Annotated in this window: 206 protein-coding genes and 5 tRNA genes (2 of these 211 cut by a window edge); 98 read left to right on the top strand and 113 right to left on the bottom strand. The window is 67.1% G+C overall.

Annotated elements, in window-relative coordinates; translation table 11 throughout:
- Nucleotides 1-58, top strand: the 3' portion of a protein-coding gene (locus ABAZ39_RS06765) for a YkgJ family cysteine cluster protein (RefSeq protein ID WP_038527899.1). It extends 233 nt beyond the left edge of the window; 58 of the gene's 291 nt are visible here — the last part of the coding sequence; its start codon lies off the left edge, out of view; its stop codon occupies nt 56-58.
- On the opposite strand, the gene ABAZ39_RS06760 is transcribed toward ABAZ39_RS06765, so the two are convergent.
- A complete protein-coding gene (locus tag ABAZ39_RS06760) occupies nt 30-830 on the bottom strand; it encodes a hypothetical protein (protein ID WP_038527897.1) in 801 nt (266 codons plus the stop codon). The genes ABAZ39_RS06765 and ABAZ39_RS06760 overlap by 29 nt on opposite strands.
- Before the next feature lie 95 nt (nt 831-925).
- On the opposite strand from ABAZ39_RS06760, the gene ABAZ39_RS06755 reads away from it, so the two are divergent.
- The 9 genes from ABAZ39_RS06755 to ABAZ39_RS06715 all read left to right on the top strand — a co-directional run bounded on the left by ABAZ39_RS06755 (nt 926) and on the right by ABAZ39_RS06715 (nt 8,902).
- Nucleotides 926-1,696 (top strand): SDR family oxidoreductase, encoded by a 771-nt coding sequence (locus ABAZ39_RS06755; RefSeq protein WP_038527895.1) that lies wholly within the window; start codon nt 926-928, stop codon nt 1,694-1,696.
- Nucleotides 1,697-2,097: 401 nt separating this feature from the next.
- Nucleotides 2,098-4,080, top strand: a complete 1,983-nt coding sequence (uvrC, locus tag ABAZ39_RS06750) for an excinuclease ABC subunit UvrC (RefSeq protein WP_038527892.1) — start codon at nt 2,098-2,100, stop codon at nt 4,078-4,080.
- Nucleotides 4,081-4,128: 48 nt separating this feature from the next.
- Nucleotides 4,129-4,740 carry a CDP-diacylglycerol--glycerol-3-phosphate 3-phosphatidyltransferase gene (gene pgsA, locus ABAZ39_RS06745; protein ID WP_051657843.1) on the top strand — a complete coding sequence of 204 codons (612 nt, stop codon included), beginning with the start codon at nt 4,129-4,131 and terminating at the stop codon, nt 4,738-4,740.
- A 159-nt stretch (nt 4,741-4,899) separates the two neighbouring features.
- Nucleotides 4,900-5,427, top strand: coding sequence for a molybdopterin-guanine dinucleotide biosynthesis protein B (gene mobB, locus ABAZ39_RS06740; protein WP_038527890.1), 528 nt, complete (start codon nt 4,900-4,902; stop codon nt 5,425-5,427).
- Nucleotides 5,428-5,457: 30 nt separating this feature from the next.
- Nucleotides 5,458-6,726 (top strand): molybdopterin molybdotransferase MoeA, encoded by a 1,269-nt coding sequence (gene moeA / locus ABAZ39_RS06735; RefSeq protein ID WP_038527888.1) that lies wholly within the window; start codon nt 5,458-5,460, stop codon nt 6,724-6,726.
- The gene (gene moaD / locus ABAZ39_RS06730; protein WP_038527886.1) at nt 6,726-6,977 is read left to right on the top strand and encodes a molybdopterin converting factor subunit 1; all 252 of its coding nucleotides are present in this window, start codon (nt 6,726-6,728) and stop codon (nt 6,975-6,977) included. The genes moeA and moaD overlap by 1 nt, the downstream gene beginning before the upstream one ends.
- Before the next feature lie 16 nt (nt 6,978-6,993).
- The gene (moaE, locus tag ABAZ39_RS06725; RefSeq protein WP_038527884.1) at nt 6,994-7,452 is read left to right on the top strand and encodes a molybdopterin synthase catalytic subunit MoaE; all 459 of its coding nucleotides are present in this window, start codon (nt 6,994-6,996) and stop codon (nt 7,450-7,452) included.
- A gap of 89 nt (nt 7,453-7,541) precedes the next feature.
- On the top strand, nt 7,542-8,192 hold the full coding sequence (locus ABAZ39_RS06720; protein WP_038527881.1) for an MORN repeat-containing protein: 651 nt from the start codon (nt 7,542-7,544) through the stop codon (nt 8,190-8,192).
- Between the two features lie 74 nt (nt 8,193-8,266).
- Nucleotides 8,267-8,902: a LysE family translocator gene (locus tag ABAZ39_RS06715; protein ID WP_038527879.1), complete on the top strand. Its 636-nt coding sequence runs from the start codon at nt 8,267-8,269 to the stop codon at nt 8,900-8,902.
- Between the two features lie 21 nt (nt 8,903-8,923).
- On the opposite strand, the gene ABAZ39_RS06710 is transcribed toward ABAZ39_RS06715, so the two are convergent.
- On the bottom strand, nt 8,924-10,078 hold the full coding sequence (locus ABAZ39_RS06710) for an alpha/beta fold hydrolase (RefSeq protein ID WP_038527877.1): 1,155 nt from the start codon (nt 10,076-10,078) through the stop codon (nt 8,924-8,926).
- Nucleotides 10,079-10,299: 221 nt separating this feature from the next.
- Here ABAZ39_RS06710 and ABAZ39_RS06705 point away from each other — a divergent pair, with 221 nt between their 5' ends.
- Nucleotides 10,300-10,770, top strand: a complete 471-nt coding sequence (locus ABAZ39_RS06705) for a hypothetical protein (protein WP_038527875.1) — start codon at nt 10,300-10,302, stop codon at nt 10,768-10,770.
- Here the strand turns inward: ABAZ39_RS06705 and ABAZ39_RS06700 are convergent.
- A complete protein-coding gene (locus ABAZ39_RS06700; protein WP_038527873.1) occupies nt 10,748-11,323 on the bottom strand; it encodes a GNAT family N-acetyltransferase in 576 nt (191 codons plus the stop codon). The two genes, ABAZ39_RS06705 and ABAZ39_RS06700, sit on opposite strands and share 23 nt — an antisense overlap.
- 290 nt (nt 11,324-11,613) lie before the next feature.
- Here ABAZ39_RS06700 and ABAZ39_RS36480 point away from each other — a divergent pair, with 290 nt between their 5' ends.
- Nucleotides 11,614-11,784, top strand: coding sequence for a hypothetical protein (locus ABAZ39_RS36480; RefSeq protein ID WP_175429604.1), 171 nt, complete (start codon nt 11,614-11,616; stop codon nt 11,782-11,784).
- Nucleotides 11,785-11,904: 120 nt separating this feature from the next.
- On the opposite strand, the gene ABAZ39_RS06695 is transcribed toward ABAZ39_RS36480, so the two are convergent.
- Nucleotides 11,905-13,251, bottom strand: coding sequence for a globin-coupled sensor protein (locus tag ABAZ39_RS06695; RefSeq protein ID WP_038527872.1), 1,347 nt, complete (start codon nt 13,249-13,251; stop codon nt 11,905-11,907).
- 247 nt (nt 13,252-13,498) lie between these two features.
- A complete protein-coding gene (gene rpoH, locus ABAZ39_RS06690; protein ID WP_038527871.1) occupies nt 13,499-14,389 on the bottom strand; it encodes an RNA polymerase sigma factor RpoH in 891 nt (296 codons plus the stop codon).
- Between the two features lie 511 nt (nt 14,390-14,900).
- On the opposite strand from rpoH, the gene ABAZ39_RS06685 reads away from it, so the two are divergent.
- On the top strand, nt 14,901-15,425 hold the full coding sequence (locus ABAZ39_RS06685; protein ID WP_038527869.1) for a GNAT family N-acetyltransferase: 525 nt from the start codon (nt 14,901-14,903) through the stop codon (nt 15,423-15,425).
- A 93-nt stretch (nt 15,426-15,518) separates the two neighbouring features.
- Here ABAZ39_RS06685 and ABAZ39_RS06680 read toward each other — a convergent pair whose 3' ends face one another.
- Entirely contained in the window at nt 15,519-15,929 is a 411-nt protein-coding gene (locus ABAZ39_RS06680; protein WP_038527868.1) for a Ros/MucR family transcriptional regulator, read from the bottom strand.
- Nucleotides 15,930-15,997: 68 nt separating this feature from the next.
- Nucleotides 15,998-16,324, bottom strand: coding sequence for an HU family DNA-binding protein (locus tag ABAZ39_RS06675; RefSeq protein WP_257722223.1), 327 nt, complete (start codon nt 16,322-16,324; stop codon nt 15,998-16,000).
- 321 nt (nt 16,325-16,645) lie between these two features.
- On the opposite strand from ABAZ39_RS06675, the gene ABAZ39_RS06670 reads away from it, so the two are divergent.
- Nucleotides 16,646-17,635, top strand: coding sequence for a TerC family protein (locus tag ABAZ39_RS06670; RefSeq protein ID WP_038527864.1), 990 nt, complete (start codon nt 16,646-16,648; stop codon nt 17,633-17,635).
- Between the two features lie 20 nt (nt 17,636-17,655).
- Here the strand turns inward: ABAZ39_RS06670 and ABAZ39_RS06665 are convergent, their stop codons facing one another.
- Nucleotides 17,656-18,123, bottom strand: coding sequence for an HAD family hydrolase (locus tag ABAZ39_RS06665; RefSeq protein ID WP_038527862.1), 468 nt, complete (start codon nt 18,121-18,123; stop codon nt 17,656-17,658).
- Nucleotides 18,124-18,325: 202 nt separating this feature from the next.
- Between ABAZ39_RS06665 and ABAZ39_RS06660 the strand changes: the two genes are divergently transcribed.
- Together ABAZ39_RS06660 and ABAZ39_RS06655 are read left to right on the top strand one after the other, a co-directional pair.
- Nucleotides 18,326-19,432, top strand: a complete 1,107-nt coding sequence (locus ABAZ39_RS06660) for a polysaccharide pyruvyl transferase family protein (RefSeq protein WP_198129028.1) — start codon at nt 18,326-18,328, stop codon at nt 19,430-19,432.
- A 15-nt stretch (nt 19,433-19,447) separates the two neighbouring features.
- On the top strand, nt 19,448-20,872 hold the full coding sequence (locus ABAZ39_RS06655) for an FAD-dependent oxidoreductase (protein WP_038527858.1): 1,425 nt from the start codon (nt 19,448-19,450) through the stop codon (nt 20,870-20,872).
- 13 nt (nt 20,873-20,885) lie between these two features.
- Here ABAZ39_RS06655 and ABAZ39_RS06650 read toward each other — a convergent pair whose 3' ends face one another.
- The 3 genes from ABAZ39_RS06650 to ABAZ39_RS06640 all read right to left on the bottom strand — a co-directional run bounded on the left by ABAZ39_RS06650 (nt 20,886) and on the right by ABAZ39_RS06640 (nt 24,682).
- On the bottom strand, nt 20,886-22,151 hold the full coding sequence (locus ABAZ39_RS06650; protein WP_257722221.1) for a ferredoxin reductase family protein: 1,266 nt from the start codon (nt 22,149-22,151) through the stop codon (nt 20,886-20,888).
- Between the two features lie 219 nt (nt 22,152-22,370).
- Complete coding sequence (locus ABAZ39_RS06645; protein WP_038527855.1) at nt 22,371-23,366, bottom strand: hypothetical protein; 996 nt, start codon at nt 23,364-23,366, stop codon at nt 22,371-22,373.
- Between the two features lie 35 nt (nt 23,367-23,401).
- A complete protein-coding gene (locus tag ABAZ39_RS06640; protein WP_038527853.1) occupies nt 23,402-24,682 on the bottom strand; it encodes an NAD(P)/FAD-dependent oxidoreductase in 1,281 nt (426 codons plus the stop codon).
- 165 nt (nt 24,683-24,847) lie between these two features.
- Between ABAZ39_RS06640 and ABAZ39_RS06635 the strand changes: the two genes are divergently transcribed.
- The 8 genes from ABAZ39_RS06635 to ABAZ39_RS06600 all read left to right on the top strand — a co-directional run bounded on the left by ABAZ39_RS06635 (nt 24,848) and on the right by ABAZ39_RS06600 (nt 33,299).
- Nucleotides 24,848-26,191 carry a glutamine synthetase family protein gene (locus tag ABAZ39_RS06635; RefSeq protein WP_014240470.1) on the top strand — a complete coding sequence of 448 codons (1,344 nt, stop codon included), beginning with the start codon at nt 24,848-24,850 and terminating at the stop codon, nt 26,189-26,191.
- Between the two features lie 219 nt (nt 26,192-26,410).
- On the top strand, nt 26,411-27,511 hold the full coding sequence (locus ABAZ39_RS06630; RefSeq protein ID WP_038527852.1) for an extracellular solute-binding protein: 1,101 nt from the start codon (nt 26,411-26,413) through the stop codon (nt 27,509-27,511).
- A gap of 98 nt (nt 27,512-27,609) precedes the next feature.
- Entirely contained in the window at nt 27,610-28,773 is a 1,164-nt protein-coding gene (locus ABAZ39_RS06625; RefSeq protein WP_038527850.1) for an ABC transporter ATP-binding protein, read from the top strand.
- Complete coding sequence (locus tag ABAZ39_RS06620) at nt 28,770-29,693, top strand: ABC transporter permease subunit (RefSeq protein WP_035673867.1); 924 nt, start codon at nt 28,770-28,772, stop codon at nt 29,691-29,693. Before ABAZ39_RS06625 ends, ABAZ39_RS06620 begins: the two co-directional genes overlap by 4 nt.
- The gene (locus ABAZ39_RS06615) at nt 29,690-30,523 is read left to right on the top strand and encodes an ABC transporter permease subunit (protein ID WP_014240466.1); all 834 of its coding nucleotides are present in this window, start codon (nt 29,690-29,692) and stop codon (nt 30,521-30,523) included. The genes ABAZ39_RS06620 and ABAZ39_RS06615 overlap by 4 nt, the downstream gene beginning before the upstream one ends.
- Before the next feature lie 399 nt (nt 30,524-30,922).
- Nucleotides 30,923-31,939: an agmatine deiminase family protein gene (locus ABAZ39_RS06610; RefSeq protein WP_038527848.1), complete on the top strand. Its 1,017-nt coding sequence runs from the start codon at nt 30,923-30,925 to the stop codon at nt 31,937-31,939.
- Between the two features lie 187 nt (nt 31,940-32,126).
- Entirely contained in the window at nt 32,127-32,357 is a 231-nt protein-coding gene (locus tag ABAZ39_RS06605) for a hypothetical protein (protein ID WP_247874882.1), read from the top strand.
- A gap of 141 nt (nt 32,358-32,498) precedes the next feature.
- Nucleotides 32,499-33,299, top strand: coding sequence for a PP2C family protein-serine/threonine phosphatase (locus tag ABAZ39_RS06600; protein ID WP_038527845.1), 801 nt, complete (start codon nt 32,499-32,501; stop codon nt 33,297-33,299).
- Nucleotides 33,300-33,306: 7 nt separating this feature from the next.
- Here the strand turns inward: ABAZ39_RS06600 and ABAZ39_RS06595 are convergent, their stop codons facing one another.
- A complete protein-coding gene (locus ABAZ39_RS06595; RefSeq protein ID WP_144243469.1) occupies nt 33,307-34,176 on the bottom strand; it encodes a DUF4384 domain-containing protein in 870 nt (289 codons plus the stop codon).
- Nucleotides 34,177-34,409: 233 nt separating this feature from the next.
- Between ABAZ39_RS06595 and ABAZ39_RS06590 the strand changes: the two genes are divergently transcribed.
- The 4 genes from ABAZ39_RS06590 to ABAZ39_RS06575 all read left to right on the top strand — a co-directional run bounded on the left by ABAZ39_RS06590 (nt 34,410) and on the right by ABAZ39_RS06575 (nt 39,774).
- Nucleotides 34,410-35,591, top strand: a complete 1,182-nt coding sequence (locus ABAZ39_RS06590; protein ID WP_038527841.1) for a tyrosine-type recombinase/integrase — start codon at nt 34,410-34,412, stop codon at nt 35,589-35,591.
- On the top strand, nt 35,582-37,783 hold the full coding sequence (locus tag ABAZ39_RS35435) for a tyrosine-type recombinase/integrase (protein WP_144243468.1): 2,202 nt from the start codon (nt 35,582-35,584) through the stop codon (nt 37,781-37,783). Before ABAZ39_RS06590 ends, ABAZ39_RS35435 begins: the two co-directional genes overlap by 10 nt.
- Nucleotides 37,707-38,174, top strand: coding sequence for a DUF6262 family protein (locus ABAZ39_RS32865; protein WP_144243467.1), 468 nt, complete (start codon nt 37,707-37,709; stop codon nt 38,172-38,174). The genes ABAZ39_RS35435 and ABAZ39_RS32865 overlap by 77 nt, the downstream gene beginning before the upstream one ends.
- 484 nt (nt 38,175-38,658) lie before the next feature.
- Nucleotides 38,659-39,774 carry a lysozyme inhibitor LprI family protein gene (locus ABAZ39_RS06575; RefSeq protein ID WP_160174802.1) on the top strand — a complete coding sequence of 372 codons (1,116 nt, stop codon included), beginning with the start codon at nt 38,659-38,661 and terminating at the stop codon, nt 39,772-39,774.
- 48 nt (nt 39,775-39,822) lie between these two features.
- On the opposite strand, the gene ABAZ39_RS06570 is transcribed toward ABAZ39_RS06575, so the two are convergent.
- From ABAZ39_RS06570 to ABAZ39_RS06535, 8 genes are all read right to left on the bottom strand, one after another.
- A complete protein-coding gene (locus ABAZ39_RS06570; protein WP_038527835.1) occupies nt 39,823-40,623 on the bottom strand; it encodes an MBL fold metallo-hydrolase in 801 nt (266 codons plus the stop codon).
- A complete protein-coding gene (locus ABAZ39_RS06565) occupies nt 40,620-41,417 on the bottom strand; it encodes a TatD family hydrolase (RefSeq protein WP_038527833.1) in 798 nt (265 codons plus the stop codon). Before ABAZ39_RS06565 ends, ABAZ39_RS06570 begins: the two co-directional genes overlap by 4 nt.
- A gap of 6 nt (nt 41,418-41,423) precedes the next feature.
- On the bottom strand, nt 41,424-42,974 hold the full coding sequence (gene metG / locus ABAZ39_RS06560) for a methionine--tRNA ligase (RefSeq protein ID WP_038527831.1): 1,551 nt from the start codon (nt 42,972-42,974) through the stop codon (nt 41,424-41,426).
- 72 nt (nt 42,975-43,046) lie between these two features.
- A complete protein-coding gene (locus ABAZ39_RS06555) occupies nt 43,047-44,165 on the bottom strand; it encodes a DNA polymerase III subunit delta' (protein WP_038527829.1) in 1,119 nt (372 codons plus the stop codon).
- A gap of 1 nt (nt 44,166) precedes the next feature.
- Nucleotides 44,167-44,799 carry a dTMP kinase gene (gene tmk, locus ABAZ39_RS06550; RefSeq protein ID WP_038527827.1) on the bottom strand — a complete coding sequence of 211 codons (633 nt, stop codon included), beginning with the start codon at nt 44,797-44,799 and terminating at the stop codon, nt 44,167-44,169.
- A gap of 70 nt (nt 44,800-44,869) precedes the next feature.
- Complete coding sequence (locus ABAZ39_RS06545; protein WP_038527825.1) at nt 44,870-46,036, bottom strand: D-alanyl-D-alanine carboxypeptidase family protein; 1,167 nt, start codon at nt 46,034-46,036, stop codon at nt 44,870-44,872.
- A gap of 89 nt (nt 46,037-46,125) precedes the next feature.
- Complete coding sequence (locus tag ABAZ39_RS06540; RefSeq protein ID WP_247881639.1) at nt 46,126-47,037, bottom strand: septal ring lytic transglycosylase RlpA family protein; 912 nt, start codon at nt 47,035-47,037, stop codon at nt 46,126-46,128.
- Nucleotides 47,038-47,142: 105 nt separating this feature from the next.
- Nucleotides 47,143-47,967 carry a YdcF family protein gene (locus tag ABAZ39_RS06535; RefSeq protein ID WP_247881649.1) on the bottom strand — a complete coding sequence of 275 codons (825 nt, stop codon included), beginning with the start codon at nt 47,965-47,967 and terminating at the stop codon, nt 47,143-47,145.
- Between the two features lie 169 nt (nt 47,968-48,136).
- Between ABAZ39_RS06535 and ABAZ39_RS06530 the strand changes: the two genes are divergently transcribed.
- The gene (locus ABAZ39_RS06530; protein WP_038527819.1) at nt 48,137-50,095 is read left to right on the top strand and encodes a methyl-accepting chemotaxis protein; all 1,959 of its coding nucleotides are present in this window, start codon (nt 48,137-48,139) and stop codon (nt 50,093-50,095) included.
- Nucleotides 50,096-50,191: 96 nt separating this feature from the next.
- Here ABAZ39_RS06530 and ABAZ39_RS06525 read toward each other — a convergent pair whose 3' ends face one another.
- The 5 genes from ABAZ39_RS06525 to ABAZ39_RS06505 form a co-directional block, all read right to left on the bottom strand.
- A complete protein-coding gene (locus ABAZ39_RS06525; protein WP_200885630.1) occupies nt 50,192-52,843 on the bottom strand; it encodes a valine--tRNA ligase in 2,652 nt (883 codons plus the stop codon).
- A gap of 56 nt (nt 52,844-52,899) precedes the next feature.
- Complete coding sequence (locus ABAZ39_RS37465) at nt 52,900-53,586, bottom strand: DUF2497 domain-containing protein (protein ID WP_051657840.1); 687 nt, start codon at nt 53,584-53,586, stop codon at nt 52,900-52,902.
- Between the two features lie 141 nt (nt 53,587-53,727).
- Nucleotides 53,728-55,086, bottom strand: a complete 1,359-nt coding sequence (locus tag ABAZ39_RS06515) for a TolC family outer membrane protein (protein ID WP_247881638.1) — start codon at nt 55,084-55,086, stop codon at nt 53,728-53,730.
- A gap of 35 nt (nt 55,087-55,121) precedes the next feature.
- On the bottom strand, nt 55,122-55,448 hold the full coding sequence (locus ABAZ39_RS06510; protein ID WP_014240448.1) for a rhodanese-like domain-containing protein: 327 nt from the start codon (nt 55,446-55,448) through the stop codon (nt 55,122-55,124).
- 111 nt (nt 55,449-55,559) lie between these two features.
- Nucleotides 55,560-56,216, bottom strand: a complete 657-nt coding sequence (locus ABAZ39_RS06505; protein ID WP_038527812.1) for a protein-L-isoaspartate O-methyltransferase family protein — start codon at nt 56,214-56,216, stop codon at nt 55,560-55,562.
- Nucleotides 56,217-56,434: 218 nt separating this feature from the next.
- On the opposite strand from ABAZ39_RS06505, the gene ABAZ39_RS06500 reads away from it, so the two are divergent.
- The 3 genes from ABAZ39_RS06500 (at nt 56,435) to ABAZ39_RS35430 (ending at nt 57,231) form a co-directional block, all read left to right on the top strand.
- Nucleotides 56,435-56,508 (top strand) — tRNA-Cys (locus ABAZ39_RS06500).
- A gap of 220 nt (nt 56,509-56,728) precedes the next feature.
- Nucleotides 56,729-56,804, top strand: a tRNA-Asn gene (locus ABAZ39_RS06495).
- A 196-nt stretch (nt 56,805-57,000) separates the two neighbouring features.
- The gene (locus tag ABAZ39_RS35430) at nt 57,001-57,231 is read left to right on the top strand and encodes a hypothetical protein (protein WP_137102931.1); all 231 of its coding nucleotides are present in this window, start codon (nt 57,001-57,003) and stop codon (nt 57,229-57,231) included.
- 52 nt (nt 57,232-57,283) lie between these two features.
- Here the strand turns inward: ABAZ39_RS35430 and ABAZ39_RS06490 are convergent, their stop codons facing one another.
- Nucleotides 57,284-57,523 (bottom strand): hypothetical protein, encoded by a 240-nt coding sequence (locus ABAZ39_RS06490; protein WP_014240444.1) that lies wholly within the window; start codon nt 57,521-57,523, stop codon nt 57,284-57,286.
- A gap of 131 nt (nt 57,524-57,654) precedes the next feature.
- The gene (locus ABAZ39_RS36475; protein ID WP_175429608.1) at nt 57,655-57,831 is read right to left on the bottom strand and encodes a hypothetical protein; all 177 of its coding nucleotides are present in this window, start codon (nt 57,829-57,831) and stop codon (nt 57,655-57,657) included.
- Between the two features lie 189 nt (nt 57,832-58,020).
- Here ABAZ39_RS36475 and ABAZ39_RS06485 point away from each other — a divergent pair, with 189 nt between their 5' ends.
- The 8 genes from ABAZ39_RS06485 (at nt 58,021) to ABAZ39_RS06450 (ending at nt 64,551) form a co-directional block, all read left to right on the top strand.
- The gene (locus ABAZ39_RS06485) at nt 58,021-59,043 is read left to right on the top strand and encodes a S1C family serine protease (protein WP_051657839.1); all 1,023 of its coding nucleotides are present in this window, start codon (nt 58,021-58,023) and stop codon (nt 59,041-59,043) included.
- An 84-nt stretch (nt 59,044-59,127) separates the two neighbouring features.
- A complete protein-coding gene (locus tag ABAZ39_RS06480) occupies nt 59,128-59,736 on the top strand; it encodes an NUDIX domain-containing protein (protein ID WP_038530856.1) in 609 nt (202 codons plus the stop codon).
- A 128-nt stretch (nt 59,737-59,864) separates the two neighbouring features.
- A complete protein-coding gene (locus ABAZ39_RS06475) occupies nt 59,865-60,869 on the top strand; it encodes a cysteine synthase A (RefSeq protein ID WP_038527810.1) in 1,005 nt (334 codons plus the stop codon).
- Nucleotides 60,870-60,885: 16 nt separating this feature from the next.
- Nucleotides 60,886-61,593, top strand: coding sequence for an alanyl-tRNA editing protein (locus ABAZ39_RS06470; protein ID WP_038527808.1), 708 nt, complete (start codon nt 60,886-60,888; stop codon nt 61,591-61,593).
- Nucleotides 61,594-61,609: 16 nt separating this feature from the next.
- The gene (gene sseA / locus ABAZ39_RS06465; RefSeq protein WP_038527805.1) at nt 61,610-62,497 is read left to right on the top strand and encodes a 3-mercaptopyruvate sulfurtransferase; all 888 of its coding nucleotides are present in this window, start codon (nt 61,610-61,612) and stop codon (nt 62,495-62,497) included.
- Entirely contained in the window at nt 62,494-62,928 is a 435-nt protein-coding gene (locus tag ABAZ39_RS06460; RefSeq protein WP_038527803.1) for a GNAT family acetyltransferase, read from the top strand. The genes sseA and ABAZ39_RS06460 overlap by 4 nt, the downstream gene beginning before the upstream one ends.
- Entirely contained in the window at nt 62,904-63,545 is a 642-nt protein-coding gene (locus ABAZ39_RS06455; RefSeq protein WP_038527801.1) for a GNAT family N-acetyltransferase, read from the top strand. Before ABAZ39_RS06460 ends, ABAZ39_RS06455 begins: the two co-directional genes overlap by 25 nt.
- 52 nt (nt 63,546-63,597) lie before the next feature.
- The gene (locus ABAZ39_RS06450) at nt 63,598-64,551 is read left to right on the top strand and encodes an EamA family transporter (protein ID WP_038527799.1); all 954 of its coding nucleotides are present in this window, start codon (nt 63,598-63,600) and stop codon (nt 64,549-64,551) included.
- Here the strand turns inward: ABAZ39_RS06450 and ABAZ39_RS06445 are convergent.
- From ABAZ39_RS06445 to ABAZ39_RS06425, 5 genes are all read right to left on the bottom strand, one after another.
- Nucleotides 64,487-65,572 carry a pyridoxal phosphate-dependent aminotransferase gene (locus ABAZ39_RS06445; RefSeq protein WP_038527797.1) on the bottom strand — a complete coding sequence of 362 codons (1,086 nt, stop codon included), beginning with the start codon at nt 65,570-65,572 and terminating at the stop codon, nt 64,487-64,489. The two genes, ABAZ39_RS06450 and ABAZ39_RS06445, sit on opposite strands and share 65 nt — an antisense overlap.
- Nucleotides 65,573-65,713: 141 nt before the next feature.
- Nucleotides 65,714-66,490, bottom strand: coding sequence for an amino acid ABC transporter ATP-binding protein (locus ABAZ39_RS06440; protein ID WP_038530854.1), 777 nt, complete (start codon nt 66,488-66,490; stop codon nt 65,714-65,716).
- 22 nt (nt 66,491-66,512) lie between these two features.
- Nucleotides 66,513-67,631 carry an amino acid ABC transporter permease gene (locus tag ABAZ39_RS06435; protein WP_038527795.1) on the bottom strand — a complete coding sequence of 373 codons (1,119 nt, stop codon included), beginning with the start codon at nt 67,629-67,631 and terminating at the stop codon, nt 66,513-66,515.
- Nucleotides 67,632-67,636: 5 nt separating this feature from the next.
- Nucleotides 67,637-68,836, bottom strand: coding sequence for an amino acid ABC transporter permease (locus ABAZ39_RS06430; RefSeq protein WP_038527793.1), 1,200 nt, complete (start codon nt 68,834-68,836; stop codon nt 67,637-67,639).
- Between the two features lie 199 nt (nt 68,837-69,035).
- Complete coding sequence (locus ABAZ39_RS06425) at nt 69,036-70,058, bottom strand: amino acid ABC transporter substrate-binding protein (RefSeq protein ID WP_014240430.1); 1,023 nt, start codon at nt 70,056-70,058, stop codon at nt 69,036-69,038.
- Between the two features lie 240 nt (nt 70,059-70,298).
- On the opposite strand from ABAZ39_RS06425, the gene metC reads away from it, so the two are divergent.
- Nucleotides 70,299-71,477, top strand: coding sequence for a cystathionine beta-lyase (metC, locus tag ABAZ39_RS06420; RefSeq protein ID WP_038527791.1), 1,179 nt, complete (start codon nt 70,299-70,301; stop codon nt 71,475-71,477).
- A 43-nt stretch (nt 71,478-71,520) separates the two neighbouring features.
- Nucleotides 71,521-71,955, top strand: coding sequence for a phosphoribosyl-AMP cyclohydrolase (gene hisI / locus ABAZ39_RS06415; protein ID WP_038527789.1), 435 nt, complete (start codon nt 71,521-71,523; stop codon nt 71,953-71,955).
- A gap of 332 nt (nt 71,956-72,287) precedes the next feature.
- Here hisI and ABAZ39_RS06410 read toward each other — a convergent pair whose 3' ends face one another.
- The 4 genes from ABAZ39_RS06410 to ABAZ39_RS06395 form a co-directional block, all read right to left on the bottom strand.
- Nucleotides 72,288-72,530, bottom strand: coding sequence for a DUF6460 domain-containing protein (locus tag ABAZ39_RS06410; protein ID WP_247881637.1), 243 nt, complete (start codon nt 72,528-72,530; stop codon nt 72,288-72,290).
- 446 nt (nt 72,531-72,976) lie between these two features.
- A tRNA-Arg gene (locus ABAZ39_RS06405) sits at nt 72,977-73,053 on the bottom strand.
- 10 nt (nt 73,054-73,063) lie between these two features.
- Nucleotides 73,064-73,360 carry an ETC complex I subunit gene (locus ABAZ39_RS06400; protein WP_014240426.1) on the bottom strand — a complete coding sequence of 99 codons (297 nt, stop codon included), beginning with the start codon at nt 73,358-73,360 and terminating at the stop codon, nt 73,064-73,066.
- 49 nt (nt 73,361-73,409) lie between these two features.
- Nucleotides 73,410-73,487 (bottom strand) — tRNA-Pro (locus ABAZ39_RS06395).
- A gap of 118 nt (nt 73,488-73,605) precedes the next feature.
- Here ABAZ39_RS06395 and ABAZ39_RS06390 point away from each other — a divergent pair.
- The gene (locus tag ABAZ39_RS06390; protein WP_144243465.1) at nt 73,606-74,103 is read left to right on the top strand and encodes a hypothetical protein; all 498 of its coding nucleotides are present in this window, start codon (nt 73,606-73,608) and stop codon (nt 74,101-74,103) included.
- Nucleotides 74,104-74,116: 13 nt separating this feature from the next.
- Here ABAZ39_RS06390 and ABAZ39_RS06385 read toward each other — a convergent pair whose 3' ends face one another.
- The 4 genes from ABAZ39_RS06385 to ABAZ39_RS06370 all read right to left on the bottom strand — a co-directional run bounded on the left by ABAZ39_RS06385 (nt 74,117) and on the right by ABAZ39_RS06370 (nt 77,114).
- Nucleotides 74,117-74,557 (bottom strand): DUF192 domain-containing protein, encoded by a 441-nt coding sequence (locus tag ABAZ39_RS06385; RefSeq protein WP_244439287.1) that lies wholly within the window; start codon nt 74,555-74,557, stop codon nt 74,117-74,119.
- Between the two features lie 124 nt (nt 74,558-74,681).
- Nucleotides 74,682-75,236, bottom strand: a complete 555-nt coding sequence (locus ABAZ39_RS06380) for a hypothetical protein (protein WP_014240423.1) — start codon at nt 75,234-75,236, stop codon at nt 74,682-74,684.
- Nucleotides 75,233-75,790 (bottom strand): hypothetical protein, encoded by a 558-nt coding sequence (locus ABAZ39_RS06375; protein WP_038527784.1) that lies wholly within the window; start codon nt 75,788-75,790, stop codon nt 75,233-75,235. The genes ABAZ39_RS06380 and ABAZ39_RS06375 overlap by 4 nt, the downstream gene beginning before the upstream one ends.
- 160 nt (nt 75,791-75,950) lie before the next feature.
- Nucleotides 75,951-77,114 (bottom strand): acetoin utilization protein AcuC, encoded by a 1,164-nt coding sequence (locus ABAZ39_RS06370; protein ID WP_051657837.1) that lies wholly within the window; start codon nt 77,112-77,114, stop codon nt 75,951-75,953.
- Nucleotides 77,115-77,241: 127 nt separating this feature from the next.
- On the opposite strand from ABAZ39_RS06370, the gene ABAZ39_RS06365 reads away from it, so the two are divergent.
- Together ABAZ39_RS06365 and ABAZ39_RS06360 are read left to right on the top strand one after the other, a co-directional pair.
- Nucleotides 77,242-78,000, top strand: coding sequence for a DUF1194 domain-containing protein (locus ABAZ39_RS06365; protein WP_038527782.1), 759 nt, complete (start codon nt 77,242-77,244; stop codon nt 77,998-78,000).
- A 79-nt stretch (nt 78,001-78,079) separates the two neighbouring features.
- The gene (locus ABAZ39_RS06360; protein ID WP_038527780.1) at nt 78,080-78,904 is read left to right on the top strand and encodes a universal stress protein; all 825 of its coding nucleotides are present in this window, start codon (nt 78,080-78,082) and stop codon (nt 78,902-78,904) included.
- Between the two features lie 62 nt (nt 78,905-78,966).
- Here ABAZ39_RS06360 and ABAZ39_RS06355 read toward each other — a convergent pair whose 3' ends face one another.
- The 4 genes from ABAZ39_RS06355 to ABAZ39_RS06340 form a co-directional block, all read right to left on the bottom strand.
- Nucleotides 78,967-80,424 carry a sodium:proton antiporter gene (locus ABAZ39_RS06355; RefSeq protein WP_162473407.1) on the bottom strand — a complete coding sequence of 486 codons (1,458 nt, stop codon included), beginning with the start codon at nt 80,422-80,424 and terminating at the stop codon, nt 78,967-78,969.
- A 112-nt stretch (nt 80,425-80,536) separates the two neighbouring features.
- The gene (locus tag ABAZ39_RS06350) at nt 80,537-80,917 is read right to left on the bottom strand and encodes a DUF1850 domain-containing protein (RefSeq protein WP_038527778.1); all 381 of its coding nucleotides are present in this window, start codon (nt 80,915-80,917) and stop codon (nt 80,537-80,539) included.
- A 24-nt stretch (nt 80,918-80,941) separates the two neighbouring features.
- Nucleotides 80,942-83,038, bottom strand: a complete 2,097-nt coding sequence (locus tag ABAZ39_RS06345) for a TRAP transporter permease (protein WP_038527776.1) — start codon at nt 83,036-83,038, stop codon at nt 80,942-80,944.
- A gap of 31 nt (nt 83,039-83,069) precedes the next feature.
- On the bottom strand, nt 83,070-84,008 hold the full coding sequence (locus ABAZ39_RS06340; protein WP_038527773.1) for a TAXI family TRAP transporter solute-binding subunit: 939 nt from the start codon (nt 84,006-84,008) through the stop codon (nt 83,070-83,072).
- A gap of 321 nt (nt 84,009-84,329) precedes the next feature.
- On the opposite strand from ABAZ39_RS06340, the gene ABAZ39_RS06335 reads away from it, so the two are divergent.
- From ABAZ39_RS06335 to ABAZ39_RS06300, 8 genes are all read left to right on the top strand, one after another.
- Complete coding sequence (locus tag ABAZ39_RS06335) at nt 84,330-84,827, top strand: (2Fe-2S)-binding protein (protein ID WP_038527771.1); 498 nt, start codon at nt 84,330-84,332, stop codon at nt 84,825-84,827.
- A gap of 37 nt (nt 84,828-84,864) precedes the next feature.
- Nucleotides 84,865-87,255 (top strand): xanthine dehydrogenase family protein molybdopterin-binding subunit, encoded by a 2,391-nt coding sequence (locus ABAZ39_RS06330; protein ID WP_038527769.1) that lies wholly within the window; start codon nt 84,865-84,867, stop codon nt 87,253-87,255.
- 15 nt (nt 87,256-87,270) lie between these two features.
- Nucleotides 87,271-88,065: an FAD binding domain-containing protein gene (locus tag ABAZ39_RS06325; RefSeq protein WP_038527767.1), complete on the top strand. Its 795-nt coding sequence runs from the start codon at nt 87,271-87,273 to the stop codon at nt 88,063-88,065.
- A gap of 170 nt (nt 88,066-88,235) precedes the next feature.
- Entirely contained in the window at nt 88,236-89,159 is a 924-nt protein-coding gene (locus ABAZ39_RS06320; RefSeq protein WP_038527765.1) for an AAA family ATPase, read from the top strand.
- A 6-nt stretch (nt 89,160-89,165) separates the two neighbouring features.
- The gene (locus ABAZ39_RS06315; protein ID WP_038527764.1) at nt 89,166-90,365 is read left to right on the top strand and encodes a vWA domain-containing protein; all 1,200 of its coding nucleotides are present in this window, start codon (nt 89,166-89,168) and stop codon (nt 90,363-90,365) included.
- On the top strand, nt 90,362-90,676 hold the full coding sequence (locus ABAZ39_RS06310; protein WP_035673760.1) for an XdhC family protein: 315 nt from the start codon (nt 90,362-90,364) through the stop codon (nt 90,674-90,676). Before ABAZ39_RS06315 ends, ABAZ39_RS06310 begins: the two co-directional genes overlap by 4 nt.
- The gene (locus tag ABAZ39_RS06305) at nt 90,673-91,389 is read left to right on the top strand and encodes an XdhC family protein (protein ID WP_038527761.1); all 717 of its coding nucleotides are present in this window, start codon (nt 90,673-90,675) and stop codon (nt 91,387-91,389) included. Before ABAZ39_RS06310 ends, ABAZ39_RS06305 begins: the two co-directional genes overlap by 4 nt.
- Nucleotides 91,390-91,404: 15 nt before the next feature.
- On the top strand, nt 91,405-93,015 hold the full coding sequence (locus ABAZ39_RS06300; RefSeq protein WP_038527759.1) for an NTP transferase domain-containing protein: 1,611 nt from the start codon (nt 91,405-91,407) through the stop codon (nt 93,013-93,015).
- A 2-nt stretch (nt 93,016-93,017) separates the two neighbouring features.
- On the opposite strand, the gene ABAZ39_RS06295 is transcribed toward ABAZ39_RS06300, so the two are convergent.
- On the bottom strand, nt 93,018-93,731 hold the full coding sequence (locus tag ABAZ39_RS06295; RefSeq protein WP_038527758.1) for a type 1 glutamine amidotransferase: 714 nt from the start codon (nt 93,729-93,731) through the stop codon (nt 93,018-93,020).
- Nucleotides 93,732-93,886: 155 nt separating this feature from the next.
- On the opposite strand from ABAZ39_RS06295, the gene ABAZ39_RS06290 reads away from it, so the two are divergent.
- Complete coding sequence (locus tag ABAZ39_RS06290; protein WP_051657835.1) at nt 93,887-95,422, top strand: bifunctional metallophosphatase/5'-nucleotidase; 1,536 nt, start codon at nt 93,887-93,889, stop codon at nt 95,420-95,422.
- Between the two features lie 80 nt (nt 95,423-95,502).
- On the opposite strand, the gene ABAZ39_RS06285 is transcribed toward ABAZ39_RS06290, so the two are convergent.
- A complete protein-coding gene (locus ABAZ39_RS06285; RefSeq protein WP_038527757.1) occupies nt 95,503-96,069 on the bottom strand; it encodes a phasin family protein in 567 nt (188 codons plus the stop codon).
- A 365-nt stretch (nt 96,070-96,434) separates the two neighbouring features.
- Between ABAZ39_RS06285 and ald the strand changes: the two genes are divergently transcribed.
- A complete protein-coding gene (ald, locus tag ABAZ39_RS06280) occupies nt 96,435-97,553 on the top strand; it encodes an alanine dehydrogenase (RefSeq protein ID WP_038527756.1) in 1,119 nt (372 codons plus the stop codon).
- A gap of 51 nt (nt 97,554-97,604) precedes the next feature.
- On the opposite strand, the gene ABAZ39_RS06275 is transcribed toward ald, so the two are convergent.
- The 8 genes from ABAZ39_RS06275 to ABAZ39_RS06240 all read right to left on the bottom strand — a co-directional run bounded on the left by ABAZ39_RS06275 (nt 97,605) and on the right by ABAZ39_RS06240 (nt 105,324).
- Complete coding sequence (locus ABAZ39_RS06275; protein ID WP_038527754.1) at nt 97,605-98,282, bottom strand: L-2-amino-thiazoline-4-carboxylic acid hydrolase; 678 nt, start codon at nt 98,280-98,282, stop codon at nt 97,605-97,607.
- Nucleotides 98,283-98,321: 39 nt separating this feature from the next.
- Nucleotides 98,322-99,305: a branched-chain amino acid ABC transporter permease gene (locus ABAZ39_RS06270; RefSeq protein WP_014240402.1), complete on the bottom strand. Its 984-nt coding sequence runs from the start codon at nt 99,303-99,305 to the stop codon at nt 98,322-98,324.
- A gap of 3 nt (nt 99,306-99,308) precedes the next feature.
- Nucleotides 99,309-100,196 carry a branched-chain amino acid ABC transporter permease gene (locus tag ABAZ39_RS06265; protein WP_038527753.1) on the bottom strand — a complete coding sequence of 296 codons (888 nt, stop codon included), beginning with the start codon at nt 100,194-100,196 and terminating at the stop codon, nt 99,309-99,311.
- Nucleotides 100,197-100,290: 94 nt separating this feature from the next.
- Nucleotides 100,291-101,505, bottom strand: a complete 1,215-nt coding sequence (locus ABAZ39_RS06260; RefSeq protein WP_038527750.1) for an ABC transporter substrate-binding protein — start codon at nt 101,503-101,505, stop codon at nt 100,291-100,293.
- 43 nt (nt 101,506-101,548) lie between these two features.
- Nucleotides 101,549-102,271 carry an ABC transporter ATP-binding protein gene (locus tag ABAZ39_RS06255; RefSeq protein ID WP_038527748.1) on the bottom strand — a complete coding sequence of 241 codons (723 nt, stop codon included), beginning with the start codon at nt 102,269-102,271 and terminating at the stop codon, nt 101,549-101,551.
- A complete protein-coding gene (locus ABAZ39_RS06250; RefSeq protein WP_038527746.1) occupies nt 102,264-103,019 on the bottom strand; it encodes an ABC transporter ATP-binding protein in 756 nt (251 codons plus the stop codon). Before ABAZ39_RS06250 ends, ABAZ39_RS06255 begins: the two co-directional genes overlap by 8 nt.
- 331 nt (nt 103,020-103,350) lie before the next feature.
- Nucleotides 103,351-103,824, bottom strand: a complete 474-nt coding sequence (locus tag ABAZ39_RS06245) for a MarR family winged helix-turn-helix transcriptional regulator (protein WP_014240398.1) — start codon at nt 103,822-103,824, stop codon at nt 103,351-103,353.
- A gap of 408 nt (nt 103,825-104,232) precedes the next feature.
- A complete protein-coding gene (locus tag ABAZ39_RS06240) occupies nt 104,233-105,324 on the bottom strand; it encodes an enoyl-CoA hydratase/isomerase family protein (RefSeq protein ID WP_038530842.1) in 1,092 nt (363 codons plus the stop codon).
- Between the two features lie 167 nt (nt 105,325-105,491).
- On the opposite strand from ABAZ39_RS06240, the gene ABAZ39_RS06235 reads away from it, so the two are divergent.
- The 5 genes from ABAZ39_RS06235 (at nt 105,492) to ABAZ39_RS06215 (ending at nt 109,997) form a co-directional block, all read left to right on the top strand.
- Nucleotides 105,492-106,472, top strand: a complete 981-nt coding sequence (locus ABAZ39_RS06235; protein WP_038527745.1) for a diacylglycerol/lipid kinase family protein — start codon at nt 105,492-105,494, stop codon at nt 106,470-106,472.
- A 25-nt stretch (nt 106,473-106,497) separates the two neighbouring features.
- Complete coding sequence (locus ABAZ39_RS06230; RefSeq protein WP_014240394.1) at nt 106,498-107,346, top strand: metallophosphoesterase family protein; 849 nt, start codon at nt 106,498-106,500, stop codon at nt 107,344-107,346.
- 63 nt (nt 107,347-107,409) lie between these two features.
- Nucleotides 107,410-108,423, top strand: a complete 1,014-nt coding sequence (gene hemB / locus ABAZ39_RS06225) for a porphobilinogen synthase (protein WP_038527743.1) — start codon at nt 107,410-107,412, stop codon at nt 108,421-108,423.
- A gap of 91 nt (nt 108,424-108,514) precedes the next feature.
- Entirely contained in the window at nt 108,515-108,955 is a 441-nt protein-coding gene (locus ABAZ39_RS06220) for a YbhB/YbcL family Raf kinase inhibitor-like protein (RefSeq protein ID WP_443983710.1), read from the top strand.
- Between the two features lie 175 nt (nt 108,956-109,130).
- Nucleotides 109,131-109,997, top strand: a complete 867-nt coding sequence (locus tag ABAZ39_RS06215) for a helix-turn-helix transcriptional regulator (protein WP_038527741.1) — start codon at nt 109,131-109,133, stop codon at nt 109,995-109,997.
- Here the strand turns inward: ABAZ39_RS06215 and ABAZ39_RS06210 are convergent, their stop codons facing one another.
- The 3 genes from ABAZ39_RS06210 to dapA are packed head-to-tail and all read right to left on the bottom strand — an operon-like array spanning nt 109,998 to nt 112,428.
- Entirely contained in the window at nt 109,998-111,026 is a 1,029-nt protein-coding gene (locus tag ABAZ39_RS06210; protein WP_038527739.1) for a class I SAM-dependent methyltransferase, read from the bottom strand.
- 13 nt (nt 111,027-111,039) lie between these two features.
- Complete coding sequence (smpB, locus tag ABAZ39_RS06205) at nt 111,040-111,516, bottom strand: SsrA-binding protein SmpB (RefSeq protein ID WP_038527736.1); 477 nt, start codon at nt 111,514-111,516, stop codon at nt 111,040-111,042.
- Between the two features lie 36 nt (nt 111,517-111,552).
- Entirely contained in the window at nt 111,553-112,428 is an 876-nt protein-coding gene (gene dapA, locus ABAZ39_RS06200; protein ID WP_038527734.1) for a 4-hydroxy-tetrahydrodipicolinate synthase, read from the bottom strand.
- Nucleotides 112,429-112,506: 78 nt separating this feature from the next.
- Between dapA and ABAZ39_RS06195 the strand changes: the two genes are divergently transcribed.
- Nucleotides 112,507-114,483 carry a lytic transglycosylase domain-containing protein gene (locus ABAZ39_RS06195; RefSeq protein ID WP_038527732.1) on the top strand — a complete coding sequence of 659 codons (1,977 nt, stop codon included), beginning with the start codon at nt 112,507-112,509 and terminating at the stop codon, nt 114,481-114,483.
- A gap of 262 nt (nt 114,484-114,745) precedes the next feature.
- Nucleotides 114,746-114,973, top strand: coding sequence for a hypothetical protein (locus tag ABAZ39_RS06190; protein ID WP_038527730.1), 228 nt, complete (start codon nt 114,746-114,748; stop codon nt 114,971-114,973).
- Between the two features lie 49 nt (nt 114,974-115,022).
- On the opposite strand, the gene mltG is transcribed toward ABAZ39_RS06190, so the two are convergent.
- The 5 genes from mltG to fabD all read right to left on the bottom strand — a co-directional run bounded on the left by mltG (nt 115,023) and on the right by fabD (nt 119,511).
- On the bottom strand, nt 115,023-116,024 hold the full coding sequence (gene mltG / locus ABAZ39_RS06185) for an endolytic transglycosylase MltG (protein WP_038527728.1): 1,002 nt from the start codon (nt 116,022-116,024) through the stop codon (nt 115,023-115,025).
- 26 nt (nt 116,025-116,050) lie between these two features.
- A complete protein-coding gene (gene fabF / locus ABAZ39_RS06180; RefSeq protein ID WP_038527727.1) occupies nt 116,051-117,313 on the bottom strand; it encodes a beta-ketoacyl-ACP synthase II in 1,263 nt (420 codons plus the stop codon).
- A gap of 86 nt (nt 117,314-117,399) precedes the next feature.
- Nucleotides 117,400-117,639: an acyl carrier protein gene (locus ABAZ39_RS06175; RefSeq protein WP_014240383.1), complete on the bottom strand. Its 240-nt coding sequence runs from the start codon at nt 117,637-117,639 to the stop codon at nt 117,400-117,402.
- A gap of 169 nt (nt 117,640-117,808) precedes the next feature.
- Complete coding sequence (gene fabG, locus ABAZ39_RS06170; protein WP_038527725.1) at nt 117,809-118,546, bottom strand: 3-oxoacyl-[acyl-carrier-protein] reductase; 738 nt, start codon at nt 118,544-118,546, stop codon at nt 117,809-117,811.
- 8 nt (nt 118,547-118,554) lie between these two features.
- Nucleotides 118,555-119,511 (bottom strand): ACP S-malonyltransferase, encoded by a 957-nt coding sequence (fabD, locus tag ABAZ39_RS06165; RefSeq protein ID WP_038527723.1) that lies wholly within the window; start codon nt 119,509-119,511, stop codon nt 118,555-118,557.
- Nucleotides 119,512-119,904: 393 nt separating this feature from the next.
- Here fabD and rpsF point away from each other — a divergent pair, with 393 nt between their 5' ends.
- From rpsF to ABAZ39_RS06115, 10 genes are all read left to right on the top strand, one after another.
- Complete coding sequence (rpsF, locus tag ABAZ39_RS06160) at nt 119,905-120,342, top strand: 30S ribosomal protein S6 (RefSeq protein WP_014240380.1); 438 nt, start codon at nt 119,905-119,907, stop codon at nt 120,340-120,342.
- Complete coding sequence (rpsR, locus tag ABAZ39_RS06155; protein WP_014240379.1) at nt 120,343-120,615, top strand: 30S ribosomal protein S18; 273 nt, start codon at nt 120,343-120,345, stop codon at nt 120,613-120,615. It begins immediately after the preceding gene.
- Nucleotides 120,616-120,648: 33 nt separating this feature from the next.
- The gene (locus ABAZ39_RS06150; RefSeq protein WP_038527721.1) at nt 120,649-121,605 is read left to right on the top strand and encodes a DUF2232 domain-containing protein; all 957 of its coding nucleotides are present in this window, start codon (nt 120,649-120,651) and stop codon (nt 121,603-121,605) included.
- On the top strand, nt 121,605-122,171 hold the full coding sequence (gene rplI / locus ABAZ39_RS06145; RefSeq protein WP_038527719.1) for a 50S ribosomal protein L9: 567 nt from the start codon (nt 121,605-121,607) through the stop codon (nt 122,169-122,171). Before ABAZ39_RS06150 ends, rplI begins: the two co-directional genes overlap by 1 nt.
- A 250-nt stretch (nt 122,172-122,421) precedes the next feature.
- Nucleotides 122,422-123,675 carry a cyclopropane fatty acid synthase gene (locus ABAZ39_RS06140; RefSeq protein WP_038527716.1) on the top strand — a complete coding sequence of 418 codons (1,254 nt, stop codon included), beginning with the start codon at nt 122,422-122,424 and terminating at the stop codon, nt 123,673-123,675.
- 182 nt (nt 123,676-123,857) lie between these two features.
- Nucleotides 123,858-125,390 (top strand): replicative DNA helicase, encoded by a 1,533-nt coding sequence (locus tag ABAZ39_RS06135; protein WP_038527714.1) that lies wholly within the window; start codon nt 123,858-123,860, stop codon nt 125,388-125,390.
- Entirely contained in the window at nt 125,368-126,504 is a 1,137-nt protein-coding gene (gene alr / locus ABAZ39_RS06130; protein WP_038527712.1) for an alanine racemase, read from the top strand. The genes ABAZ39_RS06135 and alr overlap by 23 nt, the downstream gene beginning before the upstream one ends.
- Entirely contained in the window at nt 126,504-127,280 is a 777-nt protein-coding gene (locus ABAZ39_RS06125; RefSeq protein ID WP_014240372.1) for an MlaE family ABC transporter permease, read from the top strand. Before alr ends, ABAZ39_RS06125 begins: the two co-directional genes overlap by 1 nt.
- 22 nt (nt 127,281-127,302) lie before the next feature.
- Nucleotides 127,303-128,094: an ABC transporter ATP-binding protein gene (locus tag ABAZ39_RS06120; protein ID WP_038530840.1), complete on the top strand. Its 792-nt coding sequence runs from the start codon at nt 127,303-127,305 to the stop codon at nt 128,092-128,094.
- A gap of 103 nt (nt 128,095-128,197) precedes the next feature.
- Nucleotides 128,198-128,416 carry a hypothetical protein gene (locus tag ABAZ39_RS06115; protein ID WP_035673594.1) on the top strand — a complete coding sequence of 73 codons (219 nt, stop codon included), beginning with the start codon at nt 128,198-128,200 and terminating at the stop codon, nt 128,414-128,416.
- A 3-nt stretch (nt 128,417-128,419) separates the two neighbouring features.
- Here ABAZ39_RS06115 and ABAZ39_RS06110 read toward each other — a convergent pair whose 3' ends face one another.
- On the bottom strand, nt 128,420-129,010 hold the full coding sequence (locus ABAZ39_RS06110; RefSeq protein ID WP_038527709.1) for an NUDIX hydrolase: 591 nt from the start codon (nt 129,008-129,010) through the stop codon (nt 128,420-128,422).
- The gene (map, locus tag ABAZ39_RS06105; protein WP_038527707.1) at nt 129,007-129,834 is read right to left on the bottom strand and encodes a type I methionyl aminopeptidase; all 828 of its coding nucleotides are present in this window, start codon (nt 129,832-129,834) and stop codon (nt 129,007-129,009) included. The genes ABAZ39_RS06110 and map overlap by 4 nt, the downstream gene beginning before the upstream one ends.
- Nucleotides 129,835-129,992: 158 nt before the next feature.
- Between map and radA the strand changes: the two genes are divergently transcribed.
- From radA to ABAZ39_RS06080, 5 genes are all read left to right on the top strand, one after another.
- Nucleotides 129,993-131,393, top strand: coding sequence for a DNA repair protein RadA (gene radA / locus ABAZ39_RS06100; protein ID WP_038527705.1), 1,401 nt, complete (start codon nt 129,993-129,995; stop codon nt 131,391-131,393).
- Nucleotides 131,394-131,449: 56 nt separating this feature from the next.
- Nucleotides 131,450-132,136 (top strand): CvpA family protein, encoded by a 687-nt coding sequence (locus ABAZ39_RS06095; protein ID WP_038527703.1) that lies wholly within the window; start codon nt 131,450-131,452, stop codon nt 132,134-132,136.
- Nucleotides 132,137-132,236: 100 nt separating this feature from the next.
- Nucleotides 132,237-133,685, top strand: a complete 1,449-nt coding sequence (gene purF, locus ABAZ39_RS06090) for an amidophosphoribosyltransferase (protein ID WP_014240365.1) — start codon at nt 132,237-132,239, stop codon at nt 133,683-133,685.
- A 90-nt stretch (nt 133,686-133,775) separates the two neighbouring features.
- Nucleotides 133,776-134,486 (top strand): SDR family NAD(P)-dependent oxidoreductase, encoded by a 711-nt coding sequence (locus tag ABAZ39_RS06085; protein ID WP_038527700.1) that lies wholly within the window; start codon nt 133,776-133,778, stop codon nt 134,484-134,486.
- A 271-nt stretch (nt 134,487-134,757) separates the two neighbouring features.
- Entirely contained in the window at nt 134,758-135,423 is a 666-nt protein-coding gene (locus tag ABAZ39_RS06080; RefSeq protein WP_425601787.1) for a LysE family translocator, read from the top strand.
- Nucleotides 135,424-135,707: 284 nt separating this feature from the next.
- Here the strand turns inward: ABAZ39_RS06080 and der are convergent, their stop codons facing one another.
- The 5 genes from der to ABAZ39_RS06055 form a co-directional block, all read right to left on the bottom strand.
- Nucleotides 135,708-137,111, bottom strand: coding sequence for a ribosome biogenesis GTPase Der (gene der, locus ABAZ39_RS06075; protein WP_038527698.1), 1,404 nt, complete (start codon nt 137,109-137,111; stop codon nt 135,708-135,710).
- A 36-nt stretch (nt 137,112-137,147) separates the two neighbouring features.
- Complete coding sequence (locus tag ABAZ39_RS06070; RefSeq protein ID WP_051657833.1) at nt 137,148-138,530, bottom strand: outer membrane protein assembly factor BamB family protein; 1,383 nt, start codon at nt 138,528-138,530, stop codon at nt 137,148-137,150.
- Nucleotides 138,530-139,174 (bottom strand): tetratricopeptide repeat protein, encoded by a 645-nt coding sequence (locus ABAZ39_RS06065; RefSeq protein ID WP_038527696.1) that lies wholly within the window; start codon nt 139,172-139,174, stop codon nt 138,530-138,532. The genes ABAZ39_RS06070 and ABAZ39_RS06065 overlap by 1 nt, the downstream gene beginning before the upstream one ends.
- A gap of 171 nt (nt 139,175-139,345) precedes the next feature.
- The gene (locus tag ABAZ39_RS06060) at nt 139,346-139,900 is read right to left on the bottom strand and encodes a thioredoxin family protein (RefSeq protein ID WP_038527694.1); all 555 of its coding nucleotides are present in this window, start codon (nt 139,898-139,900) and stop codon (nt 139,346-139,348) included.
- Between the two features lie 193 nt (nt 139,901-140,093).
- Nucleotides 140,094-140,741 (bottom strand): response regulator transcription factor, encoded by a 648-nt coding sequence (locus ABAZ39_RS06055; RefSeq protein ID WP_038527692.1) that lies wholly within the window; start codon nt 140,739-140,741, stop codon nt 140,094-140,096.
- 843 nt (nt 140,742-141,584) lie between these two features.
- Here ABAZ39_RS06055 and ABAZ39_RS06050 point away from each other — a divergent pair.
- Nucleotides 141,585-142,262 (top strand): response regulator transcription factor, encoded by a 678-nt coding sequence (locus ABAZ39_RS06050; protein WP_038527690.1) that lies wholly within the window; start codon nt 141,585-141,587, stop codon nt 142,260-142,262.
- 215 nt (nt 142,263-142,477) lie between these two features.
- Here the strand turns inward: ABAZ39_RS06050 and ABAZ39_RS06045 are convergent, their stop codons facing one another.
- A complete protein-coding gene (locus tag ABAZ39_RS06045) occupies nt 142,478-143,170 on the bottom strand; it encodes a LuxR C-terminal-related transcriptional regulator (protein ID WP_038527688.1) in 693 nt (230 codons plus the stop codon).
- A gap of 502 nt (nt 143,171-143,672) precedes the next feature.
- On the opposite strand from ABAZ39_RS06045, the gene ABAZ39_RS36470 reads away from it, so the two are divergent.
- Nucleotides 143,673-143,843 (top strand): hypothetical protein, encoded by a 171-nt coding sequence (locus ABAZ39_RS36470; RefSeq protein WP_175428589.1) that lies wholly within the window; start codon nt 143,673-143,675, stop codon nt 143,841-143,843.
- A gap of 106 nt (nt 143,844-143,949) precedes the next feature.
- Here the strand turns inward: ABAZ39_RS36470 and ABAZ39_RS06040 are convergent, their stop codons facing one another.
- Complete coding sequence (locus ABAZ39_RS06040) at nt 143,950-145,404, bottom strand: ATP-binding protein (protein WP_247874711.1); 1,455 nt, start codon at nt 145,402-145,404, stop codon at nt 143,950-143,952.
- A 926-nt stretch (nt 145,405-146,330) separates the two neighbouring features.
- Here ABAZ39_RS06040 and ABAZ39_RS06035 point away from each other — a divergent pair.
- On the top strand, nt 146,331-148,175 hold the full coding sequence (locus tag ABAZ39_RS06035; protein WP_038530832.1) for a potassium transporter Kup: 1,845 nt from the start codon (nt 146,331-146,333) through the stop codon (nt 148,173-148,175).
- A 3-nt stretch (nt 148,176-148,178) separates the two neighbouring features.
- On the opposite strand, the gene ABAZ39_RS06030 is transcribed toward ABAZ39_RS06035, so the two are convergent.
- Nucleotides 148,179-148,997 (bottom strand): ABC transporter substrate-binding protein, encoded by an 819-nt coding sequence (locus ABAZ39_RS06030; RefSeq protein WP_247881636.1) that lies wholly within the window; start codon nt 148,995-148,997, stop codon nt 148,179-148,181.
- Nucleotides 148,998-149,134: 137 nt separating this feature from the next.
- Here ABAZ39_RS06030 and ABAZ39_RS32860 point away from each other — a divergent pair, with 137 nt between their 5' ends.
- Nucleotides 149,135-152,617 carry a response regulator gene (locus ABAZ39_RS32860; RefSeq protein ID WP_051657832.1) on the top strand — a complete coding sequence of 1,161 codons (3,483 nt, stop codon included), beginning with the start codon at nt 149,135-149,137 and terminating at the stop codon, nt 152,615-152,617.
- Between the two features lie 99 nt (nt 152,618-152,716).
- On the opposite strand, the gene ABAZ39_RS06020 is transcribed toward ABAZ39_RS32860, so the two are convergent.
- The 4 genes from ABAZ39_RS06020 to cobD all read right to left on the bottom strand — a co-directional run bounded on the left by ABAZ39_RS06020 (nt 152,717) and on the right by cobD (nt 157,645).
- On the bottom strand, nt 152,717-154,024 hold the full coding sequence (locus ABAZ39_RS06020) for a methyl-accepting chemotaxis protein (protein WP_038527682.1): 1,308 nt from the start codon (nt 154,022-154,024) through the stop codon (nt 152,717-152,719).
- Entirely contained in the window at nt 153,999-154,550 is a 552-nt protein-coding gene (locus ABAZ39_RS06015) for a PAS domain-containing protein (RefSeq protein ID WP_038527680.1), read from the bottom strand. Before ABAZ39_RS06015 ends, ABAZ39_RS06020 begins: the two co-directional genes overlap by 26 nt.
- Nucleotides 154,551-154,820: 270 nt before the next feature.
- Nucleotides 154,821-156,422, bottom strand: a complete 1,602-nt coding sequence (locus ABAZ39_RS06010) for a sensor domain-containing diguanylate cyclase (protein WP_247881635.1) — start codon at nt 156,420-156,422, stop codon at nt 154,821-154,823.
- A gap of 155 nt (nt 156,423-156,577) precedes the next feature.
- Nucleotides 156,578-157,645 (bottom strand): threonine-phosphate decarboxylase CobD, encoded by a 1,068-nt coding sequence (gene cobD, locus ABAZ39_RS06005; protein WP_038527676.1) that lies wholly within the window; start codon nt 157,643-157,645, stop codon nt 156,578-156,580.
- A 34-nt stretch (nt 157,646-157,679) separates the two neighbouring features.
- On the opposite strand from cobD, the gene cbiB reads away from it, so the two are divergent.
- Nucleotides 157,680-158,642 (top strand): adenosylcobinamide-phosphate synthase CbiB, encoded by a 963-nt coding sequence (gene cbiB / locus ABAZ39_RS06000; RefSeq protein WP_038527674.1) that lies wholly within the window; start codon nt 157,680-157,682, stop codon nt 158,640-158,642.
- A 57-nt stretch (nt 158,643-158,699) separates the two neighbouring features.
- Here cbiB and ABAZ39_RS05995 read toward each other — a convergent pair whose 3' ends face one another.
- The 9 genes from ABAZ39_RS05995 to ABAZ39_RS05955 all read right to left on the bottom strand — a co-directional run bounded on the left by ABAZ39_RS05995 (nt 158,700) and on the right by ABAZ39_RS05955 (nt 168,729).
- Nucleotides 158,700-160,118, bottom strand: a complete 1,419-nt coding sequence (locus tag ABAZ39_RS05995; RefSeq protein WP_038527672.1) for a homospermidine synthase — start codon at nt 160,116-160,118, stop codon at nt 158,700-158,702.
- A gap of 140 nt (nt 160,119-160,258) precedes the next feature.
- Nucleotides 160,259-161,533 carry a type III PLP-dependent enzyme gene (locus ABAZ39_RS05990; RefSeq protein WP_038527670.1) on the bottom strand — a complete coding sequence of 425 codons (1,275 nt, stop codon included), beginning with the start codon at nt 161,531-161,533 and terminating at the stop codon, nt 160,259-160,261.
- A gap of 429 nt (nt 161,534-161,962) precedes the next feature.
- Nucleotides 161,963-162,787, bottom strand: coding sequence for a hemerythrin domain-containing protein (locus ABAZ39_RS05985; RefSeq protein ID WP_038527668.1), 825 nt, complete (start codon nt 162,785-162,787; stop codon nt 161,963-161,965).
- 132 nt (nt 162,788-162,919) lie between these two features.
- On the bottom strand, nt 162,920-163,483 hold the full coding sequence (locus ABAZ39_RS05980; protein WP_038527666.1) for a 1,2-dihydroxy-3-keto-5-methylthiopentene dioxygenase: 564 nt from the start codon (nt 163,481-163,483) through the stop codon (nt 162,920-162,922).
- A gap of 101 nt (nt 163,484-163,584) precedes the next feature.
- On the bottom strand, nt 163,585-164,829 hold the full coding sequence (locus ABAZ39_RS05975; protein WP_081862897.1) for an MFS transporter: 1,245 nt from the start codon (nt 164,827-164,829) through the stop codon (nt 163,585-163,587).
- Nucleotides 164,830-164,958: 129 nt separating this feature from the next.
- Nucleotides 164,959-165,831, bottom strand: a complete 873-nt coding sequence (locus tag ABAZ39_RS05970; RefSeq protein ID WP_038527664.1) for a VOC family protein — start codon at nt 165,829-165,831, stop codon at nt 164,959-164,961.
- An 89-nt stretch (nt 165,832-165,920) separates the two neighbouring features.
- Nucleotides 165,921-166,433: a thioesterase family protein gene (locus tag ABAZ39_RS05965; RefSeq protein ID WP_038527662.1), complete on the bottom strand. Its 513-nt coding sequence runs from the start codon at nt 166,431-166,433 to the stop codon at nt 165,921-165,923.
- Nucleotides 166,434-166,479: 46 nt separating this feature from the next.
- Entirely contained in the window at nt 166,480-166,872 is a 393-nt protein-coding gene (locus ABAZ39_RS05960; protein ID WP_014240764.1) for a MerR family transcriptional regulator, read from the bottom strand.
- Between the two features lie 138 nt (nt 166,873-167,010).
- Nucleotides 167,011-168,729: a long-chain-fatty-acid--CoA ligase gene (locus tag ABAZ39_RS05955; protein ID WP_051657830.1), complete on the bottom strand. Its 1,719-nt coding sequence runs from the start codon at nt 168,727-168,729 to the stop codon at nt 167,011-167,013.
- Nucleotides 168,730-168,964: 235 nt separating this feature from the next.
- On the opposite strand from ABAZ39_RS05955, the gene ABAZ39_RS05950 reads away from it, so the two are divergent.
- The 3 genes from ABAZ39_RS05950 (at nt 168,965) to ABAZ39_RS05940 (ending at nt 170,310) form a co-directional block, all read left to right on the top strand.
- Nucleotides 168,965-169,273: an SCP2 sterol-binding domain-containing protein gene (locus tag ABAZ39_RS05950; protein WP_038527660.1), complete on the top strand. Its 309-nt coding sequence runs from the start codon at nt 168,965-168,967 to the stop codon at nt 169,271-169,273.
- Between the two features lie 93 nt (nt 169,274-169,366).
- Complete coding sequence (locus tag ABAZ39_RS05945; protein ID WP_038527658.1) at nt 169,367-170,002, top strand: DUF6134 family protein; 636 nt, start codon at nt 169,367-169,369, stop codon at nt 170,000-170,002.
- A gap of 23 nt (nt 170,003-170,025) precedes the next feature.
- Nucleotides 170,026-170,310 (top strand): DUF1488 family protein, encoded by a 285-nt coding sequence (locus ABAZ39_RS05940; RefSeq protein ID WP_038527656.1) that lies wholly within the window; start codon nt 170,026-170,028, stop codon nt 170,308-170,310.
- Between the two features lie 184 nt (nt 170,311-170,494).
- On the opposite strand, the gene ABAZ39_RS05935 is transcribed toward ABAZ39_RS05940, so the two are convergent.
- Genes ABAZ39_RS05935 through ABAZ39_RS05925 form a run of 3 tightly spaced genes read right to left on the bottom strand, consistent with a single transcriptional unit; the run spans nt 170,495 to nt 173,051 of the window.
- The gene (locus tag ABAZ39_RS05935; protein WP_038527654.1) at nt 170,495-171,247 is read right to left on the bottom strand and encodes an ABC transporter ATP-binding protein; all 753 of its coding nucleotides are present in this window, start codon (nt 171,245-171,247) and stop codon (nt 170,495-170,497) included.
- The gene (locus tag ABAZ39_RS05930; RefSeq protein WP_038527652.1) at nt 171,235-171,999 is read right to left on the bottom strand and encodes an ABC transporter permease; all 765 of its coding nucleotides are present in this window, start codon (nt 171,997-171,999) and stop codon (nt 171,235-171,237) included. Before ABAZ39_RS05930 ends, ABAZ39_RS05935 begins: the two co-directional genes overlap by 13 nt.
- Before the next feature lie 5 nt (nt 172,000-172,004).
- Entirely contained in the window at nt 172,005-173,051 is a 1,047-nt protein-coding gene (locus ABAZ39_RS05925) for an ABC transporter substrate-binding protein (protein ID WP_038527650.1), read from the bottom strand.
- Between the two features lie 262 nt (nt 173,052-173,313).
- Here ABAZ39_RS05925 and ABAZ39_RS05920 point away from each other — a divergent pair, with 262 nt between their 5' ends.
- Complete coding sequence (locus ABAZ39_RS05920) at nt 173,314-174,201, top strand: hypothetical protein (protein WP_038527648.1); 888 nt, start codon at nt 173,314-173,316, stop codon at nt 174,199-174,201.
- Between the two features lie 63 nt (nt 174,202-174,264).
- Here ABAZ39_RS05920 and cysC read toward each other — a convergent pair whose 3' ends face one another.
- From cysC to ABAZ39_RS05905, 3 genes are read right to left on the bottom strand one after another with little or no spacing between them, the layout of a single operon-like run.
- The gene (gene cysC / locus ABAZ39_RS05915; RefSeq protein ID WP_051657829.1) at nt 174,265-176,139 is read right to left on the bottom strand and encodes an adenylyl-sulfate kinase; all 1,875 of its coding nucleotides are present in this window, start codon (nt 176,137-176,139) and stop codon (nt 174,265-174,267) included.
- 18 nt (nt 176,140-176,157) lie between these two features.
- Nucleotides 176,158-176,955 carry a sulfate adenylyltransferase subunit CysD gene (gene cysD / locus ABAZ39_RS05910; RefSeq protein WP_014240756.1) on the bottom strand — a complete coding sequence of 266 codons (798 nt, stop codon included), beginning with the start codon at nt 176,953-176,955 and terminating at the stop codon, nt 176,158-176,160.
- On the bottom strand, nt 176,952-177,686 hold the full coding sequence (locus ABAZ39_RS05905; protein WP_038527644.1) for a phosphoadenylyl-sulfate reductase: 735 nt from the start codon (nt 177,684-177,686) through the stop codon (nt 176,952-176,954). The genes cysD and ABAZ39_RS05905 overlap by 4 nt, the downstream gene beginning before the upstream one ends.
- A 200-nt stretch (nt 177,687-177,886) precedes the next feature.
- Here ABAZ39_RS05905 and ABAZ39_RS05900 point away from each other — a divergent pair, with 200 nt between their 5' ends.
- Genes ABAZ39_RS05900 through ABAZ39_RS05880 form a run of 5 tightly spaced genes read left to right on the top strand, consistent with a single transcriptional unit; the run spans nt 177,887 to nt 181,842 of the window.
- A complete protein-coding gene (locus tag ABAZ39_RS05900) occupies nt 177,887-178,453 on the top strand; it encodes a precorrin-2 dehydrogenase/sirohydrochlorin ferrochelatase family protein (protein ID WP_247881634.1) in 567 nt (188 codons plus the stop codon).
- Nucleotides 178,450-179,274 carry a uroporphyrinogen-III C-methyltransferase gene (gene cobA, locus ABAZ39_RS05895; protein WP_144243464.1) on the top strand — a complete coding sequence of 275 codons (825 nt, stop codon included), beginning with the start codon at nt 178,450-178,452 and terminating at the stop codon, nt 179,272-179,274. Before ABAZ39_RS05900 ends, cobA begins: the two co-directional genes overlap by 4 nt.
- A 24-nt stretch (nt 179,275-179,298) precedes the next feature.
- On the top strand, nt 179,299-179,634 hold the full coding sequence (locus ABAZ39_RS05890; protein ID WP_207197996.1) for a DUF2849 domain-containing protein: 336 nt from the start codon (nt 179,299-179,301) through the stop codon (nt 179,632-179,634).
- Nucleotides 179,635-179,669: 35 nt separating this feature from the next.
- Entirely contained in the window at nt 179,670-181,358 is a 1,689-nt protein-coding gene (locus tag ABAZ39_RS05885; protein WP_038527642.1) for a nitrite/sulfite reductase, read from the top strand.
- Nucleotides 181,345-181,842 carry a DUF934 domain-containing protein gene (locus ABAZ39_RS05880; protein WP_038527640.1) on the top strand — a complete coding sequence of 166 codons (498 nt, stop codon included), beginning with the start codon at nt 181,345-181,347 and terminating at the stop codon, nt 181,840-181,842. Before ABAZ39_RS05885 ends, ABAZ39_RS05880 begins: the two co-directional genes overlap by 14 nt.
- Before the next feature lie 55 nt (nt 181,843-181,897).
- On the opposite strand, the gene ABAZ39_RS05875 is transcribed toward ABAZ39_RS05880, so the two are convergent.
- Complete coding sequence (locus tag ABAZ39_RS05875) at nt 181,898-182,236, bottom strand: hypothetical protein (RefSeq protein WP_038527638.1); 339 nt, start codon at nt 182,234-182,236, stop codon at nt 181,898-181,900.
- A gap of 292 nt (nt 182,237-182,528) precedes the next feature.
- Here ABAZ39_RS05875 and ABAZ39_RS05870 point away from each other — a divergent pair, with 292 nt between their 5' ends.
- Nucleotides 182,529-184,280 (top strand): cation:proton antiporter domain-containing protein, encoded by a 1,752-nt coding sequence (locus tag ABAZ39_RS05870; protein ID WP_198129031.1) that lies wholly within the window; start codon nt 182,529-182,531, stop codon nt 184,278-184,280.
- Nucleotides 184,281-184,419: 139 nt separating this feature from the next.
- Here the strand turns inward: ABAZ39_RS05870 and ABAZ39_RS05865 are convergent.
- The 8 genes from ABAZ39_RS05865 to ABAZ39_RS05830 all read right to left on the bottom strand — a co-directional run bounded on the left by ABAZ39_RS05865 (nt 184,420) and on the right by ABAZ39_RS05830 (nt 189,263).
- Nucleotides 184,420-184,496: transfer RNA gene (locus ABAZ39_RS05865), tRNA-Pro, on the bottom strand.
- 85 nt (nt 184,497-184,581) lie between these two features.
- Nucleotides 184,582-185,085 (bottom strand): MerR family transcriptional regulator, encoded by a 504-nt coding sequence (locus tag ABAZ39_RS05860; RefSeq protein ID WP_038527635.1) that lies wholly within the window; start codon nt 185,083-185,085, stop codon nt 184,582-184,584.
- 40 nt (nt 185,086-185,125) lie between these two features.
- Nucleotides 185,126-185,464 carry an integration host factor subunit alpha gene (locus ABAZ39_RS05855; RefSeq protein ID WP_014240747.1) on the bottom strand — a complete coding sequence of 113 codons (339 nt, stop codon included), beginning with the start codon at nt 185,462-185,464 and terminating at the stop codon, nt 185,126-185,128.
- 138 nt (nt 185,465-185,602) lie between these two features.
- On the bottom strand, nt 185,603-186,574 hold the full coding sequence (locus ABAZ39_RS05850) for a beta-ketoacyl-ACP synthase III (protein WP_014240746.1): 972 nt from the start codon (nt 186,572-186,574) through the stop codon (nt 185,603-185,605).
- 4 nt (nt 186,575-186,578) lie between these two features.
- Nucleotides 186,579-187,631, bottom strand: coding sequence for a phosphate acyltransferase PlsX (plsX, locus tag ABAZ39_RS05845; RefSeq protein WP_014240745.1), 1,053 nt, complete (start codon nt 187,629-187,631; stop codon nt 186,579-186,581).
- A gap of 49 nt (nt 187,632-187,680) precedes the next feature.
- The gene (gene rpmF, locus ABAZ39_RS05840) at nt 187,681-187,866 is read right to left on the bottom strand and encodes a 50S ribosomal protein L32 (RefSeq protein WP_014240744.1); all 186 of its coding nucleotides are present in this window, start codon (nt 187,864-187,866) and stop codon (nt 187,681-187,683) included.
- A gap of 105 nt (nt 187,867-187,971) precedes the next feature.
- On the bottom strand, nt 187,972-188,580 hold the full coding sequence (locus ABAZ39_RS05835) for a YceD family protein (protein WP_038527632.1): 609 nt from the start codon (nt 188,578-188,580) through the stop codon (nt 187,972-187,974).
- A 131-nt stretch (nt 188,581-188,711) separates the two neighbouring features.
- On the bottom strand, nt 188,712-189,263 hold the full coding sequence (locus ABAZ39_RS05830) for a ubiquinol-cytochrome C chaperone family protein (RefSeq protein ID WP_038527630.1): 552 nt from the start codon (nt 189,261-189,263) through the stop codon (nt 188,712-188,714).
- Nucleotides 189,264-189,392: 129 nt separating this feature from the next.
- Here ABAZ39_RS05830 and ABAZ39_RS05825 point away from each other — a divergent pair, with 129 nt between their 5' ends.
- A complete protein-coding gene (locus tag ABAZ39_RS05825; RefSeq protein WP_014240740.1) occupies nt 189,393-189,860 on the top strand; it encodes an outer membrane protein assembly factor BamE in 468 nt (155 codons plus the stop codon).
- A gap of 84 nt (nt 189,861-189,944) precedes the next feature.
- Here ABAZ39_RS05825 and ABAZ39_RS05820 read toward each other — a convergent pair whose 3' ends face one another.
- The 11 genes from ABAZ39_RS05820 to rpiB all read right to left on the bottom strand — a co-directional run bounded on the left by ABAZ39_RS05820 (nt 189,945) and on the right by rpiB (nt 200,141).
- Entirely contained in the window at nt 189,945-192,047 is a 2,103-nt protein-coding gene (locus tag ABAZ39_RS05820; RefSeq protein WP_038527628.1) for a sodium-translocating pyrophosphatase, read from the bottom strand.
- A gap of 205 nt (nt 192,048-192,252) precedes the next feature.
- Nucleotides 192,253-192,717, bottom strand: coding sequence for a hypothetical protein (locus tag ABAZ39_RS05815; RefSeq protein ID WP_038527626.1), 465 nt, complete (start codon nt 192,715-192,717; stop codon nt 192,253-192,255).
- Between the two features lie 83 nt (nt 192,718-192,800).
- On the bottom strand, nt 192,801-193,820 hold the full coding sequence (gene thiL / locus ABAZ39_RS05810; protein WP_038527624.1) for a thiamine-phosphate kinase: 1,020 nt from the start codon (nt 193,818-193,820) through the stop codon (nt 192,801-192,803).
- Nucleotides 193,798-194,370, bottom strand: coding sequence for a transcription antitermination factor NusB (gene nusB, locus ABAZ39_RS05805; protein ID WP_038527622.1), 573 nt, complete (start codon nt 194,368-194,370; stop codon nt 193,798-193,800). Before nusB ends, thiL begins: the two co-directional genes overlap by 23 nt.
- 33 nt (nt 194,371-194,403) lie before the next feature.
- On the bottom strand, nt 194,404-194,868 hold the full coding sequence (locus ABAZ39_RS05800) for a 6,7-dimethyl-8-ribityllumazine synthase (protein ID WP_014240735.1): 465 nt from the start codon (nt 194,866-194,868) through the stop codon (nt 194,404-194,406).
- A 21-nt stretch (nt 194,869-194,889) separates the two neighbouring features.
- Nucleotides 194,890-196,014 (bottom strand): 3,4-dihydroxy-2-butanone-4-phosphate synthase, encoded by a 1,125-nt coding sequence (gene ribB / locus ABAZ39_RS05795; RefSeq protein WP_038527620.1) that lies wholly within the window; start codon nt 196,012-196,014, stop codon nt 194,890-194,892.
- The gene (locus ABAZ39_RS05790) at nt 196,011-196,598 is read right to left on the bottom strand and encodes a riboflavin synthase (protein ID WP_014240733.1); all 588 of its coding nucleotides are present in this window, start codon (nt 196,596-196,598) and stop codon (nt 196,011-196,013) included. Before ABAZ39_RS05790 ends, ribB begins: the two co-directional genes overlap by 4 nt.
- A gap of 113 nt (nt 196,599-196,711) precedes the next feature.
- Nucleotides 196,712-197,830 carry a bifunctional diaminohydroxyphosphoribosylaminopyrimidine deaminase/5-amino-6-(5-phosphoribosylamino)uracil reductase RibD gene (gene ribD, locus ABAZ39_RS05785; protein ID WP_038527619.1) on the bottom strand — a complete coding sequence of 373 codons (1,119 nt, stop codon included), beginning with the start codon at nt 197,828-197,830 and terminating at the stop codon, nt 196,712-196,714.
- A gap of 17 nt (nt 197,831-197,847) precedes the next feature.
- The gene (nrdR, locus tag ABAZ39_RS05780; RefSeq protein ID WP_014240731.1) at nt 197,848-198,312 is read right to left on the bottom strand and encodes a transcriptional regulator NrdR; all 465 of its coding nucleotides are present in this window, start codon (nt 198,310-198,312) and stop codon (nt 197,848-197,850) included.
- Nucleotides 198,313-198,344: 32 nt separating this feature from the next.
- Nucleotides 198,345-199,655, bottom strand: coding sequence for a serine hydroxymethyltransferase (glyA, locus tag ABAZ39_RS05775; protein ID WP_051657827.1), 1,311 nt, complete (start codon nt 199,653-199,655; stop codon nt 198,345-198,347).
- A gap of 54 nt (nt 199,656-199,709) precedes the next feature.
- Entirely contained in the window at nt 199,710-200,141 is a 432-nt protein-coding gene (rpiB, locus tag ABAZ39_RS05770) for a ribose 5-phosphate isomerase B (RefSeq protein ID WP_038527617.1), read from the bottom strand.
- Between the two features lie 525 nt (nt 200,142-200,666).
- Here rpiB and ABAZ39_RS05765 point away from each other — a divergent pair.
- Nucleotides 200,667-201,110: a Ros/MucR family transcriptional regulator gene (locus ABAZ39_RS05765; protein ID WP_014240726.1), complete on the top strand. Its 444-nt coding sequence runs from the start codon at nt 200,667-200,669 to the stop codon at nt 201,108-201,110.
- Nucleotides 201,111-201,268: 158 nt separating this feature from the next.
- Here the strand turns inward: ABAZ39_RS05765 and ABAZ39_RS05760 are convergent, their stop codons facing one another.
- Both ABAZ39_RS05760 and ABAZ39_RS32855 read right to left on the bottom strand, forming a co-directional pair.
- Nucleotides 201,269-201,580 carry a hypothetical protein gene (locus tag ABAZ39_RS05760; RefSeq protein ID WP_236778081.1) on the bottom strand — a complete coding sequence of 104 codons (312 nt, stop codon included), beginning with the start codon at nt 201,578-201,580 and terminating at the stop codon, nt 201,269-201,271.
- Between the two features lie 361 nt (nt 201,581-201,941).
- Nucleotides 201,942-202,115, bottom strand: coding sequence for a DUF6898 family protein (locus ABAZ39_RS32855; protein ID WP_247874991.1), 174 nt, complete (start codon nt 202,113-202,115; stop codon nt 201,942-201,944).
- Nucleotides 202,116-202,324: 209 nt separating this feature from the next.
- Between ABAZ39_RS32855 and ABAZ39_RS05755 the strand changes: the two genes are divergently transcribed.
- From ABAZ39_RS05755 to ABAZ39_RS05740, 4 genes are all read left to right on the top strand, one after another.
- The gene (locus tag ABAZ39_RS05755) at nt 202,325-202,837 is read left to right on the top strand and encodes a YciE/YciF ferroxidase family protein (RefSeq protein WP_038527615.1); all 513 of its coding nucleotides are present in this window, start codon (nt 202,325-202,327) and stop codon (nt 202,835-202,837) included.
- Between the two features lie 111 nt (nt 202,838-202,948).
- Complete coding sequence (locus ABAZ39_RS05750) at nt 202,949-203,371, top strand: hypothetical protein (protein WP_038527613.1); 423 nt, start codon at nt 202,949-202,951, stop codon at nt 203,369-203,371.
- 80 nt (nt 203,372-203,451) lie between these two features.
- Nucleotides 203,452-203,871: a hypothetical protein gene (locus ABAZ39_RS05745; RefSeq protein WP_038527612.1), complete on the top strand. Its 420-nt coding sequence runs from the start codon at nt 203,452-203,454 to the stop codon at nt 203,869-203,871.
- Nucleotides 203,868-203,912 carry the start of a DUF488 domain-containing protein gene (locus tag ABAZ39_RS05740; protein ID WP_038527610.1) on the top strand. It continues 423 nt past the right edge of the window, so only the first 45 of its 468 coding nucleotides appear in the window; it begins with the start codon at nt 203,868-203,870; its stop codon lies off the right edge, out of view. Before ABAZ39_RS05745 ends, ABAZ39_RS05740 begins: the two co-directional genes overlap by 4 nt.

The raw sequence follows: 203,912 nt of genomic DNA, 5'->3' as shown, positions 1-203,912 counted from the left end.
CACCGCGGGAAGCGATGCCTGTCACACCGTCAGGTCTCAACTGGGGCTGCAAGATTGAACCACGCGCCGACCCGGTGACGCAGGCTGCGCCGACGGTCCTCTTCCGGGGCCGGGGCGATGTCCCAATCCCAGGCGCGGTCGGGAGAGGGAAGATCGAGCCCCCAGAGCGAAGTCTCGCGCTCCTGAATGGCGCCACTCTCCATCCAGAGACTTTCCGTGTCGGTGAAGAGCGTGGCCTGTTCGGCGACGCGGGAAAGCCAGGAGCGATGCGTCTGCGCCAGGGTTCGGGCAAAGCGGTCCCGCTCCGCCTCCGGCGTGTTCGGTGCCTTGCGGTCGATGGCGTCCAAGGGCAGAAGCGGGAGCTGCGACAGGAGATTGCAGGACAGGGCAAAGGCGAACCGCTCCCCCGGCAGGTCCGGCGGTGAGGGTAAGGGAAGCGGGGAGCCATCGGAAAGAGCGGCATCCAGCGGCGCCAGCGCACCGGTGACGTCGAGAGTGAGCAGGCGGACGTTGGGATGGCGCCGCGCCTGCAGGCGTGCGGTGTGGGTGTGAACCATGTCGACCAGCACCACTTCGCCGAATCGCTCGGCCAGCAGCGGCAGCGGAACCTCGATCAGCAAGCCGGACCCCGCCACCAGTGCCCGCCCACCCCGTGGCGCCCGCTCGGCGGCCTCCTGGACAAAGCGGCGGCAGGCATCGACGTGGGGAGCCCAGGCCTGCCTCTGACGGCGGTGGCGCGCGCCGAGGGCCACTGCTTCCGCCAGATAGCCGTAACGGCGGGCCAAGGGCGGGCAGGGCGTGGTCAGATATTCGAAGGCTTCCCTCAGCATGGCCGCGTCCTGCTCCGCGCGTCTTTCACCGGTCCGGTCCTTGCCCCGAAGGGAACCCCCTTGACCGGAACGGGTGGCAGGGTACCTATGGCGGCATGGTGGAGATCAAGAGGAAAGCGGCCCTGGTCACCGGGGCGGGAAAGCGGATCGGACGCGCCATCGCGCTCGACCTCGCGGCGCGTGGCTGGCGGGTGGGGGTGCATTTCGGGCATTCCCGCAGCGAGGCCGACGCGGTGGTGACGCAAATCGTCGGACAGGGTGGCGTCGCCGTGGCGCTTCAGGCCGATCTGGAGCGCGAGCTGGACGCTCAGGCGCTGGTGCCCGAAGCCGTCGAGCGGCTGGGCGCGCTGTCGCTGCTGGTCAACAACGCCTCCCGCTTCGAGCGGGACGAGGTGGAGGACGTGACCCGCGAGTCCTGGGACCGCCATATGGAAGCGAATCTTCGCGCTCCCTTCGTGTTGAGCCAAGCCTTCGCGGCTCAGGTGCCGGGCGGTGCGGAGGGGTTGATCGTCAATATGATCGATCAGCGGGTGTGGAACCTCACCCCGCACTTCATCTCCTACACCCTGTCGAAGGCCGGCCTGTGGACATTGACCCAGACGCTCGCCATGGCGCTCGCCCCGCGCATCCGGGTCAACGCGATCGGGCCAGGGCCAACACTGAAAAATGTCCGGCAGACGGATGAGGAGTTCGCCGCGCAGCGTGACGCGACTCCGTTGAGGCGCGGTCCCTCGCCGGAGGAGATCTGCGCGGCTTTGCGCTTCCTCATCGACGCGCCGTCGGTCACCGGGCAAATGGTCGCCCTCGACGGTGGCGAGCATCTGGGATGGGCGCAGCCGTCCTTGGGATTCGTGCCAACGGAATAGGCGGTTCGGCCAGGGGCCGTCTGGCCGTTCAGCGACCAATCCCATGGTCGGTCGGGCACCCCGGCAAGAGGACCGCGCGTTGTACACATCCGGCCTCATCGGCGCAAGGGGCTGTTTGCACGATCCGGAAAAATAGCGGCACAGCGCCAAAGTGCTGACTTGACTCGGGGTGTCTCCAGTAAAAACAAAGACTTAGGTGAAATGCCCAATTTTTGTGCATAGCTTTCGAATCCCTTGGGCTGCCTTGGTTCCGCTGGGGTAACCCTTGGGTTATCGACACACTTATCCACAGGAGTCGTGGATATCCCGACGAGTGCCCACCGAAGAGGTGAGTCGTTCGTCTTAACCATTCAGGACAGGGGGTGGTTGACCCCCTCCCAGGACCCGACGACATTCGAGACATGGCTGACACCGCAGACACCCCCACGGACCTCATTCTCCCGGAGACGGACGGCGCCGAGCTTCTGGGCGCCGACGCTCCAGGCGCGGATGCCCAAGGCGTGGACAAGACGCCCCGCACGCGACGGCGCCCCGCCGATCTCGCCCGGGGGGCGGAGGTGATCCGCGACCATCTGAAGACCCTGCCGCAGACGCCCGGCGTCTACCGCATGCTGGCGGGCGACGGGGCCGTGCTCTATGTCGGCAAGGCCAAGAACCTGAAGCGGCGGGTGTTCAACTACACTCAGGTCAACCGCCTGCCCGTGCGGCTGCAGCGCATGGTGTCGGAAACGGAGACCATGGAGTTCGTCACGACCCACACCGAGGTCGAGGCGCTGCTCCTCGAATCGAACCTGATCAAGCGGCTGATGCCGCGCTACAACGTGCTGCTGCGGGACGACAAGACCTTCCCGCACATCATGATCACCAAGGATCACGACTATCCGCAGCTGACCAAGCACCGGGGCGCGCGGTCGCGCGACGCCGACTATTTCGGCCCCTTCGCCTCGGCGGGGGCGGTCAACCGGACGATCACCGCGCTCCAGCGCGCCTTCCTGCTGCGCAACTGCGCCGACACGGTGTTCGCCGCGCGCACCCGGCCCTGTCTGCAGTACCAGATCAAGCGTTGCACCGCGCCCTGCGTGGAGCGGGTCAGCCCGGCGGAGTATCAGGCGCAGGTCGATCAGGCCCGCGCCTTCCTGTCCGGCAAGAGCCGGGACATCCAGACGGAGTTCGTCGCGGAGATGACCAAGGCGGCGGAGAATCTCGACTACGAGACCGCCGCCCGCTACCGCGACCGTATCCGGGCGCTGACGGCGGTGCAGGCGCACCAGGACATCAACGTCGAAGGGGTGGTCGAGGACGCCGACGTGATCGCCGCCTACGCGGAGGGCGGGATGACCTGCGTGCAGGTGTTCTTCTTCCGCGGCGGGCGGAACTACGGCAACCGCGCCTACTTCCCCAGCCACGACAAGAGCGCCGAGACCCCGGAGGTGCTGGCCGCCTTCATCGCCCAGTTCTACGAGAACAAGGCGGCCCCCGGCCTCGTCCTGGTCAGCCACGACCTGCCGGAGCAGGAACTGCTGACCGAGGCCCTGGCGCTGCGCGCCGGCCATCGGGTGGAGCTGGCCGCGCCCAAGCGGGGCGACAAGCGCCGCATCGTCGAACACGCCCTGACCAACGCGCGCGAGGCCCATGGGCGGCGGCTGGCCGAAAGCTCGTCGCAGGCGCGGCTGCTCGACGGGGTGGCGTCGGTCTTCGGGCTGGACGGCCCGCCGCAGCGGATCGAGGTTTACGACAACTCCCACGTCCAGGGTGCCCACGCCATCGGCGCCATGATCGTCGCCGGGCCGGAGGGCTTCATCAAGAACGCCTACCGCAAGTTCAACATCAAAACCGAGGGCGCCGCCGGCGACGACTTCGCGATGATGCGCGAGGTCATGGCCCGCCGCTTCGGTCGGGCGATCAAGGAGGACCCGGAGCGGACTCAGGGCACCTGGCCCGATCTGGTGCTGATCGACGGCGGCGTCGGGCAGCTCAACATGGCGCTGGGCGTGCTGGCTGATCTGGGGATCGACGACGTGACGCTGGTCGGAATCGCCAAGGGGCCGGACCGCGACGCCGGGCGGGAGCGCTTCTTCATGCCGGACCGCGCGCCGTTCCAGCTGGAAATGCGCGACCCGGTGCTCTATTTCCTGCAACGGCTGCGGGACGAGGCGCACCGCTTCGCCATCGGCACCCATCGGACGAAGCGCACCAAGGCGTTGGGGAAATCGATGATCGACGAGATTCCCGGAATCGGACCCGGCCGGAAGAAGGCCCTGCTTCACCATTTCGGGAGCGCCGTCGCCGTCTCCCGCGCCGGACTGGCGGATTTGGAGTCGGTCGAAGGGATCAGCAAGACGGTGGCGAAAAAGATATACGATCATTTCCATTCAGACGGTTAGAATGACGCCGCCCGCCGCGCGTTTCCCCCGATTCCAGAGTTGCGACCGATGCTGACCAGCCTGCCGAACCTGCTCACCCTGTCGCGCATCGCGGTGATTCCCGTCGTGGTCGGGTTGTTCTACGTGCCGGAGGCGTGGGCCGCCTATACGGCCTGCGCCCTGTTCGCCGCGGCCTGCATCACCGACTGGTTCGACGGCTATCTGGCCCGCGCCTGGGAGCAGGAAAGCGTCATCGGCAAATTCCTCGACCCCATCGCGGACAAGCTGCTGGTCGCCGCGACTCTGATCATGCTGGTCGCCTTCGCCCGGCTGTCCGGTCTGTCGGTGCTGGCCGCCGTGGTCATCCTGCTGCGCGAGGTCCTGGTGTCCGGCCTGCGCGAATATCTGGCCGGGCTGAACGTCGGGGTGCCGGTCACCTGGATGGCCAAGTGGAAGACGACGATCCAGATGGTGGCGATCGGCTTCCTGATCGTCGGCGATTACGGCCCGGTCCACATCCCGGTCACGCTGATCGGAACGCTGGGCCTGTGGGTGGCGGCGATCCTCACCTTCGTCACCGGCTGGGATTACATGCGCGCCGGGCTGAAGCACATGATGGCCCACCAGCCGGTCAAGCCGCAAAAGGGCGCTCCGGGGAACCCGGCCCGCACGCCGGGCTGAATCGCTTTCCAGCGGCCGCTTTCCTGGGGTCAGTTTTCCGGCACATGGCAGAGCGGGCCGCCATTCCGGTTTGTCCGTTCGCATGCCCGTGTGTTTCTGCTATGTGACCGGGGAACGCCCGCGCAGCGATGGGCGGCAAGGCGGAGGATAGGGGCTTCCATGAAGATGTTCGGCCTGACGGGGTGGAGCGGCAGCGGCAAGACGACGCTGATCGTTCGCCTGATCCCGGCGCTGATCCGGCGCGGCCTGACCGTTTCGACCATGAAGCATGCGCACAAGGGCTTCGACATCGATCATCGCGGCAAGGACAGCCACAACCACCGCGAGGCCGGCGCCACGGAGGTTCTGGTCAGCTCGCCCCGCCGCTGGGCGCTGATGCACGAGATCCGGGACGACGAGCCGGAATTGTCCCTGGCGGAACTGCTGCCGAAGCTGTCGCCCGTCGACCTGCTGCTGATCGAAGGGTTCAAGCGCGAGCCGCACGAGAAGATCGAGGTGTGGCGCGCTTCGGTGGGCAAGCCGCTGATCGCGCGCGACGATCCGAGCATCGTCGCGATCGCCAGCGACGGTCCGGTCCCGGACGCCAGGGTGCCCGTCTTCGACCTGAGCGACGAGGAGGGCATCGCCTCCTTCATCATCGAGCGTTGCGCGCTGGACCGGTGCGGGGCGACGGGGCAGGCTGTCTGAGACGGCGGTGTGCGGGGGTGGAGTGGAGCGATGGCTCAGCTTAGCGACGATTGCTTCGCCTTCGGCGGGGAGATGATGGCGGTGGACCGGGCGCTGGAGCTTCTCTCCGGCCGCCTCCATCCCGTCACCGCGACCCGCCGGATCGGTCTTGCCGACTCCCTTGGCCATGTGCTGGCCGAGGATGTCGTTGCTCCGTTCAACGTGCCGCCGCACGACAATTCGGCGGTGGACGGCTACGCGGTCTTCTTCGACGACCTGACGCCCGACGCGGCCACGCTGCTGCCGGTCACGGCGCGCGTCGCCGCCGGCCATGCGCTGGACCGTCCCGGACGGCGCGGCGAGGCGGTGCGCATCTTCACCGGCGCCCCGATGCCCGAAGGCTTCGACACGGTGCTGATGCAGGAAGACTGCAAGGCGGAGGAGGGCTCCGTCGCCATTCCCCCCGGCATCCGGCGCGGCGCCAACCGCCGCCGCGCCGGGGAGGACATGGCGCGGGGAAGCACCGTCCTGACCGCCGGCCGCCGGCTGCGGGCGGAGGACATCGGCCTGCTCGCCTCGCTGGGGCGGCGGGAGGTGACGGTGCGCACCGCCCTGCGTGTCGCCGTCTTCTCCACCGGGGACGAGGTGCGGGAGCCGGGCGTGCCGCTGGAGCCGGGCTGCATCTACGACGCCAACCGCTTTGCCCTGATCGCCGCGCTGCGCCAGCTCGGCTGCGGCGTGACCGACCTCGGCATCCTGCCCGACCGCCTCGACGCCGTTCGCGGCGCGTTGGAAGAGGCGGCGGGGACGCACGACGTTCTCATCACCTCCGGCGGCATGTCCACCGGGGAGGAGGACCACGTCAAAGCGGCGGTGGAAGCGTTGGGCGGCCTGCATTTCTGGCGGCTGGCGATAAAGCCGGGGCGCCCGGTGGCTCTGGGCACGGTCAAGGGCGCAACCAAGGGGGCGGCCGTCTTCGTCGGCCTGCCGGGCAACCCGGTGGCGGTCATGGTCACCTTCCTGCGCATCGCCCGCCCGATCCTGCTCCGGCTGATGGGGGCGGCCGACGAGGCGCCCGCCTTGTTCCCGCTGCGCGCGGGCTTTACCTACAAGAAGAAGGCGGGGCGGCGCGAGTATGTGCGGGCCACGCTCGCTCGCGCCGCCGACGGGGTTTTGACCGCGGTCAAGCACCCGCGCGACGGGGCGGGCATCCTGTCGTCGATGGTCGAGTCCGACGGGCTCGTCGAACTGCCGGAAGAGATCACCCGCATCGAGCCGGGGATGATCGTGGATTTCCTGCCTTTCAGTGAGGTTCGGTGATGAAGATCCTCTATTTCGCCTGGCTGCGCACCAAGATCGGCGTGGCGACCGAGACGGTGGACCTGCCGGCGGAGGTCCGGGACGTCGGCGCTCTGGTGGCGTGGCTGAAGACCCGCAGCCCGAAGCACGCCGACGCGCTTGCCAACAGCACGGTGGTCAAGGTCGCGGTGAACCAGGAGCATGTGCCCTACGACCACCCGGTCGGCCCCGGCGACGAGGTGGCCCTGTTCCCGCCGGTGACCGGCGGCTGAGGAAGGAAACTTTGCCGTGACGGTGAAGGTGCAGAGCGAGGATTTCGACGTCGGGGCGGAACTGGCCGCGATGACCGGCGGCAAGACCGGCATCGGCGGGGTGACCCTGTTCGTCGGGCTGGTCCGCGACATGGCCGGCGGCGAGTCCGTCAGCGCCATGACGCTGGAGCATTATCCCGGCATGACCGAGCGGCAGTTGGAGGCGATCGAGGCGGAGGCGCGGGCGCGTTGGCCGCTAGACGACGCGCTGATCATCCACCGCTACGGGCGGCTGGAACCGGGCGACCAGATCGTGCTGGTCGCCACCGCCAGCGCCCACCGCGAGGCGGCCTTTGAAAGCTGCCACTTCCTGATCGACTGGCTCAAGACCAAGGCGCCCTTCTGGAAGATGGAGGCCACCCCGGAGGGCGAGCGCTGGGTGGAGGCCAAGGAATCCGACGACACGGCGGCGGCCCGCTGGACGAAACCGGCGTGAGGTGAGAGGCAGGGCACAGACGGCGCCCTCCTCGGGGTGATTGGATCCGCTCCCGCGCAAGGCTGTGCGCGCATGCGGAGCGTCCGATCATGCGAACCCGGTTCCTGCTCACCGGACTGGTGGCCCTGTCGCTGGGCGCTTTCCTGACGTGCCCGGTTCAAGGGAAGGAGCGGCAAACGGCGGAGCGGGTTCTGACCGACCCGGTCGGCGGCTGTCGCGTCCGCGATCCTGATCCCAGCCGGGGGAAGTCCGTCCGCTGGACCGGCGCTTGCCGCAACAGTTTCGCCCATGGTGCCGGTGTTCTTGAAACGTTCAATGGTGCGGAACCGGTGGACTGGACCGAGGCGGTCTTCGTCGATGGCCGGGCCGAGGGGCCGGGACGCAGCGGGCGTGAGGATGGGACGACCTTCGAGGGCCGTTTCCGGCATGGCCTCGCCACCGGCCCGGGAACGCTGACTCTGCCGGATGGTCACCGCTACATCGGCGGATTCGCGTTCGGGCGCCCGACCGGGCAGGGGGAGTTCGTCGCCTCCATGGGGTTGCGCTACCGTGCGCGGGTCGACCGCGACGGGCGGGTGTGGCCCGGCGCGCTTCTCGGCTCGAAGCCTGCCGAGCCCATCCGGTCGGCCGAGCGGCCGGAACCGCGGGGCAGGGCGGCGCCGGGCAGCCTGGAGGAGTGGCTGCGCACACCGCCGTGGGACTACCGCGATCCGGCGCCGAGCGATGCGAACCGGCGTTGACCAGCTTTGCACAGGCGGCGTTTGCCAGACGCGCCGCTCCGTGGTGACATCCGGAACCCCTTCGGAAGACGGCGATGAACTGGCAGACCCTCGGATTCTTCTTCGCGACGGCCTTCGTGCTGTCGATGACGCCCGGCCCCAACATGCTGCTGGCGATGAGCCTCGGCCTGCGCTACGGCGTCCGCCGCGCGGCCTGGGGCGGGCTGGGCATGTGCGTGGCGCTGACGACGATGGCCACCCTGTCGGTGCTCGGACTCGGCGCCCTGCTGGCGGCATCGGAGCCGGCCTTCCAGGCGGTGAAATGGGCGGGCGTGGCCTATCTGACCTGGCTCGGCATCGCCGCGTGGCGGGCGCCGGTGCCGGACGGCTCGCCGCGCGTCGGCGCCGCCGCGGCGGCGGAGGAAGCCCCGGCCCATCGCCTGTTCCTGCGCGGGCTGCTGGTCGCCTTCAGCAACCCGAAGGCGCTGGTCTTCATGGCCGCCCTGTTCCCGCAGTTCATCGACCCGGCGGCCCCGCTGATGCCGCAGTTGGTGGCGCTGGTGGCGATCATGGTGGTGATCGAGTTCGGCTGGATCATGGCATACGCCACCGGCGGCAACAGCATCGGCGCCCGGCTGACCAGCGGATCCGCGGCCCGCACCCTCAACCGCCTGACCGGCGGTTTGATGATCGGCGCCGGCGGGCTGCTGGCGCTCGCCCGCCGGCTGTGATCGCCCACCGTTTGTGATTGCTCAGTCCATCCGGCGGAGGGTCGTCTCCAGACGGCCCTTGCCGGAGCGGTCCAGCCAAGCGGCGGACAGGCGCCCGTCCGTCCGGATGCTGTAGCGCAGCACGTTGCGCCCCTTCTCATCGAACACCAGCTCGTCGTTCTCGATGCGGCCCTTGCGCTGGGCGCGCTCCATCGGCTGGTCGGCCTCCATGCCCGGTCCCAGCACATAATCGGCGTAGACGGCGTCGCCTTCGACCCGGTCCACCGCCAGCGCGATCTCCCGCCCGTTGATGTAGGCGCCGTACCAGACGCCGAGGAAGGAGCGGGCGCCGGTGCCCGCCGGAGAGGAGGTGCCGCTGCCGGTGCGCGGCTCCGGCGCCGCGGCCCGCATCAGCTCCGCGCTCGGCGTGCGGCCCCAGGATTCGTCGCAGGACGGGTCGCCTCGGCGCGGCGGCGCCTCGGCGAAGCGCAGGATGCAGGATCCGAAGCGCCGGACGAACATGCCGGTCGTCGCGGCGCCGTGGCCGGTCAGCAGGGCCGGCTGATCGACCACGATGTGGTCCAGCCCGCGCGAGGACAGGATGCCGCGCGCCGATTCCCCGCGTCCGCCGGGGTCGAAATCGTCACCATGGAAGAAGAACAGCATCACCCGCGCGCTGTGGATGCCGCGCAGGATCGGCCAGAGCTGCGCCGCGTTGTCACGGAAGCTGTCGTAGGAATCGGAAAAGTTGCCGAAGGCCGCGGGAGCGGTGCCGACGACGGCGTCCACCCGGTCGCTCTGCCCGGCGGCCATCAGCGAGATGAAGGCACCGAAGGACTGGCCGGTCAGCATGACCTTGCGGTAGCCGCGGTCCTTCAACTGGTCGGCGTAGCCCGCCAGCGCGCGGGAGCTGTTCGGCAGCGTGTCGCTGACCCGCATGCGGTCCAGACGGAACACGTCCCATCCGGCGTCTTTCATGGTCTTCATGTAGAGCGGGGTAGGGGCGTTCGAATCCTCCACCTCCACGGACCGGCCATGGCTCCACACCACCGCGCCGCGGGCCATCGTCGGGCCGAGCAGGGTGCCGTCGCCATAGGCCGGGTTCAGGTGAATCTGGGCCGCCGCCGTCTGCGCCGTACCGAGCATTGCCAACGCCACCACCAATCCGAGCAGCGCCTGTCCGACTGTCCGCCTCATCCTTCCACGCTCCTGTCTGCGGGCGTGGAAAGGGTCTCGGAATATGGTTAACCCGACCTTTCCATCGGACCGGGCCGGCGTTTGTCACGGAGTGTTGTCACAGCCCCATCGGTGCGGGCGGCCTGCGTCAGAAGGTCCATCGATTGCAAATGCGAATGACTCGCAAATCAGGCGCGGATCGTCTAAGGTCGGTTCCGTCACTTCAGTCGGGAGGGGTCAACATGTGCGATTCGGTGGGCGAGGGGCGGTTGTCCCCCTGGACGGTGTCCGATCTGACGACGGCGGAGCGCGCGCTTCTGACCGGCTTCCGGCAATGGTTCCGTCACGGCACCGCGGGCGCGATGGCCGCCATGCGGGCCAGCTTCGGCGTGGCCGGCGTGCCGTCGTCGGCTCTGCTGCCGCTGTTCGCCCTGCTGGGCACCTTCGCCGTGACCAACGCGGGCCGTCCGGCGTTCCGCTGCCCGACCTGCTCGCGGGTCGGGATGGACGAGATGGCGGTGCTGGACGCCTTGGCCGCCATGCAGGCCGGGGAAGGCGACGTGACGTCCCAGGTGTTCGACCGCTGGCTTCCCCTGGTCGCCCTGACCATGGCCACGGATTCGGCGCGGGAACTGGCGGACATCCTGGACGGCGCGCGCATCCGTCTGCCGCGGCGCCGTCCGGCGCGGCTCATAGCGCTGGCGGCGGAATGACCGGCGCGAAGCCGGCGCTGGTCTGCCACGCCGCCTGCCGGAACAGCGGCTTGCGCATGATCCATTGATCGATGGGCACCTGGACCAGTTCGCCGGCCGGGGTGCGGTAGGAATAGCGCCCCCGTTCGGTGCCGCGCAGTTCGTAGCCCAGCCGTTCGTAGAAGGCGAGGACCCCGGCGTTGTCCCGGTCCACGCCCAGTTCCGCTTCTGAATAGCCGTGGTCGAGCGCGGTTCCCTCGGCGGCGGCCATCAGCCGTGTGGCGATGCCCCGGTTGCGAAAGGGTTGGAACACCCGCAGCGCCCACAACGTGGCGCGGCGCAAATGCCGTTTGCGTTGGAAGTCGATGCAGATCTGGCCGGCGGGAAAGCCGTTGATCTCGGCCACCAGAAGAGCGCCGCTTCCGCGCTCCTGGGCGCGGAAGGCCGTGGCGAGGATTTCCCGGTGTGGCGTGTGCAGCCCGAACCATTCGAGATCCGGCAGGTCCGTCCGGCTGGCCGGGCGAATTGCGACGGGCAGGCTGATGACATCCTGCGACGCGGTGGCGGCGTCCATTCCTCCTCCGGGCTTCAAACCATCTGAGGGAATGAACGGGCCGGCGCTGGCGGCGTTCCCCGCGCCCGATGAAAGTCTTACCGGGCAAAGCCGGCCAGAGAACCGTGAAAAAGGAAAAGATTTAGGAAAATTGCTTATGAAAGCGTGTTTTGGAATCGTTATAGACAACCCTTAGAATATGACGATAAGCCTTGTTGACGGATTGAGACGTCTCTTGATAAGTCTCTATACGAAATAGGGCGCGAAGATGCCTGTACGGTGACGGCGCCCGGAGACGGGGAGGGCGTGCGATGATCAAGATTGTCAACCTGGGGCGTACCGGCCTTTTCGTGGCGATGCAGAATGGTGCCCTGACCACCATCGGCGGTCGCAGTCACTGGCGGTCGCTCGACGATATCCGTTCGGCCGCCACTGCGGCCAAGATCAAGATCAGCGACACGGTTCTCCGCACCGTTCTCTGATCGCGACACCCGCAGCTTCCGTCCAAGACAGCGGGCCGATCAATCTTTCAGACGGGCTTCGGACGGGCTTTCAGGCCGGCGGCACCGGATCGGGCCGCTGGTCCCGGTCCACTGCTGCAATCAGCCGGCCCGAACCCGCGCCAGGAAGCGGTCGACCTCCGCTCGCAGATTGTTCGAATGGACGGACAGTTCGTTCGTCGCGGACAGGACGCTGCGCGCTTCCGACCCCGTGTCCGACGCCGAGGCGTTGACGTGCACGATGGTTTCGCTGACCTCCCGGGTGCCGATCGACGCCTGCTGAACGTTGCGGGCGATCTCGGTGGTGGCGGCGCCCTGCTCCTCCATGGCCGAGGCGATGGAAGTCGAAATGTCGTTGATCCGCGCGATGGTTCCCGAGATCGAGCGGATGGCGAGAACGGCGTCCTGCGTCGCCCCCTGGACCGCGCCGATCTGTGCGTTGATCTCCTCCGTCGCCTTGGCGGTCTGGTTGGCGAGGCTCTTCACCTCCGACGCGACGACGGCGAAGCCCTTGCCGGCCTCGCCGGCGCGCGCGGCCTCGATGGTCGCGTTCAGCGCCAGCAGGTTGGTCTGGCTGGCGATGTCGTGGATCAGCTTCACCACTTGGCCGATGCGGCTGGCGGCGTCGGCCAATCCCTGCACAGTGGTGTTGGTGCGTTCCGCCTGCGACATGGCCTCACCGGCGATGGCCGCCGACTGGGTCACCTGATGGCTGATCTCACCGATGGAGGCCGTCAGTTCCTCCGCCGCCGCGGCGACCGTCTGGATGTTGACGGAGGCTTCCTCGGCCGCTGCGGCGACCTGGGTGGACTGCACGCTGGTTTCCTCGGCGGTGCGGCTCATGTTCTGGGCGGTGCCCTGAAGCTGCTGCGCGGCGGACGCCACCGCCTGCACCACGCTCTTCACCTCGCGTTCGAACGAGTCGGCGGTGGTTCCCAATTCACGCGAGATGATCGCGGCGGTGTTCAGGTCGACATAAACGGAGGTCGCCAGATCCATGTCGAGGAAGACCGCCCTGTTGATCGCCTGCATGAGCTGGGCGAGCTTCTCCGGCTTCTTGCGGTAGACTTGATAGGCGAGGTCGATCAGCTTGTTGAGGGTGAAGCAATAGGCGCCCGTGTACCAGCGCGGCTCCAGACCGATGCGCTGGTGGGCCTGCCCGATCTTCAGCACCTGCGCCATGTAGGCATCATCGAAGGTGCCGGTGAAGACGTTCTTCAGCCAATGCTGCTTCTGCATGTCGCGCGCGCGGCTGACCACTGCTGGATCGGCGAGCAGCGTCGCGACCTGCGGGACCGAGCGCAGATAGCCGTAGAAATCCTCAAGAACCTGGTCGATGCGCTGGGCGAGGTAGGGTTGGAATTCCCGAAGGACGGCCTTCGTGGGTTCGTCGATTCGCAAGAAGGAGATACGGTCAAGAATGGACTGCGTCTGGGCAGAATGCGACATGGATCGACTTCCCCACGAAAATAGGACCGCTTCAGATTAGCGCAATTTGTTTTTAATGCAAAGTAACTAACCTGCGGGCGGCACTATGGAGGGTTACGGTGGGTGTGAAAACCGGCAGCGTTGTCGCAGGCCCAACAATTCACCGGGCTTTAATGAAATAGAAAACCGGCGGAGCCGTTTGGCATCCGCCGGTATGTAATGAGGCAATCTGGACGTCGACTGTTCGTCTACATCAGGCGGCCATATATCAGGCGGCCATGTGGGCCGGCGCGCGGCGCAGCGCTTGGGCGGCGCTGAGAACGGCCTTCTGCAGCTTCTCGAACGCCCGCACCTCGATCTGGCGCACCCGCTCGCGGGACACGCAGAACTGCTGGCTCAACGACTCCAGGGTGGACGGGTCGTCCTTCAGGCGGCGCTCGAACAGGATGCGGCGTTCACGGTCGTCCAGCCGCTCCAGTGCCTGTCCAACCAGCCGGCGGCGCAGCGCCAGTTCGTCGGCGTCGGCGATCACGCTTTCCTGCGTCGGGCGGTCGTCGGCCAGGAGTTCCAGCCAGTTGGTCTCGCCGTCGCTGGACAGCGCAGCGTCGAGCGAGCTGTCGTTGGAGGAGAGGCGGCGATTCATCTCGATCACCTCCTGCTCCGGCACGTCCAGCTCGGTCGCGATGGCCGTGACGGTGGAGGGGGAGAGGTCGCCCTGCTCCAGCTCCTGCATCTGGCTCTTCAGGCGGCGCAGGTTGAAGAACAGCTTCTTCTGGGCGGCGGTCGTGCCCATCTTCACCAGCGACCAGCTGTGCAGGATGTATTCCTGGATCGAAGCGCGAATCCACCAGGTGGCGTAGGTCGCGAAACGGAAGCCGCGTTCCGGATCGAACTTCTGTGCGGCCTGCATCAGGCCCACGTTGCCTTCGGCGACGAGGTCGGGCAGCGGAAGGCCGTAGCCGCCGAAACCGCGGGCGATCTTGATGACCAGCCGCAGATGGCTTCCCACCAGACGTTCCAGCGCGTGGCCGTTCCCGCGGTCGCGCCAAGCGACGGCGAGCTCGCGCTCTTCGTCGGGGGCCAGGATGGGGAACCGCTTCGACTCCTCGACATAACGGGTCAGGCTGGCGTTTTCACCAGTCAGGAGTTTCTTGAGCACACCGGCCTCCTCTCTCCAACGCTCCACCGTCTTTTGCCGCGGAACCCTTTCGATGGCCGTTCGCAGACGCCCACCGTTTCGGCATTTTTTTTCTGGGGGATTTGCCGAAATTATCCGGGAACACGTCAATCAGACATTGATACTGTGCCGCTACCTCCAAGTCGGATCAAGCCTTGAAACGGCAGTGCAGCAATATTTTTTGGCGTATGTCCGGACTATTCGGTCCTTATGAATGCCGAAAAGATCGGGAGAACTTTTGGAAGATTGGCGAAAAGATGACGATTTCCGTTTGGAGCTAAGGCAGATGCGGTTCTCTCCGCTTTGTCATCATTCGGCCATCCGCCTTCATCTTCTGCATAAGCTCTGGCCATACAGGCTAATGGACCGCGCTGCTCAGCATATGACGTTCCTCAGGGGCGCTTGGTGAAACGCGCTTCCGCCGTGGCGACGTTGGTGTTCTCCCAGGTTGCGGGCGTGCTATTCCAGGGCCGAACAAGGCGAGAGGCGATCCATGCACATCCGCAACAGCCGGCCGGATGATCTGCCGCGCATCCAGGCGATCTACACCCATCACGTCCTGACCGGCACGGCGAGCTTCGAGGAGGTACCCCCCGGCCTGGACGAGCTTGCCCGCCGACGGGACGACGTGCTGGCCCGGGGCATGCCCTATGTCGTTGCGGAGATGGATGGGCGGGTCATAGGATACGCCTATGCAGGCCCCTACCGGCTGCGCACCGCCTACCGCTACAGCGTTGAGGATTCGATCTATCTCGACCCGGACTGCATGGGCCGAGGCGCCGGCCGGGCGTTGCTCGCGACGGTGATCGAGCGTTGCACGGCGGCAGGGTGCCGCCAGATGATCGCGGTGATCGGCGACAGCGGCAACGCGGCGTCCATCGGCTTGCACCGAAGCCTGGGGTTCGACTCAGCGGGCCTGCTGAAAGCGGTCGGCTTCAAGTTCGGGCGCTGGGTGGACAGTGTGCTGATGCAGCGGCAACTCGGCCACGGTGAAGCGACGCTGCCCGACGATCGTTGAGGGAGCCATATCCCGGCCCTCCATCGGCGAAGGCAGAAAGAAAAAAGGCGCATCCATCAAGGATGCGCCCGCCGATGGGACGTGGGGCAGGGATCAGTCCTGCGCGACCCGCTTGCGGCCCAGGCCGAGCTTCGTGGCCATTTCCGACCGGGCCTTGGCGTAGTTCGGGGCAACCATCGGATACTCCGCCGGCAGATTCCATTTGGCGCGGTAGTCGTCCGGAGACATGTCGTAGACGGTCTTGAGATGCCGCTTCAGCATCTTCAGCTTCTTTCCGTCCTCCAGGCAAATGATGTATTCCGGGGTCACCGACTTCTTGATCGGCACCGCCGGAACCAGCTCGGCCTTGGCCGGCGCGGCCTTGTCCTCGCCCAGGCCGTTGAAGGCCGTCTGCACGTTGAGGATCAGCGCCGGCAGGTCGGCGACCGGCACCGTGTTGTTGCCGACATAGGCCGCAACGACCTTGGCGGTCAGGGCCTGCAATTCCGATGCTTCGATGGTCATGGCCGCGTTCAGCTCCGTTCCCCTGTAAGTCGGCCGATTTGAATCGGCCTTGGATTGGGCGATGTCGATCAGACGTTCACCACGTCGCGCAATTGCTTGGCCGGCTTGAAACGCGGCGCTTTCGACGCGGCGATCTGCACCGCCTCGCCGGTGCGCGGGTTTCGCCCCTCGCGGGCAGCACGCTCGGCAACCTCGAAAATACCGAACCCGGCAAGACGCACCTCCTCGCCACGGGCGAGCGCCGAGGAAATGCCTTCGAACACCGACTGGACGACCTTCGCCGCATCGGATTTACGAATGCCGGCGTTGGTCGCGATGGTCTCGATGAGTTCGGCTTGGTTCATGCGAAACTCCTGGTGCCTTCGCGCGTGTGGATTTTCCCGTGTTCTTGGCAGATCGAATCCATCAGCACAAGAGCCATGGCCGGAAAGGCAACCCTAAGTGTTTCATCAATCATGAGTTCTTGCGTTCACTGTGGCCTGGATGCATCAAAATGACCATCCCTCGCGGCACAACGGTGCCGCATGGCTGCCAAAGGAAGGATGTCCTCCGCGGAAAGTTGATCGACTCGCGGGATGTGGATCTTGAACGGACTATGGGCGACACCATTTGCGTGGCGTTCGGGTCCGGGCCCCTCTGACGGCTGAGGCGTCAGCCGTGATGTCGGATACCGCTTGAATTCACTGCAGACGCAGCGCAATCAAGTGGGTCTTGTTATGGATTCCCTTATCGCACCCGTCTTTCTCGATTTCATGGGAAAGCCGGTGTGGGTTTGGCTGACCTTCGTCGGCCTCGTCCTGGCCTTGCTGGCCTTCGACCTCGGCATCCTCAACCGCCGCGACCGCGAGATCGGCGTCAGGGAAAGCCTCCGTCTCTCCGCCTTCTACATCGCCGTTGCCTTGCTGTTCGGCGGCTGGGTCTGGTGGTCGATGGGCGATACCGCGGCGGCCCAGTACTACACGGGCTTCTTCATCGAAAAGAGCCTGTCGCTCGACAACGTCTTCATCATTTCGCTGATCTTCACCTACTTCGCAGTCCCGCGCGCCTACCAGCACCGCGTGCTGTTCTGGGGCATCCTGGGCGTGATCGTGATGCGCGGCCTGATGATCGCCGCCGGCGCCGCCCTGGTCAGCGAGTTCCATTGGGTGCTCTACGTCTTCGGCGCCTTCCTGCTGCTCACCGGCGTGAAGATGCTGTTCGCCGTGGACAAGGAGCCGGACCTCGCCAACAACCCGGCGCTGCGTTTCCTGAACCGCCACCTGCGGATCACCGACGATTTCCGCGGCCAGAAGTTCTTCGTGCGCGAGGCGGGTCCGGACGGGCGAACCGCGCTCTACGCCACGCCGCTGTTCCTGGCGCTGATGATGGTCGAGTTCGCCGACCTGATCTTCGCGGTGGATAGCGTGCCGGCGATCTTCGCCATCACCACCGACCCCTACATCATCTACACCAGCAACATCTTCGCCATCCTCGGCCTGCGCGCGCTCTACTTCGCGCTGGCGGCGATGGTCCACCGCTTCCGTTACCTGAAATACGCGCTGGCGCTGGTGCTGGTCTTCATCGGCGGCAAGATCTTCTACACCCAGATCTTCGGCAAGCCGGACCCGCTGGTCTCGCTGGGCGTGACACTGACCCTGATCGCGGGCGGCGTGGCGGTCTCGCTTCTCAAGACGCGCAGCGAGGGCAAGCGGCTGCCGGCGGAGTGATGCCGGACAAATGATCCCAGTCAGCCGGTGAAGCCCAGGCGCTTCAGGGCGGCGATGCTCTCCTTCGCGCTGGTGTGGAGGATGAAGTCGCCGCCTGCCTGCGTCCAGGGATCACGGGCCTTTTCGCGATCGTCCACCAGAACCGTGCCCGGCCCGCCATGGCGGTGCTTGTCGCGGGCCATGCAGGTGATGACCCGCACATGGGAACCCAGCATATGGGCGACCCAGCGCCGCTTCTGCTCCGGCGCCCAGGAGCCGAGCGGCAGGCCGGTCAGGATGGTCGGGGTGTAAGGTTCGCAGAATCGCCAGAGATCCTGCGCGTCGTGCATGAACTCCAGCGTTCCGAAGAAGTCGGGATGGCGGGACAGTTCCCGCCACATGACCTTCATCGGGATCTCCTCCGGGCGCTTGCCGGTGACCGCCTTCACGCCGCGGTCGAAATCGGCCAGAACGCCGTCGAGGTCGAGAAACAGCTTGGGTCTCTGCATTGTCTGCCTTGTCCTGCCGGTCCAACGTCCAGTCCAACCAACGTCCAGCCCATCCAACGCCGGATGAACGCGACCGTAGACTAACGGTCGCACGGAACCTTCGCCAGCCGGTCGGGTTGCACCCGAAGGCATAGGCGCACGGCTCCGGTGCGGCAGGGGGGTACGGATGACGGTCATAGGCATTTCAGGATCTTACGGCGGCTTGAATCTGGGGGACGAGGCGATCCTCACCTCGGCCATCGAGCAGCTGCGCGCTGCGGTGCCGGGGGTGGAGGTGGTCGTCTTCTCGCGCAACGCCGCCCATACCCGCGAGAACCACGCGGTGGATCGCGTTCTGAATCCGCGGGAAGCCATGAAGGACGAGATCACGCCGGAGGTCGAGCGGCTCGACCTGCTGCTCCTGGGCGGCGGCGGCATTCTCTACGACAGCGAGGCGCAGACCTACCTGCGCGAGGTTACCATCGCTCAGCGGCTGGGGGTGCCGACCTACACCTTCGCCATCGGCGTCGGTCCGCTGAAGGATCGGGTGGAGCGCGACGCGGTGCGCGAGGGGCTCGACCGCATGACCGGCATCACCGTCCGCGAACCGAGCGCCAAGCGGCTGATCGAGGAGATCGGCGTGCAGGTTCCCGTGACGGTCACCGCCGACCCGGCGCTGCTGCTGAAGCCGGAGCCCTTCACCGAGGAGATGCTGGCCGAGGCCGGCATCCCGCGCGGCCGCCCGCTGGTCGGCCTGTCGGTGCGCGAGCAGGGTGCTGCGGCGCCGGACCTCACCGATGCGGCCTATCACCAGCTGTTGGCGGAAGCGGCGGACTACATCGTGCAGCGCTTCGGCGCCGATGTGGTTTTTGTGCCGATGGAGCGCGCCGACGTGCGGGAGGCGCACCGCGTCATGGGCCGCATGGCGGTGTCGGAACGCGCCCATCTGCTGCAATACCGCTACACGCCGCGCCAGATCATCGGGCTGATGGATCATTTCGAAATGGCCGTGGGGATGCGGCTGCATTTCCTGATCTTCGCGGCGATCACCGGCACGCCGCTGATCGCGCTCCCCTACGCCTCCAAGGTGTCGGATTTCCTGTCCTCGATCGGGCTGGAGCCGCGGGCGACGGTGTCCCACACCACCGCCGGAACCTTCCTCGCCGATCTCGACCGCCTGTGGGACCACCGCGCGGAGCAGAAGGGACTGCTGCGCGACCGGATTCCCGTGCTGATGGAGCGCGCCCGCGAGACGGCGCCGCTGGCCCTGCAGACGGTGGCGCCGCGCGCCGAAACGGCGGCCAAAGCAGCGGCCAAAGCAGCGGAATGATGAAAGGAGCCAGTCTTGCCCGTCCTGCCCTGTCCCCCAAACCCTGAATCGGTCACTCTGCCGCCGCGCCGCGCCATGAAGGTCGCGCGCTGCCACGTGCTCGTCGTCGGCGGCGGTCCGGCCGGCATGGGGGCGGCCATCGGCGCCGCCCAGTCGGGGGCCGACACCATCCTGGTGGAGCGTTACGGCTTCCTCGGCGGCAACGCCACGGCCGCCCTCGTCATGCCCTGGATGAGCTTCTACACCCAGCGCGGATCGGTGGCGGTCGTGGACAACACCCGCCTGATGCCGCAGGACCACGGCCCTGGCGAGCCGGTGGTGGGTGGGGCGCTGGCCGTCTTCCTGGGCCGGCTCTACACCAACCAGGGGGCCATTCCGCCCTCGCCGGATACCGGCTTCACCGTTCCCTTCGACCCGGAGGTGCTGAAGGTCACCGCCCAGCAGATCCTCGACGAAGCCGGGGTGAAGGTGCTGCTGCACGCCTTCGCCTCCACCGTCCTCGGCGAGCCGGGCAAGCCCGACGCGGTGGTCTTCGAGACGAAGTCCGGCCCGGTGGTCATCGAGGCCGACGTGATCGTCGATTGCACCGGGGACGGCGACATCGCGGCGCTGGCCGGCTGCGACTATGAGGTCGGGCGGGAGGAGGACGGGCTGACCCAGCCGATGACGCTGATGTTCCGCATGGTCGGCTTCGACCACGACGCCTTCAACGGCTATGTGCGGGAGCATCCGACGCAATGGCGCGGCGTGCACGGGCTGTGGGACCTCGTGTCGAAGGCCACCGCCAACGGCGACCTCGATCTGGCGCGCGAGGACATCCTGTTCTTCGCCACCACCCACCCCGGGGAGATCGCCCTGAACTGCACGCGGGTCACCGGCGCTCTGGGCACCGACGTCTTCGACCTGACCCGCGCGGAGTGGGAGAGCCATCGGCAGGCCGCGCAGATCGCCAATTTCCTGCGCAAATACGCCCCCGGCTTCGCTGACGCCTACACCTGCCAGACCGGCACCGGAATTGGCATCCGCGAGACGCGGCGCATCGTCGGCGATTATGCCATGACCGCGGACGATGTGCTGGGCGCGGCGAAGTTCAAGGACGCCATCGCGCGCGGCACCTACCCGGTGGACATCCACAGCCCGACCGGCCGCGGCACGGTGCTGAAGCGCGTGCCCTCCGGCGAATGGTACGAGGTGCCGATGCGGGCGCTTCTGCCCAAGGGGACGGAGAGGCTGCTGGTGGCCGGACGCTGCATCTCCGGCAGCCACGAGGCCCATTCCTCCTACCGGGTGACGCCCACCTGCATGGCGACGGGGCAGGCCGCCGGGGTCTGCGCGTCGATGGCGGCGCGGCGCGGCGAGCGCACCCGCGACATCCCGGTCGGCGCCATCCAGCGCGAGCTGCTGCGCCAGGGGGCCCTGCTGCGCGAGCCGGAGGCGTAAGGCTTCCCTGGGGTCAGCGCATCGCGAAGAGTTCCTGGTGGAAGCGCTGGTCCACCGGCAGGCCGTGGGCCGCGAAGTCGTGCCGCAGCGCCTGCCCGAAGCCCGTCGGGCCGCAGAACCAGACGCTGGCGTCGCGCCATTCCGGCACCAGCGCACGGATGCGCTCGCCATCCAGACGGCCGTCGCGGCTGTCGATCAGGACATGGAGGCGAACCCCCGCCGCCGCGGCGTCGGCGGTGAGCTTCGCGATCGCGTCCCCGTCGTACTCGCTGGTGGTGTGGAAGAAATCGATGGTTTGCCGTGGCCGCTCGACGCTTGCCGCCAGGAACTTCATGCGGGCGATGAAGGGCGTGACGCCGATCCCGCCGCCCACCCAGATCTGGTGCGGGCAGGGGTCGTCGAAGGTGAAGCAGCCGTAAGGTCCTTCCACCGTCACCGCTTGGCCGACCGCCAGCCGTTCCCGCAGCCGCCGGGTGTGGTCGCCAAGCTCCTTGACCACGAAGGTGATCCGGCGCTCGGCGTCGTTCCAGGCCGAGGCGATGGTGTAGGGATGGGCCCCCTCCGCCCTATCCGAGGTGGCGAAGGCGAACTGGCCCGCCTTGTGGCCCGGCCAGCCCTGCGGAACATGGATGGCGACCTCCAGCGTGCGCACACCCGGAAAGTAATGGAGGGCGCTGATCGTGCCGGGAACCCGCCGGTCGGCGGCGACCCGGCCGAGCAGCACCACGACGGCGGCCCAGGCGCTGGCGGCGAGCAGAGGCGCCATCACCCAGCCGATGGGCAAACGCCAATAGGCGAAGTCCGTCAGCACGACGGCGTGGAAAACCAGCACGAGATAGGTGATCGCCAGCAGGCGGTGCGTCTTGAAGAACATCCGGTAGGGGAGGCGCTTGAACAGAGCCAGCGCGATCAGCAGCACGGCCGCGTAGAAGGCCCATTCGCCAAGCCATTCGGCGGTGCCACGCAGGCTGCGGAGCGACTGTTCGAGGGAGCTGTCGGGAATCGCCCGCGGCCCCCGCTGCGGCCGGGCCAGCCACCCCCAGCCCACCGCCCATTTCGGCCCCTGGGCCCACAGCCAATGGACGATCGCCGCGACGAGGCCGGCGATGCCCAGCCATTTGTGCAGGCGGTACATCTTGTCGAGGCCGCCGAACCACGCCTCGGGCCAGCGCGGTCGCAGCGCCAGGATCGTCGCCATGCCCATGCAACCGATGGCGATGAGTCCGCTGTACTGGACCAATGCAGCGCGAAGACCGAAAAAGCTGTCCGCCGAAAACACGCCGGGTTCAGCGGCAAGCCATAAAATCGTGAGAAGGGTTGAAATACCCCATAAAGACAGTTTGATTCTTTTCACGGCGACATCCTCCGTGTCGGCCACCGTCGAGGTGCGGATGGAGGGATGCTTCGCTATCGCCTTTCCGGTGACAAGCCGATTCCGATCATCGCAGCCATTCGAATCTTCGGCCACGACAATGGCGGGGGAGCGCGGTAAACCCGGTTACTTGCGAATCCAGACCTTGGTTTCCATGAAGCGGTTGGCGAGGAAGCGGTAGGTATGCTTCTGCAACTGCTCGATGGCGGTTGACTTCTCCACCGGTGTGGTGTCCCAGGCCTGGAGGATGTCCTCCCACTCCAGCAGCCGGGCGCGCAGGTCGTCGCGGATCTTGCGGATGAATGTCACGGTGGTATCGAACGACTTCAGTGCGCCGAAAATCTCGCCGGTCTGGGCGTCCGCCTGCTCGAAGATGGCGTCATAGTCCTTGAGCGGCTTGCCCAGCAGCCCCTGCATGCGCGCGACCTCATTGCACAGGGTGCGGTCGGTCCGATAGATCTGGGTCAGCCGGGTCAGCTTGCCGCTGATGGCGCGGATGGCGTTGAAGCGGTCGCGCAGCGCCTCGATGTAGGACAGCTCCTGGGTCAGGTCCTCGATACGGTCGGTCAGGTACTGCTCGTAATTGTCCTTCAGGTTGAGCTTCGCCGCGATGTCCTTGAAGGCGGCCTTGACGCGCTGCTTGGTCTGCGGGTCCTCGACGATCTGCTCCAGCTCGTCGGCCTTCACCACGATCATCTCGCTTCCGGAGATCGAGGAGACGAGCTGCACCGTCAGACGTCCCCGTGCGATGGTCCGGTGCTTCTCCTCCACCGACCAGGAGGCGCGGCCGTCCAGCAACTCCCCGGGAATCTGCTCGCCGGGGCGGATCTGCTTCACATAGGCCAAGCCCTTTTCGACCACATCCAGCAGCTTGGAGTCGCGGCTGTCCTCCTTGATGTCGAAGGATTCCATCAGCGTGTTGAAGGGCAGGGCGGCCTTCAGATCCCCCAGCAGGATGTGGAGCACCGGCTGCTTGGAGGAAGGGTCGATGCAGAAGAAGGCCCCGGACAGGCTGAACACCTTGTGCTCGAAATCGAAATGCGTGTCCCGCATCGGCGCCGCGGGCGCCGCCTCGGCATCGGCTTCCGTGCTTCCGGTTTCGGGATCGGGGACATCGGACATGGGCAGGGACCGGAAGCGGGAATGGGACGGGGAGGTTACAGCAGATCGCGCAGCCGGAACCAGAGCATCGCGAGGACAAGCGCCGGTGTGCGGAATCGCCGCCCGCCGGGGAAGGGCAGGTGGGGCACGCGGGCGAACACGTCGAACCGCTCAGCCGTGCCGCGGATCGCCTCCGCCATGACCCGACCGGCCATGCCGGCCAGCGCCACCCCGTGACCGGAATAGCCGTGGGCGAAATAGGTGGTCGGCGTCAGCCGCCCGACATGCGGCATGCGGTTCATGGTGATGGCGACGTGGCCGCCCCAGAAATGGTCGACCGCGGCGTCGCGGAGCTGCGGGAAGACCGCCAGCATCTTGGACCGCATGGCGATTTTCAGCCCCGGCGCGTCCAGTCCGGAATAACTGACACCGCCGCCGAACAGCAGCCGGTAGTCGGCGGAACGGCGGAAGTAGTTCAGCACGAAGTTCATGTCGCTGACCGCTATATTGGTCGGCAGCAGAGACGTTGCGGCGTCCTCACCCAGCGGCTCGGTGGCGATCATGTAGGTGGCGACGGGCATCACCTTGGCCGACAGGAGCGGCGCCAGAGATCCCAGATAAGCGTTCCCGGCCAGCACGAGGAAGCGCGCCGTCACCCGCCCATTCGCCGTGCTGGCGACGGGGCGATCCCCGGTGTCGATGGCGGTGACCCGGCTGTCCTCGAAGAGGCGCACGCCGGCCCGGGCGGCGGCGGCGGCGAGGCCCAGCGCATAGTTCAGCGGGTGCAGATGGCCGCTTCCGTCGTCGGCCAGCCCGCCGACATAGGCGTCGCTGCCCACCACCGCCCGCATGGCTTCGCGGTCGAGCGCGCGGACCTTGTTGTAGCCGTAGCGGTCGCGCATCTCGCGCTCCATCGCGGCCACGTCGTCCATGTGGCGCCGCTTCACCGCCGCGTGGGCGAAGCCCCAGGTGAGGTCGCAGGGAATGGCGTGCTTCGCAACGCGTTCCGCCAGAAGCGCCTTGGACTCCTCACCGAGGTCCCACAGCCGCCGGGCATCCTCCGCCCCGACCCAGCGCTCGATGGTGCTCATCGACTTGTTGTAGCCGGTGATGATCTGTCCGCCGTTGCGGCCCGACGCGCCCCAGCCGACGCGGTTGGCCTCCAGCAGAACCACGTCGTAGCCCTGCTCGGCCAGTTCCAGTGCGGTCATCAGCCCGGTGTAGCCGCCGCCGACCACGCAGACGTCGCAGGACAGCGTTCCCTCCAACGCCGGGTGCTGCGGATATGGAGTCGCGGTGTCGGCGTACCACGAGCGGATGTGGGATGATGTCGGCATGAGCGCCGAGTTAGGGGAGGGACCCCCGCCCCGTCAATGATTCCAGCGGTCATATGGGCAGGATCTTTGTTCCCCTCTGGCGCGAGGAGGGGGTGCGGGATCATAGTAAGGCGGTCGTTCACAGCAGGGAGGGGCTGCCCACCGTCCGGTGCGGTCCATACGTTCATGGGTTTCATGGAAGACTTCATCAAGAAGAACCGCATCACCGAAGTGGAATGCCTCGTGCCCGACATGTCGGGCATCGCGCGCGGCAAGATCGTGCCCGCCGAGAAGTTCCTGCGCATCCTGCGCGACCGCGGTCTGCGGCTGCCCGAGGCGATCTTCGTCCAGACCGTGACCGGGGAGTATCCGGAGGACGATTCGGTCACTTCGGATGAGAATTCCGACATCTACATGATCCCGGACGAGCGGACGATCCGCTTCGTCCCCTGGTACGAGGAGCCGACCGCCCAGGTCATCACCGACTGCGTCTACGCCGACGGCAGCCCGGTGAACTTCTCGCCCCGCCATGTGCTGAAGCGGGTGCTGTCGCTCTACGAGGAGCGCGGCTGGAAGCCGATGGTGGCGCCGGAGCTGGAGTTCTTTCTCGTCCAGGTCAACAAGGACCCCGACTATCCGCTGGTGCCGCCGGTCGGGCGCAATGGGCGGGTGGAGAGCGGACGGCAGGCCTTCGGCATCGACGCGGTGAACGAGTTCGATCCGATCTTCGAGATGGTCTACGACTTCTGCGAGGCGCAGGACATCGACATCGACACCCTGACCCACGAGGCCGGGGCGGCGCAAATCGAGATCAACTTCAACCACGGCGACGCGCTGGAACTGGCCGACCAAGCCTTCCTGTTCAAGCGGACGGCGCGCGAGGCGGCGCTGCGCCATCAGGTCTACGCGACCTTCATGGCCAAGCCGATGCAGAACGAGCCGGGCAGCGCCATGCACATCCACCAGTCGGTGGTCGATGCGGATTCCGGACGCAACCTGTTCTCCGACGCCAACGGGGCGGACACGCCGCTGTTCATGTCCCACATCGCCGGGCTCCAGAAGTATCTGCCCTACGCGATGCCGCTGCTGGCGCCGAACGTGAACTCCTACCGGCGGCTGGTGCCGAACTCCGACGCGCCGATCAACGTGCATTGGGGTCGCGACAACCGCACCACCGGCCTGCGCGTTCCCGTCTCGCCCGCCGATTCGCGCCGGGTGGAGAACCGGGTGGCCGGCGCGGATGCGAATCCGTACCTCGCCATCGCCGCCTCGCTGGCCTGCGGCTATCTCGGCATGGCCCAGGGGCTGGAGCCGACCGACCCGGTGAAGGGGTCCGCCTACCGGCTGGCCTTCACCCTGCCGCGCCACCAGGGCGACGCGCTCCAGAAGTTCAACGCCTGCAAGCCGCTGAAGGAGGTGCTGGGCGAGAAGTTCCTGGATGCGGTGACCTGCGTGAAGGAGGCGGAGTACGAGGCCTATCACCGGGTGATCAGCTCCTGGGAGCGCGAGAATCTTCTGCTGAACGTTTGAGCATTTTTCCGCCCCCTTCCGCCGCTGCCGCGGAAGGGGGCGTTTGCGTTCCGCAAAACCCGCAAAACCACCCGCAAATCGTTGACAACGAACCCCCCCGTGGGTGCAATAGCGCTCGCGCCGGGGACGCTGCGCGATGCGCGCCGCCCCCCACGTCGAATGGAAAAAAGTCGACCAGTCACGAACTGACGAACGATCCAGAATTCGGGGGCTCTCTGCATGAAACGTTTCGCTCTCAGCGTCATCGGCGCCGTCGCGGCGATCGCCATCGCCGGCCCGGCGCTGGCCCAGGCCAAGAAGCCGGTCAACATCTACATCTGGAACGACTATCTGGGCGAATCGACGCTGGCGGACTTCACCAAGGCCACCGGCTACGACACCAAGGTGGACCTCTACGACAGCCTGGAACTGCTGGAGCAGAAGGTGCTGGTCGGCAAGTCGGGCTACGACGTGATCGTCCCGACCGCCGAGCCGACCTTGTCGCGCATGATCCAGGCGAAGGTCGTGGCGCCGCTCGACAAGGCGAAGATCCCGAACCTGAAGAACGTCGATCCGAAGGTTCTCAAACTCCTCGAGAACTCGGACCCCGGCAACAAGTTCGCCGTGCCCTATCTGGGCGGCACGGTCGGCATCGCCATCATCCCGGAGAAGATCAAGGCTGTCGCCCCCGACGTCCCGCTCGACAGCTGGGACCTGATCTTCAAGCCGGAGGTGGCGAAGAAGGTCGCGGCCTGCGGCATCACCGTGATGGATTCGGCCATCGACGTGATTCCGTCGGTGCTGAACTACCTTGGCCTCGATCCGAACTCCGAGAAGAAGGAGGATCTGGACAAGGTCGAGAAGACGCTGCTGGCGGTCCGCCCCTACATCAAGCAGTTCGTCACCGGCCAGAACATCAACATCCTGGCGGGCGGCGATGCCTGCGTCGTCATGGCCTACAACGGCGACGCCATCCAGGGTGCCGCCCGCGCCGAGGAAGCCAAGAACGGCGTGAAGGTCGAATACATCACGCCGAAGGAAGGCGTGCAGGTGTGGTGGGACACGCTGGCCATCCCGGCGGACGCGCCGAACAAGGAGGGCGCGCACGCCTACATCAACTTCATCCTGGATCCGGCGAACACCGCCGCGATCTCCAACACGGTCAGCTACGCCAACGCCGTTCCGGCCTCGCTGGCCTCGGTCGACGAGGCGGTGAAGAGCAACCCGGCCGTCTTCCTGCCGGAGAACAGCAGCCTCAAGCTGTTCGCGCTGAAGTCGATCAAGCAGACCACCGACCGCGCCCGCACCCGCGTCTGGACCAAGGTCAAGACCGGCAAGTAAGCGCGCCGCGAACCGGCACGCACGACACGCGCCCTGGTCGTTTCCCATCGGGAACGGCCGGGGCGTTCCCATGAGAAGAGGACGCCGAGAGGACCCGCATGGCCGTCCAGCCGATCCGCAAGCCCACGCGCCTGGAACCCTGGCAGGACCCGGGACAGAAGCCCTATGTGCGAATCGAGAAGGTGACCAAGACCTTCGGCGATTTCGTCGCTGTGGACGAGGTCAGCCTGTCGATCTACCGGGGCGAATTCTTCGCCCTGCTGGGCGGCTCCGGCTCCGGCAAGACGACCCTGCTGCGCATGCTGGCCGGGTTCGAGACGCCGACCGAGGGCAAGATCTTCATCGACGGCGTCGACATGGCCGGCATCCCGCCCTACGAGCGGCCGGTCAACATGATGTTCCAGTCCTACGCCCTGTTCCCGCACATGTCGGTGGAGCAGAACGTCGCCTTCGGCCTGAAGCAGGACGGCGTCGCCAAGGCGGAGATCAAGGAGCGGGTGGGGGCCATCCTCGACCTCGTCCAGCTCGGCCAGTTCGGCAAGCGCAAGCCGCACCAGCTCTCCGGCGGCCAGCGGCAGCGCGTGGCGCTGGCCCGCTCGCTGGTCAAGCGGCCCAAGCTGCTGCTGCTCGACGAGCCGCTGGGCGCGCTGGACAAGCGGCTGCGCGAGCGGACCCAGTTCGAGCTGGTCAACATCCAGGAGAAGCTGGGCGTCACCTTCATCGTGGTCACCCACGACCAGGAGGAGGCGATGACCATGTCCTCGCGGATCGCCGTGATGAACCACGGCGTCATCGCCCAGACCGGCACGCCGACCGAGATCTACGAGTACCCGCAGTCCCGCTTCGTCGCCGAATTCATCGGCTCGGTGAACATGTTCGAGGGCAGGGTGGTGGAGGATCAGGCCGACCATGTGCTGATCCGCTCCGAGGACGCCGGCTGCGACCTCTACATCAACCACGCGGTGGCGGTCCCCGCCGGCGCTACGGTTGGCGTCGCCGTCCGTCCGGAGAAGATCGCGCTGAGCAAGGAGCCGCCGGCCAACGCCGCGACCAACGCCGATGGGCGCAACGTCACCAGCGGTATCGTGCGCGAGATCGCCTATCTCGGCGACGTGTCGATCTATCTGGTCGAGCTGAAGACGGGCAAGACGGTGCGCGTCACGGCGCCCAACGTGGTGCGGCGCACCGAGATGCCGATCACCTGGGACGACGAGGTGTATTTGAGCTGGCGTCCCTTCGCCGGGGTGGTGCTGACGCAATGATCGACCTTTTGCGCCGGATCGGCCTGTGGGGGCGGGGGGTGGTGGTCGCCATCCCCTACCTGTGGCTTCTGCTGTTCTTCCTGGTGCCCTTCCTGATCGTGTTCGGCATCAGCCTGTCAGAGGCGATGCTGGCGCAGCCGCCCTACGCGCCGCTGATCGACTGGCTGGTGGACGAGGACGCGGGCACGACCAAGCTCCAGATCCTGCTGAATCTGTCGAACTACCTGCGGCTGGGCGGGGACGACCTCTACATCCTGGCCTATCTGAACTCGGTGAAGATCGCGCTGGTCACCACCGTCTGCTGCCTGCTGCTGGGCTACCCCATGGCCTACGCCATCGCCCGGGCGGAGCCGTCCAAGCGCGGGCCGCTGATGATGCTGGTCATCCTGCCCTTCTGGACCAGCTTCCTGATCCGCATCTACGCCTGGATCGGCATCCTGAAGGCCAACGGGGTGGTGGACAACCTGCTGCAATGGACCGGCCTGACGACGGAGCCGTTCGAACTGCTCTATTCCGACTGGGCCGTCTACATCGGCATGACCTACTGCTATCTGCCCTTCATGGTGCTGCCGCTCTACGCGACGCTGGAGAAGCTCGACCCGACGCTGCTGGAGGCGGCGGCGGACCTCGGCTGCCGGCCCTGGAAGGCGTTCCTGACGGTGACTCTGCCGCTGTCTCTGCCGGGCATCATCGCCGGGTCGCTTCTGGTCTTCATCCCCTCGGTCGGCGAGTTCGTGACTCCGGAGCTGCTGGGCGGCCCGGACACGCTGATGATCGGCCGCGTGCTGTGGAACGAGTTCTTCGCCAACCGCGACTGGCCAGTCGCTTCGGCGGTGGCCATCGCGCTTCTGCTGTTCCTGGTGGTGCCGATCATGGTCTTCCAGCATGTCCAGGGGCGTCAGACGGAGGCCGGTCGATGAAGCAGATGGGAAAACTGGCCTGGGCGCTGTGGTTCGGCTACGCCTTCCTCTACGTGCCGATCGCGCTGCTGATCTTCTACTCCTTCAACGAGTCGCGGCTGGTCACGGTGTGGGGCGGCTTCTCGACCAAATGGTACGCGGAGCTTCTGCAGAACGACCAGCTTCTCGGGGCGGCTTGGCTGTCGCTCAAGGTGGCGGCGATGTCGGCCACCGCGTCGGTGGTGCTCGGCACCGTCGCCGGTCTGGCCTTGGCCCGCTTCGGGCGGTTTCGCGGGCGGACGCTGTTCGGCGGCATGATCACCGCGCCGCTGGTCATGCCGGAGGTCATCACCGGCCTGTCGCTGCTGCTGCTGTTCGTGGCGCTGGAGCAGGCCATCGGATGGCCGGACGGGCGCGGCATGACGACGATCACCATCGCCCACACCACCTTCACCATGGCCTATGTGGCCGTCATCATCCAGTCGCGCCTCGTCAGCCTGGACGAGAGCCTGGAGGAGGCGGCGATGGACCTCGGCGCCCGCCCGGCCAAGGTGTTCTTCGTCATCACGCTGCCGATCATCGCCCCGGCCATCGTGTCGGGCTGGCTGCTCGCCTTCACCCTGTCGCTCGACGACGTGGTGGTCGCCAGCTTCGTGTCGGGTCCGGGCTCCACCACGCTGCCGATGGTCATCTTCTCCAGCGTGAAGTTCGGCATCAGCCCGCAGATCAACGCGCTGGCGACGTTGATGATGGTGGTGGTCGCCACCGGCATTTTCATCGCCAGCCTGGTCATGGCGCGGCAGGACCGTCAGCGGAAGCGGGACGAGCAGATGGCGGTGCAGGGCGGCTGAAAAGCCCCCTGTCGCCCCCAAACACCGCCTCATAGGGGCTATGCCGTTAGGCCGCAGACCACGGGGTGGCCGTTCGCCGTTGCATTTGCTATTGTATTGGCATCTGCAACAGCGAATGAGGTCGTATCGTGCGCGCGCTCTTATGGTTCCCCATGCTTCGTCTTGGTTTTTCGATGCCTTTTTCGGCGCCCAAGCGCCGTTATTCGGACCGTCCGCCCTCCCGCCGCTGAGCGGTCGAGCGCGCTGCCCTTTCGGGCATTCCAGTGGCCCCTTGGTGGCCGTTGCCAAATCCTCCGCTCCGTGGTTAGGGTGACCGTGGGTCACGGGTGACGCCGTGACGACCCGCTCCGGCCACGCACAAGAGCCGGACAGTTCAGGGATTTGGCAGGAGATTCAAAGATGACGACACCGGCGGCGGAAGGCTTCACCATGCCGGGCGAATGGGAACGGCACACGCGCTGCTGGATGGCGTGGCCGTGCCGGCCCGAGACGTGGCCCGAGGGGGCCTTCGACGCCGCCGCTGCCGCCTACACCGACGTTGCCCGCGCCATCAGCCGGTTCGAGCCGGTGACCATGGTCTGCGATCCCGCCGACGTCGCCGACGCTTCCCTGGCCTGCGGGCCGGGCGTCGAGATCCTGCCTCTGCCCATCAGCGACTCCTGGATCCGCGACACCGGACCCAGCTTCGTCACCGATGGGAAAGGGCAGCTGGCCGGCGTCCATTGGCGTTTCAACGCCTGGGGCGGCAACTACCCGGACAGCGCCAAGGACCAGGAGGTCGGGCGCCTGATGCTCGACCATCTCGGCCTGCGCCGCTTCGAAGCGCCCTTGGTCATGGAGGGCGGCTCCTTCCATGTGGACGGGGAGGGGACGCTGCTGACGACCGAGCAGTGCCTGCTGAATCCCAACCGCAACCCGAATCTCGGCAAGGCGGAGATCGAGGAGCTTCTGAAGGAGCATCTCGGCATCTCCAGCGTGATCTGGCTGGGCGAGGGCTATCAGGACGACGAGACGGACGGTCACATCGACGAGATCGCCCTGTTCGTGAAACCCGGCGTCGTCATGGCGATCACCACCGACGATCCCGGCGACGCCAATTTCAAGGCGTTCCAGGACAATTTGGACCGGCTGAAGCGCGCCCGCGACGCCCAGGGGCGGGAGCTGGAGGTCATTCCGGTCCGCCAGCCGGCGCGGCGCGACGAGAACGGCGTGCGGCTGACCCTGTCCTACACGAATCTCTACATCGCCAACGGCGGCATCGTCATGCCGGCCTTCGAGGACTCGGCGGACGACGAGGCCTTCCGCATCGTGCGCCGGGCCTTCCCGGACCGCGAGGTCGTGCAGGTTCCGGCGCTGGACATCGTGCGCGGCGGGGGCGGCATCCACTGCATCACCCAGCAGCAGCCGGCGGTCTAATCCGGCACTTTCAGTCGCTTGCGGAAAGGTTGAAGGCGCGTGTGGCCTTCCCTTTTGAATCGGTCGCTGCGTCGATTCGGACCTTGAATCGGTGGGTGAGCGGGCGCATCTTCTTAATATGCAGTTAAACCCGCTCAACATGCCTCCGATGGCAAAGCCGCAGCCGCCGATTACACCGGCGATGCAGATGGCTATGTCTCCGGCGGTTCAAGCGGCGCAGCAGACCACGCCCACCGTCCGAACCCAGACGGTCCAGGCGACCCAGGCGGTCGGCAAGATGGACCAGACGCGGGAAACGCGCAACGCGACCCAGTCGGGGCAGGCGATCGACCCGCAGACGGCGGCGGTCCAGGCGCGGACCAACGGAGCCGGCTACGGTGGCAAGCAGCGCGGCACGCTCCTCGACGTCAGCGTCTGAGGCGTTTTCACGCGTCCTTTCCGGCTGTTCAATCCGCGCGCTCTCCGCCATTATTGCGCAAAGCCGAGGCGGTTTTTCGCGTTGCCGAAGGCTGTTTCCAGAAAGCTGGTTCGGCTGTAACGCGTTGGAGCCGGTCGCGTGATGCATTCCGCCCTGATCGACATGATCGCCGTCGGACAAACGGACGTTGGCCGTGTCCGGTCGCGCAACGAGGACTCGTTCCACCTCGACCCGGCGCACGGCTTGGCGGTGATCTGCGATGGCATGGGAGGGCACGCCGGTGGCGACATCGCGAGCCGCACCGCGGTGGACGTGGTGGCCGCCGTCATTGCGTCCAGAGACCACGCCTGTGGCCATGGCGGACGGACGCTGTCCCCGGCGGAGGAGGAAAGGGCGGCGGCTGATGCCGCATCGACGGTCCGTTCCGCGGTGGTGGCCGCCAACCGCCGCATCAACGCCCTGAACCGCCAGCGCGGTTTCGCCGAGGGGCGCGGCATGGGCACCACGCTGGTGGGGCTCTGGCGCGTTCCGGGAACCGGGCGCGTGGTGGTGTTCCACGCCGGAGACAGTCGGCTGTATCGTCTGCGCCACGGCGAGTTGCGCCTGCTGACGCGCGATCACAGCCTTTATCAAGTCTGGCTCGACAACGGGCGCCGCGGACAGGCTCCCCAACGAAACATCATCGTCCGCGCGCTCGGCACCGGGGAGCAGGTCGAGCCTGACATCGCCGTTCACGATCTGCAGCCCGATGATCTCTATCTTTTGTGCTCGGATGGGCTGACCGGAATCGTGCCGGAAGGCTTGATTCAGCGGATACTCACCCAACAGCCGCCTCCCGCCGCCGAGGATGTCTGCACCAAGCTGATCGATCTCGCAAACGGGGCAGGCGGGCCGGACAACATCACCCTCATCCTCGCCCGCTTCGTCCTGGTTCCGGCCTGACCGAACGTCAGGGCGCCTTGGTTTTCAGGAATCTTGCGGAGGCCACGGTGGTCGGTGCCGCGGCTTCCAACGCCTGTTTCAGCGCAGGAAGATAGGACGCGGCCGCCTCGGCTTCGGGGCGGGGGGATGGAAACAGCGGCGTCGGGCTGGCGATCACGACGATCAACTCGTGACCGTAGGGCGGCCCGATGCTCCAGAACCGTCCGCCGGCGCCGCGCTCTCCCAGGCGGCGGACCGCGTTGGCCTCCACCCGACCGCTGATCTCCAGCGGATTGGGCAGCAAATGAATCACGTCGCCGTCCGAGGTGAAGTAGTCCACCTGAAGATGGGCCGGAAAATCAGGGGCGGTCACGTCGAACACCAGATCCTGGCCGCCGTCGAGCGCCGTGGCGCCGGCTTCACCCTTGAGGCGGATCGACAGGGGCGCCGCCAAGCCGGTGTTGGTGGTCCGGAGCGCGCTGATCAGGGTCAGGGGCTCGCACAGGGCAGGGGACGCCCGCTCGACCTCCACGGCGGCCCGTTGGCCGGTGCCGTAGTCCTGGGCGAGCAGCGCAAGGCTGTCCGGATCGGTGTCGCCCGCGGTCAAGCCGGAGATCGCAATCCTCTGGTCCTTGCCGACGGCGACCTCCAGCTCGGCGCAATGAAATTCCGCCAAGGCCGTTCGCAAAGCCGACAGGTCGGGCACGGCCGGAACCGGCGGAATGTCCGGTGCGGGAAGCGCCTGTGCGGGCGCGGGCACGCGGTCCGCGGGAGGCTCGGAGTCGGTGGACGCGTGAACCGGCCACGCGGTCGCTCCGATGGCAGCGGCAAGCAGCGCCGCGGCGCATCGATGCCGCCATGTCGTCGGCGCAAACGTCGGCGCGGAGGCGTCGTTCACCGGAACCTGACCGTTGGGTATAAACTGTGGTTTATGTAGCGTGCATTTCCGGCATAGCCAAGGGCAGAGGCCCCTGCTGTCGAGACCAACGACGATCATATAATCTGTATTATGGAAATACCTATAGGCATGTTTCGTATGTCAGAAACGTCAGATACGTAATCCCAATGCGCCTTTGAGGCACGTCGCTGACAGGCTTACCCTAGGTCTGTCAACGACGCGGCGGGTTCGCCATGTTCCTCCAGCGCATTGTCATGCCATCGGGCTCGGTCAGTTGGACAGCCTTCGACGACACCGGCGCCGTGGTGCCCGAGATCCGCGATTTCGTCCTGTTCCTTGAGGCACGCCGCTACGCGCCCAGCACCATCAGGCACTATGCCAATCACGCCGTCCGCCTGGGCAACCATCTGAAGGCTCTGGGCAAGAGCTTCGCCAACCTGACCGCGCCGGAATTCGATCGCTTTCTCACGACCATCGCCCGGCATGATACCGGCGCGACGCCGAACATCGTGCCGCTGCATGGCGAACCTGCCGAACTTTCCCCCAGCCTTCATAACCAAGTTCTCTTTGCCATCAAGGGCTTCTACGAGTTTCTGGACCTGCGGCACAGTTCCGCGGTCTTCGACACGGTCGAACGGCACCGGGGGTTCGAGGCACCGGACGCCTACAAGCCCTTTCTGCACCACGTCGCCGCCCGGAAGGCCCACCGCAAGACCCAGCGGCGGACCGACAAGACGGCCAGGGCTGCCGCCGCCAAGCGGGCCGCCGATTCCCGGCTGCTGCCGGACCAGGTCTTCCGGATCATCGAGGCGGCGACCCTGGCCCGCGATGCCTTCCTAGTGGTCATCCTCTACGTGACCGGCATGCGCATCGGCGAAGCCCGCGGCCTCTTCCACGAGGATTTCCGGCTCGACGAGAACGTCATCTGGATCACGCCGCGCTCCTTGGAGAACGGAGCGCGGGTCAAGAACGGAAAGGCCCGGCCCGTTCCGGTGCCCGACTTCATCATGCGGCTGTACGAGGATTTCCTGGCCAGCGACGAGTACCTGCCGGCCTTCGAGAGCGGCACCGACTTCGTGTTCTGCAACGTCCAGGGCGGGCGGATCGGCCGCGGCCTGACCGAGCACAACGCCTACGACATCCAGGACCGGCTGGTTCGCAAGTCCGGCGTCCCGTTCACCTGGCACATGTTCCGCCATTCCCACGCCAGCGAAACCATCGCCCAGGGCTACAGCCTGCTCGATGTCGCCGACCGCCTCGGCCACGCCAGCCCGCAGACCACCAACAGCATCTACAAGCACCTCTTCAACGCCGAATACCGCAAGCTGCGCCTGAAGAGCCACGAGGACCTGGCTGGCAAGCTGGACAACCTCCGCCGGCAGGCGCTCACCGAGGAGACGCTGAAGTGGCTTTGAGCCTTGTTCATGCCAATCCAACGTCGGACGCCTATTTGGGCGGACTGCGGACGCTAACAGCCGCCATTTCCCCTGCTCTCCTCGACCGTGATCGCTGGGGCTTTCTTACTCTGCGGGACTGCTTCGGCATTGATGAGACATCAAATCTCTATTGTGGTTCGCGCTCCGAGAATACTGTTCTGAGTATCCAGGCGGATGGCCGGAACCTTCAGGAACGGGGAGATGACGACTTCCTCCGAGGGATAGGTTATGATTTCAGCGCCCTTCCGGAACCATACAAGACGGAACTCAAAGCTTTCTTCGCTTGGTGGCTTGCCCATCCCCTGGCGCGCTCCAGGATAGCCCATTACCTGCGTGTCCGATTGATCGGATTTTGTTCTGATCTGGCTTCCGTCGCCGACCGGCCCGGCCCTTGTCTGATCGATTACGGCCACCCCATCGACGCCGGCAACGGCAACGGCAGCACGCCGCTCCGAGCCGTCTTCGAGGCGTGGCTGGCCAGCGGCGGTTGGGCCACACCTACAATGGCGCCGGCGTCCCTCACCCGCCACGCCGACGGTTCTCGGGGCGTTGTAACGAAGGAATACAGCGGCGTTACCAGTACGGCAGCCAATGACGTGATCTTCACGCTTGTTATCTTACGCGAGAAGATGAGGCCTCTGGAGCAGCGAGATCTTATCCTCTTGCGTGACTTGTACCCTGCTGATGATATTGCCGACACGCCTCGCGGAACCCCCTACATCCACTTCTACCAGTTTCAGTTTGAATGGCTGCGCGACACGGCGCGATGTTTTGTTCTCAGCAAGATTGAGCATCGCGAACTGAGCCCGCGTACTCTGACCGCTTACATCTCGCGCCTCGTTCTGCTCGAAACCTGCCTGCGCGAGACGTATGCCAATCCGCGGATCGAGCATGTGACACAGGGGTTCATCTCCGAAACCTTTCTGAACTGGGGGAACGCCCGCCGGCTCGCCGGCAAAAACTGGTATGCCGATGTCTGCAACATGGTGCAGTACGCCTCCGGCTATCTGCCCAATAAGGGTTGGGTCGACATCAAGATCGACAAGCGCAACCTCCGCCGTGTGGAGGGTATGTGGCCGGGCGGCCGCGGCTATCAGTTGAAGGTGGCCGAACGCTCCATTCCCGAAGACGTCGTGGAACGGATGTTCCAGAGGCTCGATACCCTCGACACCGTTGCCAGGCGTCTTCTTATCCTCGACCGCTATACCGGAATGCGCTGCTCCGATCTGCATTCCCTTGATTTCGACTGCCTGAAGGACGATCCCGACGACACCCGATTCATGATCCTGACCTTTTACCAATCCAAGGTGAAAAGGTGGAACACCAAACCCCTGCTCAAGGAGGACGCCGCCCACGCCCTGGTAATCAAGACCATCCAGGACCAGCAGCAGGACGTCCTCCGAGCATGGGGTCGGAGAACGACCTACCTGTTCCCGACGCGCTGGGGCGATGGCGAGGCGCCCATCACGGCCTCCTATTCCCGGAAGGTAATCAACCTATGGATCATTGCACAGCGTATCAACGACAAGGACGGGCGTCCCTGGGAGTTCGGCTGGCACGGCCTACGCCATTTCTACGGGACAGAGTTGGCCCTGCAAGGCCACGACATCGCGCTGATCCAGATGGAACTTGGCCATGCCTCCGCCGACATGACCATGGTTTACATAAACCGCCGTCTTCAGCTGAAAAAGAAGGCCTTGCTGGAGAAGGGCGGCGGTAAGTTCATCGATATCAAGGGCCAAGTGGACGAGAGGATGACCGACCTCGCCGTGCGCAAGGAGGCCGCCCTCGCCGTGGACGTCCCCGGCGGCCTGTGCGCCCTGCCCGGCCAACTGGGAGACTGGTGCGAGCACAACCGCGCCTGCATGACCTGCATCCATTTCCGCGCCGATGCCGACCAGATCGCCTTCTTCGACCGCGAGCGCGGCGCCATCACCCGCACCATCGCCCGCCTCAAGCAGGAGATCGCCGGCTTCCGCCAGGACGGCCGCAGCCGCATGGCCGAGATCGGCGAACGGCGGCTGGCGCACCACGAGGCCCTGCTCGTAAACCTCTCCACCATCATCACCACCATCCAGGCGGAAGGCAGTTACCGTGGCGACACCCGCAGATACCAGCGGCCTGCGTGCCGCAGCGGAGGAGAAGCGCCTCCGCAAGCGCCGGGCCGTTGAGGCCGCCCTTCACGACATGCGCCAGACCGGCGAGGTCATCACCTTCAAGACCGTTGCCGAAAAGGCCGGCGTCAGCCGCGAGTACCTCTACCAGAACTTCAAACCGGACATCGAGCGGCTACGCGCCGCCAGCCAGCACCAGCGCATCGAGGTGGAGGGCGTGCCGACGCGTGTCCGCACCGCCCGCGGCGCCGCCACCATCGAAGCGGCCTTGCGCAACAAGATCACCCGCCTGGAGGCTGAGATGGCGGATCTGCGCAAGCAGAAGACCCTGCTCGAACGCCGCTACGAAAAGGCGCTGGGCGAGGCCGAGGACTGGCGGCAGCGCCATAAGAAGGCGGTGACCGAACTCTCCGGGATGCAGGCGAAACTGGCCCGCTACGACCGCTGAGCGCCGAGCCTGGGGCCGCCGCGGCGCACCCCAGGACCGTGTCAAGTTCGGCGGCGGCCATCGGCTCCCCAGCCTGTACCGCCCCGCCATGCTAAGCCACGCTGACGCCATCCCTCAAGTTCGGCGCCCAAATACCCCCTAAAGCGTCCCGCGGAGCATGCCACCGCTCGAACGCCGGCGCTCAAGCCTCCGCTCCGTACGCCTCCCGCCGCCCTCGGAACTGACATGTCAGCGACGTGCAACCCCTTATTCCACACCGCCAATCGGCATTTCACCCTAGGTAAATGGAAAATAAAACCCACAGGAAGAGAGCAGGGCACCAATCCGTCCCTTCCTGCGTTTCGGCCAATCGACTATCGTCGCGGCTCGTTTCCGCATTCATTCCCTTCGATGAAGGCTGCGCCTTATGCCTCGTTCCTCGTGGCTTTGTTCCTCATGGCTTTTCGGCCCCGCGCTGTCGCTCTGCCTGATGCCATTCGCTGCCATGGCCCAGACGCCCCCCGATTGCGCCAAGCCATCCAGTCGTGCCGACCGCACCATTTGTGCCAGCGCCGATTTGAAAGTGGCCGCCGAGGATGTGGCGACGCTTCTGCGCGACACCTTGGGAAACACGCCCGTCGAAGGCCGGGATGCCATCGAGCGCGCGCAGAAGGCGTTTCTGGCCGAGCGCGACGGTGCCTGTGCCGACGCCTCTGCGATCCCGGCCTGCCGAGCGCTGTATGAGAAACGCGCCGCCGACCTCGCCGCCCAGAACTCTTCGGCCCAGAAAAAGCTGTCCGCGATCGTCGCCGGCATCCCTAAGGACGCCAAGGCTGCCGCCGCGGTGCTTCAGCGCCACAACGGCGCGCCGGCAAAGGCATGGCTGGTCTATCTTTATCAAAGCGGCGCGGTGGCCGTGCCCGACAAGGACGCCACCGTGCGCAGGCTTGTCGATGAAATCCTGAACCAGGATCTTCCGAAAGATCCCTATCTCCATGAAGAGATGGCAAATCTCGGTGACGTTCCGGGCGCGCCGCTGGGCACGCTGCTGCTCTTCCTGCGCCACGTTCTGTCGACCACGGAAATGGACGCGCCCTGCTTCCTGTTCACCAAGCATGGGCAGCCGGCTTTTGAAGCCTTCGGCGCCTTCTGGGGCAACGCGCGCGACGAGACGCCCGGCCTGTGCACCCCACCATCGTCGGTGTTCGATCTGCCGGAGTGGAAAACCGTCTCCGCCCACATGGACCCGGCCATCGAGCCGGCCCTGGTGGAGCGCGGCAGCATCCGTCACGGCTATGAGCGCCAGTTCGAGGTGGACGATCTCCAGGCGTCGATGGTGCCCAGCACGCTTCTGGAATCGCCGATGTCCGCCGAGGCCAGGAAGATGGCCGAACAGCGTGGAAAGGCCGTGACCGCCTTCCGGTCCTGGGACGACTTCGAGGTTTGGCCGGAGAAGGAATATCGTGCGGCGTTGCACGCCCTGCCCTCTGCTATCACTGCAACATCAAAGATTTACCGGGAGAAGTTCAAGCTGAATCCGCAGGCCGCGGATCAGGCGGCCAAGGCGGCCGCGGACCGTTTCATTGCCGGGCGGCTCGGCCTCATCATGTCGGACGACTGACCGTCGCCCTGCCCCATCCCGTCCCGACCTGCCCCAACCTGATGGTGGTCAAAGCTCGATGACGAGCCCGTCATAAGCGGGCTCCACCCCCGGGGGAAGCAGGCGACGGACCGTGTCGTAGTCCATGGTCTGGTCCATGTGCGTCAGATAGGCCCGCTTGGGGCTCACCCGCGCGATCCACTCCAGCGTCAAAGCGAGATGCGCATGGACCGGGTGCGGCGGCTCGATCCGGGCGCAGTCGACCACCCACACCTCGACGCCCTCCAACGCCGCGAAGGCATCTTCATCCAATCTCACAACATCGGTCGAATAGGCAAACTTATCAAACCGATAACCAAGGGTCTTCAGATAGCCGTGATCCTGCTCGAACGGCACGATCCGGTGACCGCGCACTTCGAAGGGGCCTTCCACGGCGCGAGGCGTCAGCACCGGGCGGTAGAAGGGATCGCCAGGGCGCAGGGGTTCGAAGCAGTAGCTGAAACGCCGCTCCAGCGCGCCGAGGTCCTCGGCGCGGCCATAAGCGTCGATGGGGGCGTGCATCGCCCGGCACAGTTCCCGCAGCTCGTCGATGCCGTGGGCGTGGTCGGCGTGCTGGTGCGTCCACAGCACGGCGTCGAGCCGCCGCACATCCGCGTTGAGAAGCTGCTGGCGGAGGTCCGGCGACGTGTCGACCAGAACGCTGACACCGCCCTGCCCGGCTTCCTGATCGTGCTGCCACTCCACAAGAATGGACGGGCGCATCCGATGGTTTCTGGGGTTGGTCGGGTCACAGGAGCCCCAACCGAGACCGATCACGGGAACGCCCCGCGATCCGCCGCAGCCGAGGATCGTGACCCGTTGTCCGGTCATGCGGCGGCCTGTCGGCCCGTGCCGGCGCGGGGGAACAGGCGGAAGAAGTTTTCGGTGGAGATCCGGGCCATGTCCGCCGCGGCCACGCCCTTGACCTCGGCGACGCAGGCCGCGGTGTGGACGACGTAAGCCGGTTCGTTGCGCTTGCCGCGGAACGGAATAGGCGCCAGATAGGGCGCGTCCGTCTCCACCAGAATCCGGTCCAGCGGAACGTCCTTCACGATGGCCCGAAGGTCCTCAGACTTCTTGAAGGTGACGATGCCGGACAAGGAGATGTAGAAACCGAAATCCAGTGCTTCTTCAGCGAGTTGCCGCCCGGAGCTGAAGCAATGCAGCAAGCCGTTGACCGGCTGGCCGGCGGCCTCTTCGCGGACGATCCGCATGGTGTCGTCGTCGGCGTCGCGAGTGTGCACGATCAGCGGCAGGCCGGTCTCCAGGCTGGCGCGGATGTGCCGGCGGAAGCAGTCCTGCTGAACGTCCCGTGGGCTCTTGTCGTAGAAATAGTCGAGCCCGGTCTCGCCCAGCCCGATCACCTTCGGGTGCTTCGACAGCTCGACAAGGCGTTCGATGGACACCCCGGCGATCTCCTCCGCCGCCTGATGCGGATGGACGCCGAGCGAGCATAGGACATCGTCGTACCGTTCGGCGACCGCCAGGATACGGTCGAAGCGCGACAGGTAGGTGCAGATGGTCACCATCCGCCCCACCCCGGCCTGCCGGGCGCGGTCGACGACCGCGTCCAGCTCCTCAGCGAAATCGGGAAAGTCGAGATGGCAGTGGCTATCGACCAGCATCGTTCGTCAGCTCTTCGCTTCGTCCACATAGCGCGGGAACACGCCCTGCGGCGTGGGCAGCGGCGTGCCGGCGACCAGCGCCCCGTCCGCTCCCAGCCGGTCGAACCCGCGGGCCTCCGGCCCCTGCGCCAGCTGATCCAGAATCTTCGCCGAGGCTTCCGGAATGATCGGCTGCGTCAGGATGGCGAGGTGGCGGATGGTCTCGGCCAGCACGTACAGCACGGTGGCCATGCGCGCCGGATCGGTCTTCTTCAGCGCCCAGGGCGCCTGTTCGTCCACATAACGGTTGCCGTCGCCGATCACCGCCCAGATGGCGTCCAGCGCCTTGTGGAAGGACTGCGACTGGATCTCCGCCCGGACGATCGGCAGCAGGTTGCGGGCGGCACCGAGCAGAGCGTCGTCGGCCTCCGTGAAGGGGCCCGGCTGCGGCACGGCGGCCCCACAGTTCTTGCCGATCATCGACAGGGAACGCTGCACGAGGTTCCCGTAATCGTTGGCGAGGTTGCCGTTGATCCGCTGCACCATCTGCTTGTGCGAGAAGTCGCCGTCGTTGCCGAAGGGCACCTCGCGCAGCAGGAAATAGCGGGTCTGGTCCAGACCGTAGGTGTTGACCAGCGTCTCCGGCGCGATGACGTTGCCCAGCGACTTCGACATCTTCTGGCCTTCGATGGTCCACCAGCCATGCGCGAAGACGCGCTTGGGCGGGGCCAGCTTGGCGGCCATCAGGAAAGCCGGCCAATAGACGGCGTGGAAGCGCAGGATGTCCTTGCCGACCATGTGCAGGTTGGCCGGCCAGTATTTGGCGTACTCGCCGCTCTCGTCCGGGAAGCCGACCGCGGTGATGTAGTTGGCCAGGGCGTCCAGCCAGACATACATGATGTGGTCGGGGTTGCCGGGCACCGGAATGCCCCATTTGAAGGTGGTGCGGCTGACCGACAGGTCCTTCAGCCCCGACTTCACGAAGGACATCACCTCGTTGCGCTTGCCGGCGGGGGCGATGAAGTCCGGGTTTTGCTCATAGAATTCCAGCAGGCGGTCCTGCCACGCCGACAGGCGGAAGAAGTAGGACGGCTCCTCCACCCACTCGCACTCGGCGCCGGTCGGAGCGATCTTCTTGCCCGAAGGCGACGTGGTCAGCTCGTCCTCGCCGTAGAAGGCCTCGTCCCGCACCGAGTACCAGCCGGCGTAGCTGCCGAGATAGATCTCGCCGGCCGATTCCAAGCGGCGCCACAGCTCCTGAACCGACGCGATGTGCCGCGGCTCGGTGGTGCGGATGAAGTCGTCGTTGGAGAAGTTCATCAGTGCGACGAGGTCGCGGAAATTCTTCGACACGCGGTCGGTGAACTCCTGCGGCGCGATTCCGGCGTTCATGGCGGATTTCTCCACCTTCTGGCCGTGCTCGTCGGTGCCGGTGAGGAACTTCACGTCATAGCCGTCCAGCCGCATGAAGCGGGCCAGCACGTCGCAGGCGAGCGTGGTGTACGCGTGCCCGATGTGCGGCACGTCGTTCACGTAATAGATCGGAGTCGTCAGGTAGAAGGTCTTCGACCCGGTCATGGCAGAGGCTCTCCCGAGAATGCGCCGGCCCGGCGCGTTGCCGGCCCGAATGGGCGTGGTGTGTCGTCCGTGTTAAGTAGCAGCCGCTTCCAGCGTCGCCAAGGCGTTCAGGACCACCTGTTTGCGGTCGAGATTGGCGGATTCCGCACGGGCGAAATGGCGTTGGACCTTTTCCCACACCTCCACCCAACGTTCAAGGCCGCGGGCGTTGGCCAGACGGGTCATCAGGGCGGCCTCCCCGGCCACCACCTCCGCCGGCCAGGCGCCGCGGGCCAGCGACCGGACGAAGCGGGCCAGCCACCAGACGAGCAGGTCGGTGGCCGTCTCGTACAGCCCGTCGTCCTGCTTGCGGGTCAGCTTGTCGCCGAAGGCGTGGGCGGCGGTGATGTCCAGCCGCGGCAGGGTGCCGAGCAGGCCGATCAGTTCCCGGTAGAGATCGAGCCCGCCGGCCTCGGCGAGCCCGATGGCCCGCCCGATGCTGCCCTCCGCCAGCCGGGCGAGCGCCGCCCGGTCCTCACCGTCGAGGTCAGGACGATGCTGGGCCAACAGGTTGAGGACCGTTTCCTCAGGAAGCGGTTGAAGCGTCAGCTTGCGGCAGCGGGAGCGGATGGTCGGCAGCATGCCACCGGGGTTGTCGCTGACCAGAAGCAGCAGGGCGCCCGGCGGCGGCTCTTCCAAAATCTTGAGAATGGCATTCAAGCCACTGAGATTCATGCGGTCCGCGCCGTCGATCACGGCGACGCGCCAGCCACCCTCGGCGGCGGTCTTGCGCAGGAACGGGCCGATCTTGCGCACGTCGTCCACGGCGATGTCGCGCTTCAGCCGGTCGCGCTTTTCGTCGCGCTGGCGCTCCACGGTCAGCAGGTCGGCGTGCCCGCCCGAGGCCACACGGCGAAAGACCGGGGCGTCCGGAGACAGCGCCAGCGAGGCGGGCGGCGGCGGTGCGCCGAACAGGCCGGCGTCCGGCGGCTCGAGCCCCTGGGACAGGACGAAGCGGGCGAAGCGGAAGGCCAGCGTCGCCTTGCCGATCCCCGGCGGGCCGCCGATCAACCAAGCGTGCGGCAGGCGGCCGGAGTTCCACGCGTCGAGCAGCAGGCGCTCGGCGTCGTCATGGCCGGTCAGATCGGGGTTGCGGCGCGGGGCGAGGGCATCCTCCTCCGCGACCGGTTCGGGCGCGCGGGCGCGGCTCACCTCAGGAGGCTCCCAGGCGGCGGGTCACCGTGTCCAGAATGGCCGCCTGGACCGTTTCCACGGGGTGTCCGGCGTCGACGACCACGCAACGCTCCGGTTCCCGTGCGGCGATATCGAGGAAGCCATCGCGCAGGCGGTGGTGAAAGGCGACGTCCATCCGCTCGTAGCGGTCCTCTCCGCCGCGCCGGGCGACGGCACGGGCCAGCCCGTCCTCCACCGGCAGATCGAGGATCAGCGTCAGGTCGGGCCGGAAGTCGCCCAGGGCCGTGGCCTGAAGCGCGGCGACCAGATCGCGCCCCAGCCCCAGCCCGTACCCCTGATAGGCCATGGTGCTGTCGAAGAAGCGGTCGCAGATGACCCAGTGCCCGGCCTCAAGCGCCGGCCAGACAGTGCGCTCCAGATGGTCGCGGCGGGCGGCGGTGTGCAGCAGAGCCTCGGTCACCGGACCCCAGCGCCCGGTCTCCCCGGACACCAGAAGGCCGCGGATCTCCTCGGCGCCCGGCGAGCCGCCGGGCTCGCGGGTCAGCACGACGCGCTTCCCCAAACTGATCAGCGCGTCGGCGAGTAGGCGGATCTGGGTGGTCTTGCCCGCCCCCTCGCCGCCCTCCAGCGTGATGAACCGCCCGCGCGTCATGGTCTGCTCCCGATGGTGATGTGGCCCGCCGCGTTCCGGACTCCGGCGGTGACGGGCCGGCTTACACCAATCAGCTCGCCCCGAAAATGAGGAACTTCGCCGCCGCCAGGGCGCGGCCGACGAAGCCCAGCTTCTCCACGTCCTGGGCGGCGACCACCGGGAACTCCTTGCCCGGGAAGCCCGGCGCGGAGACCACCACCTTGCCGACCACGTCGCCCTTCTTCACCGGCGCGGCGACCGGGGCGTTGCTGACCAGCGACACCTTCATGCCGCTGCGGTCGGCGCGGGCCATGGTGACCTTCATGTCCTCCGGCACGGTGACCGGAACGGTGTCCTGCGCACCCAGCCAGAGCGGCACCTGATCGACCGTCTCGCCCGCCTTGAACAGGGCGTAGGTGGCGAACTCGCGGAAGCCCCACTCGATCAGCCGGGCCGATTCGTCGGCGCGGGCCTGCATGTTCGGCAGCCCGTTGACCACCAGGATGAGTCGGCGCCCTTCCCGCTCCGCCGAGGCGGTCAGGCCATAGCCGCCGGCCTCGGTGTGGCCGGTCTTCATGCCGTCCACATCCATGCCGCGGTAGAGCAGCGGGTTGCGGTTGCCCTGGTTGATGCCGTGGTACTTGAACTCCCGGATCGAGTAGTAGTGGTAGTATTCCGGGAAATCCTTGATCAGATGCTCGGCCAGGATCGCGAGATCGCGGGCGGTCATGTAGTGGTTCGGGTCGGGCCAGCCCGTCGCGTTGGTCAGATTGGTGTCCTTCAGACCCAATTCGCGGGCGCGCTTGTTCATGCGCTCGGCAAAGGCCGATTCGGAACCGGCGAGACCTTCGGCGAAGACGATGCAGGCGTCGTTGCCCGACTGCACGATCACGCCCTTGATGAGGTCGTCAACCTTGATGTTGTTGTGCAGCTCCACGAACATCTTGGAGCCCTGCATCCGCCACGCGCGCTCCGACACCGGCAGCGTGCTGTCCAGCGTCAGCCGGCCTTCCTTGATCGCGTCGAAGACCATGTACATCGTCATGATCTTGCTCATCGAGGACGGCGCCATGCGCTGATCCGGGCTCTTCTCGAACAGCACGGTGTTCGAGGTGATATCGACCAGGATCGCCTGCTTGGCGATGGTTTCAATGCTGGCGGCGTGAGCCACCGGCCCCACCCCCGCCGCGAACAGCGCGACCGCAAGGCCCATGGCGAAACGGGTGCGGGCAACGCGGGTGCGGACGACAGCGACCATGACAACTCCCTTCGAAACGCGGACTGGACAAGACGTGAAACGGAACGAGGCCCGGTGCCGGGCCAAGCTTGGACTGGGCTCGCGGGTGATCAATCAACCACGATTTTGGCGTCGGTAAGGCCGGCTTGGAGGATCTGGTTCAAAACAGCGTCGGCGGAGTCCACGCTGGCCAGCGGCCCCACCCGCACCCGCTGCAGACGCTGCCGTCCGGCGACCGTCTGGGTGACCTGCGCCTGCTGGCCGAGCGAGGCCAGACGGGCCCGCACGCGGGTGACGTTGTCCGGGCTGCCGAAGGCACCGACCTGCACATAGATCTGCTCGTAGGGCTTCACCGGCAGCTCGGCGACCACCGGGGCCGGAACGAAGCGGCCATCCACCATGTCGCCGGCCACCGTCGTGGGCGGCGGCACCGGGGCACGGGTGACCGCGGCGGGGGTCGGACGGGCGGTGCCGTTGACCTCCACCGAACCGCGCGGGGCGGCTTTCGGCGGCGGGCCGTCCAGTTCCGCCAGCATCGGCGCCGGCGTGCCCTGGCGGGCCGCGGCGGCGACCGCGCGGCTTTCCTCCGCCAGAATCTGCACGCGCACCTTGGCCGTGCCGGTGCCTTCGAACCCAAGCAGTTGCGCACCGCGCCGCGACATGTCGATGATTCGCCCGTTGGCGTAGGGGCCGCGGTCGTTGATGCGAACAACCAACGACCGGCCGTTGTCGAGATTGGTGACGCGCACGAGGCTTGGCATGGGCAAGGTCTTGTGCGCGGCCGTCAGCTCATTTTGGTCGTAAACCTCGCCGTTGGCGGTGACCTTTTGGTGGAATCCCGGACCGTACCAAGAGGCGATCCCGGTCTCGCTGTAGGAGTAATCCTCGGCGGGATAATACCAGACGCCGTTGACCTGATAGGGCTTGCCGACCTTGTAGACGCCGCTGCGCGGCAGTCCGGACGAGGATGGCGCGGGCGGCGCTGACGCACAGGCGGCGAGCGTCAGCGCTCCTGCGAGCACGACTGCCCCCCTCAGCATATGCGCGCGTCGCATGGTCCCACCCCGCTAAATCTGGTGGCGCCACTCTAGCCGAGTTACCTCGCCGCGCCAACCGCGCAACACCCCTCAGGAGCCCGCCTGTGCTGCAGTGCGGTCATGGGCGGGCCCCGGAAACAGCGAATCGGTCCGCCCCATCAGGCGGTAGGCGACGAGGCCGATCCATTCGCGGATCGGGTCCTGGAGCGCGTCGATCTGCTTGTCGAATTCGAAGCGGACGAAGGGCCGTCCGCCGAAGCGCGTGCGGTAATCGACCGGATAGGGAATCACCTCCCAACCGACCTGCCGGAAGATGCCGACCGACCGCGGCATGTGCATGGCCGAGGTCACGAGGACCCAGGTCTCCCCCGGCTTCGGCTTGACGAGCCGCTGGCTGTACAGGGCGTTTTCCCAGGTGTTGCGGGACTCGTTCTCGTAGGTCACGCTGTCCGGGTCGATCCCGACCTGCCGAAGCGCGCCGCGGACGGCGAGGTCCTCGCGCAGGTCCAGGGCGTCCTGACCTGCCAGCCGTCCCGAGCCGCCGGTGAACACCGCGTGCGCCTGCGGATAGCGGCGGATCAGTTCGGCGAAACCCAGGATACGCTCCGCCGCGTCGTTGACGGACGGCTCCCCGCGGTCGCGGGTGATCGGCGGGTTCACCGCCCCGCCCAGCATGATGATGCCGTCCACCCGTTCCGGCAGGTCGGGCCGGGGAAAACGCTCCTCCAGCGGCAGCGCGACCCATGAGGCGATCGGCGTGACCATGACGACGACGAAGCCGACGGTGACCGCCACGACCAGCCGCCGCCCCCAATGGGCCAGACGGCGGGTGAACAGCAGCGCCGTCCCGGCGGTGAGGATCAGCACGAGCAGATTGCCCGGCGAGACCAAGAGCCACAGCAGCTTCGACAGCACGAAGGACAACAGCCGACCTCCCCTTTCGATTTCCAGCGGCTTCTAGATACGGGCGTTCACCATGAATGCCCAGGGGGCGACGGCACGGTAACGAATCCGCCATCAATCCGTAACAGCGGCGTCTTCGGCGGCGCGTAAGGTCCGCGGCGCAACCAAGGATTTACCGCATATGCTGTCGAACATTTCCATCGGCACGCGAATCGCGCTGCTGGTCGCCGCGTCCGTGGTCACCTTGGGCCTGCTGGGCGGGACGGTCACCGTCGGCGCCCAGCGCATGTTCGAGGCGACCGCCGAACTGGACCAGTTCCGCGACGCCTATGAGCACACCGCCGCCATTGAGCGCCGGGCCAGCCGCCTGCGCTTCCAGGCGCTGCGTTTCGTGGCCGACCGCGACGAGACGGCGGCCGAGGCCTTTGCGAAGAACGCCGAGGAAGCCTCGCGCCTGCTGGAAAACCTCAAGGAACGCGGCGTGGAGCGCCTGCCGCAGGAGGAGTTGGACCATCTGTCGCAGGGCATCGGCACGCTGAAGGAGCGCTTCTCGTCGGTTGTCGCGCGGGCAAAGGAGTTGGGCTTGTCCGACGACAGCGGCTTGCGCGGTGTCCTGCGCGCCTCGGCCCGCGCCATCGAGGACGAACTGAAGCAGTGGCCGAACGCCGACAAGCTGACCGGCCGCATGGAGTCCATGCGAAAGATGGAGAAGGACTTCATCATCTACAGCGACGAATCGCTGCTGTCCGGCCACCGCAAGGCCTTCAACGAATTCACCTTCTTCCTCGCCGATTCGGGCCTGGACACGGCCACCCAGACCAGGCTGGAGAAGCAGGCCCGCACCTACCGCACCGACCTCGGCCGGTTCGTGGACGCCACCAAGGCGTTCCGGGCCGAGGTGCAGACCTTCAACGACGCCTTCCAGGCCATGGTGCCGCGCTTCGAAGCCCTGCTGGAGTCGGCCAACGCCGGCATGGCCGGGGCGGTGGAGACGCAGAACCGGGTGCGCGGCGAGGTGATCGCCAACGTGTTCCAGGTCGGCTCCGTCCTGCTGGTCGGCTTTGCGATCATCAGCCTGCTCGTCGCCCGCAGCATCACCCGGCCGCTGCGCCTGATCGAGGGCGTGATGGAACGGCTGGCCGGCGGCGACCGGACGGCCACCGTTCCGGAAACCGGGCGGCGCGACGAGATCGGCGCAATGGCCCGCGCCGTCAGTGTGTTCAAGGAAAATCTTCAGCGCACGCATGAGCTGGAACAGGAGTCCCGACGGGCCGAACGGCGGGCGGAGGAGGAGCGGGAAACCGCGCTGCGCGCCATCGCCCATGACTTCGATTCGGCCTTCGGGCGGGTGCTCCACACGGTCAGCCACGCCGCCGACCAGATCCGCAACGGCGCCCACATCCTGCGCGACACCGCGGAGAAGATGAAGGAGCAGGCGCTCGACACGTCGGAGAAGGCGGAGCAGACCTCCGAGGTGGTCGGCATCGTCAACAACGTGTCGCGCACCCTCTCCGCCTCCATCGGCGAGATCGGCGGGCGGGTGACCACATCCAGCACGGCGATCCGCCGCGCCGTGGATCACGCCCGGCAGAGCGACTCGGCGGTAGCGGCGCTGGCTGACAGCTCGCAGCGGATCGGGGAGATCGTCCGTCTGATCAACGACATCGCCGGGCAGACGAACCTGCTGGCCCTGAACGCCACCATCGAAGCCGCCCGTGCCGGGGAGGCCGGCAAGGGCTTCGCCGTCGTCGCGTCGGAGGTCAAGGTTCTGGCCAACCAGACCGCCAAGGCGACCGAAGACATCGCCGGTCAGGTCGGCGCGATCCAGGAGGCCACGGGCTCCGTCGTCGAGGCGATCCGGGCCATCCGGACCACCGTGGAGGAGGTCGCCCACCTGTCGGAGGACGTGTCCGCCGCCGTGCGCGACCAGCTCGAACAGACCGAGGAGATCGTCGGTGCCGTGGGCCGGGCCAACGACAACACCCACGAGGTGACCGAGAGCGTCAGCACCATGGCGATCACCGCCGCGGAGACCGGCAAGTCGGCCATCGAAATGATCTACTCCGCCGCCCAGCTGGCGGACGAACTCCGACAACTCGAAGCCGACGCCGACCGCTTCGTGTCCTCCATCAAGATTTGAGTCCTCAGGCCGTCAGGCACTCTTCAGACAAAGAGAAAGGGCAGGAGCCGAAGCCCCTGCCCTTTCTTGCTTTTCTTGGGATCTGGATGACCGGCCTTAGGCAGCCAGCATCTCCAGCGCCTTCTGCAGCTTGTCGCGGGCCTGTTCCGCGGTGTCGCGGCGGTCGCGCTGCTCCTCGATCACCTCTTCCGGCGCCTTGGCGACGAACTGTTCGTTCGACAGCTTAGCGTCGATCTTCTTGATCTCGCCGGACAGCTTCTCGATCTCCTTGGTCAGGCGCGCCCGCTCCTTGTCGAGGTCAACGATGCCTTCCAGCGGTAGAACCAGCGTGGCCTCGTCCAGCACGGCCTGGACAGCGCTCTTCGGCACCGGGCCGGACAGCGGCTCGACGCTGGCCAGACGGCCCATGCGCAGGATCAGGTCACGGTGCGTGTCCAGCCGCTTCAGGCTCTCCTGACCAGCATCCTTCAGCTTCAGCTCGATCTGCGCCGCGGGCGGCACATTCATCTCCGACCGCATGGAGCGGACCGAGGAGATCGCCCGCACCACCCAATCCATCTCGTCGCGGGCGGCCGGGTCGACCAGCTCCGCGCCATGCTCCGGCCAGCGGGCGGAGATCAGGCGGTTCGCCCGGTCGGTGGACAGCTGCTCCCACAGCTCCTCGGTGATGAAGGGCATCAGCGGGTGGAGCATGTGCAGGATCTCGTCCAGCACCCAGGCGGTGGTCGCCCGCGTCTCGGCGATGGCGGCCTCGTCCGAACCGTTCAGGATCGGCTTGGTGAACTCCAGGTACCAGTCGCAGAAGGTGCCCCAGGTGAAGGCATAGGCAGTGTTGGCGGCCTCGTTGAACTTGTAGGCCTCAATGGACTCGCCGACCTTCTTCGCCGCCTCCGCCAGGGCGCCGACGATCCAGCGGTTCACCGTCTGGCTCAGCCCGACCGGCTTGAAGCCGGGGACCGGGGCGACCCCGTTCATCTGAGTGTAGCGCGCGGCGTTCCACAGCTTCGTCGCGAAGTTGCGGTAGCCCTCGACGCGGCTGACCGCCAGCTTGATGTCGCGCCCCTGGGCAGCCATGGCCGTCAGGGTGAAGCGCAGGGCGTCGGTGCCGTACTGGTCGATCAGTTCCAGCGGGTCGATGACGTTGCCCTTGGACTTCGACATCTTCTGGCCCTTCTCATCGCGGACCAGGGCGTGGATGTAGACCGTCCGGAAGGGCACGTCCTTCATGAAGTGCAGGCCCATCATCATCATCCGGGCGACCCAGAAGAAGATGATGTCGAAACCCGTCACCAGCACGTCGGTCGGGTAATAGCGCGCCAATTCCGGCGTCTCGTCCGGCCAGCCCAGCGTGGAGAAGGGCCACAGGGCCGACGAGAACCAAGTATCCAGAACGTCCTGGTCACGGGTCAGCGCCACGTCCTCGCCGTAATGGGCCTTGGCCGCGGCGATGGCCGCCTCCTCGGTCTCCACGACGAAGAAATGGCCGTCCGGGCCGTACCAAGCGGGAATCTGATGGCCCCACCAGATCTGGCGGCTGATGCACCAGGGCTGGATGTTGCGCATCCATTCGAAATAGGTGTTCTCCCACTGCTTGGGAACGAACACGGTCTTGCCGGTCTCCACCGCCTCGATGGCCGGCTTGGCGAGCGTGGCGGCGTCGACGTACCACTGGTCGGTCAGCCAGGGCTCGATGGCGACGCCGGAGCGGTCGCCGTGCGGCACCATGTGGGTGTGCGGCTCGATCTTCTCCAGCAGGCCCAGCGCCTCCAGCTCGGCCACGACCTTCTTGCGCGCCTCGTAGCGGTCGAGCCCGCGGTAGGCCTCGGGGACCTCGTCGCCGGTGATGCGGGCGTCGCGGTCCATGATGTTGATGGCCGCGAGGTTGTTGCGCCGCCCGACCTCGAAGTCGTTGAAGTCGTGGGCTGGGGTGATCTTCACGGCACCCGAGCCGGTCTCCGGATCGGCGTACTCGTCGCCGACGATGGGGATCAGGCGGCCGACCAGCGGCAGGACGACGTTCTTGCCGATCAGGTCCTTGTAGCGCTCATCCTCCGGATGCACGGCGACACCGGTGTCGCCCAGCATCGTCTCGGGGCGAGTGGTGGCGACCACGATGAAGCGGTCGACCTCGCCTTCGATCGGATAGCGGAAGTGCCAGAGGTTGCCCTTGATCTCCTTCTGCTCGACCTCGAGGTCGGAAATGGCGGTGTGCAGCTTGGGGTCCCAGTTGACCAGCCGCTTGTCCTTGTAGATCAGGCCCTGTTTGTGCAGTTCCACGAACACCTTGCGGACGGCGCGGCTCAGCCCCTCGTCCATGGTGAAGCGCTCGCGCGGCCAGTCGGGCGAGGCGCCCAGCCGGCGCAGCTGGCGGGTGATGGTGCCGCCCGATTCGGCCTTCCACTCCCACACCTTGTCGATGAAGGCGTCGCGGCCGAAATCGTGGCGCGTCTTGCCTTCCTTGGCGAGATTCCGTTCCACGACCATCTGCGTCGCGATGCCGGCGTGGTCGGTGCCGGGCTGCCACAGGGCGTCGCGCCCGCGCATCCGGTTGTAGCGGGTCAGAACGTCCTGGAGCGTGAAGGTCAGCGCGTGGCCCATGTGCAGGCTGCCGGTCACGTTCGGCGGCGGCATCATGATGGTGTAAGGCTTGCCGTTCGACTCGGTCTTCGCCGCGAACGCGCCCGTCTCTTCCCACAGCCGGTAGTGCTTTTCCTCGACCTCTGCGGGCCGGTACGTCTTTTCCAACATCACCAGGAACTTTCGCTTACGAATTCAAACGGAATGCGTGGCGGGCGTGACGCCGCTCAGAATTTCTGGGAGCGCCGGATCATCCGGTCGATTTCCTGCTGCACCAGCCGTTCGACGATGGTCGGCAGATTCTCGTCCAGCCACTCCTTCAGCAGCGGCTTCAACAGCTCGCGGACGACTTCCTCCACGGTGCGGACGCCGACGGGCATCGGGCCAATGGACAGGTCGTCGCCGAGCTGGCGCGCCAGATGCGTGAAATGGTGGGACGATTCCTCGGCCACCCGGCGGGAGATCAGCCCGTCGTCGAGACCCGACGGTCGGATGCGCGGCCGCGGCGGGGGCGGTTCGTCGTCATCGAAATCGTCGAAGGCCGGTGCCGGACGCTTCGCGGCGGGACGCGGCGGCGGAGGCGGCGGTTCGGGGTCCGGCGCGTGATACGCCGGTTCCGGGTCGGCCATGCCACCGAAGGCCGGCTCGTCGCGCCACGGATCGGGCTCCGGTTCGTCGGGCTCGTCCCTCCCCTCGTCCTGGAGCATCTGCGTGAGTTCCAGAACGTCATCATCGTCATCCTCCATGGGGGGAGGCGGCGGCGGGGGCGGTGGAGGCGGTGGCGGAGGGGGTGGTGGAGGCGGCGGAGGGGGCGCCGCTTCCGCCTTCGCGGGTTCGCCGTCCTCCGAGATGATGCGGCGGATGGAGGCGAGGATCTCCTCCATCGACGGTTCTTGCTGGCCTTTATCGCTCATCGTGGCAAACCCGGGGACGTCATCCTGACGCGGACACTAGGGCAGGACTGGGTAAAAAGCCACCAGACAAAAACGGCCCGCCGAAGCGGGCCGTTTCGATCATCCGGGAACGATCACCCAGGAAGGGGCATTCAAGTGCGATCACTCCGGCACGCCGGTTCCGATCCACTTGTTGCGCACCTGCTTGTAGTGTGTATCGGCATCGTAATACTGGACCGGCAGGTTGAGCTGCCGCGCCGTCAACTGGCCAATGGCGCCGAGGACCGTGAAGGCCTGGACCATCTCCGTCCGCTGGGCACGGACGAGGTTGACGCGGGCGTTCAGCAGTTCCTGCTCCTGGTTCAGCACGTCGAGCACGGTGCGCGAGCCGACCTGGGCTTCCTGACGCACGCCTTCCAGCGCGATTTCGGCGGCCCGGATCTGGGAGTTGTAGGACTCGATGCTCGCCCGGGCGGCCTGCAGCCCCTGCCACGCGCTGATCGCCGCCTCGACCGCCTGACGGCGCGTGTCGTCGATCTGCAGGCGCGCCTGATTCGCCGTGTGCTTCGCCTCGCGGGTCAGCGCTTCCGGCAGGCCGGCCTGATAGAGTGGGATGGTGAGCTGCGCGGTGAGCTGCGCGCCGTCCTGCCGCTTGATGTCGATGCCCGACGAACGGCCGGCGTCGATGGTGCGGTTGGCCTGCGCCGACAGGCTGGCCGACGGCAGCAGGCGGCCAAACTGCTGGTCCACCGCCTCGCGCTGCGCCGCCTCGGTGTAGGTGGCCGACAGCACGGATGGGTTGTTGGAACGGGCCATCTCGACGACCTCGTCAAGCGTCCCCGGCAGCTTGAACTTCGGCTTCGGCGCCTTCAGCTTGCCCGGCATCGATCCGACGACGCGTTCATAGGTCGCGCGCGACGCCTGGAGCGTGCCATCGGCGGAGATGCGGGCGGCGATGGAGGCGGCCAAACGCGATTCCGACTGGCTGACGTCGGTGCGGGTGTATTCGCCGACGCGGAAGCGGTCGCGGGCGGCGTCGAGCTGGCGGCGCAGGACCTGCTCATTGTTGGCCTGGAGTTCCAGCACCGCCTGGTTCTGCACGACGTCCAGATAAGCGGCCGCGGCGTTCAGCAGGATCTGCTGCTCGTTGGCGAGCACGGTGGCGCGCTGGGCTTCGACGGTGCGCTCGGCGCGGCGGACGGCCGGACCGACGGTCGCGTCGTAGACCGGCTGGGTAGCGGTGACGCCGACGCTCTTGGCGTTGTTCTCGGAACCGGTTTCACCGCCCTGAAAGGTGCTGTTGCTGGCGTTGCGGGTGATGCCCGCGGTCGCCCGCACCGTCGGCCGGTAGCCGGACAGGGCCTGCGGAACGCTTTCGTCCACGGCGCGCTGACGGGCGCGCTGGGCGGCGAGCGCCGGGTTGTTGGAATAGGCCTGCGCTAGCGCGTCTTCGAGGGATTGGGCCGACGCGGTGTCGATGCCCCCGACAAAGGCAACCCCCAGCGTGAGGGCGGTCGCCATCAAATGGCGCGCGAAACGGCTTCGCACAGTCATGTTCAGTAGACCTTCATGTTCGGGTCGATTCGGCGCGCCCAGGCATCCACCCCGCCATTCAGATTGGTGGCTCGGGAAAATCCCTGGGAACGCAACCACATGGTCACCTGCGCGCTGCGCCCGCCGTGGTGGCAGACGACCACGATGTCGCGGTCCCGCGGCAACTCCCCGACGCGGGCGGGCAACGCCCCCATCGGGATGTGGAGGCTGTCGGGAAGGGCGCAGATGGCCACTTCCCCCGGTTCCCGCACATCAAGGACCAGCGGATCGCCGCCGGATGTCCGGATGCGGTCGAGGTCCTCGACGTCCATGTCAAACGGCGCCGGCATGCCTTGATTCTCCGCTGCGGGCCGCAGGACCGCGGCCGGTGAAAGGCAAGGTGACAGGCTGATGGGACAGGTCGAAAGGAGCCGGAGCCCCTGGTGTCACTCACTCAGAAATCAGAATACAAACTTCGGCTTGGCTTCGAAACCGGGCAGCGGGTGCGTGTGCGCCTCGAACAGCGTGCGGGCCGAAGCGACCCCGCCGCTGCGCTGATACAGCTTCACCTCACCGACCCCACGGTCGCCCATGACGGCGGTGACCAGGCGCCCGCCCTCGGCCAACTGGGCCAGGATGCCTTCCGGCACCTCCGACACCAGGCCTTCGATCACGATCACGTCGTAAGGGGCCTGCTGCGGATAGCCCTCGGCCAGGGGTGCGGAGATGATGACGGCGTTGTCGGCACCGACGGCGGTCAGCGACTCCGTGGCCTGCCGGGCCAGTTCGGCGTCGGACTCGATGCCGACGACGGTCGCGGCGAGGCGGGCCAGCACGGCGGTCGAGTAGCCGGAGCCGCTGCCGATGTCGAGCACGACGTCGGTCTCGTCGATGCCCACTTCCTGGAGCATGCGGGCGAAGACCATCGGCTCCATCAGATAGCGGCCTTTGCCGATGGCGAGGTCCTCGTCCACATAGGCGATGCCGCGCGCCGCCTTCGGCACGAATTGTTCGCGGGGAATGTCGAGCATGGCATCGACCAGACGCTGGTCGGTCACCTTGTTCGGTCGGATCTGCCCTTCGACCATGTTGAGGCGGGCGGCGGCGTATTCGGACATGGCGGTCGCTTACAATCTGGTGGACGGAGCGCGGCGCCAAGCCGTGGTTCGCGGCCTCGCTGCCTCGTCGCGTATATATCTTCAAAGTCTCACGAACACAACGCCGCACCGGATCATCGAGAAAACGCGACGAAGGCGCTTGACCACCCTCATGAACAGCAGTATACGTCCGCTCCCACGCCGCGGCGCTCCCGCTAGGGGGTGTCGGACGCAAGGATGGCGCGGTGGCAGAGTGGTGATGCAGCGGACTGCAAATCCGTGTACGTGGGTTCGATTCCCGCCCGTGCCTCCATCCTTGATCTGGCTGAAAGATCAGCAAAATCAATGCGTTCGACAAGCATCGCGCCTGAACGGCCCGGTGCTTTTCCGCGTTTTCGCGTTCCGTGGACCCTGCCCTCTGCCCTGCTCGATCGGTCGTTTTTTTTGCGATCAAAAGACTTGGCAAGCGTCGGAGGGTCCGCTATATAGCCGCCCACGCCGGACGTTGCGCCTCGCAAGGCCGGCCAGACTGATCCCGGTTAGCTCAGTCGGTAGAGCAGCGGACTGTTAATCCGCGTGTCGCTGGTTCGAGTCCAGCACCGGGAGCCACTTCGATGAAAAGGCCGAGTCCCTCGTGGGCTCGGCCTTTTCTCATAGCGGAATTCTTCTCCACCGCTTCCGGCATCATCCGAAGGAACGAGCGTTCCGACCGAAGGCCCGATGCCGCCGCGCCTCTCCCGGCGTTACAATCCCACCGGATGCCCTTCGAGTCGGGATTGCGCCTGTTCAGCGGTGGAGGCGACCCATGACCCTACTCCCTCTCAACTTCCGGCCCCTTACGTCCAAGGGTGGCACTCCACGGCCCAACGGCCGGCAGGAGGACAGTGGCTGGGTTGGCGCGGTGGCGATCATCGTCCTGTCCATGGCGGTGGCCATCGCCCTGCTCGGCGTTGATTGGCACCGCATGCTGGTCCCCGGTGACGCGGTGCTGCCGGAAAACCAGCGCTCCATGGTGGTCGCACCGATGCCGCGCTGAACCGGGAGGCCTGATGGCCCGACAATTGGTCGGACCATCCTCCGCGGCTGGTCTATCGCGGTTGCGGGTCGTCGTAGATCAGGCGGTTGTCCGCGGCCTCGCCTGCAGGGTCACCGATGTCGCGTTTCCATTCGCCGCACCAGTCTGTGGACAGGGTGATCGGAAAGCGCCCTTCGGTGTCGCGCGGGGTCACCTGCGGCGGAAAACGGCGGCACAAGCCCTTCGGTCCCCTCTGGCGGATGCCCTGCCCTTCCCAGAACAGGCAGGTGTAGCAGTTGTCGATTCGCTTCATCGTGGGGACGCGCTCCTTGCTTCAACAGCGGCGTCCCGGCCCGACGACCCGGCCCGGGAGCGGCGGCAGTGTCGGTCAGCCGCCCCCTCCGCGTCGATGAAGAAATGCGCGCCGGTGTCGGCGGGGGCGCGTCACTCGTGCCGTGGCTTGCCTTTGCGCATGTCGTCGGAGTGCTGGACGTAGAAGGCCTTGATTTCGGCATCCAGTTCGAGCTTCCGGCGTTCGCCGGACGAACCGGCGGGTTCGTCGGCGAGACGTTGGAACTCCGCCACCGCCTGTTCGAGTTCGCGTTCGCTGTTGATCGGCATCGGTCCCGTCCTTCGTCGTGTCGTTGCTGCGGGTAACGTTGCCGGCGGGCGGAGGTTTCATGACCCGGACAAGTCCGCCCCCGTCGAATCAGGGAACCCCTTGATGGACGCGCGCTGGCGCTCATGTTTAATCCGGGGTTCGAGCAATCCGGCGTCCCGCCCGACTCGACTCCGGCAAGGGAGGGAAGCATGACGGGTCGCTGGCGCCGCATCCCCTGGACGATGACCTGTTTTGCGACCTGCCTTGCAGCCTTCCTTTCAGTGATTGTCCCGGTCACCGCGGCACGGGCGGACCAGCTCGACGCGGCGAAGCTGTCGGGTGCCCTCGTCCGCATCTCCGCCACCATTCTTCCCGACAGCCAGAGCGCTCGCTCGCTCGGCACGGAGCGCGAGGGGACCGGCGTCGTCATCGACGGGTCCGGGCTGATCCTCACCATCGGCTACACGATCCTGGAGGCGTCGCAACTCCAGGTCACCACCGGCGAGGGGCGCGGCTATCCCGCGGAGTTCGTGGCCTACGATCAGGCCAGCGGATTCGGGCTGCTGCGCGCCGGCATGGGCTTCAGCGCCGCGCCCGTCCGGCTCGGTGACTCCGACGCGATCAAGGAAGGGGAGCGCGCCATGGTGCTCACCCGCCAGGGATCCACCGGGGTGCAACCGGTGCTGATCGCCGCGAAACGCGAGTTCGCCGGCTATTGGGAGTATCTGCTGGACGAGGCGATCTTCACCACCCCGCCGATCATGGGATTCAACGGCGCCGCCCTGATCGATCGCAAGGGCGAACTGGTCGGGATCGGCTCGCTGATCGTGCGCGACGCAGTGCCGGCCCATGGCGGCATCCCTGGCAACATGTTCGTTCCGGTCTCCGCGCTAAAGCCGATCCTGGCCGATCTCCTGGCCTTCGGACGGCGGCAGGAGCCGGCGCGCCCCTGGCTGGGCGTCACGCTGCGCGAGGAACAGGGCCGCCTGATGGTCGAACGGGTCACCCCGCAAAGCCCGGCTGCGACCGTGGGAATCCAGCCGGGCGACATGATCGTCGGGGTCGCCGGCCAGCGGCCGAAGGGGCTGGCGGATTTCTACCGCAAGGTCTGGGGTCTCGGGCCGGCCGGCGTCACCGTGCCGCTGGAACTCCTGCGCGGTCCCAAGCTGGAGCCGGTCGCCGTCCCCTCCGCCGACCGCTACAGCACGCTGAAGCTGAACCCGACCTTCTGAGAGACCCTTTGGCCGCCTCGCCCCGGACCGGCGGATGCGCTACATCCTTGGACCGTGCTCGCCCAAGCCAAGGAGTCCCCGCCCGTGGATCACCCGGACATCGAGATCCAAGAAAAGAAGAGAGCCTACAACGGCTATCTGAAGGTCGACGTCTATCGCCTGCGCCACAGGAAGTTCGACGGCTCCTGGACCGGTGTCCTGCCGCCGCGCGAGGTCTGCGTGCGCGGTCAGGCCGTCGGCATCCTGCTCTACGATCCGGACCGCGACAGCGTCGTTCTGATCGAGCAGTTCCGGGTCGGCGCCGCCTCCACCGGTGGGCAGGCGTGGCTGACGGAGATCGTCGCCGGCCTGTTGGACGAAGGCGAGACACCGGAGGAGGTCGCACGGCGCGAGGCCACGGAAGAGGCTGGCTGCACCGTTCGGGATATTGAGATCATCTGCGACTATTATCCCAGCCCCGGCGCCTTCGACGAGCATGTCACCGTCTTCTGTGGCAGCGTGGACAGCCGGGGACTCGCGGAAACGGGCGGGCTGGCGGAAGAGCATGAGGACATCCGCATCATGGTCGTGCCGGCCGACGAGGCGATTTGTCTGCTCGACGAGAACCGGCTGAACAATTCCATCGCCATCATCGCGCTGGGCTGGTTCGCGCGGAACCGCGACCGGTTGCGCAGTCAGTGGCGTGGGAAATAGAGGACGTTGAGAAACAGAAAGAACGATTCGATCTCGTTCAATGCTGCATTTCACAAGCCGACCTTGAATTCCCTGGTGCGCAATCCGATAGTGTTGCCCGGTTCATCATTCGATTCGGGAGACAGTTCGTGGACATCCGCACCGGCTTCATCGGCTCCATCGGCAACACGCCGCTGATTCGGCTGGAAGGGCCGTCGAAGGCCACGGGATGCGAGATCCTGGGCAAGGCGGAGTTCCTCAACCCCGGCGGCTCGGTGAAGGACCGCGCGGCCCTGGCCATCGTCCGCGACGCCGAACGCCGGGGCCTGCTGCGCCCCGGCGGCACCATCGTCGAAGGCACGGCGGGCAACACCGGCATCGGGCTGGCGTTGGTCGGCAACGCGCTCGGCTACCGCACGGTCATCGTGATGCCGGAGACGCAGAGCCAGGAGAAGAAGGACATGCTGCGCCTGATCGGCGCCGACCTTCGTCTGGTGCCGGCGGTGCCCTACTCCAACCCCGACAACTATGTCCGCTATTCGGGCCGGCTGGCCGAGGAACTGGCGATGACCGAGCCGAACGGCGCCGTCTGGGCCAACCAGTTCGACAATGTGGCGAACCGCGAGGGCCACCGCCTGACCACCGGTCCGGAAATCTGGACCCAGACCGAGGGGCGGATCGACGCCTTCACCTGCGCGGTGGGCAGCGGCGGCACGCTGGCCGGCGTCGGGCTGGCTCTGAAGGAGCGCAACCCGGACGTCCGCATCGTTCTGGCCGACCCGATGGGCGCCTCCCTCTACCATCACTACGCCCATGGGACGCTGAAGGCCGAAGGCAGCTCCATCACCGAAGGCATCGGCCAGGGCCGCATCACCGCAAACCTGGAGGGCGCTCCGGTCGATCAGGCGCTGCAGATTACCGACGAGGAAGCCCTGCCGGTCATCTTCGACCTGATCAAGTCGCAGGGTCTGGTTCTGGGCGGCTCGTCGGGCATCAACGTCGCGGCGGCCATCCGCATCGCCAAGGAGATGGGGCCGGGTCACACCGTCGTGACGATTCTCTGCGACGGAGGGCAGCGCTACCAATCGAAGCTCTTCAATCCGGAGTTCCTGCGTGAGAAGAATCTGCCCGTGCCTGATTGGCTGGATTCGTAAACGCACCTGAGGTCCCATGGAGCTGATCTTCCGCGAGGACGCCTACGCCACCTCCTGCACCGCCACCGTGACATCCGCGGACGAGCGGGGCATCCGTTTGGACCGGACGGTCTTCTACCCCAACGGCGGCGGCCAGCCCGGCGACACCGGGCTGCTGCGCGTCGCCGGTGCCACGCTGCGCATCGTCGACACGGTGAAGGGCGACGGGCCGGACGACGTCCTTCATGTGCCCGAGCCTGGTGCGGCCCTGCCCGCCCCCAGCACCCCGGTGGAAGCCGAGATCGACTGGGACCGCCGGCACCGCCACATGCGGATGCACACGGCGCTGCACCTCGTCTGCGCGGTCCTGCCCGGCGCCTCGATCACCGGCGCCCAGGTCGGGGCGGAGCGCAGCCGGGTCGACTTCAACGTGCCGACCGAGGGGCTCGACAAGGAAGCCATCGCGGCGGCCCTGAATCGGTTGGTCGCTGCGGACACGCCGGTCGGCTCGCTGTGGATCACCGACGAGGAGCTGGACGCCAACCCCGAGCTGATCCGCACCCTGACGGTCAAGCCGCCGCGCGGCCACGGCCGCGTCCGGCTGGTGGACATCGCCGGGGTTGACCGCCAGCCCTGCGGCGGTACCCATGTGAAGCGGCTGGGCGAGATCGGCGGGCTCGACGTCGTGAAGATCGAGAACAAGGGCAAGCAGAACCGGCGCGTGATCGTCGCGCTGCGGGACTGAACGGGGAGGACATCGTATGACCGATTCGCACACCACACTCACCCTCCCCGGCCCGATCGTCCCGACGGGCTGGCTGGCCGAACGGCTGGGCCAGCCGGGCCTGCGCGTCCTCGACGCCTCCTGGTTCATGCCCGGCTCCGACCGCGACCCGGGTGCCGAGTTCCTGGAGCGGCACGTCCCCGGCGCCGTGCGCATCGACATCGACGATGTGGCGCAGCCGGACACCCACCCCCTGCCGCACATGGTGCCGGACGAGGCGACCTTCGCGGCCAAGGTCGGGGCGCTCGGAGTCGGCAGCGGCGACACGGTGATCGTCTATGACAGCGCCGGCATGGCCACCGCCGCCGCGCGCGTCTGGTGGATGTTCCGCCTGTTTGGGCATGGCCGCGTGGCCGTGCTGGATGGCGGCCTGCCGAAATGGATCGCCGAAGGCCGGCCTCTGGAATCCGGTCCGGCCGCCCCGACCCCGGCGGCGTTCACGGCGGCGCTGCGACCCGGCCTTCTGCGCCGGGCCGACGAGGTTCTCGCCAACATCGACTCGCGGGTCGATCAGGTGGTGGACGCCCGGGCCGCGAACCGCTACGAGGGCGCCGTCACCGAACCCTGGCCGGGCCGCCGCAGCGGGCGCATCCCCGGCAGCCTCAACCTGCCCTTCAACGAGCTGGTCGACGCGGAGAGCAAGACCCTGCTGCCGCCGGAAGCCATCGCGGAGCGGGCGAAGGGCGCCGGCCTCGATCTGGAGCGTCCCATCGTCGCCTCCTGCGGCAGCGGCGTGACCGCCTGCGTGCTCGCGCTCGGGCTGGCCGCGGCCGGCAAGGAGGATGTGGCCGTCTATGACGGGTCCTGGGCGGAATGGGGCCTGCGCCCCGATCTGCCTCTGGAAACCGGACCGGTGAATCAGTGACCGAAGCGCTGAGCATCCGCCACTACGAGGCGGCGGACCGCGACGACGTGGTGGCGCTGTGGACCGCCTGCAACCTCGTGGTGCCGTGGAACGACCCGGTCACCGACATCGCGCTCGCCGTGTCGAAGCCGAACGCCACGATCCTGATCGGCCGCGACGGGGACCGTACCGTGGCGTCCGTCATGGTCGGTCATGACGGGCACCGCGGCTGGTTCTACTACTTGGCGGTCGATCCCGCCTGCCGCGGACACGGGCACGGCCGGGCGATGGTCCGGGCGGCGGAAGGCTGGCTGGTGGAGGCAGGCATTCCCAAGGCGCAACTCATGGTGCGCGCGACGAACCACGCCGTGGTGGCGTTCTATGAGCGGCTGGGCTATGCCACCGGTCCCGTTACCGTGATGCAGAAATGGCTGAAGACCGATTCTCCCTGACGCCGCCTCCCCGGACGTCCCTGTCGCAGTCCCGGATCGTGGCGCCGGTGCCGCCCGGCTGCCTGTCCGTCATCGTCACCTATCTGGAGATGAAGGCCCCACCGGCCCACGCGCCCCTGCCCCGCCCGGCGGGTGACGTGGCGCTGGTGCGGGCCAACCCGCCGACCGCCTCCTATTACCGCTATCTCTACGACACGGTGGGCGAGCCCTGGCTGTGGCACGAGCGGCGGCGCATGCCGATGCCGGAGTTGGGGCGCGTCGTCACCGATCCGCGGGTCGAAATCTGGGTCCTCTACGTGAACGGTACGCCGGCCGGCTACGCCGAGATCGACCGGCGGGAGGACGACACCGATCTGGCCTATTTCGGGCTGATCCCCGATTTCATTGGCCTGAAGCTCGGCCCCTGGCTGCTTGACACGGCGATCCGGCTGGCCTGGCAGGGCGGGACGAAGCGGCTTCTCGTCAACACCTGCACCTTCGACCACCCGAAGGCGCTGCCGCTCTACCAGTCGATGGGGTTCGTGCCCATCCGGCATGTGACCCGCGAGATCCGTGATCCGCGCCTCCTCGGCTGGCTGCCGCGGACCTCGGCCCCGCACATTCCGATCAACGAGTGACGGGCCGCCCCGGCCCGCTCTCCGCCGTTCCGAACGCCAGGACACCGACGCCATGACGAAAGGCATTCTGTTCGCGTTCCTGGCCTTTGCCTTCTTCGCCTGGGGCGATGCGCTGGTGAAGGCGATCGGGCATGGGCTGGACCCCTTCGAGGTCACTTTCTTCGCCTACATCCTGCCGTTGCTGCTCTCCCCGGTCTTCATGACCAAGGGCGACCGGGTCGGCGACCTGCTGCGCTGGAACCGGCCCTGGCTGATGACGGTGCGGCTGGTCTTCGTGGCGGCCTCGACCCCGCTCAGCGTCATGTCGTTCCGAAGCCTTCCCTTTGCGGAAGCCTTTGCGATGATCTTCCTGATGCCCAGCCTGGTGACGCTGCTGTCGATCGTCATGCTGAAGGAGCCGGTGCGCTGGCGCCGGCGGCTGGCCATCGGAGCGGCCTTCATCGGCGTGCTGATCGTCGCCCGCCCCGGCTTCCGCGAACTGCTGCCCGGCCATTTCGCGGCGCTGGGCTGCGCCTTCAGCTCGGCCGTCGTGGTCATCACCGGGCAGATGATCGGGCATACGGAAAAACGCTTCACCCTGATCGGAACCGTGTTCCTGTCGACTGCCGTCGCGTCTGGCCTGCTGATGATCCCCGGTTTCGAGTGGCCGACGCGCGAGCAGTGGATTCTGACGGTGGGTTTCGCCACCACGACCTTCGCCGCCCAGGCTTTGTTCACCCTGGCCGCCGCCTTCGCCCCGGCCGACCGGGTGGGGGCGGCCCAGTACAGCCAGATCCTATGGGCGCTGGCCATCGGGGCGATCTTCTTCGACGAGTGGCCGGACCTGCTGTCGTTGGTCGGCATCGTGATCGTCGTCGGCTCCGGGCTGTTCATCTTCGCCCGCGAGCACGCCCGGCATCCCGACCCTATCCCCGAACCGGTTCCCGATTTGGAGCCGGATATCAGCTCAGAATCTCTCCCAGAGCCGCGACCAGAGCCCGGTTTTCGTCCTCCCGCCCGACCGTGATGCGCAGGCAGTCGGCCAGCCCGTAATCCTGGGTGGGCTTCACCAGAATGCCGCGGCGCGCCAGATGGTCGAGCACCGCCTGGACGCCGAGCGACGGGTCGGTCGGGATGCGCGCCAGGATGAAGTTGCAGACGCTGGGATAGACGCGCACGCCGAGCTGCTCCAGCTCGTGGCTCAGCCAGGGCAGCCACGCGCTGTTGTGGGCGAAGGTCGCCTCCTCATGCTCGGTGTCGCCGACGGCGGCCTCCGCCGCGGCCTGGGCGGCGATCCCGACGTTGAAGGGGCCGCGCGTCTGGTTGACTGCCTCGATCACCCCCGCCGGACCGTAGGCCCAGCCGACGCGCAGCCCGGCCAGCCCGTGCAGCTTGGAGAAGGTGCGCACCATCAGCACGTTGTCGGAATTCTCGACGATCGCCGTTCCATCGCTGTAGTTGTCGCGGCGGCAATAGTCGGCGTAGGCCGAATCGAGCACCAGCAGCGTGTGCGACGGCAGGCTGGCGCGCAGCCGCAGGACCAGCTCCGACGGTATGTAGGTGCCGGTGGGGTTGTTCGGGTTGGCGAGGAAGCAGAGCTTGGTCTTCTCGTTCGCCCGGTCGATCATCGCCTCGACATCGACGACCAGATCGCGTTCCGCGGCGATCACCGGCGTCGCCCCGGCGGCGCGGATCGCCTTCATGAAGCCGCGATAGCCGTGCTCGTGGCACAGCACCTCGTCTCCCGGCCCGGCGAAGGCCTGGGTCACGAGGTGGATCATCTCGTCGGAGCCGTTGGCGCAGGTGATGTGGCCGGCGTCCAGATCGTAGCGCCGGGCGATGGCGTGGCGCAGGCGATCCTGCGACCAGTCGGGATAGCGGTGGATTTGCGCCGCCATGTGGCGGTAGGCGGTGAGCGCCTTCTTGCCGGGTCCCAGCGGATTGACCGTCAGCGACAGATCGACCCAGGCGGCGCCGTCCTCCGGTGGTCGGGCGGGACGGTAGGGCTTGATCTGGCCAATTCCAGGACGGGGACTCAGCAGCTCCATCAGGCAGGCTCCGTTGTGCATAGCGGCAGACAGCACGAACGGACTGCATTCAACCCGAAACCGGGGCAACCCGCCAGCGTTCCTTGCGGGTTGCGCTGGTTTACCGCGCCGGAACAAGCCGTTCCGGCGCGGTTATGAGCATCAGTGGTTCAGGATCTGGCTGAGGAACAGCTTCGTCCGGTCCGACTGCGGGTGGTTGAAGAACTCGTTGGGCGTGTTCTGCTCAACGATCTCGCCGCGGTCCATGAAGATCACGCGGTCGGCGACCGACTTGGCGAAGCCCATCTCGTGCGTGACGCAGAGCATGGTCATGCCGTCCTCGGCCAGACCGATCATGACGTCCAGAACCTCCTTGACCATCTCGGGGTCCAGCGCGGAGGTCGGCTCGTCGAACAGCATGACCTTCGGGCTCATGCACAGCGAGCGGGCGATCGCCACGCGCTGCTGCTGCCCGCCGGAAAGCTGGCCGGGGTACTTGTGCGCCTGCTCGGCGATGCGCACCCGCTTCAGGTAGCGCATCGCCATCTCTTCCGCCTCGGCCTTCGGCTTCTTGCGGACCCAGATGGGGGCGAGCGTGCAGTTCTCCAGCACGGTCAGGTGCGGGAACAGGTTGAAGTGCTGGAACACCATGCCGACTTCGCGGCGGACCAGCTCGATGTTCTTCAGGTTGCCGGTCAGCTCGATGCCGTCGACGACGATGGAGCCCTTCTGGTGTTCCTCAAGCCGGTTCAGGCAGCGGATCATGGTCGACTTGCCGGAACCCGAGGGGCCGCAGATCACGATCCGCTCCCCCTTGGCGACCGACAGGTCGATGTTCTTCAGGACGTGAAACTCGCCGTACCACTTGTGCACGCCCTGGCACTGGATGATCGCCTCCCCTTTCGGGAAGCTGCGCGCGGCGCCGGCGGTTTGGGCCATGGTCATCTCTTTTCCCCTTCCCTCAGCGACGGTGACCGCGACGCAGGTCGCGTTCGAGCTTTTGGCTGTATTTGGACATCGAGTAGCAGAACACCCAGTAGATCACGCCGATGAACAGGTAGGCCTCGCGGTAGAAGCCGCGCCAGGCCGGATCGGAGAGCGCCGCCTTGGCGGTTCCCAGCAGGTCGTAGAGGCCGATGATGATGACCAGCGACGTGTCCTTGAAGAAGCTGATGAAGGTGTTCACCAGCGGCGGGATGGAGATGGCGAGCGCCTGCGGCAGGATGATCTTGCCCATTGCCTGCCAGTAGTTCAGGCCGAGCGCGTCCGCCGCCTCGTACTGGCCCTTCGGAATGGCCTGGAGACCGCCGCGGATCGCTTCCGCCATGTAGGCGGCGGCGAACATGATGAAGGCGATCTGGGCGCGCAGCAGCTTGTCGAAGTTTACACCGGTCGGCAGGAACAGCGGGAACATCACCGACGCCATGAACAGCAGGCTGATCAGCGGCACGCCGCGGATCAGCTCGATGTAGGTCACCGAGATCACGCGGATGGCCGGAAGCTGCGACCGCCGGCCGAGCGCCAGCAGGACGGACGCCGGGAAGGCCACGGACAGGCCAACCACCGAGAGCATCAGGGTCAGCGGGAGGCCGCCCCACAGCGTGTTCTCGACGTAGGTCAGGCCGAGCACGCCGCCCCACATCAGCACGCCCACCGCGGTCAGGCCGGCGATCCAGACGAGGGCCAGCCAGGGCTTCCAGAAGCGGCGGTCGCAGCTCGCCAGCACCAGCGCGATGATGATCACGATGGTGATCAGCGGCCGCCACTGCTCGTCGTACGGGAAGGTGCCGAACATGACGAAGCGCAGCTTCTCGCTGACGAAGGTCCAGCAGGCGCCGCCCTCCTGCCGGCACACCTGGGGCGGCGTGCCGAAGCTGTTGGCGCTGAAGATCAGCCAGTCGAGAAGCGGCGGGATCGCCTTGAACAGCAGCCAGGCGATCAGGATGGTCAGGAGCGCGTTGTACCAGGTGTTGAACAGGTTGTTGCGCAGCCACGCCACGGGGCCGACGGTGTTGGACGGCGGACGCTCGTCGGGGATGCTTCCGGTGGGGACGTTGCCGGTATGGACGTTGTCTGTCATGGCCGTCAGCGCTCCACCAGCGCGATGCGCTTGTTGTACCAGTTCATGAAGATCGAGATGCCCAGGCTGATGACCAGATAGGTGCCCATGATCATCGCCACGCCCTCGATCGCCTGACCGGTCTGGTTCAGCGTCGTGTTGGCGATCGACACCAGATCCGGGTAGCCGATGGCGAGCGCCAGGGAGCTGTTCTTGGTCAGGTTCAGATACTGGCTGGTCAGCGGCGGCACGATCACCCGCAGGGCCTGCGGCAGGACGACGAGCCGGAGCGTCTTGCCGCTGTCGATGCCGAGCGCCCTTGCGGCTTCCGTCTGGCCCCAGTTGACCGCCAGGATGCCGCTGCGCACCACCTCGGCGATGAAGGCCGCGGTGTAGACGACCAGACCGACCAGGATCGCGAAGAACTCCGGAGTAAGGACCACGCCGCCGACGAAGTTGAAGCCCTGCAGCTTCGGTACGTCCAGCGCCGTCGGCGCGCCACCGGCGATGTAGGCGATCAGCGGCAGGCCGATCAGCAGACCCAGGCTGGCCGTTCCGATCGGGAAGGGTTGCCCCGTCCGCTCCTGCCGGGCCTTGGCCCAGCGCCGCAGAAAGATCACGGCGATCACCGCGATGGCGAGCGCGAAGCCCATCGTGCCCCACACCGGGTCGGCGGAGGGCACCGGCACGAACAGGCCGCGCTGCGACAGGAACACGCCGGGAATCGGGTTCAGCGCCTGCCGCACCGGCGGCATGCTTTCCGAGACCAGCGCGTACCAGAAGAAGAGCTGGAGCAGCGGCGGGATGTTGCGGACGATCTCCACATAGGTGGAGGCCAGCTTGGCGATCAGCCAATTGCTCGACAGGCGGGCGACGCCGATCAGCGTGCCCAGCACGGTCGCCAGCACGACGCCGATGATCGACACCTTCAGCGTGTTCAGCACGCCGACCAGGAAGGCCCGGCCGTAGCTGTCCCTCGGATGGTAGTCGATCAGGCTCTCACCGATGCCGAAGGAGGCCTCACGGTCCAGGAATCCGAATCCCGTCGCGATGGACCGCTTCGACAGGTTGTCGAGCGTGTTGTGGATAAGGAACCAGCCGACCGCGATGACGATGCCGACCACCAGAACCTGGTAGAACACGGCACGGACCGTCGGGTCGCTGAGGGAAAATGAAACACCGCCAGGCGCGCTTGGGCGCGCGGTGTCCCGGGTCTCGCTGGCCACGGTTCTCTCCCCTCACCAGCATGGCATAAGGGCGTCGGCCGCCTCCCGAACGTCCGCCGCAACTTGCGCCACGTATATCGTCTCCCAAACGGGCCTGCGGCACGGGCCTTGATTCTTGTCGCCCTGCAACCGCCCTGCCCGTCGTCAAAAAAGGAAGGACCGCGGGCCTCCCTGTGGTCCGCGGTCCCCCTTTCCGTCCTCAGCGGATCGGCATCGCGTACTGCAGACCGCCGTTGGTCCACAGCGCGTTCAGACCGCGCTCCAGCTTCAGCGGGGTCTTCGTGCCGACGTTGCGCTCGAAGATCTCACCGTAGTTGCCCATGGTCTTGATGATGTTGTAGGCCCACTTCTCGTCCAGGCCCAGCGCCTTGCCCATGCCCGGCGAGGTGCCGAGGATGCGCTGGATCTCCGGGTTCTTGCTGTTCACGAACTCGTCGACGTTCTTGGACGTGATGCCCATCTCTTCGGCCTGGATCGTGGCGTAGACGGTCCACTTCACCACATCGAACCACTGGTCGTCACCATGGCGGACGGCGGGGGCCAGCGGCTCTTTGGAGATGATCTCCGGGAGGATGATGTGGTCGTCCGGAACCGGGGCCACGCCGGCGCGGGTGCCGGCCAGGCCGGAGGCGTCGGTCGTCAGCACGTCGCAGCGGCCGGCGAAGTAGGCGGCGTTCACCTCGTCGTTCGACTCGATGACGACCGGGTTGTAAGACATGTTGTTGGTGCGGAAGTAGTCCGCCAGGTTCAGTTCGGTCGTGGTGCCGGCCTGGACACAGACGGTGGCGCCGTTCAGCTCCTTGGCGCTCTTCACGCCGAGCTTCTTGTTCACCATGAAGCCCTGGCCGTCATAATAGGTGACCGGGGCGAAGTTCAGGCCGACCGAGGTGTCGCGGGTCAGCGTGACGGTGGTGTTGCGCGACAGCAGATCGACCTCGCCCGACTGGATGGCGGGGAAGCGTTGCTGGGCCGACAGCGGGGTAAACTTGACCTTGTTGGGGTCGTTGAACAGCGCAACCGCGACCGCGCGGCAGTAATCGACATCGAGACCGGTCCAGTTGCCCGAGCTGTCGGGGTTGCCGAAGCCCGGAAGGCCGGCGTTCACGCCGCACTGAACGAAGCCGCGGCCCTTGACGGCGTCCAGCGTCGGACCGGCCTGGGCACCGGTGACGGCGCCGAACACCACGGCCGCGGCAGCAGCGGCGAGGATTCCCGATTTCATATTAAGCTCCACCCTGTTCTTGCGTTTTTACGCTTAGGTTCATGCATTGCGCGCTCCGCATGGCGGACACGCGCGTGTGACAAGAGTGCACCAACAGCATCCGGCTTGTCGAATCATCCTTAAGCCGTGCATTTGGCTTGGTTATCCCTTACAGAGGCTTAGGGAAAAGAATCTTTGGCGGCCGGGTCCATCCTGGAATGTCGGGATACGACCGCCATCACTGTTGTTGCGGGAAGACCCATGAAAGACGCACGAAAAGATACGGTCCTCGGACATGCCGGGCGCAGCCCGCGCGAGAATCACGGAATCGTGAATCCGCCGGTCTACCACTGCTCGACGGTGCTGTTCCCGACGCTGGAGGATCTGGAAGCAGGCGACCAAGCTCCTTTCGACCGCATCAACTATGGGCGCATCGGGACTCCGACCACGCTGGCCTTTGAGCAGGCCATCGCGGAGCTTGAGGGCGCCTATCGCGCGGTCAACACCGGCTCGGGCCTGAACGCCATCGCAACGGCGCTCTTCGCCTTCACCAAGACGGGCGACCATGTCCTGATCACCGACAGCGCCTACGGTCCGACCCGCCGATTCGCCAACGACACGCTGGTCCCCTACGGCGTGGAGGTCGAGTATTTCGATCCCACCATCGGCGCCGGCATCACCGGGTTGCTGAAGCCGAACACCAGCGTGGTGTTCCTCGAATCGCCGGGTTCCCTGACCTTCGAGGTGCAGGACGTCCCGGCCATCGCCGCCGCGGCCAAGACGGTGGGCGCCACAGTGATGATCGACAACACCTGGGCCACCCCCCTCTTCTTCCAGCCATTGCAGCATGGGGTGGACGTGTCGATCCACTCAGCCACCAAATACATCGTCGGCCACGCCGACGCGATGCTGGGCGTGATCTCCTGCGCCAACGAGGCGCAATGGCTGGCCGTGAAAAAGGCCGCCACGCGGACGGGCACCTGCGCCGGCCCGGACGACATCTATCTGGGGCTGCGCGGCCTGCGCACCCTGGCCGTCCGTCTGAAGCAGCATGAGGCAAGCGCGCTCGCCCTGGCCGAGTGGCTGTCGAAGCAACCCGAGGTCACGCGCGTCCTGCATCCGGCCCTCCCGGACTGCCCGGGCCATGAACTGTGGAAGCGCGACATCGGGCGCTCCTCCGGCCTGTTCTCCATCGTCATGAACGCCGTGCCGAAGCCTGCTCTGTCGGCCATGCTGAACTCGCTGGAGCTGTTCGGGATGGGCTACAGCTGGGGCGGGTTCGAGAGCCTGATCCTGCCGGCGCGCCCTGCCGCCGTCCGCACGGCGACCCGCTGGACCGATCCCGGCACCATGCTGCGCCTGCACGCCGGGCTGGAGGACGCGGACGATCTCATCCGCGACCTGGACGGCGCCTTCGCCCGCCTGAGGGCCGCCCTGTAACGGGTGGGTCCCAACGAGCGCACACACACGAGGATTGAACATCATGACGGACGCCACCGCGCCCGGGGCACCCATCGAGCCGTCGTTCGATGACGTGATCGCCGCCATCAGCTTCAACGCCGACGGGCTGGTCCCGGCCATCGCCCAGGCGGAAGGAAGCGGCGAGATCCTGATGATGGCCTGGATGAACCGCGACGCCGTGCTGGAAACGCTGCGCACGGGGCGCGTCTGCTATTGGTCGCGGTCCCGCAAGGGGTTGTGGCGCAAGGGCGAAACCTCCGGCCAGATGCAGCGGCTGAAGGATTTCCGCGTCGATTGCGACGGCGACACCCTGCTGGTGATCGTGGAGCAGGACGGCGTGGCCTGCCACACCGGGCGGCGCAGCTGCTTCTACCGCGCGCTGCGCGATGGAAAACTGGAAATTATTCAGGATGTTGAGACCGATCCTTCGGTTCTCTACGGACACACGCATAAGTAAGACGCTAAACCTTCGCTGCAATGCGAAAAGTGTTTGATCTATGTCAACGTAGCCCGGGGCGGGAAGAGGTAGAAAGCTCTTGTCTCTAACCCTCCCTGTATTCGCCTATGCCGGGGGTTCCAATGGAACCCTCGGCTATTTTTTTATCCAAAGTCAAAGCCGGTCCGGTTGCAGCGGATCGATAAAATTATCGCAGATTGATACAGATCAACGAAGCGGGTCGTCCGAACAGTTAAACAGTCCTTGTCTCTAACCCTCCCTGTATTCACTTAACCGGAGATCCACTAGATCTCCGGTTTTTTCTTTTGCGGGTGGTGGAGATCGGAATTGCGTTACGGGCGGTGCCGCGTGCGGGACCAGCGCATGACCGCTCCGATGACGGACAGCGGAACGACGATCACCGCTCCGATCAGAATATAGGGCAGCGCCCAATGGAACATGTCCGCGGCGAGCCGGGCGATGTCCTGGATGGTGGCCCAGCTGTTGGTCAGGATGCTGGCCGGATTGATGTCCAGGAAGGACAGAACCAACCCGACCACGAAGCACAGCAGAAGCGTTCTGACGACCCAACCCACCAAGACATCACCTCGTATTGACGCCGAACGGCGTGGGATTGATCAAGCGCCCCGTGAAACGCCACCGGCACGGAGACCGTTCCTTGCGGTAGATGGTTACGGCGGTGGCGCATGAGAACGCCTTAGCCCCGCCTCACGCAGACGCTTTCGAGTTATCCCCATTTTCTGTGGATAACTTTGCGGATGAGTCTCCAAGCCTGTTGGGGTGGCGTTAACTTGTCTCTATGCACTCAAATTGGGTGTGGTCATCGCGACGCGAAACCATTGGATACACTGCACATCGTCAGCGTTATACCGCAACCATAGGCTTCGCATTGCCTTTGCCTACGGCAATAGGGATATGGGGATAACTGTGTTGACCATTTTGGGAATCGACAGAGGGTCCGCTGACGATGGCCAGCGGACCGCCCAGAACGGTGATGGAGGAATGGTGCTGCGGAGAAAGGTGGCGACCCCAGCAGGATTCGAACCTGCGACCTATCGCTTAGAAGGCGATTGCTCTATCCAACTGAGCTATGGGGCCCCGGTCCGGATCAGAATCGCGGACGGTCCATACGGAAGTTGTCGGCGTAGTTGCGCGGACGGACGCGGCGCACCGGCGCATCCTGGACCGTGTAGTCCCAGCCCTTGCGCTGGGCGAAGGCAACCGCCTCCTCCGACGTCTCGAAACCGATGCGCACCTGGTTCAGCGTGTCGCCGGAGCTGATCCAGCCCATCAGCGGCTCCGGACGGCGCGGGGTTTCGATCTCGTACTCGAGCAACCAACGATGCGTCTTGGCACGCCCGGACTGAGTGGCCGCTTTGCTCGGCTGGTAGATCCGGACCTTCATGACGCGGCATCTCCTCTGATACGTGCGTGGTGCATCGTTCGAATTTCGTTGGTCGGGGCGCCCGGATTCGAACCGGGGGCCTCCAGTACCCAAAACTGGCGCGCTGACCAGACTGCGCTACGCCCCGACGTCGCGCAGTGGAATACACGAACCCTGCGCGGACGGCAAGACGCTGCCGCATCTATCCCGCAGGGTGGACCTTCCGTATGATGCCGCCCCTTTCGACCGCGTCGGCCACCCCTTCCGTGAACACCTCTTCCCCGCCCCGTCTCGCCGTCTTCGTGTCCGGGCTGGACGACACCCCGGCCGGACGCGCCGCCGTGGCTCTGGCCGATGCCCTGCGGCTGTGGGGGTATGGGATTGACGTCATGGCCCCCATGGGAGGTGGACCGTTGCGGGCGGCGCTGCACCCCGGCATCGGCCAGATCGACCTTGCCAAGCGCCACACCGGCACTTCCGTCCTCGCTCTCGCGCGGATCGTCGCGGAGCGGCGGCCGGCCGGGCTCATCGGGGTGGGAGGGGATGCCGGACTCGTCGCCCTCGGCGCCGTCCGGCTGGCGCGGCAGGGCACGCCCGCGGCGGTGCTGGAGGACCAGCCGCCGTCCGACGACGGGGTGCGGCGCGTCTTGCGGGCGTGGCTGCACCCCCATGCCTGCATCGTGGTGAGCGGCGCCACCACGCCCCCCGAGGAGGCCGCCCGGCTGGTGCTGACCGCCTTCGGGTTGCCCGGTGAGGCTCGTTAGCGCCGCGGCGCCGTCACTTCGCGGTGCCGAAGGCCGCGTGCGCCACCCGGTCGCCCGGACGGATCCCCAGACGCGCGCTCATGCCGCCGTTGATTTCCAGAATGCCCTTCACCGGACCGGCGGAGTTCACCGCGTCCAGCGATTGCGGGACGGCGTTGGCGTGGATGTTCACGATCCGGCCGTCCGTGCCGATGAAGATCATGTCGAGCGGGATCAGCGTGTTCTTCATCCAGAAGCTGGCCGGCTGCGGGCGGTCGTAGATGAACAGCATGCCGGAGTCGGCGGCCATCTTCTCACGGAACATCAGCCCCTGCGCCTGCTGCGCCGGGGTTTCCGCCAATTCCACGTCGAAGCGGTACTTGCCGCCGCCCGCCGTCTCGACGGTCAGAGAGGAGCGCGCGAAGCTCTCCAACGCCGCCGCCGGCAAGGCCGACAGCAGAATCGCGGCCCCCATCAGAAGCCCGCCCAAAAGGCCACGCACAGCCCGTCCGATCATCGCGACCAACCCATTCCTTGACGTTCAGAGCTTGGACGATGCCGCCGTGATGTGCGGCTGTCCAGCGGCCTCTTCGACGGCGTTACGCCGCCGTCCGGTCGGTGGCGGTGGTGTAGATGTCCTTGGTCAATGGCTTGACCTGCTTGATCTGATAGCCGGGTCGGGCGCTGAAGCGGCGGATGGCGCGCTCCCCGGCCTCCCGGTCGCTTTCGGCCCAGACGAGATAGTCGCGCCCGCGCGCCCATTCGACGGCCAGCGGGTGCAGGGCGTCGATCTCGCCGATCTGTGTGTTGACGACCGTCACCAGCCACTCCTTGTCGTTGGGGTTGCGCCGGTCGGTCAGGATCAGGAGCTGGGGCCGCTGCTTGGTCTGCGCCTCGGACAGGCGCCGCTGGATGTCCGACTGTTTGCGGCGCGCCTCGACCGTGTCGGCCATGCACTCGTCGATCTCCGTGACGAGGTTCTCCTCCTCGCGCTGGAGCCGGCGGATCGTCGCTTCCAGCTTGCTGGTGGAGTCCTTGGCGGCGCGCATCCGGCTGCGGCTCTGCGCCACCTGAGCATCGACCGCCAGCAGCACGTTGCCCAGCCACGCCCCGATGGCGATGATCCCCAGGATGATGAGGAAGTTGATCATCATGACGCGGGTGCCCTGATCCGGCCGGGGTTTGGGCGGCCCTGAGTCTTCTGGAACGTCTTGGTGAAGCCCATCTTGAAGGGGAACGCCACCTCGACGAGCTGCTTGGCCTCCTCCGCGTTGGACGCCCAGACCTCCGCCACGTTGGCGCAGCGCCAGATCGGGTTGACCTGGGACTTGTCCCCGCCGGAGGACGCCTTCTCTTGGGCGAGGTTCACCAGGAACTTCGACAGACCAGCCTTGGGATCGCCCACCTCATGCACGAACACGGGCGGCTGGAGCGCGATCTCCGCGATCGCCCGCTCCATCTTGCGGTTTTCGGTTTCCGCGCGGTGCTTCTCGGCGGACACCTGATTGCGCCGCTGCACCTTGACGTTCACCCGGTCCTGAAGCTCGTGGATTTCCGAATGCAGGACGTAAATGCGGTTCTCAAGCTGGCCGATTCCTGCGGATCGATGGAGAAAATCGGGCAGGAAACGCTTCAGCATCATGGCGACCGGAACGGCGGCCAACATCATTGCGGCGATGGTCAGCAGGAGCAAGGTGGTGTTGGACATCGGCGGCCTGCCCCCTCTCCTTCTCTCCAGCTCCCGGTCCCCAGCATGACGTGGCTGGTTGGATCGGCCTGCGGACAGCGCGAGTCGCGCGAATCAGGCTGGCCGATTCGTCCCAATACGTCAACTGCGTGACATATGCGAATGAAAAACTTTCCAAAGATTATCCAGTGCGGACCATCTTCGCGATTGCCGCAGCGGCAACGCGACGCACCTCGTCGCGCAGCGGGCCGGGACGTGGCGCGTCGGCGAGCGTGGTGAACCAATGCTCCGGCGGGTTGCGCCCGGCGGCGCGCGACCAGGACAGCGACCGCAGAACGCCTTCCGCCTCGGGCGTCGGCCGCACCGCCGGGTCGATGCCGTTCAGCACCGCCCAGATTCCTGCCCAGCAGCGCCCGACAGACCAGGGATTGTAGCCCCCGCCCCCAACCACCATCAGGCGCGGTGCCAACCCCATCAGAGCGCGCGCCGCCCGCCACAGCGCGCCGTTCGACAGCTCCAGCCGGCTCAGCGGGTCCTCGGCCAGCGCGTCGGCTCCGGTCTGGATGACCAGCGCCTGGGGGTGGAACGCTTGCCCCAGCGGCAGGATCACCGTCTCCAGAAGGTAATCCATCTCCGTGTCGTTGAACGCCGGCGGCACCGGCAGGTTGACGGCCATGGCGCCCGGGCGATCCTCCGCCTTGCCGGTGAAGGGCCAGCGCCCGTCCTCGTGGACCGACAGGGTCAGCACGCGGTCGTTGTCGGCAAAGGCATCCTCCACCCCGTCGCCGTGGTGGGCGTCGAGATCCACGTAGAGCACCCGGTCGATCCCGGAATCGAGCAGGGCCAGGATGCCCAGCACTGGAGCGTTGAGGTAGCAGAAGCCGCTGGCCCGCCCCGGACGGGCGTGGTGGGTGCCGCTGGCCGGGCTGTAGACGATGCCGGCCGGCTGCTCTGCCAGCAGACGCCCGGCCAGGATGGCCGCACCGGTGCTGATGGCGGGGCGGCGGTACATTTCGGGAAAGACGGGATTTTCCAGCCGGCCGAGGTTGTAGCGCTCCCCCGTTTCGGCATCCACCCGCTGGTCCGCCTCCGCACGGTGGAGGGCGGCGATGTAGTCCGGGCTGTGGAAGCGGCCCAGTTCCTCCGGCGTCGCAAACGGGCTGTCGCGGTAGACCGCGTCGGGCAGCCAGCCCATGGCGCGGCTGAGGTCGATGGCGGTGGACACCCGCGGAATGGCCAGCGGGTGCTTCGCGCCGTAGCTGGAGCCCCGGTAGATCTCGCTGCCGAGAAACAGCGGGATGGCGGGAAACGCTGGCTGAAGTTCGTTCGGAAAATCGGTCGGCATGGGGTGGAGAGGTGGAGCGGCGACGCCCGTCCGTCAACGTCTCGTGCACAGGGGCCCTTGTCGTGGCCGCGCAGCGATCTCTTTTCTTGAGGGGTATGGGCGAAAACATCCGCGGGGGAGGCACGGCATGGACGGTGCGTGGCGTCTGGCGGGGGTGGCCGTTGCGATTCTCGTGGCTGGCGGAGCGGGAGCGCCGGCTCTGGCCGACACGCCGGTCGATCTGGAACTGGTGCTGGCCGTGGACGTGTCCGGCAGCGTTGACGCCGAGGAAGGCCGTCTCCAGCGCGAGGGCTACGTCGCCGCCCTCACCGACCCGAAGATACAAGCGGCGATCCGCGGCGGTCCCTTCGGGCGCATCGCCGTCACCTACGTCGAATGGGCCGGCGACAGCTTCCAGCGCATCACTGTGCCCTGGACCCTGCTGAGCGACCACGGCAGCGTCGAAGCCTTCGCCTCCTCCATCGCCGAATCGCCCACCCTCAGCGCGCAGTGGACCTCGATCAGCGCGGCCATCGACTTCAGCGCCCGCCTGTTCAACGACAACGGATTCGAAGGGACGCGGCGGGTCATCGACGTGTCGGGCGACGGTGTCAACAACCGCGGCCGTCCCGTGCAATGGGCGCGCGACGAGGCGGTCGCCGCCGGGATCACCATCAACGGCCTGCCGATCCTCAACGACCGGCCCAATCCCTGGGGTGGGGCGGCACCGACGAACCTCGACGGCTATTACGAGGAGCATGTGATCGGCGGACCCGGCGCCTTCCTGGTGCCCGCGGTCAGCTTCGAAGCCTTCGCCGACGCCATCCTGAGCAAGCTGCTTCTGGAAATCTCCGGCCTCACCCCAGATCCCGGCTCGGGCGCACGCACCGGCCTCGCCAGCCGTTAGCCGGATCGTTGCCAGATTGGCTCAACAAACATTACCTATGGAGGGCCGGTCATCCGGTTCGAAACCTGCGAGCGAGACCATGCCGATCAAGACGATCCTGCTGCACATGTCGAACGACGACCGCCATTCCCAGCGGCTGGAGGCCGCTGTCGGTCTGGCCAGGCGCTTTTCCGCCTTTGTCGAGGTGCTGTTCGTCGCCACGCCGGTGTCCATGCCCGCCGCGGTAACCGGCCGCGCCGCGTCCTACGCCTACATCGCGGAGGCCACGGCCATCGCCCACGAGAAGGCCGAACAGATCGAGCAGGAGGTTCGGCAGGCGCTGAAGGACTGCTCCTACTCCTGGACGATCGAGGAAGGCGACCATGTGGAGCTGCTGGCCGCCCGCGCCGTCTACGCCGACCTCGCCGTGGTGACGCAGAGCCACGACGACGAGCGCGGCGACCGGGTGGCGCTCCAGGTGCCCGACCGGCTGCCGCTGACCAGCCCCTGCCCCACGCTGGTCCTGCCCTACGCCACGCCGTCCGCAGCGGCCATCGGGCGTCACGTGGTGATAGCCTGGAAGAACACGCGGGAGGCCGGACGCGCCGTGCGCAACGCCCTGCCCTTCCTGAAGGAGGCGGAGAGGGTCACCGTGGTCACCATCGACCCGCCGGGCCATGCGTTGGACAGCGGGCGCGATCTGATGATCTGGCTGGAGCGCCACGGCGTGCGAAGCCAGCATCAGGCCAACATCTTCCAGGGCGGCGATGTCGGCGACGTCTTGGTCAGCGCTTGCCGCGAGTTGGGCGGCGACCTGCTGGTGATGGGGTCCTACGGCCATTCCCGCCTGCGGGAGATGGTGCTGGGCGGCGCCACCCGGACAGTTCTGGCGAAGCTGGAAGTGCCGGTGCTGATGTCCCATTGACGGGGAAACGCCGGGCGGCGACGGGCCGCCCGGCGGATCGGACCTGCAGATCGGACCTGGAGCTAGAGGAAGAACACCCAGGTCACCAGAACGAACAGCGGCACCAGGATGCCGCAAGACCACAGCATGTAGCCGAAGAAGCTCGGCATCGCCACGCCGCGCTCCTCCGCGATGGCCTTGACCATGAAGTTCGGCGCGTTGCCGATGTAGGTGTTGGCCCCCATGAACACCGCGCCCGCCGAAATGGCCGCCAGCGTCACCGCCAGATCGCCCATCAGCACCTGCGCGTCGCCGCCCGCGGTGTTGAAGAAGATCAGGTAGGTCGGCGCGTTGTCGAGGAAGCTCGACAGGATGCCCGCCGCCCAGAAATAGGCCGCGGGGACCGGCTGGCCGTCCTGGTTCACCGCCGCGATGATGGCGCCCAGCGCGCCGTCCGTGCCCGCCCGCAGAATGGCGATGGCCGGGATGATGGTCAGGAAGATCGCGGCGAACAGCTTCGCCACCTCCAGGATCGGCCCCCAGGTGAAGGCGTTCAGGCGGCGGCTGTGCGCGCTGGTCAGCTTCAGCGACAGGCCGGTGATGCCGATAAGCAGCAGATTGCTGACGATCGTCTCCAGCGGCACCTGGATGTGGTAGATCTCCACCCCCACCCCCGGATGCCAGACGCCGCTGAGCAGCACCGCACCGACGATGGCGACGAGCAGGAGCAGGTTGACCGCTCCCTCGATCCGCACCGGCTCCCGCTCATGCACGCCCTCGATCAGCGGGTGCTTTCCGGGGTCCTTGGTGTGCAGGTAGAGGTCCACCACGAAGTAGATCGCCAGCAGGCAGCCCGACACCAGAACCATCGGCCAGAACAGATGGATGGTCGGCCAGAAGAAGCTGACCCCCTTCAGGAAGCCCAGGAACAGCGGCGGATCGCCCAGCGGTGTCAGGGAACCGCCGACGTTCGACACCAGGAAGATGAAGAAGACGACGGTGTGCACCTTGTGTCGCCGGTGCTCGTTGGCGCGGATCAGCGGGCGGATCAGCAGCATCGAGGCGCCGGTGGTTCCCATCAGGCTCGCCAGCAGCGTGCCCAGCCCCAGCCCCAGCGTGTTCGCCAGCGGCGTCCCCACCAGCGTCCCAGCGATCCGCACGCCGCCCGCCACCGTGAACAGGGCGGTCAGCAGCACGATGAAGGGGATATATTCGAGAAGCAGCGTGTGCAGCAGCTCGTAGGTGGCGAGCCCCGCCCCGAAGGTCAGCGCGAAGGGCAGCAGAAAGGCAATGGCCCATCCCGCGGCGACTTTGCCGAAATGATGGTGCCAGAAGGATGGCGCCAGCAGCGGCATCAGGGCGATGGACAGCAGAATCCCGACGAAGGGAATCACCCAGAAGACGTTCAGGTCGCGCCCGTCGAGATGCGGGGCGCCGGCCGCCTCCGCCGCCAGGGCCAGCCCCGGCAGTCCGGCGGCGGCGAGGCCGGCAAGGGCGGCCAGGGAACGGGTGAGATGTCGGTTCGGTCGGGCGTCGGTCATCATACGCATTCGGCTGTAATATCAGTTGCGCAAGTATGCGTCCCACCATGGCTTAAGCCAAGCCGGAACGGCCCTGCCGAATCCCCTTTGCGGCCGTGCGTGGACAGCGGGGTTACAGGCAGGGTTTGATTTCCAAAGGGCTTGGCACCGGTCCGTCGATCCAGCCGTGAAGCGGACGGCAGGCGCCGCCCGCGCACAACTCGTGGTCCGGGGTGAAGGAGGAAGCCGCCAGGACCAGCCGTTCCAGCGGCGGCACCGTCGGCACCCAGACCCACCAGCCGCCGGCCAAGCGGGACTCGGCGGGCGGCTCCATCCCGGCGCCGGTGCCCTTCACACGGGCCTCGGTCAGGACGAGACGTCCATCCTCGATGCGCCAGTCCTCCCGCCATTCGGTCTTTTCCACCGAATGGGCCCAGGACAGGGTGAAGGCGGGACCCGGCAGGGCGGCCAGAATCGCCCCACCAAGCGCCGACAGGCATAACGCCACGCTCATACCGCCGCCATCATGCCGCCTCCATCATGCCGGGGCGCTGGTCCGCCCCAGGCGGCGCAGGCGATGGCGCTGCCACAGCAGGAAGGCCGCCGTCATGACGAAGCCGGCCTCGTCCGTCACGGGCAGGGACAGGACGAACAGGAAAGCCGCCGCCGCCGCGAACACCCGTTCCGCCCAGTTCATCGGCGTCCAGAAATAGCCGATGGTCGCCGCGCCCCACAGGCCGATGGAAATCAGCGCCTTGAACAGGACGTAGGCCACGGCCAGCGGGTCGTCGGTCTGGAGCATCAGCGCCGGGTCGTACACCGCCATGAAGGGCACGACGTAGCCCGCCATGGCGACGCGCGTGGCGATCCAGCCGATCTCCATGTGCCCGGCCCGGCAGATGGACGAGGCGGCCAGCGCCGCCAGGGCCACCGGCGGGGTCAGGTCGGCCATGATGCCGAAGTAGAAGACGAACATGTGCGAGACGATCAGCGGCACGCCCATCTGCAGCAGGGCCGGCGCCGCGATGGCCGCGGTGATGATGTAGTTCGCCGTCGTCGGCAGGCCGGTGCCCAGGACGATGCAGGCCAGCATGGTCAGCAGCAGCGCGATCAGCAGGTTGCCGCCCGACAGATCCATGATGGTGGAGGCGAAGCTGGAGGCCAGTCCGGTCAGCGTCAGGATGCCGATCAGCACGCCCACCAGCGCGCAGGCCACCCCCACGCCCACGGCGTTCTTGGCGCCGTCGGCGAGGCTCTGCACCAGCAGCGCCAGCGTCTCCCGCCCGCCCTTCAGCGCCAGACAGGGCAGGACCAGCAGTCCGACGATGGCGAAGGCCAGATGCTCCGTCCGCAGCCCCATCCGCCACAGCGCCGCGGCGATCAGGCCGAGGACGACCCAGAAGCCGACGCGCAGGACCGTCGGGCCGATGAATCCGACGATCCGCGTGCCGAGGATCAGCGCGACGGTCAGGGCGATGCCGATCACTCCGGCGAACAGCGGCGTGAAACCGGAGAACAGCAGATAGACCAGCGCCGCCAGCGGCAGGATCAGGTACCAGCTTTCCTTCAGCGCACTGAGGACGCTGGGGCACTGGTCCTTTGGCAGGCCGACGAGGTTGTTCTTGCCGGCCTCCAGATGGACCATCCAGAAGGCGCTGCCGAAATAGAGGATGGCCGGGATCGCCGCGGCGATGGCGATGTCGCTGAAGGGGACGCCGATGGTCTCCGCCATGATGAAGGCGGCCGCCCCCATGACCGGCGGCATGATCTGCCCGCCCATGCTGGCCGTCGCCTCCACCGCCCCGGCGAAGGCCGGGCGGTAGCCGAAGCGCATCATCAAGGGGATGGTGAACTGGCCGGTGGTCAGCACGTTCGCCACGCCCGAGCCGTTGATCGTCCCCATGAAGCCGGAGGAAATGACCGCCACCTTCGCCGGCCCGCCCTTGGCATGGCCGACGAGCCCCAGCGACACGTCGTTGAACAGCTTGATCATGCCGGCGCGCTCCAGGAAGGCACCGAACAGGATGAACAGGAAGATGAAGGTCGCCGACACGAAGGTGGGCGTGCCGTAGATGCCCTCGGTCGAGAGGTACAGGTTGTCGATCACCTGATCGACGTCGTAACCGCGGTGGGCCAGCCCGAAGGGCAGATGCCGCCCGAACAGCGCGTAGGGGATGAAGACGCCGCACATGATCGGCAGCGCCCACCCCATGATGCGCCGCGCCGCCTCGAACACCAGCGCGATGGTCAGCGCGCCGACGATCAGGTCCGTGGTGTTCGGATCGCCCGCCCGCTGGATGAGATCGACCTCGAAAACGTAATGGTAGAGGCCCAGTGCGAACGCGCCCAGGCCGAGCAGCCAGTCGTACCAGGGAACGCTGCGCCGTTCCGCCTCCTGCCGGAAGCCGAACAGGGTGAAGGTCATCAGCAGCAGGAAGCCGACATGGACCGACCGGACGACCATGCTGGACAGCGGGTTGAAGGCCGCCGTCCAGATCTGGAACAGCGAGAAGGCGACGGCGATGGCGAAGACGGCCTTGCCCGCCACGCCTTCGAAGGCCACGACCGTGGAGGGGTTCTCACGGTCGATGGCTTGGCGGATTTTGTTGTCCGCCTCTTGGGGGGATGCGCTCATCGCACGGGGGTTCCGGGACGACGCGGCGCGCTTACATCAGGCCCTTTTCCTTGTAGAACTTTTCCGCCCCCGGATGCAGCGGCACCGGCGACTGGATGGTCGTGGCGTCCAGCTTGATCTGCTTGGCGGCGGCGTGGGCCGCACCCATCGCGTCGAGATTCTCGAACATCGCCTTGGTCATCGCGTAGACCGCGTCGTCCGACACGCCGGAATGGGTGACCAGCAGGTTGCGCACCGCCGCGGTCGGCACCGGCTCGCTCTGGCCGCTGTAGCTGTTGGCCGGGATGGTCTCGGCGATGTAGGCGGGATCGCCGACCTTCTGGATCACGTCGGCCGGGATCGACACGATGGTGATGTCCTGCGAGGTCGCCAGATCCTTGATCGCCGCCACGCCGAGCCCCGCGGAGATCAGCGTCGCGTCGAGCTGCCGGTTCTTGATCAGGTCCACCGATTCGGCGAAGGGCAGATACTCGGTCTTGGCGAAATCTTTGTAGCCCAGCCCGGCGGCGGCGAAGATCGCGCGGGCGTTCAGCTCCGTGCCCGACTTCGGCGCACCGACCGACACGCGCTTTCCCTTCAGGTCGGCCAGCGTCTTCACGCCGGAGTCCTTGCTGGCGACGATCTGGATGTAGTTGGGGTAGATGGCGGCGACGGTGCGCAGCTTGGTCAGCTTGGTCTTGAAGCCGGCCTCCTCGTCGCCCTTCCAGGCGCCGCTCAGCGAATCGCCGAGCGAAAAGGCGATCTCGCCGCGCTCCGACTGAAGGAGGTTCAGGTTCTCCACTGACGCCTTGGTCGCCTGGACCGTGACCTTCGCCCCCGGGATGGCCTTGCCGTAGATGCCCGACAGCGCGACGCCCAGCGGGTAATAGACGCCGCTGGTGCCGCCGGTCAGGACGGTGACGAACTGCTCGGCCTGGGCCGGCAGCGCGGTGAGCATGCAGACGCCGACCGCGGCCAGGAAACGCTTCATACTTCTGCCCTCCCAAAAGGCTGTCCGTTGCGGATCGTTCGTAAGACGCTTTGGTTTGCGTCGGATTGTTGGCTATCCTAACTTGTGGTCGGTGGGTCCGCCAGTCCGTAGGAACCGATAGGCGCGCGGCGGTTCGGCACAAGCACTCTCCCTTCGGAGGAGGCCGAACGGCGTCTTGACCGGATAGGACGGCGCCCCCCTATCCTTGTTCCGGTTGGTCCTGCGCCACACTTTATCCCGCAGAGTCGAAAGAACCCGTCGAAAGAAGCGTCGCGAAAGTCCGAGGCAACAGAACGTCACCAAACAATGGGAGGACAGCGGATGTCGTGTACCGTTTCCATGACCGTCAACGGAAAGGCGGTCTCGCGCGAGGTGGAGGAGCGGACCCTGCTGGTCACCTTCCTCCGTGACCAGCTCGGCCTGACCGGCACCCATGTTGGCTGCGACACCAGCCAGTGCGGCGCCTGCGTCGTCCACATCGACGGGCGGTCGGTGAAGTCCTGCACCATGCTTGCCGCCCAGGCCGACGGCGCCGCGGTCACCACCATCGAGGGGTTGGCGGCGGCGGACGGCACGCTGCACCCGATGCAGGCGGCCTTCCGCGAGCATCACGGCCTGCAATGCGGCTTCTGCACGCCGGGCATGGTGATGAGCGCCGTCGATCTGGTGACCACCAACCCCTCCCCCAGCGAGCACGAGGTCCGCGAAGGGCTGGAGGGCAACATCTGTCGCTGCACCGGCTACCACAACATCGTCAAGGCGGTGATGGCCGGGGCGGAAGCGATGCAGGGCGGCACGATGAAGGCCGCCGCCGAATAACGGGCGGAAGCAAGGCTCACATGGGAGGAACACGAAGATGGCGAACCCCACCGGCATCGGCGCTTCCGTGCGCCGGCGCGAGGACGCGCGCTTCCTGACCGGGCGCGGCACCTACACCGACGATATCAACCGGCCCGGCCAGACCCACGCGGTCTTCGTCCGGTCCCCCTACGCCCACGCCCGCATCATCGGGATCGACGCGGCCGAGGCCATGCAGGCCCCTGGCGTTATCGCCGTGCTGACCGGCGCCGACATGGAGACCGACAAGGTCGGCAGCCTGCCCTGCGGCTGGCAGATCCACTCCAAGGACGGTTCCCCGATGAAGGAGCCGCCGCACTTCCCGATTGCCCGCGACCGCGCGCGCTACGTCGGCGACGCCGTCGCCGTGGTGATCGCCGAGACGCGCGAGCAGGCGAAGGACGCCGCCGAACTGGTGATGGTCGATTACGAGGAGCTGCCGGCGGCGGTGACCTCGCTGAAGGCGCTGGAGGGCGGCGCGCCGCTGGTCCACGACGACGTCGGCGGAAACCTCTGCTTCGACTGGCATCTCGGCGACGCGGCGGCGGTGGACGCGGCCTTTGCGCAGGCGGCGCATGTGGCGAAACTCGACCTCGTCAACCAGCGGCTCGTCCCCAACGCCATGGAGCCGCGGGCGGCGCTCGGCGAGTATGACCGGGCGACCGGCGAGCACACGCTGACCACCACCAGCCAGAATCCGCACGTCATCCGCCTGCTGATGGGCGCCTTCGTCCTGGGCATCCCGGAGCACAAGCTGCGCGTGGTCGCCCCCGACGTCGGCGGCGGCTTCGGCTCCAAGATCTTCCATTACGGGGAGGAGGCCGTCGTCACCTGGGCGGCGAAGAAGGTCGGGCGCCCGGTGAAATGGACCGCCGAACGCTCGGAGAGCTTCCTGACCGATGCCCACGGCCGTGACCATGTCAGCCACGCCGAGCTGGCGATGGACCGGGACGGCAACTTCCTGGCGCTGCGCGTCGCGACCATCGCCAACATGGGCGCCTATCTGTCGACCTTCGCGCCGTCGATCCCGACCTACCTCTACGCAACGCTGCTGGCCGGCCAGTACAAGACCCCGGCGATCTACGCCGAGGTGAAGGCGGTCTTCACCAACACCGTGCCGGTGGACGCCTACCGCGGGGCCGGGCGGCCGGAGGCCTGCTACCTGATCGAACGGCTGGTCGAGGTCGCCGCCGCCGAAACGGGCATCGACAAGGCGGAGCTGCGCCGCCGCAACTTCGTGCCGGCCAGCGCCATGCCCTACCAGACGCCGGTGGCGCTGCAGTACGACACCGGCGACTTCGCCAAAAATCTCGACATCGCCCTGCCGCTGGTGGACTACGACGGCTTCGCGGCGCGCAAGGTCGAATCCGCCCGGCGGGGCAAGCTGCGCGGCATCGGCTTCGCCACCTACATCGAAGCCTGCGGCATCGCGCCGAGCAACGTCGCGGGCGCTCTGGGCGCGCGGGCTGGCCTCTATGAATCGGCGGAGGTGCGCTTCCACCCCACCGGCTCGGTGACGGTCTTCACCGGCTCCCACAGCCATGGGCAGGGCCACGAGACGACCTTCGCGCAGCTCGTCTCCGAGCGCTTCGGCGTGCCCATCGAGAATGTGGAGATCGTCCACGGCGACACCAGCAAGATCCCCTTCGGCATGGGCACTTATGGCTCGCGCTCGCTGGCGGTCGGCGGGTCGGCCATCGTCAAGGCGATGGACAAGGTGGAGCGCAAGGCCAAGAAGATCGCCGCCCACATGCTGGAGGCCGCCGAGGCCGACATCGAGGTGAAGGACGGGCGCTTCGTCGTGGCGGGCACCGACAAGGCCCTGACCATCGGCGACATCGCCCTCCAGGCCTACGTCCCGCACAACTTCCCGCTGGACGAGCTGGAGCCGGGGCTGGACGAGCAGGCCTTCTACGACCCGAAGAACTTCACCTACCCCAACGGCTGCCACGTCTGCGAGGTGGAGATCGACCCCGACACCGGCGTGGTCCAGGTGGCGAGCTTCGCCGCGGTGGACGATTTCGGGCGGGTCATCAACCCGCTGATCGTCGAGGGGCAGGTGCATGGCGGGCTGGTCCAGGGCATTGGGCAGGCGCTCTACGAGAACTGCGTCTACGACGAGGACTCAGGCCAGCTCATCACCGGCTCCTACATGGACTACTGCATGCCGCGGGCGGACGACGTGCCGTCCTTCACCGTGCGCTACCACGAGGACCAGCCCTGCACCCACAACCCGCTGGGCGTGAAGGGCTGCGGCGAGGCCGGGACCATCGGCGCGTCGGCCGCCGTGATGAACGCGGTGGTGCACGCCCTGTCCGAGTACGGCGTCACCCATCTCGACATGCCGGCGACCCCCGAACGGGTCTGGCAGGCGATCCGGCGCCACACCCCCGCCCAGGCGGCCGAATAAGAGGGAGGAGACATCATGTACGCCTTCACCTATCACCGCCCCAAGAGCATCGCCGACGCCGTCGCCCTGCTCGGCCAGTTCGAGGACCCGAAACTGCTGGGCGGCGGACAGACGCTCCTGCCGACGCTCAAGCAGCGCCTTGCCCGGCCGAGCGACCTGATCGACCTCGGCCAGATTCCCGAGCTTCAGGGCATCCGGGAGGAGGCCGGCGGCCTGACCGTCGGCGCCTTCACCCGCCACGCCCAGGTCGCCCATTCCGAGACGGTGCAACGGGTCATCCCGGCGCTGGCCAGCCTCGCCGAGGGCATCGGCGACCGGCAGGTGCGCAACATGGGCACACTCGGCGGGTCGATCTGCAACGCCGACCCCTCCGCCGATTACCCGGCTGCGGTCGTCGCGCTGAAGGCCACGCTGCGGACCGACCGCCGGGAGATCGCGGGCGACGACTTCTTCACCGGCATGTTCGAGACGGCGTTGGAGCCCGGCGAGATCGTCACCGCCGTGCATTTTCAGACGCCCGACAAGGCCGCCTACGCCAAGTTCCGCAACCCGGCCAGCCGCTACGCCATCGTCGGCGTGTTCGTGGCCGTGTTCGGGAGCGAGGTGCGGGTGGCAGTGACCGGCGCCGGTCCGTCCGTCTTCCGGGCGGACGACATGGAGGCGGCTCTGGCCCAGGACTTCCGCGCCGACGCCCTGAACGGCGCGTCGGTGTCGGCGGCCGGGCTGAACGCCGACATCCACGCCAGCGCCGACTACCGCGCCCACTTGGTGCGGGTGATGGCGCGGCGCGCGGTGGAGGCGTGTGGGTAAAAGTCCCTTCACTGTGAAAGTCCCCTCTCCCCTCTGGGGAGAGGGTTAGGGTGAGGGGGTTGCGCTTTTGCCGAACGTACCGCCATGTACATCCCCCTCACCGGCCCTCCGGGCCACCCTCTCCCCGGAGGGGAGAGGGTTACCGCACCCTGTAAGGCATCCCGCCCACCATGCCCAACACCCTCCCCGCTTCCGTTGATGACACGCTGGACCTGCTGCGGCGGGGGAACTACGTCGCCGACCGCTCGCTGGCGACGGCGCTGTACCTCGCGCTGAAGCTGCGGCGCCCGCTGTTCCTGGAGGGCGAGGCCGGGGTCGGCAAGACCGAGATCGCCAAGGTGCTGTCCGCCACGCTGGGCCGGCGCCTGCTCCGGCTTCAATGCTACGAGGGGCTGGACGTCGCCGCGGCGGTCTATGAGTGGAACTATCCCCGGCAGATGATGGAAATCCGGCTGGCCGAGGCGTCGGGCGACCGCGACCGGGACGCGCTCAGCGCCGATCTCTTCTCCGAGCGCTTCCTCATCAAGCGCCCGCTGCTCCAGGCGCTGGAACCCGACTTGGCCGGTCCTCCCGTCCTGCTGATCGACGAGCTGGACCGCACCGACGAGCCGTTCGAAGCCTATCTCCTCGAAATCCTCTCCGATTTCCAGGTCTCGATTCCGGAGTTCGGGACGGTCACAGCGCCGGAGCCGCCCATCGTCATCCTGACCTCCAACCGCACCCGCGAGATTCACGACGCGCTGAAGCGGCGCTGCTTCTACCACTGGGTCGATTACCCCAACGCCGAGCGCGAGCGCGCCATCCTGGCGGTGAAGGCGCCGAACGCCGACGCGCGGCTGGCCGCCCAGGTCGTCGGCGTCGTACAGAGCCTGCGCGGGATGGACCTCTACAAGGCGCCGGGCGTGGCGGAGACGCTGGACTGGGCGCAGGCGCTGGTCGAGCTGAACCAGTTGGAGCTTGAGCCCTCGGTCATCAACGACACGCTGGGCACGCTGCTGAAATACCAGGACGACATCGCCCGCATCCAGGGCAGCGAGGCCGCGCGCATCCTGGCCCAAGTCAAGACGGAACTCGCTGCCGGCACGGCGCGGTGAGCGGCCATGCAAGGCGGCCTCGCCATCAACCTGATGCATTTCGCCCGCGCGCTGCGGGCGGCGGGGTTGCCGGTCGGGCCGGGCAAGCTGCTCCAGGCCGTGGAAGCCGTTGAGGCGGTCGGGATCGGCAACCGGGCGGACTTCTACTGGGCGCTGCACGCCGTCTTCGTGAACCGGCGCGACCAGCGCGAGGTCTTCGACCAGGCCTTTCACGTCTTCTGGCGCAACCCGGACATCCTGAAACGGATGATGGGGCTGATGCTGCCGACCATCCGCACGGAGTCGCCGGACACGCAGGACCCAATGTCCCGCCGCGTCGCCGATGCGTTGCGCGGAACCGCGCCGGAGGCCGAGGGTCCGGAGAAGTCGGAGATCGAGGTGGATGCCGCCTTCACCGTTTCGGCCCAGGAACGATTGCAGGAGAAGGATTTCGAGAAAATGTCGGCGGCGGAGATGGCCGAGGCCAAGCGGATGCTCGCCCGCATCGCCCTGCCGGTGGCCGAGGTGACGACCCGCCGCCACCGCCCCGACCCGCGGGGGCCACGCGTGGACCCGCGGGCGACGCTGCGGCGGATGCTGCGCTCCGGCGGCGATCTCGCCGATCTGGCGCGGCGCAGCCGCCGAACGCGCCCGCCGCCGCTGGTGGTGCTGTGCGACATCTCCGGCTCCATGACGCGCTATTCGCGGATGCTGCTGCATTTCATGCACGCGGTCAGCAACGACCGCGACCGGGTGCACAGCTTCGTCTTCGGCACCCGCCTGACCAACATCACCCGCCATCTGCGGCACAAGGACGTCGATGTGGCGCTGGACGCCGTGTCGGCGGCGGTGGCCGACTGGTCGGGTGGGACGCGCATCGGCACGGCGCTGCACGCCTTCAACCGGACCTGGGCGCGTCGGGTTCTCGGCCAGGGGGCGGTGGTTCTGCTCATCACCGATGGGCTGGACCGGGATGCCGGCGAAGGGCTTGCGACGGAGGCCGAACGCCTGCACAAGAGCTGCCGTCGACTGGTCTGGCTGAACCCGCTCTTGCGGTGGGAGGGGTTCGCACCAAAATCCAGCGGTATCCGGGCCTTGTTGCCGCATGTGGACGACTTCCGCCCGGTCCACAACCTGAACAGTCTGGCCGGGCTCGCCGACGCGTTGAACCGCGACGGGCCGCGACGGGCCGAAAGCCTGCGCAAGTGGCTGAAGGAGGCCGCATGAAGGACGATATTCTGGAGCAGGCCGCGGGCTGGCGCGCGGAGGGCCGCAAGGTGGCCCTGGCGACGGTGGTCGCCACCTGGGGGTCCTCCCCCCGCCCGGTGGGCAGCCAGATGGCGGTGGACGACGCCGGTTCGATGATCGGCTCGGTCTCCGGCGGCTGCATCGAGGGGGCCGTGGTGCACGAGGCGCGCAAGACCATGGAGGATGGCGAGCCCCGGATGATCTCGTTCGGGGTCAGCAACGAAATGGCCTGGGAGGTCGGATTGGCCTGCGGCGGCCGGGTGCAGGTCTATGTCGAGGCCGTGGAATGAAGCGCGACATCACCGAACGGCTGCTCGCCGCCCGCAAGGCCGGGCGTCCCGTGGCCCTGGTCACCGACCTCGGCACCGGTCTGCAGACTCTCGTCTACGAGGACGCCATCCACGGCGGTTTCGGGCTCGAGGACGACCTTCTGGAGGAGGTGCGGGAGCGGCTGCGCCAGGATCGTTCCGGCCTCATCAGCGATTTGGAGGATGAGGAGGACGGCGTCCAGCTCTTCGTCCAGACCCACAACCCGCCGCTGCGCCTGCTGGTGGTCGGCGCCGTGCACATCGCCCAGGCCCTGGCCCCCCTTGCCGCGCTGACCGGCTACGCCGTCACGGTGATCGACCCGCGCGGCTCCTTCGCCACGGAATCGCGCTTTCCCGGCGTTTTCCTGCACGATTCCTGGCCGGACGAGGCGCTGTCCGCCCTGACGATCGACAACCGCACCGCCGTGGTGACGCTGACCCACGACCCCAAGCTGGACGACCCGGCGCTGCTGGTGGCGCTGCGCTCCCCGGCCTTCTACGTCGGGTCGCTCGGCAGCAAGCGCACCCACGCCAAGCGGCTGGAGCGGCTGAAAGAGCAGGGCGTGACCGACGCGGAGCTGGCGCGCATCCACGCCCCGGTCGGGCTGGACATCGGCGCCGTGACCCCGGCGGAAATCGCCCTGTCGGTCATGGCTCAGATCACCGCCGTGCGGCGCAAGGCCGGCGCGGTCTGACAGGAGTTCATCACCATGTTTTTCGGCCCGCTGCCCCTGCGGGAACTGGAGGGCGCCATTCTGGCGCATTCGGTCCGCCGCGGCTCCGTCAGCTTCAAGAAGGGCCGCGTCCTCAGCGCCGAAGACGTGACGGCGCTGCGCGACGCCGGCCTTACCACGGTGACCGTCGCCAAGCCCGGTCCTGACGACGTGGGCGAGGACGCCGCCGCCGCCCGCATCGCCGCCGCCCTGAAGGGGCAGGAGATCACCGTCGGGGCCGCCTTCACCGGGCGCGTCAACCTGTTTGCCGAATCGCGCGGCCTGTTCGTTCCGGATGTCGAACGGATCAACGCGCTGAACCTCATCGACGAAAGCGTAACGGTCGCCACCCTGCCCGCCTTTGCGCCGGTCGAGCCCGGCCAGATGGTCGCCACGGTCAAGATCATCCCCTTCGCCGCCCCCCGCGGCGCCGTGGAGGGGGCGGAGGTCGAGGCGTCCGCCGGGATGCCGGCGCTGCGCGTCGCCCCCTTCCGTCCGCTGACCGCCGCGCTGATCCAGACCCGCCTGCCCGGCGTGAAGGACAGCGTCCTCGACAAGACCGTGGCCGTGACGCGGCAACGTCTGGAGGCGATGGGCGGGCGGCTGGTCCGCGATTCGCGCTGCTACCATGGCGAGGCGGCGCTCGCCGACGCCATCGCGGCGGCGGGGCGCGTCGACCTGCTGCTGATCGCCGGGGCCTCGGCCATCACCGACCGGCGCGACGTGCTGCCGGCGGGCATCGAGCGGGCGGGCGGCGTGATCGAGCATTTCGGCATGCCGGTCGACCCCGGCAACCTGCTGCTGATCGCGCACATCGGGGAGACGCCGGTGCTCGGCCTGCCGGGCTGCGCGCGGTCGCCCAAGCTGAACGGCTTCGACTGGGTGCTCCAGCGCATCGCCGCGGGGATTCCGGTGACGCGGGCCGACGTCATGCGCATGGGCGTGGGTGGCCTGCTGGCCGAGATCCCCAGCCGGCCCCTGCCACGGGCCGGCACCGTCGCGGTGGAACCGCCGCGCGCGCCGCGCATCGCCGCGCTGGTTCTGGCCGCCGGACGGTCGAGCCGGATGGGCGGCAGCAACAAGCTGCTCGCCGATGTCGGCGGGGAGCCGCTGGTCGTCCGCACGGTCGAAGCGGTGCTGGCCTCGCAGGCCAAGCCGGTGGTGGTGGTGACCGGCCACATGGCGGAGGCAGTGTCCGCGCCGCTGGCCGGGCGTCCGCTGACCATCGTCCACAACCCGTCCTTCGCCGACGGGCTCAGCGCCTCGCTGCGCGCCGGGCTGGCCGCCCTGCCGGCGGATATCGACGGTGTGGTGGTGTGCCTCGGCGACATGCCGCGAGTCACGCCGCAGGCCATCGACCGGCTGATCGCCGCCCACAACCCGCTGGAGGGTCGGACCGTCTGCGTCCCGACCATCCATGGCAAGCGCGGCAATCCCGTCCTGTGGGACCGCGGCTTCTTCGCGGAGATGGCGAAGCTGAGCGGCGATGCCGGGGCCAAAACCCTGCTGGCCACCCACGCCGATCAGGTGGTCGAGGTGCCGGTGGAGGACGGCGGCATTCTCTACGACGTGGACACGCCGGACCTGCTGGCGGAGCTTCGCGGGTAAGGTCAGGCCGCCCGTTCGATCACCAGATCCAGCCAGCGGCGGGAGATCGTCCGGGCGACCGCCTCGGCGGCGGGCAGGTGCCGCTCCAGCGCGGCGTCCAGCCCGTCGAGGACGGCCCGGTTGCGCTCCCGCGAGTCGACGCCGAATTTCTCCGCCCAGCCGCGGACGATGGCGGCGTCGGCCTCCGGGTGGAACTGGAAGGCGTAGAGGTTGCGGCCGAGCCGGAAGGCCTGACGCATGCAGGCTTCGCTCCAGGCCAGTGGCACGGCGCCCTCGGGAAATTCGAAGGTGTCGTAGTGCCACTGCACCATGTGCAGCTCCGGTGCCAGCCCGCCGAGCAGCGGATCGTCCGAAGCGGCGTTGAACAGCCGCACCGCGCCCACGCCGATCTCCGCCACCGAATGGCGGTAGACGCGGGCGCCGAAGGCGCGGGCGGCCAACTGCGCCCCCAGGCAGATGCCCATCACCGGGCGCTCTTCCGCCGAGAAAGCGCGGATCAGTTCCATGACCCGCGGAAAGTGCGGCCCCTGACCGTCGTTCCAGGCGTCCTGCGGTCCGCCGAGAACCAGAAGCCCGTGATAGCCCTCCGGCGTGGCGGGCAGAACCTCCCCTTCGTCAGCGGCGACGGTGACCAGCGTCGCGCCGAACTCGGTCAGCGCGTCCCCGACGAGTCCGGCGGGGGCGTTTCGGTTGTTCTGAACGACCAGGATGCGCATGGAGGGGCCACGTCGGTGAAAGCGGATGCCCCGTTCATGAGCGGCGGAGGCGGCGAAATCAAGCGGCGCAAGGCGGCTATGCGCCGCGCCGCGGGACGGCGTACAGTGCGATGACGCGAAGGAAGCCTTTCAACTTCCCCAGGGAGACGTGATCGATGCTGACCCGGATTCGCACGCTGGCGGGGGCCGCCGCCCTTGCCGGCACCCTGCTGTTCCCCGCGACCTTGCTGTTCCCGACCTCCGCCGCCGCGCAGAACGGCACGGTGACCTTCCTGCACTTCAACGACATCTACGAGATTTCCCCGGTGAAGGGCCGCGGCGGCTTCGCCCCCCTGATGACGGTGCTGAAGACGGAGCGGGAACGCAGCGCCGGTGCGCTGACGACGGTGGGCGGCGATTTCCTGTCCCCCTCCCTGCTCTCCGGGACGACGCGGGGCGCGCAGATGCCCGACCTGTTCAACGCCATGGGCGTGGACGTCGTCGGCTTCGGGAATCACGAGTTCGACTTCGGCACGGAGGTGCTGAAGGCCCGCATCGCCGAATCGAAGTTCCCCTGGGTCGGCACCAACATCGCCGGACCGGACGGCCAACCGTTTCCCGGTTCGGTCGCCACCTGGACGAAGACGGTCGGCGACGTCAAGGTCGGTTTCCTCGGCGTCCTGACGCCGGAGACCGCGCATCTGTCCAGCGGCGGGGCGGAGGCCACCTTCACCAACGTGCAGGCCGCCGCGGCCCTGGCGGTGAAGGCGCTGCGCGACGCGGGGGCGAACATCGTCGTGGCGCTGACCCACCAGACCATCACGGAGGACCGTGATCTGGCCATCAAGGTGAAGGGCATCGACCTCGTGCTGGGCGGCCACGACCACGACCCTATCAGCTTCTACGAGGGATCGACCCTGATCCTGAAGGCCGGGGCGGACGGCCATTACCTCGGCGTCATTGATCTGGCGGTCAGCACCAAAGCGACCGAAAAGGGGCCGGCGACCACCGTCGCTCCGGCCGGCTGGCGCTTCGTCACCACCGCCGGGGTGGCTCCGGACTCCGAGGTCGGGGCGCTGGTCAAGCGCTACACCGACCAGCTCGACGCCACGCTGGCCGGGGTGATCGGGCGGACGGAAACCGACCTGGACAGCCGCAAGGACGTCGTCCGTTCGCAGGAGACGACGATGGGCAACCTGATCGCCGACGCGCTGCGCGACGGGTTGAAGGCCGACGTCGCCATCACCAACGGCGGCGGCATCCGCGCCGACACGCTGCACCCGGCGGGCAGTTCGCTGACCCGCAAGGACATCTTCGCGGAGATGCCCTTCGGCAATGTCGCCGTGCTGACCCTGCTGTCCGGCGCCGACATTCTGGCCGCGCTGGAGCATGGCGTGTCGAAGGTGGAGGACAAGGCCGGGCGCTTCCCCCAGGTGTCGGGCCTGACCTTCACCTATGACCCGAAACTGCCGTCGGGCACACGCGTGATCGGCGTGACGGTGAACGGCCAGCCGCTCGACCCCGCCCGGACCTACCGCGTGGCGACCAACGACTACATGCTGAAGGGCGGCGACGGCTACGCCGCGCTGTCCCGCGGCCGGACGGTGGTGGACGCCTCCGGCGCCGTGCTGATGGCGACGATGGTCATGGATTACGTGGAGGCGAAGAAGACGGTCGCCCCGAAGGTCGAAGGCCGCATCGTCGCGAAGTGACCGGAGCGCGCGCAAAAAAAGAACGCCCCTGGACCGGCTGGTCCGGGGGCGCAAGGCCAGGATGGATCGTTGGTGAAGCGTCAGGCGCTGCGGCGGACGTGGCGCGCGGCCCCTTCGACCCGCGCGTTCAGCCGCCGCACCGCGTCGTTCGCGGTTTTCGCCGACAGCTCCGACACCTTGACGCTGCGGTTCAGCAGAAGTTCCATCTCGTCTTTGACCATGCTGCTCTGCGCCGCATAGAGGTCCTGGACCGACCGGCTGCGCATCATCGCGTTGATGCCTTCGGCGTTGCGGGCCATGGCCTCCTGGGCGAAGCCCATCCATTCGCGCATGATGGACTGCATCCCGTCCATCAGCACGGACCCGCACTGCGTCATGACGTCCATGTTCTCGCGGGCCTGCTGGGCGACCTCGCCCTGAGCCTCCGCGGACAGGCCCATCATGCGGTTGAGTTGATCGGTGGTTTGACCGGCGACCTGGCCAGCCACCTGGGTCGCCTTTCCCATCATGTCGCTGGCCGTGTCGGCGCCGCGCTGGGTCGTTTCCGCGGCGGTTTCCGCCATGCGGCGCGTGGTGTCCTCGGCAACATTCCGGCCTTTGGCGGCGGTGTCGCGCGCGATGGTCTGCGCGTCCTTCTCTGAAGCCATCTGCCTTGCTCCTGGTTTCGTTCCGTCCGAATCGGACGCTCCCCCCATTTTTCTTGAGTGTCGCGATTTTTGTGCAGTGCGACACAAACATCCATATACCATGGTGGCGAAGAATAGTTCCACAACTCTAAAAACTAACCTTACCTACTTTTTTGTGGATACAGAGAAGTCTCCGCCAGGATTTATTGAAATGAGTTTTGCATCAAATTTCACGGAGTGTTTTAATTGATCCAAAGAAAATCACCAAGCAGCACCGCAAGTGAGATGCGGATCGCCGGAACACACCCCAAATTCTGAGGAAGGAAATCCTGAGCCGGCGCGCTGCCCGTCCTGGTCCGGCACCGGCCCACCCGCGGAGGATGCCCATGCTCATCGGCGTGCCGACGGAAATCAAAAACCATGAATACCGCGTCGGGTTGACCCCGGCCTCGGTCCGTGAACTGACGCATCACGGGCACAGCGTGCTGGTGGAGGCGGGAGCCGGCGCCGCCATCGGGCTGGACGACGAGCACTATGAAGCCGCCGGGGCGGAGATCGTGCCGGACGCCGCAACCGTCTTCGCCCGCGCGGAGATGGTGGTGAAGGTGAAGGAGCCCCAGCCGCAGGAATGCGCGATGCTGCGCCGGGGGCAGATCCTGTTCACCTATCTGCACCTCGCTCCCGACCCGAAGCAGACCAGGCTGTTGCTGGACTCCGGCGCCGTTGCCATCGCCTACGAGACGGTGACGGATTCCCGCGGCGGCCTGCCGCTCCTGGCGCCGATGAGCGAGGTGGCCGGCCGCATGTCGGTCCAGGCCGGTGCCCATTGCCTGGAGAAGGCCCAGGGCGGGCGCGGCGTCCTGCTCGGCGGCGTGCCCGGCGTTCCGGCGGCCAAGGTGGTGGTGCTGGGCGGCGGCGTGGTCGGCACCAACGCCGCCCGCATGGCCATGGGGCTGGAGGCGAAGGTGGTCGTCATCGACAAGTCCTTGCCCCGTCTGAAGGAGCTGGACCTGCAATTCGGCGCCAAGCTCCAGACGCTCTATTCGACCGTCGACACGATCGAGGAGCATGTGCTCGACGCCGACCTCGTCATCGGTGCAGTCCTCGTGCCGGGGGCCGAGGCGCCGAAGCTGGTGACCAAGGCGATGGTGGAGCGGATGCGGCGGGGCGCCGTGGTGGTGGACGTCGCCATCGACCAGGGCGGCTGCTTCGAGACATCGCACCCCACCACCCACGCGGAGCCAACCTATCTGGTGGACGGGGTGGTCCATTACTGCGTCGCCAACATGCCGGGGGCGGTCGCGCGCACCTCGACCTTCGCGTTGAACAACGCCACCCTGCCCTTCACGCTGGCGCTCGCCGACCGGGGATACCGCGCGGCGCTGGCGCGCGCCCCGCATCTGCGGGCGGGGCTGAACATCCACGCCGGGGCGGTCACCTGCAAGGCGGTGGCCGACGCCCAGGGGCTGGGTTACCAACCGGCGGAGGAGGCGCTGCGGCTTTGAATGCGGTTCCCGGAGGGGGCGACCGCGACCGCCCCCTTCGAAAGCGGGTACTCAGGCCGACCGGAGCCGTGAGAAGCGGAAATCGCAGTGGCTGGCGCCGCCGGCCAGGGTTTGCGTTCTTTCCAGATGGATGCCGCGTGTCGCGTAGGCGTCGAAATCAAGACCGCAGATGTTCGGCAGAAGGTCCTTGTCACCATGGCGGGCCGCGAATTTGCAGAAACCGCAGGCTTTGTAGTTGATGCCGAACTCGAAACGATCTCCTGGACCCGGCTCGACGAAGTCGTAGACGAAATCTTCGGGAAACTGCTCCTGATGGCTTTTCTCCGCCTGTTCACGGAGAAACGCCTGATTCTCCGGTGACATGAATTGACGCCCCGCGGCGAGGCGTTCCGCTTCGGGCACGGTGAGCAGCTGGGCCTTGTAGGTGTCCCGCTCGATGTCGCCGATCACGGACAGCGGCACACCGTGCCGCCGGAGCACCCGGCTGATCGCCATGAAGCCGAGGAGACGCATGAAGAAGTCGCTCATGCGACTCTCCGCGCCCCCGACATAGGGCATTTGCGTGAGCACGATGGCGAACTCGTCCATCACCTCCCGCCTGATCCCATCAAGGCTGGATGGGGGAACGTGCTCGCCCAACATCGCTTCGGCAAGATCGAGGCGATGGCGCATGGCGGCCTCCATCGCGCTGCGATGATCCTCATAAAATGGATGGACCGTCTCAACCATTCGGCGCTCCCAAATGAACAACGGCAATTTTCTTCTGACTCACGGGCGTTTTCCGCCGAAGCGGGCGGCGATCTCTCCGACGATGCCGCGGCGGAACAGCAGCACGCAGGCGACGAAGATGACGCCGATCACCACCGGCACCGGCAGGTTGCTCGCCGCCAGATAATTCTCCAGCGTCACCACCAGCGCCGCCCCGACCACCGGGCCGAACAGCGTCCCGATGCCGCCCAGCAGGGTCATCAGCACCACCGCGCCGGACATCTGCCACTGCACATCGGTCAGGGTGGCGAGTTGGAAGACGATCGCCTTGGTGCCCCCGGCCAATCCGGCCAGCGTGGCGGACAGGACGAAGGCCATCAGCTTGTAATGGTCGGTGCGGTAGCCGAGCGAGATGGCGCGCGGCTCGTTCTCGCGGATCGCTTTCAAGACTTGCCCGAAGGGCGAATGGACGGTGCGCCAGATCACCGCAAAGCCGAAGAGGAAGACCGCCAGCACCGTGTAGTACATCGCCATCGACTGGCTGAGGTCGATCACCCCGAACAGATGCCCGCGCGGTACCGCCTGGATGCCGTCCTCGCCGCCGGTGAACTTGAGCTGGAGCGCCATGAAGAAGACCATCTGCGACAGCGCCAGCGTGATCATGGCGAAGTAGATCCCCTGCCTGCGGATCGCCAGCGCACCGAAGGCCAGACCGAGCGTCGCGGCGAAGGCCGTTCCCAGCAGGATGCCGAGTTCCGGCGGCAGCCCCCAGACCTTCACCGTGTGGGCGGTGATGTAGGCCGCCCCGCCGAAGAAGGCGGCGTGGCCGAAGCTGAGCAGACCGGCGAAGCCGATCAGCAGGTTGAAGGCGCAGGCGAACAACGCGAAGCACAGCACCTTCATCACGAAGACGGGGTACAGCACGTAGGGCGCGGCGATCAGGACCAGCAGCAGCACGGCCAGGGCCAGCAGGCCCGGCATGGCCGGTCGTCCGGTGGCGGGGGCCGCGGTTTCGCGGCGGACGGCGTGGATTTCGGTCGCCATGGGTCACCTCTCCCGCCCGAACAGGCCAGCGGGCTTGATCAACAGCACCACGGCCATGATGACGAAGACGACGATGTTGGACGCCTCCGGATAGAACACCTTCGTCAGACCTTCCAACAGGCCCAGACCATATCCGGTCAGCACCGCCCCCAGAATCGACCCCATGCCGCCGATCACCACCACGGCGAAGACGACGATGATCAGGTTGGAGCCCATCAGCGGCGACACCTGATAGATCGGGGCGGCCAGCACGCCGGCCAGCCCGGCCAGTGCCACGCCGAACCCGTAGGTGGCCGTGATCATCAGCGGCACATTGATGCCGAAGGCCTGGACCAGAACCGGATTCTCGGTGGCGGCGCGCAGGTAGGCGCCGAGCTTCGTCCGCTCGATGGCGTACCAGGTGGCGAGGCAGACGACCAGCGAGGCGACGACGACCCAGCCGCGGTAGTTGGGCAGGAACATGAAGCCCAGATTCTGACCGCCGCGCAGCAGATCGGGGATCGGGTAGGGCTGGCCCGACACGCCGTAGAAATGGCGGAACGCCCCCTCCACGATCAGCGCGAGGCCGAAGGTCAGCAGCAGCCCGTAGAGATGGTCGAGCTTGTAGAGGCGGCTGAGCAGCGTCTTTTCCAGCACCACGCCGAAGGCGCCGACAACCAGCGGCGCCAGAAGCAGCGCCCACCAGTAGCCGATCCCCGCCGTGGTCAGCAGCAGCCACGCCACGAAGGCCCCCAGCATGTAGAGCGCGCCGTGGGCGAAGTTGATGACGTTGAGCATGCCGAAGATGACCGCCAGCCCGAGGCTGAGCAGCGCGTAGAAGGATCCGTTGATCAGCCCCAGCAGAAGCTGCCCGAACAGCGCCTGCGGCGGGATGCCGAAGATGGTGGACATGGTGGTTCGCCTCCGGCCGTTCTGCGCGGCGGGTGACCGCCCCGGCGCCCGTCCCCGCACGCGGCGGCGGACGGAACGCCGGGGCGGGCGGGGATCAGCCCGGCAGCTTGCAGCCGCTCTCCGCCATGGTGGCGAAGGCCTCGTCGCCGGGGATGGTGCGGATGATCTCGTAATAATCCCACGGCCCCTTGGACTCGCTGGGCTTCTTCACGCGGGCCAGATACATGTCGTGGACCATGCGCCCGTTCGGCAGGATCTTGCCGTTCTTGGCGAACATGTCGTTGACCGGCATCTCCTTCATCTTGGCGGCGACGGTCGGCCCGTCGTCGGTCCCCGCCGCCTCGATGGCCTTCAGGTAGTGCTTCACCGAGGAGTAGCTGCCGGCCTGCACCATGGTCGGCATCTTACCGGTCTTCGCCTTGTACTTCTCCGACCAGGCGCGCTTCTCGTCGTCCATGTCCCAGTAGAAGCCGGTGGTCAGGACGAGGTCCTGGGCGACCTGGAGCCCCAACGCGTGCACATCCGACAGGAAGATCAGCAGCCCGGCCAGCTTCTGTTGCCCGCTCTGCGTCAGGCCGAACTCCGACGCCTGCTTGATCGAGGTGATGGTGTCGCCGCCGGCGTTGGCGAGGCCGATGACCTGCGCGCCCGACGACTGCGCCTGCAGCAGGAAGGAGGAGAAGTCCGCCGTGTTCAGCGGCGCGCGGACCGCCCCCACGACCGTGCCGCCGGCCTTCTTCACCTGTGCGGCCGTGTCGGTTTCAAGCTGGTGGCCGAAGGCGTAGTCGGCGGTCAGGAAGAACCAGCTCTTGCCGCCCTCCTTCACGATGGCCTGCCCGGTGCCGACGGCCAGAGCGCGGGTGTCGTAGGCCCAGTGAAAGCCGGTGGGCGAGCAGGCGTCGCCGGTCAGGCGCGAGGTCGCCGGCCCCTGCATCAGGAAGATCGTCTTCTTCTCGCGCGTCACCTCCTGCACCGCCAGGGCGACGCCGGAGTTCGGCACGTCGACGATGACGTCCACCCCGTCGCGGTCGATCCATTCGCGGGAGAGGTTGGAGCCGATGTCCGGTTTGTTCTGGTGGTCGGCGGCGATCACTTCGATGGGCTTGCCCAGTATCTTGCCGCCCACCTCCTCGACCGCCATGCGGACGGCGACCACCGAGCCCTCGCCGCCCAAATCGGCGTAGAGGCCGGAGCGGTCGTTGAGGACGCCGATCTTCACAACGTCGCCGGAGATCTTGCCCTGCTGGGCCTGCGCGGAACCGACGGCCAGCGCGGCGAGCGCCGCTCCGGCAAGCAGACGTGCAATCATTCCATTCCTCCCCGTTCGAATTCGAGCGTTTCTGCTTGTTGATTCAGACACCCAGATACGTGTGCAGCTTCTCCATGTTGGCGGCGAGTTGGTTGTTCGGGATCATGTCCATCACGCGGCCTTCCTCCATCATGTAATGGCGGTCGGCGATGGTGGCGGCGAAGCGGAAGTTCTGCTCGACCAGCAGGACGGTGAAGCCGCGCTGCTTCAGCTTGCGGACGGCCACCCCGATCTGCTCGATGATCACCGGGGCCAGCCCTTCCGTCGGCTCGTCGAGAAGGATCATGGTGGCGCCGGTGCGCAGGATGCGTGCGATGGCCAGCATCTGCTGCTCCCCGCCCGACAGGCGGGTGCCCTGGGTCGAGCCCCGGCCCTGAAGGTTGGGGAACAGCTCGTAAATCTGCTGGACCGTCATGCCGCCATCCTTCACGACGGGTGGCAGCGTCAGGTTTTCCTCGACGTTGAGCGAGGCGAAGATCCCGCGCTCCTCCGGCACATAGCCGATGCCGAGGCGCGGGATCTTGTGCGGCGCCATGCCGATCAGTTCCTGCCCCTGAAATCGGATGGAGCCGGTGCGCTTGCCGACGATGCCCATGATGGAACGCATGGTGGTCGTCTTGCCGGCGCCGTTGCGGCCCAGCAGGGTCACCACCTCACCCTGGCGGACCTCCAGGTTCACCCCGTGCAGGACGTGGCTTTCGCCGTAGAAGGCCTGGAGATCGGAAACCTCCAGCATCGCGGTCCTCACCGTTGCGCCGTCAGGCATGACCGCTCCCCATATAGGCTTCCCGCACCTTCGGATGGCGCGACACCTCGGCGTAGGGACCTTCGGCCAGAACCTCGCCGCGGGCCAGCACGGTGATCCAGTCCGACAGGTTGGAAACCACGGACAGGTTGTGCTCCACCATCAGGATCGTGCGGTTGGCCGAGACCCGCTTGATCAGCGCGGCGATGCGGTCGATGTCCTCGTGCCCCATGCCGGCCATCGGCTCGTCCAGCAGCAGCATCTCCGGCTCCAGGGCCAGCGTCGTGGCGATCTCCAGCGCCCGCTTGCGACCATAGGGAAGCTCCGCCGCCGGCCGGTGGGCGTAGCCAGCCAGCCCGACATCCTCCAGCAGTTCCATCGCCCGCCCGTTCAGCCGGTCGAGCACCGATTCCGATTTCCAGAAGTGGAAGGAGTTGCCGAGCGGCCGTTGCAGCCCGACGCGCACATTCTCCAGAACCGACAGATGCGGAAACACCGCAGAAATCTGGAAGGAGCGGATGATGCCCAGGCGCGCCACGTCCGCCGGCTTTACCGCCGTGATGTCGCGCCCGTTGAACAGGATGTTTCCGGTGCTGGGTTGAAGAAACTTGGTGAGCAGATTGAAAACGGTCGTTTTTCCGGCCCCGTTGGGACCGATCAGCGCATGGATGGACCCCCGTTTCACCCGCAGGCTGACGTCGCGGACGGCGACGAAGCCCCGGAATTCCTTGGTCAGTCCGCGCGTCTCCAGAATGACGTCACTTGCCATATCCTCCCCATTCCCTGTTTTCAGCAGCCTTCCGCGAGACCGCCTGTTGTTTGGTTCAGGTTATCAGCAATCTGTCACACGTACAGCTTACGGAAAGAACTTAATCCCGTCCATCCGGAAGCATCGAAGACGTGACAAAGCATGACCGGACGGCAAAACCGCCGGCAAAAAGGATCTATGGGAGGCCGAAACGCGGGCATGAAAAAAGCGGCCACGCAGGGCCGCACACCGACTCGCGGCACGCCCCCGGACCCGAGGCCGGAGGCGTGCCTTTCTCTTTCGACGCAGGAGCCGGAAACCGCGGAACCGATACGACTCAGGCAGCCGCGGATCAGGCCGCCGAGGTCAGCGGAAAGCCGCTGTAGTCGAGCGACGCGGACCAGAAGCGTTCGAGCTTGCGCAGGGTCTCGTTCGCCTTGACCAGTTCCTCGTCGCTGAAGCCGGCCTTCTCCAGAGCCGTCAGATGGCGCTCGAACATGCGGCTGATCTTCTCGCGGAGATCGAGGCCCTTCTCCGACAGGCGGACGCGCACCGACCGGCGGTCGTGCGGCGAACGCTCCTGCCCGAGATAGCCGTTCTCGACCATCTTCTTCACGTTGTAGGACACGTTGGAGCCGAGATAATAGCCGCGCGCCGTAAGCTCGCCGACGGTCATCTCGTCTTCGCCGATGTTGTAGAGGATCAGGCTCTGGACGTTGTTGATGTCCTGGATACCGAGCCGGTCAAGCTCGGTCTTCAGCACCTCGAGAAAGTGGCGGTGAAGCCGTTCGATCAAGAGGATGCTTTCATAATAGGGTTTGCGCACCGCGGTCTCCTTTGGCTCGTACCGGACATGGGCCGACCTGTGGCCTTTCCGGGGTCCTTAAGCGGAGATTAACCGATCATTGTCCGGCAATCACCTCAATAATGCCCCAAAAGCACAGCCCGGGTTGTAGAACAGCCTGGCCCTGCGGAATATCCCCGTCCTGCCGCGCCAAGCCCCGTCGCGTGCCAGGATTGCCTGGAATCCAGGCACCCCGGCGGCGTTCCCGCCCGGCGAACCGGGCGGCAAGCCGACCCGTCCCATCCAACCCCCGACAACAACCGTCAGGCAACAACAACGGTCAGGTTTGAGACAAGTCCCGCAAGGATTTCCCCGATACTAACGCAGAAACGCGCGGAATGTGCCTGCATCCGTGCACGTTCAGAGTGCAATAAAGGGGAGCGGGCCTCTTCATTCGGTAAAGCGCAAATCCCCGCCAACGGGTTCGGCGAAGTAACCGGCCACCTCTTCAGCCGTCACGTCGGCCAGAGAGGCCGGCGACCAGCGCGGATTCCGATCCTTGTCGACCAGCGCCGCGCGGATGCCTTCGTAGACATCATGGCGGGCGAGGAAGGCGAGGCTGAGGCGAAGCTCCTGGATCATGCAGCCGTCGAAGTCCAGCTTGGCGCCGCGGCGCAGCGCCTCCAGCGTCACCTTCAGGCTGGTCGGCGACACCCGCTTCAGCGTGGCGAGCTGGCCGGCGGCCCACTCCGTGCCCTCGGCCTCCAGGGCGGCGACGATGGCCTCCACCTCGTTGTGGGCGTAGCAGCGGTCGATGGCCGCGCGGTTGGCGGCGACCGGTGGTTCGCCGGCTTCCTCGCGATGGCGCGCAACCGCCTCGTCGGCCGGCACGCCGTCGGCCAACTCGGCGATCAGGGACTCCAGCTTGGCGCTGGGCACGAAGGCGTCGGCGGCGCCGACCTCGATCATGTCGGCCGCCTTCAACCGGTCACCGGTCAGGCCCAGCCAGATGCCGACTTGTCCGGGCAGGCGCGGCAGGAAATAGGTGCCGCCGACGTCCGGATAGAGCCCGATGCCCGTCTCCGGCATGGCGAACATCGTCCGCTCGGTCACGATCCGGTGCGACCCGTGCACCGACAGGCCGACGCCGCCGCCCATGCTGATGCCGTCGATCAGCGCGACATAGGGCTTGGGGCAGGTGTGGATCAGGCGGTTGAGGACGTACTCCTCGCTGAAGAAGGCGCGGATGGACGCGCCGTCGTCCTGCCCCGCCTTGGCGGCCTTGCCCGTCTCGTACAGGTTCACCACGTCGCCGCCGGCGCAGAAGGCCTTCTCCCCCGCGCCCTGCACGACGATGGCCTTGACCTCGGGATCGGCGATCCAGGCGCGCAACTGCGGATCGAACAGGCGGATCATGCCCAGCGTCAGGGCGTTCAGCGCCTTCGGGCGGTTCAGCGTCACCAGCCCGATGGAGCCTCGGCGTTCGAACAGGATCTCGGCGTTTTGGGTTTCGGCGATCTGGGTCTGGGCGGGGTCGCTCATGGTTTGGGTCGTTTCCATTTGTTCGTTTGTGGGGCGAATTGATCGGTTTCGGGCGATGATACGGGTGGTGGGCGGCGTGTCAAACCGCGGTTTCGCAGCGCAGCGTCGCGGAACACCGCCCCGGCCCCAGCCGTTGCCGCACCCACAGTCATGAGCGGGACAGTTCCATGATGGCAGCCTCAGCAGCGCAAGCGTCACGTCAGGAGGGAGCGGGCCGCAAGACGGCCATCATCCTCAACCGGTCCGCGGGAACGCTGGCCGGACAGCCGATCGACGACACGATGGCGGCGATCCGCAGCGCCTTCGAGCGGCACGGGGCGGAGGTGTCGCTGACCGCGGTGGAACCGGCCGACTGCGCGTCGGAAATCCGCAAGGCGATCGACTCCGATGCGGAGCTGGTCATCGTCGGCGGCGGCGACGGCACCATCCACACCGCGGTCAACATGATCCTGCCCACCGGCAAGATCCTGGGCATCCTGCCGCTCGGCACCATGAACCTGCTGGCGCGCGACCTGAAGACGCCGCTGGACCTCGACGAGGCTTACGAGGCACTGGCCGCCGGCGACGTGAGCAGCATCGACGTGGCGGAGGTGAACGGCGAGGTCTACCTGAACAGCTCCGTCCTCGGCTTCTATCCGCAGGTGGTCCAGGAGCGCGAGGAGAAGCGCAAGCGGCACCGGCTGCTGAAATGGCCGGCAATGGCGCTCGCCATGGTCCGCACTTTCCGCCGCCTGCCCCTGCTCGACGTCCGGATCGACTGGGGCGAGGGGCCGCGCCGCGTGCGCACGCCGATTCTGGTGGTTTCCAACAACCCCTTCGACGGCGAGGCGGGCAGCATGCTCCTGCGCCGCAACACGCTCGCATCCGGCAAGCTGGGCGTCTATGTGGCGCGGCAACGCGACCCCTGGGGGCTGCTGCGGCTGATGGGGCGCACCGTGCTCGGAACTTGGCAGCATGATGAGGAGTTGGAAACGCTGACGGCCACGCAACTGACGGTGCACAGCCGGCGGCGGCGGCTGAAGATGGTCAACGATGGCGAGATCCTGCAAATGGAGCCGCCGCTGAACTACCGCATCCGTCACAAGGCGCTGAAGGTCCTGCTGCCCAAGGCAGCGCCTGAAGGCGACGGCGCGGCGGACGGCGCGTGACGGGAATGACTGCCGGGGAGGTGTCGTGAAGAAGCTCGCCCACATCTCGGACCTGCATTTCGGGCGGATCGACCCGCTGGTGGTCGACGGCCTGTTGGCCGACCTGACGGCGGCGCGGCCCGACCTGATCGTCATCTCCGGCGATCTGGTCCAGCGCGCCAAGGCCCGCCATTTCCTGGAGGCGCGGGCCTTCCTGGAGAAGCTGCCCTTCCCCTATCTGGTCGTGCCGGGCAACCACGACATCCCGGTCTACAACGTGGTGCGCCGCTTCCTCGACCCGTTCGGCAACTACAAGCGCTACATCACCACCGACCTCAGCCCCTTCCACATCGATTCGGAAATCGCCGTTCTGGGGATCAACACGGCGCGCTCGGTCATCACGGATTTTTCCGAAGGGCGCATGAACAAGGCGCAGATCAAGCGCGTGCGCGAGGTCTTCTGCGAGGTACCGGACACCGTCTTCAAGGTGCTGTTCACCCACCACCCCTTTCTGCCGCCGCCCGACGCCCCGAAGACGAAGCTGGTCGGGCGGCACAAGCTGGCCCTGCCGGCGCTGGAAAGCTGCGGGGTGGACCTGCTGCTGGCCGGGCACCTGCACCGCGCCTATTCCGGCGACATCATGACCCACCACACCCAGGTGGCGCGCTCCATCCTGGTCGCCCAGGCCTCCACCGCGACCTCCACGCGCCTGCGCAACGAGGCCAACGCCTACAACCTCATCGCCATCGAGCCGCCGCGCGTCACCTTCGAGGTGCGGTCCTGGGAGGGGGCGGCCTTCACCGGCGGCCTCGTCTCGCAATGGCGCAAGGACGGGCACCGCTGGGTCATGGAGATGCAGGACTCGGGATTCAGACCTGTGAGCGGTGCGGCTTGAGTCACGGCGGCCATGCGGCGTAGGATCGCGCCGCAAGTTTTAAGAGCACATCAGGTCCCCCGCATGTCCGCTTCGCATTTCCGGTCCCCGGCGTCCTTCCCGCGCACCCGGCTGCGCCGCAACCGCGCCGACGCCTGGACCCGCCGCCTCGTCGCCGAAAACCGCCTGACCGTGGACGACCTGATCTGGCCGGTCTTCGTCATCGAGGGGCAGAACCAGCGGGTGCCCGTGGCCTCCATGCCCGGCGTGGAGCGGCTGACCATCGACCTGCTGACCGAGGCGGTGGCCGCGGCCGGCGATCTCGGCATCCCCTGCGTCGCCCTGTTTCCGGTCGTCGGCGCCGAGGGCAAGTCGGAGGACGCTGCGGAGGCCTACCGCCCCGACAACCTGATGAACCGCGCCATCCGTGCGCTGAAGACCGCGGTGCCGCATGTTGGCATCCTGGGCGACGTGGCGCTGGATCCCTACACCACCCATGGCCACGATGGCCTGCTGCGCGACGGCTACATCCAGAACGACGAGACGGTCGAGGTGCTGGCCCGGCAGGCGCTGTCGCAGGCCGACGCCGGCGTGGACATCGTCGCCCCGTCGGACATGATGGACGGCCGCATCGGCCTGATCCGCGACAGGTTGGACAGCCATGGGCACGAGCTGGTGCGGCTGTGCTCCTACGCCGCCAAATACGCCTCGGCCTTCTACGGCCCCTTCCGCGACGCGGTGAATTCCGGCGGTTTCCTGAAGGGCGACAAGAAGACCTACCAGATGAACCCCGCCAACACCGACGAGGCCCTGCACGAGGTCGCCCTCGACCTCCAGGAGGGTGCGGACATGGTGATGGTGAAGCCCGGCCTGCCCTATCTCGACGTCATCCGCCGGGTGAAGGACACCTTCGCCGTTCCGACCTTCGCCTATCACGTCTCCGGCGAATACGCGATGCTGCGCGCCGCCGCGCAGAACGGCTGGCTGGATTACGACAAGGCTCTGCTGGAGACCCTGACCGGCTTCAAGCGCGCCGGCTGCGACGCCATCCTGACCTACGGCGCCGTGGACGCGGCGCGGCGGCTGAGAGAAGGCTGAGCCGTTCGGGCTCGTCTTTGAGCTGTTCGGGCGCACGGGTGTGCGGACGCTTTTATAGCATGTGGCCATCGCCGACCGATGGAGTTTCCCCATGCACAATCGCTCCGCTCTCCTGCTCGCCGCCATCCTTGCCATGGGCGCCGCTCCGGCCACCGCTTTTGAGCTGACCAGCCCCGACATCAAGGACGGGGCGCCCCTGGACGAGCGGCATGTCTTCGCCGGCTTCGGCTGCACAGGGGAAAATGTCTCGCCTGCGTTGGCCTGGAAGGACGCACCGGCCGGCACGCGCAGCTTCGCTGTCACCGCCTACGACCCCGATGCGCCGACAGGCAGCGGCTGGTGGCATTGGATCGTCTTTAACCTTCCCGCCACCACCCTGCGGCTCTCGGCCGGGGCTGGAAATCCGGACACGGGATTGCTTCCGGCCGGAGCGTTGCAAAGCCGCACCGACTTCGGTACGCCGGGCTACGGCGGTGCCTGTCCGCCGGTCGGCGACACACCGCACCGCTACGTCTCACCGTCCACGCATTGAAGACGGACAGCCTTCCGCTCGACGCGAACTCGTCGGGCGCCATGGTCGGCTTTCTACTGAACGCCAACCGCCTGGAGAAGGCCACGCTGACCGCGCGTTACGGTCGATGAGCGTGCAGATGGGCCGCTGCGGACCTTGCCCGCGCGTCCCGGCGCCTCCTAGACTGGACGCCGCCATGACACCGGACCTCCTTCCCGCATTGTCCCGCTACGCCGCCCGCGACCTCCGACCGGGCTCCGGCGATCGCCCGCACCGTCCCGAACTGTGGGCGTTCGTGGCGCGCGACCGCGAACGCATCACGGACATCCGCATAGAACGCACGGCCTTGATCGTGGTGATCGACGGTGCCAAGGAGGTCACCGACACCCGAGGCACCCACCATTTTCCGAAGGGTTCGGCGATGCTGCTGCCGCCCGGCTGGATCGGCACGGTGGTGAACGCCCCGAGCGAGGCGACCGGGCATTACCGCGCCCTGATCCTGGAATTTCCGGGGGACATGGTCCGGCGGCTTCTCGACGCACATCCCACCGCACGGGTCGGCAACCGGCAACATCCGCACGACTTTCGCGTGGCCCTGACCCCCGCTCTGGCCAGCGCGGTGGAGCATGCCGCCGCCGGCTTGGCCGTGGGTTCCACACTCAGCCCACGCCTCGTCGAGCACCGCTGCATGGAAGTCCTGCTGGCCCTTCTGGACGACTGTGTGTGGTGGCTCGGGCACGGAATGCCCGGTGGCACGGCCGACGCGGTCCGCCAATTGGTCCGCGCCTATCCCGACCAGCCTTGGACAGCCAGGAGCGTCGCTGTCGAGATGGGTCTCAGCACGGGGACCTTGCGCCGACGCCTTGCCGATGAAGACGCCTCCGTACGGCGCATCCTGACGGAGGAGCGTGTCGCTCACGCCCGTCGGTTGCTGGAAAGCGACGGGCTGTCCGTGCAGGAAGCGGCGGAGGCGGTTGGCTACACCTCCCGCTCCCACTTCGCCCGACGGGTTCGGGCCGTCACGGGCGCGAACCCGTCGGACCTGCGTGGCGATGGTCGCTGATTACTTCGGCGTGCCCTTCCACACCTGGAACTGCGGGGTTTCCAGCAGCAGGTCGGCGTGGCCGAAGGCCGTCTTGAACAGCTTGCCCACCCCCGCCGTCCGCTGCGTCACCGCGACCAGCGAGCCGCGCAGCTTCAGATACTGTTTGGTGCCGGCAACCAGCGCCTCCAGCATCCCGAAGTCCTCGTCCTTGCCGCGATGAAGCGGTGGGTTCGAGACGATCAGCCCGAAGCGCTCCCGCGCGCCGAGCCCGGCCAGCCCGTCGCTCAACACGCATTCCGCGTCCGGCACGTTCTGGCGGGCGGCGTGCAGAGCCACCGCGTCGATGTCCAGCAGGGTCAGCCGGGCGTCCGGCGTGCGCTCCCGCACCGCCCGCGCGATCACCCCGGCGCCGCAGCCGAAGTCCAGGACGGCGGTGCCAGCCGCGATCTCCGGCAGGACCTGGAGCAGGCATTCCGTGCCGGTGTCGAGACGGCCATGGGCGAACAGGCCGGGGTAGGACACCAGATCCAGCGCCCCGTCGCGCCCCGGCAACGGCAGGGCCACGGTCTCCCGCCAATCCTCCAGATTGCCCTTGGCCGAATCGCTGGTCCGGCGGGTTTCCAGCAGACGGGCGCGGCGCTTGATGGTCAGGGTCTCCACCCCCTCCGCCAGCCCGTCGAAGCGCTTCGGCGCGGAGGTGATGCCCTCGTCGTTGCTGCCGGCGATCCACAGCGGCGCCCCCGCCGGAAGGCGGGCGGCCAGGGCGTGCAGCGCCATCTCGAAGGCGGCCCAGCCGCGCGGCAGGCGCAGGACCGCGCCGTCGAAGGCGCCGTCCGCCGGCCAGGGCGTGGCCGGCTTGCCGTCCAGCCCCAGCCGGTGCCAGGAGACGACCTCCGCCCCGCCGTCGGCCAGGGCCTCTTCCATGGCACCGTCGGTGTCGCCCGCCACCAGGATGCGGCCCTGCGGGCGGCGCTCGGCCAGGGCCTCCGCGGCGACGCCGGCCACGGTGGAATCGCGGTCGGTCGCGCGGTTGGACAGTCGGCTCACAGGTTTCTTCCTTTTATCCCCGGTCGCGCATCAAGCGCGCCTTGTCGCGCTGCCACGTCCGTTCCTTCTCGGACTCGCGCTTGTCGTGCTTCTTCTTGCCGGCGGCCAAGCCCACCTCGACCTTGGCGATGCCGCGGTCGTTGAAATAGACGGACATGGGGATCAGCGTGATCCCCTTCTGCTTGATGGCGCCCATGAGCTTGCTCAGCTCGCGGCGGTGCACCAGCAGCTTGCGCGGCCGCTTGGTCTCGTGCTGAAGCCAGCGTCCCGCCTGCCCGTATTCCGGGATGTAGGCGTTGAACAGGTACAGCTCCCCGTTCTTGAGGCCGGCGTACGCCTCGTTGATGCTGGCACGGCCGCCGCGCAACGACTTCACCTCGGTGCCGGTCAGGATCAGACCGGCCTCCATGGTGTCTTCGATGAAATAGTCGAAGCGTGCGCGGCGGTTCTGTGCCGCGATGCGCCTTGGTTCGGGCTCGCGGGCGGCCACGTATCCTCCTTCCCTGGGGCGGGGTGCTGCCGTCCCTTAGGACAGCAGCCCGGCCTTCTTCATCGCGTCGCGGACCGTGGTTCGCGTGCTTTCCGACGCGGCGACCAGCGGCAGGCGAACCTCGTCCGAGGACTTGCCGAGCAGGCTGGCGGCGTATTTCACCGGGGCCGGGCTCGTCTCCACGAACATGGAATCGTGCAGCGGGGTCAGCAGGTCGCGGTACTTGTAGGCGGTGGCGAGATCGCCCTTCCGCCAGGCGTCCTGCATCGCGGCGCACTGGGCCGGCGCGATGTTCGCCGTCACCGAGATGCAGCCGACGCCGCCCTGCGCGTTGAAGGCCAGCGCCGTCGCGTCCTCGCCCGAGAGCTGGATGAAGTCGGGACCGACCTCCTGCAGCAGGCGGACCGGGCGGGCCAGATCCGCCGTGGCGTCCTTCACGCCGACGATGTTCGGCAGCTTGGCGAGACGGGCCATCGTTGCCACCGACATATCCACGACACTGCGGCCGGGAATGTTGTAGATAACGATCGGCAAATCCGCCGCGTCATGGATCGCTTTGAAATGCTGGTACAGACCTTCTTGCGTCGGCTTGTTGTAATAGGGCGTGACAACCAGAGCCGCGGTGGCGCCGGCCTTCTTGGCGTGCTGGGTCAGCGAGATCGCCTCCTCGGTGGAGTTCGACCCGGTACCGGCGACGACCGGAACCTTCCCGCCCGCGGCCTCGATGCACAGCTCGACGACCCGGTTGTGCTCCTCGTGGGAGAGGGTCGGCGACTCACCCGTGGTGCCGCACGGAACGAGACCGTGGGTGCCCTGCGCAACCTGCCACTCGACGAAGGACTGGAAGGCGGCCTCGTCCACTTTCCCGTTTTTAAACGGGGTCAAAAGAGCGACGATGGAACCGTACAACATGCCTGCCACCTCCGACGGACTTCAAGAAAAGTGTCGCGCACCTTAGCCGCACCCGTTCCCCCGAGCAAGAGCGCCCGGATGATCATCCGACATGCCACCCGTTCCGCCACCCGTTCCGCCATTGCCGCCGCCCTGCTGGGGCTGATTGTGCTGGCCCAGCCCGCCGGGGCGGCCAGCCTGACGGCGCAAGACCTCGCCGTCTACCGGCAGGCCTTCAAGGCGGCCGACAACGACCGCCACGACGAGGCGCTGCGCATCGCCGCCCAGGCCTCCAACAAGCTGCCGGCCAAGGTGATCCGCTGGATGGCCCTGGCGACTCCCGGCGGCGGCAGCTTCGACGAGATCGCCGCCTTCATCCGCGAAAACGGCGACTGGCCCAACCAGGCGCAGCTTCGTCGTCAGGCGGAAAAGGCGATGCCCATCGACCTGGACGAGGATCGGGTGCTCGCTTGGTTCAAGCAGTACCCGCCCCTGTCCAACGAAGGCTTCATGCGCCACGCCGACACGCTGCTGGCAACCGGCAACGCCGAGCGGGCGGTGCGCATGGTGCGCGACCGCTGGGTGGAGGCGAACTTCACGTCGGCGGACGAGGAGCAGTTCCTGGCCCGCTACCGCTCCCACCTGCGCCAGCAGGAACACAAGGCGCGCATCGACCGGCTGCTGTGGGAGCGCCAGGAAGCCGCGGTGCGCCGCATGCTCCCCTTCTTCGACGAGGCCTACGACCTGCTGATCGAGGCACGGATCGCGCTGGACAGCGACGCCAAGAACGCCGACGCGGCGCTGGCCCGCGTCCCCGCCTCCCTGCGCAACGATCCCGGCCTGCTGTTCGACCGCGCCCGCTACCGCCGCCGCAAGGGCGACGACGCGGGGGCGCTGGAGATCATCGCCCAGGCGCCCAAGGACATGGGCCGCCCGCAGGCCTGGTGGACGGAGCGCCACATCCTGGCCCGCCGCGCCATGGTGAACGGCGACCACAACCTCGCCTACCGTCTGGTGACGGCGCATGGGCAGACCGAGGGCAGCGGCGCGGCGGAGGCGGAATTCCTCGCCGGCTTCCTGGCGCTGCGCTTCCTCGACGACCCGTCGAGCGCCTTCAACCACTTCCACAAGCTCTACCGCTCGGTCGGCGCGCCGATCAGCAAGGCGCGCGGCGCCTACTGGTGCGGGCGCGCGGCGGAGGCGCTGGGCCAGACGGCGCAGGCCAAGGACTGGTACGCCAAGGCCGCCCAGTACGGGACGACCTTCTACGGCCAGCTCGCCGCCCGCCACGCCGGGAACGGGCGCATCGCCCTGCCCGCCGAGCCGCGCGTGTCCAACGCCGACGCCACCGCCTTCGAACGGCGGGAGGTGGTCCGCGTGACCAAGCTGCTGGCCGAGATCGAGGGCAACACCGACGAGCGGGTGACCGCCTTCCTGCGCCGCATCAGCCTCGACGCCAAGGAGCCGGCGGATTACGTGCTGGCCGCCAAGCTGGCCCGCGAGGTCGGGCGCCGAGACCTCGCCGTCGCCGCCGCGAAGGACGCCGCGCAGAACGACGTGTTCCTGGTGGAAGCCGGCTATCCGATGATCGAGAGCCGGCCGGCCGCTCCGGAAATCGCCCTGGTGCACGCCATCATTCGGCAGGAGAGCACCTTCAACACCCGCGTGGTGTCGTCGGCCGGGGCGCGCGGCCTGATGCAGCTGATGCCCGGAACGGCGCAACTCGTCGCCGGCAAGCTGGGCGTCAAGCACGACACCGCCAAGCTGATCAGCGACCCGGACTACAACGTGCGGCTCGGTTCGACCTATCTGGCGGACATGATCGACCGGTTCAACGGCTCCTACATCATGGCCATCGCCGCCTACAACGCCGGCCCGACCCGCGTGCGCCAATGGATCGACACCTACGGCGACCCGCGCGGTGAAGCCATCGACGCCGTGGACTGGTTGGAGCTGATTCCGATCTACGAAACCCGCAACTACGTGCAGCGGGTCATGGAGGCCATGCTGGTCTACCGTGCGCGCATCCAGGGTGCCAAGGCGGAGCTGAATCTGGACAAGGAAATTCGGCGATGAAGTCCCCACGGTCCCTCGCCCCCCCGGAAGGGGGACCGTCGCATCGCTCAAAAACGAATATTCGAAAGTCACAAAAGCCGGCTCATCTCTGTCACATACCAAAATCGAAATCGTCCAATTTTTGACGTTTTCGTCTGAAGTGGTAACTCTTCTTCCTGCCCAGAAGATGAATTGCATTTAATGCTCTATTAACCACAACCCGACAGAATTCCCACGCACGGACGGACCGTGTTTCTCTTTATTCCGTGATTGGGAGCCTACCATGCCAGCACCGATGGTCGCCGATGAAGTCCGCCAGGCGTGCCGCATCCACGCGCGCCTTTTAGACGCCTTCATCACCTTGACGGAACAGGAGCTGGCGCAACTCGCCCCTGGTTTCGCCGAGGAAAGCCTCATGGAATCGCTGGAGAAGATGCGGGCTGCCCGCAAGAGCTACGGCGCCCTGGGCGGTGTCGTCGCCCTGGACGTGGTGGCGTCGAACGCCGCCTGACCAAGGGCGTTGCGTTCGGGTCGGGCTTTCGTTCGGGAACAGGGGACCGCTAATCCTGTGGCGTGTCCCCGTTGCCCGCACCACCCGACTGCCGACGCTGCACCTCGCGCCACTTGGCGACGTTCCGGTTGTGATCCGGCAAAGTCTTCGCAAAGACATGCCCGCCGGTGCCATCGGCGACGAAATACAGGAAGTCGTGCTTTTCCGGGTGCAAAGCCGCCTGGATGGACGCCCGCCCCGGGTTGGCGATCGGCCCCGGCGGAAGCCCTGCCGCGACGTAGGTGTTGTAGGGCGACTCGAATTTCCAGTCGTTGCGGGTCAAGGCCCGCCCCAACTCCCCGCTGCCATCGGTCAGCGCGTAGATCACCGTCGGATCCGACTGGAGCTTCATGCCAGTCTCCAGGCGGTTGACGAAGACGCCTGCGACCTTGGCGCGCTCAGCCGCGACACCGGTTTCCTTCTCCACGATGGAGGCCATGGTCAGCGCCTGCTGCGGAGTCTCGTAAGGCAGGTCCGGACCACGGTTCTTCCAGGCGTCGTTCAGCGCCTGGGTCATGGCGTGCTGCATCCGCTCGATCAGGGCCGAACGCGAATCGCCGTAGGAGTAGTGATAGGTTTCAGGCAGTACGGTCCCGTTCTTCGGAACCGTCTTCAACTCGCCGGTCAGCGCCGGTTCGGCATCGAGCAGCGCCACCACCTGCGCGGAGGTCAGCCCCTCCGGCACCGTGAAGCGGCGGACCACGGTCTTGCCCTGGTGCAGCATCTCCAGCACGCCGTCGACGCTGATTCCCGCCGGGAACGCATACTCGCCCGCCTTCAGCGGACCCTGGAGCTTCGCGGCGAACAGGAAGAGGATCGGAGAGTCGACGACCCCCGCCTCCTCCAAGGTCAGCGCGATCGCTTCCAGCCCGCTGCCGCGCGGAATGACCACCGTCTCGGCATGCTCAAGCGGTCCGGGGGCCATCACTCGGAGGGCACCCCAGAACACCAAGCCGCTGCCCGCGGTGAGGACGGTCAACGCCCCCGCCGCGATTCGGAGGCCCCAACCCATCGGCGGTCTCCGCGATGCTTCGCCGCTCAGGCGAATTCCTTGAAGATCAGCGAGGCGTTGGTGCCGCCGAAGCCGAAGGAGTTCGACAGCGCGGCCCGCACGCGGCGCTCCTGCGCAACCTTCGGAACGAGGTTGACGCCGAGGCAGCTCTCCGATGGGTTCTCAAGGTTCAGCGTCGGCGGAACCAGGCTGTGGTTGATCGCCTTGATCGAGTAGATCGCCTCGACCGCACCGGCGGCCCCCAGCAGGTGGCCGATGGCCGACTTGGTGGAGGACATGGCGACGTTGTCCATCGCCGCGCCGAACAGACGCTTCACCGCGCCCAGCTCGATCTCGTCGCCGAGCGGCGTGGACGTGCCGTGCGCGTTGACGTAGTCGATGTCCGACGGCTCCAGCCCGGCCCGCTTCAGCGCGTTGCGCATGGCGCGGAAGCCGCCGTTGCCGTCCTCCGCCGGGGCGGAGATGTGGTAGGCGTCGCCGGACATGCCGTAGCCGATCACTTCGGCGTAGATATGGGCACCGCGCTTCTTGGCGTGCTCCAACTCTTCGAGGACGACGACACCGGCGCCCTCGCCGATCACGAAGCCGTCGCGGTCCTTGTCATAGGGGCGCGACGCCTTTTCCGGCGTGTCGTTGAAATTCGTGGACAGGGCGCGCATGGCGGCGAAACCGCCGACGCCCAGGCGGCTGACCGCCGCTTCCGTACCGCCGGCGACCATCACGTCCGCGTCACCCAGCATGATCAGGCGCGAAGCATCGCCGATGGCGTGCGCGCCGGTCGAGCAGGCCGTGACCACCGCGTGGTTCGGACCCTTGAAGCCGTGCTGGATGGAGATGTGACCGGACGCCAGATTGATGAGGCAGGCCGGAATGAAGAAGGGAGAGATGCGGCGCGGGCCCTTCTCAGCCAGGGTGACGGCACCCTCAGCGATGCCCGGCAGACCGCCGATGCCCGAGCCCACCATGACGCCGGTGAGTTCGCGCTCTTCCTCGGTCTGGGGAACCCAGCCGGAATCCTTGATCGCTTCGTGGGCGGCGGCGATGGCGAAGATGATGAAATCGTCCATCTTCCGCTGGTCCTTCGGCGGAACGAAGGCATCGGGGTTGAACAACCCGTCGCCATCCCCGCGCGGAACCTGCCCGGCAACTTTCGAGGCCAGATCGGAGGCGTCAAAACCCGTGATGGCGCGGATGCCCGATTGGCCGGCGGTCAGACGCTCCCAGTTGAGCTTATGGCCGACACCGAGCGGCGTGACCAGACCAAGGCCGGTAACGACGACACGTCTCATGGGGTATTCCTTGACCTTTCCTCGGAAAACTCAGCGACGGCCAGGCCACTTTGGAAAGCTGCCTGGCCTCTCACGCCAGCGCCTGATCAGGCGGCGGCGTTCGCCTTGATGAAGTCGATGGCGTCCTTCACCGTCAGAATCTTCTCGGCGGCGTCGTCCGGAATCTCGCAGCCGAACTCTTCCTCGAAAGCCATAACCAGCTCGACCGTGTCGAGGCTGTCGGCGCCGAGATCGTCGATGAAGGAGGCGTTCTCCGTCACCTTCGACTCCTCGACCCCGAGGTGGTCCACAACGATCTTCTTAACGCGCTCGGCGACATCGCTCATTTTTTAAGACCTTCCAATCCTTGAGACCGCTCGGGCGAATTCGGCCGGCTCAACACGCGGCTGCGTGCTTTCCTGCCACAAAAAGCCCCGTCCGATAACACATTTTTACAGCCTTGACCAGCGCCCGCGGGCGCCGGTCCGAACCTGTGGTTCAGGCAGCGAATCCGCCTCAGATCATGGCCATGCCGCCGTTGATGTGCAGCGTCTGGCCGGTGACATAGGCGGCCTCATCGCTCGCCAGGTACACGACTCCGGCGGCGATTTCCCCCGGCTCGCCCATGCGGCCGGAAGGAATGGCGGTGAGCAGCTTGTCCTTCTGCTCGGAATTCAGGGCGTCGGTCATCGCCGTGGTGATGAAGCCCGGCGCGACGCAGTTCACGGTGATGCCGCGCGACGCGACCTCCGCGGCCAGCGACTTCGACATGCCGATCATGCCGGCCTTGGAGGCGGCGTAGTTGGCCTGCCCGGGGTTGCCGGTGACGCCGACGATCGAGGTGATGCCGATGATGCGGCCCCAGCGGCGCTTCATCATGCCGCGCAGCACGGCGCGCGACAGGCGGAAGGCGGCGGTCAGGTTGACGTCCAGCACCGACTGCCAGTCGTCGTCCTTCATGCGCATGGCCAGCTGGTCGCGGGTCAGGCCGGCGTTGTTCACCAGGATGTCGATCTGGCCGAGGGCGGCCTCCGCGTCCTTGGCGAGTTGCTCGGTCCCGGCGGCGTCGGCGAGGTTGCCGGGCACCACCAGGGCACGCTTGCCCAGCTCGGCGGCGAGCGCCTCCAGCGGGGCGACGCGGGTGCCGGACAAGGCGACGGTGGCGCCCTGCGCGTGCAGCGCGCGGGCGATCTGCGCCCCGATGCCACCCGAGGCGCCGGTGACCAGCGCCTTCTTTCCGGTCAGGTCGAACATGGAATGCCTCACAGGGTCTTCAGGAACGATTCGACGTCGGCCGGGCCCTGGACGGAGGTGCCGGCCAATTCCTTGTCGATGCGCTTGGCGAGACCCGACAGCACCTTGCCGGAGCCGAGTTCGATCAGCGTGTCGACGCCCTGCTCCTTCATATAGAGCACGCTCTCGCGCCAGCGAACCATGCCGGTCACCTGCTCGACCAGAAGGCGGCGGATCTCGTTGGGGTCCGACACGGCCGACGCGGTCACGTTGGCGACCACCGGAACCGCCGGCGCGCCGATCGTCACGTTGGCCAGGGCCTCGGCCATGGCGTCGGCGGCGGGCTGCATCAGCGGGCAATGGAAGGGCGCGCTGACCGGCAGGCGCACGGTGCGCTTCAGCCCGCGCTCCGCCGCGATCACGATGGCACGGTCGATGGCCTCGGCGTGGCCGGAGATCACCACCTGCCCCGACGAGTTGTCGTTGGCGACGGTGCAGACCTCGGTCTGGCCCGCGGGGGTCTTGGCGGCGTCGGCGGCGATGGCCTGGGCCTGCTCCAGCTCGGCGCCCAGCAGGGCGGCCATGGCGCCCTGCCCGACCGGCACGGCCTTCTGCATGGCCTGTCCGCGCAGCTTCAGCAGGCGCGCGGTGTCGGCCAGCGTGAAGGCGCCGGCGGCGCACAGGGCCGAATACTCGCCGAGCGAATGGCCGGCGACGAAGGCCGCGTGCTTGGTCAGGTCGAGGCCCCCCTGGTCCTTCAGCACCCGCAGAACGGCGACGCTGACGGCCATCAGGGCCGGCTGGGCGTTCTCGGTCAGCGTCAGGTCCGCCTCGGGGCCTTCGAACATCAGGCGCGACAGGCGCTGGTTCAGCGCGTCATCCACCTCTTCAAAGGTGAGCCGCGCGACCTCGAACGCCTCGGCCAGCTCACGGCCCATGCCGACGGCTTGGCTGCCCTGGCCCGGAAAGACGAACGCCCTGGTCATGCTGTCTGGGAACCCTAGTAATAAGGCGCGCCACCCGCGGCGCTGCCGTTGAATTCGGCGACAGTCATACCCGGCCTTTCGGGCAAGTCAAGCGATGCTCAACGTTGACGAGGTCGAATTGGTGCCTTTCTGTTGCTTTTTCGGCGTTTTTTCATTGGTGCGATGCAAAGGCGAACGGAGAAAAGGGTCATTCAAAGGCATATCAAAGGCAGGGGCGCGGGAATCGTCGGCCGGCTCGTGTTTCCGCTTGTCGGGATAGGGCTTTTGTGCATACTGCGCCGCTTCATAACTCCTTGCCGGTGGCCCGCGTGCCGTCGGCTAGGCCCGGGCGGCTGATTCTGTCCATTGGGGATGGGGCGCAGCGCCGGACCATGAACAGCCATGGGGAGTACAATGGCTCTTTACGAGTGCGTGCTGATCGCGCGCCAGGACATTTCGGCCGCCCAGGCCGAGCAGCTCGGCGAGCAGTTCGCCCAGATCATTCGCGACAACGGCGGCCAGGTCGCCAAGACCGAATACTGGGGTCTGAAGACGCTCACCTACAAGATCAAGAAGAACCGCAAGGGTCACTACACCCTGTTCAACCTTGACGCCCCCGCCGCCGCCGTCCTCGAGATGGAGCGCAACATGGGCATCAACGAGGACGTGCTGCGCTTCATGACCGTCCGCGTCGACGCGCTGGACGCCAACCCGTCGGTGATGATGCAGAGCCGCGGCGAGCGTGGTGACCGCGGCGATCGCGGCGACCGCGGCCCGCGCCGCTTCGAGGATCGTGGCCCGCGCCCGCCGCGTCGCCAGGAGCCCACCGTTGCCGAAGGGGAGAACGCCTAAATGTCCGACAAGCAGACCTCGGGCGCTCCGGCCCGCACCGGTGGCGGTCCCCGCCGTCCGTTCTTCCGCCGCCGCAAGACCTGCCCGTTCTCGGGCGCGAACGCCCCGGCGATCGACTACAAGGACGTCAAGCTCCTGTCCCGCTTCATCTCCGAGCGTGGCAAGATCGTGCCGAGCCGCATCACCGCGGTTTCCGCGAAGAAGCAGCGCGAACTCGCCCGCGCCATCAAGCGCGCCCGTTTCCTGGCCCTGCTTCCCTACGTGGTGAAGTAAGGACCGAAGCGGACAACAGGCAAAGGCAATCCCATGGCCTCGCCCCTGGCCGCCCCTCTGGCGGCTGCCATCGGTGTCGGCGTGGTCAGCGCTTTCTTCTATCTCGCCGTTCTGTTCGGCGGGTTCGGGGCGCTGATCCTGGGCTATCTGGCGCCGCTGCCGCTGTTCCTCGCGGGACTGTGGCTCGGCTCCACCGCCTCCCTTCTCGCCGGTGCGGTGGGAATGGTGGCGGTCCTGGCGGTGTCGTCCAGCGTCCTGGTGTCTCTCGCCTATCTGGTGACCGCGGCTGTCCCGGTCATCCTGGTGGTGCGGCAGGCGCTGCTGGCGCGGGCGGCTCCCGACGGGAGTGTTGAATGGTATCCTCCGGGCCGGCTCCTGATGGCGCTGACCGGAATGGGACTGGCGGGCCTTCTGGGCGCCGCGGTTCTGACGCTCGATCAGCCCGGCGGGCTGGAGGGCGCGGTGCGGGAAACGCTGAGCCGCATGGCGGACCAGATGTTCTCCGCGCAGGGCCAACAGGCCCCGGACCCGCAGGACATCTGGATGGCCGAGGTGTTGCCGGGCTTCGCGGTGATCTCATGGCTCGTCATGACGATCGTCAACGGAGCCCTGGCGCAGGGCGTCCTGATGCGGTTCGGCCGCAACCGGCGCCCCGCCATGCCGCTGGACGACGTGGAGCTGCCCCGGTGGCTCGCCACCGCGTTCCTGCTGACCATGGTGGCCGCCTCGCTGGCGTCGGACCCGGTCGGGTTCCTCGCGGTCAACGCCGCGCTGATCCTGTCCCTGCCATTCGCCTTTGCCGGGCTTTCGGTGGTGCATGTGTTCGCCCGACGCCGATCGGCCAAGCTGCCGATCCTCATCGGGTTCTACATGTTCCTGTTTCTTTTCGGTTGGCCGATCGTGCTGATGGTCGGTCTGGGCATGATCGAGCAATGGATTGGGCTGCGTCGCCGTCTCCGGCCCGCCGGCCCCGATCAGGAGGACGAGTGATGGAAGTTATTCTGCTGGAGCGGGTCGAGAAGCTCGGCCAGATGGGCCAGGTCGTGAAAGTGCGCCCCGGCTTCGCCCGCAACTATCTGCTGCCGCAGAAGAAGGCCATGCGCGCCACCAAGGCGAACATGGCGTTCTTCGAGAAGCAGAAGGCCCACCTGGAGGCCGTCAATCTGGAGCGCCGCAAGGACGCCGAGCAGGTTGCCGCCAAGATGAACGACGTGACGGTCGTCGTGATCCGTCAGGCCGGCGAGACCGGCGTGCTGTACGGTTCGGTGACGCCGCGCGACGTCGCGGACGCCCTTGACGCCGCCGGCTACAAGGTCGACCGCAAGCAGGTGTCGATCGAGACCCCGATCAAGACGCTGGGCCTGTTCAAGCTGCGCGTTGTCCTGCACCCCGAGGTGAGCATCTCCGTCACGGTGAACGTCGCCCGCTCGCAGGAAGAGGCTGAACTGCAGCTCTCCCGCGGCGGCATGGTCACCGCGGCCGACCTGCGCGACGACGAGGACGAGATCGAGGAGGCCCCCGAGGCCCCCGAGGCCGAGGTTTCCGAGGAGGGCTGACCGCCCGCTCAACGAGACCAGTCCGCTCGTCCGGAAGCCGCCCGCCCCCAAAAGGGGCGAGGCGGCTTTTCCGTTTTCCGCACTCCACCACATCCGGCCCCTCACCCTTCCGGATGCGCCGGACGCCCCGCTCCCTGCCCCGTCCGGTGGGTTGCCTCCCCCCGCTCCGAACTCCGATTCTCGTTCCTGGTGATTCGCTCGCGGCGAAGGAACCGGACCGAGTCGTGTTCGACAGATGCGGAGATGCGCGATGCTGCTTGCCCGCCTGCTCAGCCCGGCCCTGACCGCCGGCGCTCTGGACATCGTCGGCGCCGATGGGCGGAGGCACCGCGTGGGGGGCGGCACGCCGTCCCTCACGCTGCGTCTGCACGACAAGGCGCTGCACCGCGACCTCGTGATGAATCCGCGGCTGCGCTTCGGCGAAGCCTACATGGACGGCCGCCTGTCCATCGAGGGGGGCTCGGTCTATGATTTCCTGGCGCTGCTGAGCGCCGGGACGGACAATGTCCAGGGCGTTCTGGGCAATTTGCGGGAAACCCTCTCGCCCGCGCTGCGGCTCATCCAGCAGAGCAATCCCCTGCGGCGATCGCGGCGCAACGTCGCTCATCATTACGATCTGTCGCGGTCCTTCTTCGAGCTGTTCCTCGACCGCGACCTGCAATATTCCTGCGCCTACTTCCCCACCCCGGACACCGGGCTGGACGAGGCGCAGGAGGCCAAGAAGCGGCACATCGCGGCGAAGCTGCTGCTTCGGCCGGGCATGCGGGTGTTGGACATCGGCTGCGGCTGGGGCGGCATGGCGCTCTATCTCGCCCGCATGACCGGCGCCCAGGTCACCGGAATCACGCTGTCCCGCGAACAGCTCGCCGTGGCGCGGGAGCGGGCGGCGCACGCCGGGCTGGCCGGTCAGGTCCGCTTCGAGCTGCGCGACTACCGGCAGATGGAGGGACGTTTCGACCGCATCGTCTCGGTCGGCATGTTCGAGCATGTCGGGGTGCCCCATTACCCGGCCTTCTTCGCCAAGCTGCGTGACTTGATGGCCGAGGACGGGGTAGCGTTGCTTCATGCCATCGGCCGATCGGACGGGCCGGGTTCCACCAACCCATGGTTCCGCAAATACATCTTTCCCGGCGGCTACTCGCCCGCCCTGTCGGAGGTGATCCCGGCGGTGGAAAAGGCCGGGCTGTGGAACACCGACGTCGAGATTCTGCGCCTTCACTACGCCGAGACGCTGCGCCACTGGCGGGAACGGTTCGCGGCCCGGCGGGAGGAGGCCCGCGCAATGTACGACGAGCGCTTCTGCCGGATGTGGGAGTTCTATCTGGCGGGGGCCGAGATCAGCTTCCGCTACCAGGGGCACATGGTTTTCCAGATGCAGCTCGCCCGTTCGCTGGGCGCCGTCCCGCTCGTCCGCGATTACATGCAGCGCACCGAGACGGCCCTGGCCGAGGCCGTGCCGCCGCCCTTGCGGACGGGTCGGAACGTCGGCGCAAGCAACGCGTGACCCGAGGTGTCCGCGCCACATCGACCCACAGGTTTTGATCTGGACCAAGCTCTTGATAGAACATTCAAATTCCGCCTTACCCCCAGCTTTCACCGGCTGTGGGCAAAAGTTACTCACAGGAATGTGGGTAGATTTACCCCGATCGCACAGCTTTGCGTCCCGCCCTTTGCTAAAGTGCCGCCATGGATGACAAGACCACCCAGCTTTTCGAGCCGCGCCCCCTCGACGGCGGGCTGTCCCGTGCCGCTCCCGTGAAGCCGACGGCGGAATACCGCACGCCGCCGCACAACGAGGAGGCCGAACAGGCGCTGCTCGGCGCCATCCTGGTGAACAACAAGGCGTATGAGAAGGTCGGCGAGTTCCTGCGCGCCGAGCATTTCTACGACCCGGCGCACCAGCGCATCTTCTCGGCCATCGCCAAGATGGTGGAGCGAGGCCAGATCGCCAATCCGGTGACGCTGAAGGCCTATTTCGACAACGACGTCGAACTGGCGCCGGACGGCGGCGCCGGCTATCTGGCGCAGCTCGCCGCGAACGTCGTGACGGTGGTCAACGCGGGCGATTACGGCAAGACAATCCACGACCTGTTCCTGCGCCGGCAGTTGATCGAGGTCGGCACGGACATGGTGAACGAGGCGTATCAGCACGACCTCGACATCGACGCCATGGACCAGATCGAGACGGCGGAGAAGCAGCTCTTCGACCTCGCCTCGACCGGCGACGTGCGCGGCGGCTTCATCGCCTTCTCCGAGTCGCTGAAAGCGGCCATCGCCACGGCGGAGACGGCCTTCCGCCGCTCCAGCCACGTCACCGGCGTGACCACAGGCCTGCGCGACATGGACCGCAAGCTGGGCGGCCTGCACCCGTCGGATCTCATCATCCTGGCCGGGCGCCCCTCCATGGGCAAGACGGCGCTAGCCACAAACATCGCCTTCAACGCCGCCAAGGCGCACATGCGCACCAACGGCGGCGAGGGTGCGCCGGTCGGCTTCTTCTCGCTGGAAATGTCGGCGGAGCAGCTCGCCACCCGTATCCTGGCCGGCGAGGCCGAGGTGTCGGGCGACAAGATCCGCCGTGGCGAGATCAAGGACAGCGACTTTCCCAAATTCGTGGCAGCCAGCCAGGAACTCAGCCGCGTCCCCTTCTTCGTGGACGACACGCCGGCCCTGACCATCGCCGCGGTGCGCACCCGTTGCCGACGGCTGAAGCGCACGCACGGGCTGGGCATGGTGGTGGTGGACTATCTTCAGCTCCTGCGCGGCAGCTCGACCAAGGGCAACGAGAACCGCGTGCAGGAAATCTCGGAGATCACCCGCGGCCTGAAGGCCATCGCCAAGGAGCTGGAGGTGCCGGTGCTGGCGCTGTCCCAGCTCAGCCGCGCGGTGGAAATGCGCGAGGACAAACGGCCGCAGCTCGCCGACCTGCGCGAATCGGGCTCCATCGAGCAGGACGCCGACGTGGTGATGTTCGTTTACCGCGAACAGTACTATCTTGAGCGCGGCGAGCCGGCCCGCCGGCCCGAGGAGTCGGAGGACAAGTACAACGACCGCTACGCCAACTGGCAGAGGCGCTACGCCGAGGTGCACAACACCGCGGAGGCGATCATCGCCAAGCAGCGCCACGGCCCGATCGGCAGCGTCCGCATGTTCTTCGACGGACAGTTCACGAAATTCGGCGACCTCGACACGACCCATGACTTCGGCCCCACTGAGTGATCCGCTGGCCCGCGCCGGCGCCGTCCTGACCATCGACCTCGGCGCCGTGGTCGCCAACTGGACGCAGCTCCGCGACCGGGTGGCCCCGGCGGAATGCGCCGCCGTCGTCAAGGCGAACGCCTATGGCCTGGGAGTGGGGCGCGTCGTTCCGGCGCTGGCCGCCGCCGGCTGCCGGACCTTCGTGGTCGCCCAGTTCGAGGAGGCGCTGGCCGTGCGCGCCGTGGCGCCGGCCGACGCCCGCGTCCTGTCGCTGGGCGGCCTGCCCGCCGGCACCGCGCCGGACTTCACGGCCCACCGCATCCTACCGGTGCTGAACCATCTGGGCGACATCGCGGCGTGGCAGGCCCACGCCAGGGCGCAGGGAACGGCCCTGCCCGCCGTCGTCCACATCGACACCGGCATGAACCGACTCGGGCTCGGCCCGGACGAGCTGGACACGCTGGTCGGCGACCTCTCCCGGCTGGAGGGGGTGGATGTCCGGGTGTGGATGACCCACCTCGCCTGCGCCGACGAAGATTCGGTGATGAACAGCCAGCAGCTCGGGCGCTTCCGCTCGGCGATCGGACGGCTGCCGGCGGCCGAGGCGAGTTTCGCCAATTCCTCCGGGATCTTTCACGGAACGGCCTTCCATTTCGACCTCGTGCGGCCCGGCTGCGCGCTCTACGGCGTCAATCCGACGCCCGCCGCAGAGAACCCGATGCGGGGCACGATCCGGCTCGACGCCCGGCTGCTTCAGGTGCGCAACGTTGACAGCCCTATGACCGTTGGCTACGGTGCCACGCACCGCGTTGCGGCGAGAGGAAAAATCGCAACCATCGCAGTGGGTTATGCCGACGGATATCTGCGCTCGCTCAGCGGGCGCGGCCATGTCTTCGTCAACGGTGTGGCCGCTCCGGTGGTTGGGCGTGTTTCGATGGATCTGGTGACGGTGGATGTCAGCCACCTTCCCGACGCGGCGGTGACGCCCGGCGGGCTGGTGGAGCTGATCGGCCCGAACCGCCCGGTGGACACCGTGGCGAGCGAGGGCGGAACCATCGGCTACGAGATCCTGACCTCGCTGGGCGCGCGTTACCACAGGGTCTACCGCGACCCGCCGCCGCCTGAGGTCGCTTGATGGGTTTCCTTGCCGCCACCGGACGGGCCTTCCTGATCTTTCTGGAAGCCACCGGAAAGCTCGCCATGTTCACCGGCGCCGCCCTGTCGCACTGCGTGCGCCCGCCGTTCTACCCGCGGCAGATCCTGCGCCAGATGATCGACATCGGCTATTACTCGCTGCCGGTGGTCGGGCTGACCGCGCTGTTCACCGGCATGGTGCTGGCGCTGCAGAGCTATTCCGGCTTTTCCCGCTTCCAGGCGGAGGGCGCCATCGCCACGGTGGTCGCCCTGTCGGTGACACGCGAACTGGGGCCGGTGCTGGGCGGCCTGATGGTCGCCGGACGCATCGGCGCCGCCATGGCCGCCGAGATCGGCACCATGCGCGTGACCGAGCAGATCGACGCGCTGTCGACCCTGTCGACCAACCCCTTCAAGTATCTGGTGGCGCCACGGCTTATCGCCGGGCTGGCCATGCTGCCGCTGCTGGTGCTGGTGGCGGACATCATCGGCGTGTTCGGCGGCTTCCTGGTCGGCGTCTACCGGTTGGACTTCAACCCAGCCTCCTACATCGGCCGGACCTGGGAGTTCCTGGAGCCGGTCGACGTGATCTCCGGCCTCGTCAAGGCGGCGGTGTTCGGCTTCATGGTGTCGCTGATGGGCTGCTACCACGGCTACCACTCGCGCGGCGGCGCCCAGGGCGTGGGTGCGGCGACGACCAACGCGGTGGTCTCGGCCTCCATCCTGATCCTGGTGTGGAACTACCTCATCACCGGCATCTTCTTCTCGACGAAGTGAGCGCAGACCAATGAGCGAGTCCATGTCGCAGGTTCCCCCCGCTCATCCGCCGAAGATCGCGCTGAAGAACGTGCACAAGGCGTTCGGTCCGAAGGTCGTGCTCAACGGCATCGACCTGGAGGTCGGGCGCGGCGAATCGCTGGTCGTCATCGGCGGGTCGGGCACCGGCAAGTCGGTCATGCTGAAATGCATCCTCGGCCTGCTGTCGCCGGACAGCGGCTCCATCCGCGTCGACGGCGAGGAGACGACCAAGCTGCGCCCGCGCGAGCGGGAGAAGCTGCTGCACAAGTTCGGCATGCTGTTCCAGGGCGCCGCCCTGTTCGACAGCCTGAAGGTTTGGGAGAACGTCGCCTTCGGCCTGATCCAGGGCGAGCACATGCCGCGCGCCAAGGCCAAGGACATCGCCATCGCCAAGATGGGCGCGGTCGGCCTCGGCCCCGAGGTGGGCGAGCTGTTCCCGTCGGAGCTGTCGGGCGGCATGCAGAAGCGCGTCGGCCTCGCCCGCGCCATCGCCGACGAGCCGGAGATCATCTTCTTCGACGAGCCGACGACCGGCCTCGACCCGATCATGGCCGACGTGATCAACGAGCTGATCGTGAAGTGCGTGAAGGACCTCGGCGCCACCGCCGTGACCATCACCCACGACATGGCCTCGGCCCGCAAGATCGCCGACCGCGTGGCGATGATCTACCAGGGCCGGATCATCTGGACCGGCCATGCCAACGACATCGACAACTCCGGCAACCCCTATGTGGACCAGTTCGTCCATGGCCGGGGCGAAGGGCCGATCAAGATGCAGGTGCGGGCGCTGTAAAGCGCCGCAGCGCCGGTTCGTGCAAAATTAACCTGCCGCCCGGTACGGTCGGCCAGAACAAACGCCGGCCACCACAGGCCGGCGTCCCATCGGAGAGACGAGCATGGCGGACATCACCACGAACGGACTGGCCTTCGCGAGCTTCATGCTGAGCGCCAAGATTCTGGAGACGCTCCAGGCCAAGGGGCTGCTGACCAACGAAGAGACGGTGCAGACCATCAAGAACGCCCACGAGCAGCTCCTCAAGAACGACAACCAGCTGTCGCTCGAAGCGGCCGACGCGCTCGCCCATTTCTTCGCCGGCCCGACCGACGGGAAGTGACCGTCACGGCGCCGGACGCGCCGCCGACCGTGCGAGGTTGTCGCGCAGTTCCGGCAGCAGGACGGCGCCCAGCATGGCGATGACCGGCAGCAAGGCGTAATCGCCCTCTGCCGCCGCGGCGATCAGCTCCGCTCGGGTCAGCAGCTCCAACCGCATCTCCTCCAGGTCCCCGGAATCCGCCTCGGCCACCTTTCGGGCGTTGCGGGCGTGGAACATGTGGCAGACGCAGCCGCGCTGGTTGCCCTGCACCACGTAGGAGCCGAGCGCGGTCCAGTCCTCCGCGGCGTAGCCGGTTTCCTCCAGCAATTCCCGCTTCGCCGCGGCCAGCGGCTCCTCACCGGGGTTCAGGGCGCCGGCGGGAAAGGTCTGGCTGACGCGGCGCGGGCCGTGCTTGTAGGTGCGCAGCATCAGGACGCGCCCATCCGCATCCTCGACGAACATCTGGACGAAGTCCGTCTGCTCAACCTGATAGAAACTCTCCACCCGCCGGCCCTCCGGCGTCTCGATGGTTTCGGCGTGCACCTTGAGGAAAGGCCCGGCATCGAGCAGGGTTCGGCGCTCCAGGACCGTCCAGGGCGTCAAGTCCCCGCTCATGCCGCGACGGCCCCGGCAACGGTCCCGTAGGGCGGCTGGGTGAAGCCCGCCGGCGACAGCGTGAAGATCTCGCAGCCCGTCTCGGTGATGCCGACCTGATGCTCGAACTGGGCGGACAGGGAGCGGTCGCGGGTGACGGTGGTCCAGCCGTCCGACAGGATCTTCACGTCCGGCTTGCCGGCGTTGAGCATCGGCTCGATGGTGAAGACCATGCCAGGAACCAGCAGAACCCCGGTGCCGCGCTTGCCGAAATGGTCGACATGGGGCGCGTCGTGGAACACCCGCCCGATGCCGTGCCCGCCGAAATCGCGCACCACGCCGTAACGGTGGGATTCCGCCAGGGTCTGGATGGCGTGTCCGATGTCGCCCAAATGGTTGCCCGGCTTGGCCTGCGCGATGCCGGCCATCATCGCCTTGTAGGTGATGTCCACCAGCTTGCGCGCCTTCACCCCGATCTTGTCGCCGACGAAGAACATGCGGCTGGTGTCGCCGTACCAGCCGTCCAGGATCACCGTCACGTCGACGTTCACAATGTCGCCGTCGACCAGCGTCTTGTCGTCGGACGGAATGCCGTGATTCACCACATGGTTCGGCGAGATGCAGCTCGCCGCCGGATAACCGTGATAGCCGAGGGTCGCGGGGATGGCGCCGTTGTCCCGCATGAAGGTTTCGATCAGCCGGTTCAGATGGCCCGTGCTGACCCCCGGCACCACCTGGGGCGTGATGTGGTCGAGCGTCGCCGCGGCCAACCGCCCGGCCTTGCGAATCGCCTCGAACTCCTCCGGGCCGTGCAGCGGGATCTTCCGCGCGTCCTTGTCCGCCACCGTGTCACCTCACATCCGTTGTTCATCGTGATTCCGGGACAGAACCTATCACCGGAACGGCCGAGAAAAGCCCCAGCTTTTTATCACCTCTGCCATAGGATTTAGAACGTCAGCTTGCTATATGTGGGGCGCTGCCGCTCCAACCAATCGCTAGACCTTTGGCAAAGCCAACCACCCGCTACGTCTGTCAGGCTTGCGGCGCGTCCTTCCCGAAATGGGCGGGCCGCTGCGACGCCTGCGGCGAATGGAACACCCTCGTCGAGGAAGCCGCCCCGGACGCCACCCCCAAGGGATTGGGCGTGGCGCGCGGACGCCGGCTGGACTTCGTCGGGCTGGCCGGGTCCAGCGAGGCGCCGCCGCGCCGCATGACCCGCATCGAGGAGTTCGACCGCGTCTGCGGCGGCGGCCTCGTCCCCGGATCGGCGATCCTGATCGGCGGTGACCCCGGCATCGGCAAATCGACCCTTCTCCTCCAGGCCATGGCCCGGCTGTCGCAGGAACACCGCTGCGCCTATGTCTCCGGCGAAGAGGCGGTGGATCAGGTGCGGCTGCGCGCCGTCCGGCTGGGCTGCGCCGCCGCACCGGTCCAGCTGGCCTCGGCGACCAGCGTGCGCGACATCGTCGCCTCGCTCGACGGCACCGATGGGCCGGAGGTGGTCGTCATCGACTCGATCCAGACCATGTATGTGGACAATCTGGACAGCGCCCCCGGCACCGTCGCCCAGGTACGGGCCTCCGCGCAGGAGTTGATCCGCGTCGCCAAGCGGCGCGGCTGCGTCCTGCTGCTGGTCGGCCACGTCACCAAGGAAGGCACCATCGCCGGCCCCCGCGTGCTGGAGCACATGGTGGACACGGTGCTCTATTTCGAAGGCGAGCGCGGCCACCAGTTCCGCATCCTGCGCGCGGTGAAGAACCGCTTCGGCGCGACGGACGAGATCGGCGTGTTCGAGATGACCGACAGCGGGCTGGGCGAGGTCGCCAACCCCTCCGCCCTGTTCCTGGCGGAACGGCGCGGCGACGTGTCGGGCGCCGCGGTCTTCGCCGGCATGGAGGGCACCCGCCCGGTGCTGGTCGAGGTTCAGGCGCTGGTCGCCCCCTCCCCGCTCGGCACGCCGCGGCGCGCGGTGGTCGGCTGGGATTCGGCGCGGCTCGCCATGGTGCTGGCAGTGCTGGAGGCGCGCTGCGGCGTGCAGATCGGCGCCAACGACGTCTATCTCAACGTGGCCGGCGGGCTGCGCATCACCGAGCCGGCGGCGGACCTCGCGGTCGCCGCGGCGCTGGTCTCCTCCCTGACCGGGGAGCCGGTGCCCGCCGACGCCGTGGTCTTCGGCGAGATCGGCCTGTCGGGCGAGGTGCGCGCCGTGGGCCAGAGCGACGCCCGGCTGAAGGAAGCCGCGAAGCTGGGGTTTTCAACGGCGATCTTTCCGGCTAGACGGAACGGCAAGAAGCCGGGGCGCGGCGACACCGGCCTGAAATCGGTCGAGTTGCAGCAGCTCAGCGAATTGCTGCCGCTGTTCCAGGCCGGATCGGGACCCCGTCCGCCGCGCGGCCGGGATTGAAGCGTCTGATTTGACACAAGCATCTGAAGCAAAAGCGCACGAGGCGTAGCGGCGTTATGGACACCTTCCCGATCAACCCGGCGGATCTGGCCGTCATCGTGGTGCTTCTGCTGTCGGCCCTGCTGGCCTTCACCCGTGGCATGGTGGCCGAGGTGTTGTCGGTCGCGGCCTGGGTCGGTGCGGCGCTGGTCACGCTGAACGCCCTGCCCCACGTTCTGCCCATCGCGCAGACCTACATCCATGTCGAGATGGCCGCCTACGCCGCGTCGGCGGTGGCGCTGTTCGTCGTCAGCCTTGTGGTTTTGACAATCCTGGGCCGCGTCGTGTCGCGTGGGGTGCAGAATTCCGGCCTTTCGGCGCTCGACCGCTCGCTGGGTTTCGTCTTCGGCCTGCTGAAGGGTGCAATCCTCGCCTCCGTCGCCTATCTCTTCTTCGCTTGGCTGGTGCCGAACCCGGCGGAACACCCGGCGTGGCTGCAGAGCGCCAAGACCCGGCCGATGCTGGTCTCCGGGGCCGCCATGATCTACGAGGTGATGCCGGAGTCGCTGCGCAAGGACGGGCTGGGCCAGATGGACATGGCGCGGGAGCGCGCGCGGCAGGCGGTGGAGGCCAAGGAAGCGCTGGATCGCCTGTCCACGCCGGTTCCCGGCGCGCCGAAGACCGGTGGTGCTTCGCCGTCCGATACCGGCTATAAGGACCGGGACCGCGGCGACCTTGAGCGACTGATCCAGAACGCACGCTGAACGCCGCATGGTGCAGAGTGCCTGTGAGTAACGCCCCGCTGGCAAAGAGGCCGCCGGGGCAATGCCCTTTGGTGATGCTGTGTATGACGAGGATCTTCCGATGCTGACGACGCATCCGTTCGACGACGACAAGCTGCGCGAGGAGTGCGGCGTGTTCGGCATCCACAGCCATCCGCAGGCGGGGGCCATCACCGCGCTCGGCCTGCATGCGCTGCAGCATCGCGGCCAGGAAGCCTGCGGCATCGTCAGCCACGACGGCGACCGCTTCCATCTGGAGCACACGCTGGGCCTCGTCGGCGATCACTTCTCGTCGGAAGCCATCATCGGCAAGCTGAAGGGCCCGCAGGCCATCGGCCACGTCCGCTACGCCACCACGGGCGACACGACGATCCGCAACGTCCAGCCGCTCTACGCCGACTTCGAGTTCGGCGGCTTCGCGCTGGCCCACAACGGCAACCTGACCAACGCGCACACGCTGCGCCGCCAGCTCGTCCGCCGCGGCTGCCTGTTCCAGTCCACCACCGACACCGAGACCATCGTCCATCTGATGGCCATCGCCCGCGGCGGCTCGCCGGTGGACCGGCTGATCGAGGCGGTGCGGCAGGTCGAGGGCGCCTTCTCCCTGGTGGCGCTGACCCCGAACGAGGTCATCGGCGTGCGCGACCCGCTGGGCGTCCGTCCGCTGGTCCTGGGCAAGCTGGGCGACACCTACATCGTGACCAGCGAAACCTGTGCCCTGGACATCGTCGGCGCCGACTATGTGCGCGACGTCGAGCCGGGCGAGATGGTCGTTCTGAACGAGCAGGGCGTGCAGAGCCTGCGCCCCTTCCAGCCGCAGGGCCGCCGTTTCTGCATCTTCGAATACATCTACTTCGCGCGGCCCGACAGCGTGATGGAGGGATCCTCCGTCTACAACGCCCGCCAGCGGATCGGCGCCGAGCTGGCCCGCGAATCGGGGATCGAGGCCGACGTGGTGGTGCCGGTGCCCGACAGCGGCGTGCCGGCGGCCCTCGGCTACGCCACGCAGAGCGGCGTGCCTTTCGAGCTGGGCATCATCCGCAACCATTATGTCGGCCGCACCTTCATCGAGCCGACCGACCAGATCCGCCATCTGGGCGTGAAGCTGAAGCACAACGCCAACCGCGCCATGATCGAGGGCAAGCGGGTGGTGCTGGTGGACGACAGCATCGTGCGCGGCACGACCTCCAAGAAGATCGTTGAGATGGTGCGCGCCGCCGGGGCGAAGGAGGTGCACATGCGCATCTCCAGCCCGCCGACCTCGCACCCCTGCTTCTACGGCATCGACACGCCGGAGCAGAGCAAGCTGCTTGCCCACCGCATGTCGGTGGAGGAGATGCGCGACTTCATCCAGGCCGACAGCCTCGCCTTCATCTCCCTGGACGGTCTCTACCGCGCCATGGGCGCGGAGCGGCGCGACCCGCAGAAGCTGACCTTCTGCGACGCCTGTTTCACCGGCGACTACCCCATCGCGTTGACCGACGCGCTGGACCACCCGCCGGTCGAGGCGAACGTCCGCATCCGCGCCTGACCGCCTGACCACCGCCGCGACGGGCCGGCCGCAACCCAGCGGACCGGCCCGTTTGCCAATCCCGCTACCGAACATCGTCGAGTCGCCGCCATGTCCCGTCTTTCCGGCCGCACCGCCCTCATCACCGGCGCCTCGCGCGGCATCGGCGCCGCCGTCGCCAAGCGCTTCGCCGCCGAAGGCGCCCACGTCATCCTCGCCGCCCGCACCGTCGGCGGCCTGGAGGAGACCGACGACGCGATCTTCCAGACCACGGGCCGCAACGCCACGCTGGTCCCGCTGGACCTGCGCCAGTTCGACAAGATCGACCAGCTCGGCTACTCGATCTTCGAGCGGTTCGGGAAGCTCGACATCCTGGTCAGCAACGCCGGCGTCCTGGAGGCGCTGGGGCCGGTCGCCCACTACGACCCGAAGCTGTGGCAGCGCGTGATGGACGTGAACGTGACGGCCAACTTCCGCCTGATCCGCTCCTTCGACCGGCTGCTGCGCGCGTCCGATGCGGGGCGCGCCATCTTCGTGACGTCAGGTGCCGCGAACGCGCCCTACCCCTACTGGAGCCCGTACGGGGCCAGCAAGGCGGCGCTGGAGATGATGGTGAAGACCTACGCGATGGAAATCGCCTCGTCGAACCTGCGCGTCAATCTGGTCGATCCCGGCATCGTGGCGACCAAGCTGCGCATGCAGGCCTTCCCCGGCGAGGACCAGACCAAGCTGGCCCAGCCGGACGACGTGGCCGAGGCCTTCGTGGCCCTGGCGGAGGCGTCCTGCACCCGCCACGGCGAGGTGGTGTCGGCGCAAGGGTAAGCGTGGAGACGTCTTAACAGAAAGCGTAAGGAGAGCATCGCGCCGACGAGCGTGAGGAAGCCGGGCTGGGTGTCCGAGCCGTAGCCCGACTCCTGCCGCAGCATCTTCCAAGGGATGTCGCGCTTCAGCATGAACCCGATGCCGCACGGCGCGGAAACCAAGGGCTTTCCCCTGCCCCGATAAGTCGAAGGCGTTCCTCACCCTTCCCACCGCTGGTCCGGGTCTACAAGGCCGTCCTCGGAAAATCGGACGTTGTAAGCCGGCCAGATTTATGGATCAGTCGACGGCTATCCAGAGGGAGGTGATGATGCCGATAGAAGCTTGGCTTGCCTTTACCGCAGCATCCGCGGTGTTGTTGATCATCCCAGGCCCCACGATTCTGCTTGTGGTATCCTATGCGCTCGGTCAGGGCCGGCGTTCAGGGCTCGCCACCGTCGTCGGTGTTGCGCTCGGCGACTTCACGGCCATGACCGCATCCATGCTGGGTTTGGGCGTGGTGCTGGCTGCCTCGTCCCTGCTCTTCACCGCATTGAAATGGGTTGGGGCAGCCTACCTCGTATATCTCGGCCTCAAGTTGTGGCGATCCCCGGTTGTCGAGGCCACATCAACCGAGCCGGCTCCCGCCGTGCCCCCCTTCCGCATGGCCCTTCATACCTATGCCGTGACAGCACTGAATCCCAAAAGCATCGTCTTCTTCGTTGCCTTTCTACCGCAGTTTGTTGATTCCACTCAGCCGCTTTTGCCACAAATACTGATCATGGAGGCCACCTTCCTGGTGTTGGCGACCCTGAACGCCACGTTGTACGCACTTCTGGCCTCGGCGGCGGGACAAGCGGTGCAACGCCCCTCGATCCGGCGGATTTTCAATCGGACAGGAGGAGCAATGCTCATCGGGGCGGGGATAATGACCGCAGCGTGGCGACGAACGGCGTCTTGATGACGTCTACCGCCGCTTTCCTCACTCGTCATTCCCGCCTTGGCCGGAATGCATCCTGTCGGCACGAGAAGGTGCCGCCGACAAGACCTTCTCGATAAAAGCTAACGCATTGATCTGCCGGGATTTGATGGTTGGAAAATGATGAATGCGATCATTTTCCAACCGCATCAGTCCAATCAAATGCTCATCTGCGGAAAACTGAATCCTCGCCCTCGCGGAAATGACGAGGATACTCGTTACAGAAGCGGAAAGTGAGGCCGGGAGCCCCACCAATGCCGAGCCTCTCAGTCGTCCGCGTAGGGATTCTTCTGCTTGCGCAGCAGCAGCCGCACCGGCACGCCCGGCAGGTCGAACGTCTCACGCAGATGCGCGATCAGATAGCGCTGGTAGCTTTCCGGCAGATCCAGCGGCTTGTTCACGAACAGCGCCACGGTCGGCGGGCGGGTCTTCACCTGCGTGGCGTAGCGAATCTTCACGCGACGGCCCTCGACCAGGGGCGGCGGGTGGTGATCCAGCACGCCTTCGATCCAGCGGTTGAGCTGGGCGGTCGGGATGCGGCGGTTCCACTGCCCGTAGGTCGACAGGATCGAATCCAGAAGCGTGTCGAGCTTCTTGCCCTGCAGAGCGGAGATGGTCACGACCTCCACGCCCTTGATCTGGGCCAGGGCGGCCTGGAGCTTGTCCTCGACCTGACGCAAGGCCATGGCGCGGTCGTCCACGGCGTCCCACTTGTTCAGCGCGATGACCAGGGCGCGGCCTTCCTCGACCACCGTGCGGGCGATGGTCAGGTCCTGCTTGTCGAGGATCTGGTTCGCATCGACGACGAGAAGGACGACCTGGGCCATACGGACGACGCGCAGGGCGTCGGCGACGGCCAGCTTTTCCACCTTGGCATCGACGCGGGCGCGCCGGCGCATGCCGGCGGTGTCGACCAGCCGGAACTTGCGGCCGCGCCACTCCCAATCGACGCTGATGGCGTCGCGCGTCATGCCGGCCTCGGGGCCGGTCAGCACGCGCTCCTCGCCGATCAGGGCGTTGAGCAGGGTCGACTTGCCGACGTTCGGGCGTCCGACGATGGCGATCTGGATCGGGCGGGCGCGCTCCTCGTCGGTTTCCGGCTGGTCGCCGACGGGCAACTCCTCGCCATTCTCCCCCTTGAGGGGGGCCGGGGCCGTCTCGACCGCCTCCGGCTCCGGCGGGGCGTAGGGCAGCAAGGCTTCGACCAGATCGGCCATGCCCTCGCCATGCTCCGCCGACAGAGCCAGGGGGTCGCCCAGGCCAAGCTCGAAGGCCTCGTAGAGGCCGGTCATCCCCACTTTGCCCTCGGCCTTGTTGGCGACGAGGATGACAGGGGTCTTGCTCTTGCGCAGCAGAGCCGCGAAATGGCGGTCCAGCGGCGTGATGCCGCTGCGAGCGTCCACGATGAACAGCGCCACGTCGGCGCGTTCCAGGGCGCGTTCGGTCTGGCGACGCATGCGCGCCTCCAGGCTGTCGTCGGTGACGTCCTCCAGGCCCGCGGTGTCGACCACGGTGAAGGACAGCCCGCCCACACGGGCGGGGGCCGAGCGCCAGTCGCGCGTCACGCCGGGCGTGTCGTCGACCAGCGCCAGCTTCTTGCCGGCCAAACGGTTGAAGAGAGTCGATTTGCCGACATTCGGCCGACCGACGAGAGCAACGGTGAAGGACATCGGGCCGGGGGCCTTATAAAGAACCAGGGGCGGCGATCAGCGGTACGCCACCAGCGTACCGTTCTCGCCCAGGACATATAGGGTGTTGTTCGCCACGACCGGAGGCAAATAGGTGGAGGCCGGCAACGAATAGCGGGTCAGCACCTGCCCGTCGGCGGGCGACAGGGCCAGCATCTGGCCGTTCGACCCGGTGACGTAGAGCTTGCCGCCGGCCAGGACCGGACCCGACCAGGTGATCGGCCCCTTCTTGTCCTCCGGATCGGTGAACTGGGCGAGCTGGGTGACCCAGCGGGCGTGACCGGCCTGACGGGTCAGGGCGACCAGCTCCGAATCGTTGGTGACCACGAACAGGTAGTCGCCGGCAAGCCAGGGGGTCTGGGTGCCGCCGATCTCGGCCTCCCACAGGCGGATGCCGATGCGCTCGTCGATGGCGACCATGCGGCCGGAATGGCCGATCGCGTAGACGACGCCGCGATCGATCACCGGCAGGCCGCGGATGTCGGCAAGGCTGCTCAGGGCGCCGCTGCGGCGGATGGCCGCCAGACTCTCCTGCCACGCCACGCGCCCGTTCTCCGGACGCAGGCCGTACAGCTCGCCGGAGGAGTAAGGGGCGACGATCAGGGTCGGCGATGCCGCCGGGCTGACGGCGCCCAGCAGGCCCGCCGTCTCCAGAATGCCCTGGTGCGACCACTGGACGGCGCCGTCGGAGGCCGACAGGGCGGTGAGCTGGTTGTCCAGCGTCAGGACGAGGACGCGTCCGCCTTCCACGGTCGGGGCGCCGCGCACCGGACCCGGAACGCGCTTGCGCCAGATGACCGAGCCGTTGGCGGGATCGAGCGCAATCGCCTCGCCGAAGCCGGTGGCCGCGAAGACGCGCCCGTCGGCGTAGGCGACGCCGCCGCCGCTGGCGCCGCCGCGCTCCTTCTCCGGCTTGGTGTCGATTCGCCAGAGCTGGCGGCCGGTCCGCTCGTCGAGGGCGGCGACGTGCGAGTCGGCGTCCATGGCGAAGATGCGGCCGTCGGCGATGATCGGCGCCTCCAGAAGGGAGCGGGAGCTGCTGGCCCCCGTGCCGACGTCGCCACGCCACGCCTCGGCGGGCGTGGCCGACAAGGCGAGGTTGCCGCCGGCGTGTTCCGGCGTGCCGCCGGACTGCGCCCAGGCCGGGTTGGCCACAGCGGTCGGCAGGGCGACCGGCGTGCCGACCAGCCGCTGGTCGACCTCCACCTTGCGCTCGCGGGTTAGGACGGACACCCGCTCACCCGGCAGGGGCGGATCGGGCGTCTTGCCGAACCACCCGCTGACGGTGTCGCAGCCGCTGAGCAGCACGGCCAGCAGCGGGGCGGAAAGCAGGGCGGCGCGCAAGGAGCGGCGCTTCGCGGTCGGGTGCGCGGTCGGGACGGCCATGGGAATGCGGGTCATCAGCTCTTGCCGTAGAGGGTGGCGAGATCGGCGGCGCGCGACCGGACGCCGGCCGGAGCCTGCGAGTCGTCGGCCAGTTGCTGGAACAGGGTGCGCGCGCGCTCCTTGTCCCCGGCGCGGGCGGCGAGCACGGCGCTCATCTCGCGGGCGGAGAAGCGCCAGGGGTTGGCATCCGCCGTCAAAGGCTGGAGCCGCGCCTGAAGCTGGGCCGGATCGCCGGAGTCGAGCTGGTGCATCACCGACAGCAGGGCCGCCAGCTCGCGGTAGACCGCGGCGGCGCCGGCGTTGTTGGACAGCGTGTCGTAGACGGTCACCGCCTCCGCCGTTTTGCCCTCGCGGGCCAGCAGGGCGGCGGCGTTCAGCTGGGCCAGCGCGGCCATGCCGGGGTCGGACTTGGCGGCGAAGGCGGCCAGGGCCTCGACGCCCTTGTCCGGCCCCTGGGCGGCCTGGGAAAGGGCGGCGGCCAGAGCCGTCGTCCCGCTCTCCTTCTGCGACTGCTGCCAGTTGCGCCAGGCGACCGTGCCGCCCGTCGCAGCGACGACCGCCAGCGCGGCCGCCAGCATGATGCCGCCGTAGCGCTTGAACACGCGCTCCATGCGGTCGCGGCGCAGATCCTCGTCGACTTCGCGGAAAATATCGCTCATGGCTCTACAGCGGCATCCTACGGCACGAAAACCGTTACAGCGGGGATTGCGCCCGCGCGCGGCTGCGGCGGGCGGTTCTGATGGTTCAAAGGGCCGGATAGCATTGGGCGCCGCACGCGGTCAAGGCGCAACGGCGCCCAATGCGGCATTAAGGCCGCGCTTTGGGCGGATTCAGGCGGGATTCCGCCATTTGATGGAGCAGCCCATGCTGGGGATCTGGTCGGTCGGCCCCTGCCCCGTCTGGGCGATGCGGACCATCGCGTGGAACAGTTCGCGCGGGGCATCGGGGATCGGCTCGCGCTTGGAGGCGTCCAGCCGCCCGCGGTACTGCAGGCAAAGGTCGGCGTTGAAACCGAAGAAGTCGGGTGTGCAGACCGCGCCGTAAGCCCGCGCCACCTCCTGAGTCTCGTCGAGCAGATAGGGGAAGGTGAAGCCATGCTCCGCCGCGAAGCGCTTCATATTGTCGAAGTCGTCGTCGGGGTAGGCGTCGGTGTCGTTGGACATGATGGCGACGGCGCCGATGCCGTGGGCCCTCAGCGCGTCGACCTCCTCGACGATTCGCCCGATCACCGCCTTCACATAGGGGCAGTGGTTGCAGATGAACATGACCAGCGTGCCGCTCGGTCCCTGGACGTCGGCCAGGCTGTAGGTCTTTCCATCGGTTCCCTTCAGGCTGAAATCCTCCGCCTTCCGGCCGAAGTCGCACACCGGGGTTTCCGCCGCCATCGCTGTCTTTCCTCCTTCTGGACCCTCGGACGCGCCACCGGCGCGGGTTCGGGCATGAGTATATGAGGTGAGGCGAAAGCCGGAATCGAAAAGGCCGCGGCGGCACCTTGTTCGTGCCTGCTCGCGGCCTGTCGGTCTCCAACCCGGTTTTCTTTGTTTCCCGCCCTGCCCCGTGACCTTCGAACTTGCCCCTTTACGAGGCCATGGCGGCGGCGGCGATCACCGCCTGGGTGCGGTTCTTGACGCCCAGCGACTTGAAGATCGCCGTGACGTGGATCTTCACCGTGCCCTCGGACAGGCCGAGTTCGTAGGCGATCTGCTTGTTCGACTTGCCCGCCCGCAGGCAATCCAGGACTTCGCGCTGGCGCTGGGTCAGGCCGTAGGCGCTGCGGTCCGCGCCGTCCAGGCGACCGCGGCGCGGCCCGGCGTCGGAGGCCGCGGTCGCGGCGGTGAGCGCGCCGGGGGGCACGTATATGCCGCCGGAGAACACGAGGTTCAGCGCGCCCATCATCACCTTGACGCTGCTCGACTTCGGAATGTAGCCGGTGGCCCCGTGGTCGAGCGCGCCGCGGATGTCGTTGAGCGCCTCGGAGGCGGAGATCACCACAACCGGCACGCCCGGCTGGAGGCTCTGCACCTCGCGCAGCCCGTCGAAACCCGGCCAGTTCGGCATGTGCAGGTCCATCAGCACCACGTCGAACCCGCCGCCGACGCGGCACTGCTGAAGAACCTCGTCGAAGGTGCCCGCCTCGACGAAGATCGCGTCCCCGTGAAGCTGCTCCAGAAGACGGCGCAGGCCTTCACGAAAAAGGAGATGGTCGTCACCGATCAGAATTTTCATGGCCCCGTCCGCCTTCGTTTTTCCCGTTGCTTCGGATCAGCCCTCCCCGGACTAACCGGGCCACCCCGTTGGCGATCCAACTACCCTTTCGCCCCGTGGCTTGAAGAACTGCTACCACATTCGGAAGAGGGGCAATATCCGGACAAGGGCCATAGGTCATTTGCGGCGCGGAACAATCACCTATACAGCAAAGGCCGACTGAACAAAACGGGAACTATGACTTTTCATCTATGCTTCTGCACGAAAGAAAGCGGCAGCGGAATTTTTTCCATGTTTGGTTGTTCAAAACGAATGCCTTGGCGACGTCCCGCCACGGAACATCCCATGCGCGCAAAGGATTAGCGCCAATGATCGAAATGCGTGAAAACCTATCCAATCGGTGTGCCGTCCTGTACGAATGGCCGGCACTTTTCCTGCGGGAATGCCCCACTTTGCGACACACACCTGTACTGGCCTTTCAGTGCGGTCCGTCACAAAAGAGTTATCGCTTGGAGCGATCCGGTCGCCATTCAGATGCGCTTGACGATCTTGAGTGATCATCTATCGTTTGATTTACGTGTTACACGTCTAATTTATAAACTGTTTGTCACAGTGTCAAGTTTTTTTCCAGGTTTGATGGATATATACCAGAAATTCGATGCAGTCTTTAAACGAAGTCACTTAAGCGAAGACACAGAGCGCCGACGGATAAAGAGCACGAGACAAGCCTAAAACACAGGCGGCGATAACGCCCGACAAGGGCCTGCCGTGGATGCCTCCTCCAAACAGAGCTGACCCATGCACATGAACCATGAGTACGCCCAAGAGAAAGCATCGCACTCGACCCGGAACGCGGTGACCCCCATGCACGTCTGCCTGATTCTCGACAACAATTCCCTGACCGACACCGTGGTGCAGGCGCTCGACCGGGCCGGTCGCCATCGTGTGACCGTCTTCCACGACATATCGGAACTGACGCAGAGCACGCTGACGCCCGATGCGATCTTGATCGGCCTTCAGCAGTTCACCGCGCTGCGCGAGAACGAACCGATGGTCTATCTGCGGCTGTCACGCCGGTCGCGGATCGTCGTGGTGCTGTCGTCGCGGGAATTGCTGGACGCCGCACACATCCTGGCCTTCGCCGATGCGTGGGTGTTCGAGGACATCAACGTGGATCGCATCAACGAACTGCTGGACCTGGGGCTGGAGGGGCACTGTCTGATGCCCAAGCAGTTCCTGTCCCGGCTGGGCGTCGATGAGATCCGGCTGACCTTGCTGCCGCGGCTGTCGGAACCGGAGTTCGAAACCCTGCGCCTGCTTGGCCAGGGGCTGAACAACCGGACGATCGCCAACCAGCTCGATCTGTCCGAGGCGGTCATCAAGTCGATGGTGCGCAGTGTTCTGTCCAAGCTGCACTTCCGCAACCGAACGGAAGCCGGCGTCTTCGCCGCGCGACAGCAGGGCGCGTTGCAGTCCGCCCGGGAAGGCATGGTGCCGCCGCATATGCACACGGCCCCGGCCCATCGGACCGGCACGTCCTGACGCCACGTCGGACGCCCCTCACCTTCCAACCGCAAGAATCCCGGCCACCGCGCCGGGATATTTTCTGTCTGCGCTCTGGTTTCCCTTTGGGCGCCAAGCGGGTGCATGCCCCGCCCTTGGCCGGACGCGCAAACGCCGGACCGGCCCGCCACCCCGAACGGGTATGGCGGGCCGGTCCGGCGCCTGCACCGGTGGAGATGACCGCGGGAGAGCGGTTACTGGTGGGCGGCCGCCGCGGTCACCGCCCCGGCCCCGGCCAATTCCCCGCCGATGCCGTTGTTCAATGCCCAGATCGCCGCCTGGGTGCGGTTCGACGCGTTGATCTTGCGCAGCAGGCTCTTCAAGTGAACCTTCACCGTCGCCTCGGTGATGTTCAGGTGGTTGGCGATCATCTTGTTGCTGTCGCCGTTCAGCAGGCAGCGCAGGATCTGGACCTCGCGCTGCGACAGGCCCTTGCGCGACACCGGCATGTCGGTGCCGTTCCCGTTCACCCGGCCGGAGATCAGCAGAGCGGCGAGATGGGTCGGAAACACCTTCTCGCCCATCATGACCAGGCGCAGCGACTGGGCCAGCGCGTCGGACGACAGATCCTTCATCAGGTAGCCGTCGGCCCCGGCCTCCAGAGCGTTGGCGAGGCGGCGGGTGCACAGGTCGCTGGTCAGGATGACCATGCGCGCGTCGGGAAGCTGGGCGCGCAGGCGCCGCATGCCATCGGCCTCCTCCTCGCCTCCGTTCACCAGATCGAGCAAGATGAGCTGCGGACGCAGGCCGTTCTCCACGGAGTTCAGCGCCTCGCGCAGATTCCCCGCCTCCGCCGCGATCTGGAAGGGTGAATCGTCGAGAAGCCTCTTCAGGCCTTCGCGGAACAGCTTATTGGAGTCGATCAGAAAAGCACGCACTGGTTCCATTGGTCAGCTCCCGCGATTTTTGGAAAATTGCTCTGACTCCCTGGGCAATCTTGTAGGCTACCAATCACCCGAGGTTTCCCCACCCGTGCCCCACCGATGGCATTGACGTGCCGATATTTTGGATGACCTTACCCCTGTGTCGTGCAACACGGTACCACTCTGTGGGATTAAAAGAAGAACGCATTGGGCATATGCGCAAAGCTACTTTTAATCATGGATTACTGCATCTCTTTTAAAGTATCCATCACCCCCAATCGAATGGATACTTTCTGAATTTTCTACCACTTTCTTGCGGAGGCGCGCACGCTTTGGATGCGCGATGGCGATGCCCGGTGCATATGGGTTGCCGAAAGTTCCCGACCCCAAACGGACAGGAGGCACTCATGCCGAAGAAGCGCATCCACCCCTTGCCGTGGGCGTCCTATGATCGCCGCCGCCCCCTCACCGTAGGTCATAAAACCATGCGGAGGGAGCGTTCCCGACAGAGGCGGTGCGCGGTTCGATGTGGACGATGATTGGGGCGGCGGCGGCCGGCTATCTTCTGCTTCTGGCCCGAAGCGCCTGGAAGCAGGGGGAAATGCGCCAGTTTCTGCGCAGCCTCGCCATCGTGCTCGCCCTGTGCGCGCTGGTCGCCGGCGCGGTCCTCACCGCGATGCTGCTCGATTCGCGCTGACCCTCGGAAAAGCGCAGGCCGGAATGCACGCCGGAATGCATGAAGGCCCCTCCCCGCCTGACAGCGGAAAGGGGCCTCCCCGGACCGGTCTGCCGTGGATGGACGGTCAGATCTGGCCGCGCTCGTGGGCCTGACGCATCAGCACATACTGGCGCATCATCTGGTTGCGGAAGCGGTAGCGGGTCCAACCCGGCTCGACCACCGGAGCCAGCACGCCGCCATACTCCTCGCGGCAGAGCCGCTCCAGGATGCCCAGCGCCTCCTTGGTCGGCGGAACGCCGCCCGGTCCGGCCAGCTCCTTGGGGTCGAAGGTCCCGTAGGAGTCCGCCGGGCACAAGGCGCAGGCCAGCAGCACATCCTCCAGCTCAGCACGGCGTTCGGCGGCCAGCGCGCGGGCGTAGGAGTCGACGATGCCGCGCTCCGCCTCCTGGAGACAGCGGGTGACGGCGTAGGCGAGGTCGTCCCGCTCCACCACCGTCGAACCGCGGCTGACCGCGCTGCGGGCGGCGTGCAGGCCGAGAAGCTGCGCGTAGTAGGGCAGACCGCGGACGAACTCGCAGACGCGGTCCACGGCTTCCGGCGCGAAGGCGATTCCGGCGTTCTCGGCACCGGCGTTGATGAGGCGTCCGATCTCCACATCGGTCATCAGCGGCAAATGCACCGGCACCAGCGAGCGCTGGATCGACGGGTGCTTGCCCAGCAGCTGGTCGAGGTTCTCGGCGACGCCGACCACCAGCAGCGTCACCGGGATCGAGCTGTCGGTCAGATTCTTGAACAGCTCGGCCAGCTTGTTGCGGAAGTCCTCGTCGGTGACGCGGTCATACTCGTCGAGGATCAGCAGCACGTGGGTGGCGTGGATGCCCGACAGGACCTCGTTCAGCTCCGTCACGCTGAATCCGCCCTCGGGCAGAAGCTCGTTGAAGCTGGTGAAGCTGCGTCGCGAGGCGAAGGGGTTGTCGATCCCCGACCGGTAGTAGGTCGAGGGGATCTTCTTGAGGAAATGACGGAAGATGTCCTCGAAGCTCAGCTCCGCGCTGCAGGTCAGCTTCAGCGAGAGGTAGCCGGCCTGACCGGCGATCTTCTCGATGGCGTTGGCGACGGAGGTCTTGCCGCGCCCGCGGTCGCCGAACAGGATGACGTGCGCCCGCTCCTCCTCGATGGCGGAGATGATGCGCTTCAGCGTGTCGGTCCGGCCGATGAACAGCGAGTTCAGCTGCTGCTTGGGCCGCGTCGGCGTGAAGGCTTCGCGCAGCAGGCCGTTCAGTTCGGGGGTGAGCCCCTTCAGCATCGCCGGCGCACCGACCGCACCCGGTCCACGCAGGCCGCCGTTGACGGTCATGGTGAAGCGCGGAAGATCCGTGTCGACGGGAGCTTGGCCACGCTGACCGCCCAACCCACCACCGGCACCGCCGCCAAGCGGGCTGTTCAGCGGATCGTGCCGCAACCCCGACGGGCCGCGCATCGTCTCGCCAAGCCCGCCGCCATGCCCCGTCCCCGCCGCGCCGCCAACCGGTCGCAGATGCGGTGCCGGACGGCCCGCGAGGGGGCTCTGGGATTGCATCGGCGGATGCCCTTGAGCCGCATTGCCCGGGGAGGAGCCCGGTCCGGCCGCTCCACCACCCGTGATGCCGCCACCCATGGACATCCGGTCATCCGCATCGGCGGTCGCCCGCCGCTTCCGAAAGAAGTTTCGCATCCGTCCCGATTCCCAGAATTCCGCGTTGTCGTCACCAGCCGGCCTTGACCGGTGGTCTGATCGTCGCGTCGCCCGCCCCGCTCCGGCTGGCCCCGGCTTGGCTGGAGTTGCCCGGCGGCTGCGGTGGACGCATTCCGGATGTAAGCGATGCGACGGCAAGGGTTGCCTGGGATTTCGGATTATTATCCAGAGGAGGTCCAACCCTTATGGCGACTCCTTCCGGGTGGTCCGGCGCCTCAGAATCCGGCGGCGTGGCCCAACAGGGTCCAGACGAACAGGGTGCCGAACAGGGCCGTCAGTCCGGCAAGCTCGCGCAGGAAAACCAGGATCGACATGGCAATCTTCCTCGATCGGTTGGCGGGGACACGACGGGCGACGTCGAAACGCCGGACGGCAGCTTGGCGACAACGTCAACGAAGGAAAATGTATCAGAACAAAAAATGAACGACAAGCCGCTTGTTCGTTTTTTGTTCCATCCCAGGCGCATTGGCGCGATGTCGCGTTCGAGGTCGGCTTTCAGAACCGGCATCAAATCCGATTGCGACGATTCACGTCGCCTTGCACGCTGTGGCTGGCGGCCCCGCACCACCGGAACCATATGGTCTTGTGGTGAGCGGTTGATGTAAGGAGAAGGTTCGCGGCCGAAGCGTTCCGCCCGCAAGGAGGGACCCCCGACACCGGACCGCGATCCGAACGAACGGACCATCATGGACAGCGCCAACCAGCAAACCGGCGACGGACCGAACGGCGCCGCTCCCACCTCCCCGGGCCACCCCCCTCAAGCCAACCGCATGCCTGCTCTCGTCCTGGGGGCGCTGGGCGTCGTTTACGGCGACATCGGGACCAGCCCGCTCTACACCATGCGGGAGTCCTTCACCCACACCGGCCTGCCGCTCGACGAGCCGACCATCCTCGGCATCCTGTCGCTGGCGACTTGGGCGCTCATCATCGTCGTGACGCTGAAATACGTCCTGCTCGTCATGCGGGCGGACAACAAGGGCGAGGGCGGCGTCCTGGCTCTGGGCACGCTGGCCCACCGGGGGCTCAGCTCCAGAGCGGGCAACCGCGCCATCATGGCGCTGGCGATCCTGGGCATGGCGCTGTTCTACGGCGACAGCCTGATCACCCCGGCCATCTCGGTGCTGAGCGCGGTCGAAGGGCTGAAGGTCGTTACCCCCGCCCTGTCCCCCTACATCGTTCCGATCACGCTGGCGGTCCTCACCCTGCTGTTCCTGTTCCAACGGCAGGGCACCGGCCGCGTCGGCATCTTCTTCGGCCCGATCATGGGGGTGTGGTTCGCCACGCTGGCCGTGCTGGGCCTGATGCAGGTGCTGCACTGGCCGGATGTGCTGCGCGCGTTCAACCCGCTGTACGGGGCGGCGCTGTTCGTCAACCACGGCTGGGTGGCTTTCCTGACGCTGGGCGCCGTGGTCCTGGCGGTCACCGGGGCCGAGGCGCTCTACGCCGACATGGGCCATTTCGGGCGAGCGCCGATCCGCATCGCCTGGCTCTACCTCGTCCTGCCGGCCCTGCTGCTGAACTATTTCGGGCAGGGCGCCATGCTGCTGCACGAGCCGGAGACGCTGGAGAACCCCTTCTTCCATCTGGCGCCGGACTGGGCGCAGCTTCCCCTGGTCCTGCTGTCCACGGCGGCCACGGTCATCGCCAGCCAGGCGGTGATCTCCGGCGCCTTCTCGCTGACCCGGCAGGCCGTGCAACTCGGCTATCTGCCGCGGCGCGAAATCCGCCACACCTCGGAGCATGAGGTCGGGCAGGTCTACATCCCGCGCAACAACTGGCTGCTGCTGATCGGCGTGGTGATCCTGGTGATCGGCTTCGGGTCCAGCAGCAATCTGGCCGCCGCCTACGGCGTGTCGGTGACGGGGGCCATGGCCATCGACACGATCCTGGCCGCGGTGGTGGCGTGGCGGCTGTGGCGCTGGAATCCCCTGCTGGTGGTCGCCGCCTTCTCCACGCTGCTGGTGATCGACCTCGCGCTGTTCGGGGCGACCCTGCTGAAGGTGCCGGACGGCGGCTGGTTCCCGCTGCTGATCGCCGCGGCGGTCTACACGCTGATGACGACATGGCGCCGGGGCCGCCGCATCCTCGCCGAGCGGCTCTACGCCGACGCCCTGCCGATGGACCTGTTCCTGCAGCGCGTCACGCCGCAGTCGCCGCAGCGCGTCGCCGGGACCGCCATCTTCATGACCGGCAACCCCGACGTCGTCCCCCACGCCCTGCTCCACAACATCAAGCACAACCGGGTGCTGCACGAGCGGGTGGTCGTCATGACGGTCATCATGGAGGAGGTGCCCCGCGTCTCCCCGGACCGCGCCGTCCTGGTCGAGAAACTGGGCAAGGGGTTCTTCCGGGTCGTCCTGCGCTTCGGCTATCTGGAACAGCCGCACATTCCCCGCGCGCTGGAAAGGTGCCGCCGCTTCGGCCTGCATCTGGACATGATGGAGACGTCGTTCTTCCTGGGCCGCGAGACGCTGATCCCGTCGCGTTCGACCGGCCTGCCGAGCTGGCGCGAGCCCGCCTTCATCCTGCTGTCGAAGACGGCCCTGTCCGCCACGGAGTTCTTCTGCATTCCGCCGGGCCGGGTGGTGGAACTGGGCACGCAGGTGGAGATCTGACCGTCAGTCGCGCGCCACGATGGGGGTCAGGCGGAAACGCGCGGCGGCGGCTTCCAGCCGCCCGTCGCGCTTGACCGCGTCGACGAACCGGTTGACCCGGTCCAGCCACAGCGGGTCTCCCGGCGCCACCGCGTAGGCATAGGGCGTGGACTGCACCGGAATCTCCGGCGTGATCAGGTGCGCCCATTGGTGGACGCTGAGGATCCGCTGACCGTAGGGATAGTCGGTCAGAAAGGCGTCGGCGCGCCCGGACTGCACCTCCTCCTCCCTCTCCTGAGGTCCGGAGACGATGCGGACACTGGCCTTGCGGAGGGCGCGGCTGGCGTAATCGTCCATGACGGTGCCCTTTTGAACCGCGACCACCATGCCGTCCTGGTCCAGATCGTCCCAGCGCAGGATGCGCGGGTGCGCCTGGGAGGAAACGGCGTAGATGCCGCTGTTCAGATAGGGCTGGCTGAACGCGACTTTCTCGGCGCGGGCCGCGGTGACGCCGATGCCGAACATGCCGATGTCGCAACGGTCGCTCAGCAAATCGGCGATGAAGCTCGAAAAGCCGCTTTCCACGAAGCTGACCCGCGTGCCCAGATCCTGGCCCAAGGCCCGCGCCATGTCGACGTCCAGGCCCTGAAGCTCGCCGCTGTAGGGATTGCGGAAGGAGATGGCGTAATAGTCCGGCCACATGCACACACGCACCAGCCCGGTGCGTTGTATCCGGTCGAGCCGGCTTTCCGCCAGGACCGGCGCCGTGCCGGACACCAGGAACATCGACTGGAGCGCCGCATGGAACGCCAACGCCGACAGCGCGATGGATAGACGCCGCACCGCCTTGCCCCCTGAAACCAACTGACCACTGCGACAGGATAGCACCACGCGCCCAGCCTGCACAGCGCGGGCTTGCGATTCGCCCGCCCGCTGTTAAGATTCGTACGATATCAGCACATCGCACGGAGCCGCGCGTGATGGTCAAGCTTGCCCTGTTGCAGCATCGGGGCGCCCTTCTCGCGTTGGCTTTCTTGTCGGTGATGGCGCTTCTGTTCGAATTCACCTACGACATCCATGCCGACCGCACCCTGGCGTTGAAGCAGGCGGCGGAAAACATCGACGACTTGGCGAGCGCCCTGGAATCCTCCGTCAGCCGCACGGTCCAGACGGTGGACGTTACCCTCGCCTCGGTGGGCGATGCGGTAACCTTCGGCAATCTGCTGGGTGGTCAGCCGACGCCGGGCCACGAGGATGGGGCGCTGACGCCCCTGCTTCAGGAACGCCTGCGCCGGTCGCCGCACATCCGTGGCCTTTCGGTGCTCGACCGCCGGGGTATCCTGGTGGCGACGACGGAGGACCCGCGGCTGCTCGGCACCTCCTTGGCAGAGTTCGATCTGTTCCGCGCCCACCTGTCCGGTCAGAGCAAGGGGCTGCAGATCGGGAGCCCGGTGCGGGGCCGATTTCTGACGCCGGCCGGGGCTCCGGAGGATCGGTCGGGCAAATGGGTCCTGCCGATGAGCCGGGCCATTCGCGGGGCGGACGGGACGCTTCTGGGGGTCGCGATCGCCTCGGTCAATCCCGAGTATCTGCAGAGCGTCTTCCGGGCGGTGCGCAACGGCCTGCACGGAACGGTGTCGCTCTACCGCCGGGATGGCCTGCTCCTGACCCGGCTTCCGCAGGATGGTGGGGAAGGCATCGGCAGCCTGATGACGGGGACGGATCTGTTCCGGGTCCATCTTCCAGTGTCGGAAGGCAGCGTGTTCCATGAAACCGCCCCGGATGGACAGGCGCGCATCACCGCTTATCGCGCCACGCCGATCTGGCCGCTGGTTCTGGCGATCAGCCGCAGCGAAGACGAGGAGTTGGCGGGCTGGTGGACCAACCAGCTGGAAATCGCTGTTGTCGCCCTGGGCTCCGGTCTGGTCATCCTGCTGTTCACGGGCGCCCTGATCCTGCTGCGCCGCAAGGAGGCCCAGCTGGAGGACGGCAACGCCCGCTTCAACGCGCTTCTGGAAACCGCTGTGGAGGGCATCCTCACGGTGCGCGGGGACGGCGTTATCGAATCCGCGAACGGCGCCGCCCACCGTATTTTCGGCTACCCGCCCGGCGATCTGATCGGGCGCCATGTGCAGGAGTTGATGGAGCCGCATCATCACGCGGCTCACAGCCGCATCATGGAGACCATCGCCGCGGGCGCCCGCCGGATCGGCCCGAATTTCTCCCGCGAGGTCGATGGCCTGCGAATGGATGGAGAGGTCTTTCCCCTCGACCTGTCCATCGCCGAGGTGCGGACCCAGCAGGGCATCCTCTTCGCCGCGTTCTTCCGTGACCTGTCGGAGCGCAAGCGGGTCGAGCGGGCGCTGACCGAGGCCAAGGAGAAAGCCGAGGCCGGGCAGCGCAGCAAGATGGAGTTCCTGGCGACCATGAGCCATGAGATCCGGACGCCCATGAACGGTGTGATCGGCATGGCCGGGCTTCTTCAGGAAACCAAGCTCGACGAGGAGCAGCGGGGCTACGCCGACACCATCCGCGATTCCGCGGAATCGCTGCTGACCATCATCAACGACATCCTGGACTTCTCCAAGATCGACGCCGGACGCCTCACGCTGGAGGTGAGCGACTTCGAAGCCGTGCCGCTGGTCGAGAGCGTGGTGGAACTGCTGGCCCCGCGCGCCGCGGCGAAAGGGCTGGAACTGGCCAGCTACGTGCCGCCGTCCCTGCATGGCCCGCTGCGCGGCGATCCGGGGCGGCTGCGCCAGATCCTGATCAACCTCGCCGGTAACGCGGTCAAGTTCACCGATCAGGGCAGCGTGACCATCGTGCTGTCGATCGAGCAGAACAGCCTCCCCTCCGAAGGGGGCGAAGCGCTGGCGCGCGATGCGGAGGACGGCGCTCCGCAGGACACGCTGGTGTCCGTCCGTTTCGAAGTCCGGGACACGGGGATCGGCATCGCCGCGGCGGACCACAAGCGCCTGTTCTCCATGTTCAGCCAGGTGGACGGGTCGTCGGCCCGGCGTCACGGCGGGACCGGGCTCGGCCTTGCCATCTGCAAACGCCTCATCGAGCTGATGGGCGGGCGGATCGGCGTGCACAGCGTGCCCGGAGAGGGCAGCGTGTTCTGGGCCGTCATTCCCCTGTGGCGTGGCGCGGCGACGGAAAACACGTCCGTGGCCGGGGAAGCGGGTGCTTGGGCCGGACGGCGCGTTCTGCTGGTGGACGATCTGGCGGTGAACCGCGACCTGCTGGCCCGTCAGCTCGCCGCGATGGGGCTGGAAACCGAATCCGCCGCCACAGGAGAGGACGCCTTGCGCCGGCTTCTGGCCGCGAGCACGGCGGGACGGCCGTTCGACGCCGCCATCCTCGATCATTGCATGCCGGGCCTGACCGGGCCGGAGCTGGCCATCCGCATCCGTGCCGAACCGGCGCTGGCGACCCTGCCGCTGGCGCTGGCCACCTCCCACCGCATGGGCGATATGGAGGGGGACGTCGCCGGCGTGGCGGTGCGGATCGTCAAGCCCATCCGCACCGCGGCGCTGCACGCCGCCATCTCGCGCCTGTTCACCGCGCCGCCGCCAAGGATCTCACCGCGGGCGCCCGCTTCCGCGAACAGCCCCTCTTCCGGAGGCGTGGCGTCCGACACCGCCCGCCGCCGCATCCTGGTGGCGGAGGACAATCCAGTGAACCTTCAGGTGACCCTGGCCCTGCTGCGCCGGGCCGGCCATGCGGTCGATTCCGTGTCAAACGGATTGGAGGCGGTCAACGCCGTCGCCGCCCTGCCCTACGACCTTGTCCTGATGGATGTCCAGATGCCGGAAATGGACGGTCTGGCGGCGACGCGGGCGATCCGCCGGATGGGCGGTTCCGCCGCCCGTGTTCCGATCGTCGCCATGACCGCCAACGCCATGGAAGGCGATCAGGCGGTCTGTTTGGCGGCGGGAATGGACGATTACCTGCCCAAGCCCATCGCCGCCGACCAGCTCTTGCGGACCGTTGCCCGGTGGAGCGGTTATCCGAAAGGGAGCGGGCCCGACAAGCCGGAACCGCGCCATGAGGCCGCGACGCCGCCGCGGATCGACCACGCGAAGCGCCAGGACCTGCGCGAGGCAATCGGCGACGAGGGGTTCGCCATACTGATGGAAACCTTCCTCCACGAAACGCCCGGCCATCTCGACCAGCTCCGGCAGGCGGCCCAGAGCGGGGATTTCGCGACGGTGGAACGCGAAGCCCACATCCTGAAGGGCTCGACCGGAAACGTGGGATTTGCCCAAGCGTCCGCGCTGGCCGATGAACTCGTGGCGGCGGCCCGCAACAGGGATGTCGCGGGCATCGGCGGAAACCGGATCCAGGCTCTGGCCGCCGCCCTGAAAGACGCCGAGCGCGTCGAGACCTCGAAGGACAATGCTCGGATTGCGCTGGAGACGGCGGGGCTTCCGACGGACAGGCGGCCCGAAGGGGCGTAGCCATCCGGAACGGCCCACATCCGTTCCGGGCCCCCACGATCCATAGGCGTCACCCCGTGGTGGAAGCCGGCCCCCCGCGCGTCCTCTGTTCGCCGATGCTCAGCGCTGCCCGCCGCAGACACGGGCAACGAAGCTGTCGATGTCGCCGTTCAGCGTCACGGCGCGCCGCGCCAGTTCCCCCGCCGACGAGAGCACTTGGCTGGCGGCGGCGCTGGCGTCCTGGGCACCGGAAGACACGCTGGTCACCGCGTCGGCCACGGTGCGCACGCCGGCCGACGCTTCGCGGATGGAGCGGCTGATCTCGTCGATGGCCGCGCTCTGCTGCTCGGCGGCACCGGCGATGCCAACGGCGATCTCGTCGATGTCGTGGATCATGCCGCCGACACGCTGGATCACCGCCGCCGTATCACGGGTCACCGACTGGACCTGGGCGATCTGAAGGGTAATGTCCTCCGTCGCCTGGGCCGTCTGGTTGGCGAGATTCTTCACCTCGGTCGCCACCACGGCGAATCCCTTGCCAGCCTCGCCCGCCCGCGCCGCCTCGATCGTCGCGTTGAGGGCCAGCAGGTTCGTCTGGCTGGCAATGTCGTTGATGAGCTGAACGACGGCGCCGATCTGGTCGGACGCGGCGAGAAGGGAGCGGATGGTCGCGTCGGCCTCCCGCACCTTCTCCACCGAGCTGCGGGCGAGATCGGCGGTGCGGGACACACCCTGGGCCACCTCGCCGATGGCGCCCGAAACCTCGCCGGTCGCCGCGGCCACCCCGTCCACGTTCGAAGACACCTGCTCCGCCGCGGACGCCGCCGAGAAGGACTGCTCGCTGGCCGTGGCCGCGGTCGCCGTCATGGCGGTGGAGGAGGCTTCGAGCTGGGCGGCGCTGGCCGACAGGCTCTGCGCCACCTCCTTGATGTTGGCGCCGATGCGGGTGGCGCTCTCCACGAATTCGCGGCTCTTGCCGTCCATGGCGGCCAAGCCGTCGTTGATCTGGCGGGAATAGGCCCCGAACTCCCCGACCATGCCGGTCATCACGATGCGCCGGTAATACTGCCCCTCCGCCGCGTGCTGCATGGCGGCGTTGGCCTCCTTGCCGAAGGATTCCACGCGGTCGAGCAGGCGGTTGACGGTGCGCAGCATGTCCGCGATGGGACTGTTGCCGTGGATGTTCAGGATGCGCGGCTGCAGGTCGCCCTTTTCCGCGGCGGCGATCACCGTCATGGCTTTCCGGATGGTCCGGTTGGTGAGCACCAGCCAGCGGATGGCGGCAAGACAGGGAAGCACCGCCAGCAGACCGAGCACGGCGGCAGCGACGTCGCCGGTGGCGAGACCGTACACCGCCTGCGCCGCCGACAGCAGGGCGGCCGATGCGGCGGCGGCGAGCGCTTTAGAGACTGAAGACAAACTCGTCATAGCTCGTGCCCTTGTCGCGCAGGAGTTTTTCCAGCATGGCGCCGGAGGCCGCCATGGCCGCGTTCCGGTCGGCGTGCCGCGCCTCTTCCGCGCGCAGCGCGGCGTAGAGGCCCGCCGCCGCGTCCACCGCCGGCCGCGCCGGAACACGGCGGCTGGAGTGATAGCCGGTGATGGTCCGCCCATTCCCGCTGTCCGGGTTGCCGAAAACCGGTGTGACGTGGGCGAACACCCAGTAATGATCGCCGTCCTTCGCCCGGTTGATCACATAGGCGAAGATTTCGCTTCCGGCCTCGATGCGGCTCCACAACAGCTTGTAGACGCAACGCGGCATGTCCGGATGACGCACGATGTTGTGCGGCCGTCCCAGCAGTTCCGACTCGCTATAGCCGCTGATGCGCAGGAACACGTCGTTGGCGTAAGTGATGCGGCCTTTGAGATCGGTCTTGGAGACGATGATCTCGTCGCGGTGAAATGTCCGCTCTTGTCCGGTCAAGCTGTTGTGTGTGCCGCCTATGCCGACCGCCATGACCGTCCGCCTCTCAAACGCGCGGTGAACTCAAAAACTTGACAAGCAAGTCACCAACCTGACCGTTGGTAATACCTTTTGTTGATTGACTCATAGCGTACGTAATAATCGGTTGGCTTTAAAAACGGACAGGGACGAGCCGCGACAAATTGTACCACATGCGTCGCGCGCAAAAGAGGTTGCGCCAAAGCGCGCTCCGCGGAGTCCGAGGCGAGCGATCCAGTCACCCACTGGGCGGAGTGGTGGGAATTTTCCCTCCAGGATGGCGGATCACATACCCGGTTCGTAAACGGCGACCCGGTTGCGTCCCTCGCGCTTGGCGCGGTAGAGGGCGAGGTCGGCCCGGTGGATCGCCTTCTCCAGCGTGTCGTAAGCACCCTCGATCGCGGAAATGCCGATGCTGCTGGTCAGGTGGAAACGGCCCTCGGGTCCCGGAATCGCCATGCGGGACAGGTGGCGGCGCACCCGTTCCGCCACCACGCGGGATTCCTCCGCGGTGGCGCCGGGCAGGACCACCACGAACTCCTCGCCACCCAGACGTCCGAGAATGTCGTATTCCCGCAGGATGGCCTGACAACCGCCGGCCACCATCCGCAGGGCGTCGTCGCCGGTGGCGTGGCCGTAGCTGTCGTTGATGCGCTTGAAATGGTCGACGTCCAGCACGAAGACCGACATCGGCTCGTTGAAGCGGTGGGCGCGGGCCAGTTGCGAGCGCGCCAGTTCCATGAAGGAACGCCGGTTGTAGATTCCCGTCAGCGGATCGCGGGACGCCATGTCCCGCAGCGCCTCCTCCATGTTCCGGCGGTCGGTGTAGTCGTAAATCCACGCCAGATTCACCTGAACGCCCTGGATCACCGCCTGATTGACGGTGAACAGCGTCCAGAAGGACGACCCGTCGGCCCGGCGGAACTGCACCTCCATGTTGGTCACCGACCCGAAGGAGCGCAGGCGATCAATCACCCGCTCGCGCTGGTGCCGGTCCAGGTAATAGTCGCGGGCTTGGCGGCCAATCAGATCCTCGCGCTTCAGCCCGATCAACTCGGCGAAGCGGGTGTTGACGAAGATGATCCTGCCGTCGTCGCGGCGCGACACAGACACGCCGATCGGACTCTGCTCCAGAATGGCCTGGAGCCGCTCCTCGCTGGGCAACCCCTCGGTCAGGTCATGGATCACGCCGACGATGCCGCCCAGATTCCCCGCGCTGTCGCAGAACACCGCCTTGGTCAGGCTGGACAGGCGGGTGGTGCCGCCGACGAAGGGAACCGCCTCCTCGTAGCTGCGCTGCCCCCAGTGGACGGTCAGCTCGCGATCCTGGTCGGCGTGCGCCTTGGCGATGCGCGGGTCCATCACGGCGAAGGCGGTCTTGGCGACGATGCTGCGGCGCTCCAGACCGGTGTAGCGCTCAAAAGCGTCGTTGCAATCGGTGTATTCGCCCGCCGCGTTCTTCACGAAGACGGGAACCGGCAGCGTCTCGAACAGCACCTCCTTCATCAGAAGCTGGTCGCGCAACGCGGCCTGCGCCTGCCGATGGTGGCTGACGTCGGTGTAGACTCGCAGCGACTGCCGCTCTCCCGCCAGCCCGGTGAGGGGGCCGATCGACTCGGACACCCAAACGGTTCCGCCATCCAGGCACCGCAATGGCCGTTCTCCCGACGCGTCCGGCAGGGACGGGAGAAAAGCGTCCTCCGGCTCCAGCGCCGCGAGATCGAGACCGGTCAGACCGCCTTGGGCATAACGCAGCAGGCCGTGCAGGGCCGGGTTGGCATACAGGATGGTCCCCGTGTCCGTGGTGACGCAGACCCCCGACGGCAGCGTGTCGAACGCACGCCACAGCGCAGCCCGGGTTTCCTCCGCATCCCCAGAAGGACTCATTGAACCAACCGAATCCAGCATGGCCCCCACAGCGTCATGGAAGATTCTTGCGCCACGATAGGGCAAACCGCGAGTACGTTAGCCGATGCGCCTTTTTGCCCCTGTGTGCCATCTTGTCGCGCTATGGTGGTGATCGCCTATTTTAAGCGCAAAATCTATCGATTTCTGAATGTTTCACACGCAACCATCACACGGTCTTCCACCGTCCGGTCCACCGGCAACCCCACCCTCAACCAATCCTGCCGATAGTCGAACCGGCGGACCAGCACCCCGGCCCGGCCCAACGCGTCGTAAAGCCCGGCGGCCTGGGGGTCGTCTATCAGACGAAAGAGCGACGTCCCTCCAGCGACGCGGAGCCCGGCCACCGCCAGACGCCCGTCGAAGCGGGCCGCGGCCTCGGTCAGACGCCGCCGGGTGGCGGTGATCCACGCCGAATCCGACAGCGCCGCGGTCGCGACGGCCAGCGCTGGGCCCGACACCGCCCACGGCCCCACGGCGGCGCGCAGATCCCGGACCAGCGCCGGCTCGCCGAGCAGGAAGCCGAGCCGGACTCCGGCCAGCCCGAAGAACTTCCCGAAGGAGCGCAGGATGACCAGACCGGCGCGCCCGGCCTCCGACGCCACGCTGCACTCCGGGGTGACCTCGGCGAAGGCCTCGTCCACCACCAGCCAGCCGCCCCGCGCCGCCTGCCGCTCCGCCAGGGCCAGCAGGGTTTCGGGCGGGACGATGCGGCCGTCCGGGTTGTTCGGGTTCACGGCCACGACCACGTCGGCGTCGCATCCCTCCAGCGATTCCACCTCGGTCACGCGATGGCCGGCCTTGGCCCAGCCCGCGGCGTGTTCGGCGTAGGTCGGCCCGAGCACGGCGACCGTCCCCGGACAGCGCAGCCGCGGCAGAATCTGGATCAGCGCCTGGGAACCGCCCGCGGCGGCGACGCGGTCCGGTGACGGCGCGCCGTAGCAGGCCGCCGCAGCCTCGCGCAGGGCCGTTTCGGCCGCGCGGCCCGGCAGGCGCGCCCAGGCATCGATCGGGATGGGCGGCAGCGGGTAAGGCCAGGGGTTGATGCCGGTGGACAGGTCCACCCAGGGCTCCGGCGCCCCCGGAAAGGCCGCCCGCGCCGCGTCGAGGTCGCCGCCATGGATGATCTCGCCCTGAACGCCCCTCTCATGGACGATCTCCTCATGGACGATCCTCTTGGACCCCGCCGCCGATTCCGCCATCATCCCGCCCCTTCCCTTCCCCAGAGGATTCGATCCCGTGGAGCTTCATCCGTCCGTGCTCGCCGCCGCTCTCCTCATCGAGGCCGCCGCCGGCTATCCGGACGCACTCTACGCCCAAATCCGCCACCCGGTGGTGTGGATCGGGGCGCTTATCGCCCAGCTTGACCGCGCGCTCAACCGCGGGCGCGATTCCTTCGCCGTCCGAAAGGCGGCGGGGGTGCTGGCCCTGCTCGTCCTGCTGCTGGTGGTGGGCGGAGCGGCGTCCGCAGTCGCCGGGCTCTGCCGGCACCTGCCGCTCGGCGGCCTCCTCGAAGCGGCGCTGGCCTCCACCCTGCTGGCGCAGCGCAGCCTGCACGACCATGTCGCGGCGGTCGCCGCCGCCTTTCGCGACGGCGGGCTGGAGGCGGCGCGCGAGGCGGTGTCGCGCATCGTCGGCCGCAACCCGGCGAGCCTGGACGAGCATGGGGTGAGCCGCGCCGCCATCGAAAGCCTGTCGGAGAATTTCTCGGACGGGGTCGTCGCCCCGGCCTTCTGGCTGCTGGTCGGCGGGCTGCCGGGGATCGCGCTCTACAAGGCGATCAACACCGCAGACAGCATGATCGGCCACCGCACGCCCCGGCACGAGGCGTTCGGCTGGGCTGCGGCGCGGCTGGACGATCTGGTCAACCTGCCCGGCTCCCGCCTGTCGGCGCTGCTGATCTGGGTGGCCGCCCGCTTCACCGAAGGGGCCGACGCCGCCGAATCCTGGCGGTCGGTGCGGCGCGACGCCCACCGCCACCGCTCGCCCAACGCCGGCTGGCCGGAGGCGGCGATGGCCGGGGCGCTCGACCTCCGGCTCGGCGGGCCGCGGGTCTATGGCGAGGTTCGGGTCGAGGACGCCTGGATGGGGCCGGGCCGCACCGCCGCCACCGCGCAGGACATCACCCGCGCCCTTCACCTCTACCGGCGCGCCTGCATCGCCCTGGTGGCCGGCGCGCTGCTGCTGGCGCTGACCCTCTGACCGCGCCAAAGGAAAAGGGCCTCCAAAGAGCCCCTTTCCCAATCAGACAACCCGGCTTCAGACAACCCGGAAGTTCTTGAACTGCCAGGGATCGTCGTGGTCGATGTCCTCGGGGAACAGACGCTCGCGGTCCTGCAGCGGAGTCCAGTCACCGTAGGCGCCGACCAGCTCGCCAAGATAGGGCTTGGCGATTTCCAGGATGCGCTGGAAGTCGATCTCGTCCGGCTCGACGATGCCGCGGTTCGGATTCTCCAGCGCCCAGATGATGCCGGCCAAAACCGCCACCGTGACCTGCAGCGAGGTCGCGTTGTTGTAGGGCACCAGGGCGCGCGCCTCGTCGATGCCCAAGCGGGAACCGAACCAGTAGATGCCCTTCTTGTGGCCCATCAGCAGCACGCCCAGCTCGTCGGTGCCGCTGACGATCTCGTGCATCATCAGGCGCTGGCTCGGCTGCATGTACCAGTTCTTGCCGGCCAGCTCGTGCACCGACTTCACCGCGTCGTCGCAGGGGTGATAGGCATAATGCACGGTCGGGCGGTAGGTGACGTGGTTGCCGTCGCGCTGGGTGTAGTAGTCGGCGATGGAAATCGCCTCGCTGTGGGTGATGAGGAAGCCGTGGAACGGCCCCTCCAGCGGAGTCCAAGTGCGCACGCGGGTGGAGGCGCCGGGCCGCATCAGGTAGATGGCGGCGTCGCAGCCGAACTCATGGCGGCGGCCATCGGCCGGGAAATGCTTCTCGTGGCTGCCCCAGCCGAGTTCGGTGGGCTGGCAGCCCTCGCCGACGAAGCCGTCGATCGACCAGGTGTTGACGAACTCGCCCACCCTCTTCGGCTCGTTGGACACCTGGGTGTCGCGCTCGGCGATGTGGATCACCTTGACGCCCAGCTTGGCGGCCAGAGCGCCCCAGCCGGCGCGGTCCTTCGGGACCTCCGTCGATTCGCCAGTGTCGGCCGCGACGTTGAGCAGCGCCTGCTTCACGAAATGCGAGACGAGGCCGGGGTTGGCGCCGTGAGTCAGGACGGCGGTCGGCCCGCCCTCGTAGGTGGCGCGGTGCGACAGTGCCGTCTCGCGCAGGGCGTAGTTGGAGCGCAGCGACGGCGACAGGGACGGATCGGTGTAACCGCCGGCCCACGGCTCGACGCAGGTGTCGATGTAGAGCGCGCCGACCTTGTGGCAGAACTCGAACAGGGCGACGGACGACACGTCCACCGACAGGTTGACCAGGAAGTCGCCCTTGCCCAGCATGGGCTCCAGCACCTGGGCGTAGTTCTCCCTCGTCAGCGGCAGGTTGATGAATTTGACGCCAAGCTCATCCGCCTCGGCATGACCGCGCTCCTCGGCGGTGACGATGGTGATCTGGTCCTTCGTGATTCCGATGTGGCGCAAAATCAGGGGCAACACTCCCTGGCCAATCGATCCGAAGCCGACAATGACCATGCGGCCGGTGAAGGTGATGTGCTTGGTGTCCAGGGTCATCTAAGACGGTCCCCCGTGGTTGGCGTGACAGAAATACAGCCCGTCACCCTCGCGCCTCTTGCAAAGGCGGAGGGTGGCGGACCAACGATGGTTTACGGTGATTTTTTAGGGATATCCACAGCTTTCCCGCGATGCGGGACTTATGCCACGCAGCTCTTGAGGACGTAGCCGGGCGTTTCCAGCAGCGGCGCGTCCGAAACCTCGACCACGCGGGCCTGGTCGAACCCGTTGAAGGCGGTGCGCAGGCAGGAGCCGTAGGCCCCCAGCTGGCCCAGCTCGATCCAGTCGCCGGCGCGGATGTCCGCCGGCAGGTGGAACGGGCCGTTCATGCGGTCCGCGCTGTCGCAGGTCGGGCCGTAGAAGGCGAAGGCCTCCACCGGCTCGTCGCCCATCGGCGCGAAGGGACGGATCATGCGGGCCGGGAAGCGGAAGCCGGGGACACCGGCGTCCGACAGCGCGCCGTAGACGCCGTCGTTGATGAACAGCTCGTTGCCGCGGCGCTTCACCACCTGCACGACCAGCGACACGCCCGGCGCGACCAGCGCGCGGCCCGGCTCGCACCAGACGCGGCAATGCGCCGGCAGGTCGAGCTTCGCCACGCCGCGGGCGATGGCCTCCATGAAGTCGCCGAGCGGCGGCGGGGTGACGCCCGGATAGGAGACGGGGAAGCCGCCGCCGACATCCAGAACGTCGATGACCACGCCCGACTCCGCGATGATGCGGCCGGCCAGTTCCAGCGCCCGCTCGTAGGCGGACGGGTCGAGCATCTGCGAGCCGACATGGAAGGACATGCCGACCTTCGGGGCCACCATGCGCACGGCCTGGAGCAGTTCGACCGCCTCCGTCGCCGGGGCGCCGAACTTGCCGGACAGGTCGTAGACCGCGTTGCCCTTCGGCAGGGCCAGACGCACGACGAGGCCGAGGTCCTGGGCGTCGCCCGTCTCCTCCAGAATCTTCTGAAGCTCCTCCATGCTGTCGAGCACGAAGTCGCGCACGCCGTACTGCTGGTAGGCGGTGCGGATCGCCTCGCGCCCCTTCACCGGATGCATGTAATGCAGCACCGCGTCCGGAAACATCTGGCGGATCAGACGGATTTCACCGGGCGAAGCCACGTCGAAGTGGCGCACGCCGCCGGCCCACAGGGCGCGCAGCACCGCCGGCTCCGGGTTGCACTTCACGGCGTAGAGCACGTCGCCGGACACGGCGGCGTCGAAGGCGGCCACGAAGCTGGACGCGGTGTCGGCCAGGACGCCCGGACGGATGCAGTGCATCGGCTCCTCGGGACGGGCCATCGCCACCGCCTGATGGACGGAGGTGCGGCGGTCCGACACCGGCGAAGCGCCGAAGGACGGGGCGGAGATGGAAACGCCGCGGCGCAGCGGGGCGACGGCGGAACGGGAACGGATGAAGCCCATGGCGCACTCCTTACCCTGGGCCACCCGGCGCGGGGCGGTCCAGCGAACAGACGGGAATCCGACACGGCCGTCAAAGCCGCGGATCGGAATTCGGGTTGTGGTGAAAGGCGACGGAGAAAAGCCGGGTCAAACGCTCACGAGCGGGCTAACAGCTCCGCAGGTTCAAAGCGTCGATGTCCGGCTATGGGCTACCGTCTGAGAGCCCTGCCGTGGAGAGCCAACATGCCTACCTCCCTCTCGGGACCGGCCCACTGATGACCGGTTCTGCCAAAAAGGACGCGGTACGTCGTTGCATAACCACAGAGGGCCATTGGCACGTGCGAGTGCGTCGTCTCCGATGAATTACGCTTTTTCCCCGGCGATTCAAGTGATTTTTTGATGACAGGTCGGGATCGGTCCGGGATCGGCCCGGGATCGCGATGGTGGCGGTCAGCGGGGCGCCGCGTCCGCCGTCTCGGCGAAGGCCGGACGGTCGGAGCCGAGCACATGGTCCATCAGCCAGAAGCGCAGGAATCCCCGCACCGCGACGCCGGTGTCGAGCCGGCCGCTCTCCACTTGCTGGCGGATGCGGGCGAACTGCCCCTCCAGCAACCGGTGGTGGTTGCGGTGAGCCACGAAACGGCCCGGCGCCACACGGCGCAGCACCCCTTCCTCCATGGCGAAATGGGCGTGCACATGGTCGTGCAGCATTCCCAGAAGGTCCAGGGATTCGTGAATCGGCGCCCCTTGGCGGCTCATCAGGTCCAGTTCGTTCATGAGGTCGGCGAGCTGGCGGTGCTGCGCGTCGAGCGGCCCCACTCCGACGTCGAAGGCGCTGTTCCAGGCGATCAGGGTCCGCCCTTCCGGCGTCCTGGAGGCGTCGCGCACCAGCGCGGTGTAATCGCCGTCGTGCAGGATCTCATGTCCGCACAGAGCGGCATCCAGCGTGCCCGCCACCGTGCACAGGAAATCCGAGGTGACCTCGCAGTCGCGGACATAGTCGATCAGCCGGCCGAATTGCTGGTCCAGCATCGCGTGGTGGCCGGCGTGCTCCTCCCACCGGGTGAAGCCGGCGGCACGGATGATGACTTCCTCATGGTCGAAATGCATGCGCATTTCGTCCGCGAACCGGCTGAATCGAGGAACCATGGAGTCACGGGAAGCGCCGTCGACGCAGGCGCAGCGGATGGCCTCGACATGGTCCATCAGCGACGTATGGGCCGCGTCGATGAAGCCGTTGCCCGTACACGGGATGGAGTGGCCATCCGTGGTCATGGAGCCTCCGAAGCGGGTGGCGCGCCGCCCTTGGATCGGCGCCGATACCGAAGGGCTTGTAACAGCGCCGCTTTTCGCCCGCAATCGGCTGCGGCGAAAGGTAACGGCGGCAGCCGGGTCATGTTGGGCGGGTCATGAAACGTTACCGGTTTCCGACTCGAACTTCGGAAAGCGGTCGGCGATCACGTCACCGGTGAAGGACGCCACCCAGCCATCCGGGCGCGTGAAGAAGCGGATGGCGGTGAATTCCGGGTCCGGTCCCATGTCGAACCAATGCTTCGTCCGCGCCGGGATGCTCAACAGGTCACCCGCCCCGCACACGAGGCGGAACACTTTTCCGTCCACATGCAGATAGAAGGCGCCGCTTCCCTGCACGAAGAACCGGGCCTCGTCCTCGTCGTGGGTGTGCTCCGCAAGGAAGGCGGCGCGGCGGACCGCGGCATCCGGCTGACCACGCGGCATCCGCACCACGTCGGCGGACTGGAAGCCGCGCGCCTCCTTCAGGGCCGTCACCGGCCCGGCGTAGGCTTCCAGCACCGCATGGGCGTCGGCGGCGTCTGGAATGGCCTGAGGCGCTGGCCAGCGCTCGAACAGCACGCCGGCCAGCGCCAGATGGGCGGTGACCAGCGCCGGGTCGGCGGATGAGAGTTCCGCAACGGTGGGATCGGTGTCGCTGTAGACGGACAAACGGGCCATGGTGCGCCTCGTTGTGCAGGTGCACTCAGAATGAGACGAAGCGGCGCCCGGCGCAACCGAAACGGTTGAATTCATACCTCAGTATGCGCGCAACGAACGAATCAGCGGCGGATTGCCAGCCCCAGCGACACGATCAGCCCAACCGCGAGCAGAAGCCCGACGAATCCGCCGACTCCGGCCCAGCCGAAGGCGTACCAGAAGACGCCGCCCAGCGTCCCGGCGATGGTAGAGCCCATGTAATAGCAGAACAGATAGATCGCCGACGCCTGCCCGCGGTTGACCGGCGCCCGCTGCCCGATCCAGCCGGAGGCGATGGTGTGGACCCCGAAGAAGGCGAAGGTGAACAGGGCGATGCCCGGAACCATCGTCCACAGACTGTCGGGCGTCATCAGCGCCAGACCGGCCGCCATCATCGCCGCGGCGACGGCCAGCACCCTGCCCCGCCCCAGCCGCACCGCCAGCCCGCCGAACAGCGGCGAGCTGACGACACCGCAGAGATAGACCGTGAAAACGGCGCCGACCGCCGCCGGGCGCAGGTCGAAGGGCGGCGCCAGCAGGCGGAAGCCGATGTAGTTGAAGACGGTGACAAAGGCCCCCATGGACAGGAACCCCATGGCGAACAGGGCGAGCAGCCCGCGGTCCATCAGGTGTCCACGCCACGCCTCGGCCAATTCCCGCACGCCCGCCGGCCGCCGCTGGAAATGGCGCGATGCGGGAAGCGCAAACCACACCGCCAGTGCGGCGGCGATTCCCAGCGTGCCGATCACCCCCATCGCCATGCGCCAGGACGCGACATCGGCCACCAGCGCCGTCAGCGCCCGCCCCGACATGCCGCCAAGCGCCGTTCCGCCGATGTACAGGCCCATGGCGACCCCGGCGGAGCGCGGGTCCACCTCCTCCGACACGTAGGCCATGGCGACGGCGGGAAGACCGCTGAGCGCCATTCCTTCCAGCGCCCGCACCAGCAGCAGCGACGCCCAGTCCGGCGCCATCGCGCCGCTGATGCCCAGCGTGCCGGAGGCGAGCAGGGAAAGCGCCATGATCGCCTTGCGCCCGAACCGGTCCGACACCGCCCCGGCGACCAGCAGCGCGAAGGCCAGAACGCCGGTGGACACCGACAGGGCGAGGCTCGACTGCGCCGGGGTGACGCCGAACTCCCGCGTGAATTCCGGCATCAGCGGCTGCACGCAGTAGAGCGCGGCGAAGGTGGAGAAGCCGGCCACGAAGAGGATGCGGCTCGCCCGCTTGTAGGCCGGCGTGCCGGCGACGAGATACTCCGCCCCCGGTTCAGTCGCCCCCTGCCCCGCCGGTTCGATCCGAACCCTGCCGAAATCGCCGTCCGCCACGTCGGTCCGTCCCCATGATGCGCCGCAACATGCACGCAAGAGGGGAATGTGCGCCCGCAACGGCGGCCTGTCCAACGGATCGGACGCAGTGCAGCAATATGATTCCGTTATGACAACCGGCCGGCGGGTTTACGGGATCAGCGCGCCGAGGTCGAACTCCTTGGCGAAGGCCAGCATGGCGCCGCAGGCGCTGGCGGACGACACGCGCAACACGCCGTTGCCGACGACGGTCGGGAACTTGCTCTTCTGAAGCGCCTGCTGGGCGCGCTCCAGATCGGCCACCGTCAGCACCATGCCGGCCAGGAAGGGGCGCGGAACCGCCAGCGCCGGGTCGCCGGTCCAGCCCCAATGCAGCGCGGCGGGATCGGCCACAACGATGGGGGCGCTGCCGGTCGGCACGACGCGCGCCGGCCCCCGCACCTCCACCGCCGTGCCGAAAAGCCGGGCGTAGGAGGAGGCGGTGGCGTCGGTATCGTCGGCGGCGACGACCAGGGCGGCGAGGCCGGTCACCGTGTTGTCGTGCTGGATCAACTCCGGACGCCAGACCACCTCGGGGGTGTGGTGCTGGCACAGGAAGACCCGCCCGCCCCACTCCGGCACACCGTCGATCGGGGTCGTCGTGAAGCGCGCCTGCTGCGCGCCGCCCGGAAGCTCAACGGGGCGGCCGAACTCCACCGGCTCGCCCGCCGGATAGCCGGCCTCGACCAGGAGGCGTTGCGCCGCCCGCGCGTCGTCGGTCTTCAGCGCCGCCGCGGCGATGCCCTCGCGGGTTTTCAGAACGTCGCTGAAAAAGGCGGTGAAGGGATGCGGCTGTTCGATGGCGAGCAGCTCCAGATAGTCGCCCGCCCCGAACATCATGGTGTGGTTGGCCGACTTCAGTTCGCCATGCCGGCCCTTCGGCGAGATGGTGAAGCCCATGCGGCGATAGGCGTCCTGCGCCTTCTCCAGATCGCGGACGACGATGACGAGATGGTCGATGCCGTTGATTCCGTGTGCGCCCATGACCCTTGGCCCTCCGCTTTGCCGGCTTTTCGCGTCCGGCCAGCCATAGTGCAAGGGGGCGGCGCGATGCAATAGTCAGGGCGCAAGGGTCAGGGCGCCAGCGGTCGCTCGCGCCATGCGGCGACGACGTCCGGCATGGGCGGCGATTCCCCATGCTCGCCATGGATCGCCAGAATCTCCGCCGGGGCGACCACGGCACCGCGCGCCACGAAGGCGCCCTGCACCACGGCCAGCGCCGCCGTGCCCGTGGCGGTCTCCACCCGGTGCTCGATGAAGAAATACTTGTCGTCCCAGCACAGCACGCGGGTCGCCAGCTCGAAGCGCTGGAAAGGCGCCAGCGGGCGGCGGAAGCGCAGGTTGGCGGCGCCGATCACCGGTTGCCAGCGGTGACGCATGATCGACCGCCCCATGCCGGAGCGCAGCATCAGATCGACGCGCCCCAGGTCCATGACGCTGAAATAGCGGGCGTTGGTCATGTGCATGTTGAGGTCGAGGTCGGTCGGCCACACCCGGAAGCGCAGCCGCGCCACTTCCAGGAACCCCACCGGCCGACCGGTCAGAGCGGCCACGATGACGGCGATCAGGCGGAACAGCAAATTCATAACCCTATCCCCTCCGGCCCGGCCGGGCGGATGGGACCGCACCGGCTCAGGCGCTCTTGGACGCCAATCCGCGCTCGTCCAGCGCGGCCTGCACCTGGGCCCCGATCTCCCGCAGTTCGCCCACGGTCGCCTCCAGGTCCTGGCGCTGCTGCTCCAGGTCCTTCAGCCGCGCGTCGATGCGCTTCTGCAGGACCTTCAATTGCTCCACCCCGCCATCGACGTTGTAGAGGTCGAGATACTCGCGAATCTCCGCCAGCGAGAAGCCCAGCCGCTTGCCCCGCAGGATCAGCTTCAGCCGGGCGCGGTCGCGCTTGGTGTAGACTCGGTTGTTGCCCAGTCGGTTGGGCGAGAGCAGCCCCTTCACTTCGTAGAAGCGGAGGGCGCGCGGCGTGATGCCCAGTTCTTCCGCCAACTGATTGACCGTGTAGAGCTGTTCCATGGTGGGGGGCACGCCTTCCGTCACGTCGCGCCGCGGCGGCGTGGGGGAAGCGATGGCCGCTCGCTCCACGCCGCCGGACGGCGTCTCCGTTCCTACCACACACGCCGCGATGTGACAAAGCCGTGCGCCTTTTCCCGGTCACCCCTCCGGCTGCTGCAACGATTCGGCGATCAACTCCTTCTTGGACAGCTTGCCGACCGCCGTCTTGGGCAGCTCGGCGCGGAACTCGATCCGCTTCGGCATCTCGATCCGCGAGATCTTGTCGCGCAGGAAATCCCTCAACTGCTCCGCGGTCAGGCTGGCGCCGGGCCGGAGCTGGACAAAAGCCTTCGGGCTCTGGCCGCGGTAGTCGTCGGGGATGCCGATGACGCAGACGGCGACCACATCGGGGTGCTGGTAGATGGCCTCCTCGATCACGCGCGGATAGACGTTGTAGCCGCCGCAGAGGATCAGGTCCTTCAGCCGGTCGAGCAGGAAGACGTAGCCGTCCTCGTCCATCACCCCGACGTCGCCGGTGAACAGCCAGCCGCCGACGATGGTGCGCCGGCTCTCCTCGTCCTTGTTCCAGTAGCCGGCCATGACGTTGGGTCCGGACAGCACGACCTGCCCCTTCTCGCCGGGCGGCAACACGCGGTCGGGATCGTCGAGCGCGCGGATCTGCACCATGATGCCGGGCAGAGGCAGGCCGATGGAGCCCTCCTTGTTCACCCCGGTCAGCGGGTTGCAGGCGCAGACCGGCGACGCCTCGCTGAGGCCGTAGCCCTCGACCAGCACGCAGCCGGTGGCCTCCTCGAACTGGCGCTTCAGCTCCGTCGGCAGCGGCGCCCCGCCGGAGATGCAGTAGCGGATCGACCGCATCGGGTGGCGCGCCACGTCCGGGTGGCTCAGCAGCGCCTTGTACATGGTCGGCACGCCGGGCAGCAGCGTGGGCTTGCGCCGCGCGATGGTCTTCAGCACCTGCAGCGTGTCGAAGCGCGGCAGCATGACCAGCTCCGCCCCCGCCGCCAGCCCCATGTTCAGGATCACCGTCATGGCGAAGACGTGGAAGAAGGGCAGGACGGCGAGCATCCGCTCCTCCCCCAGTGCCATGCCGGGGAACCAAGCCTGCACCTGCCGGGCGTTGGCCACGAGGTTGGCGTGGGTCAGCATCGCCCCCTTGGGCACGCCGGTGGTCCCGCCGGTGTATTGCAGCACCGCCACGTCGCGCCGCGGGTCCAGCCGCACCGGCGGCATTACACCGTCGTTGGCGAGCAGCGCGTCGAAGTCCACATGCCGCCCGTCCTGGGGAATGCTGGCCAGCTCGCTGCGCTTCAGCACGCGGAACAGCACGCTCTTCACCGGCGGCAGGATGGAGGCCATGCGGCAGACGACCACCGTCTTCAGCCGCGTGCGGTCCAGCATCGCCTCGATGCGCGGATGGATCTGCTTCAGATCGAGCGTGACCATGATCTCGGTCCCGGAATCCTCGATCTGGTGCTCCAGCTCCCGCTCGACGTAGAGCGGGTTGTAGTTCACCACCGTGCCGCCGGCCTTCAGGATCGCGAAATAGGCGATCACATAGGTCGGCGTGTTCGGCAGGCACAGTCCCACCCGCACACCCGGCCTCACCCCCATCGCCGCGAAGCCCTTGGCCGCCCGGTTCACCAGTCCCAGCACCTCCGCGTAGCGGTAGCGGCGGCCGAGGAAGTCCAGGCACGGACGGTCGGCGTAACGGCGGGCGGCCTCCTCGAACAGCTCGGCCAGCGGCGTCACGGCGATCGGCTGGTCCCAGGCGATGCCCTCGGGGTAGTGGACCAGCCAGGGATGGGCCGGCGTGTCGTCCCCGATGCTGCCCCGGCGCGCAAGATTCTCGGTCATCTCCGATCCTCCCGGCTGCGCGGCGGTTAGGACAGGCGACGGCGGAAGGCGGTGCGGGGCAACGGAATTCCGGGCGCGGCGGCGGTCTGCATGGTTTCACTCCCCTCGAATTGATTTGATGGTTCCCGGATCATTGAGGCGCCGGAAACGTTTTGGTTATGACGTTGACGTAAACGTAAACTCTGCTTACTGTCAAGATCCGACAAACACGAATCCAGGGGAGAGAGACTGATCCATGGTTGAGGACATCCTGCGCGAACTCCAGTCCCGCTCCACCAGCTTCCGCAGCCTGAAGGCCGACGTCCGCTTCGCGCTGGAGCACGGCGAGGCGGTGCGGGTCAACGCCCGCGAGACGCCCGTCGCCATCGCGCGGGAGGGGGCCGGAGACGACGATCCCGACTGCACCATTCGCATCTCCGCCGAGAATCTGAAGAAGCTGATGGACGGCCGGCTGAACCCGATGCTGGCCTTCACCATGGGCAAGCTGAAGGTGGACGGCTCGATGGGCGTCGCCATGAAACTGGCGCAGCTCCTCGACGACTGAGCGCCTGCGACCGGGCGACGGGAACCGGACGGCGGCACCATAAGCCGCCGCCGAACAACGAACACAAAAGGCGAACACAGGGAGGGAACATCCATGACGCACGCCCTGCGCGCGGCGCTGGCGGCTGCCGGCCTGCTGCTGCTGTCCACGGCCACAGCCCAGGCCGCCGAGCCGCGCACGCTCACCTACCGCATTCTGATGGGCGACGATCGGGTGGGCAGCGAAACCGTCCGGCTGGAGCCCCAGGGCGACATGACCAAGGTCGCCGTCACCGCCTCGACGCGGGTGAAGGTGCTGTTCATCAACTTCCGCTACGATCACAAGCGGGAAGAGGTGTGGAAGGGCCGGACGCTCGAATCCATGAGCGCCCAGACCGACGACGACGGCACGCCCCACACCATCCGCATGATGCGGACCGGCGGCGGTTACTCCGTCACGGTGGATGGCAAGACGGGCGAAACCGGCGCCAACACCCTGCCCCTGACGCTGTGGACCCCGGAGGTGCTGAAGCGCCCCACCCTGCTATCGGTCATCGACGGCAAGCCTTACAGCGTGCGCACCGACCTCGTCGGCACCGAGACGCTGACCGTCGGCGGGCGCGCGGTGCCGGCGCAGCATCACCGCATTTCCGGCGACGTGGAGCGCGACCTGTGGTTCGACGCGCAGGGCACCCTGCTGAAGACCCGCTTCAAGCGCAGCGGCTACGATGTTACCTACATCCTGGACTGAGATGTGTTCTGCGTGAGGGTGTGATGCCGCTGTTCGTGTTCCCCGACGACCCGTCCTGGAACGAGGAAGCCGACGCCGTCGAGTTCGCGGTGGAGGTCGGGGAGTATCACGGGCGGGTCTTCGTCCCGCGCCGCGCTTTGCAAACCCTCGCCGGCCATCTGCCGAAGCCGGACGAGGCGCTTCAGTATGTCTGCCTGAACCGCCCGGTCTTCGACAAGGCGGTGGAGGCCCGCATCATGGACCGCAAGCTGGACCCGGATGCGAACGTCCATCTGACGGCACGGGACGTGCGGCGGGTGGCGCCGTAGGAGCTTCAGTGGTCGCGTCGGGCCCCCACCCAACCCTCCCCCGCTTCGCAAGGGAGGGCTTTTTTTTCCTCCCCCTGCGGAGCTCTCGCGCAAACCGGAGGTTTGCGCTGACGCGGCAGGCGGACCTTCGGTCCGCCGAGAGCGGGGGAGGTCGGGAGGGGGCCCTACACGACCACCCCTACCCTCAAATGCTGTAATTGTCCGCGATCCCCGACCGCAGTTGCTCCACCTGCTCGCGGAAACCGCCGCTGTCGCGGCCCGGCTCGTTGCGGACATCCTGGACGATGCGCGCCGGGCTGCCGCCCAACACGATGATGCGGTCGGCGAGATGCACCGCCTCCTCCAGGTCGTGCGTGACGAACAGCACGGTCTTGCCGGTCTCGCGGTGGATGCGCAGCAGCTCGTCCTGAAGGCTGTGCCGCGTGATGGCGTCGAGCGCGCCGAACGGCTCGTCCATCAGCAGGATGTCGGGATCGACGGCCAGGGCGCGGGCGATGCCGACGCGCTGGCGCTGGCCACCCGACAGCTCGTAGGGCCAACGCCGCCCGTAATCGTCCAGCCGGACGAGGCGCAGCGCGGCGGCCACCCGTTCCTCGCGCTCGGCGGTGGAGATTGGCAGCCCCTCCAGCCCGAAGCGGACGTTCTTGGCGACCCGCCGCCAGGGCAGCAGGCGGGCGTCCTGGAAGACGAGACTGACCGGACGGTGGCCGGGCTTCTTCGTTTCGTGGATGGTCACGGCGCCGGCGCGCGCCGTGTGCAGACCGGCGACGACGCGCAGCAGGGTGGACTTGCCGACGCCGGACGGCCCGACGATGGCGACGAAGCTGCCGCGCTCGATGGACAGGTCGACGTCCACCAGGACCGGCGGGGCCTCGGCGCCGTAGCCGATGGCGACGCCCTTAAGATCGATCACAGCGGAGCCGTTTACTTTTGCCATGCGAGCACCCGCTGCTGAACCTGCATGAACAGGAAGTCGCACACGCCGTAGAGCGCCGCGATGGTGACCATGTAGAGCACGACGATGTGCGTGGCGAGCAGGCCGGAGGCGTCGGACATGCGCGCGCCCAGGCCGGAGATGCCGAACAGCTCCGCCGCCACCACGGTCATCCAGCCCTGCCCCAGCCCGGCACGCACGCCAGCCAGGATGCCCGGCAGCGCGCCGGGCAGGACGATCTTGAACAGGCGCGGAATCAGCCCACCCTGACCGAAGGCGTGGCCGAGTTCGATCAGGTCCTTGTCCACCCCGCGCACCGCGCTGTAGGTGGCGTAGTAGTTGATCCAGAAGACCGTCAGCGCGATCAGGAAGGTCGCCGCCGACTTGCTGACGCCGAACCAGATGATGGCGAAGGGAATCCAGGCGATGGACGGGATGGGGCGCAGCATGCGCACCACCCAGGCCTGAAAGGCGTCCCACACCCCCCAGGTTGCCGCCGCCGTGCCGAAGGTGATGCCCAGGACGGTGCCGAGCGCGAGCCCCGACAGGTAGTGCGACAGGCTGGCGAAGACCATCGCCTGCCAAGTGCCGGACCGGAACTCCGCCAGGAAGGCGCCGGGCACAGCGCTGGGCGACGGCAGCAGCCCGGCGGGCACGATACCGCTGCGCGCCAGCGCTTCCCAGGCAAGCAGGAAAGCGCCGACGCCGAGCGCCGACAGGGCGATGGAGCTGTGAAGCTTCAGCGGCTGACGCATCACGCTTACTTCGCGGCGGCCGCGTCGTAGAAGCGGAAGTCGAACGCTTCCGCCACTGGAATGGTGCCCTCGGCGGAGCCGATCTCCTTGGCGTAAGCCATCATCTGCTCGACCGCCGGGACCACGCCGTGCGGGTCGGCAACGAACTTGGAGCCCGGCGAGCGGAAGGCGGCTTCAAGCGTGGCCGGCTCCATCAGACCCTTGCCCAGATACTCGTTGGCGACCTTGGCGGAACGGGCCGGGTCCTTGGCGATCTGGTCGACGGCGCGGATGTGCGCCTTGAGCAGGCGGGTCAGCGCCTCTCCATGCTCCTTGGCGACCGGACCGCGGACCGCGATGACGGTGCCCGGCTGGTTCGGGAACATCTCCGCGCCGGTGGCGAGCAGACCGACGTTCGGGTCGACCTTCTGGGTCACGGTCACCGTCGGCTCACGAATGGTGGCGGCGTCGAGGGCGCCGGCCAGCAGCGCCTGCTGGGTCTTCTCGATGCCCATGGAGATGATCTCCAGGTTGGCCGGGTCAGCCTTCAGGACCTTGAACAGCCAGTGGCGCAGCACCGTGTCCGGGACCGAGCCCGGCGGCTGCGTGCCGATCTTGACCTTGCGGCCGCTGTCGGCGACGAACTTCGCGATGGACTCCGCGGTGGCCTTGCCGCCCAGCGCCTTGGCGAACTCGCCGCGGCTGGCGACGACCATCTCCTCGACCGCCGAGTTGGCGATCACCGACACATCGGCGCCCTTCGAGCGGGCGACCAGGACCGGAGCGACGCCGGCGTAGAGCAGGTCGATCTTGCCGGCGGCCATCGCCTGGATCGCGTGCGGGCCGGATTCGAACTTGGTCAGCTTCAGATCGATGCCCGCCTCGCGCGCCCAGCCTTCCCCTTCCAGGATGAACAGCGGAGCGGCGGCAAGGATGGGGATGTATCCGACCTCCAGCTTCACCGGATCGGCGGCGCGGGCCGCGCCGGGCGTGAAAGCGGTCAGGGACGCGGCGGTCAGAGATGCGACGGCGGCCACAGCCAGCATCGCGGAGCGTCGGGTCAAGGCGGTCATGAATCCATCCTCGCTGGAAATACCCGGCCTATTTAGCACATCCCCTATCGGAAGGAAGAGCGAATTGCACAAATTTGCATGATGCAATGCCCTATTAAACTGTAAAAATTTGTTCTTCAGGCCGTCAAAAAAAACCTGGTCAAAGCGGTTTTACGGCCTCCGAACTTTGCCGCCGCGATTACTTCAACCTCTAATTATCATTTATAAAAGATTAGCAACCAATAACCAATCATCTGGTATGAACCGCAGCGGGAGAGGGAACATGACCGCCATCGACTCCACAAAGGCGCAGCCCTTTGCATCCTCCCTTTCCCAATGGACCAGAACCGGCCCGACGAAGCTTCAACCCTCCATCCCGGGGAACGGCTCCAGCCCCGCGGGCGATCAGGTGACCTTGTCCGCGCAGGCCAAAGGCCTCATGGCCGGCGGTTTGGAAGCGAATCCAGCCAAGGGAGGACCGACGGAGTTCGCCATCACGGGCATCCCGCCGGCGAGCAGCGACCCGACGGACGATTATTTCGCGAAAATGCAGAAGTATTTTGAGGATCTGAACAATTTTACAAAGAAGACCCTCGGCCTGGGCGATCGGGTGGGGGTTGGACTCACCGGCGACATCATAAACATCATGAAGAAGGCAGCGGCGAAGGCGGGCATCGTCGAGCCGGAAATGCCCGCCTCGATCAAGGCGATGAAGGAGGAACGCGAGGCGCGCAGCGCGTCCGAACCGGAGAAGGAACCGGGGCCGGGGATGAAGGGGACCTCCCTGATCACACTGTACATGCCGGAGGACCAGGGTGGCGGACAGGTTGAATTGTGGCTCGACAACAAGGCCCTGGATAAGCTCACCGACCTGTCGGCGCAGAATGTCAAATCCAGCCTCGTCGACCTGATGAAGGGCGACGGCAAGGCCACCGCGGCGAACGCCGCGATCGACAACGGCATCTTCGGAAAGGCTTTCGCGGAGAACGCCGCCTGGCATCCGGAATTCCGGACTCCGAAAGCGCGCATGGCCTATTTCGACCCGAGCGCGGAACCCGGCGAGTCCCCGCTGTTCATGATCCAGTCGAAGAATCAGGCCGGATACGTGTCCCAGCACGCCGGTGATCTGGCGGCAAACCTCATCAACCTGCTGAAGGCGGCAAAGGACTGAGGCGCCGGCCTTCCCTTCCCGAAGGAAACGGAAAGCCGACGCCCTTCGTGATGCCCGTCCGCGTTACACCCGGTCGCGCTTCAGGGCGTTCCGGCCGAACGCGCCGTCCACATAGTCGAGCAGTTCGCCCAGCGCTTCCACCGGGGTGACCGCGCCGGTGTCGATGGTCAGCTCCGCCGCCTCCGGGGCCTCGTAAGGGGCGGAGACGCCGGTGAACTCCGGGATCTCACCGGCGCGCGCCCGGCGGTATAGCCCCTTGGGGTCGCGCGATTCGCAGGTGGCGAGATCGGCGGCCACATAGACCTCGTGGAAGCGCTCGCCGCCGATGGCCCGCGCCCGCGCCCGGTCGGCCTGAAGCGGCGAGATCAGCGACGCGATGACCAGAACGCCCGCGTCCGCGAACAGCTTGGCCGTTTCGGCGACGCGGCGGATGTTCTCCGCCCGGTCCTCCGCCGAGAAGCCCAGCCCGGCGTTCAGCCCGTTGCGGACGTTGTCGCCGTCCAACACGAAGACCTGCCAGCCGCGGTCGAACAGGGCGCGCTCAAGCGCCATGGCCAGCGTGGACTTGCCGGCCCCGGACAGGCCGGTCAGCCAGAGGACGCCACCCTTGTGGCCGTTGGCGGCGTTGCGCTCGTCCGCCGTGACGGCGTGCGAGACCTCGGTCGTGTTGGCCGAAGCGGCCGGCCCCTCGTCCACCTCGACGACGATGCAGCCGCCGACCACGTCGTGGCCGTCGATCAGCACGCCGCGCCCGGTGCGCGACAGCGCCGAGGCGAGGTCGACGGCGAGCGGCGAGCGGGAGCGCAGGACGACCTCGGCCACCTCGTTGCGGTGGACCGCCTTGGCCGGGGTGCTCGACAGGTCCTCGATGTCGATGACGGCGGTGATGCTCTCCACCGTCACGCGGTGCTCGCCCGTCGTGATCTTCAGCGTGTAGGTCTTGCCGACCGCCAGCGGCTCCGAGGTCAGCCAGAAGGCGCGCACGCCCAGCCGGTGGGTGACGTGCGGCGCGCCCTCTTCATGGTGCGCGACATGGCCGCGCTCGGCGAAGATGCGCTTGTCCAGCGTGATGCCGATGCTCTGCCCGGCCTGGGCGGCGACGATGGGCTGGCTGTGGTTCCACCCTTCGATGCTGACCACCGTGGCGGTGGCGCCAGTCGGCGAGAAGCGCAGCGTGTCGCCGACGCGCAGGCGCCCGCTCTCGATGCGGCCGGCCAGGATGCGGCGGTCGTCGGGCTTGTAGACGTCCTGCAGCGGGAAGCGCAGCGGCAGTTCGGTCGACGCCTGCTGCGGACGGAAGGCGTCCAGAGCCTCCACCACGGTCGGTCCCTCGTACCAGGGCGCCTTGTCGGAGCGGGTGACGATGTTGTCGCCGTGGCGCGCCGCGATCGGGATCACCGTGGAGGTGTGCAGGCCGAGTTCCGCCAGATAGGTGCGGATCTCCTGCGACACCGCCTCGAACCGGTATTGGTCGAAGTCGACGCGGTCCATCTTGTTGACGGCGACGGCCACCTGACGCACGCCCAGCAGATGCAGCAGGAAGGCGTGGCGGCGCGACTGCTCCAAGGCGCCCTCGGCGGCGTCGATCACCAGCAGAGCGGCGTCGGCCTGGGAGGCGCCGGTCACCATGTTCTTCAGGAACTCGGTGTGGCCCGGCGCGTCGATGATGACGTAGGGGCGCTGTTCCGTCTTGAAGTGGATCTGCGTGGTGTCGATGGTGATGCCCTGGTCGCGCTCGGCCTGGAGCGCGTCCATCACGAAGGCCCATTCGAAGGGCATGCCGCGCTTGCGGCTCATCTCGTGGACCTGCTCCACCTTGCCGTCGGGCAGGCTGCCGGTGTCGTTCAGCAGGCGGCCGATCAGCGTCGACTTGCCGTGGTCGACATGGCCGACAATGACGATGCGGAGCTGGCCGTTCAGTTCGTTCCGGATGTCCATGGTCCCAATCCCCGCTTCTTACATGTAGCCCGAGCTGCGCAGGCGCTCGAAGCTGTCCTCGGCCTCGTTGTCCATGGCGCGGCCGGCGCGCTCCGGAATGCGGGTCACGACCAGTTCGGCGATGATCTCGTCGATGGTGCCGGCGGTGCTGTCCACCGGGAAGGTGATGTTCTTCTCGCCCAGCGAGCGGTAGCGCTTGCCGTCCTTGGCGAAGTACAGCGGGACGATGGGAATCCCCTCGCGCTTGGAATAGCGCCAGATGTCCAGCTCGGTCCAATGCAGCAGCGGGTGGATGCGGACGTGGGTGCCTTCGTCGAAGCGGGTCTTGTAATGGTCCCAGAACTCCGCCGGCTGGTCCTTCACGTCCCAGTCGCCTTCCAGCGAACGCGGGGAGAAGACGCGCTCCTTGGCGCGGGTCGCCTGCTCGTCGCGGCGGATGCCGACCATGATGCCCTGGTACTTGCCGGTGCGCAGGAGGTTCTTCAGCCCCTCCGTCTTGCGGGCGGCGGCGCGGGTCAGCGGCGGCAGGGTCTGGTCCATGTCCGCTTCCGGCGGGCACTGCTCCACCCGCAGGTCGAGGTCCCACTCCCCGGCGATGCGGTCGCGGAAGTCGTAGACCTCCTGCAGCTCCATCGCGGTGTCGAGCTGAACGACCGGGAACGGAACGCGCCCGAAGAACGCCTTGCGGCAGAGCCAGAGCAGGACGTTGCTGTCCTTTCCGATCGACCACAGCAGAGCCAGCTTGTCGATGCGGTTGTAGGCCTCGCGGAGGATGTAGATGCTCTGGCTCTCAAGGTAATCGAGATCGGCGGTCATTGTGCGGTTCCGGTCTTCTTGAAGGTGTGAATGCCGCATTCGGTCTTGGCGGTTCCGGCCCAGCGGCCCGACCGCGGGTCCGCACCGGGAGCGACACGCTCGGTGCAGGTGAAACAGCCGATGGACAGGAAGCCGTCGGCCTCAAGCGGGTGGCGCGGCAGGTTGCGCCGCGCGAATTCCTGGTCGATCCGCTCGCGGTCCCAGTGGGCGAGCGGGTTGATCTTGATGCGGCCCGTGCCCTCCTCCGCCTCGAACAGCGGAAGGGCGGCGCGCGTCGATGCCTGGAAGCGCTTGCGCCCGGTCACCCAGGCGTCGAAGCCCTCCAGCGCGCGGTCCAGCGGCACCGTCTTGCGCAGATGGCAACAAGCGTCGTGCGAGCGGGTGAACAGCAGCCCGTCGGGATCCTCCGCCGCCAGATCCGCGTCGGTCGGGCCGATCGTGCGCACGCCGGTCAGGCCGAGCGCGGACACCAGCTTGTCGCGGTAGCGCAGCGTTTCCCCGAACAACTTCCCGGTGTCGACGAAGAGAACCGGGAAGGACGGGTCGGCTTCCGCCGCCAAGGCGAGCAGCACCGCCGATTCCGTTCCGAAGGACGAAACCACAGCAACGCGGCCGTCGAATTCATCACGCAGAAGCGCGTTCAGAAGCACCGCCCCGTCCAGCCGTCCGTAACGTTCGGTCAGATCGGCCACGCGGTCGCGTTTCACAGCCTGGGCAAGTCCATCAAGCATGACCTAATTGCCTATCCACGAAGTGGAGTATTTGTTCTGAATTGCACATTAACACCAGTTTCACGGCGTTGCAATGCATATACATTGTCTACTTGTATTATAGGTTTAAGCGAGTTTGTGAAATCTGTTGATTGCACCCCGCCATCGCGCTTAAATGCGCCCATGATGCCTTTTCACGATAGCTCCGGTGTGCATTTCGGGTGGCCGCGGTGATCCCGGTCGCGCTCGACCCGACGCATGTGCGGATCGCGCTGGTCGGTCAGGGACCGCTGGCGAAGCGCCGTCTCGCGCAGTTGCTGGAAGGCGGCGCGGCACCGGCGGTCTATTCACCGGAACCGGATGCGGAATTGATCGCCCTGTCGGGTGCGGACCTGCGCCGTGCCCTGCCCTCGCCCGGCGACTTGGAGGGCGTGCAGGTGCTGTTCGTCGTCGGCATCGACGACCCCGCCGCGGAGTCGCTGGCCCGTCAGGCGCGCGACCGCAACATCCTGGTCAATGTCGAGGATGTGATTCCGCTCTGTGATTTCCACGCACCGTCTGTGATACGGCGCGGCGACCTTCTGATGACCGTTTCCACCGGCGGCCGGAGCCCGGCGCTGGCCCAGGTGCTCCGCGAACGGCTGGAGACTCTGTTCCCCGCCGTCTGGGCGGACCGGCTGGCGGAACTCGCCGCGCTCCGCGACCGCCTGCGCGCCACGGGCGCCAAGGGATCCGAGGTGCTACGCGCCTGCCGGGATATGATCGCCGCCAAAGGATGGCTGCCATGATCGCTATGTCGCTCCTTTCCCGCCTGCCCGCCTTCGAGCCGGGCAGCGTCTGGCTGGCCGGGGCCGGTCCCGGCGATCCGGGCCTGCTGACCCTGCTGGCCGCCAAGGCGCTGGGCGAGGCCGACGCCATCGTCCACGACGCGCTGGTCGGCGGCGGCATCCTGGAGGCCGCCAACCCCCACGCCCTTCTGGTGGACATGGGCAAGCGCGCCGGCCACCCCTCCCCCAAGCAGGAGGCGATCAACGCGCGGCTGGTGGAGCTGGCGCGCGAAGGCCGGCGGGTGCTGCGGCTGAAGGGCGGCGACCCCTTCGTCTTCGGGCGCGGCGGCGAGGAATGCCTGGCGCTGGCCGAGGCCGAGATTCCCTTCCGCGTGGTGCCGGGCGTGACCGCGGGGATCGGCGGGTTGGCCTACGCCGGCATCCCGGTGACCCACCGCGGCTTCGGCACCACGGCGACCTTCGTCACCGGCCACGACAAGGCCGGCGGTCTGCCCGCCGATCTGGACTGGGATGTCCTGGCGCGGCTGCCCGGCGCGCTGGTGTTCTACATGGCGCTGGGTACCATCGGGACCATCGCCGAACGGCTTGAAGCCGCCGGCAAGCCGCCGATGACCCCGGTCGCCATCGTGTCGAGCGCCAGCACCGAGGCGCAGAGCGTCATCGAGACCAATCTTGCCCATTGCGCCCGGAACGTCGTGCGGCTACAGGCCAAGCGCCCCGCGATCGTCGTGGTCGGCGAGGTCGTGCGGCTGCGCGCCCTGATCGGCGCGTGGCAGCAGACCACCGGCCAGAACCCGTTTTCCATCGCCGTGTCGGCGTGAGCGTTCGTTTTAGGAGTTGAAGGCATGGCGTTGAACGATAAGTCCAGGAACGAGGCGGTGCTGAAGGCCATCACCGCCAACCGCCTGCGCGACGGCGAGGTGATCTTCCTCGCTCCCGGCCCCGGCCTCGGCTGGGTGGAGCGTCTGGACGACGCCGCCCTGTTCGAGGACGCGGCCGCCGCTGACACCGCCCTGGCCGCCGCCAAGGCGCAGGCGGAGGGCGAGCAGTTCGCCGTGGACGTCTACGCCTTCGACCTGCGCGTCGTGGACGGGCAGCGGGTGCCGGTCAAGACGCGGGAGCGCATCCGGGCGCTCGGCCCCACCGTCCGCATCGATCTCGGCAAGCAGGCTGCGGCCTGAACCGGGCGGCCACTTTTTTGACAAGGGCGAGTTCCATGAACCACATCGCGCCCGGCCGCAACGCCGGGGTCTACAGCTACGACGACATCGACCGCCGCTTCGTTGCGGAGCGCGTGGAGCAGTTCCGCGCCCAGGTCGAGCGCCGCCTGTCCGGTGAGCTGACCGAGGACGAGTTCAAGCCCCTGCGGCTGATGAACGGCCTCTACCTCCAGCTCCACGCCTACATGCTGCGCATCGCCGTTCCCTACGGCGTCCTGACCGCGCGGCAGCTCCGCAAGCTGGCCGAGATCGGGCGGAAGTACGACAAGGGCTACGGCCACTTCACCACCCGGCAGAATCTCCAGTTCAACTGGATCAAGCTGGAGGACACCCCGGCGATCCTGCATGAGTTGGCCGAGGTGGACATGCACGCGCTGCAGACCAGCGGCAACTGCGTGCGCAACGTGACCACCGACCAGTTCGTGGGTGCGGCGCGGGACGAGGTGGTGGACGGGCGCGTCTACGCCGAGATCCTGCGGCAGTGGACGACTCTGCACCCCGAATTCACCTTTCTGCCGCGCAAGTTCAAGATCGCCATCATGGGGTCGGACGCCGACCGTGCGGCCATCCGCGTCCATGACGTCGGCGTCTTCGCCAAGCGCAACGAGCGGGGCGAGGTCGGCTTCACTTTCTACGTCGGCGGTGGCCTCGGCCGGTCGCCCTTCATCGGCAAGTTGATCCGCGACTGGGTGCCGGAGGAGGACTTCGTCGCCTATCTCGAAGCCATCCTGCGCGTCTACAACCAGTACGGCCGGCGCGACAACATCTACAAGGCGCGCATCAAGATCCTCGTCCACGAGCTGGGCCAGGAGAAATTCACCCAGGAGGTGGAGGAGGAGTTCGCCCGCCTGCGCGGCCCGAAATACCGCCTCGCTCCGGAGGTCGTTGACGAGATCCGCCGCCGCTTCGGCGGTCCGGCTTATGAGACGCTGACCGACGAGCCGGAGTCCTTCCAGGCCGCCAAGGCCGCGAACCCGGACTTCGCCCGCTGGGTGGCGGTCAACGTGCTGGCCCACAAGGTCCCCGGCTACGCCGCCGCCACCATCTCCCTGAAGCCCGCCGGCGGCATCCCCGGCGACGCCACGTCGGAGCAGATGGAGCTGATCGCCGATCTGGCCGACGCGCACAGCTTCGGCGAGCTCCGCGTCAGCCACGCCCAGAACCTCGTCCTCGCCCATGTCCGGCAGGACGAACTGTTCACCCTGTGGACGGCGCTGGAGGCCAACGGACTGGGCACGCCGAACGCCGGGCTGATCGGCGACATCATCGCCTGCCCCGGCCTCGACTACTGCGCGCTGGCCAACGCCCGCTCGATCCCGCTGGCCCAGGCCATCTCGGCCCGCTTCGCCGATCCGGCGCGGCAGCAGACCATCGGCGAGCTGGGCATCAAGATCAGCGGCTGCATCAACGCCTGCGGCCACCACCATGTCGGCGCCATCGGCATCCTCGGCGTGGATAAGAAGGGCGAGGAGTTCTACCAGATCACCGTCGGCGGCGACCCGACCCTGACCACGGCCATCGGCGACATCCTCGGCCCGGCGGTGACCGCCGACGAGACGGTGGACGCCATCGAAGCCATCGTCGAGGTCTATCTGTCCAACCGGCACGACGGGGAACGCTTCATCGACACGCTGAAGCGCGTCGGCCACGGCCCGTTCAAGGAGAGAGTTTATGCCGCTCATTAAGGACGGCCGCATCGTCGAGGACGAGTGGGTCGCGGTCGCCGACGGCGACCCGGTTCCCGCCGACCGTCCCGCCATCGTCACCTTCGAGCGCTGGCAGGCGGAGCGCGCGAACTTCGACGGCCGCAACGCGGCGCTCGGCGTCCGGGTCAAGAGCGGGACCCTGGCCCCGGCCATCGCGCCGGACCTGGACCGCTTCGCCCTGGTGGCGATCGAGTTCCCTAAGTTCCGCGACGGCCGCGGCTTCTCCACCGCGCGCGAGCTGCGGGAGCGCTTCGGTTATCAGGGTGAAATCCGGGCCGTCGGACACGTCATCCCCGACCAGTACCGCTTCCTCCTGCGCACCGGCTTCACCTCCGCCGAGGCGCCGGAGAACACCAACCCGGAGAGCTGGGCGCACGCCCTGACGGAGATCACCGTCGCCTTCCAGCCGTCGCTGGACGACCCGCAGCCGCTGTCGCTTCTGCGCCGCCGCCTGGGGTCCTGACACGCTTCGCCCGGCGCCCGCGTCCCAATGTCATGGGCGCGGGCGCGGCGCGGTTTCACACGCCGCCAAACGCCCAGAACAGGCCGCCCGCCGCCGCCGCGGCAAGCGCGACCAGCACCCCGGCCACGGTGCGCCGCAACCGGGCCTCGCGCCGTTCGACCTCCTGGCGCTTTCTCAGAAGATACTGTTGCTCCGGCCCTAGAAAGGCCCCCGAATCGCCGTCCAGAGAGACGGAGCGCTTCGCATTGCCCCGGCTTCGTACGACCGGGGAGGTCCGGACCTGCGGTCGCGGCGCCCGCCCCTCAAGAACCATCGATTCGCCCGCCAGGGAACGCCCCGTGGCGGAGCGCCCCCGGCCGGTCTTCCTGGATGCCTTGCGTCTCTTGCTCGCCATAGCCCTTCCCTCACCATCCGCCTGCGGAGCATAGCGGTCCCGGCCGGCTTATCCACCCCCGGAACGCGGCAGGCCAGCAAAGTCACACCGCATGGTTTCCGACCCTCATGCCGACGCATTGGGCAATTGAGGCGAATTTGCGGCAATCCAACGTCAGTTCCCGCGAATGCGGGCGAACGGCGGGAAAAATCCCGACAACATTCCTCACATGGCCAGCCAAAATCCGTACTATGCGGCATCGCGCCGATGCAGCCAGGATTCTCGCATGTCCCATGACGTTCCGCTTATTTCCATGATCGCCATCGCATTCGGGTTGGCCTTCATCTTCGGATACCTCGCCGACCGCATTCGCTTGCCTCCCCTCGTCGGTTATCTGGTCGCCGGCGTCATCATCGGTCCCTTCACGCCGGGCTTCGTCGCCGACGGTGCCCTGGCCGCCCAGCTGGCCGAAATCGGCGTCATTCTCCTGATGTTCGGCGTCGGTCTTCATTTCTCGCCCTCGGACCTGCTGGCGGTCCGGAAAATCGCCATTCCCGGCGCGGTCGGCCAGATCGGCCTCGCCACCGCGCTGGGCGTCGGACTGGCCTGGCTGTGGGGCTGGAGTCTCGGCGCCGGCCTCGTGCTGGGCCTCAGCCTGTCGGTGGCGAGCACGGTCGTGCTGCTGAAGGCCCTGGAAGAGCGCGACATGCTGAACACCGCCGAAGGCCGCGTGGCGGTCGGCTGGCTGATCGTCGAGGACCTCGCGATGGTCCTGGCGCTCGTCCTGCTGCCGGCCCTGGCGGAGGTCCTGGGCGGCCACGCGCCGGGCGCCGCAGGGGGCGCCGCCGGGGTCCATGGCGCCGGCTCGGACGGCCCGATCTGGCTGACGCTGGCCCTGACGCTGGGCAAGGTCGCGGCCTTCTCCGTTCTGGCGATCGTGCTCGGCCCACGCGTTGTCCCGGTGATCCTGACCAACGTGGCGCGCACCGGCTCGCGCGAGCTGTTCACGCTGTCCGTTCTCGCCATCGCGCTCGGCGTCGCCTACGGCTCGGCGGTGCTGTTCGGCGTGTCCTTCGCGCTCGGCGCCTTCTTCGCCGGCGTGGTGCTGAACGAATCGCGCTTCAGCCACAAGGCGGCCACCGATTCGATGCCGTTGCAGGACGCTTTCGCCGTTCTGTTCTTCGTGTCGGTCGGCATGCTGTTCGACCCGTCGATCCTGCTGCGCGACCCGCTGGCGGTCATCGCGGTGGTGGCCCTGATCGTGGTCGGCAAGTCGCTGATCGCCTTCGGCATCGTGATCCTGCTGCGCTTCCCGGTGGGCATGGGTTTGGCGGTGTCGGCCAGCCTTGCGCAGATCGGTGAATTCTCCTTCATCCTCGTCGGCCTGGGCATGTCGCTCGGCCTGTTGCCGGAGGAAGGGCGCGACCTCGTGCTGGCCGGCGCCCTGCTGTCGATCACGTTGAATCCGGCGGTCTTCGCGGCCGTCGCGGCACTGCGCAAGCATCTCCAGGCCAAGCGCGCCGCCGGCGTGCCGCCCTATGGCTGGGAGCAGTTCGAGCAGCTCCAGAGCAGCCTCGCCGACGCCCGCCACCAGGCCGAGGAGCGCGAGAAGGAGCACGACCTGCAAATCCAGGCGCTCGCCAAGACCTTCCCGGTGCTGTCGCTGCTGGACGCGCACGAGCAGGAGCGGCTGATGATGCTGTTCCGGCCCAAGTCGGCGGTGCCCGGCGAGCGGATCATCCGCAAGGGCGACCGCGCCAACGCCATGTACTTCATCTCGTCCGGCGCCGTGGAGGTGCTGATGGAAGGCCAGACCATCCGCCTGGGCGCCGGCACGATGTTCGGCGAGATGGCCCTGCTGAGCGGCCAGCGGCGCAACGCCGACGTCGCCGCGGTCGACTATTGCCAGCTTCAGGTGCTGGAGCGGCGCGACTTCAACCAGTTCACCGCCCGCCATCCGGCGCTGCGCACCGCCCTGATCGACATGGCCGCGCAACGGCGCAAGATGAATCAGCAGGACGCCGCCACCGACGACGCCATCGCCGCGTCGGAAAGCGCCGCCTGAGCGAACCGCATTGCAACGGAACCGCCGCCGGCCTCTCCAGCAGAGGCCCGGCGGCTTCCGCAAACCGGCCGTTGGAGAAAAGCAAAAGAAAAGGCCTTGGAGCCGATCAGCTCCAAGGCCTTTTCATCTTCCAGAACATTGGTCGGAGCGACAGGATTTGAACCTGCGACCCCCAGACCCCCAGTCTGATGCGCTACCAGGCTGCGCTACGCTCCGTTCGACGGACCGCCCTTCGTTCTGGAAGGGAGCGGGACTATAGCCGGGACCTTGGTCCAACGCAAGCGCTACAGTTTACTTTTTTTCACACCTCTCGAATTTCTTTTTCCTCTCCCACCGCGAGCAGAAGACGCGCCTCCTTCAACTCGTCGAGCACCTGAGCGATGGCCTGCCGGATGGTGTCCGACAGGCCGTCGAGCGCAACGACCGGTGCGCCCTCCTCCCCGTCGAGCAAGGCCATGGCCGCTTCGTCAGGAACCGCCTCAAAGGTGTCGGGGACATCCGGTTCCTCCGGCGTTTCCTCTACCCTGCGGGCGTCCGGATCGTCGTCCACCCTCCCGTCCTTCAGCAGGCGCTGAACACCCTTGATCGTGTAGCCCTCGCCATACAGCAGGTTCTGAATCTGACGCAGCAGGTCCACGTCTTCCGGGCGGTAGTAGCGCCGCCCTCCACCGCGCTTGAGCGGGCGGAGCTGCGGGAACTTGCCTTCCCAGAAACGCAGCACATGCTGCGGCACGTCCAGGTCGGACGACACCTCGCTGATCGTGCGGAACGCCGTGGCGGACTTCGTGGTGCCGCGCGCCTTCATATCCGGGAAACCCTTGTTGTCGTCCGCTCCGTGCGGCGGATCAGGAGACCGCCTTCACGCGCTGCGCCTCGGCTTCCTCCGCCTCGACGACCTCGTTGATGCGGTTCTTCAGGACGTGGCTCGCCCGGAAGACCAGGACGCGCCTGGGCAGGATCGGAACCTCTTCGCCGGTCTTCGGGTTGCGGCCGACCCGCTGCCCCTTCTGTCGGATCTGGAAACTGCCGAAGGACGAGATCTTGACCATCTCGCCGCGGGCCAGGGCGTCGGAGATCTCCTCCAGGACGCTTTCGACCAGATCGGCGGATTCGTTGCGCGACAGGCCGACCTCTTGGTAGACCGCTTCGCTGAGCTGCGCGCGGGTGACGGTGTTCTGTGACATGGTTCGCTTCCCCCCCGAAACCATAGGGGAAAAACCGTAATCCGGGGAAAGAACCCGGTCAATTCAAAAGCTTGGATCGCGTCGTTGTGAGCAGCGCAGCAAACGCCACCCTGCGGAAAAACGAAGCGGGCGCGCCGCTTACCAGCGCACCATCGCGGCACCCCAGGTCAGGCCACCGCCGATGGCCTCCATGAGGATCAGGTCGCCGCGCTTCACACGGCCGTCATGCACCGCTTCGCACAGCGCCAGCGGGATCGACGCGGCGGAGGTGTTGCCGTGGCGGTCCACCGTCAGAACGACCTTGTCCGACGGCAGCTTCAGCTTGCGGGCGATGCCGTCGATGATCCGCTGGTTGGCCTGGTGCGGCACCAGCCAGTCCACCGCCGACGGCTCCAGACCATTGGCCGCCAGGGCTTCCTCGACGACCGAGGACAGCTTGCTGACGGCGTGGCGGAACACGTCCTGACCGTTCATCCGCACATGACCGGCCGTGCCGGTGGTGGACGGGCCGCCATCGACGTAGAGCAGCCCGTACTGGGCGCCGTCCGAATGCAGGTGGGTGGACAAAACGCCGCGGTCCGCCGAGGTCCCGGCGGCGTCGTAGCCGTCCATCACCACGGCCCCCGCGCCGTCACCGAACAGGACGCAGGTGGTGCGGTCCTTCCAGTCGAGCAGGCGGGAGAAGGTCTCCGCACCGATGACCAGGGCGCGGTTGGCCTGCCCAATGCGGATGAAGTTGTCGGCGATCGACATGGCGTAGACGAAGCCGGCGCACACCGCCTGGATGTCCAGTGCGAAGCCCTTGGTCCCCAGCGCCGCCTGCACCTTCGTCGCGGTCGCCGGGAAGGTGTTGTCCGGAGTCGTCGTTGCCAGCACGATGCAGTCGATGCTGGCGGCGTCCACCCCGGCATGCTCCAGCGCGCGGGTCGCCGCGGCGATGGCGAGGTCGGAGGTCAGTTCCCCGTCGGCAGCGATGTGGCGCGACTTGATGCCGGTCCGCTGGACGATCCACTCGTCCGAGGTGTCCACGCGGGCTTCAAGGTCGCGATTCGTGACGACGTTGGCCGGGAGGTAGGAACCGCAGCCGAGAACTCGGGAACGCTTGACCATGATGTTAGACCGCCGCCGCCTTCGTGTCGGGAAGAGGCTTGGCGTCGGCGAGACGCTGCATCTCTTCCTTGATTCGGTCGTTGAAACCGTTTGCCGCCAGATTGTAGGCCACACCGATGGCGTTGGCGAACCCGATGGCGTCGGTGCCCCCGTGGCTCTTCACGCAGACGCCGCGCAGGCCCAGGAACATGGCGCCGTTGTAGCGGCGCGGGTCGGTGCGCTGCTTCAACCGCTTGAAGGCCCCGCGGGCCAGCAGGTAGCCGAGACGCGCCGTCCAAGAGGACTGGAACGTCCGGCGCAGGAACTCCGTGAAGAGCTTCGCCGTGCCTTCGGCGGTCTTCAGGGCGACGTTGCCGGTGAAGCCGTCGGTGACGATCACGTCCACCGTACCGGTGGCGATGTCGTTGCCCTCGACGAATCCGTGGAAACGCCCCGGCAGCGGCATTTCGCGCAGACGGGTCGCGGCGGCGCGCACCACCTCGTTCCCCTTCACCTCTTCCGAACCGATGTTCAGCACGCCGATGGTCGGCTCGGACAGGTTCAGCGCGGTGCGCGCGAAGACCGCGCCCATCACGGCGAACTGCACGAGGTTCTCGGGCTGGCATTCGGTGTTGGCGCCGAGGTCGAGCATGACGCTCTCCCCCCGCAGGGTCGGGAAGAAGGAGGCGATGGCCGGGCGGTCGATCCCGGGAATCGTCTTCAACACGAACTTGGCCATGGCCATGAGCGCGCCGGTGTTGCCGGCGGAGACCACGCAGGCGGCTTGCCCGCCCGCCACCGAGTCGATGGCGAGACGCATGCTCGACTGGCGTCCGGCGCGCAACGCGACCGACGGCTTGGCGTCGCCGGCCACGGCGTCCGGGGTGTGGCGCACCTCGGCCACCGCTCTCAAGGCGGGCCGCTGCGCAAGCAGCGGCTCGATGCGGGCGGTGTCCCCGAACAGCAGGTAATGCACCTGCGGGTGACGCTCGCGGGCAATATCCGCCCCGGCAATCACCATGTCGGGTCCTTTGTCACCGCCCATGGCATCAAGGGCAATGGTCAGGCGCTGGCTCACCGCGGACAGGCTCCCTGGCTAGGACGTAGGGCGGCCAACCAAACCGCCATCAGGCCGCCGGAGCGCTCTGAACCACTTCGCGCTGGTCGTAGTGACCGCAAGAGCCGCAGACATGGTGCGGGCGCTTCAGCTCGCCGCAGTTCGAGCACTCGGCGTAGGACGAGGTCGGGAGAGCGTGGTGCGAGCGACGCATGTTGCGGCGCGACTTGGAGGTCTTCTTCTTCGGAACAGCCATGGCCGTAAACTCTCTTCATTGTAAAAGGCGGCCCGAAGAGGGGCCGCCTGACGCGAGCGGCATTCAATACGGCAATTGCCCCCGAAGGGCAAGCCCGTTCCGCCCTCAATTCTGTCGTTTCAGACGTTCCAGCGCGGCAAACGGGTTCGGCTTCTCCGGATCGGCGCCGGCATCATCATCGGCGGGGGCCGCAGCCTCCTCCTCCTCTTCGCCTTCGCTGTATCCGTCAAACGCCACGCCTTCTGCATGAGGATAGGGGTCGAGCGCCAGGGACAAATGCTGGGCGGTCAATTCACCGATGTCGATGCGCCCGTTGGTCATGGCCTCCGGGATGTCCTCCTCGGCGATGTTCGGGTCGATCTCGATTTCATCCTCCTCCCCGGGGACCATCGACTCCGGCGCGAACAGCGCGCCGAAGCGGTCGGAGACCTCGGCGGGCACCGGCTCCAGCGTGATGACGCAGGTCTGCACCACGTCGGCCTGCAGTTCGCCTTCAACGCGCACCATCTGGCCGCCGCGCACGGAGCGCAGGCGAACCCGGGCAGTCAGGCGTCCGATTCCTTCCAGTTCGAACCGTTCGGCCAGCGCCTTGCGCTCGGCTTCCGTCGCCTCGATGGTTTCGACCAGATCGCCGTCGCGATGGACGGCGTCGGCGCGGACAATGCGCGAGAATTCCGGTGCTGGGCTGGCGGAGGGCTGGGTCGTGTTGCGCATGTCGAGCAGTTCCTTGTCACAGCGCCCGTTCTGAAGCGGGCGCCTTCGTCTCACTGTCAGATGAATCCGGACGCCGGGAAAGGCAAGCCCAATCGCCACCCCTATAATAAGGAGAGACTCGATGGACGCGGTCAGTCGGTCCCGGCGCCGGGCGGCGGACCGAAGCGCACCTCCCCGGCCATGAGCGACTCCAGCGGTTGCGTCTCCAGCCCGGCGGCCTCGCGCCGGACATAGGCCGCCATGACGGCCAGCCGCTCCGGCGGCACCTCCGACACGGTGCCATAGACGTTGTTGTCGAGGGCGACCTCCAACGCCTGCTCCCCCTCGTCGGCGAGCGCACGGTCATAGACCTCGATCCGGCCGGCGATGCCGCGCGCCATGGTCTTGATGCGCCGCCCGACTCCGCTGTCGCCCACCCCCTGCTCCATCAACGACTTCTCGAAATGGTCGATCATCGCCTCGAAGAGCAGGCGCGAGCGGTCCGCGGCGGCAGCCCCCTGTCCCTTCAGGCGACGCATCACCAAGAAAACATGAAGCACCACCATGTCGAACCGACCATCCAGCGTGTCGGGAACGCCAAGGTCACGGTAGAAGGCCGGCCGGCGGGCCTGCGCTGCGATGGTGAGATAGAAATCGGCGACGGCGCGGGCTTCACGCCGACGCCGGAACAGGCGGTCAAGCACGGTTTCTCTCTCGCTCGGAGTTTCGTTGACAGGACAAACCGCGCGATGCGATTGTCCCGGCATTGCGGGCGGAGTCCGGCCTGCCGCAAGGGTCCGGCGGTCCGCCCGCGTCATCATAGCCTGAGCACCATGACGAGATCGATTCCTTCGGCGCTGTGCGCCTTCGCCTTTCTGGGTCTCGCCGTCTCCGCGTGCTCGCCCACCGTGGCGACCCGCGGCAACATGGCGGATCCCGACCGCATCGCCGAGATCAAGGCCGGCCAGTCGCGGCGGGAGGATGTGGCGGACATCCTCGGCACGCCGACCTCCGTGGGAACCTTCGACCAGAATGTCTGGTACTACATCGGCCAGAAGACGGAGAAGGTCGCCTTCTTCCAGCCGAGCGTGATGGAGCGCCGCGTCGTCGTCGTCCATTTCGACGACGCCGGCGTGGTGACGGAGATGAAGCAGCTCGACGCCACCGATGGGCAGCAGATCGACATCGTCGATCGCAGCACCCCCACCGCCGGCCGCGAGCTGAGCTTCCTCGAACAGATGCTCGGCAACGTCGGGCGTTTCTCCGCCAAGGACTCGCGCAACCGCGGCCCCGGCCGCTGATGCCAACCGGTCTGCAGAGACGCGAAAAGCCCCGCTTCCGCGGGGCTTTTCTTTTGGTGCCGTCCCGACTTTCGTCGATCCGGCTCAGCCGATCTGGGCGAGGATCGCCAGCAGCAGGATCGCCACGATGTTGGTGATCTTGATCATCGGGTTGACCGCCGGGCCGGCGGTGTCCTTGTACGGGTCGCCGACGGTGTCGCCGGTCACCGCCGCCTTGTGCGCGTCGGAGCCCTTGCCGCCGTGATTCCCCTCCTCGATGAACTTCTTGGCGTTGTCCCAGGCGCCGCCGCCCGAGGTCATCGAAATGGCGACGAAGATTCCCGTCACGATGGTGCCCAGCAGCATGGCGCCCAAAGCGGCGAAAGCCTGGGCCTGGCCGGCGATGGCGGCGATGACGATGTACAGCACGACCGGCGCCAGAACCGGCAGCAGCGACGGGATGACCATTTCCTTGATCGCGGCGCGGGTCAGCATGTCGACGGCGCGGCCATAGTCCGGCTTGGCGGTGCCCTCCATGATGCCGCTGATCTCGCGGAACTGGCGGCGCACCTCCACCACCACCGAGCCGGCGGCACGCCCGACCGCGGTCATGCCCATCGCCCCGAACAGGTAGGGCAGCAGGCCGCCGATCAGCAGCCCGACGACCACATAGGGATCGTCAAGCCGGAACTCGACCGCCACGTTCGGGAAATAATGCTTCAGATCCTGCACATAGGCGGCAAACAGCACCAGAGCGGCGAGACCGGCCGAGCCGATGGCGTAACCTTTGGTCACCGCCTTGGTGGTGTTGCCGACGGCGTCCAGAGCGTCGGTCGTGACGCGGATGTCCTTCGGCATGTCGGCCATTTCCGCGATGCCGCCCGCGTTGTCGGTCACCGGACCATAGGCGTCGAGCGCCACCACCATGCCGGCCAGCGCCAGCATCGTGGTCGCGGCGATGCCGATGCCGAAGATGCCGGCCTGCCCGTAGGCGATGATGATGCCGACGCAGATGACCAGGACCGGAAGCGCCGTCGCCTCCATCGACACCGCCAAGCCCTGGATCACGTTGGTGCCGTGCCCGGTCTCCGACGAGCGGGCGACGCTGCGCACCGGGCGGAAGGCGGTGGAGGTGTAATACTCGGTGATCCACACCAGCAGGCCGGTCACGCCCAGACCGACCAGGGAGGAGACGAACAGGTTGCCGCCGGTCACATAGCCGCCGCCGTTCAGGGGAATCGGCCGGGTGAAGCCGAACATGATCGCAGTCACGATCAGGATCAGCACCAGCGAGATGCCGGCGGTCGCCGCCAAGCCCTTGTAGAGGGCGGCCATGATGTTGTTGTTGCTGCCCAGCTTCACGAAGAAGGTGCCGGCGACGGAGGCGGCGATGCAGACCGCGCCGATGACCAGCGGGTAGACGAGCAGCAGGCGGATCACCTCGCCCGAAAAGAAAATCGCCGCCAGCAGCATGGTGGCGACGATGGTGACGGCGTAGGTTTCGAAGAGGTCGGCGGCCATGCCGGCGCAGTCGCCGACATTGTCGCCCACATTGTCCGCGATCACCGCAGGGTTGCGGGGATCGTCCTCCGGAATGCCAGCCTCGACCTTGCCCACCAGATCGGCTCCGACGTCGGCCCCCTTGGTGAAGATGCCGCCGCCCAGCCGCGCGAAGATGGAGATCAGCGAGGCGCCGAAGCTGAGGGCGACCAGAGCCTCCAGCACAGCGCGGACCTCGATCGGGTCGGTCACGCGGTAGATCATCGTCAGGATGCCGTAGTAGACACCCACCCCCAGCAGACCCAGCCCGACCACCAGCATGCCGGTGATCGCACCCGCCTTGAAGGCGATGTCGAGCGCCGGGGCCAAGCCCTGGGTCGCCGCCTGGGCCGTGCGCACGTTGGCCCGCACCGACACATTCATGCCGACATAGCCGGCGGCCCCCGACAGGACCGATCCGATCAGGAAGCCGATGGCCACATGCAGGCCGAGGAAGGCGCCGAGGATGATGAGAAGAACCACACCGGCGATGGCGATGGTGGTGTACTGGCGATTCAGATAGGCTCGGGCGCCCTCCTGCACGGCCGCAGCGATTTCCTGCATGCGGTCGGAACCGGCGGAGGCCGCCATGACTTGCTTGCCCGCGTAGTACCCATACGCCAGGGCCAACAGGCCGCTGGCGATGATGATGACGAACGCTGCTGCCATCGGTTCCCCCAAATTCTTATGGTTTCGGGCCCGATTACCGCCTTGTCGTGAAAACGACCCGTACAAACGAAGGTGGATGACGGGCGAGTTGTTCCCGAAAAGGATGCCGAAGAGAATGGCACAATGCAACAGCCGCCACGCCCGAATAGGCGCGGCGATTTGGCCGAGGCGCTCCTGACTTTCGGATAGGCTTTTTTAAGAACGGTTACAAATTGCGCTGTGTAACCACCTGAACAAGAACATTTTGCACCACCCCTTCTCCCACCACTTTCGCGGCGGCGGCGGCGAGCTTTTCTTTTACGGCAATGATGTTGACCAAGTTGCCGGTCATCACCGACCGGTCGTCGACAGCGGCGTAGAGGGTCGACAGGCAGCGATCGTAGACGAGCGGCTGGCGGGCCTGGACATAGGGAACCTTGTCGAGAACGACTTCCAGCGTGACGACCACGGTCACGAACTGCTCCACCTTCTGCGTGCCGATGGCCGGGACGACCAGCGGGGCCATGCGGACGAAGCCGGTGGGTGGCTTGGGCGGCGGCTCCTCCTTCTTGGGGGCCGACTCCTCATGCTCGACGAAATACTTGTTGTAGATCATCCAGCCGCCGAAGCCCGCGCCGCCCAGCAGCAGCAGGCCCAAAACCAGCAGTATGACGGCCTTGATCACGCCCATCCCTTCCCGGATACGGAACGGATCGAGCCTAGCGCCGCCCTGCTTTCGATTGCGTTAAGCGGAGTCGGGCGACGAGGGGGCTTTCAGAAATGGTCCCAGCCACGAGTCGGCAGGTCAAGAACCCGCCCCCGCGCATCGGTCACCGTCACCTCACCCGCCGGCCCGTCCAGCAAATGGCCGATGGCGGTCACCGGCACGCCGGTCTCCGCCGACAGGGCGGCGAGCGCCGGAGCGGCGTCCTCCGCGGCGGTGAAAAGCAGCTCGTAATCGTCGCCGCCGGTCAGAGCCATGGCGAAGCGCACCGGATCGTCGCCGATCACCGACCTCGCTGCATTCGACAGGGGCACCCGCCTCGACTCCAGAACCGCGGCGCAGCCCGATTCCTCGCACAGATGGCCGAGATCCGCGACCAGACCGTCGGACACGTCCAGGCAACCGGTCGCCAGCCCGACCAGACGCGGCCCAAGCGTGGTCCGCGGATCGGGCCGCCGCAGGCGCCCCAGCAGCGCGGCGCGCGCCGAGTCGTCGGCCACCTCGAGCGTTCCGTAGGCGATCCGCAGGCCGAGCGCCGCGTCGCCGATGCTGCCGGTGACGTAGACGCGATCGCCGGGGCGTCCACCCCAACGCGGCACCGCCCCGCCCTTCGGCACCAGACCGAAGGCGGTCACCGACAGGGTGATGGGTCCGGAGGTCGAGACCGAGTCGCCGCCCGCCAGCGCGATGCCGAACCGGGCCTGATCCTCGCCAAGACCGGCGGCGAAGCCGGCCAGCCAGTCCTCCCCCACCGTCTTCGGCAGAGCGGTGACCAGCGTGTAGGCGTAGGGGGCCGCCCCCATGGCGGCGAGGTCCGACAGGTTGGTGCGCAGCAGCTTCGCGGCGATGTCGCCGGGCGCGTCGTCGGGAAAGAAGTGGACACCCGCCACCATGGCGTCCGTGGTGACGACCAGCTCCTGGTCCGGCGGAACGCCGAACACGGCGGCGTCGTCGGCAAGCCCGCGGGCGCCCGGAAAACCGGACGCCAACGGCCTGAAATAGCGGTCGATCCGCCCGAACTCGCCGAGCGGCTTGCCGGTGTCTGCCCTAGCGGTCTTTGGACTGGTCACGGCTGGGGTCCGGCTGGGCCAGTTCGTCCGGCCGCAGCGCACGGGCCACGTGGTCGAGCACACCGTTCACCATGCCCGGCTCGCGCGCCGCGAAGAAGGCGTGCGCCACGTCCACATACTCGCTGATGAGGATTCGCGGGTGCGTGTCGTTGTGGACGAACAGCTCGTAGGCTCCGGCCCGCAGGATGGCGCGCATCAGCAGTTCCAGCCGGTCCAGCGCGTAGCGCGGCTCCAGCGCCGAGGCCAGCATGCCATCGACCTCCGCCCGGCGGTGCGCGGCACCGCGGACGATGTCGGCGAACAGCTGCGGGTCGGCGGCGACGAACTTCGCCCCGTCGATCTCCTCACCCAGCCGGTGATTGACGAATTCGCCGATCACGGATTCCACGGCGATGCCGGTCGGTTCGATCTGGTTCAGGTCGATCTGGTACAGGGCCTGAACGGCGGCAAGGCGCGCGGCCTTGCGCCGGGCCTTGGCCGATCCGCCACCCGTCCGGTTCCGGGAGCCGCGCTTCTGTTTCGCGCGGCCAGCCGCGTCGTCGTTGCTCATGATGCTCAGTCTGTCAGGAATTGCACCGCGGGGTCACCGCGGATAGAGGCGGAATTGGCGCTTGAGTTCGATCATGTCAAGGCAGGCGCGCGCCGCGAAACCGCCCTTGTTCTTGGCCGTCACGGAGGCCCGCGCCCAGGCCTGCTCGCGGTTCTCCACGGTCAGCACGCCGTTGCCGATGGCCAGCGCGTAGCGCAGCGCGAGGTCCTGGAGACCACGGGCGCTCTCGTTGCAGACGATGTCGTAATGGGTGGTCTCGCCACGGATCACGCAGCCCAGCCCGACATAGCCGTCGAAGCGCTTGCGCGCCGTGAAGAAGTCCATGGAACGCAGGGCGTACAGGATCGCCGCCGGGATTTCCAGGCACCCCGGGACCGAGACGCGCTGGTAGGTGGCGCCCTCCTTCTCGATCTCGGCGATGGCGCCTTTCACCAGCTCGTCGGCGATGTCCTCGTAGAAGCGGGCTTCCACGATCATCAGATGGGGCTTTTCGGTCATCTCGGGTCGCTCGGCTGGCGGTTACTGGTCTTGCAGGGGAATCGGGCGGTGGCCGAGCACGGTCAGGCCGTACCCCTCCAGCCCGATGATGGACTTCTTGCGGTTCGACAGCAGAACCATGTCGCGCACGCCCAGGTCCAGCAGGATCTGCGCGCCGACACCATAATCCCGCAGGGCGGGAGTCGGATTCTCGTGGCCTTCCAGCCGCGCCATCACCGATTCGGTCAGGCTGTTCGCCATCGGCTCGCGCAGCAGGACGATGACGCCGCGGCCTTCCCGCGCGATCATCTCCATGGAAGCCTGAAGCTCGCCGTCGCGCGCGGCGCTCCTGTCGCCCAGCACGTCGTCCAGCACCGACAGGGCGTGCATGCGCACCAGCACCGGCTCGTCGCCGGAGATGTCGCCGCGCACCAGCGCGATGTGCTCCGCGTAAGCCACCTTGTTGACGTAGACGTACATCTGGAAACGCCCGCCGAAGCGGCTGTCCAGAGCCGCCGCCAGCTTCTGCTCGACGATCGTCTCGGTGCGGCGGCGGTAGGCGATCAGGTCGGCGATGGTGCCCACCTTCAGCCCGTGGAACTGCGCGAACTTCACCAGATCCGGCAGGCGGGCCATGGTGCCGTCGTCGTTCATGATCTCGCAGATCACGCCCGCCGCGGTCATGCCGGCCATGCGGGCGATGTCCACCGAGGCTTCCGTGTGGCCAGCGCGGACCAGCACGCCGCCGTCGCGGGCGAGCAGCGGGAAGACGTGGCCCGGCGTCACGATGGCGTCCGGCCCGGCCGTCGGGTCGATGGCGACCTGGATGGTGCGGGCGCGGTCGGCGGCGGAGATGCCGGTCGTCACACCCTCCCGCGCCTCGATGGAGACGGTGAAGGCGGTCTGGTGGCGGGTGCCGTTCTGCTGCGCCATCAGCGGCAGGCGCAGCCGCTCGATGTGGTTCTGGTCCATGGCGAGGCAGATCAGGCCGCGCCCGTACTTGGCCATGAAGTTCACGGCCTCGGGGGTCGCGCACTGGGCCGGGATGACCAGATCGCCTTCGTTCTCGCGGTCCTCGTCATCGACGAGGATGAACATCTTGCCCTGGCGCGCTTCCTCGATGATCTCCTCGGGGCGCGACAGATACTCGTGAAACTCGGACGTCATTCCTGCCCTGCCAGCCGCGCCACATACCGCGCGAGCATATCGATTTCCAGGTTCACCCGGTCCCCGGCCTTCAGCGCGCCGAAGGTGGTCGCATCCTGGGTGTGCGGGATGATGTTCACGCCGAAGCGCGCACCATCGACCTCGTTCACCGTCAGCGACACGCCGTCCAGCGCCACCGACCCCTTGGAGGCGATGTATTTCGCCAGGGTGGCCGGGGCCTCGAAGGTGAAGCGCTTCGACTCGCCGTCGGCGCGGACCTCCACGACGGTGGCGACGCCGTCGACATGGCCGGACACGATGTGCCCGCCCAGCTCGTCGCCGACCTTGAGCGCCCGCTCCAGATTGATGCGCGTGCCTTCGGCCCAGCCGCCCAGCGTCGTCTTCGACAGGGTCTCGGCGGAGGCCTGGACGGCGAACCAGCCCGGCCCCTTCTCGACCACGGTCAGACAGACGCCGTTGTTGGCGATGGACGCGCCGATGGGAACCGTCTCCATAGCGAAGACGGTTTCGACGGTGAACCGGGTGTCGCCCTGCCGTTCCACGGCCCGAACGCGCCCAACATCGGTGATGATTCCGGTGAACATGGGCCGGCAATTTAGCAGGTTTTCAATCGTGTGAAAGATTCATCCGCACGGCGTGGCACGCAACGGACTGTTGCGCGCCGCACGGTGCCGGACACCATGAAAACCAGCGCCGCTCAACCGCGCCGGACGTAGCTTTCCACGAGGTCGTCCCCGGCCTGCCGCAGGTCGGTTCGGCGGAATCGCGCCATGCGCTCCAATCCGTCCACCCCGAAGGCATGGACCGCCGGCAACCCGTCGCCCCCGATGACGGAGGCGGCGCGGAACCATTCCAAGCGATCCACCAGATTGGCCCGCAGCAGCGAGGCCGCCAGCGTGGCGCCACCCTCCACCAGCACGCGGGTCAGGCCCCGGCGGGCCAGGGCGACGCTCGCCGCGGCCAGATCCGGCAGGCCGGCGGAGTCGGCCGGCACACGGATCACCTCGAGTCCACAATCCTGGAAGACGGCCAGGCGGCTCGGGTCCGCATCCTCGCGGGTGACCACCCAGGTCGGCACGGAGCGCGCCCCCACGGCCAGCTTCCCGGTCAACGGCAGGCGCAGCCGGCTGTCCACCACGATCCGTACAGGCGAACGATTGGCCAGCCCCGGCAGGCGGCAGGTGAGTTCCGGATCGTCGGCCAGGGCGGTGCGGATGCCGACCATGATCGCGTCGTGGGTGGCGCGCAGCCGGTGCCCCCAGGCCCGCGCCGTCGGCCCGGTGATCCATTGCGACTGGCCGCTGTGGGTGGCGATGCGCCCGTCCAGCGTCGTCGCCGCCTTGAGCGTGTAGAGCGGGCGTTCGTCCTGGATGCGCCGGAAGAAACCCTCGTTGAGAGTCCAGGCGGCGTCCTCGCAGACGCCGGTGTCCACCGCGATCCCGGCGGCGCGCAGCCGCTCCAGTCCGCCCCCCGCCACCCGCGGGTCGGGATCGCCGCAGGCCACCACCACCCGCGCCACCCTGGCCTCCACCAAGGCCAGAGCGCAGGGCGGCGTTTTCCCGTAATGGTTGCAGGGCTCCAGCGTCACATAGGCGGTGGAGCCCTGCGCAGCCCCACCGGCACGGGCCAGCGCTTCCGTCTCGGCGTGCGGCCGCCCGCCCGGCTGGGTCCAGCCGCGCCCGACCACCACGCCGTCGCGCACGATGACGCAGCCCACCGCCGGGTTCGGCCATGTGTTGCCGAGCCCGCGCGCCGCCAGGGCCAGCGCGGCCCGCATGTGGCGGAGGTCGTCGGGGGGAATGGCTTGCTTCGCCATGGGCGCCGCCCGCCCCCTCACCCGTTCTGGGCTTCGGGGGCGAGCTGCTCGACGAACTCGTTGAAGTCCGACGCCTCGCGGAAGTCCTTGTAGACCGAGGCGTAGCGGATGTAGGCGACCTGATCGAGCGTCTGGAGCGCCACCATGATCATCTCGCCGATCTGCTTCGACGGGATCTCGCTCTCGCCGGAGGATTCGAGCTGGCGCACCAGACTGTTCACCACCCGGTCGATGCGGTCGGCGTCGATCGGGCGCTTGCGCAGGGCGATGCGCATGGAGCGCAGGAGCTTTTCGCGGTCGAAAGGCTCCCGCTGGCCGGTGCTCTTCACCACCGTCAGCTCACGGAGCTGAACGCGCTCGAAGGTGGTGAAGCGCGCGCTGCAACTGGGGCAGAACCGCCGTCTGCGGATCGCCGAGTTGTCCTCGGTCGGTCGCGAGTCCTTGACCTGGGTGTCCTCGTGTCCGCAGAACGGGCAGCGCATGTCCGGCCTTTCCCCTTAGTCGGTCTTGATGATTACAGGGTCGGGTAGATGGGGAAGCGGCGGCACAGCTCGCGCACCTCTTCCCGCACCTTCGCCTCGACCGCCGCGTTGTCGCCGGAGTTGCTGGCGGCCAGCCCGTCCAGCGTCTCGACGATCAGACGGCCGACCTGCTCGAACTCGGCCACGCCGAAGCCGCGGGTGGTGGCCGCCGGGCTGCCCAGGCGGACGCCGGAGGTGATCATCGGCTTCTGCGGGTCGAACGGGACGCCGTTCTTGTTGCAGGTCATGCCGGCGTGCTCAAGGCTCGCCTCGGCGGCCTTGCCGGTCAGGTTCTTCGGACGCAGGTCGACCAGCACGATGTGGCTGTCGGTGCCGCCGGACACGATGTCCAGCCCGCCCTCGATCAGCACCTTCGACAGGGCGCGGGCGTTGTCGAGGACGCTCTTGGCGTAGGTCTTGAACTCCGGACGCAGCGCCTCGGCGAAGGCCACCGCCTTGGCGGCGATGACGTGCATCAGCGGGCCGCCCTGCAGGCCGGGGAAGATCGCCGAGTTGATCTTCTTGGCGATCTCCTCGTTGTTGGTCAGCACCATGCCGCCGCGCGGGCCGCGCAGCGTCTTGTGGGTGGTGGTGGTGACCACGTCGGCGTAGGGGAACGGGCTCGGGTAGACGCCGCCGGCGATCAGGCCGGCGTAGTGGGCGATGTCCACCATGAAGTAGGCGCCGACCTCGTCCGCGACGGCGCGGAAGCGCTGGTAGTCGAGGACGCGCGGGTAGGCGGAGCCGCCGGCGATGATGAGCTTCGGCTTGTGCTCGCGGGCCAGGCGCTCGACCTCGTCGAAGTCGATCAGGTGGTCGTCACGGCGCACGCCGTACTGCACGGCCTTGAACCACTTGCCCGACAGGTTCGGGGCGGCGCCGTGGGTCAGGTGGCCGCCGGCCGCCAGCGACATGCCGAGGATGGTGTCGCCCGGCTGGAGCAGGGCGAGGTTGACCGCCTGGTTGGCCTGCGAACCCGAGTTCGGCTGGACGTTGGCGAAGCCGCAGCCGAACAGCTTGCAGGCGCGCTCGATCGCCAGCGTCTCGGCCACGTCCACATACTCGCAACCGCCGTAGTAGCGCCGGCCCGGATAGCCTTCGGCGTACTTGTTGGTCATGACCGAGCCCTGGGCCTCCAGCACCGCCTGGGAGACGATGTTCTCGGACGCGATCAGCTCGATCTGCTCCTGCTGGCGGACCAGCTCGTCGCGCACCGCGCGGGCCAGTTCGGGATCGGTCTCGGCGAGCGAGGCAGCGAAGAAGCGGCCGATCTCGGCGCGGGGGTCGGCGTTGGTCACGGTCATGGCAGGGCAGGTCCTTGGTTCAGAAAGCAGTCACGGGCCGGGTGAAGGGCCGTCTCATCCCATCTTGGCGATTCGCCGGCTGTGCCGTTCACCGCCTTCGAAATCGGTCTTCAGAAAGGCGTCCACGCAATCCTTCGCGATCTCCGCGCCGATGATGCGGGCGCCCAGAGCCACCACGTTCGCGTCGTTGTGCTGGCGCGCGAGGCGGGCGGTCGTCACGTCATGCACCAGGGCCGCACGGATGCCCGGGTGGCGGTTCGCCGCGATGCTGATACCGATGCCGCTGCCGCAGATCAAGACGCCGCGCGCCGCGCGCTTGTCGTTGATGGCGCCGGCCAGCGCCGTGGCGAAATCCGGGTAATCCACCGATTCCGGACCGTTGCAGCCGAGGTCCAGCACCTCGTAGCCGGCGCCGGCCAGCCAGGAGGCGATCTCGGCCTTCATCTCGTACCCCGCGTGATCGGACGCGATCGCGATGGTGGTCATGAAAGAAAAACTCCGTGCACGAAATACGAATGGCGCCGGCCCGGCGGGGACGGCGGCATGGCGCGCAAGCTACCAGATATCGCCCCGGACTGCCAGAAGGACACAACGCACAGGGGCTTTGCACCGGGCACAGAACCGCAAAGGAGGGAGGCCGGGCATGGGCGTGGATCACGGGCCCCATGATCCATGATGCATGCCGAGAACAAATGTTTCTCTATTTCCCGCCCCCGTTGACGTTAACGGCCAGTAAGCAGAGCCGCCGATTCGGTCTCGCACCACGAATCGGTCAGTTGCGGTACCCGATTCCCATGGTCTTGCCTAGCTTCCCCGCACTAGACGATGCCTAAACGTGGGGCAGTGCAGCCGCAGCCCGGCCATTTCCTGGGACATCTGATTTGCCACGCCTTGTAACTTCATGCAGATCGCAAATAACTTAATTCGCTCCTCTCGAAATTATATTGACACCCAAATCACGCTGTGCAACTTGGTTGCTAGGGACAAAATGAAAAATCAGGACTAATGGCAATGAGTGACCAGCTTCGCGCCGATGTGCCCGATAACGAGCTTCTGCGGATGACCGCGGACATCGTCTCCGCATATGTCAGCAAGAACGTTCTGCCGGCGCAGCAGATTCCCGAGGTGATCAACACGGTCTACTCGTCGCTGACCGGGCTGAACACGCAGCCCCGAGAAATTCCGTCGGAGCCGCTGAAGCCCGCCGTGCCGATCCGCAAGTCGGTGACGCCCGAATACATCGTGTGTCTGGAGGACGGCAAAAAGCTGAAGATGCTGAAGCGTCATTTGCGCTCCACCTACAACATGTCGCCGGACGAATACCGGGCGCGCTGGAGCCTGCCGCCCGACTATCCGATGGTCGCGCCGAACTACGCGGCGCAGCGCTCCGAGTTCGCGAAGCGGATCGGCCTCGGCCGCAGCTCCGGCCGCCAGACCCGCCGCAAGGCCGGCTGAGCGCCAGCACCGTCCTGAACGAACAGGGCCGGCCTCCCCGATGGGAAGCCGGCCCTGAGTCGTTATGCCGTCATGTCTTTCCTGGCCCTGAACCGTCTGGGCCCTGTATCCCGGACCATGGCGCCGACGGACTTCAGCGAACCCGCCAGCGCCTCCCATCACCCGCAGTTGCGGCCAGACAGGCGGCAGTTGAAGCGTTCGACATTGCGGGTCAGTTCCTGCCCTGTGCTGGTGTTTTCCTCGTTCAGGCAGCGCAGATAGTCCATGGTCTTGTCCACGTACTCCTTCACCTCGAACTGGCAGGTGGCCATCTTGTCCGCGCTGACGAAGGTGGTGGTGTCGCTCATGCAGAGCGGAACGCCGGGCTTCGTGCAGATGATGGTGGTTTCCGACCGCGCCGCCGGGCTTTGCAGCGCCACGGCCAGCACCAGCAGCGTGGCCGCCGGCTTCAGGGTCTCTCTCAACAGCACGGGCATTCTCCGCAAGACCGTCACGCAACGCATTGCGATCGTCTCCCTCCGCATTCGGTCAGGATCGACGCGCTTGGAGCGCACTGCCCAGGAAGCGCATCGGTCCGTTCGTTCGTGGAACGGTTTCTACAGGCGTTACATCCGATGCACCAGTGCCCACGGCGCGGCATAGGTCTAGAGTCGGAGTTGAGCAGTTCACCCCCGGACTGGTTCCGCAGGTCCGGCACCGGGATGTCAGTGCTCACCATCAGCAGAAGCCAAGACTAGCCGCGCCCCCCGCACCGCCGGGAGGGCGCGCTTCTTGGCGCCTGTACTCACAAAACCCGGTCAGCGGCAAAACCCGGTCAGCGGCAAAACCCGGTCAGCGTTTGACGGCGTCGCGCTTCATGACGAACTGGAGCTTGCTGATCGCGGTCCGCTTCAGCAGTTCCAGACTGCCGGTGGCCGGGCCGACGACCGACACTTCCGTCGCGGTGACGGGGTCGATGGCCATGACCTTCAAATAGCTGCCGACCCGCTGGAATTCGAACAGCACCTCGCCAACAGCGCCTCTTGTGCCGTTTCCCGCGCCGTTTCCAGCCGTCTGGCCTTTTCCAGGCGCCCGATTGCCCACCATCGCTTCTTCTCCATCGCCGGCCTTCGCCGGTCCCGTTACCACCTTAGCACAGCGCAACCGCTCCGGAACCCCGTCTGCCACGTCCTGTTGTTGGCGGACGACGCACTCAGCAAGGGAGTACCGGCACCATGGCTGCCAAGACCATGCAGGATCTGCTGATCGAAGAGCTTCGCGACATCTACCACGCCGAAAAGCAGCTCACCAAGGCCCTGCCGAAACTGGCCAAGGCGGCGCACTCCGAACAGCTCCGCGCGGCCTTCGAATCCCACCTGGAGGAAACCCGCGGCCAGATCGAGCGTCTGGAGCAGGTCTTCGACGAGTTGGACACCCGCACCCGCGGCAAGCATTGCGACGCGATGGAGGGGCTGATCAGCGAGGCCCGCGAGATCATGGAGATGGGTCTCGCCCCGGAGGTTCAGGACGCCGCCCTGATCGCCGCCGCCCAGAAGGTGGAGCATTATGAGATCGCAAGCTACGGCACCGTCCACGCCTACGCCACCGCCTGCGGGCTCACCAAAGTGGCGGAGCTGTTGGAGCAGACTCTGAACGAAGAGAAGGAAACCGACAAGAAGCTGAACATGCTGGCAATCAACGACGTGAACAAAAAGGCGATCCAGGCCAGCGGGCAAAAGGCGGCCTGACAACGGCGCGCCGTGCCATAAGCCGAATCTCTTGTTACAGCGGGCACCATTGAAGGCGGGCGGACGAGCCCCTACTATCGGGCTCACCCAATCGATTTCTCCGGTGCCCCCATGCGCAGGGTCGCGTCCATTATCGGCTCCCTTCTCATCGCCGCCACCATCGCCGGTTTGTCCACGGTGGTTCAGGCGGCGGAGGGGCCGGCGGCCCTGCCGCCTTCCGTCCGCATCAAGCCGGTGATGGTCCCCATCGTCACCCGCGGGCAGGTGGAGCGCTACACCCAGATCGAGGTGATGCTGGAGGTGGCGAACGCCACCCGGCTGGGTGAAGTCCAGGTCGCCATCCCGCGGCTGCACGACGCCGCGCTGCGCGCCGTCTATCTGGGCATTGAGGAGGGATGGATCGTCCGAGGCAACATCGCCAACATGCCCGCTCTGCGCCGCAAGATCGACGAGGAGAGCGTCAAGCTGTTCGGCAAGGACGTCGTCAGCCGCATCCTCATCACCCCCTTGTCCCGGCAATCCTCCTTTCCCTGACCCCCTACCCTCCTTCCGGTGGTTGCCTCCTCGGGCGGTTCGCGGCAGCATGGCCGCCTGACCGGTGAGGAAACGCGAGAATGGCCGTGGTGTATGTGGCGCGCAGTGCCGCGCTGACGAAGTGGGCGTCCGACGTTGGGCAGGGAAAGCAAATCTTCAAGCTGGGCGTGGCCGCCGACAAGGACGAGGCCAAGACCGCGATCGACGCCGGCTGGGCGGGCGAAGGCGATTGGCGCCTGATCCACAGCCAGGACGTGGCGGATCTCGACGAGGAGACGCTGATCGAGCGGCTGATGCGCAAGGAGAAGGTCATCGATCCGACCTACTACCCGAAGCTGAAGGGTGCTGCCGGCGTCTTCCGCATCACCTTGACCAACGTGCAGAACAGCCTTCTGGTCGCCAAGGCGATGTCCGCCGACGAGCCGCTGACCGACATCAAGGTGAAGCCGAAGGACATCGGTGAATACATGATCCGCAACGCCCTGCCCTCCCCGTCATGAGCAGCAACGTCCCGCCACTTTACACCATTGGTTACGAAGGG

This window comes from Azospirillum argentinense, assembly GCF_000632475.1.
Taxonomy (GTDB): domain Bacteria; phylum Pseudomonadota; class Alphaproteobacteria; order Azospirillales; family Azospirillaceae; genus Azospirillum; species Azospirillum baldaniorum.
This window is presented reverse-complemented; position numbering and strand designations above follow the sequence as displayed.

Coding starts and splice junctions, on each gene's coding strand:
- ABAZ39_RS06760 (WP_038527897.1), bottom strand. CDS start 830: ATGCTGAGGGAAGCCTTCGAATATCTGACCACGCCCTGCCCGCCCTTG.
- ABAZ39_RS06755 (WP_038527895.1), top strand. CDS start 926: ATGGTGGAGATCAAGAGGAAAGCGGCCCTGGTCACCGGGGCGGGAAAG.
- uvrC (WP_038527892.1), top strand. CDS start 2,098: ATGGCTGACACCGCAGACACCCCCACGGACCTCATTCTCCCGGAGACG.
- pgsA (WP_051657843.1), top strand. CDS start 4,129: ATGCTGACCAGCCTGCCGAACCTGCTCACCCTGTCGCGCATCGCGGTG.
- mobB (WP_038527890.1), top strand. CDS start 4,900: ATGAAGATGTTCGGCCTGACGGGGTGGAGCGGCAGCGGCAAGACGACG.
- moeA (WP_038527888.1), top strand. CDS start 5,458: ATGGCTCAGCTTAGCGACGATTGCTTCGCCTTCGGCGGGGAGATGATG.
- moaD (WP_038527886.1), top strand. CDS start 6,726: ATGAAGATCCTCTATTTCGCCTGGCTGCGCACCAAGATCGGCGTGGCG.
- ABAZ39_RS06720 (WP_038527881.1), top strand. CDS start 7,542: ATGCGAACCCGGTTCCTGCTCACCGGACTGGTGGCCCTGTCGCTGGGC.
- ABAZ39_RS06715 (WP_038527879.1), top strand. CDS start 8,267: ATGAACTGGCAGACCCTCGGATTCTTCTTCGCGACGGCCTTCGTGCTG.
- ABAZ39_RS06710 (WP_038527877.1), bottom strand. CDS start 10,078: ATGAGGCGGACAGTCGGACAGGCGCTGCTCGGATTGGTGGTGGCGTTG.
- ABAZ39_RS06705 (WP_038527875.1), top strand. CDS start 10,300: ATGTGCGATTCGGTGGGCGAGGGGCGGTTGTCCCCCTGGACGGTGTCC.
- ABAZ39_RS06700 (WP_038527873.1), bottom strand. CDS start 11,323: ATGGACGCCGCCACCGCGTCGCAGGATGTCATCAGCCTGCCCGTCGCA.
- ABAZ39_RS36480 (WP_175429604.1), top strand. CDS start 11,614: ATGATCAAGATTGTCAACCTGGGGCGTACCGGCCTTTTCGTGGCGATG.
- ABAZ39_RS06695 (WP_038527872.1), bottom strand. CDS start 13,251: ATGTCGCATTCTGCCCAGACGCAGTCCATTCTTGACCGTATCTCCTTC.
- ABAZ39_RS06685 (WP_038527869.1), top strand. CDS start 14,901: ATGCACATCCGCAACAGCCGGCCGGATGATCTGCCGCGCATCCAGGCG.
- ABAZ39_RS06680 (WP_038527868.1), bottom strand. CDS start 15,929: ATGACCATCGAAGCATCGGAATTGCAGGCCCTGACCGCCAAGGTCGTT.
- ABAZ39_RS06670 (WP_038527864.1), top strand. CDS start 16,646: ATGGATTCCCTTATCGCACCCGTCTTTCTCGATTTCATGGGAAAGCCG.
- ABAZ39_RS06665 (WP_038527862.1), bottom strand. CDS start 18,123: ATGCAGAGACCCAAGCTGTTTCTCGACCTCGACGGCGTTCTGGCCGAT.
- ABAZ39_RS06645 (WP_038527855.1), bottom strand. CDS start 23,366: ATGTCCGATGTCCCCGATCCCGAAACCGGAAGCACGGAAGCCGATGCC.
- ABAZ39_RS06640 (WP_038527853.1), bottom strand. CDS start 24,682: ATGCCGACATCATCCCACATCCGCTCGTGGTACGCCGACACCGCGACT.
- ABAZ39_RS06635 (WP_014240470.1), top strand. CDS start 24,848: ATGGGTTTCATGGAAGACTTCATCAAGAAGAACCGCATCACCGAAGTG.
- ABAZ39_RS06630 (WP_038527852.1), top strand. CDS start 26,411: ATGAAACGTTTCGCTCTCAGCGTCATCGGCGCCGTCGCGGCGATCGCC.
- ABAZ39_RS06625 (WP_038527850.1), top strand. CDS start 27,610: ATGGCCGTCCAGCCGATCCGCAAGCCCACGCGCCTGGAACCCTGGCAG.
- ABAZ39_RS06620 (WP_035673867.1), top strand. CDS start 28,770: ATGATCGACCTTTTGCGCCGGATCGGCCTGTGGGGGCGGGGGGTGGTG.
- ABAZ39_RS06615 (WP_014240466.1), top strand. CDS start 29,690: ATGAAGCAGATGGGAAAACTGGCCTGGGCGCTGTGGTTCGGCTACGCC.
- ABAZ39_RS06610 (WP_038527848.1), top strand. CDS start 30,923: ATGACGACACCGGCGGCGGAAGGCTTCACCATGCCGGGCGAATGGGAA.
- ABAZ39_RS06605 (WP_247874882.1), top strand. CDS start 32,127: ATGGCTATGTCTCCGGCGGTTCAAGCGGCGCAGCAGACCACGCCCACC.
- ABAZ39_RS06600 (WP_038527845.1), top strand. CDS start 32,499: ATGCATTCCGCCCTGATCGACATGATCGCCGTCGGACAAACGGACGTT.
- ABAZ39_RS06590 (WP_038527841.1), top strand. CDS start 34,410: ATGTTCCTCCAGCGCATTGTCATGCCATCGGGCTCGGTCAGTTGGACA.
- ABAZ39_RS06575 (WP_160174802.1), top strand. CDS start 38,659: ATGGCCCAGACGCCCCCCGATTGCGCCAAGCCATCCAGTCGTGCCGAC.
- ABAZ39_RS06570 (WP_038527835.1), bottom strand. CDS start 40,623: ATGACCGGACAACGGGTCACGATCCTCGGCTGCGGCGGATCGCGGGGC.
- ABAZ39_RS06565 (WP_038527833.1), bottom strand. CDS start 41,417: ATGCTGGTCGATAGCCACTGCCATCTCGACTTTCCCGATTTCGCTGAG.
- metG (WP_038527831.1), bottom strand. CDS start 42,974: ATGACCGGGTCGAAGACCTTCTACCTGACGACTCCGATCTATTACGTG.
- tmk (WP_038527827.1), bottom strand. CDS start 44,799: ATGACGCGCGGGCGGTTCATCACGCTGGAGGGCGGCGAGGGGGCGGGC.
- ABAZ39_RS06545 (WP_038527825.1), bottom strand. CDS start 46,036: ATGGTCGCTGTCGTCCGCACCCGCGTTGCCCGCACCCGTTTCGCCATG.
- ABAZ39_RS06530 (WP_038527819.1), top strand. CDS start 48,137: ATGCTGTCGAACATTTCCATCGGCACGCGAATCGCGCTGCTGGTCGCC.
- ABAZ39_RS06525 (WP_200885630.1), bottom strand. CDS start 52,843: ATGTTGGAAAAGACGTACCGGCCCGCAGAGGTCGAGGAAAAGCACTAC.
- ABAZ39_RS37465 (WP_051657840.1), bottom strand. CDS start 53,586: ATGAGCGATAAAGGCCAGCAAGAACCGTCGATGGAGGAGATCCTCGCC.
- ABAZ39_RS06515 (WP_247881638.1), bottom strand. CDS start 55,086: ATGGCGACCGCCCTCACGCTGGGGGTTGCCTTTGTCGGGGGCATCGAC.
- ABAZ39_RS06510 (WP_014240448.1), bottom strand. CDS start 55,448: ATGCCGGCGCCGTTTGACATGGACGTCGAGGACCTCGACCGCATCCGG.
- ABAZ39_RS06505 (WP_038527812.1), bottom strand. CDS start 56,216: ATGTCCGAATACGCCGCCGCCCGCCTCAACATGGTCGAAGGGCAGATC.
- ABAZ39_RS35430 (WP_137102931.1), top strand. CDS start 57,001: ATGACCCTACTCCCTCTCAACTTCCGGCCCCTTACGTCCAAGGGTGGC.
- ABAZ39_RS06490 (WP_014240444.1), bottom strand. CDS start 57,523: ATGAAGCGAATCGACAACTGCTACACCTGCCTGTTCTGGGAAGGGCAG.
- ABAZ39_RS36475 (WP_175429608.1), bottom strand. CDS start 57,831: ATGCCGATCAACAGCGAACGCGAACTCGAACAGGCGGTGGCGGAGTTC.
- ABAZ39_RS06485 (WP_051657839.1), top strand. CDS start 58,021: ATGACGGGTCGCTGGCGCCGCATCCCCTGGACGATGACCTGTTTTGCG.
- ABAZ39_RS06470 (WP_038527808.1), top strand. CDS start 60,886: ATGGAGCTGATCTTCCGCGAGGACGCCTACGCCACCTCCTGCACCGCC.
- sseA (WP_038527805.1), top strand. CDS start 61,610: ATGACCGATTCGCACACCACACTCACCCTCCCCGGCCCGATCGTCCCG.
- ABAZ39_RS06455 (WP_038527801.1), top strand. CDS start 62,904: ATGGCTGAAGACCGATTCTCCCTGACGCCGCCTCCCCGGACGTCCCTG.
- ABAZ39_RS06450 (WP_038527799.1), top strand. CDS start 63,598: ATGACGAAAGGCATTCTGTTCGCGTTCCTGGCCTTTGCCTTCTTCGCC.
- ABAZ39_RS06445 (WP_038527797.1), bottom strand. CDS start 65,572: ATGGAGCTGCTGAGTCCCCGTCCTGGAATTGGCCAGATCAAGCCCTAC.
- ABAZ39_RS06440 (WP_038530854.1), bottom strand. CDS start 66,490: ATGGCCCAAACCGCCGGCGCCGCGCGCAGCTTCCCGAAAGGGGAGGCG.
- ABAZ39_RS06435 (WP_038527795.1), bottom strand. CDS start 67,631: ATGACAGACAACGTCCATACCGGCAACGTCCCCACCGGAAGCATCCCC.
- ABAZ39_RS06425 (WP_014240430.1), bottom strand. CDS start 70,058: ATGAAATCGGGAATCCTCGCCGCTGCTGCCGCGGCCGTGGTGTTCGGC.
- metC (WP_038527791.1), top strand. CDS start 70,299: ATGAAAGACGCACGAAAAGATACGGTCCTCGGACATGCCGGGCGCAGC.
- hisI (WP_038527789.1), top strand. CDS start 71,521: ATGACGGACGCCACCGCGCCCGGGGCACCCATCGAGCCGTCGTTCGAT.
- ABAZ39_RS06400 (WP_014240426.1), bottom strand. CDS start 73,360: ATGAAGGTCCGGATCTACCAGCCGAGCAAAGCGGCCACTCAGTCCGGG.
- ABAZ39_RS06385 (WP_244439287.1), bottom strand. CDS start 74,557: ATGGGGGCCGCGATTCTGCTGTCGGCCTTGCCGGCGGCGGCGTTGGAG.
- ABAZ39_RS06380 (WP_014240423.1), bottom strand. CDS start 75,236: ATGATGATCAACTTCCTCATCATCCTGGGGATCATCGCCATCGGGGCG.
- ABAZ39_RS06375 (WP_038527784.1), bottom strand. CDS start 75,790: ATGTCCAACACCACCTTGCTCCTGCTGACCATCGCCGCAATGATGTTG.
- ABAZ39_RS06370 (WP_051657837.1), bottom strand. CDS start 77,114: ATGCCGACCGATTTTCCGAACGAACTTCAGCCAGCGTTTCCCGCCATC.
- ABAZ39_RS06365 (WP_038527782.1), top strand. CDS start 77,242: ATGGACGGTGCGTGGCGTCTGGCGGGGGTGGCCGTTGCGATTCTCGTG.
- ABAZ39_RS06360 (WP_038527780.1), top strand. CDS start 78,080: ATGCCGATCAAGACGATCCTGCTGCACATGTCGAACGACGACCGCCAT.
- ABAZ39_RS06355 (WP_162473407.1), bottom strand. CDS start 80,424: ATGACCGACGCCCGACCGAACCGACATCTCACCCGTTCCCTGGCCGCC.
- ABAZ39_RS06350 (WP_038527778.1), bottom strand. CDS start 80,917: ATGAGCGTGGCGTTATGCCTGTCGGCGCTTGGTGGGGCGATTCTGGCC.
- ABAZ39_RS06345 (WP_038527776.1), bottom strand. CDS start 83,038: ATGAGCGCATCCCCCCAAGAGGCGGACAACAAAATCCGCCAAGCCATC.
- ABAZ39_RS06340 (WP_038527773.1), bottom strand. CDS start 84,008: ATGAAGCGTTTCCTGGCCGCGGTCGGCGTCTGCATGCTCACCGCGCTG.
- ABAZ39_RS06335 (WP_038527771.1), top strand. CDS start 84,330: ATGTCGTGTACCGTTTCCATGACCGTCAACGGAAAGGCGGTCTCGCGC.
- ABAZ39_RS06330 (WP_038527769.1), top strand. CDS start 84,865: ATGGCGAACCCCACCGGCATCGGCGCTTCCGTGCGCCGGCGCGAGGAC.
- ABAZ39_RS06325 (WP_038527767.1), top strand. CDS start 87,271: ATGTACGCCTTCACCTATCACCGCCCCAAGAGCATCGCCGACGCCGTC.
- ABAZ39_RS06320 (WP_038527765.1), top strand. CDS start 88,236: ATGCCCAACACCCTCCCCGCTTCCGTTGATGACACGCTGGACCTGCTG.
- ABAZ39_RS06315 (WP_038527764.1), top strand. CDS start 89,166: ATGCAAGGCGGCCTCGCCATCAACCTGATGCATTTCGCCCGCGCGCTG.
- ABAZ39_RS06310 (WP_035673760.1), top strand. CDS start 90,362: ATGAAGGACGATATTCTGGAGCAGGCCGCGGGCTGGCGCGCGGAGGGC.
- ABAZ39_RS06305 (WP_038527761.1), top strand. CDS start 90,673: ATGAAGCGCGACATCACCGAACGGCTGCTCGCCGCCCGCAAGGCCGGG.
- ABAZ39_RS06300 (WP_038527759.1), top strand. CDS start 91,405: ATGTTTTTCGGCCCGCTGCCCCTGCGGGAACTGGAGGGCGCCATTCTG.
- ABAZ39_RS06295 (WP_038527758.1), bottom strand. CDS start 93,731: ATGCGCATCCTGGTCGTTCAGAACAACCGAAACGCCCCCGCCGGACTC.
- ABAZ39_RS06290 (WP_051657835.1), top strand. CDS start 93,887: ATGCTGACCCGGATTCGCACGCTGGCGGGGGCCGCCGCCCTTGCCGGC.
- ABAZ39_RS06285 (WP_038527757.1), bottom strand. CDS start 96,069: ATGGCTTCAGAGAAGGACGCGCAGACCATCGCGCGCGACACCGCCGCC.
- ald (WP_038527756.1), top strand. CDS start 96,435: ATGCTCATCGGCGTGCCGACGGAAATCAAAAACCATGAATACCGCGTC.
- ABAZ39_RS06275 (WP_038527754.1), bottom strand. CDS start 98,282: ATGGTTGAGACGGTCCATCCATTTTATGAGGATCATCGCAGCGCGATG.
- ABAZ39_RS06270 (WP_014240402.1), bottom strand. CDS start 99,305: ATGGCGACCGAAATCCACGCCGTCCGCCGCGAAACCGCGGCCCCCGCC.
- ABAZ39_RS06265 (WP_038527753.1), bottom strand. CDS start 100,196: ATGTCCACCATCTTCGGCATCCCGCCGCAGGCGCTGTTCGGGCAGCTT.
- ABAZ39_RS06260 (WP_038527750.1), bottom strand. CDS start 101,505: ATGATTGCACGTCTGCTTGCCGGAGCGGCGCTCGCCGCGCTGGCCGTC.
- ABAZ39_RS06255 (WP_038527748.1), bottom strand. CDS start 102,271: ATGCCTGACGGCGCAACGGTGAGGACCGCGATGCTGGAGGTTTCCGAT.
- ABAZ39_RS06250 (WP_038527746.1), bottom strand. CDS start 103,019: ATGGCAAGTGACGTCATTCTGGAGACGCGCGGACTGACCAAGGAATTC.
- ABAZ39_RS06240 (WP_038530842.1), bottom strand. CDS start 105,324: ATGAGCGACCCCGCCCAGACCCAGATCGCCGAAACCCAAAACGCCGAG.
- ABAZ39_RS06235 (WP_038527745.1), top strand. CDS start 105,492: ATGATGGCAGCCTCAGCAGCGCAAGCGTCACGTCAGGAGGGAGCGGGC.
- hemB (WP_038527743.1), top strand. CDS start 107,410: ATGTCCGCTTCGCATTTCCGGTCCCCGGCGTCCTTCCCGCGCACCCGG.
- ABAZ39_RS06220 (WP_443983710.1), top strand. CDS start 108,515: ATGCACAATCGCTCCGCTCTCCTGCTCGCCGCCATCCTTGCCATGGGC.
- ABAZ39_RS06215 (WP_038527741.1), top strand. CDS start 109,131: ATGACACCGGACCTCCTTCCCGCATTGTCCCGCTACGCCGCCCGCGAC.
- dapA (WP_038527734.1), bottom strand. CDS start 112,428: ATGTTGTACGGTTCCATCGTCGCTCTTTTGACCCCGTTTAAAAACGGG.
- ABAZ39_RS06195 (WP_038527732.1), top strand. CDS start 112,507: ATGATCATCCGACATGCCACCCGTTCCGCCACCCGTTCCGCCATTGCC.
- ABAZ39_RS06190 (WP_038527730.1), top strand. CDS start 114,746: ATGCCAGCACCGATGGTCGCCGATGAAGTCCGCCAGGCGTGCCGCATC.
- mltG (WP_038527728.1), bottom strand. CDS start 116,024: ATGGGTTGGGGCCTCCGAATCGCGGCGGGGGCGTTGACCGTCCTCACC.
- fabF (WP_038527727.1), bottom strand. CDS start 117,313: ATGAGACGTGTCGTCGTTACCGGCCTTGGTCTGGTCACGCCGCTCGGT.
- ABAZ39_RS06175 (WP_014240383.1), bottom strand. CDS start 117,639: ATGAGCGATGTCGCCGAGCGCGTTAAGAAGATCGTTGTGGACCACCTC.
- fabG (WP_038527725.1), bottom strand. CDS start 118,546: ATGTTCGACCTGACCGGAAAGAAGGCGCTGGTCACCGGCGCCTCGGGT.
- fabD (WP_038527723.1), bottom strand. CDS start 119,511: ATGACCAGGGCGTTCGTCTTTCCGGGCCAGGGCAGCCAAGCCGTCGGC.
- rpsF (WP_014240380.1), top strand. CDS start 119,905: ATGGCTCTTTACGAGTGCGTGCTGATCGCGCGCCAGGACATTTCGGCC.
- rpsR (WP_014240379.1), top strand. CDS start 120,343: ATGTCCGACAAGCAGACCTCGGGCGCTCCGGCCCGCACCGGTGGCGGT.
- ABAZ39_RS06150 (WP_038527721.1), top strand. CDS start 120,649: ATGGCCTCGCCCCTGGCCGCCCCTCTGGCGGCTGCCATCGGTGTCGGC.
- rplI (WP_038527719.1), top strand. CDS start 121,605: ATGGAAGTTATTCTGCTGGAGCGGGTCGAGAAGCTCGGCCAGATGGGC.
- ABAZ39_RS06140 (WP_038527716.1), top strand. CDS start 122,422: ATGCTGCTTGCCCGCCTGCTCAGCCCGGCCCTGACCGCCGGCGCTCTG.
- ABAZ39_RS06135 (WP_038527714.1), top strand. CDS start 123,858: ATGGATGACAAGACCACCCAGCTTTTCGAGCCGCGCCCCCTCGACGGC.
- alr (WP_038527712.1), top strand. CDS start 125,368: ATGACTTCGGCCCCACTGAGTGATCCGCTGGCCCGCGCCGGCGCCGTC.
- ABAZ39_RS06125 (WP_014240372.1), top strand. CDS start 126,504: ATGGGTTTCCTTGCCGCCACCGGACGGGCCTTCCTGATCTTTCTGGAA.
- ABAZ39_RS06120 (WP_038530840.1), top strand. CDS start 127,303: ATGTCGCAGGTTCCCCCCGCTCATCCGCCGAAGATCGCGCTGAAGAAC.
- ABAZ39_RS06115 (WP_035673594.1), top strand. CDS start 128,198: ATGGCGGACATCACCACGAACGGACTGGCCTTCGCGAGCTTCATGCTG.
- ABAZ39_RS06110 (WP_038527709.1), bottom strand. CDS start 129,010: ATGAGCGGGGACTTGACGCCCTGGACGGTCCTGGAGCGCCGAACCCTG.
- ABAZ39_RS06095 (WP_038527703.1), top strand. CDS start 131,450: ATGGACACCTTCCCGATCAACCCGGCGGATCTGGCCGTCATCGTGGTG.
- purF (WP_014240365.1), top strand. CDS start 132,237: ATGCTGACGACGCATCCGTTCGACGACGACAAGCTGCGCGAGGAGTGC.
- ABAZ39_RS06085 (WP_038527700.1), top strand. CDS start 133,776: ATGTCCCGTCTTTCCGGCCGCACCGCCCTCATCACCGGCGCCTCGCGC.
- ABAZ39_RS06080 (WP_425601787.1), top strand. CDS start 134,758: ATGGATCAGTCGACGGCTATCCAGAGGGAGGTGATGATGCCGATAGAA.
- der (WP_038527698.1), bottom strand. CDS start 137,111: ATGTCCTTCACCGTTGCTCTCGTCGGTCGGCCGAATGTCGGCAAATCG.
- ABAZ39_RS06070 (WP_051657833.1), bottom strand. CDS start 138,530: ATGACCCGCATTCCCATGGCCGTCCCGACCGCGCACCCGACCGCGAAG.
- ABAZ39_RS06065 (WP_038527696.1), bottom strand. CDS start 139,174: ATGAGCGATATTTTCCGCGAAGTCGACGAGGATCTGCGCCGCGACCGC.
- ABAZ39_RS06060 (WP_038527694.1), bottom strand. CDS start 139,900: ATGGCGGCGGAAACCCCGGTGTGCGACTTCGGCCGGAAGGCGGAGGAT.
- ABAZ39_RS06055 (WP_038527692.1), bottom strand. CDS start 140,741: ATGAAAATTCTGATCGGTGACGACCATCTCCTTTTTCGTGAAGGCCTG.
- ABAZ39_RS06050 (WP_038527690.1), top strand. CDS start 141,585: ATGCACGTCTGCCTGATTCTCGACAACAATTCCCTGACCGACACCGTG.
- ABAZ39_RS06045 (WP_038527688.1), bottom strand. CDS start 143,170: ATGGAACCAGTGCGTGCTTTTCTGATCGACTCCAATAAGCTGTTCCGC.
- ABAZ39_RS36470 (WP_175428589.1), top strand. CDS start 143,673: ATGTGGACGATGATTGGGGCGGCGGCGGCCGGCTATCTTCTGCTTCTG.
- ABAZ39_RS06040 (WP_247874711.1), bottom strand. CDS start 145,404: ATGCAATCCCAGAGCCCCCTCGCGGGCCGTCCGGCACCGCATCTGCGA.
- ABAZ39_RS06035 (WP_038530832.1), top strand. CDS start 146,331: ATGCCTGCTCTCGTCCTGGGGGCGCTGGGCGTCGTTTACGGCGACATC.
- ABAZ39_RS32860 (WP_051657832.1), top strand. CDS start 149,135: ATGGTCAAGCTTGCCCTGTTGCAGCATCGGGGCGCCCTTCTCGCGTTG.
- ABAZ39_RS06020 (WP_038527682.1), bottom strand. CDS start 154,024: ATGACGAGTTTGTCTTCAGTCTCTAAAGCGCTCGCCGCCGCCGCATCG.
- ABAZ39_RS06015 (WP_038527680.1), bottom strand. CDS start 154,550: ATGGCGGTCGGCATAGGCGGCACACACAACAGCTTGACCGGACAAGAG.
- ABAZ39_RS06010 (WP_247881635.1), bottom strand. CDS start 156,422: ATGAGTCCTTCTGGGGATGCGGAGGAAACCCGGGCTGCGCTGTGGCGT.
- cobD (WP_038527676.1), bottom strand. CDS start 157,645: ATGATGGCGGAATCGGCGGCGGGGTCCAAGAGGATCGTCCATGAGGAG.
- ABAZ39_RS05995 (WP_038527672.1), bottom strand. CDS start 160,118: ATGACCCTGGACACCAAGCACATCACCTTCACCGGCCGCATGGTCATT.
- ABAZ39_RS05990 (WP_038527670.1), bottom strand. CDS start 161,533: ATGGGCTTCATCCGTTCCCGTTCCGCCGTCGCCCCGCTGCGCCGCGGC.
- ABAZ39_RS05985 (WP_038527668.1), bottom strand. CDS start 162,787: ATGACCACGGATGGCCACTCCATCCCGTGTACGGGCAACGGCTTCATC.
- ABAZ39_RS05980 (WP_038527666.1), bottom strand. CDS start 163,483: ATGGCCCGTTTGTCCGTCTACAGCGACACCGATCCCACCGTTGCGGAA.
- ABAZ39_RS05970 (WP_038527664.1), bottom strand. CDS start 165,831: ATGGGCGCACACGGAATCAACGGCATCGACCATCTCGTCATCGTCGTC.
- ABAZ39_RS05965 (WP_038527662.1), bottom strand. CDS start 166,433: ATGAATTTGCTGTTCCGCCTGATCGCCGTCATCGTGGCCGCTCTGACC.
- ABAZ39_RS05960 (WP_014240764.1), bottom strand. CDS start 166,872: ATGGAACAGCTCTACACGGTCAATCAGTTGGCGGAAGAACTGGGCATC.
- ABAZ39_RS05955 (WP_051657830.1), bottom strand. CDS start 168,729: ATGACCGAGAATCTTGCGCGCCGGGGCAGCATCGGGGACGACACGCCG.
- ABAZ39_RS05950 (WP_038527660.1), top strand. CDS start 168,965: ATGGTTGAGGACATCCTGCGCGAACTCCAGTCCCGCTCCACCAGCTTC.
- ABAZ39_RS05945 (WP_038527658.1), top strand. CDS start 169,367: ATGACGCACGCCCTGCGCGCGGCGCTGGCGGCTGCCGGCCTGCTGCTG.
- ABAZ39_RS05940 (WP_038527656.1), top strand. CDS start 170,026: ATGCCGCTGTTCGTGTTCCCCGACGACCCGTCCTGGAACGAGGAAGCC.
- ABAZ39_RS05935 (WP_038527654.1), bottom strand. CDS start 171,247: ATGGCAAAAGTAAACGGCTCCGCTGTGATCGATCTTAAGGGCGTCGCC.
- ABAZ39_RS05930 (WP_038527652.1), bottom strand. CDS start 171,999: ATGCGTCAGCCGCTGAAGCTTCACAGCTCCATCGCCCTGTCGGCGCTC.
- ABAZ39_RS05925 (WP_038527650.1), bottom strand. CDS start 173,051: ATGACCGCCTTGACCCGACGCTCCGCGATGCTGGCTGTGGCCGCCGTC.
- ABAZ39_RS05920 (WP_038527648.1), top strand. CDS start 173,314: ATGACCGCCATCGACTCCACAAAGGCGCAGCCCTTTGCATCCTCCCTT.
- cysC (WP_051657829.1), bottom strand. CDS start 176,139: ATGGACATCCGGAACGAACTGAACGGCCAGCTCCGCATCGTCATTGTC.
- cysD (WP_014240756.1), bottom strand. CDS start 176,955: ATGACCGCCGATCTCGATTACCTTGAGAGCCAGAGCATCTACATCCTC.
- ABAZ39_RS05905 (WP_038527644.1), bottom strand. CDS start 177,686: ATGCTTGATGGACTTGCCCAGGCTGTGAAACGCGACCGCGTGGCCGAT.
- cobA (WP_144243464.1), top strand. CDS start 178,450: ATGATCGCTATGTCGCTCCTTTCCCGCCTGCCCGCCTTCGAGCCGGGC.
- ABAZ39_RS05890 (WP_207197996.1), top strand. CDS start 179,299: ATGGCGTTGAACGATAAGTCCAGGAACGAGGCGGTGCTGAAGGCCATC.
- ABAZ39_RS05885 (WP_038527642.1), top strand. CDS start 179,670: ATGAACCACATCGCGCCCGGCCGCAACGCCGGGGTCTACAGCTACGAC.
- ABAZ39_RS05880 (WP_038527640.1), top strand. CDS start 181,345: ATGCCGCTCATTAAGGACGGCCGCATCGTCGAGGACGAGTGGGTCGCG.
- ABAZ39_RS05875 (WP_038527638.1), bottom strand. CDS start 182,236: ATGGCGAGCAAGAGACGCAAGGCATCCAGGAAGACCGGCCGGGGGCGC.
- ABAZ39_RS05870 (WP_198129031.1), top strand. CDS start 182,529: ATGATCGCCATCGCATTCGGGTTGGCCTTCATCTTCGGATACCTCGCC.
- ABAZ39_RS05860 (WP_038527635.1), bottom strand. CDS start 185,085: ATGAAGGCGCGCGGCACCACGAAGTCCGCCACGGCGTTCCGCACGATC.
- ABAZ39_RS05855 (WP_014240747.1), bottom strand. CDS start 185,464: ATGTCACAGAACACCGTCACCCGCGCGCAGCTCAGCGAAGCGGTCTAC.
- ABAZ39_RS05850 (WP_014240746.1), bottom strand. CDS start 186,574: ATGGTCAAGCGTTCCCGAGTTCTCGGCTGCGGTTCCTACCTCCCGGCC.
- rpmF (WP_014240744.1), bottom strand. CDS start 187,866: ATGGCTGTTCCGAAGAAGAAGACCTCCAAGTCGCGCCGCAACATGCGT.
- ABAZ39_RS05835 (WP_038527632.1), bottom strand. CDS start 188,580: ATGCGCAACACGACCCAGCCCTCCGCCAGCCCAGCACCGGAATTCTCG.
- ABAZ39_RS05825 (WP_014240740.1), top strand. CDS start 189,393: ATGACGAGATCGATTCCTTCGGCGCTGTGCGCCTTCGCCTTTCTGGGT.
- ABAZ39_RS05820 (WP_038527628.1), bottom strand. CDS start 192,047: ATGGCAGCAGCGTTCGTCATCATCATCGCCAGCGGCCTGTTGGCCCTG.
- ABAZ39_RS05815 (WP_038527626.1), bottom strand. CDS start 192,717: ATGGGCGTGATCAAGGCCGTCATACTGCTGGTTTTGGGCCTGCTGCTG.
- nusB (WP_038527622.1), bottom strand. CDS start 194,370: ATGAGCAACGACGACGCGGCTGGCCGCGCGAAACAGAAGCGCGGCTCC.
- ABAZ39_RS05800 (WP_014240735.1), bottom strand. CDS start 194,868: ATGACCGAAAAGCCCCATCTGATGATCGTGGAAGCCCGCTTCTACGAG.
- ribB (WP_038527620.1), bottom strand. CDS start 196,014: ATGACGTCCGAGTTTCACGAGTATCTGTCGCGCCCCGAGGAGATCATC.
- ABAZ39_RS05790 (WP_014240733.1), bottom strand. CDS start 196,598: ATGTTCACCGGAATCATCACCGATGTTGGGCGCGTTCGGGCCGTGGAA.
- ribD (WP_038527619.1), bottom strand. CDS start 197,830: ATGGCGAAGCAAGCCATTCCCCCCGACGACCTCCGCCACATGCGGGCC.
- nrdR (WP_014240731.1), bottom strand. CDS start 198,312: ATGCGCTGCCCGTTCTGCGGACACGAGGACACCCAGGTCAAGGACTCG.
- glyA (WP_051657827.1), bottom strand. CDS start 199,655: ATGACCGTGACCAACGCCGACCCCCGCGCCGAGATCGGCCGCTTCTTC.
- rpiB (WP_038527617.1), bottom strand. CDS start 200,141: ATGACCACCATCGCGATCGCGTCCGATCACGCGGGGTACGAGATGAAG.
- ABAZ39_RS05765 (WP_014240726.1), top strand. CDS start 200,667: ATGAGTGACCAGCTTCGCGCCGATGTGCCCGATAACGAGCTTCTGCGG.
- ABAZ39_RS05755 (WP_038527615.1), top strand. CDS start 202,325: ATGGCTGCCAAGACCATGCAGGATCTGCTGATCGAAGAGCTTCGCGAC.
- ABAZ39_RS05750 (WP_038527613.1), top strand. CDS start 202,949: ATGCGCAGGGTCGCGTCCATTATCGGCTCCCTTCTCATCGCCGCCACC.
- ABAZ39_RS05745 (WP_038527612.1), top strand. CDS start 203,452: ATGGCCGTGGTGTATGTGGCGCGCAGTGCCGCGCTGACGAAGTGGGCG.